This is a genomic window from Streptomyces griseus (assembly GCF_001715295.1).
GTDB lineage: Bacteria > Actinomycetota > Actinomycetes > Streptomycetales > Streptomycetaceae > Streptomyces > Streptomyces griseus_G.
Map to the genome: position 1 here is coordinate 5,345 of NZ_MDKB01000001.1, position 200,821 is coordinate 206,165.

The window sequence follows — 200,821 nt, forward strand, 5'->3', positions numbered from 1 at the left end:
TTTTCCGGGAAAGCCCCGTGCCGTTGGCACGGGGCTTTTCTGCGTTCACGGCCCGATCGGTACCCGAAAGCCCCTGACAGCCGGCCCCCGCCCGCCCGGTGGGCCGGCGGAGGACCGGAGCGGTACCTGGAGGGCGGCCAGGACTCGAAAAGTCCGTGAGAGGGGTCAGGCCGCATGGTTCTGACCACCCCTTCATCCGGGGTATGCTTTACCTCGTTGCCGCAGGGTGACAGGCCCCAATAGCTCAGTCGGTAGAGCGTCTCCATGGTAAGGAGAAGGTCTGCGGTTCGATTCCGCATTGGGGCTCGGCAAGAAAGGCCCCCGCCTCAGGCGGGGGCCTTTCTCATGTTCGGCATCGCCGCGACGAACATGGCTGGGGAGCACGTCGGCGAAGGCGTTGCAGGCGGGCGCGTCACGGGACGGCAGGCGTGGCGTTCCACCGCCCGGCCCGGGACAGCCCTTCGTGGGAACTCGATGGCCCCGGCGGCCGGGAGCCGCTCAGACGGAGGCACGGAGCGACGCGTCCAACGCACTCATGAGCTGAGACACACGGTTCCTGCCGGTAGGAGCGAGCGGATACCGGGACAGCACATCGATCAGCACCGGCGAGGCACGTCGCCGAGCCTGCTCGATCGCCATGTCTCCGACTGCGGGGTCGCCGCCCGCTTCCAGCTCCGCGATGCATGCGGCGCTCGCGGCGGCGCGCAGGATGTGTCCCACCTGGGTGGCCCGCGGTATCGGGTGCACGTAGGCGGCGGACGCGGCGTCACCTGCGGACCGGGCGGCAAGACGTGCCGTTTCCGACCCTGTTTCCTTCGCGGCCCGGTGCGCATCCACGGAAGTGACGCGCTGCAGCTTCGTCCTCTTAGCGCCGTTGACGAACTCCCATGCCGCATCAAGGGCCGCACGCGGACGAGGATCACCGGGAACGGCCCCCTCGAACACCGGGAGGACCTCCTGCGCGCTCTGCGCCGCGTAGCGCGCCACGACGCGCAACTCGTCCATGGTCAACTCGAACGCACCGGACACCGTCGTCATGGAAGCGATCCTCCCACCCTCGGGAGTGATGCCCCGGTGGCGTCCCTGGCCAGCGCCTGCACGCCGGAGCTCCGCCCAGTCCCAGCCCCGCTCCTCGGCGGCCTGCCCACGCTGAGGTGGCGGGGCGCACATCCGCAGCGCTCCCACCCCGCCGCGGCATCGCGGAGGAGCTGCCGGTGCTGTCCTACCCGAGCCGTGGAGTGGCGACGCTGTGGTGGACCCCGGCGCCCGCTCCCGGCGCGAGCACTCCGGTGGCACTGCTCGGCGCCCCCGGGGCGAGGCTGCTCGTGCTCCTCGGCGAGCCGTTGCCCACGGTGGAGATCGCCCGTCACTTCCCGGCCACCCCGATTGCGGTGTCGCAGTACCTGCGGGTCCTGCACGCCGCGGGCCTCCTGACCCTCACCTGCGACGGACGGCGGGTCCTGTACCACCGCCCTCTGGGCGACCAGGTGGCCGGCCGGCACCACCGCTCCCCGCCGGCGTCCCCCTGACAGGCGCGAGGTTCCCGTCAGCCACCTGCCCCGGGGTCGGCCCTCATCCCCACAGGAGCGCCCCCGGCGGGCCCTACACCGTGTGCGGCTCCGGGACGCGCATGGCCAGAATGGCCATGTCGTCCGAGGCGGGCTCCGCGGCGAAGCGCTCGACCGCGCGCAGGATCCGTCCGGCCACCGCGCCGGCCGTCAGCCCCGTGCACATCGTGAGGACGTCCGCCAGGCCGTCGTCGCCGAGCATGCGGGACCCCTCGCGGCGCTCGGTGACCCCGTCCGTCACGCAGAGGAGCACGTCCCCCGGTTCCAGGACGACCTCCTCCTCGTACAGCTCCAGGTCCTCGATGACACCCAGCAGCGGCTGCGGCTCGGCCGCCGCCTCCACATGGCCGTCCTGGCGCAGGCGCAGCGGCAGCGGGTGGCCGGCGCACACCACCTTCAGGAGGGCGCTGCCGTCCTCCTGCGGCCACAGCTCGCCGTAGAGCAGGGTCAGGAAGCGGCTGCGGGCACCTTCGTCCAGGATGGCGGCGTTGAGCCGCTCCAGCACCGCCGGGCCGCCGAAGCCCTCGCGTGCGAGCAGCCGCAGGGCGTGACGGGCCAGGCCCGTCACGGCCGCCGCCTCCGGTCCCGTACCGCAGACGTCGCCGATGGCGAAGCCGTACGCCCCGTCGCGGATGGGGAACACGTCGTAGAAGTCGCCGCCGACCTCGTTTCCCTCGCCCGCCGCGCGGTAGATGACCTCGATCTCGACGTTGGGAACATCGGGCAGGCCGGGCGGCAGGAGGCTGCGCTGGAGGGACTGGCTGATGGCCATGCGCTCCGAGTACAGGCGGGCGTTGTCCAGGGCGAGAGCGGCCCGGCGGGACAGGTCCTCGGCCAGTTCCAGGATCTCCTGGCGGAAGTGGTCGTCGGACGGCTTGCCGAGCGTCAGCATGCCGATCACGCGGTTCCTCGCCACCAGCGGCAGGACGACCGTCTCGCCGCCCACGGCAGCCGCGGTGGCCAGGGTGTTACGGGTGTTGGTGCTCATGCTGAGGGGCGCGTCCCTGCCCAGACTGCGGGTGGACATGTGCAGGGCGGCCCGGTGACCGGCGGCCGCGGGAGCGGGCCAGCTGCGGGCGCCCGGGGTCGGGACGGGCTCCGGCGGCGCGATGGAGGACAGCAGTGCTTTGAGGCCGTCGATCCGCTCCTCGTCCTCGTGCAGGACGTAGGAGAGCGCCGGCTCCGCGGACTGGTCGGCGATGGTGTAGACGGCACACCAGGTCGCCAGGGTGGGAACCGTCATCTGGGCCATCAGCGCCAGGGTCTGGTCCCTGTCGAGCGTGCCGGCGAGCAGGTCGGAGGCCTCGACCAGGAAGGACAGCGAGCCGCGGCGCAGCCGCTCCAGTTCCCCGAGCCGCGCCGACTCGACGGCCAGCGCGATGCGGTCCGCGGCGAACTGGAGTCGCAGCGCCTCCTCGTTGGAGTACCGCCCCGCTGCTTCGGCCGCGACACCCAGCGAACCCGTGAGCCTGCCCTCGACCTTCAGCGGCACCGTGACGACGGACCGCATACCGGTGTCCGCGAGCAGCGGGACGGCTGCCGGAACGGCCGTGAGGTCCTCGTGGACCGCCGGCATGCGGGCGGAGCCGTAGCGACCCGTCCCGGCCTCCACGGGGACCCGGGCGAAACGCTGGCGGGCCGAGGGGAGGCCGGTCGTCGCCCGTACCTCCAGTTCCGTCTCGTCGTCGGTGGCGAGCAGCAGGAAGGCGGCGTCGGCGTCGAGCATGTCGCGTGCCCGTTCGACGGTGCGCTGCAGCAGCCCGTCGAGGTCGTCGGGGGCGGGGGAGCCGATGAAGACCTCGAACGGGTCCGTGGTGCGGTTCTCGGCCGAACCGTCGGAGACGGGGGCGCGTGTCGGCGTCTGGAGCACCGCGCGTTCGTAGTCGCGCACGAGGAGGCAGACCGTGGACGGTTCGCCCTGGGTGTCACGGACCCTGAGGTGCGAGGAGTAGACGGGGATGACGCGCCCGTCGGCGCCGCGGATGCCGTAGCTGCCCTCCCAGCGGGAGAGCTGGAGGGCGTCGGCGATACCGGTGCTGGTGCCCGGGGTGTGCGGCCAGGCCACGAAGTCGGTGAACTGCTTGCCGGTGACCTGGTCCGCGGCGTATCCGAAGAGGAAGGCGGCGTCGTCGTTCCAGGCGGCGACGGATCCGGAACGGTCGATCTGGACGACGGCCACCCGTACGCGCTCGTCCGTGACGGGGAGCAGGGCCGTGGGGAGGACGGGGCCCGCGGAGCGGATGCCGACGGGGCGTTCGGGGAGGTCGAGCTGGAACCAGACGTGCTTGTGGGCGGGGGAGTACTCGACGCCCCAGCGCGAGGCGAGGGCCGCGCAGAGCAGCAGGCCGCGGCCGCCCTCCCGGTCGGGGCTGCCGAAGTCCAGGCCGGAGTTCTGGAGCGGGATCTCCCGCTCCGGATAGTGGTCGGAGACCTCGACGCGTACGCCGTCCTCTGTGCGCAGGCACAGGACATCGGCGGCCGTGCCCGCGTGGACGACCGCGTTGGTGACGAGTTCGCTGGTCAGGACGACGGCGTCGTCGACGACGTCGGTGTACCCCCACCCCTGGAGGGTGTCGCGTACGAAGGCGCGGGCAGTCGCCACCGAGCGTCCGACCGGATCGAAGGTGGCAGCCGCACGCGCGGTGATCACAGCACTCCCCATATGGTGTCTCGTCGCTTCCCCGAGTCCTGTGCCCGTTTCTCGCCGCTTCGATTCGCCTGCCAGGCTAGACGCTCGGTCGGCGCCGCGGGTACCCGAGGGCTGACTTGAGCGCTCGGGTCCGGCTGTGGTCGTGCGCGGGGCGTGCGGACCCGGGGTGCGGGACGAGGCGAATGCGGCGACCATGGAACGTTTGACTCCGTCCGCTGCAGGGCTGGTACGTTTCAACGATTTGACGTCCGCATAGTCACCCGTCGACGGTGTGCTGTGGCGGTGAGCCAAAGTGGAAGTGGGCAAGCTTCCGGTGACGGCCCGAGCGATACGGTCAACCCCTGCGGGAGGGACACGGTGGAGTCTGGCGTGGCGGCGCGGGGTTCGGAAACGCGCACAAAAGGCGGACAGCCCGTGAAAAAGCAGCGCAATGGGACCATCGACGTGGACGCGGCAGCTCTGCACAGACTGCTGGCGGCTCTCGTGGCGATGCGCGACGGAAACTTCCGCAGGCGGCTGACCGTCTCGGGCGACGGTGTGCTCACGGAGATCGCCGCGGTCTTCAACGAGGTGGCCGACCGCAATCTGCACCTGACGGGCGAGCTCGCTCGGGTGCGGCGCATGGTCGGGCGGGAGGGAAAACTCACCGAGCGGCTGGAGACCGGGGCCTGCGAAGGCTCCTGGGCCGCCGCGATCGACGCCTCGAACGAGCTCGTCGACGACTTGGCGCGGCCGGTGTCCGAGGTCGGACGGGTGCTCTCCGCCGTCGCGGACGGAGATCTCGAGCAGCGTATGGAGCTCCGGTCGCACACGTCCGACGAGACGGTGAGGCCGCTGCGCGGCGAGTTCCTGAAGGTCGCCCGTACGGTCAACAACCTCGTGGACCAGCTGGCCGCGTTCACCGAGCAGGTGACCCGGGTGGCGGTCGAGGTCGGCACCGAGGGCAAGCTGGGCGGCCAGGCCCAGGTGCGCGGCATGTCCGGGTCGTGGAAGGACCTCACGGACTCCGTCAACACCATGGCGTACCGGCTCACCGCCCAGGTGCGTGACATCGCCCTCGTGACGACGGCGGTCGCCAAGGGTGACCTGTCGCGGAAGGTCACCGTCCATGTGGCCGGTGAGATGCTGCAGCTGAAGAACACCGTCAACACGATGGTCGACCAGCTGTCGTCGTTCTCCTCGGAGGTGACCCGCGTCGCCCGGGAGGTGGGCACGGAGGGCGAGCTGGGCGGCCAGGCGGTGGTGCCCGGGGTGGCCGGCGTCTGGAAGGACCTCACCGACTCCGTCAACACGATGGCGGGGAACCTGACCTCCCAGGTGCGGGGCATCGCCGAGGTCACGACGGCGGTGGCCAACGGAGACCTGACGCAGAAGGTCACGGTGAGCGCGCGGGGCGAGGTCGCGCAGCTCGCCGAGACGATCAACCAGATGACGGAGACGCTGCGCACCTTCGCCGACGAAGTGACCCGGGTGGCGAGCGAGGTCGGTGGCGAGGGCCTGCTCGGCGGGCAGGCGCAGGTGCCGGGTGCGGCGGGGACGTGGAAGGACCTCACCGACTCGGTGAACACGGTCTTCCGCAACCTCACGACGCAGGTGCGTGACATCGCCCAGGTGACCACGGCAGTGGCCAGTGGTGACATGACGCAGAAGGTCACCGTGGACGTGGCCGGCGAGATGCTGGAGCTGAAGAACACCGTCAACACGATGGTGGACCAGCTCCAGTCGTTCGGGTCGGAGGTCACCCGGGTCGCCCGGGAGGTCGGTGTGGAGGGCCGCCTCGGTGGCCAGGCCGAGGTGCCGGGTGCGGCGGGGACGTGGAAGGACCTCACCGACTCGGTGAACACCGCCTTCCGCAACCTGACGGGGCAGGTGCGCGACATCGCGCAGGTGACCACGGCGGTCGCCAACGGTGACCTGTCGCAGAAGGTCACCGTGGACGTGGCCGGCGAGATGCTGGAGCTGAAGAACACCGTCAACACGATGGTGGCGCAGCTGTCCAACTTCGCCGACCAGGTGACCCGCATGGCCCGCGACGTCGGCACGGAGGGACGCCTCGGCGGCCAGGCCCGGGTCGACGGGGTCTCCGGTACGTGGAAGGAGCTCACCGACTCCGTCAACTTCATGGCGGGGAACCTGACCTCCCAGGTGCGGCAGATCGCCCAGGTGACCACGGCCGTGGCGCGGGGTGACCTGTCGCAGAAGATCGACGTGGACGCCCGGGGCGAGATCCTGGAGCTGAAGAACACCATCAACACGATGGTCGACCAGCTGTCCGCCTTCGCCGACCAGGTGACCCGGGTGGCCCGCGAGGTGGGTACCGACGGGCGGCTCGGCGGCCAGGCGCAGGTGCCGGGCGTCGCCGGCGTCTGGCGTGACCTGACCGACTCGGTGAACGGCATGGCCGGGAACCTCACCGCCCAGGTCCGCAACATCGCCCAGGTCGCGACGGCGGTCGCGCGGGGTGACCTGTCGCAGAAGATCGACGTGGACGCCCGGGGCGAGATCCTGGAGCTGAAGAACACCCTCAACACCATGGTCGACCAGCTCTCGAACTTCGCCGAGCAGGTCACCCGGGTGGCCCGTGAGGTGGGCACGGAAGGCATGCTGGGCGGCCAGGCGGAGGTGCAGGGCGTCTCCGGTACGTGGAAGGACCTCACCCAGTCCGTCAACGGCATGGCGAACAACCTGACCCTCCAGGTGCGCAACATCGCCGAGGTGACCACCGCGGTCGCCAACGGTGATCTGTCCAAGAAGATCACCGTCGACGCCAAGGGCGAGATCCTCGAACTGGTCACGACCGTCAACACGATGGTCGACCAGCTGCTGAACTTCGCCGACGAGGTGACGCGCGTCGCCCGTGAGGTCGGTACCGAGGGGATCCTCGGCGGCCAGGCGCGGGTGCGCGGTGCGACGGGCATCTGGAAGGACCTCAGCGACAACGTCAACCTGATGGCCAACAACCTGACCAGCCAGGTGCGCAACATCTCCCGGGTCTCGTCCGCGGTCGCCAACGGCGACCTGACGAAGAAGGTCACCGTCGAGGCGCGGGGCGAGGTCGCCGAACTCGCCGACACCGTCAACACGATGGTGACGACGCTGTCCTCGTTCGCCGACGAGGTCACCCGGGTGGCGCGTGAGGTGGGGACCGAGGGCGAACTGGGCGGCCAGGCACGCGTGCCCGGCGTCTCGGGCACCTGGAAGGACCTCACCGAGTCGGTGAACTCGATGGCGTCCAACCTGACCGGCCAGGTGCGCCAGATCGCCACGGTCACGACGGCGATCGCCAAGGGCGATCTGACGAAGAAGATCGACATCGACGCCCGGGGCGAGATCCAGGAGCTGAAGAACACCATCAACACGATGGTCGACCAGCTCTCCTCCTTCGCCGAGCAGGTGACCCGGGTGGCCCGTGAGGTGGGTACGGAGGGCCAGCTGGGCGGGCAGGCCCGGGTGCGGGACGTCGACGGGACGTGGCGCGACCTCACCGAATCGGTGAACGAGATGGCGGGGAACCTGACCCGTCAGGTGCGTGCCATCGCCGCGGTCGCCACCGCCGTGACCCGGGGCGATCTGAACCTCAAGATCGACGTCGACGCGGCCGGCGAGATCCAGGTGCTGCAGGACAACATCAACACGATGATCGCCAACCTGCGCGACACCACCCTCGCCAACAAGGAGCAGGACTGGCTCAAGGGGAACCTCGCACGGATCTCCGGCCTGATGCAGGGCCGGCGCGATCTGGACGACGTCGCCTCGCTGATCATGAGCGAGCTGACCCCGGTCGTCTCCGCCCAGCACGGCGCCTTCTTCCTGGCCATGCCCACGGGTGACGCCGGCGAAGTAGGGGTCGACGGCGGTGACGACGGCGCGTACGAGCTGCGGATGCGGGGCAGTTACGGCTACTCGGCGGGTTCGATGCCGACGTCCTTCCGGCCCGGCGAGACGCTCATCGGGACGGCTGCCGAGGAGAAGCGGACGATCCAGGTGGACAACGTCCCGCCGGGGTACCTGAAGATCTCCTCGGGGTTGGGCGAGGCGCCGCCCGCGCACGTGATCGTGCTGCCGGTGCTCTTCGAGGGCAAGGTGCTCGGTGTGATCGAGCTGGCCTCCTTCCAGCCGTTCACGCACATCCAGCGTGACTTCCTCAACCAGCTCGCCGAGATGATCGCGACGAGCGTCAACACCATCAGCGTCAACACGAAGACCGAGAAGCTCCTCGAGCAGTCCCAGCAACTCACGGAGCAGCTGCGCGACCGTTCCCAGGAACTGGAGAACCGGCAGAAGGCGCTCCAGGCCTCCAACGCCGAACTGGAGGAGAAGGCCGAACTGCTGGCGCAGCAGAACCGCGACATCGAGGTGAAGAACACCGAGATCGAGGAGGCGCGGCAGGTCCTTGAGGAGCGGGCCGAGCAGCTGGCCGTCTCGATGCGCTACAAGTCCGAGTTCCTGGCCAACATGTCGCACGAGCTGCGGACCCCGCTGAACTCGTTGCTCATCCTGGCCAAGCTGCTCGCCGACAACGCCGAGGGCAACCTCTCGCCGAAGCAGGTGGAGTTCGCCGAGACGATCCACGGGGCCGGGTCCGACCTGCTCCAGCTGATCAACGACATCCTCGACCTGTCCAAGGTCGAGGCGGGCAAGATGGACGTCAGCCCCACCCGGATCGCCCTCGTCCAGCTGGTCGACTACGTGGAGGCGACGTTCCGGCCGCTCACCGCGGAGAAGGGGCTCGACTTCTCCGTACGGGTGTCTCCGGAACTGCCCGCCACGCTGCACACGGACGAGCAGCGGCTGCTCCAGGTGCTGCGCAACCTGCTGTCCAACGCGGTGAAGTTCACCGACAGCGGCGCGGTGGAGCTGGTGATCCGGCCGGCCGGTGCGGACGTGCCCGACTCCATCAGGGAGCACCTGCTGGAAGCCGGTTCGCTCCGTGAGGCCGACGGCGACCTGATCGCCTTCTCGGTAACCGACACGGGGATCGGCATCGCGTCCAGCAAGATGCTGGTGATCTTCGAGGCCTTCAAGCAGGCCGACGGCACGACCAGCCGCAAGTACGGCGGTACGGGCCTCGGCCTCTCCATCAGCCGGGAGATCGCCCGGCTGCTGGGCGGCGAGATCCACGCGGCGAGCGAACCGGGCCGCGGCTCGACGTTCACGCTGTACCTGCCGCTGCACCCCAGCGAACTGCCGCCGCAGGGCTACCCGCAGTCGGGTCCCGCCCGGTCGGACGTCCGCGGGGGCGGCGGCGAGGGGCCGCTGCGCATGGAGGCCTCCCCGCGCAGCGGTACGGAGCTGCCGCTGGGCGACCCGGGCAACTCCGCCGGGGTCTTCAGGCGCAGGCGCAAGGCGCTGGGCGGGGCGGCGCAGCGGCCGGCCCTGCCGAACGGCGGGACGGGCGAGGAGAGCGCCGCCCCCGACGAGTGGGTGCAGGGCGCCGAGGAGGCGCAGGAGCCGCGCCGGACCTTCCGCTTCCGTGGCGAGAAGGTGCTGATCGTCGACGACGACATCCGTAACGTCTTCGCCCTGACCAGTGTCCTGGAGCAGCACGGGCTCTCGGTGCTGTACGCGGAGAACGGCCGCGAGGGCATCGAAGTCCTGGAGCAGCACGACGATGTGACGATCGTACTGATGGACATCATGATGCCCGAGATGGACGGCTACGCGACGACCACGGCGATCCGCAGGATGCCGCAGTTCGCCGGACTGCCGATCGTGGCGCTGACCGCGAAGGCGATGAAGGGCGACCGTGAGAAGGCGATCGACTGCGGGGCCTCGGACTACGTGACCAAGCCCGTCGACTCCGATCACCTGCTGTCGGTGATGGAGCGCTGGATGCGCGGGGAGTGACGGGCGGGGTGGCCGCTCCGTGGCGGCGCGACCGCTCCCGCGCCCATGGGTGTGAGAGCGCGGATCCGGGGAACCTTCTGGTCGTCCCCCGCGTTTCCGCTATGTGCACAGTGACATCACGGTGACAGGGTGTGGCGACGGGCGGGGTGCGGCTACCATGACCGGCACAAGGACGGACGGCGTAAGGGAGTCGTCCCCCGGGGCGGCCCCCGGTGCGATCCCGGGGCGAGGAGGGCGGGCCATGGTGCAGAAGGCCAAAATCCTTCTGGTCGATGACCGGCCGGAGAATCTGCTGGCGTTGGAGGCCATCCTCTCCGCGCTGGACCAGACACTGGTACGGGCGTCGTCAGGTGAGGAAGCGCTCAAAGCGCTGCTCACGGACGATTTCGCAGTCATCCTGCTGGACGTCCAGATGCCGGGCATGGACGGATTCGAGACTGCCGCGCACATCAAGCGGCGCGAGCGGACCCGGGACATCCCGATCATCTTCCTCACCGCGATCAACCACGGTCCGCACCACACCTTCCGGGGGTACGCGGCGGGCGCGGTGGACTACATCTCGAAGCCGTTCGACCCCTGGGTGCTGCGCGCGAAGGTCTCCGTCTTCGTCGACCTGTACATGAAGAACTGCCAACTCCGGGAGCAGGCCGCGCTGCTGCGGCTGCAGTTGGAGGGTGGCACGCACCCGGGCGCCGAGGAACAGGAGCCCGCCGGACTGCTCGCCGAGCTCTCCGCGCGCCTCGCGGCGGTCGAGGAGCAGGCGGAGGCTCTCTCCAAACAGCTGGACGACGAATCGGCGGATGCCGCGGCCGTCGCGACCGCCGCTCACCTCGAGCGCAAGCTGACCGGGTTGCGACGTGCGCTCGACGCCCTGGAGCCCGGCTCGGGCGGGTCGGCGTCCGCTCTGCCCTCCCAGCACTGACGTTCTTCGGCCATGTCCTCGCGGAGCCGTCCGCACGCCGATTGAGGGTGCGTCAGTTGGACGCCGGAGTAAGGCGACACGGTCGGGTGAAGCCGTAGGCATCGTGTCCCCGGTCGTCCACACCGGTAACCTCGGTCCCATGGCCTCACGTACGTCCGGCAAGGGTTCCCAGGGCGCGGCGGGCACCGCGAAGCGTGCCGGTCGTACCGCTGCCCCGGCGAAGAAGACCGCGCCCGCCAGGAAGACCGCCGCGAAGAAGACCGCGCCCGCGAAGAAGGCCCCCGCCAAGAAGGCGGCGGCCAGAAAGCCGGCGCCCCCGCCCGCGCCGTCCCCCACCGGCGGTGTCTACCGCCTCGTCCGTGCCGTGTGGCTCGGTACGGCCCACGGTGTCGGCGCGGTCCTCCGCTCGATAGGGCGCGGTGCGAAGGGCCTCGACCCCGCACACCGCAAGGACGGCCTCGCGCTTCTGCTCCTCGGGCTCGCGCTGATCGTGGCTGCGGGCACCTGGTCGCATCTGCGGGGGCCGGTGGGCGAACTCGTCGACATGCTCGTCACCGGGGCGTTCGGCCGGCTCGATCTGCTGGTGCCGATACTGCTCGGCGCCGTCGCGGTGCGGCTCATCCTCTATCCGGAGAGGCCCGAGGCCAACGGCCGTATCGTCATCGGGCTCTCGGCCCTCGTCCTCGGGGTGCTGGGCCAGGTCCACATCGCCTGCGGATCACCCGGCCGCGAGGACGGAACGGACGCGATGCAGGACGCGGGCGGCCTGATCGGCTGGGCCGCCTCCAAGCCGCTCATCTTCGCGATGGGCGAGGTCCTCGCGCTCCCGCTCCTCCTGCTCCTGACCGTTTTCGGGCTCCTGGTCGTCACCGCGACCCCGGTCAACGCCATCCCCCAGAGACTGCGGCAGTTGGCCGTCAGGCTCGGCGTCCTCGCTCCCGTGGCCGAGCCCGGAGCGTACGGGGAGAGCGACGACGAGCGGTACGACGAGCAGTGGCGCGAGGTGCTACCCGAGCGCACCCGGCGTGCGCCGGGACGTCGCCCGGCCGGCGCGGCGTACGACCCGGACGAGGCCGAGGGGGAGGCCCTGGCGAAGCGGCGCCGCCCGCGCAGGCCCTCCGCCCAGCCCGCGATGAACCGGGCCATGGACGCCGTGGACGTCGCGGCCGCCGCCGCGGCGGCCCTCGACGGCGCGGTGCTCAACGGCATGCCGCCCTCGCCCGTGGTCGCCGACCTGACGCAGGGCGTCTCCGGCGACCGGGCCGGCGAGCGCACCGCGACCCCGGTCCCCGGTGCCAGGTCGGCCGGGAGGAGGACGCCCCCCAGCAGCGGAACGGGGCAGGACGCGTCGCTCCCCGGCGGCGTACCCGACCTGACCAAGCCGGTACCCGAGCGTTCCGGGGCGCTGCCCGCACGCGCCGAGCAGCTTCAGCTCTCCGGCGACATCACCTACTCCCTGCCCTCGCTCGACCTGCTGGAGCGCGGGGGCCCGGGCAAGACGCGCAGCGCCGCCAACGACGCGGTCGTGGCCTCGCTGACCACGGTCTTCACCGAGTTCAAGGTCGACGCTGCCGTGACCGGGTTCACCCGGGGCCCGACGGTCACCCGGTACGAGGTGGAACTCGGACCGGCGGTCAAGGTCGAGCGCATCACCGCCCTGACGAAGAACATCGCGTACGCCGTCGCCAGTCCGGACGTCCGGATCATCTCCCCCATCCCGGGGAAGTCCGCCGTCGGCATCGAGATCCCCAACTCCGACCGGGAGATGGTCAACCTCGGTGACGTGCTGCGTCTCGCGGACGCGGCGGAGGACGACCACCCGATGCTGGTGGCGCTCGGCAAGAACGTCGAGGGCGGCTACGAGATGGCCAACCTCGCGAACATGCCGCACGTGCTGGTCGCCGGTGCGACGGGCTCCGGGAAGTCGTCCTGCATCAACTGCCTGATCACCTCGGTCATGGTCCGGGCGACCCCCGACGACGTCCGGATGGTGCTCGTCGACCCCAAGCGCGTCGAGCTCACGGCGTACGAAGGCATTCCGCACCTGATCACGCCGATCATCACCAATCCGAAGAAGGCGGCCGAGGCCCTGCAGTGGGTGGTGCGGGAGATGGACCTGCGCTACGACGACCTCGCGGCGTACGGGTACCGGCACATCGACGATTTCAACCATGCGGTGCGCAGCGGCAAGGCCAAGGCGCCCGAGGGCAGTGAGCGGGAGCTGTCCCCGTACCCCTACCTGCTGGTCATCGTCGACGAGCTGGCCGACCTGATGATGGTGGCCCCGCGTGACGTCGAGGACTCCATCGTCCGCATCACCCAGCTGGCGCGCGCGGCCGGGATCCATCTGGTCCTCGCCACGCAGCGTCCGTCGGTCGACGTGGTGACCGGTCTGATCAAGGCGAACGTGCCGTCCCGGCTGGCCTTCGCGACGTCGTCGCTGGCCGACAGCAGGGTCATCCTCGACCAGCCCGGCGCCGAGAAGCTCATCGGAAAGGGTGACGGGCTGTTCCTGCCGATGGGAGCGAACAAGCCGACCCGTATGCAGGGAGCCTTCGTCACCGAGGACGAGGTCGCGGCAGTCGTCCAGCACTGCAAGGATCAGATGGCGCCGGTCTTCCGTGACGACGTGGTCGCCGGCACGAAGCAGAAGAAGGAGATCGACGAGGACATCGGCGACGACCTCGATCTCCTGTGCCAGGCGGCCGAACTGGTCGTCTCCACGCAGTTCGGCTCCACCTCGATGCTCCAGCGCAAGCTCCGCGTGGGCTTCGCCAAGGCGGGCCGCCTCATGGACCTGATGGAGTCGCGCAACATCGTGGGCCCCAGCGAGGGTTCCAAGGCGCGCGACGTTCTGGTCAAGGCGGACGACCTCGACGGGGTGTTGGCCGTGATACGTGGGGAAACCGCTTCGTAAGGGTGGTGCGGGCAACCGTTTCGCCCGGTCGTACGTCAAGTTGAAGAAGGGGCGGCGGAGCGATCTGCCCGCTGCCCCGGCCCGTGCCCTGCCCGAGGGGCTGCCCGGCGAACCCGATGGCGTACAAAGTCGTCGCTCCCGGTTGCCCCACCCTTTCGTACCACCCCTAGACTGGACATCCAGCAGGTGGCTCACGCTCGAAAGGCGCCCCCGTGTCCATCGGCAACTCCCCCGAAGACGACCGGCCTTCGATCGGTCTCGCGCTTCAGCAGGCCCGCGTCGCAGCGGGTCTGACGGTCGAGGAAGTCAGCAGCTCCACCCGGGTGCGCATCCCCATCGTGCACGCGATCGAGACGGACGACTTCTCCCGCTGCGGCGGCGACGTGTACGCACGCGGGCACATCCGCATGCTCGCCCACGCCGTCCGGCTCGACCCCGATCCGCTGATCGCCCAGTACGACGCCGACCACGGGGGGCGCCCCGCGCCCACCCCCGCGGCGCCGCTGTTCGAGGCGGAACGTATCCGCTCCGACCCCCGCCGGCCCAACTGGACCGCCGCCATGGTGGCGGCGATCGTCGCCGTGGTCGGCTTCGTCGGCTTCACGCTCTTCAGCGGCGGCGATGACGACGGCTCCGGCACGGCACACGTCGCCGAGGGTTCGACACCCGACAGGTCCACTCCCGAGCCCACCACCACGTCCGCCGACCCCGAGCCGGCCCCCTCCGACAGTGCCATCGCCGCGGTCCCGCTGGACAAGGTGACGGTGAAGCTCAGCGCCACCGAGGGAAAGAGCTGGATCTCCGCCAAGGACCACAACGGGCGGCTGCTGTTCGACGGGCTGCTCCTCAAGGGCGACTCCAAGACCTTCCAGGACAAGGAACGCGTCGACCTCGTCCTCGGTGACGCCGGAGCGATCGAGCTCTTCGTGAACGGCAAGAAGGTCGACGACCAGTTCGAGTCCGGCCAGGTCGAACGGCTTTCGTACACCAAGGGTGACCCGGAGGCGGGCTGACCTCCTTCCCCCTCCCAGGCACCTCAGGACGGTGGCCGCCCCGGCAGCGACGCGGGGGCGGCCACCGTCCCGTTTCCGCCCGGCAGCCGTCGGCCGTTCGGTCACACGGGGTAGCGGGGAACCCTGCTCGGCAGGGCGGGTGCCGGGACGAAGTAGTCTTGAGCCCATGCCCGAACGCCGTACCGTCGCCCTTGTCACTCTTGGCTGCGCCCGTAACGAGGTGGACTCGGAGGAGCTCGCAGGCCGCTTGGCAGCGGACGGCTGGGAGCTCGTCGAGAACGCCACCGACGCGGATGTCGCCGTCGTCAACACCTGTGGATTCGTCGAGGCCGCCAAGAAGGACTCCGTCGACGCCCTGCTCGAAGCCAACGATCTCAAGGACCACGGCAGAACCCAGGCCGTCGTGGCCGTCGGCTGCATGGCCGAGCGCTACGGCAAGGACCTCGCCGAAGCCCTCCCCGAAGCGGACGGGGTGCTCGGGTTCGACGACTACGCCGACATCTCCGACCGTCTGCAGACCATCCTCAACGGAGGCATCCACGCCTCCCACACCCCCCGGGACCGGCGCAAGCTCCTCCCGATCAGCCCGGCCGAGCGGCAGGACGCCGCCGTCGCGCTGCCCGGCCACGCCCAGGAGTCCACGTCGGCCCCCGCGGACCTGCCCGAAGGCGTCGCGCCGGTCTCCGGCCCCCGGGCCCCGCTGCGCCGCAGGCTGGGCACCAGCCCGGTCGCCTCGGTGAAACTCGCCTCCGGCTGTGACCGCCGCTGCTCCTTCTGCGCCATCCCGTCCTTCCGCGGTTCGTTCATCTCCCGGCGCCCCTCCGACGTGCTGGCGGAGACCCGCTGGCTCGCCGAGCAGGGGGTCAAGGAAGTCATGCTGGTCTCCGAGAACAACACGTCCTACGGCAAGGACCTCGGTGACATCAGGCTTCTGGAGACCCTGCTGCCCGAGCTCGCCGACGTCGAAGGGATCGAGCGGATCCGCGTCAGCTACCTGCAGCCCGCGGAGATGCGACCCGGTCTGATCGACGTCCTCACCTCGACGCCGAAGGTCGCCCCTTACTTCGACCTGTCCTTCCAGCACTCCGCTCCCGGGGTGCTGCGCGCGATGCGCCGGTTCGGCGACACCGACCGTTTCCTGGAGCTCCTGGACACGATCCGGGGCAAGGCACCGCAGGCCGGCGCCCGGTCGAACTTCATCGTGGGCTTCCCGGGGGAGACCGAGGCCGACCTCGCCGAGCTGGAGCGGTTCCTCACGGGAGCCCGCCTGGACGCCATCGGGATCTTCGGGTACTCCGACGAGGAGGGCACCGAGGCCGTCGGTTACGAGAACAAGCTGGACGCCGACGTCATCGCCGAGCGTCTGGCCCACATCTCGCAGCTGGCCGAGGAACTCACCTCCCAGCGCGCCGAGGAGCGCGTCGGCGAGACCCTGCAGGTCCTCGTCGAGTCCGTGGAGTCCGAGGAGGACGGCCCGGTGGCGGTGGGCCGTGCGGCGCACCAGGCGCCGGAAACGGACGGCCAGGTCGTCTTCACCACACGCGAAGGGCTCGTGCCGGGCCTTATGGTCGAGGCTAAGGCAGTGGGCACCGAGGGAGTGGACCTCGTGGCCGAACACCACGAGCTTGCGGAGGCGGCCAGATGACGGGAGCCCCGGCATCCGCGGCAGGCGGTTCCGGCGCGACGCCGGCGCCCCGCGGCGGCAAGCTGGGTGCGGCGGCCGTCAACCAGGCCGGCCTGTGGAACATCGCCAACATCCTCACCATGGTGCGGCTGCTGCTCGTTCCCGGGTTCGTCATGCTGCTCCTGCACGACGGGGGCTACGACCCGGTCTGGCGCTCGTTCGCCTGGGCGGCCTTCGCCGTCGCGATGATCACCGATCTCTTCGACGGGCATCTGGCCCGCACCTACGACCTGGTCACGGACTTCGGGAAGATCGCCGACCCGATCGCCGACAAGGCGATCATGGGTGCCGCGCTCATCTCCCTGTCCTGCCTGGGCGACCTTCCCTGGTGGATCACCGGCGTGATCCTCTTCCGCGAGCTGGGCATCACGCTGATGCGGTTCTGGGTCATCCGGCACGCGGTGATCCCGGCCAGCCGGGGCGGGAAGCTGAAGACCCTGGCGCAGGGCACGGCGGTGGGGATGTACGTCCTGGCGCTGACGGGACCGCTGGCCACCTTGCGCTTCTGGGTGATGATGGCCGCCGTCGTGCTGACGGTGGTGACGGGGCTCGACTACGTGCGCCAGGCCGTGGTGCTGCGCCGTAAGGGTCTCGCCGCCGCCCGTGCCGCCGTTCTGGAAGCGGTCACGGCGGCGGCTGAGGTGGGCGGTCCCGGCACGGACGGCGGGCGGCGTGAGGCGGGCGACCGCCGGGCCGACGGCGTCGCGGGAGGCCGGGACGCCGCGGAGGCCGAGCGGTGACGTCCGCACCGCGGGTGCTGCGGCTGCTCCGGGAACGCGGTGAGACGCTCGCCGTGGCCGAGTCCCTGACCGGCGGCCTGGTGGCCGCGGAGCTGACCTCGGTGCCGGGTGCCTCGGAGTCCTTCCGCGGGTCCGTGACGGCGTACGCGACCGCCCTGAAGGAGCGGTTGCTGGGCGTCGACGGGACGCTGCTCGCCGAGCGCGGCGCGGTCGATCCCGATGTCGCCGGTGCGATGGCCGCGGGTGTGCGGCAGGCGCTGGGCGCGGACTGGGGGGTGTCGACCACGGGTGTAGCCGGTCCCGCACCCCAGGACGGCAAGCCCGTGGGAACGGTCTACGTGGCCGTGTCGGGACCCGGTGGCGTACAGAAAGTCGCCGAGCTGAGGTTGAACGGCGGGCGGGCGGACATCCGTAAAGAGAGTGTACGGAGCGTGCTCGACCTGCTCTCCGGCGAACTCGGCGAAAATGCGAGGGCACAGGATACGGAACAGAACGGGGGGACTTGATGTTTGCAGCCCTGAGTGAACACGACATCGCTCCCCGCACGGCCGCAGCGCGAGGCGGTACGGTGGGGCGTGAAGGATGCGGCTACGCGGTCCGAGGAGGGAGCCACCGATGATTCTGCTCCGTCGCCTGCTTGGTGACGTGCTGCGTCGGCAACGCCAGCGCCAAGGCCGTACTCTGCGCGAAGTCTCCTCGTCCGCCCGAGTCTCGCTCGGCTATCTCTCCGAGGTGGAGCGGGGGCAGAAGGAGGCATCCTCCGAACTGCTCTCCGCCATTTGCGACGCGCTTGACGTACGGATGTCCGAGCTCATGCGTGAAGTGAGCGATGAGCTGTCGCTGGCGGAGCTGGCCGAGTCGGCAGCAGCCAGTGACCCGGTACCTGTGCCGGTACGCCCCATGCTCAATTCCGTCTCCGTGTCGTCGGTCGCAGGTGTGCCGACGGGGCGGGTGACCATCAAGGCGCCCGCGGAAGCGGTGGACGTCGTCGCCGCCTGACCTGCGTGGTCCGTGGTGAACGGAGCCCCGGTCCTCCCTTTGTGGGAGGGCCGGGGCTTTCGGGTTTCCGGGTGTGGGACGCGGGTCGCCGGGCAGGCGAGCAGCGAGGCCGGGGGCCGTCCCGTACCGGGATGGCCGCCCGAATGACTCTTTTGTGTCATATATGCCATCGTGGACGAGTGGTATGCCGAACAGCTACCTGATCGGAGAAGTGCATGTCTGTCGTGAAGAGCCCGCTGACCGAGGACGATCGCAAGGTCGTCGGAGACGCGCTGCAGGGTGCCCTCGTCGACCTGATCGACCTCTCGCTGGTGGCGAAGCAGGTCCACTGGAACGTCGTGGGGCCGCGCTTCCGGTCCGTCCATCTCCAGCTCGACGAGGTCGTGGACACGGCGCGGCAGCATTCGGACACGGTCGCGGAGAGGGCCTCGGCGGTCGGTGTCAACCCGGACGGGCGGTCCAGGACACTTGCGCAGACCACGGCCATCGACATCGTGCCCGACGGCTGGATCAAGGACGTGGAAGCCGTAAAGGTCCTGGTGGACGCCCTGCGTGTGGTGATCGACCGGATGCGGGAGCGGATCGACGCGACCGCCGATCCCGATCCCGTCAGCCAGGACATCCTGATCACGCTGACGGCCGATCTCGAGAAGCACGCCTGGATGTTCCAGGCGGAGAGTGCCTGACAGGGGCTCGCCGCAGGAGCTGCGTGGTGCGTACAGGCCGCGCGGCACCCGCACCGAGTACCGACCATCGAGCCCGCCGACGACCGAGGAGTGCGACATGAGTGACGACAAGGCCATGGACAAGATGAAGGGCAAGGCCAAGGAGGCGACGGGCAAGCTCACGGGCGACCGCCGCAAGGAGGCCGAGGGCAAGACCGACCAGGCGAAAGCCAAGGCCGGCGGTGCCCTGGACGAGGCAGGCGAGCGCGCCAAGGGCATGAAGGACTCCCTGTCCGACGACGACCGCCGCTGAACCACCGGCCCTGCCCGGCCGTCGCGGCCCGGGGGGCTCCGCGTGTGCCCCCGCCGATCTGTCCGGCGGGGGCACACGTGTGTGCGAGCGGGATGCAGGGTGCCCGGTCCCGGGGGAAACTGCCGGAGAGGGCCGTGACGCACCTCTCCCGCTACACGGCCCGAGGAGAGCGCGCGCCGTCGTCTCTTGCGCGCCGCGCACGCCGGTCGTGCACCGGTGCGCCCTCCCCTCAGGCAATCGAGCCGTACTAGCGTCGGCCGGAGGAGGCAGCCATGGTGCGGCGATGGGTGCCGGCGGTTGTCCTCGGCGGCGTGTGGTGGTGGGCCGTGCTGCGCATAGTGCTGGAGCCGGAGCGGACGGGTCTGGTCGAGGGTGCGGTGGCAGCGGGCGGGTGGGGGCTGAGCCTGCTGCCTGTTCATGTGGCGGGGGCCGTCCGGCCCCCGCGTGCGTCGGGGGAGAGCGCCGGTGGGTCCCGGCGGGAGCCGGCGGCCGGTGACGGGGGGCCGGAGGACACGGACGGTGGAGCGGGGCGCGACAGGCCCGTTCCCTGAGGACTCGTCTCCGCGGAGATCTCCCCGGTGTACGGGCGGCCGGGCGGGGCCCGGTCTGCGGGCGGGCAGCCAGGCTCAGCCTGGAGGACCGGACTGGCAGCGTGGGCACCAGTAGGTGGGGCGGGAGTCCTGGTCCGCCTTGCGGACGGGGGTGCGGCAGCGCAGACAGGGACGGCCCGCCCTGCCGTAGACGAAGAGGGGCTCCCGGGCCCGCGGGTGGGGCTGTGCGGCGGTGGGACCACCGGTCGTGGTCCGCCTGGGGCGGTCGCGATTGGCCTCCAGCAGGTGCTTGGCCGTGGCCACGAGGTGCTCGGCGAGGGGCACGGGGAGGTCGCCCACCGGCAGCCAGGGTGTGACGCGGGCCAGGAAGCAGAGCTCGCACTTGTACACGTTGCCGATGCCGGCCAGGTTGCGCTGGTCCAGGAGCGCCTCCCCGAGGGGGCGCGCTGGCTGCGCGAGGAGGTTGCGCAGCGCGGCCTCCGGGTCCCAGTCCGGGCCGAGCAGATCGGGGCCCAGGTGCCCGACGACCTGCCCCTCGTCCCGGGTGCGCAGCAGTTCGAGTACGGGCAGCCGGTAGCCGACGGCCGTACGCTCGGCGGTGGCGAGGATCGCACGGATCTGGTGGCCCGGGCCGCCGCGCCAGCGCTCGCCCGGAGCAAAGACGCGCCAGGCACCGTCCATCCGCAGATGGCTGTGCAGGGTGAGTCCGTCCTCGACGCGCGTGAGCAGGTGTTTGCCGCGCGCGGTGACGTCCAGGACCGTGCGGCCGGACAGGTCGGCCGTGGCGAAGCGGGGGACGCGCAGATCCGACCGGGTCAGGACGTGGCCGGTGAGCGCGGCGTCGAGACGCTTGGCGGTCTGCAGGACGGTGTCACCTTCGGGCATGCCTCCATGATGCGCGGCCCGGGGCCGCGGCGGCGCCGGCGGCAGGGCGCCGGCCTCCTGCCGGCCTCACGCACCTGCTGTCTCACGCGCCCGCCCGCCTCACGCGCGCAGGCGCAGCCCTCGCGGGGTGGCGAGGAATCCGGCCTCCTCCAGCGTGCGCCCCAGGGGGGAGGTGAGGGAGGACGCCCCGTTGGTGCGCTCCACCGTGACGGTGCCGAGCGCCCCCGCACGGGCCGCCGACGCGAGTGCTTCGGCGGCTGCCCGAAGTGCGGGGTCTGCCGGGTCCGTGGGCCACGCGAGCAGGGTCTTGCCGCCGCGTTCCATGTACAGCGTCAGCTCGCCGTCGACGAGGACCACCAGGGCCCCCGCCTTGCGGCCCGGCTTGTGCCCGGCCCCGTCCGGTGACTCGGGCCAGGGAAGAGCCGCGCCGTAGGCGTTGGCCGGGTCGGCCGCGGCGAGGACCTGGGCGCGGGGAGCCGCACCGGGCTCCGCGCGGTCGCGGGCCGTGGACACGGCCCTGAGCCGGTCCACGGCGCCCTCCATCGCGAACTGGGCCGCTCCCAGGCCTTCGACGACGTATCCGCGGCGGGCCTGCCCGCTGTCCTCGAAGGCGGCGAGGACGCGGTAGATGGCGGAGAACCCGCCCTCCACGCCCTCGGCCTGCACCGCGCCGCGTGTCACCACACCGTGGCGGTCCAGGAGTGTCCGGGCCAGGGCGTGGGCGCGGTGGGTCGGCTCCGGCTCGGCCGGGGGCAGCAGCGACCAGCGCCCCGAGACCGTCGGAGGGCCGGTTCGGGACCCGGGGCGGGCGGCGGCGGTGAGCGAACCGTAGCGGCCGCGCGGGACGCTGCGCCGGGCGCGGTGGGCGGTGGAGCCGGCCGTGCGCCCCGAACCGAGCAGCGAGCGCAGGGGGGCCAGGGTGTCGTTGGTGAGACGGCCGGACCAGACCAGGTCCCAGAGGGCTTCGGCCAGGTGGGGGTCGGTGCAGTCGGGGTGGGTGGTGGCGCGGACCTGATCGGTGATCTGACGGAAGAAGAGGCCGTACCCGCCGGAAAGGGCTGTGAGGACCGACTCGTGCAGCGATGTCTGCTCCAGCGGGCGGGGCGGCGGCAGGAGGAGCGGGGCGCTGTCGGCGAGGTAGAGGGAGAGCCAGCCGTCCTTCCCCGGGAGGGCGCCCGATCCCGCCCAGACGACCTCTCCGGTGGTCGTCAGCTCGTCCAGCAGCGCGGGGGTGTACCCCGCGACACGGCTCGGCAGGATCAGCTTCTCCAGCGCCGACGCGGGAACCGGCGCTCCCTGCAACTGTTCGACAGCGCGGGCCAGTCCGTCGATCCCGCGCAGGCTGCTGTCACCGAGGTGCTGCCACTGGGGGAGGAAGCCGGCCAGGGCGGCGGGCGGAACCGGTTCCAGCTCCTGGCGTAGTGCGGCCAGCGAGCGGCGGCGCAGACGGCGCAGGACCGTGGCGTCGCACCACTCCTGGCCGATGCCCGCCGGGTGGAACTCCCCCTGGACCACGCGTCCCGAGGCCGCGAGGCGCTGCAGCGCGCCCTCGGTGACGGCGGCGCCCAGGCCGAAGCGGCCCGCCGCCTGCGTGGTGGTGAACGGGCCGTGCGTCCGGGCGTGGCGGGCGAGGAGGTCGCCGAGCGGATCCTTCACCGGTTCGGTGAACGCCTCGGGCACACCTACCGGCAGCGCCGTACCGAGCGCGTCCCGCAGGCGGCCCGCGTCCTCGATCGCCGCCCAGTGGGGGGACCCGCCGATGCGGACCTGTATGGCGCGCCGGGCGGTCGCCAGCTCAGGGGCCCAGTGCGGCTCGGCGCCGCGCTCGGCCAGTTCGGAGTCCGTGAGGGGGCCGAGGACCCGCAGCAGGTCGGCGACGCCTTCGACGTCCTTGATCTTCCTGTCGTCGGTCAGCCACTGCAGCTCGCGCTCGAGTTCGCCGAGGACGTCGGCGTCGAGCAGCTCGCGCAGCTCCGCCTGGCCGAGCAGTTCGGCCAGCAGGTGGGAGTCGAGCGAGAGCGCGGCGGCCCGGCGCTCGGCGAGCGGGGAGTCGCCCTCGTACAGGAACTGGGCGACGTAGCCGAAGAGGAGGGAGCGTGCGAAGGGGGAGGGTTCGGGAGTGGTCACCTCCACCAGGCGGACGCGGCGGGCCTCCAGATCGCCCATCAGTTCGGTGAGGCCGGGGACGTCGAAGACGTCCTGGAGGCACTCGCGTACCGCTTCCAGGACGATCGGGAACGAGCCGAACTCGGATGCCACCTGCAGCAGTTGGGACGCGCGCTGGCGCTGCTGCCACAGGGGGGTGCGCTTACCGGGGCTGCGTCGCGGCAACAGCAGGGCGCGAGCCGCGCATTCGCGGAACCGGGAGGCGAACAGGGCTGAGCCGCCCACCTGGTCGGTGACGACCTGGCTGATCTCCCCCTTGTCGAAGACCACGTCGGCGGCGGCGACGGGCGGCTGCTCGCTGTCGAACCCGGCTCCTGGAAGGCCCCGCTCCTGTCCGCCGCCGGGCGCCCGGCCCGCCCCGCTTTCGGGGTCCGTTCCGGCCGGGTCGAAGTCGAAGAGGTCCAGGCCCATCAGGTCGGCGTCGGGCAGCCGCAGCACGATGCCGTCGTCCGCGTGCATGACCTGGGCGTCCATGCCGTACCGCTCGGCCAGCCGCGCCGACAGCGCCAGTGCCCACGGCGCGTGCACCTGGGCACCGAACGGTGAGTGCACCACGACCCGCCAGTCGCCCAGTTCGTCCCGGAACCTCTCGACGAGAACGGTCCGGTCGTCCGGGACATGACCGCAGGCCCGGCGTTGCTCGTCCAGGTAGGAGAGGACGTTGCCGGCCGCCCAGTCGTCGAGTCCGGCCGCGAGCAGCCGGAGCCGGGCGTCCTCCGCGGACAGTCCGCCGATCTCCCGCAGGAACGCGCCCAGCGCCCGCCCCAGCTCCAGCGGACGGCCCAGCTGGTCACCCTTCCAGAACGGCAGCCGGCCCGGCACCCCGGGGGCGGGCGAGACCAGGACCCGGTCCCGGGTGATGTCCTCGATACGCCAGGACGTGGTGCCCAGGGTGAAGACATCGCCGACCCGGGACTCGTAGACCATCTCCTCGTCCAGCTCGCCGACGCGGCCGCCCCCCTTCTTCGGGTCGGCCCCGGCCAGGAAGACACCGAACAGCCCGCGGTCGGGAATGGTGCCGCCCGAGGTGACGGCGAGCCGCTGGGCGCCGGGACGGCCCGTGACCGTGCCCGCCACGCGGTCCCACACCACCCGCGGGCGCAGCTCCGCGAAGGCGTCCGACGGATAGCGTCCGGCGAGCATGTCGAGCACTGCGGTGAACGCCGACTCGGGCAGCGAGGCGAACGGGGCCCCCCGGCGGGCGAGTGCCAGCAGGTCGTCGGCCTGCCAGCTGTCGAGTGCGACCATGGCGACGATCTGCTGGGCGAGCACGTCCAGGGGGTTGGACGGGATCCGCAGCGCCTCGATGGCGCCCTCACGCATCCGTTCGGTGACGACGGCGGCCTGTACCAGGTCGCCTCGGTACTTCGGGAACACGACCCCGGTGGACACCGCACCGACCTGGTGCCCCGCGCGGCCCACCCGCTGGAGCCCCGAGGCGACGGAGGGCGGGGACTCTACCTGGATCACCAGGTCGACCGCGCCCATGTCGATGCCCAGCTCCAGACTGGACGTCGCGACCACGGCGGGCAGCCGGCCCGCCTTGAGATCCTCCTCGACCTGGGAGCGCTGCTCCTTGGACACCGAGCCGTGGTGGGCCCGGGCCAGCACGGCGGGCGCCCCCTTGGCCGCTCCGGACTGCGCCATGACCTCGGCGGGGGAGTGCGCCTCGGGCAGGGTCCCGGCGGGCGCCCCGTCGTCGGACGTCGTGCCGGTCGCCCGCTCGTAGGCGATCTCGTTGAGCCGGTTGCACAGGCGCTCCGCCAGGCGCCGGGAGTTGGCGAAGACGATCGTGGAGCGGTGCGCCTGGACGAGATCGGCGATCCGCTCCTCGACATGAGGCCAGATCGACGGCTTGTCCCCCTGGTCCGCCCCGCTGTCGGCGGCGGGGGAACCGCCGAGCTCCCCGAGGTCCTCCACCGGGACGACGACGGACAGGTCGAACTCCTTCGCGGAGGGGGGCTGGACGATCTCCACCTTCCGCTGCGGCGACAGGAAGCGTGCCACCTCGTCGACCGGCCGGACCGTCGCCGACAGGCCGATACGGCGGGCGGGCCGGGGAAGCAGCTCGTCCAGCCGCTCCAGCGACACGGCCAGGTGCGCGCCGCGCTTGGTGCCCGCCACGGCGTGCACCTCGTCGAGGATCACCGTCTCGACCCCCGCGAGGGCGTCCCGCGCCGAGGAGGTGAGCATCAGGAACAGCGACTCGGGAGTGGTGATCAGGATGTCCGGGGGCCTGGTCGCCATCGAACGGCGCTCGGCCGGAGGGGTGTCGCCCGAACGGATCCCCACCCGCACCTCCGGCTCGGGGAGACCGAGGCGCACCGACTCCTGCCGGATGCCGGTCAGAGGGGAGCGCAGGTTGCGCTCCACGTCGACCGCGAGCGCCTTCAGCGGAGACACGTACAGCACACGGCAGCGCTTCTTCGCCTCGGCCGGAGGCGGTACGGCTGCCAGCCGGTCCAGGGAGGCGAGGAACGCGGCGAGCGTCTTGCCCGATCCCGTGGGCGCGACGACCAGCACGTCCGAGCCCTCGCCGATGGCCCGCCAGGCGCCCTCCTGGGCCGCCGTGGGCGCGTCGAAGGCGCCCGTGAACCATCCACGGGTAGCGGGCGAGAACGAGTCGAGCGCGGAACCGGCCATGCCACCCATCGTGCACCCCGGCACCGACAAGGGCCGGTGAACGGACCTGCCACCTGCCCGCCCGGACGGCGCACCCCCACCCGGACCTGCGAGAATGCGCATATGGCGGCAGCGGGCACGGCACGGGAATGGGCGAGGCACTGGCAGCACGCCGAACTGCCCGAGCTGGATCTGCTCCGCGCCCGGTACGTACGCCACACCTTCCCCCGCCACAGCCACGAGGGCTACGTCCTGGCCGCGGTCACCCGCGGGATCGAGACGGTCGGCCTGCCCCACGCCACCGTGCACGCCGGCCCCGGCAGCGTCGTCATGATCAACCCCGAGGTGCCGCACACCGCCCGGGCGGGAGCGCCCGAGGGCTGGGTCTACGCCACGCTCTACCCCTCCGCGCAGGTGATCAACGACATCGCCGCCGAGCTCACCAGCCTGCGCGGCTCCGTCGCCTTCACCGAGACGAGCGTGGCCGACCCCCAGGCGGCCCGGCTGATCATCGAGGTCCACCGGGCCGCCGAGGAAGGCGACGCCCTGGCGGCCGGCACCCTGCTGCGCACCGCCGTCGCCCGGCTCCTCGACCGCCACGGCCGGGCGCTGCCCCCGCGTACGCCCCTTGCGGCGGGAGCCTCCGAGGCGGCCCTCGCGCGCGCCGTGCTCGAAGAACGGATGCAGCGGCCACCTACCCTGGAGAGCCTCGCGGCGGAACTGGGCACCAGCCCGTTCGCTCTGCTGCGGGCCTTCAGGAAGCGGTACGGCATGCCCCCGCACACCTGGCTCACGGACGCCCGGGTGCGCCGCGCGCGCCGCATGCTCGAGGCGGGGACCGCGCCCGCCGAGGCCGCCACGGCCGTCGGCTTCACCGACCAGCCGCACCTCAACCGTCACTTCACCCGCATCGTGGGGGTGCCCCCGGGCGCGTACCGGCGCGAGCGCGCAAGAACGTACAAGACCGGTCGGGATCTTTCCTCGTAACGTTCCGTATGTGGCAGAACGAACAACACCTCAGAGCGCCGGAGCCCCCGGCTCCGTGGCCGGCATCCCGTGTACGGCCGAGGCGAAACCGGACGCGGCCGTCGTCAGGGACGCACTCGGCGTGGGGGTGGCCGTGGGCCTGTCCGGATTCGCCTTCGGCGTCACCGCCGCGGGGGCCGGGCTCACCCTCCCGCAGACCTGTGCGCTGAGCCTGCTCGTCTTCACCGGCGCCTCGCAGTTCGCCCTGGTCGGCGCGCTCGCCGCCGGTGGCAACCCCTACACCGCGGCCGCCGGGGCCTTCTTCCTGGGCGTTCGCAACGCCTTCTACGGGCTGCGCCTGTCCCAGCTCCTCTCCCTGCCGCGCGCGCTACGGCCCCTCGCCGCCCAGTGGGTGATCGACGAGACGACCGCGGTGACGCTCGCCCAGCCCACCCGGCGCGCCGCACGCATCGGCTTCACGGTCACCGGGCTCACGCTCTACGTCCTGTGGAACCTCACCACCCTGGGAGGCGCGCTGGGCGCCGAGGCACTCGGCGACACCGATGCCTGGGGTCTCGACGCGGCGAGCCCGGCCGTCTTCCTCGCCCTTCTCGCACCGATGCTGAAGACCACCACGGAACGCGTCACGGCCGCACTGGCCGTCCTCCTCGCCCTCGGGCTGCTGCCCGTGCTGCCGGCGGGTGTGCCCGTCCTCCTGTCCGCCTCCGCCGCCCCCCTCGTCCTCTTCCTGGGGGGACGGCGCAGGCGCGGCCCCGACGCGACCGCCGGCGGCCCGGAGAACACCCGGGAGAGTCGGTGAACGTCTGGATCGCCATCGCCCTCACCGCGGCCGGCTGCTACCTCGCCAAACTCCTGGGCCTGCTGGTGCCCGCCGGTCTGCTGGAGCGGCCGCTCGTGCAGCGCCTGGCCGCGCTCCTGCCCGTCGCGCTGCTCGCGGCCCTCACCGCCCAGCAGACGTTCGGCGACGGACAGCAGGTCGGGCTGGACGCACGGGCGGCCGGGCTCGCGGCTGCGGCCCTCGCACTCGTCCTGCGGGCCCCCTTCCTCGTCGTGGTCGGTGCCGCCGTCGCGGTCACCGCGGCCGTACGCGCCCTGGCGTAGGGCACGCGGCCCGCGGACTCAGCCGATGCCGTGCCCGTACGCCCGCAGGGTCTGCAGCGCCTTGAGCGTCACAAGGGGGCGCCCTTCCAGGGCCGTCCCGGGAGCCCACTGCCGCCAGGTGACGGGCCAGCCCCCGTCCTCCTCCTGCCCGGCGGCCAGGTGCTCCAGGGCACTCTCCATCTCGCCGTCGCCGAACCACCGGCGCGCGAGCGACCCGGGCGTGCGGGCGTAGTCGTACGGGAAGTGGTGTTCCCCCGGTGCGTAGCCGGGCGCCACCGGGTACTCCGGGCGCCGCAGCGGATCCAGGACGGCCAGGCGCTGCTCACGCACCAGGTGGCCCAGCCGCTCGGCGGCGGCCTCGGCGCGCGCCCGGTCGGGGACGCCGTCCAGGAAGGCGACGGCCGCCTCGATCTCGTACGGGTGCGACTGCTCCAGCGCGTCCACGGCGGCCCAGCAGAAGTCGGTCGCCCGGAAGAGCCAGGCGTGCCACACCTCGTTGCGGTGCAGCAGGCCGACGACCGGGCCCGTGGCCAGCAGTTCGGCGGGCGGGTCGTCGACGACGGGGACGAACGGCGCGACGGGGTAGCCGCGCTGGGTGGGAAGAAGGGCGGGCAGCGCACCCTCCCTGGTCGACACGTCGGTCAGGTAGCGGCAGATCCGCTCGACCCGCAGACCGCGGCAGCGGCCGATCGAGTCGAGGACGCTCAGTGCGTGGGCGGTGTGCAGCGGCTGGCTCACAGGGCCGCGCAGATCGGGTTCGAGCGCGTGCCCGTAGCCGCCGTCCTCGTTGAGGTAGGCGGCGAGCGCGGTCTCGACGGCGTCCGCGCCTCCGCCCAGGAAGAGGTGGGCGAACCGCCGCTGCTCCAGGACGCGTGCGGTGAGCCAGACGAACTGTTCGGCGCGGGCGAGAGGGTCTTCTCCGGTTCCAGCCATGGACCGACCGTAGAGGCCACCCCACCGCCGGCACCCTTTTCCCGGTGCGGCTGCACTCTCAGGAGCGGGATACTCGGGTCATGCGGTTGACGATTTTCTGGGAGCGGATGGCCGACCACTTCGGCGAGGCGTACGCGGATTCCTTCGCGCGCGACCATGTGATGGCCGAGCTCGGCGGCCGTACGGTGCACGAGGCGCTGGCCGCGGGCTGGGAGGCCAAGGACGTCTGGCGCGCGGTCTGCTCGGCGGTCGGGATTCCCGCGGACAAGCGCTGAGCTCCGGTGAGCGAGACTTGACCCGTGGCACCGACAGACGAGACCGCCCAGATCCAGCCTCCCCTCCCTCCGCCCGTCCCACCGGCCGCGCCACCGAGTAGGCCGTCAGGCAGCGCTCCGGTCCGCATGCCCGGCTGGCTGCCCCGCGCGATGGTCCTGGCGCTGGCCCTCTACGGATGCTTCCGGCTCGGCAGCTGGGCGTTCGACCAGCTCATCGGGCTGCTGATCAACATCCTCATCGCCTTCTTCCTGGCCCTGGCGATCGAGCCGGCGGTCAGCCGCATGGCGGCCCGGGGCATGCGCCGGGGACTCGCGACCTTCCTGGTCTTCCTCGGTGTGCTGATCGTAGGAGTGGGGTTCGTCGTCCTGCTCGGCTCGATGCTCGCGGGACAGATCGTCAACATGGTCGACGACTTCCCCCAGTACCTCGACTCCGTGATCAAGTGGGTCAACCAGACCTTCCACACGGAACTCTCCCGGGTCCAGGTGCAGGACAGCGTGCTGCACTCCGACTGGCTCCAGAGGTATGTCCAGAACAGTGCGACCGGGGTCCTCGACGTCTCCACCACGGTGCTCGGTGGGCTGTTCCGGCTGCTTACGATCTTCCTGTTCTCGTTCTACTTCGCGGCGGACGGCCCCCGGCTGCGGCGCGCGCTGTGCTCGGTGCTGCCCCCCGCCCGCCAGGCCGAGGTCCTGCGCGCCTGGGAGCTCGCGGTCGACAAGACCGGCGGCTACATATACTCGCGCGGACTGATGGCGCTGTTCTCCGGGATGGCGCACTACATCCTGCTGGTGTTCCTCGGTGTGCCCTACGCGCCGGCACTCGCGGTCTGGGTCGGCCTGGTCTCGCAGTTCATCCCCACGATCGGCACGTATCTGGCCGGTGCGCTGCCGATGCTGATCGCCTTCACGGTCAACCCCTGGTACGCGGTGTGGGTCCTCGGCTTCGTCGTCGTCTACCAGCAGTTCGAGAACTACGTGCTGCAGCCGAAACTCACGTCGAAGACGGTCGACATCCACCCCGCGGTGGCCTTCGGCTCGGTGGTGGCGGGGACCGCGCTGCTGGGCGCCGTAGGCGCGCTGATCGCCATTCCGGCCGTCGCCACGCTGCAGGCGTTCCTCGGCGCGTACGTGAGGCGCTACGCCGTGACGGACGATCCGCGGATGCACGGCGGCCACCGCCCGCGTCGTGGTGAGCCGGTGCTGTCGCGGCTCCGCCGGGCGGCCGGGCGCGGGGACGACGGGCGAGGCGATCGCGCGGGCGGACCGGGATGAACGGTGAGTCCGCTGCCGCCCCGCGGCGCCGCTGGAATCAACGCCGTGACTGCTGCGACAGCCGTGGAGCGGGGGGAACGAGCGGGAAGTGAAGCGGCCCCGACGCAGCCAGGAGCTACCTCTTCGTCGCATTCCGGTCTTGATCGGCCATGATCTGCCGGTCCGTGGCGTAGGGGCATCCGGCGTCGGCGGGTCGGAGCGGTGCGCTTGACACTAAAATCGAACATCCATTCATATGGGTGTCCGGCCGGGGTTTCCCGGGCCCGGCCGTGGAGTTGTCCACAGGTCGGCAGGACGTCGAGGCCCGTTGTCAGTGGCAGGGGTTAGCGTCTGTGATGTGAAGCGATCGACTCAAGCAAATCGGGTGGAACCCATGGCAGGAAACGACCGCGAGAAGGCGCTGGACGCCGCGCTCGCACAGATTGAACGGCAGTTCGGCAAGGGTGCGGTGATGCGCCTCGGCGAGCGGCCGAACGAGCCGATCGAGGTGATCCCCACCGGATCGACCGCCCTCGACGTCGCGCTCGGCGTCGGCGGCCTGCCGCGCGGCCGCGTGGTGGAGGTGTACGGACCGGAGTCCTCCGGTAAGACGACGCTGACGCTGCACGCCGTGGCGAACGCGCAGCGGCTCGGCGGCTCGGTGGCGTTCATCGACGCGGAGCACGCCCTCGACCCGGAGTACGCGAAGAAGCTCGGCGTCGACATCGACAGCCTGATCCTCTCGCAGCCGGACAACGGCGAGCAGGCGCTGGAGATCGTGGACATGCTGGTCCGCTCCGGTGCGCTGGACCTCATCGTCATCGACTCCGTCGCGGCCCTGGTGCCCCGTGCGGAGATCGAGGGCGAGATGGGTGACTCGCACGTGGGTCTGCAGGCCCGTCTGATGAGCCAGGCGCTCCGCAAGATCACCAGTGCGCTCAACCAGTCCAAGACCACCGCGATCTTCATCAACCAGCTCCGCGAGAAGATCGGCGTGATGTTCGGCTCGCCGGAGACCACCACGGGTGGCCGGGCGCTGAAGTTCTACGCCTCGGTGCGGCTGGACATCCGGCGGATCGAGACGCTCAAGGACGGTACCGACGCCGTCGGCAACCGCACCCGCGTCAAGGTCGTCAAGAACAAGGTCGCGCCGCCGTTCAAGCAGGCCGAGTTCGACATCCTCTACGGCCAGGGCATCAGCCGCGAGGGCGGCCTGATCGACATGGGTGTGGAGCACGGCTTCGTCCGCAAGGCCGGCGCCTGGTACACGTACGAGGGCGATCAGCTCGGCCAGGGCAAGGAGAACGCCCGCAACTTCCTCAAGGACAATCCCGACCTCGCCAACGAGATCGAGAAGAAGATCCTGGAGAAGCTCGGGGTCGGTGTCCGTCCGGAGGACCCGGCTGCGGAGACCACCGCGGACGCGGCGGTCGCGTCCGGTGCGGCGGCGGCCGACGGGGCGGCGAAGCCGGTGCCCGCTTCGGCCACCAAGGCGAAGCCCACCAAGGCCGCGGCGGCCAAGAGCTAGGCCGTGACGCGTCGTACGGAGTGGCCGGGTGCCGAGACGGGTGGGGGCCCCGGTCCCGAGAGCGCCGCAGAGTCCGCCGAAGGTCTCCCGTGGCCCGTGCCGGGGACCGGGCCCGGCGAGGGGGCGGGCCGTGGTTCCCGCTCCCGTTCCAGAAGCAGCGGTTCCCCCTCCTCGTCGAGGGCCGGGGAGGGGGAACCGCGAGACCCGGTGGAGCAGGCGCGCGCCATCTGCCTGAGACTGCTGACCGGGACGCCTCGCACCCGGAAGCAGCTCGCCGATGCTCTGCGCAAGCGGGAGATCCCCGACGAGGCGGCGGACGAGGTGCTCTCGCGGTTCGAGGACGTCGGGCTCATCGACGACGCGGCGTTCGCGGACGCCTGGGTCGAGTCCCGGCATCACGGCAGGGGGCTGGCCCGCCGCGCTCTCGTCCGGGAGCTGCGCACCAAGGGCGTGGACTCCGCGGTGATCGACGAGGCGGTCGGACAGCTCGACCCGGAGCAGGAGGAGGTCACCGCGAGAGAGCTCGTCGCGCGCAAGCTCCGCTCCACGCGGGGCCTGGACCGCGACAAGCGCCTGCGCAGGCTCGCCGGCATGCTCGCACGCAAGGGCTACGGCGAGGGCATGGCCCTGCGCGTGGTGCGGCAGGCGCTCGAAGCGGAGGGGGAGGACACGGAGGGGCTGGACGAGCCGTTCTGAGCGGGGGACGAGCGCGTAGCAAGGCGGGGGCGGAGGGGGCCGTCGCCCTGAAACGCGGCTTGGCATCGGCTCAGTACCGGACAGGGCCCGGCTCCGGTGGCGCGGGGCCCGGCTGCGGGGGCGCCGGCACGGGGGGTAGTGGGGGCTGCCAGTTCCCGCTGGGATGGCACCGGGGGGCGTGCACGGGGGCCTGGCTGCGGGGGCGCCGGCACGGACGGGTAGCGAGGGATCCCCAGTTCCCGCTGGGATGGCACCCGGGGGGCGTGCACGGGGGCCTGGTTGCGGGGGCGCCGGCACGGGAGGGTAGCGGGGGCTGCCGAGTCCCGGCGGGGATGGCACCGGGGCCGCCGATTCCGGCGGAGATACACCGGGGCCGCCGCACCCAGCCGCCTGCAGGAGGGGCTGCGTCCGGGGACGTGGGCGCTTCGGCGCCCCACGGTTGCGTGGCGCTGGTTGCGCGGCCCCGGTTGGTGGTGCGGGGTCAATGCCCGGCCAGGGACGCCCGTCGGATCGTGGCGTCGATCAGGGACAGGGCGTCCGCCGCGGTGCGTCCGGGCTGCCTGTTCCAGGGGCCGATGAGATCCGTCCAGCCCTGCGCACGCAGTTCGGTGATCAGCCACGCGCCGGCCCGGTCCACGGTCTCGAGGGAGCCGTACCCCAGCCTGTGCGCGGTCAGCATCGCCCCGCAGAGACAGCGCGCACCACGGACGTTGCGCAGGCGGTAGGGAGTGTTCTGCCACCCCCACTCGGTCAGGATCTGCCGCGCGTAGCCGAGATGGGTGGAGGGAAGCACATCGGGCTGACCGATCCGCCGCCATGCGTGGAGGTGTTCGGGCAGCATGGCACCCAGGCGCCCGGGGAGCGGCCGTTCGCGGGGTGGCCGGGCGGGCAGTGCCCGTAGCGATTCGTCGATGAGCCGGTCGACGGGCACCGACAGCAGGCCCCGCCAGTCGCCCGGGTCCCGCGGATCCGACGCCGCCTCCTCGTCGGGAGCGGGTACGACGGGTGCGGGCGCCGTCGGCACCGGCGCCCGCACTGGAACGGGCACCGGTGCGGGTGCCGGGGGCGTGGCCTCGGGAGCGGTACGGTCCCAGCCCGTGACGATCTGCTGCCACACCTGCGAGTCGTGGAGCCGGGAGGCCTGGACGTCGACCTGGTCGGGGGTGGGGCGAACGGTTTCCATCGGCGCGACATCTCCGTACATTCCGGTCCTCAGTGATGAGGCGAATGTCCGTCGCGCGAGGCGATAGCTCCACCGGGGAGCGGCGTTCGGGTGTGTCAGGCCCTTATTCGGTGCTGCCGGTCACCCGCAGGTCGACCGGCAGGCCGGCCGCGCGCCAGGCCTGGAAACCGCCGATCAGGTCCGTGGCCCGGCGAAGGCCGAGCTGCCGCAGGGACGCGACGGCGAGAGACGAGGCGTACCCCTCGTTGCAGATCAGTACGACCGGCAGGTCGTGACTGACCGCCTCCGGGGCGCGGTGGCTGCCCAGTGGATCGAGGCGCCATTCCAGCTCGTTCCGTTCCACGACCAGGGCACCCGGGATCAGGCCGTCCCTCTCCCGCAGAGCGGCGTACCGGATGTCGACCAGCAGGGCGCCCTCGGCCGCCGCGGCGGCGGTCTCCCGGGGGCCGATCCGCTCGTATTCCGCCCGGACCTGTTCCAGTAGCTCGTCGATGCCCACTCGCTCCACGCTCGTCTGCTTGCTGTCCACCCGGTCCACGCCCTCGATGTCCTCCACGCCGGTCTCTGCCACCCCGGTGCGCACCGTGCCGGTGTCTGCCACGCCGGTGCGCACCGTGCCGATGCCGACGTCGTCCGTGGCCGTTCCGGCGGTGTGCACCGGCCGCACCGTACGGTTCCCGTCCGCACCGCTCACTGCCAGTCCTCCGGGCCCTCGGTCTGCTCCAGGCGGAGCACCTCGCCCGTGCGACTGTACCGACGGATCCGTGGCAGGGGCGGGTAGTAGGCGTGCACGGAAACGGCGTGTTGCCGACCCGACTCGTTCAGCACCTCGTGCACGTGGTGCCGGCCGAACGCCCTGCCCTGCCCGGTGGCGAGCAGCCGGGTCCGGTCGATGCCCTCGGTGAGTTCGAGCGTCCGCCAGCCCTCGGTGGGGATGCTGGCCGCCAGGGAATGCTCCCGCAGCGTGCCCGAGGCGACGGTGAAGGCGCCGACCGACTCGGCGTGGTCGTGCCAACCGGTGCCCGTACCGGGCGGCCAGCCGATCAGCCACGCCTCGCTGCCGCCGGGTCCTTCGAGCCGGAGCCAGGTGCGGCCGTCGGGGTCGAGGGGGAGCGAGGCGACGAGAGCGGTGTCGTCCGCGGTCCTGCGGACGAAGTCGAGCAGCTCCGCGGCGGTCGGGCCGGGGACAGCGGCGGCCGGACCGGGGGCGGCAGCCGTCGGACCGGGGGCAGCGGGAACACCGGCAGCAGCGGCGACGCCGGGGAAGCCGGCGGGAGCACCGTCACCGGGCAGGGGTGTGCGAAGGGAGGGAAGGGGCGCGGACACGGATACCGTCCTGGGAGTTCGCTGGAGGGCACGCCAGGACGCGGAGAACGGCACGGCGTGCGGGGGAGGCGAGTCAGCAGGACGGACGACACACGCAGCCCGCATAGCGGACGAGGTCCATATGGACCCTCCGCCACAGGCGCACATCGGTGCCGGTCATGGTCCGGAGTACACCATGCGCGCCTGCGGCGGTCAATTGACGTCCGCGGTCCGGTCGGAACTGCCCGCGCTGTGCGCCTCGTCGTCCTCCGTCGTTCCGGCGGCTCCTCCGCGCGCCGCGTCCGCCGCCGCCCGGAGCTCAGCCGGCCGGACGCCGCTGAAGGCCGCCACCAGGTGTCCGTCCGGCCGGACCAGCAGCACGGTGTGGGCCGTCGCTCCCGGGTAGCTTTCTGTCAGCAGCAGTTCGGCCTTCACCGGCAGCCCGTCCACCGCCTCGGCCAGCCTGGGCATGACGCCGGCGGTCAGCCAGTGCCGCCGGTCCCAGACCCCGGTGCCCGGAGCGACGAGGACCACGAGCATGTGTCCCCGGCCCAGCCGTTCGCGCAGCCGTGCCGTGTTCCCGTCGGGCGCCGTCACCCGGACATCGGTGACCGGCGCACCAGGGGGCGTACTCACGGGGGTGTGTGCACCGGCGCGCTGAGGTGAAAGGGGGGAGTACGTGTACGAAGGGGGCGCACCCAGCGGGCCGCACCCCAGGTGCCCGTCGGCCAGCAAGGTGTCGTGCCCGCGGGCGCTGCCGGGTACGAGCGTCCGCAGACCCGCGCCGCCGCGCAGTATCGGCAGCGACTGGTCGGCGGCCCGCAGCCGGGAGGCGACCGCCGCGCGGCGCTCCGCCTGGTAGCTGTCGAGCAGCAGCTCCGAGGCGCCTTGGTGCCAGGCCTGGGCCAGTTTCCAGGCCAGGTTCTCCGCGTCCCGCAGTCCTTCGTCCAGGCCCTGGGTGCCGAGCGCGCCCAGCAGGTGGGCCGCGTCCCCGGCGAGGAAGGCCCGCTTCACCCGCCACCGCCGGGCCAGCCGGTGGTGCAGGGTGTACACGCCGGTGTCCAGCAGTTCGTAGGGCGGGGTGTCACCGCACCAGCCCGCGAGCGTGTCGCGGACCCGGGTGATCAGGGCGTCGGGGGTGACGAGTTCGCCTCGGGGAGGAAGGAGCCAGTCCAGCCGCCAGACACCGTCGGGCAGCGGGCGTGCGGTGACCTCCGCGCCGCCCGTGCGCCAGGGCGGTGCCCGGTGCAGCAACGCCTCGCCGGGCCAGGGGAGTTCGACCCGCAGCGCGGCTACGGCGTGCCGCTCCACCGCCGTACGGCCGGGGAAGCGGATGTCGAGGAGCTTGCGCACGGTGGACCGGGCACCGTCGCAGCCCACCACGTAACTCCCGCGCCACCAGGTCGAGCCGGGCCCCCTGGTGTGCACCGTGACCCCGTCGGCGTCCTGCTCCAGGGTGTCGATCCGGCTGAACGGCACCATCCGTACGAGGGAGTGCCGGGCGACCGCCTGCCGCAGGCCCCCGGTGAGGGCGTGCTGGGCCAGGTGGACGGGGGCGGGCAGCGGAACGGCGCCCTCCTCCTCGCCCAGCGGAACGGCCCGCACCAGTTGCTTGCGCCGTACGGACCGCCAGCCGGTCCAGCGCAGTCCCGCCTCGTGGAGGTCGGCGCATCCCAGCCGTCCCACGAGGTCGGCGGTGTCCTCACGCAGGACCACGGTGCGGGCGGGGCGGGGCTCGTCCTTCCCCGGGCCTTCGTCGAGCACGACCGAGGGAACGCCCTGGGCGGCCAGCCCCAGCGCGAGCGCCAGACCGACCGGCCCGGCACCCACGACGATCACCGGGTCCACGGTGTGTTCCCTTCGGCGCTGACGGTCGACGGGGAAGGGTGGGAGGGGATTGCGGCGGTGGACGTTCGGGGCGCGATCACAGAACGTATGCAACCTATTGCCGGTGCTTGCGTCAAGTGACAGTCAACCGTGGCGGGGGGCGCGGCAGATGCGCCGGCGCCCCCCGTGAGTTCCGTGCCGTGGTCAGTCAGACCTTGTGCCCGTCCTCGGCGACGAGCTTCGGGGTGTCGATGGTCTCGACACCGCCGTCGGGTCCGCCGCCTACCACCGCGCCCGTGCTCTTCTTCCCGCGCCGCAGCCTGCCTTCGAGCCAGCCGGCGAACGTGGTGATGGTGAAGTTCACCGCGATGAAGATCACCGCGATGACGGTGAAGCACGCGATGGTGTTGGCGCCGTAGTTCGCGCTCATCGGGCGGACCGACGCGAGCAGCTCGGGGAAGGTGAGGACCGCGCCGCCGAGGGCGGTGTCCTTCACGATGACCACGATCTGGCTGACGATCGCCGGCAGCATGGCCGTCACCGACTGCGGCAGCAGCACGTACCGCATGGTCTGGCCCTTGCGCATACCGATCGCCTTGGCGGCGTCGGTCTGGCCCCGGGGGAGCGACAGGATCCCGGCGCGGACGATCTCGGCGAGGACCGAGGCGTTGTACAGCACCAGACCCGTGACGACGGCGTACATCGGACGCACGTCGCTGGCGATGTCGGTGAACTCCGAGTACGCGGCGTTCGCCGTGATCATGAGGATCAGGACCGGGATGGCGCGGAAGAACTCCACGACGACGCCGGACGGCATCCGGACCCACCGGTGGTCGGAGAGCCGGCCGATGCCGAACAGCGCGCCGAGCGGCAGGGCGATCAGGAGGGCGAAGAACGCGGCCTTGAGCGTGTTCTGCAGTCCGGGCCAGAGGTAGGTCTCCCACGGCTGGACGCTCGTGAAGAACGGCTCCCACTTCACCCAGTCGAGCTGGTGCTTCTCGTCGAGGCTGGTGTAGACCCACCATCCCAGGGCGGCGATAGCCGCCACGAAGACCACCGTGTACAGGATGTTGCGCTGCTTGGCGCGGGGTCCCTGCGCGTCGAAGAGGACGGACGTCGTCATCGCTTCACCGCCACCTTCTTGCTCACCCAGCCGAGGAGGAGCCCGGTCGGAAGGGTGAGGCAGATGAATCCGAACGCGAAGATGGCGGAGATGAGGATGAGTTGTGCCTCTGCTTCGATCATGTCCTTCATCAGGTAGGCCGCTTCGACCACGCCGATCGCCGCGGCGACGGTGGTGTTCTTGGTCAGCGCGATGAGCACGTTGGCCAGGGGGTTCACGACCGAGCGGAAGGCCTGGGGGAGGATGATCAGCCGGAGGACCTGGGTGAAGCTCAGTCCGAGTGCCCGTGCCGCCTCTGCCTGGCCCGTGGGCACCGTGTTGATGCCCGAGCGCAGGGCCTCGCAGACGAAGGCGGCGGTGTACAGCGACAGGGCGAGAACCGCGAGGCGGAAGTTGATGACCTCGAAGTCGTCCCCGCCTCCCAGGGTGACCTGCAAGGTCTGGAAGAGGCCCAGTGACGCGAAGACGATGATGACCGTCAGCGGGATATTTCTGACAATATTCACATAGGCGGTACCGAAACCGCGCATCAGGGGGACCGGGCCGACCCGCATACCGGCCAGCAGTGTTCCCCATATAAGGGATCCGAGGGCGGAGTAGACGGTGAGTTTCACCGTTACCCAGAAGGCCCCCAGTAGGTCGTAACCTTCAAGAAAGTCGAACACGATCTCCCGTGCTTCCACGTGTGGGGAGGGCTCGGTGCGCCGCCTCGGCGGCGGCGCACCTCATCAGCCCGGCTTCGGACCGCCCGGTGACAGGAGCCCTACTTGACGATGTTGCCGATCTTCGGCGCGGGCTCGTTCTTGTAGTTGGCGGGGCCGAAGTTGGCCTCGACCGCCTTGTCCCAGGAACCGTCCGAGACCATCTTGGTCAGCGCGGCGTCGATCTTCTTCTTGAGGTCGGCGTCGCCCTTCTTCAGGCCGATGCCGTAGTTCTCGTTGGTCATCTTGAAGCCGGCCAGCTTGAACTTGCCCTTGTGGGCGTCCTGCGCCGCGTACCCGGCGAGGATGGAGTCGTCGGTGGTCAGAGCGTCGACGGCCTCGTTCTCCAGACCGGTGAGGCACTCGGAGTAACCGCCGTAGTTCTGCAGCTGAGCCTTGGGGGCCAGCTTCTCCTTGACGTTCTTCGCCGAGGTCGAACCGGTGACCGAACACAGCTTCTTGTTGTTGAGGTCCTCGGGCGAGTTGATGCCCTTTTCGTCGGCCCGGACGAGGACGTCCTGGTGCGCGAGGAGGTACGGGCCCGCGAAGTCGACCTTCTGCAGACGCTCGTCGTTGATGGAATACGTCGCGGCGATGAACTTCACGTCGCCGCGCTCGATGGCGGTCTCGCGGTCGGCGCTCTTCGTCTCGACGAACTCGATGTTCTTGGCGTCGTAACCGAGTTCCTTGGCGACGTACGTGGCGACGTCGACGTCGAAGCCGGCGAACTTGCCGTCCGGCGTCTTCAGACCCAGACCGGGCTGGTCGATCTTGATGCCGATCGTGATCTTCTTGCCGCCGCCCGCCGAGTCGTCCTTGTCACCGGAGCCGCAGGCGGTGGCGGTGAGGGCGAGCGCGAGCACTGCGGCCGAGGCGGCGGTGACCTTACGAAGCTGCATGGTGGAATTCCCTGGGGTTGACGCGATGTGAGTGATCAGCTGGTCCGGAGAACAGTCGTCCGGAATCAGTGGTGCAGGATCTTCGACAGGAAGTCCTTGGCCCGGTCGCTGCGCGGGTTGCTGAAGAACTGGTCCGGCGTGGCCTCTTCGACGATCTTCCCGTCCGCCATGAAGACGACGCGGTTCGCCGCCGACCTGGCGAAGCCCATCTCGTGCGTGACGACGACCATGGTCATCCCGTCCCGGGCGAGCTGCTGCATGACCTCCAGCACCTCATTGATCATCTCCGGGTCGAGCGCGGACGTCGGCTCGTCGAACAGCATGACCTTGGGGTCCATCGCCAACGCGCGAGCGATGGCGACACGCTGCTGCTGACCGCCGGAGAGCTGGGAGGGGTACTTGTCGGCCTGCGTGGCCACCCCCACCCGGTCGAGCAGCGAACGCGCCTTCTCCTCCGCGGCCGCCTTGTCCGCCTTGCGGACCTTGAGCTGCCCCAGCATCACGTTCTCCAGCACCGTCTTGTGTGCGAAGAGATTGAACGACTGGAAGACCATGCCGACGTCGGCGCGCAGCCTCGCCAGCTCCTTGCCCTCCTGGGGCAGGGGCTTGCCGTCGATCGTGATCGCGCCCGAGTCGATCGTCTCCAAGCGGTTGATCGTGCGGCACAGCGTGGACTTCCCGGACCCGGAGGGCCCGATGACGACGACAACCTCGCCACGGGCGATGGTCAGGTCGATGTCCTGGAGCACATGCAGCGCGCCGAAGTGCTTGTTGACGTCGCTCAGTACGACAAGGTCGTCCCCCGTGGTCGCGGCGTCCTGGGCGGCCTTGGTCACTGAAACTCCGCTCATCGGCTTTTTGCTCCGTCCTCCTCGGTTAGGGGGAGACCATAGTGAGGCGGTGCGACCAGCGTCATCACATCTGAGCGGAACTTGAGCATCACGATCGGGCCGCAGCCGGACACGCCGCGTGTGCGGGGCGCCACGCCCCGCAGGGTGGCGTACCGGGTCCATAACGGAAACACGTAGGTAACGGGGAGGGGCTTGACTGACGTGCCGGTCATCGGAGTGGATGCCCTGTACAGGACCGCGCGGATCGCCGCCGGACGTGAAGATCCGCCGCGTGCGGCGCCCAGGTGGCGTCACGTACCGTGCCGGCGGACATGAGGCGGAGAGGGGGGCCATGAGGCTGCTGCTCGTCGAGGACGACGACCACGTCGCGGCGGCCCTGTCCGCCGTGCTCGCACGCCACGGCTTCCAGGTCGTGCACGCCCGCAACGGCGAAGAGGCCCTGCGGGCGCTGCTGCCCGCGGAGAAGGAGCCGTTCTCGGTCGTACTCCTGGACCTCGGCCTGCCCGACCAGGACGGCTACGAGGTGTGCGGGAAGATCCGCAAGCGCTCCGCGATCCCGGTGATCATGGTGACCGCGCGCGCCGACGTGCGCTCCCGCATCCACGGTCTCAACCTCGGCGCGGACGACTACGTCGTCAAGCCGTACGACACCGGCGAACTCCTGGCCCGCATCCACGCCGTGGCCCGGCGCAGACCCCCCGGCGAGGACACCGGACCCACCCCGCTCGCGGCCCTGCGGCTCGGCCCGGTCCGTATCGAGCTGCCCACCCGCAGGGTCAGCGTCGACGACCACGAGGTCCAGCTCACCCGCAAGGAGTTCGACCTGCTCGCCCTCCTCGCCCAGCGGCCCGGCGTGGTCTTCCGCCGGGAACAGATCATCAGCGAGGTGTGGCGGACCAGCTGGGAGGGCACGGGACGCACCCTCGAGGTGCACGTCGCGTCGCTGCGCTCCAAGCTGCGGCTGCCCGCCCTGATCGAGACCGTGCGAGGCGTCGGCTACCGGCTCGTCCCGCCGTCGGCCTGAGGGCGTACGTCGCCGTGCGCACCCGTCTGCTCCCCCTGCTCATCGTCCTGATGGCCGCCGTGCTGCTCGCCCTCGGCTTCCCTCTCGCCGTACGGGTCGCCGCCGCCGAACAGCAGCGGGTCGTCATCGACCGTATCGACGACACGGCGCGCTTCGCCGCGCTCGCGCAGTTCGCCGGTGAGCTCATCGAGGACTCCGGGGAACGGCAGCGCATCCTGCAGACCGAGCTCAGGGCCTACGACTCGGTGTACGGGATCCGGGCGGGCGTCTTCTACCGGGACGACCGCGCTCTCGCCAAGGCCCCCGCCTCCTGGACCCTGCCGGCGGAGGGAGAGGGGCGCGAGGCGTTCAGGGAGGCCCTGCTCGGCCGGCGCTCCCACGATCCGGCGCAGGTCTGGCCCTGGCAGCACGGCCGGCTGGTCGTCGCCTCCCCGGTCGTGCGGGACGGCGACGTCGTGGCGGTCGTGGTGACCGACTCCCCGACCCGTGACATGCGGTCCCGGACCCTGCGGGGCTGGCTGCTCATCGCCCTCGGCGAGAGCGCGGCCATGCTCGTCGCCCTCGGCGCCGCTTTCCGCCTCACCGGGTGGGTCCTGCTGCCCGTACGGACCCTGGACGCGGCCACCCACGACATCGCCAGCGGCCGGATGAGGTCACGGGTCGTCGCCTCCGGCGGTCCTCCCGAACTCAGGCGTCTGGCACGTTCGTTCAACGAGATGGCGGACAACGTCGAGGACGTGCTGGAGCAGCAGCGGGCCTTCGTTGCCGACGCCTCGCACCAGCTGCGCAACCCTCTGGCGGCGCTGCTGCTCCGGATCGAGCTCCTCGCACTCGAACTTCCCGAGGGCAACGAGGAGATCGCCTCGGTGCGCACCGAGGGCAAGCGCCTCGCACGGGTCCTGGACGACCTGCTGGACCTCGCGCTGGCCGAGCACGCCCCGGCGGACCTGCGGATCACGGACATCGGCGCGCTCACCGCCGAACGCGTCGCCTCATGGCGTCCGCTCGCCGAGGAGAAGGGCGTACGGCTGACACCGGACGGTGCCCCCGCGGTGACCGGCTGGGCGGATCCGATCGCCCTCTCCAGCGCCCTGGACGCCGTCATCGACAACGCCCTGAAGTTCACCCCGCAGGGCCAGGAGGTCACGGTCACGGCGGGAACCGACGGCTCCGGCGCCACGATCGTCGTCACCGACCGGGGGCCCGGTCTGACCGAGCAGGAGCTGGAGCGCATCGGCGACCGCTTCTGGCGCAGCAACCGGCACCAGAACATCAAGGGGTCCGGGCTCGGGCTCTCCATCTCCCGGGCGCTGCTGGCGGCCGGCGGCGGGTCGATCGGCTACGCCAGGCACGAACCGCACGGCCTGCGGGTGACGCTCACCGTGCCGCGGGACGCTCCGCACACCTGAGAGCCTGTCGGGCGCCTCTGACCGGGCGTCCACGCCCCGGCACGCACGCTTCCCGCGTTGCCGGAACGCCCACGTAGCTCCGCTACGAGGACCTTCCGGCGCCTTGGAACCGCACGCACCGGACCGCGTCCGCTTCACGGTCCCAGGTCACCCGACAGGCTCCGAGCCGCCGGCGCACCTGCTTCGCGGGGCGGCCGCTCAGGGCTTGGCCGAACGGTAGTAGCGCTTGGCCCCTTCGTGCAGCGGCAGCGGATCGGTGTAGATCGCCGTCCGGAGGTCCACCAGCTGCGCGGCGTGCACCTCGCGCCCGATCCGGTCCCTGCTGTCGATCACGGTGCGGGTGAAGGCCTCGGTCATCAGGGGGTCCGTACGGTCCGTCGTGATCAGCAGGTTGGCGACCGCGACCGTCCGTACCGCCTGTCCCTGCTGGGCGTCCAGGTAGGCGTCGGCCGGCATCACGGCCGAACGGTAGTGGCGGGTGGAGCCGCCGGCCTCCTGCAGCTTCGCGATCAGGGGTTCCTCGAGCGGCACCAGCCGGACGGCGAACTTCTCCGAGAGGTCCTGCACCGCGCCCGTCGGCAGGCCGCCGGACCAGAAGAAGGCGTCCAGCGTTCCGGACGCCAGCCGGGCCGGCATGGTGTCGATGCCTGCGTGGACCGGAGTGATGTCGCCGGCCGGGTCGACACCCGCCGCCTTCATCAGCCGGTCGGCGACCAGGAGCACCCCCGACCCCTTCTGCCCGACGCCGACGCGTCTGCCCCGCAGGTCGGCGACCGTCCGGATCTCGGAGTCCCTCGGGACGACCAGCTGGACGTAGTCGTCGTACAGCCGGACGCAGCCGCGCAGCCGGTCCCCGCCGGTCCTCCCGCTCTGCAGGTAGGTGGCCACGGCGTCGGCGGTGGCGATGGTGAAGTCCGCCTTTCCCGTAGCCACCCGTTCGATGTTCTGCTGGGAGCCCTCGCTGGTCCGCAGCCGTATCGACACCTTGGGCATGTCCTTGGCCAGCGCGCCCTCCAGGCGCTCCCCGTACCGCTGGTACACGCCGCTGCGCACGCCGGTGGAGAAGGTCAGCGAACCGCTCGGTTGCGGACTCCCCAGCGGGAGCACCCACCACAGCAGCAGCCCGAGGACGAGCGCGGCGGCGGCGCCCCCCTGGAGGGTGCGGCGCCGGCCGAATCGGGACAGTGCGTGCAGCATGGCGCGATCCTGCCAGTCCACGCCCCGTCCTGGCCAGGCCGGATCCTCCGAGGGGCTCCGGCGGCCGGAAGGAGCTCGGGCACCGCCTACCCTTGTCCCATGACCAGCGGCAACCGGAGCGAAGCAGTGGACGTCCAGAAGAGCTACGAGGTACGCACTTACGGGTGCCAGATGAACGTCCATGACTCCGAACGCCTGTCGGGGCTGCTGGAGGGCGCCGGCTACGTCCGCGCCCCCGAGGGCGCGGACGGTGACGCGGACGTCGTCGTCTTCAACACGTGCGCGGTGCGCGAGAACGCCGACAACAAGCTGTACGGCAACCTCGGCCGCCTCGCTCCCATGAAGACCAGGCGCCCCGGGATGCAGATCGCCGTCGGCGGCTGCCTGGCGCAGAAGGACCGCGACACCATCCTCAAGCGCGCCCCCTGGGTCGACGTCGTCTTCGGCACGCACAACATCGGCAAGCTGCCGGTGCTCCTGGAGCGCGCCCGGGTCCAGGAGGAGGCGCAGATCGAGATCGCCGAATCCCTGGAGGCCTTCCCGTCCACGCTGCCCACCCGCCGCGAGTCCGCGTACGCCGCTTGGGTCTCCATCTCCGTGGGCTGCAACAACACCTGCACCTTCTGTATCGTCCCGGCCCTGCGCGGCAAGGAGAAGGACCGCCGCACCGGCGACATCCTGGCGGAGATCGAGGCGCTCGTCGCCGAGGGGGTCAGCGAGATCACCCTGCTCGGCCAGAACGTGAACGCCTACGGTTCCGACATCGGTGACCGCGAGGCCTTCTCCAAGCTGCTGCGCGCCTGCGGCGCCGTCGAGGGCCTGGAGCGGGTCCGCTTCACCTCGCCGCACCCGCGCGACTTCACCGACGACGTGATCGCCGCGATGGCCGAGACGCCGAACGTGATGCCGCAGCTCCACATGCCGATGCAATCGGGCTCGGACGCGATCCTGAAGGCCATGCGCCGCTCGTACCGTCAGGAGCGCTTCCTCGGCATCATCGGCAAGGTGCGCGCCGCCATGCCGGACGCGGCCATCTCCACCGACATCATCGTGGGCTTCCCCGGCGAGACCGAGGAGGACTTCCAGCAGACGATGCACGCCGTCCGCGAGGCCCGTTTCGCCAACGCCTTCACCTTCCAGTACTCCAAGCGTCCCGGTACGCCCGCCGCGGACATGGAGGGGCAGATCCCCAAGGAGGTCGTCCAGGAGCGCTACATGCGCCTGTCCGCCCTTCAGGAGGAGATCTCCTGGGAGGAGAACAAGAAGCAGGTCGGCCGCACCCTGGACGTCATGGTCGCCGAGGGCGAGGGACGCAAGGACGGTGCGACGCACCGCCTCTCCGGACGTGCCCCGGACAACCGCCTCGTCCACTTCACCAAGCCGGCGCAGGAGGTGCGCCCCGGGGACGTCGTGACCGTCGAGGTCACGTACGCGGCCCCGCACCACCTGCTCGCCGAGGGCGTGCCGCTGGGCGTGCGGCACACCCGTTCGGGGGACGCCTGGGCGAAGCGCACGGAGGCCGCCGCCGCCAAGCCGGCGGGGGTCATGCTCGGCCTGCCGGGCATCGGCGCGCCGGCGCCTACGCCGGCCGCGGCGGCGCCGGGGTGCGGTTGCGACTGAGGAGGGCGCGCGGGGCGGGGCCCGGTGCTCGGGCAGCCGACTCCGGGGTGCCGGGGCGGAGCCCTGGGCGGGTCCGGTGGCGCGAAGGGTGGAGACGGGGAGGCGGCCAGCCCGGGGCGCGACCGCATGGCCGGTCCCCGCACCCGGCCCGGGACGGAACCGATGGGGCGTGCCTCGTGCACGGGCGCGACCGGGCCGGGCGTGCGGAACCCGGGGCCCGAGAGGCTCGCAGTACGCTGACCGGCATGCTTGTCGCCGCCGCCGTGTGTCCCTGCCCGCCCCTCCTGGTCCCCGAGGTCGCCGCGGGTGCCGCGCACGAGCTCGACCCGGCGCGGGCCGCATGTGCCGACGCCCTCGGGGTGCTCGCCGCCTCGCGGCCCGACCTGCTGATCGTGACCGGGCCCGCGGGCCCCGCCGAGCGCGGCCTCTACCCCGCGGGCTCGCCCGGTACGTTCGCCGCGTTCGGTGTCGACCTCGCCGTCCGCCTGGGCGACCCCGCCGCCGGGTCGTCGGCCCCGGACCGCCCGCTCCCGGCCTCCCTCGCCGTCGGCGCCTGGCTGCTGGCCCGTGCCCGGTGGTCCGGCGCCCCGGTCGAGGGGCTCGGGGTGGAGGAGCCCCTGTCCGCCGACCGCTGCGCGGAGGCGGGCCGGGAGCTGGCCCTCCGGGCGGACCGGGTGGCCCTGCTGGTCATGGGGGACGGCAGTGCCTGCCGTACGGTCAAGGCGCCCGGATATCTGGACGAGCGGGCGGTGGACTTCGACGCGGCGGCGTTCCGCGCCCTCGGTGCGGCCGATCCCGCCGCGCTGGGGGCCCTGGACGAGGAGCTCGCCAGGGAACTGCGGGTGGCCGGACGGGCGCCCTGGCAGGTGCTCGCGGGGGCGGCGCGGGGCACCGGGCTCGCCGGGCGGCTGCTGTACGAGGACGCCCCCTACGGCGTGGGCTACGCGGTCGCCGCCTGGTCGTGACGGGCGCCCGGCAGCCGTGAGGGCCGGGGAGCGGCGTACCTCCCCGGCCCTCACGGCCGTGCGTTCCGGTCCTGCCCCGGGTCAGGACGCGGGCGGCGCCGGCGGCGTACCGCCCTCGTTCTTCTGACCCAGGCGGTCGACCGCGTCCTTCGCCTTCTGCGTGCCGGACACGATCTTGTCGCTGTACTTGCCCTTGGTCTTCTGGTCGACCGTGCGGGCGGCCTTGTCGAGCCCTTGGTCGATCTTGCCCCCGTGCTGCTGCGCGAGGTCGCCGACCTTGTCCTTGGCCGGGGCCAGCTTGGCCTTCAGGTTGTCCAGGAAACCCATGGGTCACCTTCCGTGCTGGGGGACTGTTCGTCCGATTTTACCTGCCGGGCAGGGTTCACGCGTGCGGCCGCGCACGCGTCGGGGACCGTTACGGAGCTGAGGTGTCCCTGAGTTTGGGACACTGTTCCGGTGAGAAGACCAACTCCCACCCCCCGCGTCATCGCCGTCGTCGGTCCCACCGCCGCCGGGAAGTCCGATCTGGGAGTCTTTCTCGCCCAGCGGCTCGGCGGCGAAGTCGTCAACGCCGACTCGATGCAGCTCTACCGCGGCATGGACATCGGCACGGCGAAGCTGACCCCGGCCGAACGCGGCGGCGTTCCGCACCACCTGATGGACATCTGGGACGTCACCGAGGCCGCCAGTGTCGCCGAGTACCAGCGCCTGGCCCGCGCCGAGATCGACAGGCTGCTGGCCCAGGGCCGCATCCCCGTCCTGGTGGGCGGCTCCGGCCTCTACGTCAAGGGCGCCATCGACGCCCTTGAGTTCCCGGGCACCGACCCGGATGTGCGGGCCCGGCTCGAGGCTGAACTCGCGGAACACGGCTCCGGCGTTCTGCACGCCCGGCTCGCAGCGGCGGATCCGGAGGCGGCCGCGGCCATCCTGGCCAGCAACGGCCGCCGTATCGTCCGCGCCCTCGAGGTCATCGAGATCACGGGCAAGCCCTTCACCGCCAACCTGCCGGGTGACGAGGCGGTCTACGACGCGGTGCAGATCGGCGTGGACGTCGAGCGCCCGGAACTCGACGGGCGGATCAGCGCCCGGGTGGACCGGATGTGGGAGGCGGGGTTCGTGGAGGAGGTGCGCGGCCTGGAGGCCCTGGGGCTGCGCGAGGGGCGCACCGCCTCGCGCGCACTCGGCTACCAGCAGGTTCTGTCCGCGCTCGCGGGCGAGTGCACACAGCAGGAGGCGCGTGCCGAAACCGTACGCGCCACCAAACGCTTCGCGCGCCGTCAGGACTCGTGGTTCCGGCGCGACCCGCGCGTCCGGTGGCTCAGCGGTGCCGAGGAACACCGCGGGGAACTTCCGCACCGGGCGCTGGCGTTGGTCGAACGGGCGGTTACAGCCTGATCACGTGATGGCATCGGGACGCTCCGCCCGTCATTCCGGCGCCCGGCGCCGTGCCATCATCGAGCATCGATCGACCAGTGGAGTCCGAGTTGGGAGGGCGCGTGGCGATGGAGGCCGGCCCTCGCGACACAGACCGGGACGCACCGGACGCACGGCACGAGACGGGACGTCTGAGCCCTGACGGGCCGGACGAGCACGACGTCGCCCCCGAGGTCGAGGTCGAGCTCCGTCCGGTACGCCGCATGCGGATCTGGCAGCTCGCGCCCATCGTGGTGCTGGCGGCGCTCGGCTCCCTGATGTTCGCCTTTCCGCTCGCCTTCGAGTTCGGCGGCGGCGGTGCCGTCGTCGCGATGCTGGGACTGCTGATCAGCGGCTGCGCCGCGGGCTGGGGCATGATGGCGGCCCGCCGGGTGGGCCACACCTGGCCCGGCCTGCCGGCCGGAGGCTCCGGCGAGCGCCCCGACTGGCGCGTGATCGGGCTCTACGTCGTCGTGGGTGCGGGACTGGTCGCCCTGGCCGTCTGGCGCGTGGCACGGCTCCGCTGAGAGGACGCCGCGGGCGGGCGCCCGGCGGACGGCCGGCGCCGCCTCGTACAGTGGATCCGTGAGCACTTCGCAGATCACCTTCCTCAAGGGCCACGGCACCGAGAACGACTTCGTGATCGTTCCGGACCCGGACAACACCGTCGCCCTGCCGGATTCCGTCGTGGCGCGTCTGTGCGACCGGCGCGCGGGGATCGGCGGCGACGGTCTGCTGCACGTCGTGCGGTCCGCGGCGCACCCGGAGGCGCTCGCCATGGCCGATCAGGCCGAGTGGTTCATGGACTACCGCAACGCGGACGGCTCCGTCGCCGAGATGTGCGGCAACGGCGTACGCGTCTTCGCCCGTCACCTGCAACGCGCCGGTCTGGTCGGCGAGGGCGAGCTGGCCGTCGCGACCCGGGGTGGCGTGAAGCGGGTGCACATCGCCGGGGAAGGCGACATCACGGTCTCCATGGGACGTGCGGTGCTGCCGGACGAGGGCGTCACCGTCACGGTGGACGGCCGCAGCTGGGACGCGCGCAACGTGAACATGGGCAATCCGCACGCCGTCGCGTTCGTCGAGGATCTGGAACACGCCGGTGACCTGTTCTCCGTACCGCCGTTCGCCCCGGCGGCCGTCTACCCGGACGGGGTGAACATCGAGTTCGTCGTGGACCGCGGGCCGCGGCACGTCGCCATGCGTGTCCACGAGCGCGGTTCCGGTGAGACCCGGTCCTGCGGCACGGGTGCCTGCGCGGTGGCCGTCGCGGCCGCCCGCAGGGACGGGGCCGACCCCGCGAGGACCGGCGACCCGGCCACGTACAGGGTGGACCTGCCCGGCGGCACCCTGGTGATCACCGAATACCCGGACGGCGGGATCGACATGACGGGGCCCGCGGTCATCGTCGCCGAGGGCGTGATCGACCCCGCCTGGCTCGAAACGGTGACCGGTTAGAGCTTCGCTCGAATGGGTGATCCGTTTCACGCTGACCAAGAGCGGGACTGCGCCACGTGGTGGGGTCGATAGCATCAAGCACCGGCCCCGGAGGCGCACCCGCGCCTCCGCGCCGCCGGTCGACGTTGCCGGAGGTGCCCCATGAGCGCAGAGGCCACCGATCCAGGTGCTCCCAGTCGCAAGCGCAGTCGCCCGCGGATCGACCTGCGCCGGCTGGGGCGTGTGGCCCTGCTCGGCCCGGTCTCCCGCGACCGGTTGCCCGCCGCCATCGGGCATGTGGCGGAGGTTCACCGGGCGCACCATCCGGATGCCGACCTGTCCCTCCTGCACCGCGCCTACGTCCTCGCGGAGTCCTCCCACCGCGGGCAGACGCGCAAGAGCGGCGAGCCGTACATCACGCACCCGCTGGCCGTGACCCTGATCCTGGCCGAACTAGGCGCCGAGACGACGACGCTGACGGCCTCACTCCTCCACGACACGGTCGAGGACACCGAGGTGACGCTCGATCAGGTCAAGGCGGAGTTCGGCGCGGAGGTCTGTTACCTCGTCGACGGCGTCACCAAGCTGGAGAAGGTCGACTACGGTGCGGCGGCCGAACCCGAGACCTTCCGCAAGATGCTCGTCGCCACCGGCAACGACGTGCGGGTCATGTCGATCAAGCTGGCCGACCGGCTGCACAACATGCGCACCCTCGGTGTCATGCGCCCGGAGAAGCAGGCCAGGATCGCCAAGGTCACCCGCGACGTCCTCATCCCGCTCGCCGAACGCCTCGGTGTGCAGGCCCTCAAGACCGAGCTGGAGGACCTGGTCTTCGCGATCCTCCACCCCGGGGAGTACGAGCGGACCCGGGCCCTGATCGCCGAGGCGGCCCGCACCCACGACCCGCTCGCCGAGATCGCCGACAGCGTCAGGACGACACTGCGCGAGGCCGGGATCAGTGCCGAAGTGCTCATCAGGCCACGCCACTTCGTCTCCCTCCACCGGGTCAGGACGAAACGCGGCGAACTGCGCGGCACCGACTTCGGGCGGCTGCTCGTCCTGGTCTCCGAGGACGCCGACTGCTACGCGGTCCTCGGAGAGCTGCACACCTGTTTCACCCCGGTCATCTCCGAGTTCAAGGACTTCGTGGCAGCGCCGAAGTTCAACCTCTACCAGTCGCTGCACACCGCCGTCGTCGGCCCGCAGGGCGCGGTCGCCGAAGTGCTCATCCGCACGCACCGCATGCACAAGGTCGCGGAGGCGGGCGTCGTGGCCCTCGGTAATCCCTACGCACAGGACGGCGCCACCGCCGCGTACCGGACCGAGCCCGCCGACGGGGAGCGCGCCGACCCGACCAGGCCCGGCTGGCTCTCGCGTCTGCTCGACTGGCAGGAGTCCGCCACCGACCCCGACACCTTCTGGACCACGCTGCGCGCCGATCTCGCGCAGGACCGGGAGATCACCGTCTTCCGCACCGACGGCGGCACACTCGGTCTGCCGGCGGGCGCGAGCTGCGTCGACGCCGCGTACGCGCAGTACGGCGACGAGGCGCACGGCTGCATCGGAGCCCGCGTCAACGGCCGCCTGGCCACGCTCAGTACGGTCCTGAGGGACGGTGACACCGTGCAGCTCCTGCTCGCGCAGGACGCTTCCTCCGGGCCCTCCCCGGAGTGGCTGGACCACGCCCGTACGCCTGCCGCGCGCATCGCGATCACGGGCTGGCTGGAGACCCACCGGGACGACACCCCGGAACGCCGGAGGGGCCGGGCCACCGCCCCGGGGCCGCTGAGCGGGCCCGGGGACCACCGGCCGGACGACCTCGAGGCAGCCCGGGCGCAGCAGAGCGCGGACCGCGCGTCCGGTGCCGGGGACGGCGGCCAGAACGGCCGGGGCAAGCCGGGCGGCCGGGCCGTGACGGTGTCCGTCGACGCCCCTGGATCGCAGGTCCGGCTCGCCGGCTGCTGCACGCCCGTCCCGCCCGACGACATCATCGGATGCACGGTGCGCGGCGGGGCCGTGACCGTGCACCGCCGGGAGTGCCCGGCCGTCGCGCGCATGCGGGCGACCGGCCGGGCGGCCGTCGGGGCACGCTGGAACGACACCGGCGACCGCGGCGGGACGGCGGACTACCGCGTCACCCTCGTCGCCGAGTCGTTCGGACGCCCCCGGCTGCTGGCCGACCTCACCGAGGCCATCGCCGCGGCGGACGCGGCCATCGTCGCCGCGACGGTCGAGCCGCCCAGCGAACAGCGCGTCCGGCACACCTACACCCTGCAGCTCCCGGACGCCGCCGGGCTGCCGGGACTCATGCGGGCCATGCGCGACGTACCGGGGGTGTACGACGTGAGCCGCGCCCAGCAGCCCGCCGCCGCGGGCTGACCGCCGCTCCACGCGCCCCCGTTCGGGTGGTGCGGCGCGCGCCGCTCCCGCGCGGCCGGATTCCGCTGGTAGCCGTAGTCCATGCCGCTCACCTTCCGTCGCCTGCGCACCGTTCTGCTGGCCACCGCGTCGGCCACCCTCGTCGCCGCCACCGTGCCCGCACCCGGACCGCTGGGCATCGGCGACCGCCTCTTCCCCCAGCTCGGCAACCCCGGGTACGACGTCCTCTCGTACGACATCTCGCTCACGTACCACGGCCGCAACACCGAACCCCTGGACGCCGTGACCAGGATCGACGCGCGGACCACCGCACGGCTGGAGCACGTCAACCTGGACTTCGCCCGGGGCACCGTCCGCTCCGTGCAGGTCAACGGGCTCGGCTCCCGGTTCTCCACCGAGGACGAGGACCTGATCGTCCGGCTCCCCGCCCGGCTCCCCGCCGGGGTGCCCCTGCGGATCACCGTCCGGCACACCAGCGACCCCTCCGGGGACACCGGCACCGGCGGCTGGGTCCCGACCGCGGACGGCCTGGCCATGGCCAACCAGGCCGACGCCGCGCACCGGGTCTTCCCGGGTAACGACCACCCTTCCGACAAGGCCTACTTCACCTTCCACGTCACCGCGCCCGAGAAGTACACCGTCGTGGCGGGCGGCCTGCCCGCCGGGAAGCGCCGCCACGCGGCCACGACCACCTGGACGTACCGCACCGGGCACCCCATGGCCACCGAACTGGCCCAGGTGTCCATCGGCCGGTCCGCCGTCCTGCGGCGGACCGGGCCGCGCGGGCTGCCGGTACGGGACGTGGTGCCCGCGGCCGACCGGGAGAAGCTGGAGCCCTGGCTGCGCAGGACCCCGCGGCAGCTGGCCTGGATGGAGGAGCAGGTCGGCCCCTACCCGTTCGAGACGTACGGGCTGCTGGTCGCGGACACGGACACCGGCTTCGAGCTGGAGACCCAGACCCTGTCGCTCTTCGAACGCTCCCTCTTCACCGACGCGGGCTACCCCGCCTGGTACATCGAATCGATCATGGTGCACGAACTCGCTCACCAGTGGTTCGGCAACAGCGTCTCGCCGCGGACCTGGTCCGACCTCTGGCTCAACGAGGGGCACGCCACCTGGTACGAGGCCCGGTACGCGCAGGAGCACGCGCAGAAGCCGCTGGAGCGGCGGATGCGCGAGGCGTACAGCCGCTCCGACGCCTGGCGTGCGGCCGGCGGCCCGCCCGCGCACCCCGACGCACCGTCCCCCGACCACAAGATCAGCCTCTTCAGGCCGGTGGTGTACGACGGCAGCGCCCTCGTCCTGTACGCCCTGCGCCAGGAGATCGGGGAAGCGGCCTTCGACCGCCTGGAGCGCACCTGGGTGCGCAGGCACCGCGACGGGACGGCCGGCACCGCGCAGTTCACCGCGCTCGCCTCCCGCATCGCCGGGCGCGATCTGACGGCCTTCTTCGACGGCTGGCTGTACGCGGAGAGGACGCCGCCGATGCCGGGGCACCCGGACTGGCGCAGCGCGGCGCCGCGGAACGCCGCGCCCACCCCGCAGGGGCCCGGGCACGCACCGAAACCCGCGTGACGAGCCCGGCGGGCACGTGTCACTATCGACGCGTCGGCACGGCGGCCGCCCGGTGGACCCCGCCCAGGGGAATCTTCCGGTGGGGTGACGCGTTGTGACTGGCGTAACGGACTTCCACCGACGTAAGGATCCAATGACCTCCTCTTCTTCCCTTCCCCAGGACGCGCGCGACGCGCGGAGCGCCACGGAAAACGACTCCGAGAGCCTCACCGAGGGCCTGCGGGCCGACGCCCTGATGGAAGAGGACGTCGCCTGGAGCCACGCGATCGACGGGGAGCGCGACGGCGACCAGTTCGACCGTTCCGACCGTGCGGCACTGCGCCGCGTGGCGGGTCTCTCCACGGAGCTCGAGGACGTCACCGAGGTCGAGTACCGCCAGCTGCGCCTGGAGCGCGTGGTGCTGGTCGGTGTCTGGACCTCGGGGACGGTGCACGACGCGGAGATCTCCCTCGCGGAGCTGGCGGCGCTGGCCGAGACGGCGGGCGCCCTGGTGCTCGACGCCGTGTTCCAGCGGCGCGACAAGCCGGACCCCGCCACCTACATCGGTTCGGGCAAGGCGCTGGAGCTGCGGGACATCGTCCTGGAGACCGGCGCGGACACCGTCATCTGCGACGGTGAACTGAGCCCCGGCCAGCTGATCCACCTGGAGGACGTCGTCAAGGTCAAGGTGGTCGACAGGACCGCCCTGATCCTCGACATCTTCGCCCAGCACGCCAAGTCCCGCGAGGGCAAGGCCCAGGTGTCGCTGGCACAGATGCAGTACATGCTGCCGCGGCTGCGCGGCTGGGGTCAGTCGCTCTCCCGGCAGATGGGCGGCGGCGGATCCAGCGGCGGGGGCGGCATGGCCACGCGTGGACCCGGTGAGACCAAGATCGAGACGGACCGGCGCCGGATCCGCGAGAAGATGGCGAAGATGCGCCGGGAGATCGCGGAGATGAAGACGGGCCGCGAGATCAAGCGCCAGGAGCGCAAGCGCAACAAGGTGCCCTCGGTGGCGATCGCCGGATACACCAACGCGGGGAAGTCGTCGCTGCTCAACCGGCTCACCGGTGCGGGCGTGCTGGTGGAGAACGCGCTGTTCGCCACCCTCGACCCGACCGTGCGCCGGGCGGAGACGCCCAGCGGACGGCTCTACACCCTGGCCGACACCGTCGGGTTCGTGCGGCACCTGCCGCACCACCTGGTCGAGGCGTTCCGCTCCACCATGGAGGAGGTCGGGGAGTCCGACCTGATCCTGCACGTGGTCGACGGCTCGCACCCGGCCCCCGAGGAGCAGCTCGCCGCCGTGCGGGAGGTGATCCGGGAGGTCGGCGCGGTCGACGTGCCGGAGATCGTCGTGATCAACAAGGCGGACGCGGCGGACCCGCTGGTGCTCCAGCGCCTGATGCGCGCCGAGCGGTACGCGATCGCGGTATCGGCGCGGACCGGTGCCGGCATCGACGAGCTGCTCGCGCTCATCGACGCCGAGCTGCCGCGGCCGTCCGTCGAGATCGAGGCGCTCGTGCCCTACACGCAGGGCGGGCTCGTCTCCCGCGTGCACGCCGAGGGCGAGGTCATCTCCGAGGAGCACCTTCCGGAGGGCACCCTGCTCAAGGCGCGGGTGCACGAGGAGCTCGGCGCGGAACTGGCGGCGTTCGTCCCCGTGGCCCACTGACGCACGGCCGTCCGCTCCCCGGAACGGGCGGCGGCGCCACACCGCACGAAAACCGCCGGCCCGGCCCCCTCGGCGAGGGGACCGGGCCGGCGGTGCGTCGTCCTGCTGGGCCGTGTTCCGAACGTCCCGTCCGCCCGGCGACGCCTGGCACTCAGACTCGCCGCGTTGTCGGGGTCGTCCCGATATATCCACTGTCGGGACGACCCTCCGCAGTGCGATCGCACGCACCGGACCTGCCCTTCGGGCAGACGACGCTCCTTTCGCGACAGGGCCTGCGGGGCAGCCCTCAGCGGCCCGCGTACTTCTTGCTGACGGCCCGGTAGACGCCCTCGGCCTCCTTGCCGAGACGGGGCCCGGCCAGCCAGCCGGCGGTCACCGGCCCGATGGAGGTGTTCGAGACCAGGGCCGGCTTGCCGTCCTGGCCGTTCGCCACCCAGCCACCGCCCGAGGAGCCGCCGGTCATCGTGCACCCGATGCGGTACATCGTCGGCTGGTCCTGGAAGACGGAGAGCCGGCCCGGCTCGTCCGCGCACCGGAACGCCTTCTGCCCGTCGAACGGCGGCGCCGCCGGGTAGCCGGTGGCCGTCATGGTGTCGATCTCGGGGACCGCCGGGGCGTTGAAGTCGACGGGGAGCGCCGAACCGACCGTCTCCTCCAGGGACTTGCCCGTCGACCCCTTCTCCGGTGTCACCTGCAGGACCGCGAAGTCGTACGGCGCGCCCTGGCCGCCGGTCCTCGCGCCCTGGGCGATCCACTGCTCGGAGGTCTGCGCCCACTGGCCCCACCACACGCCGTAGGGAGCGATTTTCTCCTTGGGTGCGTTCTCCAGCTCGGCCACCGACAGGCCGCTGTCGTTGTACGAGGGGACGAAGGCGATGTTGCGGTACCAGCCGCCCTTCTTACCGGCGTGCACGCAGTGGCCCGCGGTCCACACCATGTTGGACCTGCCGGGGTGGGCCGGGTCCTTCACCACGGTCGCCGAGCAGACCATCGATCCCTCGGGTCCGTCGAAGAAGAGCTTGCCGGACTCCGCGGCGCCGGCGTGGTACGGCGTCGAGAGGGCGGCGGCCTCGACGGGGGCCGGGGTCGGGTCCGTCACGCCCTCGTCGCCGGATATGTCGTTGTCGACGGGGTTCTCCGGGGGCTTGTCCGCGTCCCGCATCCGTTCCGGGTCCCACAGGTCCTCGATGATCGGGTTGACGTAGTCCTTGGCCTCACGCAGCCACTTGTCCCTGTCCCAGTTCTTCCACTCGCCGTTCCGCCACGTGTCGAGGTCAATCCCGTGCTCCTTGAGCCGGTCCTTCAGATCGTCCGGGATGGTGACCTTGCCGTCGGAGGCCTGGCCGGGCGAGCCGGCCGGCTTGCCGCTCGCCGCGTCCTCCTCGGGACCGCAGGCGGTGACGGTGAGCGCGAGGACGGCGGTGAGGGCGGCTGCCGCGAACACGGGGGAGGTGCGGCGGGCGCTCCTCCCGCGGCGTGCGGTGTCGATCGGGCGCATGGGTCGCATCTGGTGATCCCCCTGGGACTTCGTCACTGACTTCTCTGCCGCACCGCGGACGGCCGCCGGGCGCGGCACCGGCTCGACGCCACGGCGTCCACGGACGGGCCACGGTGGCCCGTTCCGGGTGCGGCCCCCACTATGCCGGTGCCGATGGGGACGGCGTGCGGCAGGGCCATGGTTCCCGCCGCGCAAGGATCTTCCGCCGCACCCGTGATCCCCCGCGCCCGGCGTCGTTGGTACGTACGGGGAACACCCGGACAGCGTTCAGCCGCGCGGCCCGTCCCCGGGGCACCGTACGGACGTACGACGCCACTGTTACCGCAGGAGGACCGCAGCCGTGGCCGTGACCGAACCAGCTCCGGCGCCGCAGGCCGCGTACGAGGGGATCCTGCGGCGCCAGGCGCTGCGCGAGTCGGCGGCCCGCACCTATGCGCGGTCGCTGCCGATCGTGCCGGTGCGGGCCAGGGGGATGACCGTCGAGGGGGCGGACGGGCGCCGCTATCTCGACTGCCTGTCCGGAGCGGGAACCCTGGCACTCGGTCACAACCACCCCGTGGTGCTCGAGGCGATCAGGAAGGTCATCGACTCCGGAGCGCCGCTGCACGTGCTCGATCTCGCCACCCCCGTCAAGGACGCCTTCACCACCGAGCTGTTCGCCACTCTGCCCGGACGGCTCGCGGACGACGCCCGGATCCAGTTCTGCGGGCCGGCCGGGACCGACGCCGTCGAAGCCGCGCTCACGCTGGTCCGCGCGGCCACCGGGCGCAGCGGACTCCTCGCCTTCACCGGCGCGTACCACGGGATGACCGCAGGGGCGCTGGCCGCCTCGGGCGCCGCCCCGGACGTCCGGGTGACCAGACTGCCCTTCCCGCAGGACTACCGCTGCCCCTTCGGGACAGGCGGGGAGCGCGGAGCCGGCATCGCCGCGCGCTGGACCGAGCACCTGCTGGACGATCCCAAGGGCGGGGTGTCCGCTCCGGCCGGGATGATCGTGGAACCCGTCCAGGGGGAGGGCGGAGTGAACCCCGCCCCCGACGGGTGGCTGCGCCGGATGCGCGAGATCACCCGGGAGCGGTCCATCCCGCTGATCGCGGACGAGGTGCAGACCGGGGTCGGCAGGACCGGTGCCTTCTGGGCGGTCGAGCACAGCGGGGTCGAGCCCGACGTCATGGTCCTCTCCAAAGCCATCGGCGGCTCGCTCCCCCTCGCGGTGATCGTCTACCGCTCGGAGCTCGACGTCTGGCCGCCGGGAGCCCACGCGGGAACCTTCCGGGGCAACCAGCTCGCCATGGCCGCCGGACGCGCCACCCTCGCGTACGTACGCGAGAACCGGCTGGCCGAGCGTGCCGCGACGCTCGGCGCGCGCATGCTCGCCGGTCTCCGGGCGCTGCGGGCGGACCACCCGCGCATCGGTGACGTCCGGGGACGCGGCCTGATGCTGGGCATCGAGCTCGTCGACCCCGAGGCCGCGCCCCCCACCGCCGTCGCCGGGAACGGATCCGCCCCGCCGCCCGACCCGGCCCTGGCCGCCGCCGTGCAGCAGGAATGCCTCCACCGCGGCCTCATCGTCGAGATCGGCGGACGCGACAGCGCCGTCGTCCGGCTGCTCCCACCCCTCACCCTCACCGACGAACAGGCCACGGCGGTCGTCGACCGTCTCGCCGACGCGCTGAGCGCCGCGGAACGCTCCGCGCGCCGCCGGGCCCCTTCGGGGCCGACCGCCTGATCCCGGACCCCTCACAAGGAAGACCGCCGTGAACCCCACCCCTGCGCCCGAGGCCGACGGCCCTCCCCCCAGCGAACAGCGAGGACAGGACGTGCCGGACGGTGCCCTCGCCGTCGAGTCGACGACCGTGCCGCGTCAGAAGGCCGGCCACCGGGCTGCCCCCCACACCGGGGCGGGCGTCGCCACGCGCGGAGTCCCCGCGGACCGGCCCCGCCACACGCGCCCACCCGCCCGCACCGGCAGCCGCGGCCGGCCGGACCCGCTCGACCACCCGGATCCGCTCCGGGCCGCCGACTCCGCCGGCACCGAGAACCTCCTGCGCTGCTGGGTCAGGGAGAACGACCTGCCCCGCCCGCAGGGAGACACCCTGCGCATCCCGCTCCCCGCGAGCGGGACCGCCCTGCTCGTCCCGGTCGGCCACTGGTCCGCGACGGGCTGGCACCGCTTCGGTACGCCCACCCTGGAGAGCGCCCCCGAGGGTTCCCCCGGGGTCGACGCCGTCACCGTGGCCGCCCTTCTCGGGCGGGAGAGCGACCGGGACTCCGGCATGGACCTGGTGGCACGCGTGGCGGACTCGGTGCGGAACACCGCCGTCTTCCTCGCCGCCCGCCGCCGGGCCCCCGGCGCGTACCCGGAGACGGACCTCTTCCTCACCGCCGAGCAGTCCCTGGTCCTCGGCCACCCCCTGCACCCCACGCCCAAGAGCCGGGAGGGCCTCTCGGAGACCGAGACGCTCCTCTACTCACCCGAGTCGCGCGGCTCCTTCCCGCTGTACTGGATGGCCGTGGACCGCTCCGTACTGGCCACCGAGTCCTCCTGGGCCCGGGCGGGCCGGCCGGTCTCGGCCGAGGAACTCCTCGCGCCCCACGCGGACGGGCTGCGCCTGCCCGACGGCACCGCCGCTCTTCCGCTCCACCCCTGGCAGGCGGCGGAGCTCAAGCGCCGCCCCGAGGTCGCCACCCTGTTCGACAAGGGCCTGCTCCACGACCTCGGCCCGTACGGGGAGCACTGGCACCCCACCTCCTCCGTACGGACCGTGCACCGGCCCGGCGCCGGCATCATGCTGAAGCTCTCGCTGGGGGTGCGCATCACCAACTCCCGCCGGGAGAACCTCCGCAAGGAACTCCACCGCGGGACCGAGGTCCACCGGCTGCTGGGCACGGGGCTGGCCCGCGCGTGGCAGGCGGTCCACCCGGGCTTCGACATCGTCCGGGACCCCGCCTGGCTCGCCGTGGACGCCCCGGGCGGCGTGCCCGTCCCCGGCCTCGACGTCATGATCCGCCACAATCCGTTCGGTCCGGTCGACGACGCGGTGTGCATCGCCGGACTCACCGCCCCGCGTCCCTGGCCCGGCCGCCCCGGTACGCACTCCCGGCTCGCGGAGACCGTCTCCCGGCTGGCCGACCGCACGGGCCGGACGACGGGAGCGGTCTGCGCCGAGTGGTTCCTGCGCTACCTGGACCGCGTGGTGCTGCCCGTCCTGTGGCTCGACGCCCACGCGGGCGTGGCCCTGGAGGCCCATCAGCAGAACACCCTGGTCCTGCTCGACGCGGACGGCTGGCCGGCCGGCGGCCGGTACCGCGACAACCAGGGATACTACTTCCGCGAGTCGCACCGTCCCGCGCTCGAGGAGCGGCTCCCCGGGATCGGCAGCGTCAGCGACACCTTCGTCGCCGACGCGGTCACCGACGAAAGGCTCGCGTACTACCTCGGCATCAACAACGTCCTGGGGCTCATCGGCGCCTTCGGTTCCCAGCGGCTGGCCGACGAGCGACTGCTCCTCGCCGCCTTCCGCCGTTTCCTCGAGGACGCGCGCACGCTGGGCTCCCCCCTGCCCGCCTACCTCCTGGAGACGGCGCACCTGCGGTGCAAGGCCAACCTCCTGACCCGGCTGCACGGGCTGGACGAACTCGTCGGCCCGGTCGACACCCAGTCCGTCTACGTCACCATCGCCAACCCGCTGCGCAGCTGAGCGAACCGCCCGCCCGAACCGAGGAGAGGAGCGCCACGGTGCACCACACCGATGCGCACACCGAGGCCGGTGCGTCCCCGCCGCGTGTCACGGGCGCCGAGGACACGCTGGAGCTACGGCTCACCGAAGAGCTGCTCACCCTGCTCGGCGACGGCGGGCCGCCGGCCCCCGCCTCACCCGCCCACCACGGTTCGCCGGGGCCCCCTCCCGCGCCGGCCGAGGCCCCGCCGGGGGCCGGCCCCTCCGGCCCCGTCGGCGATCCGGCCGCGTGGGGCCCGGCCGCCACCTCCGCCGGAGAGTTCCGGCTGGTCCCCGTGGAACCCGCGCGCGACCTCGCCGTGATCAGCCGTTGGATGAACGACCCCGCGGTGGCCGCCTTCTGGGAGCTCGCCGGACCGGAGTCGGTCACCGCCGGCCACCTCCGCCCGCAGCTCGACGGCGACGGCCGCAGCGTCCCCTGCCTCGGCGTGCTCGACGGCAGGCCGATGAGCTACTGGGAGATCTACCGGGCCGACCTGGACCCCCTGGCCCGCCACTACCCCGCCCGGCCCCACGACACCGGGATCCACCTCCTGATCGGCGGGGTGGGCAACCGGGGCCGGGGCATCGGAACCGTGCTGCTCAGGGCCGTGTCCGACCTCGTACTCGACCACCGTCCGCGTTGCGCCCGCGTCGTCGCGGAGCCGGACCTGCGCAACACCCCGTCCGTCTCGGCCTTCCTGAGTGCCGGTTTCCGTTTCTCCGCGGAAGTCGAACTGCCCGGCAAACGAGCTGCTTTGATGGTCCGCGACCGGGCCCACCGTGCACAGCTGTGAACAACTCGCCGCCACATCCACACGCTCGAACCCCATCGGTTTCCACCCCGAGGAGTCCCCGTGCCGACACATCCCGCGAGCCACGACCCGGCCCCGTACCGCCCGCCGTTCGCCACCGAGGAATTGAACCGGGAGGGCTGGGACCGAGCGGCGGTGCGGCTGCTCGCGAAGATGCTCGGTGAGTTCGCCTACGAGGAGGTCGTCGAACCCGCACGGCAGGAGAAGGGGTCCGTGGGAAACACCCACGGTTACACCCTGCCGCTCGACGACGGCGGGCAGCTGAGCTTCCGCGCGCGCCGCGGGGTCTACGGAAGCTGGCGCGTCGACCCGGAGTCGATCCGCGAGGGCGGCGCGGACTCCGGCGGTATCCCCTTCCGCGACCCGCTGCACTTCCTCGTCCGCGCCCGCCGCCTCCTGGGCCTGGACGGGGCCACCCTGGGCCACCTTGTACGCGAACTCACCGCCACGCTCACCGCCGACACCCGCCTCGACCGCTCCGCGCTCCCGGTGGCGCGGCTCGCCGACCTCCCGTACGCCGAACTCGAAGGGCACCAGACGGGACATCCCTGGCTGGTCGCCAACAAGGGCCGCCTCGGCTTCTCCGCCGCGGATACCGCCCGCTTCACCCCGGAGGCGCGCTCCGCCACCACGCTGCCCTGGATCGCCGTCAGTACCCGGATAGCCGGCTATCGGGGAGTCGGCCGCCTCGCCACCCCCGGACAGCTGTACGACCAGGAACTGGACGCGCCGGTCCGCGCCTCGTTCGCCGCAGTGCTGCGCGGCCGTGGCCTCGATCCCGGCGACTACCTCTTCCTGCCGGTCCACCCCTGGCAGTGGGACGAGTGGATCGTCCCCCTCTTCGCCCCGGCGCTCGCGGACGGCCGGATCGTGCCCCTCCACGCGGACGGCGACCTCCGGCTGCCGCAGCAGTCGATCCGCACGTTCAGCAACGTCGGCCGTCCCGACCGGCACACCGTCAAGCTGCCCCTCTCGATCCTGAACACCCTGGTCTGGCGCGGTCTGCCGACCGAACGCACCCTCGCCGCCCCCGCGGTCACCGCCTGGGTCCAGGGGATCCGCGACTCGGATCCCTTCCTGCGCGACAGCGGGGTCATCCTTCTGGGAGAGGTCGCCTCGGTAGCCGTCGAGCATCCCCTCTACGATCACCTTCCCGAGGTGCCGTACCAGTTCAAGGAGATCCTCGGCGCCATCTGGCGTGAGCCGCTGCCGCCACGGCTGGGCCCCGGGGAACGCGCCCGCACGCTGGCCTCCCTGCTGCACACGGACCCCGCTGGACGGTCCTTCACGGCCGAGCTGGTCACCCGGTCGGGGCTCACGCCGGAGGCCTGGCTGACGCGGCTCTTCGCCGCGCTGCTGCCCCCGCTCCTGCACTTCCTGTACCGGTACGGCACCGTGTTCTCGCCCCACGGGGAGAACGCGATCGTCGTCTTCGACGATCGGGACGTGCCGCAGCGCCTCGCGATCAAGGACTTCGTCGACGACGTGAACGTGAGTGCCCGGCCGCTGCCCGAGCACGGGTCGATGCCGGACGACGTCCGCGCCGTCCTGCTGACCGAAGAACCCTCCTTCCTCACCCAGTTCATCCACGCGGGGCTCTTCGTCGGCGTCTTCCGTTTCCTCTCCCCGCTCTGCGAGGAGCAGCTGGGGGTGCCCGAGAGCGTGTTCTGGTCACTCGTCCGTGCGGAGATCCTGCGCCACCACGCCCGTTTCCCCGAGCTGAAGGAGCGGTTCGAGACGTTCGACATGCTGACGCCGACGATCGAGCGCCTCTGTCTCAACCGCAACCGGCTGCACCTGGACGGTTACCGTGACAGGCCGCGGCGCCCGCACGCCGCCGTCCACGGAACGGTCCCCAACCCCCTGCATCCCACCGCGTGAGACCGGGAGTGACCGTCGATGTCAGTCCCGCGCCGTAGGGTGGACGCGCTATGACGAAGCCATCTCTCCCCGAGCTCCTCCACGCCGCCGTCACCGCCGTCGGCGGTACGGAACGGCCCGGTCAGGTCACCATGGCCGAAGCCGTCGCCGAGGCCGTCGAGGACAACGCACACCTCCTCGTCCAGGCCGGTACCGGCACGGGCAAGTCCCTCGGCTATCTGGTGCCGGCCCTGGCCCACGGGGAGCGCGTCGTGGTGGCCACGGCGACCCTCGCCCTCCAGCGCCAGCTGGTCGAGCGGGACCTCCCGCGGACGGTCGACGCCCTGCAACCACTGCTGCGCCGCCGCCCCCAGTTCGCGATGCTCAAGGGCAGGTCGAACTACCTCTGCCTGCACCGCCTCCACGAGGGAGTCCCGCAGGACGAGGAGGAGGGCCTCTTCGACCAGTTCGAGGCGGCGGCCCCGTCGAGCAGGCTCGGCCAGGACCTGCTGCGCATGCGCGACTGGGCGGACGAGACGGAGAGCGGCGACCGCGACGACCTCACACCGGGGGTGTCCGACCGTGCCTGGGCGCAGATCTCGGTCTCCTCGCGCGAGTGCCTGGGCGCCTCCAAGTGCGCGTACGGCGCCGAGTGTTTCGCGGAGGCGGCCCGGGAGCGGGCCAAGCTCGCCGATGTCGTCGTGACCAACCACGCCCTCCTGGCCATCGACGCGATCGAGGGCGCCCCCGTGCTTCCCCAGCACGAGGTGCTGATCGTCGACGAGGCCCACGAGCTGGTCTCGCGGGTCACCGGGGTCGCGACCGGTGAGCTCACTCCCGGCCAGGTGAACCGGGCGGTGCGGCGGGCGGCCAAGCTGGTCGACGAGAAGGCGGCCGACGCGCTCCAGACTGCTTCGGAGGGGTTCGAACGGGTCATGGAGCTGGCGCTGCCCGGCCGGCTGGAGGAGGTACCGGAAGACCTCGGTTACGCCTTGGCCGCGTTGCGTGACGCGGCGCGCACGGTGATCTCGGCCCTGGGCTCCACCCGCGACAAGTCCGTCCAGGACGAGGACGCCGTCCGCAAGCAGGCCATCGCGTCCGTGGAGTCCGTCCACGGTGTCGCGGAGCGCATCACCCAGGGGTCCGAGTACGACGTCGTCTGGTACGAGCGCCATGACCGCTTCGGCGCCTCCGTGCGGGTCGCCCCGCTCTCGGTGTCGGGGCTCCTGCGCGAGAAGCTCTTCGCCGACCGGTCGGTGGTCCTCACCTCGGCCACCCTGAAGCTGGGCGGGGACTTCAACGGCGTGGGGGCGTCGCTCGGGCTCGCTCCCGAGGGGATGGCGGGGGACGACATCCCCCAGTGGAAGGGCCTGGACGTCGGCTCGCCGTTCGACTACCCGAAGCAGGGCATCCTGTACGTGGCCCGGCATCTGGCCACGCCGGGGCGGGAGGGTTCCCGCGCCGACATGCTGGACGAACTGGCCGAGCTGGTGGACGCGGCGGGAGGCAGGACCCTCGGCCTCTTCTCGTCCATGAGGGCGGCCCAGGCGGCTGCGGAGGAGCTGCGGGGCCGACAGGACAGGCCCGTGCTGCTGCAGGGGGAGGAGACGCTCGGGGAGCTGATCAAGAACTTCGCGGCGGATCCCGAGACCTGCCTCTTCGGCACGCTGTCCCTCTGGCAGGGAGTCGATGTGCCGGGGGCGAGCTGCCAGCTGGTCGTCATGGACAGGATTCCGTTCCCCCGGCCGGACGACCCGCTGATGAGCGCGCGCCAGAAGGCGGTGGAGGAGGCCGGCGGTAACGGCTTCATGGCGGTCGCGGCCACCCACGCCGCGCTGCTGATGGCACAGGGGGCCGGCCGGCTGGTCCGTGCCACGGGTGACAAGGGCGTGGTGGCGGTGCTCGATCCCCGGCTGGCCAACGCACGGTACGGAAGCTACCTCCGGGCGTCGCTGCCCGACTTCTGGTACACAACGGACCGCAACCAGGTGCGGCGTTCGCTCGCGGCCATCGACGCGGCGGCCAAAGCCGCATCCTGAGCCGGGCGGAGCCCCTCTACCGTAAGGTCGGCAGCCGTCCCCGCGCCCGGCGGAGGAGCCGGAAGGCCGGGCCTTAGGCGCCGTGAGGACCGTGGACCGTGCGGCGGGAGCAGCAGACGGTTCAGGCAAGGGCCGTCCCGCATCCCGCGAGTCTGCGATGACGACGGCCATCGCCCGCTGCTTCCGCAGCGCATCCCGGACGCGAACGACCCCCCTCGCACCCGAAGGCGCGGCCCTGGCCGAGGGACTCCGCGCGGTACGGCCCGCACGGGCCTGAGCCTGGCGCCCCTGGCCGGGCGCACGCCGTACAGCACGTCCTCCGGGAAGCGCCGGCGTGAGGCGCGGAGCTCCGGGCTGTCGCGCGAGCGGGCGCACAGGGACCGGGACCGCCGGCACGAGACCACGGCACTGGCCCCGGATACACAGCACAAGGCCCCGGGACCGGCGCGGGGTCCCGGGGCCCAGCCGAACGCTGCGGCGGGGTCACACCCGCCGCAGCACCGCTACGACCTTGCCGAGGATGGTCGCCTCGTCGCCGGGGATCGGCTGGTAGGCGGAGTTGTGCGGGAGGAGCCACACATGCCCGTCCTCGCGCTTGAACCGCTTGACCGTGGCTTCGCCGTCCAGCATGGCTGCCACGATGTCCCCGTTCTCCGCGACGGGCTGACGGCGGACCGTGACCCAGTCGCCGTCCATGATCGCGGCCTCGATCATCGAATCGCCGACGACCTTCAGCACGAAGAGCTCGCCGTCACCGACCAGCTGGCGCGGAAGGGGGAAGACGTCCTCGACGGACTCCTCCGCGAGGATCGGTCCGCCGGCCGCGATCCGGCCGACCAGGGGCACGTACGACGCGGCGGGCTTCCCCGTGGTGTCCGTCGGCTGCGTGCTGGGCTGGTCCGATCCGCGGACCTCGTACGCCCGGGGGCGGTGCGGGTCGCGGCGCAGGAACCCCTTGCGCTCCAGGGCCATGAGCTGATGGGCGACGGACGAGGTGCTGGACAGCCCCACCGCCTGACCGATCTCCCGCATCGACGGGGGGTACCCCCGCCGCTGCACGGAATCCCGGATGACCTCGATCACGCGCCGCTGCCGGTCCGTGAGACCCGAGCTGTCCGCCCGGATGCCTGGAGGCCGTCCTGGCAAGGAGCGGCCGGGGCGCACGGGCTCCGGCCCCTCCGTGTTCGTGACTGAGTCATTCATGGCATGCACCGGCTCAAGTCGGCTCTGGGAGCGGTGGTCCTGCGCAGTGATGGTGGCACTGTCTGCGGTGGCGGTCACGTCGGCCCCTCTCGAATGGTCTCCCTAGCTAGGCAACGGTAGTAGCTTTCGAAAGGTTGCGCCAAACACACGTTCGAGTGAAAAACAAATAAAGGGCTGTTCCGGTCCTGCTGTGAGGTGTATGAGCGGGATTCGGTGGTCCTCGGCCGGTCGGTGGGACCCGGTGCCGCCACGGGAGCGGCCGCACCCTCTCGGGCACGGTGCCACGCTAGCGCCCGCGCGCTCGCGTGCGACGTCCGGGGGGTGGAACCGTCGTCCGTGCGGAGGGTGGGCGAGGGCTCGTCCGGGGTCGGCCGGCGCGCGTGTCCGGTGGCCGGCCGGCGAGGGCCCGGAGTCGTCCTCCGGTCGTGTCCAGGGGTGCGTGGAGGGCTCCTGCCGCCTGAACCTGGGGACCGCGCGTTTCCCGTACCCTCGTGCCGGGCCGTACGCTGCCTCCTGGCCGTCGGCCGGGCGCGACACGCGCTGGGGCGCTAGCGGAGTAAAACCCTAGATCTAGTGGTTGGATTGCCGCTGCCGCCCAGAACTAGTGGTCCCCGGTCCTTCAGGGTCGAGTCCATCGCCTATGCTGGGGGCTGCCTCGCAGGTCCGTGACGGAGCTGGGGAGGCCATTCAGTCGTGCTTGTGAAGGAGGGTTGAGAGACATGCACTGCCCCTTCTGCAGGCATCCCGACAGCCGGGTGGTCGACAGTCGCACCACGGACGACGGGACGTCGATCCGGCGGCGGCGCCAGTGTCCCGACTGCTCCCGTCGCTTCACGACGGTGGAGACCTGCTCGCTGATGGTGGTCAAGCGGAGCGGCGTGACGGAACCCTTCAGCCGCACCAAGGTCATCTCCGGCGTCCGCAAGGCGTGCCAGGGGCGTCCCGTCACCGAGGACGCCCTGGCGAAGCTGGGGCAGCGGGTCGAGGAGGCGGTCCGGGCGACCGGTAGCGCGGAGCTGACCACCCACGACGTGGGTCTGGCCATACTGGGCCCCCTCCAGGAACTCGACCTCGTCGCGTACCTGCGCTTCGCCTCCGTGTACCGGGCGTTCGATTCGCTCGACGACTTCGAGGCCGCCATCGCGGAACTCCGCGACCGGCGGCCTCCCCCCGGGGGGACGGGCGGCGAGAGCCTCGCCGTCCCCGCCCCCGCCGCTGTCGCGGCCGATTGACCGCCGAAGCCGTGCGGCGGAGGCGGTAGAGCCGCCGGACTGGCGGCACAAGACCTGCTCCGGGGCGCTGTGCGAGGCGTCCCGAGCATCAGACACAGACTGTGCCCTGGGAAGAACTGGGCACTTCAGGGCGTTTTTGCCCACATATGGGAGGCGGCATGACAGAGACGGCGAGCGGCCCGGCACGAGGTTCCCGTACCAAGGGAGCCAAGTCGACTGCGACCAAGCAGGGCCTGCGCATCGAGCGCATCCACACCACTCCCGGCGTGCATCCGTACGACGAGGTGGCGTGGGAGCGCCGTGACGTCGTCATGACCAACTGGCGCGACGGCTCGATCAACTTCGAGCAGCGTGGCGTCGAGTTCCCCGACTTCTGGTCGGTGAACGCGGTCAACATCGTCACCAGCAAGTACTTCCGGGGGGCCGTCGGCACGCCGCAGCGCGAGACCGGCCTGCGGCAGCTGATCGACCGGATCGTGAAGACGTACCGGAAGGCCGGCGAGGACTACCACTACTTCGCCTCTCCCGCCGATGCGGAGATCTTCGAGCACGAGCTGGCGTACGCGCTCCTGCACCAGATCTTCAGCTTCAACTCGCCGGTCTGGTTCAACGTCGGCACGCCCCAGCCGCAGCAGGTCTCGGCCTGCTTCATCCTGGCTGTCGACGACTCCATGGAGTCGATCCTCGACTGGTACAAGGAAGAGGGAATGATCTTCAAGGGCGGCTCCGGTGCCGGCCTGAACCTCTCCCGCATCCGCTCCTCCAAGGAACTGCTCTCCTCCGGCGGCAACGCCTCCGGCCCGGTCTCCTTCATGCGGGGCGCCGACGCCTCCGCGGGGACCATCAAGTCCGGTGGCGCCACCCGCCGCGCGGCCAAGATGGTCATCCTCGACGTCGACCACCCCGACATCGAGAACTTCATCGAGACGAAGGTGAAGGAGGAGGAGAAGATCCGCGCCCTGCGCGACGCGGGCTTCGACATGGACCTGGGCGGCGACGACATCACGTCCGTCCAGTACCAGAACGCCAACAACTCGGTCCGTGTGAACGACGAGTTCATGAAGGCCGTCGAGTCGGGCGGGAAGTTCGGGCTCCGCGCCCGGATGACCGGTGACGTCATCGAGGAGGTCGAGGCCAAGTCCCTCTTCCGCAAGATGGCCGAGGCCGCGTGGGCCTGCGCCGACCCGGGTATCCAGTACGACGACACGATCAACCAGTGGCACACCTGCCCGGAGTCCGGCCGGATCAACGGCTCGAACCCCTGCAGCGAGTACATGCACCTGGACAACACGTCGTGCAACCTGGCCTCGCTGAACCTCATGAAGTTCCTCAAGGACGACGGCGAGGGCCACCAGTCCTTCGAGTCCGAGCGCTTCGCCAAGGTCGTCGAGCTGGTCATCACCGCGATGGACATCTCGATCTGCTTCGCCGACTTCCCGACGCAGAAGATCGGCGAGAACACCCGCGCCTACCGCCAGCTCGGCATCGGCTACGCCAACCTGGGCGCCCTCCTGATGGCGACCGGCCACGCGTACGACAGCGACGGGGGCCGCGCGCTCGCCGGCTCCATCACCTCGCTCATGACCGGTACCTCGTACCGGCGGTCCGCGGAACTCGCCGCGGTCGTCGGCGCGTACGACGGCTACGCCCGCAACGCCGAGCCGCACCAGCGCGTCATGAAGCAGCACGCCGACGCCAACGCCGTGGCCGTCCGCATGGACGACCTGGACGCGCCGATCTGGGCCGCCGCCACGGAGGCCTGGCAGGACGTGATCCGCCTCGGCGCGAAGAACGGCTTCCGCAACGCGCAGGCCTCGGTCATCGCCCCCACCGGCACCATCGGTCTCGCGATGTCCTGCGACACCACCGGTCTGGAGCCCGACCTCGCCCTGGTCAAGTTCAAGAAGCTGGTCGGCGGCGGCTCGATGCAGATCGTCAACGGCACGGTTCCGCAGGCCCTGCGCCGCCTCGGCTACCAGCCCGAGCAGATCGAGGCGATCGTCGCCCACATCGCCGACCACGGCAACGTGATCGACGCCCCCGGTCTCAAGACCGAGCACTACGAGGTCTTCGACTGCGCGATGGGCGAGCGTTCCATCTCGGCCATGGGTCACGTCCGGATGATGGCGGCGATCCAGCCGTGGATCTCCGGCGCGCTGTCCAAGACGGTGAACCTGCCGGAGACGGCGACCGTCGAGGACGTCGAGGAGGTCTACTTCGAGGCGTGGAAGATGGGCGTCAAGGCGCTCGCGATCTACCGCGACAACTGCAAGGTCGGCCAGCCCCTCTCCGCCAAGAAGAAGGAGAAGGAGAAGGCCGAGGTGACCGCCGAGGCCGAGGGCACCATCCGTGCCGCGGTCGAGAAGGTCGTCGAGTACCGCCCGGTCCGCAAGCGTCTGCCCAAGGGCCGCCCCGGCATCACCACCTCCTTCACGGTGGGAGGGGCCGAGGGCTACATGACCGCCAACTCCTACCCCGACGACGGGCTCGGCGAGGTCTTCCTGAAGATGTCCAAGCAGGGTTCGACCCTCGCCGGGATGATGGACGCCTTCTCGATCGCCGTCTCGGTCGGTCTGCAGTACGGCGTGCCCCTGGAGACGTACGTCTCGAAGTTCACCAACATGCGCTTCGAGCCGGCCGGCATGACGGACGACCCGGACGTGCGGATGGCGCAGTCGATCGTCGACTACATCTTCCGCCGCCTGGCGCTCGACTTCCTGCCGTTCGAGACGCGTTCGGCCCTGGGGATCCACTCGGCCGAGGAGCGTCAGCGCCACCTCGACACGGGTTCCTACGAGCCCTCCTTCGAGGACGGGGAGGTCGACGCCGAGAGCCTGGCGCAGTCCGCTCCCGTCCAGGCCCAGCCGCTGAAGGCGGTCGCCGCGCCCGAGGAGAGCGCAGCGGTGAAGTCGGCGCCGAAGACGGCGCACACCTCGGCGGAACTGGTCGAGATGCAGCTCGGCATCAGCGCGGACGCTCCGCTCTGCTTCTCCTGCGGTACGAAGATGCAGCGGGCGGGCTCCTGCTACATCTGTGAGGGCTGCGGTTCCACCAGCGGCTGCAGCTGACACCTGCCCGGACAGGTGAAGGGGGCACCGGCTCACGGCCGGTGCCCCCTCCCGCGTTCCACCGGCACCTCGCCCCCTCCGGGCGGCCGTGGAGCAGCAGGGCGGCGCCGTCGCGGAAGGCCCGTGTCGTCATCAGGAGGCACAGGGGCGCGGCAGGAAGCCCGGGGACAACCGCCTGGCCGCGGTAAGACCCGCGGTAGGAGAGGCCGTCCCTGCCGGACACGGCCGGATGCCCGTGGAGGCGGTACCCGCCCGGGACCGGGCGGGTACCGCCTCCGGCTGCCGGGGACGGCGGGAGCCCCGGAGAGCGGCCGGGGAGGTCAGCCGGCGCGGCTCCCCATGGCCGCCGCGAACGCGTCGGGGTCCCCGTCGAATCCCCGCACGGCCGGGTGGAAGCCCCAGGAACCCGAGTCGTCCCGGGTGAAGTCCGCCACGACCGCGGCCGTGGCGTCCGGAACTCCCGAGAAGTCGTCCTCCGCCAGAGTCGTGTAGCCCTCGCGGATCTGCACGGCCGTGTGCTCTATCCGGTCGAAGGTGTTGCGGCCGTCGCGCTGCTGGATCGCGACGCCGACGACGACCCTGGCGTAGGCGTCGGACAGCCGGTCCAGCTCGATCGTCATCACCTCGTCGAAGCCGAACCCCTGCCCGGTCCTGCTGTCCCGGTCCAGGGTGATGGTGCCGTCCGGTGACCTGCTGTCGAAGTGCACGAGGTACACGGGGCTGCCGTAGAGGTCCCCCGTCCCGTACACGGCCGCGATGATGTCGAGGTCGTTGGCCGGTTCACCGGCCGGACTGGGGTCCCACTTGACCCTCACCTCGACCTTGTCGATGTCCTTCTTGGGCGTACTCATCGGACGTCCCCTCCTCGCTCCTGGACCGATGGACCTGTGCCACCTCAGATCATGTCGGCAACCGTCCGCGGATCCAACCGGCTTGGGAGCGGACGGCGTCTTCGGGCCATCTGCGGGCGTGCGCGCCCGGCCCGGGGGTGCGTCCGCCCCCCGGGCCGGTGCTCGGCGTGAGCCCCGCCACGTCCGGAGCCGTACGATGGCGCGGTGCTGGTCAAGTGGACTCGCTGCACCGTGGTGGACCGTCATGGGTTCGAGCGGGGGCAGCGGAAGTGGGCGGGGCTGTCCGGGGAACCGGGCTTCATGGGGCAGAGCGGCGGCTGGAGCCGGCGGCGTCCCGATGTCGCCCATCTCTTCGCGTTCTGGGAGAACCGGGTCTTCTACGACTCGTTCATGGCGCGCGAGCACGACCGGCGGGCCGCCGCGCAGTCCGGTGGTCACAAGGACATGCAGGTCAAGCTCTTCGAGTACCGGTTCGACGTGAAGACCGGATTCGAGCCGGAGTTCACCGACGCCGATGTGATCAGGCTGGCGCACAGCCGCGTGTACGAGGACCGCGTCGAGCACTTCACGCTCATGCAGCAGAAGGTGTGGAACCCGGCGATGGCCGGCTCTCCCGGCATGCTGCGCGGCCTGTTCGGGGAAGCGCCGGGCCACGAGTTCCTCGTCCTGTCGATGTGGCAGTCGAGCGCCGAACGGGGCAAGTACCGCCCCGAGAGCATCGCCCGGCTCTCGTCGCGGGCGGAGACCGACCGCGACGTGGAGACACTGACGGGCGACGTGGTGCGGCTCGAGCCCTCCTGGACCGTCTGACCATCCGGCCCGGCCGCCCCCGGCGGCCCGGAGCGCGCCGTCGCCTTGGTCACATACGCGGGCCGGTGGCCCGTGCGACTGCTCGGTCGCGCCACGGGGCCCTTAGGGTCGGGGTATGGCACGACCGCAGCGCATCGTCCTCGTCCGGCATGGTGAGTCCGAGGGAAACGCCGACGACACGGTGTACGAGAGGGAGCCCGACCACGCCCTGGGGCTCACGACGACCGGGCTGCGCCAGGCCCGGGAGACGGGCCGCACGCTGCGCGAGCTGTTCGGCGGTGAGCGGGTCAGTGTCTACGTGTCGCCCTACCGGCGCACCCACGAGACCTTCGAGGCGTTCGGCCTCGACCCGGAGCACGTGCGGGTCAGGGAGGAGCCCAGGCTGCGCGAGCAGGACTGGGGGAACTGGCAGGACCGGGACGAGGTCCGGCTGCAGAAGGCGTACCGCGACGCGTACGGCCACTTCTTCTACCGCTTCGCACAGGGGGAGTCCGGGGCCGACGTGTACGACCGGGTCGGCGCCTTCCTGGAGAGCCTCCACCGCAGCTTCGAGGATCCCGACCATCCGCAGAACGTCCTGCTGGTGACCCACGGACTGACCATGAGGCTGTTCTGCATGCGCTGGTTCCACTGGTCCGTGGCGGAATTCGAATCCCTGTCCAATCCCGGTAACGGCGAGAAGAGAGTGCTGCTGCTCGGCGAGGACGGCCGCTACACCCTCGACCGGCCCTTCGAACGGTGGCGTACCCCCGAACCGTACGGACGTACCGGATAGAGTGGCGCAGCGATGACCGCTGACTCCGCTTCCGACCGGCGCTTCGAGCGCGCCCTCGCCAGCCTGCGTGGGCTCTCCGTGGGCGATGCCCTCGGCTCCCAGTTCTTCGTACCGGCCACGTATCCCCTCCTCAAGGACCGGGTCCTGCCGCCCGGCCCCTGGCAGTGGACCGACGACACCGAGATGGCCTGTTCCGTACTGGCCGTCCTCGCCGTGCACGGGCGCATCGACCAGGACGCCCTCGCCCATTCCTTCGCCCTGCACCACGACTTCGACCGGGGCTACGGCCCCGCGGTGAACCGGCTGCTCAGGCTGGTCAGGGAGGGCGGGGACTGGCGCGAGCTGGCGTCCGCGCTCTTCCAGGGCCAGGGCTCCTGGGGGAACGGCTCGGCGATGCGCATCGCCCCGCTGGGCGCCTGGTACGCCGACGACCCGGAGCAGGCCACCCACCAGGCCGAGATCTCGTCGTACACCACGCATCAGCACCGCGAGGCCGTCGTGGGCGCCATGGCGGTGGCGGCGGCCGCCGCCCTCGTCGCCGCGCCCGGAGGGCCGCCGTCCCCCGAGGCCCTGCTCGACGGAGTGGTCGCGCTCGTGCCGCGGAGCGCCGTCGGGGCCGGTCTGCGCAGGGCCCGCGACATGCTCGACTACCAGGACGCGGGAACGGTCGCGGCGGTGCTCGGCAACGGCCGCCGCACCAGCGCGCACGACACGGTGCCGTTCGCCCTCTGGTCCGCGGCGCGCGGCCTCGGAGACTTCGAGCAGGCGTTCTGGGTGACGGCGCAGGCCGGCGGAGACGTGGACACCACCTGCGCCATCGTCGGCGGCATCGTCGCGGCCGACGCGGCGGGGGCTCCGCCGGCCCACTGGCTCGCCCTGACCGAGGAGCCGCCGCACTGGCTGCCCCGGGCGGCGGGCTGATCGCCGGGCATCCGGCCGCGCAGCCGTCGCCGGGGCACGGCCGGCTCCTCTCCTCCGTGTCCTGTCACGGTCCTGCCACAGCCTGGCCCCGGCCGCCCCGCGAGCCGGGGGCGGCGTTACTCTTTCGGCCACTCCGCCCTCGTTGATCTTGCAGGGCGCGCCTATGAGTGCCGGGCCCTCGCGGCCGTGACGTGGCCGTCGCGAGAGGACCCGGTGGGGGAGGGGTCCCATGTCCGTGTCCGATCAATCGCCCGAGGAGTCCGGAGCGGCGGGATCGCCGGAGCCCGGCGTGGCCGGGACGTCGCCGGTGTCCCGGGCCGCCGAGGGCTCCCCGCCCGGACCCGGGTCCGCGGCTTCCCTCGGCGCCGGCCAGGAGGCGCCGCGCGCGTCCGCGCGGTCCTCGGCGGAGGTGCCGTCCCAGGGCTCCGGCCCGGAGGCACCGGCGGTACCCGAGAAGCCGGCCTACCTGCAGGGGCCCCGGCCGTCGCCGGATCCGTGGCAGCGCCGCGCGCAGCAGCGGCCGCCCGGGGTGCTGGACGGGCTGCGGCCCTCGCCCCCGCCCGCCGTCCGGGCCGCGACCCTGTGGTCGGTCCTCGCCACGGGACTGCTGAGCGCCCTGCTGCTCGGCGACGGGCTGGGGGCCAACCTGCTGCTGGTGGCGCTCCCCGCCGCCCTGGCGGCCTTCTTCGCGGCGGAGGCCGCAGGCCGCAGGCTCCGGCCCTGGACCGCGGTGTGGTCGGTCGGCGGCCTGGCGCTCCTGGCGGTTCCGGTGCTCCGGGACGCCGGCTGGCCGGTGTTCCTCGCCGTCGTGTCCGCTCTCGCGCTCGGTTCCCTCGCGCTGCACGGCAGTCGCAGCTGGCCGGGGGTGCTGCTCGGTTCGCTCGGGCTGTTCCCCTCCGCCGGAGCCGGACTGCGCTGGGGGTGGCGGGGCGTACGCGACCGGGTGGACGACTCCCGGGGCCGGGTGCGCACCGTCGTGCGCAGCGCTGCGGTGGCGGTCGTCCTGCTCGTGGTGTTCGGCGCGCTCTTCGCCAGTGCCGATGCCGCGTTCGCCGACCTGCTGGGCGGACTCGCCCCCGACGTCTCCGTCGGCGGCAGCCCGTGGCGGGTCCTCCTCTTCGCGCTCGGGCTCGTCGGCGCGCTCGCCGCCGCCCACTCCGCCGCGGCCCCGGTGCGCTGGGACGGCATCACCGTGCGCCCCGGGCGGGCCCGGGGGCGGATGGAGTGGGCGCTCCCGCTCGTCGTGCTCAACCTGCTCTTCGCCGCGTTCATCGCGCTGCAACTCGTCGTCCTGCTCGGCGGGTACGACAAGGTGCTGGAAGAGACCGGGCTGACCCCCGCCGCGTACGCGCGTCAGGGTTTCTGGCAGCTTCTCTGGGCCACCGTGCTGACCCTCCTGGTCATCGCCCTCGCCCTGCGGTGGGCCCCGCGCGACGGCGCGCGCGACCGCACCCTGGTCCGCGGCGTGCTCGGTGTCCTGTGCGTCCTCACTCTCGTCGTCGTGGCCTCCGCACTGCGCCGCATGGACCTGTACGTCGACGCCTTCGGCCTGACCCGGCTCCGGATCTCCGTGGCCGCGGTGGAACTCTGGCTCGGAGTCGTGCTCGTCCTGATCCTCCTGGCCGGGGTGTTCGGCGCCCGGATGCTGCCGCGGGCCGTCGCCGTGAGCGCCGCGGCGGGCGTGCTCGCCTTCGGGCTGATCTCACCCGACGGGCTGATCGCGGAGCAGAACGTGCAGCGTTACCGCAGTGACAAGAGGATCGACATCGGCTACCTCCAAGGGCTCTCGGCCGACGCCGTGCCGGCGCTCGACACGCTGCCGGAGCCGCTGCGCTCCTGTGCGCTGGAGGACATCCGGCGCACCCTCTTCACCTCCGACGCCCCGTGGTACGCCACGAGCCTCGGCGAGGCAAGGGCCCGGGACATCCTGGCGAAGCGCGCCAGGCAGGACCGGGGGAGCGAGTGCTACGCGCTCGACCGCCGGGAGGGAGAGCGGGACGTGGACGTGGAGACGGACACCTACGACCCGTACTGATCCGGAGTCACGGGGCGCGGGTTCCCCGGACCGCGCGGTGCGGGAAGCCTCCTGACGGAGACGGCCCGCACGTGGCCGCGGGGCGGTACTCGCCCCGGCTCCCGCGGCGGCCGACCTCCCGCTCGGCGCCTCCAGGTCCCTCCCGCACCCCGGATCACCGACACGGAGGCCGGGAGGGCGGGTGCCACCAGGGCGGCAGCCGCGGTGAAGGCGGTGGGCGATGCTGCGGATGAGCACCGCGTGCCCCCACGGGCCCGGCAGCTCCCGGGTCCTGGCGGACGAACAGGGCGGCTGCGGGCCTGAGCATGATCAGGGCGGTGCCCGAGAGGTCCGGCCGGTCGGGGTGGGGTCAACTCCCTGGCGTGCTGCTCGACGCGGACGGACGCGGTGGGCAGGAGCGGGACGGCGCCGAAGGGCGACAGCGTCGGGGTGCCCCGTCACCCCTCCTCCTCCGAGGCCCGGACGAACCCGTGGTCCGGCGACGCTCTGCCGAGCGCCGTGGACAGGGCGCCCGGGAGAGCGAAGCGGCCGGGGCGCTCAGGGCGCGTGACGCCATGTGGCGCCCCGGCCCCGTACTGCGCTCACTCCTTCACGAATGCGATGCCCGCACGGTCGAACGCTGCCACGAGGTGATCCTGGGCGGCATGCTGGAACCCTCGGCCGAGGTCGTCCGAAAGGTCTTCTTCCCTCGTGCAGAGGAGGGTTGCGGTCCGTCCGGACTCGCGAGCGGGATGACGACAAGACGTCATCCCGCTGGGCGCGGCGTGTCGCCCCGAGGTGTGCGGAAGCGAAGTGGGGACGCCGAGATCGCCCGGACGATCGGCGGGGCCGCGATACCGCCTCTCCGGACTCCGACCGCGCGGGAGGCTCCCGCCGGTCACCGCGCCGTCCCCTCGCGGGGGAGGCCGGGAGCGGACCGTGCCCCGGGGTGTTCTTGCCGGGACCATCGGCGTACCCTGGCAGGCGCCATGCCGTACGAACCACCCACGCACACCGTCGAGCGCTCACTGCGCGCTACCTCCGGTGCCAGGACCGTCGCAGGTGTCGACGAGGTCGGACGCGGAGCGTGGGCCGGCCCCGTCACCGTCTGCGCGGCCGTCACCGGTCTTCGCAGACCCCCGGAGGGCCTGACCGACTCCAAGCTGATCAGCCCCAAGCGCCGGACGGAACTCGCCCCCGTGCTCCAGAGCTGGGTGACGGCCTACGGTCTGGGGCACGCCTCGCCGACGGAGATAGACGACCTCGGCATGACCGCGGCACTCCGGCTCGCCGCGGTACGGGCCCTCGACGCCCTGCCCGTACGGCCGGACGCCGTGATCCTCGACGGCAAGCACGACTACCTCGGCGCGCCCTGGAACGTCCGTACGGTGATCAAGGGCGACCAGTCCTGCATCGCCGTCGCCGCCGCCTCGGTGATCGCCAAGGTGCACCGGGACACGATGATGGCCGCACTGGGCGCCGACTCGGAGCAGTACGCGCGGTTCGCCTTCGGCGCGAACGCGGGTTACCCCTCGCCGGTGCACCGGGCCGCGCTGGAGGAATGGGGTCCGACTCCCCACCACCGCCTCAGCTGGTCCTACCTCGACGCGCTGCCCCGGTGGCGGCATCTGAAGAAGGTCCGTTTCTCCGCCGAGGCGGCCGCTCTTGAAAGCGGGGGCCAGCTCGGCTTCGACTTCTGACCGCACAGGCGTGCCCACCAGCCGATGCCGCCGCGTCGGCGCCCGACAGGAAACCACTCATGACTTCCCTCCCCGAGGAGCCTCAGATTCCCGAGAGCGCCCAGGGTCCCCGCGTCACTCCGGCCACCGGCCGTACCGCGCCGACCCCTCGCCCCGTACCAGGCCCGCGTTCTGCGGCCACGCCGCGTCCCGGACACCCGGGCCCCGGCCCCGCCCGGCCCGCGCCCCCGGCGCTGCGTCCGCGCCCCGCGCCTCCCGTACCCGCCGCACCCCGGCCGGCCGGGCACGCGCTGCCGCAGGAGCCCGCCACCGCGCAGCTCCAGATCGTCCCCGCCCCCTCGGACGGCGCGCTCGACGCCGCCGACGAGGCCGTCGACCTGCTGCTCGACTCCGGCCGGGCGCCCGGGGAGATCCTCGTGCTCACCACCGGTGAGCAGCACCCCTGGGCCGCTCACGAACTCACCTTCGGGGACGCCGCGTACTGGGCCCAGCACGCGTCCGGCGAAGACGTCTTCTTCGCCCGCGCGGCCGACGCCGACCGGTGCGCGTCCCGTGCCGTGGTGGTTCTCGCGGTCAACGGAGGCACCGACGCAAGCACCCGGCGTGCGCTCACCGTCGCCCGGAAGCACGCCGGCGCGCTGCTGATCGTGTGCGGGGACCCGCAGAAGGTCGCCCCGATGCTCGGCGCGGGCGTCTGAGGCTCCCGGGTCCCGGCTGTCCGCGGAGGGCGCCCGGGACCCGTCGACGCCTCACCGGGCGGCCGTCCGCCGCAGTGCGTCCGCGGCGCCGCCGCCGGAGCGCAGGGGGCCGGGATCGTGCTCCGCGCAGACATCGGTGAGCTCCGTCGGCCGGGACAGCGAACTCGGCCGGCGGCCGCCCCGGCCCTCGCCGAGGACCTGCCAGCCCCCCCGCGTCAGCGTGATGTAGGCGCCGCAGCGCAGGCCGTGCAAGGTGCAGGCGTCGCGCAGTCCCCACATCCACGCTCCGTCCTCCTCCGTCCACCGCTCGTCACCCTCACGGCAGTAGAGCAGGATCGCGGTGCGCACGGGTGTACGGCGGCGCAGGTCGTGCGGGATCACCCGGCGCAGATGGGCCAGCAGCGCGTTGCGGAACTCCCAGCCGTCCGCGGCAGCGTTGGCCCGCCGGGGGAACGAGGCGCTGGCGGTGAGCCGTTCCTCGTGATCGAGGACGGCGACGACCGCGGTGGCCGGAGCCGGCCGGTGCCGGGCGTGCAGACCGCTGACCACCTCACGCGGACTGCGCAGCAGGGGTATGCCGGCCGCCGCCCACTCGGCCGGTTCGAGGGTGCGGGCGAGCTGGTTGACGGAGCCGGCGGATGCCGAGGACGCCGACAGTGAAGTGGCTGCGGACGGAGCGAGTTCGAAGGTCACGGTCCTCCCTTCGCTACGCGCCCACGGTGCGGGCAGGGTCGGGTGAGGGCGCGCCGCGGCACAGCCCTTCCGGGCCCGCGAAAAGACCGTGCGGGGAGCGTTTCCAATTCTTCCTGCCGTACCGGCAAGCGGCAACGAGCAATTGGCGCGGCTGACGGGTATAGGGCGGAATGGTACGTATATCCCTGCCCGCTGCACGGCGGTACGAAGCGTCCCCGGGGCCGCCGTGCGAAGCCGGGAACGAGGTGAGCCGCCCGTCACGCGGGGTGAAGTGGCCGACCGTCCTGGTCATCGGGTTGCATAGGGGCATGGACACCCTGCACCTGCGCGCCGAAGCCGATGCCATCCTCGCCGAGCTCGTCGGCGCTCCGGAGGGCTCCGCGCGTCTGCGCGAGGACCAGTGGCAGGCGGTCGAGGCCCTGGTGCGGGAGCGTCGGCGCGCTCTGGTCGTGCAACGCACCGGCTGGGGAAAGTCGGCCGTGTACTTCGTGGCCACCGCCCTGCTGCGCCGCCGCGGATCCGGCCCCACGGTGATCATCTCGCCGCTGCTGGCGCTGATGCGCAACCAGGTCGGTTCGGCGGCACGCGCGGGTATCCAGGCACGCACCATCAACTCCGCCAACCCGGAGGAGTGGGACACCATCTACCAGGAGGTCGAGCGGGGGGAGACCGACGTCCTCCTGGTCAGCCCGGAGCGCCTGAACTCCGTCGACTTCCGCGACCAGGTGCTGCCGAGGCTCGCTGCCACGACCGGCCTGCTGGTGGTCGACGAGGCGCACTGCATCTCCGACTGGGGACACGACTTCCGCCCGGACTACCGGCGGTTGCGGGCGATGCTGGCCGAGCTTCCCGCCGGTGTGCCGGTACTGGCCACGACCGCGACCGCGAACGCCCGGGTCACCGCGGACGTGGCCGAGCAGCTCGGTACCGGAGCCGGGCAGGCGCTGGTACTGCGCGGCCCGCTGGAGAGGGAGAGCCTGCGCCTGGGGGTGGTCCGGCTTCCGGACGCCGCGCACCGGCTGGGCTGGCTCGCCGAGCACCTGGGCGAGCTGCAGGGGTCGGGGATCATCTACACGCTCACGGTGGCCGCGGCCGAGGAGGCCACCGCCTTCCTCCGCGGGCGCGGCTTCGACGTGTCCTCCTACACCGGCAAGACGGAGAACGCGGACCGGCTGCAGGCCGAGACCGACCTCCAGGAGAACCGGGTCAAGGCCCTGGTCGCCACGTCGGCGCTGGGCATGGGTTTCGACAAGCCGGACCTGGGCTTCGTGGTCCACCTGGGCTCGCCGTCCTCGCCGATCGCCTACTACCAGCAGGTCGGCCGCGCCGGGCGCGGGGTCGAGCACGCCGACGTGCTGCTGCTTCCGGGCAAGGAGGACGAGGCCATCTGGCGCTACTTCGCCGATACGGCCTTCCCGCCCGAGGCCCAGGTCCGTCAGACCCTCGCGGCGCTCGCCGACGCGGGACGGCCCCTCTCGGTGCCGGCCCTGGAGGCCGCCGTGGATCTCCGGCGCAGCCGACTGGAGTCGATGCTGAAGGTGCTGGACGTCGACGGCGCGGTCAGGCGGGTCAAGGGCGGCTGGACGGCCACCGGGGCCGAGTGGGTCTACGACGCCGAGCGCTACGCCTGGGTGGCCGAGCAACGGGCGGCCGAGCAGCAGGCCATGCGCGACTACGCGAGCACGGCCGGGTGCCGGATGGAGTTCCTGCGCCGGCAGCTGGACGACGAGGACGCGGCTCCGTGCGGGCGTTGCGACAACTGCGCGGGCCCGTGGGCGGATGCCACGGTGTCGGCGGAGGTGGTGACGGGCGCGACGAAGGAACTGGACCGCCCCGGGGTCGAGGTCGAACCGCGCCGAATGTGGCCGACGGGTATGGCCGCCCTGGGCATCGACCTCAAGGGGCGCATCCCGGCGAAGGAACAGTGCTCGACAGGGCGCGCCCTGGGACGGCTCTCCGACATCGGCTGGGGCAACCGGCTGCGGCCGCTGCTGGCCGAGAACGCACCCGACGGGCCGGTCCCGGACGACGTCCTGAAAGCCGCGGTGTCCGTGCTCGCCGACTGGGCGCGGTCCCCGGGAGGCTGGGCAGTGGACGGCCCCGACGCCTCCGCCCGGCCGGTGGGAGTGGTCGCCGTACCGTCCCTGGCCCGCCCCCGGCTGGTCGGTTCGCTCGCCGAGGGGATCGCAGCCGTCGGCCGTCTCCCCTTTCTCGGCACTCTGACCCACACCGGGCCGGACGGTGTGCGCGCGGCACGCCGCAGCAACTCCGCCCAGCGCGTCAAGGCGCTCTCGGGCGCCTTCGCCGTACCGAAGGACCTGGCCGGCGCCCTGGCCGCATCTCCCGGCCCCGTCCTGCTCGTGGACGACTGCACCGAGTCAGGCTGGACCCTCGCGATCGCCGCCCGCCTGCTCCGCCGGGCGGGCAGCGGAGACGTCCTCCCGCTGGTCCTCGCGGCGGGAGGCTGAGCCGCGTTCCCCGGCCGGCCGGCCCGTCGGGGTGACGCACCGCGAGCAGTTGTCCGGCCGTGCACCGCCGTGCCTCCGGGGGGCGGCCGACGGGGCGCCGGGAGGCTCGCCGCGGTGGCCGTCCCGGACACCGGTCGCCGGTCGCTCAAGTCGATGTGAGAGATTGTCAGTCCTCTTGTGAAGAACTGTGGACGATCGACGGCCCGTCAGTGGGATACCGGGCGATCGGGCAACGAAGAGGCCGATGAACGGTTGTCAACAACTGCACGAACAGGGCGGGTTGCCCGCATAGGCGGTCATGGCGGGCGTCTTTCCGGGCCCAGGTCCGGTGATAGCATCCCGGCATCTGTGATCTTGATCCACTTGACTCAGATGCTGATTTGCGATCGGCGGCCTGCTCACCGCGTCACAGCGGCTGAGTAGTGCCGAGCGGCTGTTGCGCGGCTCCTCGCGAGATGTATCCGTCGCCGTCCGCATGCCATGCGCCGGGAAAGGTTTCCATGATTCGAGACGCACTTGTGTGGTGCCTGGTTGCGGTGGCGGCGATAGCCGTCGTCGCCGTCGTGGCACTCGCCGCCCGCAACAGAGCCCTGGGGGCGAAGAAGCAGCAGGCCGAAGCCGAGCTCAGGCGCCAACTGCACGCGGCCGACAGCCAACTCCACCTCACCCGCGCCGAGCTCCAGCAGTTCAAGGCGGAGCAGGAGGGCACCCTTCGGGCAGCCAAGGAGGCCGCCGAGGAGAACACCAAGGCGGTGCTCAAGGGCGCGGCCAGCTTCCTGCAGAGCCTCGCCGCGGAGCAGACCATGCTCCTGGACGGCGTGCAGCGGAAGTACGGCGGTCACGCGGTCCTCAGCGACCTGCTCGAAGTGAACCACGCCAACGCCCAGATGGCGCGCAAGGCGCAGGGCATCGCCGTCATGTGCGGCGCGCCGCTCGGCCGCCGCAACAGGCCGGCCAGCGTGTACGACGTGGTGCGCAGCGCCCAGGGGCAGATCCGTAACTTCCACCGGGTCGCCATCATGCAGCAGGCCGGTCTGGCGCTGAAGGCGTCCGCGGTCGCGCCCGTCGCCCTCGCCGTCGCGGAGTTGCTTGACAACGCTGCCAGCTTCTCGCAGCACGACGCACCGATCGAGGTGACGTTCCAGCGCATCCAGAACAACCTGTGCATCGTCATCGACGACGCCGGTGTCAGCATGAACGACGAGGACCGGCAGCGGGCGACCGCGCTGCTCTCCGGCGACGTCGTACCCCGCCTGTCGCAGCTCGGCAACCAGCCGAAGTTCGGATTCCCCGTCATCGGCCTGATCGCGCGTCAGTACGGCTTCAGGGTGGATGTCAGCGGAGTCTCCCGCTACGGCGGCGTCCGGGCCGTCGTCCTGCTGCCCGAGGAGCTGTGGACCATGGAGGAGACGCCGCCGGCCCAGGAGGCCCCGGTCAGTAACATCCTGCGCGCCGAGGGACGTCCGTCGAGCGGGACGACGCGGACGATGCACGGACTGCCCAAGCGCGGAGCACGCCAGGCGCCCATCGCGAGCGTGCCCGACCCCGACGACGTCCGGCCGGTGTCGCGCGCTCCCCAGGAGACCGGCCGTGCCTCCGGACGCAGCCTCGGGGCTTTCCAGCGCGGCACGCTGTCCGGCCGCAACCTTGATGCCACGTCGCTCGAAGGGTCCGAAGACGCATGACCGCAGACCTGTCGTGGATGCTCCAGGACATCGTGCACAATGTGCCCCGCGCACGGCACGCCGTCCTGCTGTCCGCGGACGGCCTTCCTCGCGGAGCCACGGAGGGCCTGGCCGAGAAGGATGTGCGTACCATCTCCGCCGCCATGGCCGGGATGCAGTCGCTCAGCCGGGCCACGGCCCACTTCGCGGGGCCGGAGGAGGACCGGCAGTGGAATCAGACGATCATCGAGTTCTCCCACGGGTGGAGCTTTCTGATCGGAGCGGGGCAGGGTGCCTACCTGGCCGCGGCCGCGGCGCCCGACGTGGACATGCAGCAGATCTCCTTCCGCATGCACCGTCTCGTCGCCCGGCTGGGCAACAACCTCACCTCGCCGCCGAGAGTGAACGCGGAGGACGCCGCCGGTACACGGAGTACCGCCCGGCCCCGGGGCGCGAGCGCGGGCGACTCGGGCTTCACGCTGGCCGAACTCGACCGGGTGATGGCCGAGGTGCGGGGCGCCCGCCACGCCATACTGCTGGGCGCCGACGGTCTGCCCCGCGGGGCGACCACCGGGATGAGCCGGGACCTCGCGGACACGATATCCGCGGCTATGACCGGCATACACGCCTACAGCCGGGTCACCTCGCAGTTCGCGGGGGTGATGGACGGCGCCGAGTGGCGGCAGACGGTCATCGAGTACCAGCACGGCTGGATCTTCCTGATGGCCGCCGGACCCGGGGCCTTCCTGGCCGCCGCAGCCGAGCACGACTGCGACATCGAGGAGTTCACCACACGCCTGCACGACGTGGTGCCGAGACTGACCGCGTCCAAACGGGGAGAGGGGGCCGGTCATGTCTGACGAGGCCGACCAGGCACTGGAGTTGACGACACCGTTAGTCCCCCTGTTCGTGATCACGAACGGACGTGCCCTGCCGCCGGACCACGAGTACGAGCACACCACCCTCGTGACGGCAGCGGAGGACGCGTCGACCGCGGCGCGGACGTTGACCCCGGAAGCGAGCCAGGTCATGGACCTGGTCACCGACGGGTTCCTGTCCGTGGCCGAGGTGGCCGGGCACACGCACCTTCCGCTGGGGATCGTGCGCATCCTGCTGGCGCAGCTGGAGGAGAGCGACCTCATCCTCGTGAGGAGGCCGATCCCGCGCGCCGAACGTGTCGACAGAGAACTGGTCAGCGCCGTGCTCGAGGGCCTGAAGAATCGATTCGGAGCGTAACGCGTGTACCTGGATCCAGATGTCTCCCACGCGGTGAAGATCCTCATAGTGGGGCACTTCGGGGTCGGGAAGACCACCTGCATCGGCAGTCTCTCCGAGATCGAGCCGCTGCGGACCGAGGAGGAGATCACCGAGGCCAGCGTGGGCTTCGACGACCTCTCGGGCACGCCCGACAAGAGGACCACCACGGTGGCCATGGACTTTGGCCGGCTCACGCTCAGTGACACGCTGGTCCTCTATCTCTTCGGAACGCCAGGCCAGGAGCGTTTCAAGGAGATGTGGGAGGAGTTGTCCCGGGGCGCACTGGGTGCGCTGGTGCTTGTCGACCCGGAGCGGCTGCACGAGTCCTTCCCCGTACTGGACCTCGTCGAGCGCTTCGGCCTGACGTACGCCATCGGGGTCAATCACTTCGAGGGAAACACGGACTACCCGCTCGACGAGGTGCGCGACGCGCTGAACCTCGCAGCGGACACCCCCGTCGTGAAGTGCGACGTGCGGGACGAACAGTCCGCGGCGCACGCACTCATCACCCTCGCGAAACACCTCATGTCCCTACTCGGCTAGGAGCGCCGTAATGCAACAGCCGCATGACCCCCAGGAGATACCGCCGCCCGGCTGCCCCGCGCACGGTAACGTCCAGCTCTACGGCCCCTCGTTCGGGGCCGACCCCGACGGCCACTACGCCCACCTGCGTTCGTTCGGCCTGAGTGCGCCCGTCGACATCGCTCCGGACGTCCAGGCGGAGCTGGTCACCAGTTACGACGCCGCCCTGTACGTCCTGCAGAACCCGGCGTCCTTCGTCCGCGACTCCCGCCGCTGGAACGCGCTGAACGAAGGCCGCGTCCCGGCGGACAGCCCGGCGCTGCCGATGCTGAGCTACCGTCCCAACGCGCTGTTCAGCGACGGCGCGGCGCATGCCCGGCTGCGCCAGGCGGTCACCGACAGTCTCGCCACGATCGACGAGCTCAAGCTCGTCCGGCAGACCCAGCAGTCGGCCGACTACCTGATCAGCCGCTTCGGGTCCGAGCCCCGCGGCCAGGCGGAACTCATGTCCGAGTACGCCCAGCCCCTGCCGCTGCTGGTGTTCAGCGACCTCTTCGGCTGCCCGCCCGAGATCGGCGACCGCGTGATCGCCGGGATCAGCGGCATCTTCGAAGGCACCCCCGGGGCCGACGAGGTGCTGGGCGGCGCGCTCACCGAGCTGATCGCACTCAAGAGGCGTCGGCCCGACAGCGACCTGACGACGCGTCTGATGCTGCACCCCGCCCGGCTGAGCGACGAGGAGGTGCTGCACCAACTCGTGACCCTCCTCTCCGGCGGGACCGCACCGCTGAGCGCCACCATCGGGACCAGCGGCGCCCTGTACCTGGGTGAGGAGTGGCAGAGCGGCCTCCCGGTCGAGGACGCGGTCGCCCAGACGCTCTGGAACTACGCGCCGATCGCCAACTACGCGGCCCACTACCCGACGCACGACGTCGAACTGGGTGGCAGGACGCTGCGGGCCAACGACCCGGTGCTGATTTCCTTCGCCGCCGCCAACACCGACCCGAAGCTGACCGCGCACCGTGAGCAGCTCAGCGCCAAGGCACACCTGGCGTTCGGCGCCGGACCGCACGCCTGCCCTGCCAAGGACCCGGCGTTCATGATCGCGGTGACCGCGGTGGAGACGCTTCTCAACCGGCTGCCCGACGTCGAACTGCGCGTCCCGTTCAAGACGCTCACCTGGGCGCCGAGCCCGTGGAGCCGGTCGCTGGTGACCCTGCCGATCCGCTTCACCCCGCAGAACGTTCCGGCCGCAGCCCCGCCCGCCCGTACGCAGACGGCGCAGTCGGCCCCGCAGGCGGCGTCCACCGGGCAGCACGCCGGCTCGCGGCCCGGGTCCGCCACCTCGTCGCAGCACAAGGGAGGCCTGTTCAGTCGCTTCCTGGCGTGGACGCGCGGGGAGTAGATGGGGCGGGAGTGATTTAAGTAACCTCCTGAACTCACACGGTTATTGGATGCTCGAACGATCATGCGGGTATGTATGGCGGCTCATGCTCAGAAAGGAGCCGCCATCATGGTGGTTGTCACGACGCCGTCCTCCGACCGCAGGGCGTCCGCCTCTCTCTTCTCGCGGCTGCGGACGGCCAAGGGGCAGGCAGACCCGTTCCCGATCTACGCGGAGCTGCTGTCGAGGGGTGAGGTCATTCCCGCACCCTGGGGCGGATCGGTCGTCACGAGCTTCGCCGTATGTGATCAGATACTGCGCAGCCGTGACTGGCTGGAGCCTGGCAAACGCTGGCGCGAGCGGCAGGGTTCGGGCACACGCTGGAACGCCGCCTCCTCGCGCGAGATGAGCAACACGCTGGCCGCGCTCAATCCCCCGGAGCACACGAGGGTCCGCCGGGCCGCCGGCACGTTCGACCGGGCCACCGTGGAACAGATCGGCCGGACGGTGACCCGGGCGACGGATCGGCTTCTCGACACCCTGTCGGAGCGGCTCCGGGAGGGCGAGGCGGACTTCTCGGAGCTGGTGGGCGAGGAACTGCCGGTCGCCACCATCGGTGACTGGCTCGGCCTGCCTTCCGCGGACTGGCCCAGGCTCCGCCGGCTGACTCACGATCAGGTGTTCACGCAGGAATTGCTGCCCTCCGCGAGCCAGCTGGCCGCCTCCGACGCAGCCACGGCCGAACTCCGCTCCTACTTCACCGAACTGGTGAGCCGGCGGCGCTCCCACCCCGGGGACGACCCGGTCTCCCGGTGGATAGAGACCTGGGACGCGATGGAGCCCGACCGGGACAAGGCCGATGAGCAGGTCTACTACCTCGTCCTGTTCGTTCTGCTGGCCGCCCTGGAAACCACCGCGACGCTCCTGACGACCATGACGCTCCTGCTGGTCGAGAGTCCCGAACGCTGGGACCAGGTAGCCGACAACCCCGACCTGGTGCCCGCGTTCGTGGAGGAGACACTTCGCTACGACCCGCCCACCCACGTGATCAGCAGGGTCGCCGCGGAGGACTGCGTCCTCGGCGGCATGCAGATCCGCCGGGACGAGATGGTCCATCTCATGGTGGGAGCGGCGCACCGGGATCCCGCGAAACACAGTGACCCGGACCATTTCGACCCCCTGCGCAAGCCGGCCCACCTCGCCTTCAGCGGAGGCATCCACTACTGCCTCGGTGCGCCTCTGGCCCGACTGGAAGCCCAGATCCTTCTCCGTCAACTCATTCGGCGCCTTCCCCGCCTCACCCTCGTGCGTCGTCCGTCGATGGCGCCCCGGGTGGCGTTCCGGCGCCCGCTGAACCTGGATGTCGCCCTCGCATGACCGATACGCCCCCCGCCCTCGTCCGACCCTCCCGCAAGGCGATACACGTCGAGCAGGACGGCCCCGTACTGCACGTCCGGCTCAATCCCCATGAGCAGGACGACACACTCAGCGTCGCGGTCCTCGACGACCTCGTCCTCCTCCTCGACGACCTCCACGACCGGCCGGACGTCCGGATACTGATCCTCTCCTCCATGGGCCCGGACTTCTGCCTGGGTGCCGACCGCGACGAGTACCAGGCCGCTCTCCTCGCCGACCCGACCGGAGCCGCCCTGCGGCGGATCGCGGACAAGGCCCACCGCTTGTGCCAGGCGCTGGAGAACACCCACGCCGTCACCATCGCCCGGGTCCACGGCCGGGTGATCGGTGCCGGGCTCGCGCTCGCGTCGTTCTGCGACCTCCGCGCCGGCGCGGACAGCAGTCGCTTCCGCATGCCGGAGGTCGGCCTCGGGCTCCCACCTGCCTGGGGAGGGGCGATGGGGCGTCTGGTCGCCGAGGCCGGCGCCGCCCGGATCCGTGAACTCATGCTGACGTGCGAGGTGTTCGACGCGGCCGCCGCCCACCGTCTGGGCATCCTTCACCGGACCGCCCCGATCGACGAGCTGGACAAGACGGTCGACGCCTGGACGAGGCCGCTCGTCCGGCGCTCACCCGAGGCGCTCGTCCTGACCAAGCGCATGCTGGCCGGATACGCACGCGCCGACCGCACCGCGGACGTCTCGCAGATCGATTCCCACCTTCTGACGGCCCAACTGCAGTGGCAGGCGGGCCAAGGCTAGGCCCCCCGGGTGAGACACACGCCTACGTGACGCACGGGACGCCTCCGCCGGTACGGCGCGAGGCCCGACGGGCGGAACGGCTCCCACGGAGCCGTTCCGCCCGTCGTTTTCTCTACCTCTGATCTTGGCCAGTGCTCTGTCCTTCAGGGCGGGGGTGAAGGCCGTCCTTGGTCCGGAGGCGCGGAGCGCCGGAGTGTTCTGCGTTTCCGGGGTGACGGTCAGAGGGGACGTTGCTGGTTTTCGATGTACTGCTTGACGACGGTCAGGGGTGCCCCGCCGCATGATCCTGCGAAGTAGGAGCCGGACCAGAAGTGTCCGCCCCACAGGTACTGGCGGACGTGGCTGTCGTACTCCTGGCGGAGTCTGCGGGAGCTGACGCCTTTGAGGGAGTTGACCAGCTTGGAGAGCTGGACCTTGGGCGGGTAGTGCACGAGCAGGTGGACGTGGTCCTGTTCGCCGTTGAACTGTTTCAGCTCGGCCTCGAAGTCGTCGCAGACGTCCCGCATGATCTCTTCGGTGCGGGTCAGCATGGCGTCGGTGAACGCCTTCCGCCGGTACTTCGTAACAAAAACCAAGTGAACGTGCAGGTTGTAGACCACATGGCGACCGGTTCTGACATCAGGATTCGGGTTCCGGCGCGGTGACATAAACCAATGCCAGCCTCCCGGTTGTGAGTCAAGACCACCTGGTGAGACGGCAGTTCGGGCACCGTGCCCGCCTTGCACTGTCGCCTGCCGAGGTGTCGAAGACCGATGCTCAGGCGCACGCGGCGCGCGCTCTGTGGAACCTGCTGCACGCGTGGTGGCAGATGATGCCGAAGGAGAAGCGGACACTCGCCGACGCGGACGCCGCGATCCGGCAGGCCCGTAGGGACATCGATTTCCTGGCCGTCCTTCCTGCGCAGGCTGCGCAGGCGGTACTCAAGACGTACTTCCAGGCGTGGAGGAACTGCTGGGAGGGCCGCGCGGATGCCCCGAACTTCAAGGGCCGGTTCCGCACGGTGATGTCCGTGGACATCCCGCAGGGCCGTGACCTGAACATCACCCGCGTGCACCGACGCTGGGGCATGGTCAACATTCCCAAGGTGGGCCGGGTCCGCTTCCGGTGGACCAAAGACCTGCCGGTCGGCAAGCGTGCCGATGCGGAGAACCGGATCACCGGGGCACGGCTGATCAAGGACGCGCTCGGCTGGCACATCGCCTTCCGTGTTCAGACCCTGGAAGTCAAGCCCGGTCCCCACCAGGGGCCGGACGTCGGCATCGACGTGGGCGTCACCGTGCCCATCGCCCTCTCGGACGGCGAAACCTACGAGCACGGCGCATGGCTGACCGGCAAGGAGAAGGCAAGGCTTCTGCACCTGGAGCAGCGGGCAGCGCGGCGCAAGCAGCACCGCAGGCCCGGCGAGCCGACCAGTCGCCGGCTGCACCGCACCTACGACCGGATCGCAGGACTACGCGCGAAAGCCAAGCGCCGGGCCCTGGACTGGCAGCACAAGACGACCACCGTCATCGCCCGCACCTACGGCACCGTCGTGGTCGAAGCACTCACCATCACGAACATGGTCAAGTCGGCCAGGGCAACGGTGGAGGAGTCGGGGAACAATGTCGCCCAGAAGTCCGGGCTGAACCGCTCCATCAGCGGAGAGGCATGGGGCCGCACCGTCACCATGCTGACGTACAAGACCACCCGGTTCGGCGGCACCCTGCACAAGGTCCCTGCCCCGAACACTTCCCGGCGCTGCTCGGCGTGCGGCTTCACCACGCCCGGCAGCCGGGAGTCCCAGGCCGTGTTCGTGTGCAAGAACACCGGCTGCGGCTGGTCGGGCAATGCCGACCACAACGCGGCCCGGAACGTCTTGCATCTGTACCGGGTGGGCCTCGCGCTCATCCCGGCTGCCGGGAGGGCAGTCGTCAGGCGCGCGGAGCGCGTCAAGCCCGCTGCCGCGAGGTAAGCAGGAATCTCCCGGCTTCAGCCGGGAGAACACTTCAACGTCTCTCCCTCGCGGGCTGCACGCACGGGCCGCGGAGGAGCAACGGGTGATGCGCCCCCGTCACCTCGCCGGTGGCATTCAGTGCCGGGTCGGCTTCCACCGGGTGAGGCCGTACGGGTCATCCGCGGGCGTGTAGAGGCCCGATTGCGCGCCTCAGCCGACGATTGCGGGTCGAATACACCTGGGATGTCCCTCATGGTGATACATGCCCGCTCACGGGTGGGCCCTGCCGAGCAGGTGGTGATCACCGCGCTCCGGGCAGTGTCCAAGATCGCGGTACGGCCAGGTGAGCGTCCGCCGGAACGCCTACGGGAGGGGCGTGGCGCTGACCTCCGCGCCGCCTCATGCTTCTGCTCCCCGTAGCCGTCACCCGAGTCGAAACGGATATACATGTCGCCACTCCTGCCGCGGATCTCCCCGTCACGCCGGTCTCCCGCCTCCGCGCACACCAGGCCACCGGCAGCGGCTCCCGGCCGGCGGTCACCGCGGGTCCGGCTCCACATCTTCCTGACGAAACGCGACGGGCCGGCCTCGCCTCCGGCCGCGATCGGTCCCCCTGCACCGGCGATGGAACTCCCACCGCCGGCCTGCGCCGGGGCCGTCGATCAGGCCGATCCGGACACAGCTCCGCACAGGAGCGCGCCGAGCCCGCACGTCACCTTTCCGGGCTTCGCCTCCCTGCTTGCGTTCCTCCCACTGGTTCTCCTGGGCGCAGCCTCGTGGTGTGCTCGCTGGGTACGCCCGAGTGGTGACGAATGGTGCTTCCTTCCCGTCGTGCGCGACGAAGGCTTCATGGCACTCGTCGACCGCTTCTACTTCATGGACAACGGCCGTATCGCCAACGGCGTGCTCGTCGCCTCCTACGCGTCGTTCGGTGTGGCGGGCCATCAGTGGTACGCCGGGCTCAGCGCCGCCGCGATGCTGGGCCTCCTGTGGATGTGGGTGGCGGCGTTGTCGCGGCGCACCGGATGGCGGCTGCCCCGGGGGGTCGCGCCCTTCTCCGCCGCGACCGTTCTGGCAGTCTTCTGCCTCGCGTCCACCAACACGTACAAGACCTTCTTCTGGCCCGCCTCGTCGGTCTCTCACACTCTCCCGCCGGTACTCGCACTCGCCGCCACGATTCCCGCCCTGCTGGCGACCTCGCGGCGTGGCAGGATCGGCGCCTGCGTGTCCGCGCTCGTCATCGGAGCGATCATCGGCACCCTGTCGGAAGAGACCTCCGTGGTCGCCCTCGCGCTTCTCGCACCGGCCCTGCTGCTGAGCCGTCGGATCTTCCCCACCGGACCGCTCACCTTCGTGCGCGCCTGGGGGGCCTCCGCAGGGGCGGGGATCCTGCTCGGTACCGCTGTGCTGCTCACCTCTCCCGGTTCGCGGAACCGGCGCGCCCGTCACCACGCGGACTCCATGTTCGCCCCCGAATCGCTCTCCGCCTCACTGCGGGGATATGGGCAGATCATCCACACCGTGGCGACGACCTGGCAGTACCTCGCGGTGATCGCCGTGGGCGTACTGATCGGCGTGGTCGTGCGACGGAGGGACGGCGGCGTCCCCCGGCCCGGCCGTACGGCACCCCTGCTGCTCGCTGTCGGTGCGGTGGCGCTGCTCCTCTCCGGATACGTCTGCACGGTGATCACCTATCCCGCGTTCGGCGCTTCGGTCGCCACCGCGAACAGGCTGTGGAACGACTACATCTTCCTGCTCCTCCTTCTGCTCGCCGGCGGGGGAGGCCTCCTGGGAAATCTGGCGGTGTGCAGGTATCACCGCTCCGCGAGGCGGGTCATGGTGGGTGCCGCACTCGTGTGCGTGTATGTCATGTCCGCACTGGCGGGGTCCCTCTGGGCCCTGGAGTCGGACATGCGCGTACGGGCCGGAGCCTGGGAGAGTCAGGACCATTTTCTGCGTGAACGGGTCGCCGAGGGTGCGACGGTGCTGCCCTACAAGCGCCTCGTCATCAGCCGGATGACGGAGCCCTTCGGTAAGCGGCCGTGGCCTGCCTCCTGCGTAGCCACCTACTACAAGGTGAAGAGGATCACGGATGCCACGGACCGGGGCAGGTGAGCCGCCGCATCCCGCGTAAGGTGCCCCGATCGTCCGCCGCATGCCGTAGGCCCGCGGCGACGGTCTCGCCCGCTGCAGCGGAAGCGGGGTGCGTGTCCGCGACGGACGGGGTGTGCGTGTCCGCCGCGGACACACCTTCCCGGTCCGGGTATCCGGCGAACGGCGTCCGCGAAGGGGCGCGAGGCCGAGTCGGAGGTCTGCGTCCGGAGCCCTTCGGTGAAGACGAAGCTCAGGCCGATGACACGTGTGCTCGTCAGGCTCCGAGATCGAGGAGCCGTCCCGCGGAAACGGGGTCACGGAGTGCCCGCCCACTGGTCTGCCGAGCACCGATCTGCGCGAGGCCGACCTCACGCGGTGGTGGGCCGGCGGCGGAGGCCGGACGCCGACGCCGTTACGGGCAACGGCCCGCGCACAGCGGTGAGCTGCTGGAAAGGGCCGGGAGGATTGCCGGACACCGGGCGGTCGGGGATCTTCGACCGAACATGACGGCCGTGGGGCTGCTGTGGTCATGGCTCCATGCAATCCGATACCCGCTGAAACGGCGAACGACCGGCGACCCCTGTGGATAAGGTTATCCACAGGGGTCGCGGAATGTGGCGGAGCGCGGGACGGTCGTGCCATGAACAAGCATCACGAACCCACCGGGCCCTCCGAGCAGCAGCAGATCACCCTGCGCAGTCCCGCCGAACTCGCGGACGCACTGCCTTACCTGATGGGCTTTCACCCCGACGACAGTGTCGTCATGGTGGCCCTCCACGGGGGTCGCGGCCGGTTCGGCGGCCGCCTCAGGCTGGGTATCCCGCCCTCCCCGCAGGAGTGGGCACCGGTCGCGGACCACCTCGCGCGCAGCCTGATCGAGGGGAGCGAGCGACGCGAGGCGCGTCCGGACGCGATCGTCGTCTTCCTCTGCCAGGACCCCACCGAGGGGGAGAGCGCCCGCGGTACGATGGAGCGTCTGAGGCCCCTGGCGCAGAGTCTGCGCACGGCCTGCGGAGCGCTCGATGTTCCCGTACTGGAAGCCCTCTGCATCTCCGACGGACGGTACTGGTCCTACTGCTGTCCCGACGAACGTTGCTGCCCGCCCGAGGGCAATCCGCTGGCCCTTCCCGGTACGACGGTCATGGCGGCGGCGGCCGCCTACGCGGGCGTGCAGGTGCGTGGGTCCCTGCGGGACATGGAGAAGCGGCTCATGCCCTCCGCGTCCGTGGTGGTGGCGGAACAGGAGCGCGCACTGGACTCGGCCGGCGCGGTTCTCGTCTCCGAGATCCTCGATGTCAGGGGGAGGGGCGTGGTCGCAGAGCGGACGCTGGCACTCGCGCGGGAGCTCCTGGAGCGACTCGGAGGTGCGCCGGTGGTGGCGCCGGCCGAGGCGGACGCGTGTGACGACCGCCTGATCGAGGCGGAGGAGGCCGCGGCGGTGATCCTCGGCCTTCAGGACCGTGAGACCAGGGACGTGGCGGCGGAGTGGATGGAAGGCCGCGAAGCGGGGGCGGCGCTGCGCCTGTGGCGGGCGCTGGCCCGCAGGTGTGTCGGCCCGTACGTGGAACATTCCGCCGCACCGCTCACGCTGGCGGGCTGGGTCTCCTGGTCCACCGGCGACGAGGCGGGCGCCCGGGTGGCTTTGGGACTCGCCCTCCGGGCCGACCCCGAATACACCTTCGCGCAACTGCTGCACCAGGCGTGCAACCAGGGCCTTGACCCGGAGACGCTGCGCCGCTGCCTCCGTGAGGAGAGCAGCCTTCGCACCTCGCGCGGCGGCCTCGCCGCGCAGGACGACCGGCAGGGCCGGCACGCGGCGGCACCGCCGGGTCCCGGGCTCGGTGGGACCCCGGTCCCGCCCGGCGGGCGCCCGGCGGGATCGTCACCCGGCTGCACCCGCCCGGACTCGACCGCCGCCCGTCGCCGGGCCCGCCCCTGCCGACGGCAGGGGCGGCGGGGGGCCAGGAGCAGGCGCTGAACGACTGTCAGCGGCCCGAACACGCCGGGGAGCGGGCGAGCGCGGTCGCGAGAGCGGAGGAGAGGGAAAGGAGGGGAAGCGAGCCGGAGGGGAGAGGCGGGCGACAGGCACGTGCATCTCGGTAGGCAAGGGCAGGGTGGCGCCCAACGGCACAGGGGTAACATCCCGAAGGGAGTGTTTATCGTCAGGCAGACGACTATGATCTCGGCATGCCGCCCTACGACCCGTCGACCTTCCCGCCCTTCGCCGTCACCGTCGACCTGGTTGTGCTCACGGTGCGCCGCCACGCACTCTGCGCCCTCGTGGTACGCCGGGGTGAGCCGCCGTTCCAGGGGAGGTGGGCCCTGCCGGGCGGATTCGTCAGGAAGGACGAGGATCTCGGCGCCGCGGCAGCGCGGGAACTCGTCGAGGAGACGGGCCTCTGCGCCCATGATCCGTCGACTCCCTCGGCCGGGAACGGTGCTCACCTCGAGCAGCTGGCCACCTACGGCGATCCGGGGCGCGACCCTCGGATGCGGGTCGTCAGCGTCGCCCACCTCGCGCTGGCCCCGGACCTCCCCGCGCCCCGAGCGGGCGGTGACGCGAACAGTGCGCGCTGGGCACCCGTGGACGACCTGCTCGCTTTCGAAGGGGGCTCCGCCCGTGACGGCGAGCAGCCCGCGCCGCTGGCCTTCGATCACGCGCGGATCCTCGGCGACGGGGTGGAACGGGCGCGCTCCAAGATCGAGTACTCCTCGCTGGCCACGGCGTTCTGTCCCCCCGAGTTCACGGTCGGGGAGCTGCGCAGGGTGTACGAAGCGGTGTGGGGAGTCGTCCTGGACCCGCGGAACTTCCACCGCAAGGTCACGGGCACGCCGGGCTTCCTGGTGCCGTCCGGGGGGACGACCACACGGCAGGGCGGGCGACCCGCGCAGCTCTTCCGGGCGGGGGCCGCCACCGTACTGAACCCACCGATGCTGAGACCCGAAGTCTGAAGCCGCCCGTTTGCGGAGCGTGTTCACTTTCCCAACCTGAGCGTGCCTGACGGCGTCAATGTCTGAGCATGACCCGCTGTCGGCTTCGAGGTGGGTCTGTCCGTCGGGTTACGGGTGGCCCCCGTCGGTTTCCGGGCGGGCCCATCCGTCGGCTTCCCGGTGGGCTTTGTGTGTGTGGGTGGGGGGCGGGTGGGCTCCCTGTCGGGGCTGGGTGGGCCTGTCCGTCGGATCCGGGCGGGTCTGCGCGGGAGTCCGGGAGTGGGATCCCCGTCGGGACCCGGGAGGTGCCTCGTCGGGGGCTGGACAGGCACCTCGTCGGGGACCGGGCAGGCACCTCGCCGGCGGCCGGGCGTAGCGCGCTGTAGCTGTCTCGGCGTGTGCTCCGCTCCGGCATGAGCGGTGTCCGCAGTCGGAGCCGGGAAGGCCGTTGCCGGCCCCCCGGAGTCCGCGCCGTTCGAGCGTGAACCCGAGGATGCTCGCTGTCGGTGGCCTCAGGGCCCGCGCAGTTCGCCCAAGGGCGGACACCCGCTGCCGGTACCCGGGCCGCCTGCCGTCGGTCGCCCGGCATCCGCGCTGTTCGAGTCCGAGCCGGGCCGTCGTCCGCCCGCCGAGTACACGCAACGGGGCAACGCTGCAACAAAAGTCCTAAATGTCGCGTTATCGTGCTGAGGAACCCACCCTGCCGCCGAGCGGTCACCCTCCGCGAGAGAAGCGATGCTCCAGGCCATCGGACTCACCAGCGCCCCCCGCCGCGACCTCCCCTCCGTCGTGGACGATCTGACCTTCGAAGCCCCTCCCGGCCGCGTCACCGCACTTCTCGGCGCCCCGGGCTCCGGCAAGACCACGGCCCTGCGCCTCATGCTCGAGCTCGAACCCGGGCGGGGCGTCACGTACTTCAGGGGCCGGCCCCTGCACCGTATCCGCCACCCCGCCCGCGAGGTGGGGGTACTGCTCGGCGATGTGCCGGGCCATCCCGCGCGCACTGCCCGCGGCCAGTTGCGCATGCTCTGTGCCGACGCGGGCGTCCCCGCGTCGCGGGCCGACGAACTGCTCGACGTCGTCGGCCTCGCCGGGCTCGGGGATCAGCGCATCGCCACACTCTCCGCGGGTATGGACCGTCGGCTCGGACTCGCCTCCGCGTTGCTCGGCGACCCGCACACGCTCGTCCTGGACGACCCCGCCCGTGGCCTGTCGCCGCGGGAGAGGAGCTGGCTGTACGGACTTCTGCGCGCCCATGCCGCCGAGGGTGGCACCGTCCTGTACGTCACCGGTGAGCCGAAGGAGGCGGCCCGCACGGCCGACCGTGTGGTCACCATCGACGAGGGCCGCATCGTCGCCGACCAGGACGTCGCCTCCTTCTCCCGCACGCGCCTGCGGCCCAGGGTCGCCGTACGGACTCCGCACGCCGCACGGCTGGCCGCAGTGGTGAGCCGTGAGGCGCGTGCCGCCCGGCGCTCCGTGGAGGTGGTGGCGGAGGACAGCAGCCGGCTCTCCGTGTACGGCAGCAGCTGCGCGGAGATCGGCGACACGGCGTACCGGCACGGCGTGCCCGTGCACCAACTCGCCGACGAGACCGGTGACGCCGGTCCGCTCGCCGCCACCACAGGCCCGGGCGGCCGCCCACCGGTGCCGAAACCGGATGCGGCCGTCGCCGTTTCCGAGCTGCCCCCACCCATCTTCGTGCGACCGGCCCGCGGTCCGATCCGCCCTCTGCGCTACGAACTCCGCCGTCTCTTCGGGGTCAGGACAACCACCCTGATCATGGCGGCCGTTCTGGTCCTCTCGGTGTGCCTCTCCGTCGCGCTGGCCCGCTCGGGCCGCACGCCCCTGCCCGGCCTCCTGGTGGCCTGGCCCGGGTTGCTGCCCCTACCTCCCGCCGCCTTCGGTGCCGGGCTGCTCGGCGCTCTCTCCTTCGGTGACGAGTTCCGCTACCCGGCGCTCGCCGCGGCCCGGGGTACGGTGCCCCGGCGCCTGGGTCTCCTGTTCGCCAAACTGGTCGTCTCCGCGGGCGTCGCGCTCCTGTTGGCCACCCTCTCGCTGCTGGCGGACGCTCAGGCACTACGCCTTTTCTACGGTGCCGACTTGGTGCAGGTTCCTGCCGACGCAGGTCGGCTGGCCGCCAGTTGGGCCGGGCTCTCGGTCGGCTGCGCCTGGGCGGGACTGCTGGCGGCCGGTGTCTTCCGGCTGACGGCCGCGGGGATCGCCGCGGTGCTTGCCGTACCCGTCCTCGTCGTTCCGGTGGTGCAGAAGCTTCTCGCGGAGCCGTCCGCCCGTTCGATCGCCGGACTTCCCGGCCGGCTCCGTGAGTTCTCCTGGCTGCAGTGGCCCTACCAGGCGGACCGATGGGCCATGGCCGCCGTGCGGGTCGTGACCCAACCCGTAGGCCTGGCACTCTCCTTGTCGCTGTCCGCCCTGATCTGCGCCTACGCCTTCACCAGCCTCCGGGGGAGGGCGCGTTGGTGAGTGCCACGCCGGCGGTGTGTGACGGCAGGGGGAGAACCGCATGAAACTGTGCGATTCCATCCCATACAGCGTCAATTGAGAGGCGGGTGCCGATCACCCTTTCGTGTGCTTTTCACCAAAGACCTCAAGGGCCGGCCGGGCGAGGCCGACAAAGGATGCGTGAGTACCCTTGCGCACACCATGATGACCGCCGCCCGCTCTGCCGACTCCGGCATTGCCGACTCGGGCGAAATCGACCGCTATCCCTACACGGAGACGCCGGCCGGCGAGCGTGCCGCCCCGCGCCCTTGGGGGGGTACCGAATCCGATCTCGGGCGGGCCGGCCGGCGCGGCACCGCCAGCCGAGGTCGTGGACTTCACGGCCAACTGGTCCAGCAGCTCGGTCAGATGATCGTTTCCGGTGATCTCGGCGCCGACCGCCCGCTCGTGCCGGAGGAGATCGGTCAGCGATTCGAGGTCTCCCGCACCGTCGTGAGGGAGTCCCTGCGCGTCCTCGAGGCGAAGGGTCTGGTCAGTGCCCGGCCCAACGTGGGTACCCGGGTGCGGCCGGTCAGTGACTGGAATCTTCTGGACCCCGACATCATCGAATGGAGGGCCTTCGGCCCCCAGCGCGACGACCAGCGCCGCGAGCTGGCCGAGCTCCGGTGGACGATCGAGCCGCTCGCCGCCCGGCTGGCCGCCGGCCATGGACGGGAGGACATCCAGCACCGCCTCGGCGAGATGATCGAGATCATGGGACACGCGATGGGGCAAGGCGATGCCATCACCTTCTCCCGCGCCGACGCGGAGTTCCACGCCCTGCTCATCCAGGCGGCGGGCAACCGCATGCTCGAACACCTGTCCGGAATCGTCTCGGCCGCGCTGCATGTGTCCGGCGCGCCCGTCACGGGGTGCGACCGTCCCGCAGAGGCGTCGCTCGGCCATCACGCGCGGATCGTGACGGCGCTGGCTTCGGGTGATTCGGCGGGGGCCGAGGCCGCGATGCGTCAGTTGCTCGTCGGCCACCTCGATGTGGAGCGCGTGGTTCCCGCGCCCCGCGAGCACTGAGCGCGGCGCGTGCGGCGTCCGCGGCGTGTGCCGCCGGGTCGCTCCGACCTGGCGGCATAATTGTACGTATATATGGTTTCTGGTGCGGTTGGTCGCACATGGGGTGTGACTGGGGCCACGCGAATTGGGCGTAACGCTCCTCGAAACAGTGCGATGACCTAAGAGGTGACCGCCGCGGAAGGAATACAGCAGCCACACAGTGCGCTGTCCAGTTCCGAGGCCCAGCCCGCGCCGTCGGCGACATCCCCAGCCGCCGGTCGTCGGTTCCGACCCCCTCGGGGGAGGAGCCGGAAGCCGTTTCCATCGTTCCGAGAGGTTGTTCGTGTCGGCCAGCACATCCCGTACGCTCCCGCCGGAGATCGCCGAGTCCGAATCTGTGATGGCGCTCATCGAGCGGGGAAAGGCTGATGGGCAGATCGCCGGCGATGACGTGCGTCGGGCCTTCGAGGCTGACCAGATTCCGCCAACCCAGTGGAAGAACGTTCTGCGCAGCCTCAACCAGATCCTCGAGGAAGAGGGTGTGACGCTGATGGTCAGTGCCGCGGAGTCGCCGAAGCGCGCCCGCAAGAGCGTCGCAGCGAAGAGCCCGGTCAAGCGCACCGCCGGCAAGACCGTCACGGCCAAGACGACCGTGACCCGGACCGTCGCGGCCACCGCCGCTCCCGTGGCCGCGAGTGCGGACCCGGCGGCCGACGACGCTGCCGTCGCCGCTCCCGCGAAGAAGGCCGCAGCCAAGAAGACGGTCGCCAAGAAGGCCACCGCGAAGAAGACCGCGGCGAAGAAGACCACGGCCAAGAAGGCCGGCAAGCAGGACGACGAGCTCCTCGACGGTGACGAGGCGCCCGAAGAGGTCAAGGCCGGCAAGGGCGAGGAGGAGGAGGGCGAGGGCGAGAACAAGGGCTTCGTCCTCTCCGACGACGACGAGGACGACGCGCCCGCGCAGCAGGTCGCCGTCGCCGGTGCCACGGCCGACCCGGTCAAGGACTACCTCAAGCAGATCGGCAAGGTCCCCCTCCTCAACGCCGAGCAGGAGGTCGAGCTCGCCAAGCGCATCGAGGCAGGCCTTTTCGCCGAGGACAAGCTCGCCAACGCGGACAAGCTCGCGCCGAAGCTCAAGCGCGAACTGGAGATCATCGCCGAGGACGGCCGCCGGGCCAAGAATCACCTGCTGGAGGCCAACCTCCGTCTCGTGGTCTCGCTGGCCAAGCGCTACACCGGCCGCGGCATGCTCTTCCTGGACCTGATCCAGGAGGGCAACCTCGGCCTGATCCGCGCGGTCGAGAAGTTCGACTACACCAAGGGTTACAAGTTCTCGACGTATGCCACCTGGTGGATCCGTCAGGCGATCACCCGCGCCATGGCCGACCAGGCCCGCACCATCCGTATCCCCGTGCACATGGTCGAGGTCATCAACAAGCTCGCTCGTGTGCAGCGTCAGATGCTCCAGGACCTGGGCCGTGAGCCCACCCCGGAGGAGCTGGCCAAGGAGCTCGACATGACCCCTGAGAAGGTCATCGAGGTCCAGAAGTACGGCCGCGAGCCGATCTCCCTCCACACCCCGCTGGGTGAGGACGGGGACAGTGAGTTCGGAGACCTGATCGAGGACTCCGAGGCGGTCGTCCCGGCCGACGCGGTCAGCTTCACCCTGCTCCAGGAACAGCTGCACTCCGTCCTGGACACGCTCTCCGAGCGGGAGGCGGGTGTGGTGTCGATGCGCTTCGGTCTCACCGACGGCCAGCCCAAGACGCTCGACGAGATCGGCAAGGTCTACGGCGTGACGCGCGAGCGCATCCGGCAGATCGAGTCCAAGACGATGTCGAAGCTGCGCCACCCGTCGCGTTCGCAGGTGCTGCGCGATTACCTCGACTAGGCGTCGCGGACACCCGGACATCGCGGACGGACCTCGACCGGGGCCCCGGACCTTTCACAGGTCCGGGGCCCCGGTCCGTGTGCGTGCGGGTGCGGCCCGTCCGGGCGCGGATGACGCTGAGTGTGCACCGTTCACCTCGGCGTCAGGAGACCCTATGCCCCGCGTTGCCGCCCGCGTGCTCACTGTGACCTCCGCGCTCGCGGCCCTCACGGCCGCGATACCGCTCGGACCCCCGGCCCGGGCCGCAGCGGACAGCATCATCGTCGGCGGTCGGCCCGTTCCGGTGGCGGACAGTCCCTGGACCGTCGCTCTGGCCAGCCGTGACCGGTTCGGGGGAACCCGCGCCGGTCAGTTCTGCGGTGCCGTGGCGGTCGCGCCGGACAAGGTGCTGACGGCCGCGCACTGCCTGAGGCAGGACGTCCTGGGCTCCGAGGTCTCGGAGGTGCCCGATCTGCGGGTCATCGCGGGCCGGGACGAGCTGAGCGGCCCGGGAGGTCAGGAGATCCCCGTGCGGTCCGCGTGGATCAACCCCGCCTACGAATCCGGTTCGAACGCCGGTGACCTGGCCGTCCTGACCCTGTCCAGCTCGCTGCCTGCGGGCAGCGTCATCCCGATGGCAGCGGACGGTGACCCGGCCTACGAACCGGGGACCCCCGCGACCGTGTACGGCTGGGGGGACACGACCGGCTTCGGCGCCTATGCGTCGGTACTGCACGCCGCGGATGTGGAGGTGCTGGCCGACGGCGACTGTGCCCGCGCCTACCCGGGCGGCGTGAAGGGCGCGTACGACGCCTCATCGATGCTCTGTGCCGGCAGGACGGCGGGAGGGCGGGACGCCTGCCAGGGGGACAGTGGCGGCCCGCTGGTGGCCCGTGGACGGCTAGTCGGGCTCGTCTCCTGGGGGAGCGGCTGCGGGAGCCCCACGGCGCCGGGCGTCTACACCCGCGTCTCGGCGGCGATCCGCTGGATGGCGGGCGAGGGCTGAGCCGGCACCCCGGGGACCGTCCCGGGGGCATGAGAACGGGCGGTCTCCCCATGGGGACACCGCCCGTCGGCCGGTCCTGGACCGAACCCTGGCTCGTCGTGGATGCGAGGTGTCAGTGTTCCTCGTCGGCTGCACCGGCCTGCACGGCAGTGAGCCGATCGGTCTCATCCTGTATTTCCGCGGCGATCTTCTTGAGTTCCGGCTCGAACTTGCGACCGTGGTGGGCGCAGAAGAGCAGTTCACCGCCGCTGATCAGGACGACGCGCAGATAGGCCTGGGCGCCGCAACGGTCACAGCGGTCTGCTGCGGTCAGCGGGCTCGCGGGGGTCAGAACAGTAGTCACGTCGCCTCTTCTCTAGCTCGACGAGCTGTCGTACCAGGGTCAACATCCAACCAGGCCGAAAACGTTCCCGCTCGTGGCTTTTATTCGAAACTTCTTCTCGGGATGGCTGTCAGTTGCCGGTTGGCGGCGAATGAGCCGTATTGCGTAGCGCTACGGTTTCGCGTTGCTTGTGTGGGGCTTACAGGGGGTGGGACCGTCCGCCGGCCGGCTTGCCGGTTGTTCATGAGGACGTGCCCGGAGCCTAAATGGTTCATGCCTCGAAGGGAACGTGATGTGCACGTCACTCCAACGAATGATCGAACGTCTATGCGAGGCTGGACTAGCATAATGATTCCCCCTGGGTGGCGTTACAACCGCTCTACCAGGGCTCTGTAGGCTCTCAGCGGCTACCGAGGCCGAGCCCGCCACCCACTGGGCCCCACTTGAAATTCAGCGAGGAGCGAACCGCGTGACCGCCGATTCCGTGCCGTCCACTGCGCTGCTGACCGGAGCAGGCGGCGCAGACAGGGACAGCTCCAACTACACCGCGCGGCACCTTCTCGTGCTGGAGGGGCTCGAAGCGGTCCGCAAGCGCCCCGGGATGTACATCGGGTCCACGGACAGCCGGGGCCTCATGCACTGCCTCTGGGAGATCATCGACAACTCCGTCGACGAAGCCCTCGGCGGCTACTGTGACACCATCGAGGTGATCCTCCACGACGACACCTCCGTGGAGGTCCGTGACAACGGCCGTGGCATCCCGGTCGACGTCGAGCCCAAGACCGGCCTCTCCGGCATCGAGGTCGTCATGACCAAGCTGCACGCCGGCGGCAAGTTCGGCGGCGGCTCGTACGCCGCCTCCGGCGGTCTGCACGGCGTCGGGGCCTCCGTCGTGAACGCCCTCTCCGCGCGGCTGGACGTCGAGGTCGACCGCAACGGCGCGACCCACGCGATCAGCTTCCGGCGTGGTGTCCCGGGCATGTTCACGGAGCAGGGCCCGGACAGCCCCTTCGACCCGGCCAACGGCCTCCGCAAGGGGAAGCGGGTCGCCAAGACGCGTACGGGCACCCGGGTGCGGTACTGGGCGGACCGCCAGATCTTCCTCAAGGACGCCAAGCTCAACCTCGAGACGCTCTACCAGCGCGCCCGCCAGACCGCCTTCCTGGTCCCCGGCCTCACCATCGTCGTGCGCGACGAGCGGGGCATCGACGGTGAGGGCAAGACCGAGGAGACCTTCCGCTTCGACGGAGGCATCAGCGAGTTCTGCGAGTACCTGGCGCAGGACAAGGCCGTCTGCGACGTGCAGCGCCTGACCGGGACGGGGACGTTCAAGGAGACCGTGCCGGTCCTGGACGACCGCGGCCACATGACGGCGACCGAGGTCACCCGGGAACTGGGCGTCGACATCGCGTTGCGCTGGGGCACCGGCTACGACACGACGGTCAGGTCCTTCGTCAACATCATCGCCACCCCCAAGGGCGGCACCCATGTGTCCGGTTTCGAGCGCTCCCTCACGAAGACCGTCAACGAGGCGCTGCGCTCCGCCAAGCTGCTCCGCGTCGCCGAGGACGACATCGTCAAGGACGACGCCCTCGAAGGCCTCACCGCGGTCGTGACCGTACGTCTGGCCGAGCCGCAGTTCGAAGGCCAGACCAAGGAGATCCTGGGCACGTCCGCGGCCAACCGGATCGTGGCCAATGTGGTGGCCAAGGAGCTGAAGGCCTTCCTGACCTCCACCAAGCGCGATGCCAAGGCGCAGGCCAGGGCGGTTCTGGACAAGGCGGTCGCCGCCGCCCGGACCCGGATCGCGGCACGCCAGCACAAGGACGCGCAGCGCCGCAAGACCGCGCTCGAGACCTCCTCGCTGCCCGCCAAGCTCGCGGACTGCCGCAGCGACGACGTGGAGCGCAGCGAGCTCTTCATCGTGGAGGGCGACTCGGCTCTCGGTACGGCCAAGCTGGCCCGCAACAGCGAGTTCCAGGCGCTGCTCCCGATCCGGGGGAAGATCCTCAACGTCCAGAAGGCCTCCGTCTCGGACATGCTGAAGAACGCCGAGTGCGGCGCGATCATCCAGGTCATAGGAGCAGGGTCCGGCCGGACGTTCGACATCGACGCGGCGCGGTACGGCAAGATCGTCCTGCTCGTCGACGCCGATGTGGACGGGGCGCACATCCGCATCCTGCTGCTGACGCTCTTCCAGCGGTACATGCGGCCGATGGTCGAGGCGGGGCGGGTCTTCGCGGCCGTACCGCCGCTGCACCGGATCGAGCTCGTCCAGCCCAAGAAGGGCCAGGACAAGTACATCTACACGTACTCGGACAACGAGCTGCGCCAGACCCTGCTGGAGTTCCAGCGGAAGAACATCCGGTTCAAGGACTCGATCCAGCGGTACAAGGGCCTGGGCGAGATGGACGCGGACCAGCTGGCGGAGACGACGATGGACCCGCGCCACCGCACCCTGCGGCGGATCAACATCGGCGACCTCGAATCCGCCGAGCAGGTCTTCGACCTCCTGATGGGCAACGAGGTCGCGCCCCGCAAGGAGTTCATCACCAGCTCCGCGGCCACGCTGGACCGCTCGCGCATCGACGTCTGACGGCGCCCTCCGTGGGTGGGGGCGCCTCCCCCGCCCACGGGCCGGCCCGTGAGCCGATCTTCCGTACGACTCTCGTCGACATGTCGACGCGGGAGCGCCCCCGGCGCCCGGACGTCACCTTCTCCGGCCTTCCGGACCTCCCGGTGACCACCGCGGCGGTGCCTCCCGTCCCCGTGCGCCGGTTCTCCACCGGTTCGGCCCCGCCGTCACGCCTATCGCCGGGTCCGGCATCCGCGCCCCGGCGATCCTTCACACGAAGAGGTGAACCCTCCGAAGGAAGCGCCCCGGATCGGCCAACCGGCCGCAGACCGCGGAGGCACGCAGGGGGACGGGTCTCAGGAGCCCGTGGACCAGGTGTAGCGGTGCTCCGGGCGGCCGGTCTCGCCGTACCGCAGGGTCAGACGCACGCGGCCGGTGCGTTCGAGCAGTTTCAGATAGCGCTGGGCCGTCTGCCGGCTCATCCCGGCGCTCTCCGCGATCTCCTGCGCCGAGAGCGGTCCGCCGGCGGCGCGCAGGGCCTGACGCACGAGCTCGGCGGTCGTCGCCGAATGCCCCTTGGGCAGGCCGGAGCCGGCCGTCGACCACAGGGCGCCGAACAGCCGGTCCACCTCCGGCTGCTCGGCCTCCCCGCCGGACTCGAAGGTGTGGCGCAGCGCCGCGTACGCCTCCAGCTTGGTGCGGAGCCCGGCGAAGGCGAAGGGCTTCACGAGGTACTGGAGTGCTCCGTGGCGCATCGCCGCCTGCACGGTCGCGACATCGCGTGCCGCCGTCACCATGATGACGTCGCCGGGATGCCCGGACCCCCGCAGCTCCCGCACCACGGCCAGGCCGTCGCGGTCCGGCAGGTAGTAGTCCAGCAGGATCAGGTGGACGGGCAGCTCGGCGGCCCTGGCGAGGGCGTCGGCGGCGGAGTGGGCCAGGGCGGCCACCCTGAAGCCGGGCACCTTGGACACGTAGGCCGCGTTGATCTGTGCGACCCGCACGTCGTCGTCCACGACCAGGACCTCGATCACGGGGTTTCTCCTGACGTCGTCGGGCCCATGGGTCCGGTCCGGCTGTCCCGTGCTCCCGCGGGCGAAGCGGTCGCGGGCCCGTCACCCCGTGGTCCCACCGGCCGGCCGGGCGAGGCGGGTTCGTCCAGCGCCTCCGGGAGGACGACGGTGAACACCGCACCTGTGCCGGGTGCGTCCGCCACGGACACACGGCCACCCTGCCGCTCCGCGAGCCGCCGCACCAGCGGCAGCCCCAGGCCGCGTTTTCCGTGGGCCGGCAGCTCCTTGGTCGACCAGCCCTCCAGGAAGATCGACTCCTGGCGGGCGGCCGGTACGCCCGGCCCGCTGTCCTGCACGCGCAGCACCACGGTACGGCCCTCGGCCCGCAGGCCCACCTCGATCCGGGCCTCCGTCGTCCCCGCGGCCGCGTCCAGTGCGTTGTCCACCAGGTTGCCGACCACCGTGACAAGGCCCCGCGGGTCCACCAGCCTGTCCGGCAGCAGCGTTCCAGGAGCCATACGCAGCGCCACACCGCGCTCGGCGGCCACCGTCGCCTTGCCGACGAGCAGCGCCGCCAGCAGCGGGTCGTGGACCTTCTCGGTGACCTGTTCGGCCGTGGCCCGGTGGACCCCCACCACCTCGGTGACGAACTCCCTTGCGTCCTCGTGCATCTCCAGCTCCAGCAGCCCGAGAAGGGTGTGCAACCGGTTGGCGTGTTCGTGGTCCTGCGCGCGGAGCGCGTCGATGAGGCCACGGGTCGAGTCGAGTTCGCGGCCGAGGTACTCGAGCTCCGTGCGGTCGCGCAGGGTCGCCACGGCCCCGCCGTCGTCGGTCGGCATCCGGTTGGCCAGCAGCACACGGCTGCCGCACACCGTGACGAGGTCCTCGCCGATGACCCGGCCGGCCAGCACGTCGGCGGTCCGGCCGGGTCCCAGAGCCTCCTCGAGCGGGGTGCCGGCCGCGTCGGGCCCCAGCCCGAGCAGGCGCTGCGCCTCGTCGTTCAGCAGCCGGATCCGGCCCTTCCGATCGAGGGCGACGACCCCCTCGCGAATGCTGTGGAGCATGGCTTCACGTTCCGTCAGCAGCGCCGAGATGTCGGAGAACGCCAGGTCGTGGGTCTGACGCTGGAGACGGCGGGAGATCAGGTAGGCGGCCAGCGCCCCCACGGCCAGTGCTCCGCCCGCATACGCGAGCAGTCCGGGGATCGCCGCGAGGAGCCGGGCGCGGACGCTGTCGTACGCGATCCCGACCGAGACGGCGCCGACGATGCGGCCCGTCTCGTCGCGCAGCGGTACCTTGCCGCGGGCCGAGCGTCCGAGCGTGCCGCTGTCGATCTCCATGACGGTCCGGCCGGCGAGCGCCGTACTGGGGTCGGTGGAGACCTTCCTGCCGATCCGGGCCGCGTCCGTGTGCGACCAGCGCACCCCGCGCTTGTCCATGATCACCACGTACTCGGCCCCGGTGGACCGCCTGATCCGCTCTGCCGCGTCCTGGACGACGCCGTCGGGGGAGGGGGCGGTGGTGAGCACCGCCCGGGCGAGCCGGGGCTGCGCCGCCGTGCTCTGCGCGATCGCCAGGGCGCGGCGCATGGCCTGGTCGTCGAGCTGGGCGCTGAGCGGTGCCAGGAAGAGGCCGGTGACCAGGACCGTGACGCCGGTGATGATGGCCAGTTGCATCAGCAGGACCTGGGAGAAGACCCGCTTCGGCCAGCCGATCCGGCGCGGTCCCCGCGGAGTGGTCGGTGGGGCGCTCATCGTACGAACGGTAAGCGGAAATCCACGCTTCCCGAAATTCCGGTCGGCCAGGCACGCTCGTGCGGGGCGCCGGGGCGAGCGTGGTGGGCCCGGACGCGACCAGGAGCCCCTGACCATGGTGCGCCGGCCCGTCGAGGCCATGGGCCCGGCCGGTCGAGCTGCGCGCGGTGCCGATCGGGGGCGTACGGTGCCGCCGGAGGAGCCGCCCGTCGGGGTGCGGATCCGCCGGCCGGCCGCCCGGCGGACACTCCCACGCCTGCCGCTAGCGGGTCACCCGGCCCGAGGGTGCGGAAACCGGCACCGAGGGGGCCCGGGGCGGTTCCCGTACGGGTTCGGGCAGGGGCCGCGGTGGCCGCGGTCCGGTGTACTGCCCGCGGGGCCGCATCCGCAGCGGCCGTTCCCCGTACTCCTCCAGCGCGTGGGCGATCCAGCCCGCCGTGCGGGACACCGCGAACACCGTCTCGCCCGCCTCCGAGGGCATGTCGTACGCCACCGAGAGGACGGCCAGTGCCAGGTCGACATTGGCGTGCAGCGGTGCGTGGCGGGCGGTCGTGGCCACCACGTCACGGGCCGCCGCCAGCGCCGGGGCCGCTCGCGGCACCTCCGCCAGCATGCTGAACAGCAGTCGCGCCCGCGGATCCTCGCCCGAGTAGAGCCGGTGCCCGAGCCCCGGTACCCGCCGGCCGGTACGCAGGTGATCGGCGACGACCGGGGCCGCGCTGCCCCGGTCCACGACCTCGGACAGCATGCGGTGCGCCAGCCCGCTCGCGGCCCCGTGCAGCGGTCCTTCGAGGACGCCGAGCCCCGCGGACACCACCGCGTACGGGTGCGCGTGCGCCGAAGCGGCGACGCGCGCCGCCAGGGTCGATGCCGCCAGATCGTGATCGGCCAGCAGGGCGAGCGCCGTGTCCAGCACCGCCAGAGACGCCGCGTCGGCCGGCGTGCCGGCGAGGCGCCGCCACAGCAGACCGGCCAGGGAACAGCCTTCCCCGGCCTCCGGGTCCGCCTGCGCTCCGGCCACCGGAAGCGCCCCGACCAGGGTGGGGATGAGGCTGCGCGCACTGTCGAGCACCCCTTGCGGGGAGAGGTCGAACCGCAGCGGGTCGACCGCTGCGGCGGCTGCGACGGCAGCCCGCAGCCGGTCCGTGGAGCTGCTGTGCGTGGGCAGCGCCGCGCCCACCCGCCGGGCCGCCGCGAGGGATTCCGGCGGGGCGGTGAAACGGGCCTCCGGGCGGAGCTCGCCGGTCCAGATCCACTCGGCGACGGCCTCGTAGCCGTACCGGCGGGCAAGAGCGGTCGCATCGACGCCGCGGAAGTAGTAACCGTCCGGCTCGATCAGCGTGATGGCGGTGCGGAAGGCCAGGTCGCCGGCAGTGGCAGAGGTCTCCCTGCGGCTCGTGCGCCCGGCCAGGCGCTCGACCTCGGCGGGATCGAAGGTGGACCCGCGCCCGCCGGGGGAGCGCCGGCTGCTGAGCTGCCCCCGGCTCACGTAGGCGTACACGGTCTCGGGCTTCACCCCGAGCAGTTCGGCCGCCTCCCGGGTGGTGAGCCTGCGGCCCTCCTCCGTTCCCTCCGGGCCGGCGCCGTGTGCTGCCTCGTACGTCATGGCCCACACCGTATCCCTCATCGTATGCATCGATGGTTCATATTGATTCAATCAATATTGACACTCGCCGAGTCAATCAAGGACAGTCGAATCAATGTGCAACTCATCGGTGAAGGAGAGACCGGACATGCCTGCCTCGAGCACGGAAGCCGCCCCGATCGACACGCCCCGGGGCCTCGCCGGTGTGATCGTCACGGACACCGCGATCGGTGACGTCCGCGGGCGCGAGGGCTTCTACCACTACCGGCAGTACTCGGCGATCGAGCTGGCAGAGAGCCGCAGCTTCGAGGACGTCTGGTACCTGATGTTCCACGGCGAACTGCCCGACCGGGCCGCGAGTGCCGGCTTCGCCGCCCGTACGGCGGCTCTGCGCCGGCTGCCCCCCGAGGTGCGCGAGGCGCTGCCGGACCTCGCACGTGCCGGAGCCGTATCCGGTCCGCTGGCCGGCCTGCGCACCGCGCTCTCGCTCCTCGGCGCCTCGGCCGGGTTCCGGCCGGTGTACGACATCGACGCCGACCGCCGCCGCGGTGACGCACTCGCCGTCTGCGCCGCGGTCCCCACCGTGCTGACCGCCCTGTACCGGCTCGGTCAGGGCCTCCGCCCGGTCGAGCCGCGCGACGACCTGCCGTTCGCCGCCAACTACCTCTACATGCTCACGGGGGAGGAACCGGACACCAGGCGCACCGCGGCCGTCGAGCGGTACCTCATCGCCACCGTCGACCACGGCTTCAACGCCTCCACGTTCACCGCCAGGGTGGTCGCCTCCACCGGCGCGGACACGGCGGCCTGCCTGGTCGCCGCAGTCGGCGCCCTCTCCGGCCCCCTGCACGGCGGTGCGCCCAGCCGGGCCCTGGACACGCTGGACGCCATCGGCACCCCCGACCGTATCGACGGCTGGATCCGCGAACAGGTCCTCGCCGGTGGCCGGATCATGGGTTTCGGGCACCCGGTCTACCGCACCGAGGACCCGCGCTCCCGCATGCTGCGTTCACTCGCCCAGGGCTTCGGCGGCCCGCTCGTCGACTTCGCCGTCGAGGTGGAGCGGCAGGTGGAGGCCATCCTCGCCGAGCTCAAGCCGGGACGTGAGCTCCACACCAACGTGGAGTTCTACGCCGGGGTCGTCATGGAGCTCTGCGGGCTGCCCCGCGAGATGTTCACCCCCACCTTCTGTGCGGCCCGTACGGTCGGCTGGAGCGCCAATATCCTGGAGCAGGCGGAGGACTCCAAGATCATCCGTCCGGCGGCCCGTTACGTCGGGCCCCCGCCCCCGCAGCCCGTACCCGCGCGCTGACCGAACCCGAGGAAGGCCCCCGTTGACCCCGCCCCGCGCCCCGCAGATCCCGGTCGTCGTCCTGGCGGGGTTCCTGGGATCCGGCAAGACGACCCTGCTCAACCATCTGCTCCGCAACAGGGCCGGCAACCGGATCGGCGTGATCGTCAACGACTTCGGCTCCATCGAGATCGACGCCATGACCGTCGCCGGCCAGGTCGGCTCCACGGTCTCGCTGGGCGACGGCTGCCTGTGCTGCGCCGTCGACGCGAGCGAACTCGACTCCTACCTGGAGACGCTCACCCGGCCCGCCGCCCGGCTCGACGTGATCGTCATCGAGGCCAGCGGCCTCGCCGAACCGCAGGAACTCGTACGCATGCTGCTGGCCAGCGCCAACCCGCACATCCGCTACGGAGGACTGGTCGAGGTTGTCGACGCCGCCGAGTTCGCGGCCACCCGGGAGCGCCACCCGGAGACCGACCGCCATCTCGCCGTCGCCGACCTCGTCGTGCTGAACAAGGCCGACCGGGTACCGGAAGCGGAACTCGAGGCCGTGCACGAGGTGATCACGACGACCGGCAGCAGGGCGGCGGTCGTCCGCACCGCGTACGGGAGGGTCGATCCCGGACTGCTCCTCGACCCCGTGAACCGGCCGGACGAGGACGGCGGCCCACGGCAGCTGACCTTCGAGGACCTCCTCGCGGACAGCGGCCACGACCACGACGACCACCCGCACGCGGCCTACGAGAGCGTCTCCTTCACGTCCAGGACGCCGGTGGACCCGCGCCGGCTCATGGCGTTCCTCGACTCCAGGCCCGCCGGCCTCTACCGGATCAAGGGGTTCGTCGACCTCGGCGCCGGCGACCCCGCCCACAGGTACACCGTCCACGCGGTCGGCAGGTTCCTGCGGTTCGTCCCGCGGCCCTGGGCCCGGGACGAACCGCGGTGCACACAACTCGTACTGATCGGCTCCGGCATCGACGCCGAGGCGCTGCGCAAGGAGCTCGCGGAGTGCTGCGAGAACCTGGCGGGGACCGCCGAGGAGCTGGAGCGCGCCATGTGGGGCGTGCTGCGGTACGTGCGGCAGCCGGAGGACGAGGCCGGCGAGGTCTGAGCAGAGACCGCCCCCCGGCCGCGTCGGAACGCACGCGGCCGGGGGGACGGTCTCGCCGCCCTCGGGGCCTACAGCGGTCCCGCGATCACCGCGACCGGGCTCTCCAGCGGCGTGCCCGAACCGTCCCGGCGCGGGTCGGGGGCCGGCAGCTCCGCCGGTGCGCCGTTGCGCTGCGCGGCCTTGGCCGGCACCCCGCCCGCCCAGCCGAAGACCAGGACGTCCTCCCCCTTGAGGAAGCGCTGACAGCGCACTCCGCCGGTGGCCCGGCCCTTGCGCGGGTACTGGTCGAACGGGGTGAGCTTCGCGGTCAGCTCCGAATCGTCCAGCGTGCCGTGCGATCCGGCCACCGTGAACACCACGGCGTCGGCCGCGGGATCCACCGCCGTGAAGGAGAGCACCGCGGCACCCGCCGCGAGCTTGACCCCCGCCATGCCCCCCGCCGCCCGGCCCTGCGGGCGCACCTGCGCGGCCGGATAGCGCAGCAGTTGCGCGTCGGACGTGATGAAGACCAGGTCCTCCTCGCCCGTGCGCAGTTCCGCCGCACCGACGATCCGGTCACCGTCCTTCAGCGTGATGACCTCCAACTCGTCCTTGTTCGCCGGATAGTCGGGCACCACGCGCTTGACCACCCCCTGCAGGGTCCCGATGGCCAGGCCGGGCGACGCCTCGTCCAGCGTGGTGAGGCAGATCAGCTCCTCGCCGGTCTCCAGCGTGAGGAACTCCGAGACCTGCGCCCCGCCCGACAGGTTCGGAGCCGCGTGGGTGTCCGGCAGCTGGGGCAGGTCGATCACGGACAGGCGCAGCAGCCGCCCGGTGGACGTCACCGCCCCCACGTCGCCGCGTGCCGTCGCGGGGACGGCCGAGACGATCACGTCGTGCTTCGTACGCTTGGCGTCCTCGGCCGCGACGACCTGGTCGGCGTTGGCCGTGCGGGCCAGCAGGCCGGTCGAGGAGAGCAGCACGCGGCACGGGTCGTCGGCGACCTCGAGGGGTACGGAGGCGACCTGCGAACCGGCCGACTCCAGCAGCACGGTGCGCCGGTCGGTGCCGAACTTCTTCGCCACCGCCGCGAGTTCCCCCGACACCAGCTTGCGCAGCTCCGCGTCCGACTCCAGGATCGCGGTCAGCTTCGCGATCTCGTCGTTCAGCCGGTCGCGCTCGCCCTCCAGCTCGATCCGGTCGAACCGGGTCAGCCTGCGCAGCGGCGTGTCCAGGATGTACTGGGTCTGGATGTCGCTCAGCGAGAAGCGCTCCATCAGGCGCTCCTTGGCCTGCGCGGAGTTGTCGCTGTCCCGGATGAGACGGATGACCTCGTCGATGTCGAGGAGCGCGACCAGGAGACCCTCGACCAGGTGCAGCCGGTCCCGCCGCTTGGTCCTGCGGAACTCGCTGCGCCGGCGCACGACGTCGAAGCGGTGGTCGAGGTAGACCTCCAGGAGCTCCTTGAGCCCCAGGGTGAGCGGCTGCCCGTCGACCAGCGCCACGTTGTTGATCCCGAAGGACTCCTCCATCGGCGTCAGCTTGTAGAGCTGCTCCAGCACGGCCTCCGGTACGAAACCGTTCTTGACCTCGATCACCAGGCGCAGGCCGTGAGCCCGGTCGGTGAGGTCCTTGACGTCCGCGATGCCCTGGAGCTTCTTCGCCCCGACGAGGTCCTTGATCTTGGAGATCACCTTCTCGGGACCGACGGTGAAGGGGAGTTCCGTGACGACGAGCCCCTTGCGGCGGGCCGTGACGTTCTCCACGGCCACGGTCGCGCGGATCTTGAACGAGCCGCGGCCCTTGGCGTACGCGTCCTTGATGCCGCCGAGCCCGACGATCCGGCCGCCGGTGGGCAGGTCGGGGCCCGGGACGAACCGCATCAACGTCTCGAGGTCGGCGGCCGGGTGCCTGATGAGGTGGCGGGCTGCGGCGATCACCTCGCCGAGATTGTGCGGGGGCATGTTGGTCGCCATGCCGACCGCGATCCCCGAGGCGCCGTTGACCAGGAGGTTCGGATAGGCGGCGGGGAGGACGACCGGCTCCTGCTCCTGGCCGTCGTAGTTCGACTGGAAGTCGACGGTGTCCTCGTCGATCGACTCCGTCATCAGCGAGGTGGCGTCGGCCATCCGGCACTCGGTGTACCGCATGGCCGCCGGCGGGTCGTCGTTGCCGAGCGAGCCGAAGTTGCCGTGTCCGTCGACCAGGGGCAGGCGCATCGAGAACGGCTGTGCCATGCGCACCAGTGCGTCGTAGATCGACGCGTCCCCGTGCGGGTGCAACTTGCCCATCACCTCGCCCACGACACGGGCGCACTTGACGTAGCCCCGGTCGGGGCGCAGCCCCATCTCGTTCATCTGGGACACGATGCGGCGGTGCACGGGCTTCATGCCGTCGCGGGCGTCGGGCAGAGCCCTGGAGTAGATCACCGAGTACGCGTACTCGAGGAAGGAGCCCTGCATTTCGTCGACGACGTCGATGTCGAGGATCTTCTCCTCGAAGTCGTCCGGCGGCGGGGTCTTCGTGCTGCGGCGGGCCATCGCGGCTGCGACTCCTTCACAGATTCTGGCGGGCAACCTCAGGGTTCTGACGCGGACCATTGTGGACCGCCGCACCGACAACGCCGACCTCGACCCGTCCGAAGCGGGCTGCGGAGCCTCCCGGGAGCCCGTGCGTACGGCACGATCTACGACAACATTCACCCGGCGGGAACTTCGCCAGGTGCCCGTGCGCTTGCTTACAGTGGCAGGTCCGGCAGGAAATCCTGTACCGATCGAAGGGACGTACATGCCCATGGGTCACACGGCCACAGCCCAGGCCGGTTCCGGCGGCTTGACGGCGACCGAACACCGCCTGGCCAACGGCCTGCGCGTGGTGCTGTCCGAGGACCATCTGACCCCGGTCGCCGCCGTCTGCCTCTGGTACGACGTCGGTTCCCGTCACGAGGTGAAGGGACGCACGGGACTCGCGCACCTCTTCGAGCACCTGATGTTCCAGGGATCCGGCCAGGTGAAGGGGAACGGCCACTTCGAACTGGTGCAGGGGGCGGGCGGTTCCCTCAACGGCACCACCAGTTTCGAGCGCACCAACTACTTCGAGACGATGCCCACGCACCAGCTGGAGCTGGCCCTGTGGCTCGAGGCGGACCGGATGGGCTCCCTGCTCGCCGCGCTCGACGAGGAGTCCATGGAGAACCAGCGGGACGTCGTGAAGAACGAGCGCCGCCAGCGGTACGACAACGTCCCGTACGGCACGGCGTTCGAGAGGCTCACGGCGCTCGCCTACCCGGAGGGCCACCCGTACCACCACACGCCGATCGGTTCGATGGCCGACCTGGACGCGGCGACCCTCGAGGACGCCCAGGCGTTCTTCCGCACGTACTACGCGCCCAACAACGCGGTGCTCTCGGTGGTCGGGGACATCGACCCGGAGCAGACCCTGGCCTGGGTCGAGAAGTACTTCGGATCCATCCCCTCCCACGACGGCAAGCAGCCGCCGCGCGACGGCACCCTCCCCGGCATCATCGGCGAGCAGCTGCGCGAAGTGGTCCACGAGGAGGTTCCCGCGCGTGCGCTGATGGCCGCCTACCGGCTGCCGCACGACGGGACCCGGGAGTGCGACGCCGCCGACCTGGCCCTCACCGTGCTCGGCGGCGGGGAGTCGTCCCGCCTGCACAACCGCCTGGTGCGCCGCGACCGTACGGCGGTCGCCGCCGGATTCGGGCTGCTCAGGCTCGCCGGAGCGCCTTCCCTGGGATGGCTGGACGTCAAGACGTCCGGTGGCGTCGAGGTGCCGCAGATCGAGGCGGCCGTCGACGAGGAGCTGGCCCGGTTCGCCGAGGAGGGCCCCACCCCGGAGGAAATGGAGCGGGCCCAGGCGCAGTTGGAGCGCGAGTGGCTCGACCGGCTCGGTACGGTCGCGGGCCGCGCCGACGAACTCTGCCGGTACGCCGTGCTCTTCGGCGACCCGCAGCTCGCCCTGACCGCGGTGCGGCGCGTCCTCGACGTGAGTGCCGAGGAGGTAAGGGACGCCGCCCGGGCCCACCTGCGGCCCGACAACCGCGCGGTCCTGGTCTACGAGCCGGTCGAACCGGCCGACGAGACCGGGGAATCGGCAGAGGAAGCCCCGGCGGACACCGCCGGCGCGCACGAGGGGGCCGACAAGTGAGCGACGCCGCCGTGACTGGAGTAGCGATGGAGTACCACCCCCGGCCGACCGCCGGCGAGGCCAGGCCGTGGGCCTTCCCCGCGCCCGAGCGCGGCGCCCTGCCCAACGGGCTGACCGTGCTGCGCTGCCACCGCCCCGGCCAGCAGGTCGTCGCCGTGGAGATCTTCCTGGACGCGCCGCTGGACGCCGAACCCGAGGGCCTGGACGGGGTGGCCACGATCATGGCGCGGGCCCTGTCCGAGGGCACGGACAAGCATTCCGCCGAGGAGTTCGCCGCCGAGCTGGAGCGCTGCGGTGCCACGCTCGACGCGCACGCCGACCACCCCGGCATCCGGGTCTCCCTGGAGGTCCCGGTCTCCCGGCTGGCCAAGGCGCTCGGCCTGGTCGCCGAGGCGCTGCGCGCCCCGGCCCTCGCCGGGAGCGAGGTCGAGCGCCTGGTGGGCAACCGGCTCGACGAGATCCCCCACGAGCAGGCCAACCCGGCCCGGCGTGCCGCCAAGCAGCTCTCCAAGGAGCTCTTCCCGGCCACGGTGCGCATGTCGCGCCCGCGCCAGGGCACCGAGGAGACGGTGCGCCGGATCGACGCCGAGGCCGTACGCGCCTTCTACGACGCCCACGTCCGCCCGTCCACGGCGACGGCGGTGGTCGTCGGTGACCTCACCGACGTGGACCTGGACTCGCTCCTGGCCGACACGCTCGGCGACTGGTCGGGCACCACCGCCCACGCCCGCCCCGTGCCGCCGATCACCGCGGACGACACCGGCCGCGTCGTCATCGTGGACCGGCCCGGCGCCGTGCAGACACAGCTGCTGATCGGCCGGATCGGTGCCGACCGGCACGACAGCGTGTGGCCGGCCCAGGTCCTCGGTACGTACTGCCTGGGCGGCACCCTCACCTCGCGGCTGGACCGCGTACTGCGTGAGGAGAAGGGCTACACGTACGGGGTCCGGGCCTTCGGCCAGGTCCTGCGCTCGGCGGCGCCCGGCTCCTCCACGGGGGCGACCGGCGCCGCGATGCTCGCCATCAGCGGTTCCGTGGACACGGAGTCCACCGGGCCCGCGCTGGCGGACCTGTGGACGGTCCTGCGGACGCTGGCGGCCGAAGGGCTCACCGACGCCGAACGGGAGACCGCGGTACAGAACCTCGTCGGGGTGGCCCCGCTGAAGTACGAGACGGCGGCCTCCGTCGCGGGCACCCTGGCCGACCAGGTGGAGCAGCATCTCCCGGACGACTACCAGGCCCGGCTGTACGCGCGCCTGGCCGAGACCGGCACCGTCGAGGCGACCGCCGCGGTGGTCAACGCCTTCCCGGTGGACCGGCTGGTCACCGTCCTCGTCGGGGACGCCGCGCAGATCGCGGAGCCTGTCAGGGCGCTGGGCATCGGCGAGGTGTCGGTCGTCAGCGGCTGAACCGGGCTCACCGCTGACGAGCGTTGCCGATACGAGGGGTCCTGATCACAGGCGAAGACCTCCGGGGCGGTGGAGGCGTCGCGTCCTCACCGCACCGGAGGTCTTCGTGTCCCCCCGTCATGCCCGCCTGACCCTTCGCGAGAGGGGGCAGGCGGGCGGCGGCCGGCGATCCCGGGTGTCCGTTCCGGCAGCCCGGTGACGCCGGGTACGCATCCGGGCCGCGCCGTCCGGAGCGGCCCGGTCCTCGCCTTGCGGGCGCGCGCACCGGACGCCGCCGGAGCTGCCCTCCGGGCGGACGATGCTCCGTTCGGGCCACGCCCCGGCGGCAGCGGACGGGCTCCCGGGGCATGGTGATGCCCCGCCAGGAGCCCGCCCCTTTGTCCTTCTTGGGCGTCGATCGTCCGGTATGCCCTGTGGGATGTGTGACAAAAGCCCGTCTTCATTTGGTGAACGCAAGGGGCCCGGCCTAGCGTCGGCTCGGCTGTCCGCCGGACATCAGCCGCGACCGCGGCGCCGGGCAGCCATCGCCGAGTCCCCGTCAGGCGCGAGCCTGGGGAGCCGGGGACCCACGCAGTCCCTGGGGTGAATCGGATGCCTGCGTCCCGTACGGGAGGCAGGGGTCCGTAGGAGACCTTCCTGCTCCGAACCCGTCAGCTAACCCGGTAGGCGAGAAGGAAGGAAAGGATCAGCTCCTCCATGGCGTTCACCCGTGCCACCGGGAAGCACCGTGCCCCGAGCCGTCTGTCGCGCCACGGCGCCCGGGCCGTCGGCGTCGCGGCCCTGGCCACCACCGGAGTCATCGGCGCCACCGCCTCACCGGCCCTCGCCGCCGACTCCGACGCCCCCGCCGTCAGCACCACCGGACTGACCCAGGCCGTCACCCTCGACACCACCCTCGCCGCTCAGATCGAGGCCCAGGCCGAGGCCCAGCAGCACCAGGCCGACATGGCGGCGAAGGCCGCGGCCCGGGCGAAGGCCGAGGCGGAGGCGAAGCGCAAGGCCGAGGCCCGCGCCGCCGAGGTCCGCGAGGAGAAGGCCCGCGCCGCCCGTGCGGCGGAGCGCGCCCGGCTCGACGCCTTCCACCTCCCGGTCGCCGGCTCGTACGTGACCACCGGCTACCGGTCCGGCGGCTCCCTCTGGTCCTCCGGCAGCCACTCCGGTGTGGACTTCCGCGCCGCCTCCGGCACCCCGGTGGTCGCGGTCGGCGCCGGTACGGTCGTCGAGGCGGGCTGGGGCGGTGCGTACGGCAACAACATCGTGCTCCGGATGGCGGACGGCACGTACACCCAGTACGGCCACCTCTCCTCGATCGGCGTCTCCGTCGGCCGGAGCGTCGCCTCGGGTGAGCAGATAGGCCTCTCGGGCTCGACGGGCAACTCCACCGGACCGCACCTGCACTTCGAGGCGCGGACGAGCCCGGAGTACGGCTCGGACATGGACCCCGTCGCCTACCTCCGCGCCCACGGCGTCCGGGTCTGACGGCTCCGGCGTCCGGGACGGCTCTCCCCGCCCTGCGCCGCACCACCGCTCCACCGAAAGGCCCCGGCACCCCGCCGGGGCTTTCGGCGCGCCCCCGGTGACGACACGGACGCCCACGGCGTCCGGGTCTGACGGCTCCGGCGGCCGGGACGGCTCTCCCCGCCCTGCGCCGCACCACCGCTCCACCGAAAGGCCCCGGCACCCCGCCGGGGCTTTCGGCGTGCCCCCGGTGACGACACGGGAACTCCTCGGATCCGCACCTCGCCGAAGCCGTCCGTGGCCAGAAGATATCCATGAATTGCACCCCGCCATCGGAAATCGCGGCGAATTGCAATAGAGTCACGGAACAGGCGTCGATTCGGCCGCGTTCCGCGGGGATCAAGACGGAGGTTCGGACATGCGCATTCCCGCACATTCGGTATGCACGGCTGTCCGTGACGACATCGTCTCCGGTGTCTTCGCACGCGGCAGCCGCCTGACCGAAGAGGTACTCGCGCGTCGTTACGGCGTCTCCCGCGTCCCGGTGCGCGAGGCGCTGCGCACCCTCGAGTCCGAGGGCTTCGTCGTCACTCGCCGGCACGCCGGCGCCTGCGTGGCCGAGCCCACGGAGCAGGAGGCCGCCGACCTGCTGGAGATCCGGATGCTCCTGGAGCCGCTGGGTGCCGCGCGAGCCGCGCAGCGCCGGACCGAGGCACACCTCAAGGTGCTCCGCGGGCTGGTCGGACTGGGGCAGGAACGGGTGCGGCGCGGGGAGGGGGAGGACCTGCGCTCGCTGAGCGGCTGGTTCCACGAGACGCTGGCCCAGGCGTCCGGCAGCCCCGCGCTGATCGCACTGCTCACCCAGCTCCGGCACAAGATCGCCTGGATGTACACCGTCGAGCAGCCGGTCCGCCCCGCCGAGGCGTGGGCCGGGCACGGGGCACTCGTGGACGCCGTGGCGCGTGGCGACGCGGAACGCGCCAGGGCCCTCGCCGCCCAGCATGCCGAGCGCGCCACCGCCGCGCACCGGCTGCGCCGCGTGGACCGGACGGGGCGCGCGACGGCGGGCGGAACGCGGGTGAGCGGTTCGCAACGTGCCGTAAACATCGTGGGCCTACGCCATTAACAAGGGTCCCGTATACAAAGAAGAACGGGGATCACGTATGCGCGGAAGTTAATTACCGGAGGCCTTTCCTTCTGCTGCGCCGTTTTTTGTATGCCGCCCGCTCCAGTACGTACTGCCGGCCCCGGGTAAATCGAAGGACAGTCTCCGGTGCATCCGGGAACGGGAAAGCCGCGGCTCCCCGGAAAAGGGGCGCCGCGGCTCGGGTGCCGAACAGGCTCCGGTGGAGACCGGCGGAATCAGACGGTTTCGGGAAGCTCGTCGAGGCCCTCGGCGACCAGCTTCGCCAGACGGTCCAGAGCGGCCTCGGCGTCGTCGGCCTCGGACGCGAGCACGATCTCCTCGCCGCCCTGGGCGCCCAGGCCGAGTACCGCGAGCATGGACGCGGCGTTGACCGGGTTGCCGTCGGACTTGGCGATCGTCACGGGGACGCCGGAGGCCGTGGCGGCACGGACGAAGATGGAAGCGGGGCGGGCGTGCAGGCCCTCGGTCCAACCGACGTTGACGCGGCGCTCAGCCATGGTTCTGCCCTTCACGAATCAATGGTTGTCTAGACCAGTCTCTCATGCGGTACATGCTGCCGTGCCCGGCCTCCGGTCCGGGTCACCCGCCGCCGTCGGCACCCCTCAGCGTGCCCCCGCCCCGAACCCTCCGCTACCGGTGTGCCTGGCCGTAGGCTTTGTCCATGGAGCCGACCCGGGAGCAGAGTCCGCCTCACGCGTACCCCGACCACTGGGAGGCGGACGTGGTGCTCCGCGACGGTGGTACGGCGCGCATCAGGCCCATCACCACGGACGACGCCGACCGGCTGGTCAGCTTCTACGAGCAGGTCTCCGCCGAGTCGAAGTACTACCGCTTCTTCGCCCCGTACCCGCGTCTGTCCGCCAAGGACGTGCACCGCTTCACCCATCACGACTACGTCGACCGGGTCGGTCTGGCCGTCACGATCGGCGGCGAGTTCATCGCCACCGTCCGCTACGACCGGATCGACGCCCAGGGCAGGCCCGCGTCGGCCCCGGCCGACGAGGCCGAGGTCGCCTTCCTCGTCCAGGACGCCCACCAGGGCCGCGGCGTGGCCTCGGCGCTCCTCGAACACATCGCGGCCGTCGCCCGGGAGCGGGGCATCCGCCGCTTCGCCGCCGAGGTCCTGCCCGCCAACAACAAGATGATCAAGGTCTTCCGCGACGCCGGGTACACGCAGCAGCGCAGTTTCGAGGACGGGTCCGTCCACCTCACCCTCGACCTGGAACCGACCGCCGAGTCCCTCGCCGTGCAGCGCGGCCGTGAGCAGCGGGCCGAGGCGCGCTCCGTGCAGCGCCTCCTGGCCCCCGGTTCGGTCGCCGTCATCGGTGCCGGCCGGGCGCCCGGCGGGGTCGGCCGCACGGTACTGCGCAACCTGCTGGGTTCGGGTTTCACCGGACGCGCGTACGCGGTGAACCGGTCCTTCGCCGCCGGCCAGGACACGATCGACGGCGTGCCCGCGCACCGTTCCGTGGGAGAGATCGGGGAGCGGGTCGACCTCGCGGTCGTCGCGGTCCCCGCCGACCGGGTCCCCGAGGCGGTCGCCGACTGCGGGGAACACGGCGTCCAGGGACTGGTCGTGCTCTCCGCCGGATACGCCGAGAGCGGCGCCGAAGGCCGGGAGCGGCAGCGCGAACTCGTCCGGCAGGCCCGCTCGTACGGCATGCGGATCATCGGCCCCAACGCCTTCGGCGTCATCAACACCGCCGAGACCGTCCGGCTGAACGCCTCCCTCGCCCCCGAGTCGCCCGCGGCCGGACGCATCGGGCTCTTCACCCAGTCCGGCGCCATCGGCATCGCGGTGCTCTCCGGCCTCCACCGGCGCGGCGCGGGCCTGTCGACGTTCATCTCCGCGGGCAACCGCGCCGACGTCTCCGGCAACGACTTCCTGCAGTACTGGTTCGAGGACCAGGACACCGACGTGGCCCTGCTCTACCTCGAATCGCTCGGCAACCCGCGTAAGTTCACCCGGCTCGCCCGCCGCACGGCGGCGGTGAAACCCGTGGTCGTGGTGAAGGGCGCCCGGCACAGCGGCTCGGCCCCTCCCGGCCACGCCGTCCCGGTCAGCCGGATCCCCGACGCGACGGTCTCCGCGCTGATGCGGCAGGCGGGCGTGATCCGCGTCGACACCGTGACCGAGATGGTCGACGCCGGCCTGCTCCTCGCCGGCCAGCCCCTGCCCGCCGGCCCCAGGGTGGCGATTCTCGGCAACTCCGAGTCGCTCGGCCTCCTGACCTACGACGCCTGCCTGGCCGAGGGGCTGCGCCCGCGTCCGCCGCGCGACCTCACCACGGCGGCGGGTCCGCAGGACTTCCGCGACGCGCTGGCGGAAGCGCTCGCCGACCGGACCTGCGACGCCGTCGTCGTCACCGCCATTCCGTGGGTGGGGGAGGACGGCGAGGCGGAGACCGGGGACGGGGAGGTGCTCGCCGCGGCTCTGCGCGAGGCGGCGGCCACGGGCCCGGCCAAGCCGGTGGCGGTGGTGCACGTGGAGATGGGCGGCCTGGCCCAGGCCCTGGCCGCCGCCACGAGCACGGCCACCCCGCCCACCCCGTCCCCGTCCGGACAGGAGCCCCGCGAAGAGCACCCCGCGGACGCCGCAGGAGCCGGCGTACGCGGGGACGCACCCACCCCCGACGGTCCTCCCGCGGCTCCACCGGCGGGGAGCGCGCTGCCCGTGCGCGAGACCCCGCCCCCGGCCCCACGAGCTCCCGGCACCCGCCTCCCGGGAGCCCGTACCGGGCGGATCCCCGCCTACCCCGCCGCCGAACGAGCGGTGCGCGCGCTCGCCGAGGCCGTGAAGTACGCGCAGTGGAGGCGTCAGGCGGCCGTGCCCGGCAAGGTGCCCGAGTTCCTCGACGAGACCATCGACGAGCAGGGAGCCGCAGCACTGATCGAGGGTCTCCTCGGCAAGGACCCCGACCCCCGCGGCCGCCCGCTCACCCCGGACGAGACCGGCGAACTGCTCGGGCTGTACGGCATCGGCGTGCGGCCGGCCCTCCCGGCTCCCGATCCGGAGACCGCCGTCGCCGCCGCCGCGCGCATCGGCTACCCGGTGGCGCTCAAGACCACGGCGCCGCACCTCCGCCACCGGGCGGACCTCGGTGGAGTCCGGCTCGACCTCGCGAGTGAGAGCGCCCTGCGCCGTGCCTACGACGAACTGACCGAACTCCTCGGCACACCCGCCGAGCTCCGGCCCGTCGTCCAGGCCATGGCGCCGCGCGGGGTCGACACCGTCGTACGGGCGTCGATCGACGCGGCAGCCGGGGCGGTCCTCTCCTTCGGACTGGCCGGCGCGCCCTCCGAACTTCTCGGCGACACCGCCCACCGCCTCGTCCCCGCCACCGACCGTGACGCCGCCGACCTGGTGCGTTCCATCCGGGCGGCGCCGGTGCTGTTCGGCTGGCGCGGGGCCGCACCGGCGGACACCGCGGCCCTCGAAGAGCTCCTGCTGCGGCTCTCCCGGCTGGTCGACGACCATCCGGAGGTCGTGTCGGTCGCCCTGGAGCCCGTCGTGGTCGCCACACAGGGCCTGACCGTCCTCGGCGCGAGCGTCCGGCTCGCCCCGCCCCCGGCCCGTACCGACCTCGGCCCCCGCCGGCTCCCGAGCTACTGACCGGCGCTCCGAGCTCCCGGCGACGGCTTCCCGAGCGCCCCGCGCACGACTCCGGGGCCGGTCCCGCGATCCCGCGCGGGCGCACGACGACAGCTCGGCCACCTCGCCGCCGTGCCGGCACGTCCGCATACGTCCGGTACGCGGACGCTCCTCCGCCTTGCCGTACACCGCCTCCGACGCCGTGCGCCGATCCACCGGGGCGTACGGGACAGCTCCGAGGGACCCGCGCACGCCCCGTGCCGACCCCTGCAGGGCGTCCCCGGCATTCACCCACCGCCCGTAGGATGGTCCTCATGGCAAAGACCGGTACGACGACCCAGGGGCTGCGCGCGGCGATCGAGCGCAGCGGCTACTACCCGGCCCTCGTGGCCGAGGCGGTGGAGGCCGCTGTCGGCGGGGAGCCGGTCGCTTCGTACCTGGTGCACCAGGAGACCACCTTCGACTCCAACGAGGTGCGCCGTCATGTCACCGTCCTCGTGCTGACGGAGACCCGTTTCATCGTCAGCCACACCGACGAGCAGGCCGCCGACACCAGTTCCCCGACGCCGTACGCCACGACGTCCACCGAGTCGGTCAAGCTCGACCGGATCTCGTCCGTCGTGGTCAGCCGCGTGGTCGCCAACCCGGAGAAGTACGTGGCCGGCACCCTGCCCCGCGAGGTCGTCCTGACCATCGGCTGGGGGGCCGTGTCCCGGATCGATCTGGAACCCGCCGCCTGCGGGGACCCCAACTGCGAGGCCGACCACGGCTACACCGGCAGTTCCACCGCCGACGACCTGAGCCTGCGCGTCAGCGAGGCCGGTGACGGCCCCGACGCGGTGCGCCAGACCCTCGTCTTCGCGCAGTCCCTCTCCGAGGCCACGGCCGCGACCGCGGCGACCGGCCGCTGATGGCCCAGCAGGCCTGGCAGGACCCCGTGCTGCTCGCTCCCGGGAGCGCCCCCGTGCCGGAGTACGGCAGCGGCTCCCTCGCGGACCTGCTGCCGACGCTCGCCGCCGGCCAGGGGGTACCCGGTCTCGAGGCGAGGATTGCGGAACTGACCCCCGCCGACCGCAACTGCGTCTTCCTGATCGACGGGCTCGGCTGGGAGCAGATCAAGGCACACCCCGACGAGGCGCCGTTCCTGCACTCCCTGCTCCCGACCTCGCGCGGCGGCACCGGCCGGCCGGTCACGGCGGGCTTCCCGTCCACGACGGCCACCTCGCTCGCCTCGGTCGGCACGGGTCTGCCCCCGGGTGAGCACGGTCTTCCCGGCTACACCGTCCGCAACCCGGAGACGGGCGAGCTGATGAACCAGCTCCGCTGGAAGCCGTGGACCGCGCCCAAGGTCTGGCAGCCGCACCCCACCGTCTTCCGGCTCGCCGACGCGGCGGGCGTGCGCACGGCTCAGGTCTCCGCCCCGTCCTTCGAGCAGACCCCGCTCACCAAGGTCGCGCTCAGCGGCGGCTCGTTCGTCGGCCGGCTCTCCGGCGAGGAGCGGATGGACGTCGCGGCCGAGCGGCTCGGCGCGGGCGACAGGTCCCTCGTCTACACGTACTACAGCGAGGTCGACGGCAAGGGCCACCGCTTCGGCATCGACTCCGACGCCTGGCGGGGCCAGTTGATGTACGTCGACGGGCTCGCCCAGCGCCTCGCCGAACAGCTCCCGCCCCGTTCGGCGCTCTACATCACCGCCGACCACGGCATGATCGACATCCCGTTCGACGAGCAGTCACGGATCGACTTCGACGAGGACTGGGAGCTGCGGGCCGGCGTCGCCCTGCTCGGCGGGGAAGGCCGCGCCCGGCACGTCTACGCGGTCCCCGGGGCCGAGGCCGATGTACTGACGGTCTGGCGAGAGGTGCTCGGCGAGCAGTTCTGGGTGGCGAGCCGGGACGAGGCCGTCGCGGCGGGCTGGTTCGGTCCGCGCGTGGACGAGCGGGTGTACGGCAGGATCGGCGACGTCGTCGCGGCCGCTCACGACGACGTGGTGATCACCGCCTCGGTGCACGAGCCCCACGAGTCGGCCATGGCAGGCATGCACGGCTCGCTGACAGCCGTGGAACAACTGGTTCCGCTCCTCGAAGTACGCTCGTAGCCCACCTTCCCGCAGGCGGCGGCCCGCTCGGACCCTCTCCTCGCAACGCCCCCGCATCCCACCGAAAGGCGCCCGACTTCTCATGCCCGAGCTTGTGTTCTTCTCCGGAACGATGGACTGCGGAAAGAGCACGCTGGCGCTCCAGATCGGGCACAACCGGTCGGCGCGAGGGCTCCAGGGAGTGATCTTCACGCGTGACGACCGGGCCGGTGAGGGCAAGTTGTCCTCGCGGCTGGGGCTGGTGACGGAGGCCGTCGAGGCGGACGAGGGCATGGACCTGTACGCCTACCTGGTCGCTCAGCTGACCAAGGGCGGCAGGGTCGACTACGTGATCGTCGACGAGGCGCAGTTCATGGCCCCGGCTCAGATCGATCAGCTGGCCCGTGTCGTGGACGACTTGGAGATGGACGTCTTCGCTTTCGGCATCACGACGGACTTCCGCACGCGGTTGTTCCCCGGTTCGCAGCGACTGATCGAGCTCGCCGACCGGATCGAGCAGCTCCAGGTCGAGGCGCTCTGCTGGTGCGGTTCCCGCGCCACGCACAACGCGCGAACCGTGGACGGCGAGATGGTCGTCGAGGGGGCACAGGTGGTGGTCGGTGACGTGAACCGGCCGATGGGTGAGGTCGGGTACGAGGTTCTCTGCCGCCGCCATCACAGGCGTCGTATGACCGCCGCCTCCGCTCGCGTGGGCGCTCTGTCCCCGGATGTCCTGCCCGTCTCCTCCGCCTGACGCCCGGGCCCACGCAAAGTCGCACCACGGGGTGGAGTTCCGCTTCGGTGCGTGAACCCCACCAGGGTGCGGTGGGGGAGCTGATCCCGGTGTGGGAACGGCGACGCCGAGGCCCTTCGGCCCACCGATCCGCTCAGGACCCACGACAGCGAGCCCGTCCCGCGTGACCGCAACGCGAAGGCCCCTCGAATCCCGTCAGGGTTCCCGCACCGGGCCGGGAGCCGGGGGAGGGGAGCAAGGAATCTGCGGCGGGCCTCAGTGCGCGGCCGACCGCTGGATCGTGAACACAGCGCCCTCCGGGTCCGCGACCGTGGCCAGCCTGCCGTTCGAGGTGTTCCGCGGCGGCTGCAGCACGCGCCCGCCCAGCTCGACCACGCGCGCCGCGGATTCGTCCGTGTCGGCCACCTCGAAGTAGGTCATCCAGTGCGGTCCCCGGTCGCGCGGCAGGGCGTGGCCCACCCCGTGCAGGGCCGCCACCGGCCGGCCCTCCAGGGACAGCGTCTGGTAGTCGAAGTCCGCCGAGACCACGGCCTCCGCCTCGAAACCGAACACCACCTGGTAGAACTTGGCGACCGACGAGGTCTCGCGGGTGATCAGTTCGTTCCAGACCGGGGTACCCGGGGCACCCGTCAGGGCCGTACCCAGGTGCTCGGCGGCCTGCCAGACACCGAAGACCGCCCCGCCCGGGTCCGAGACGATCGCGAGCCGGCCGGCGCGGCCGGCGTCCAGCGGCCCGACCGCCACCGTCCCGCCGCAGGAACGGACGGCCTCGGTGGTCGCGTCCGCGTCGTCCGTGGCGAGATAGGTCGTCCAGGCGATCGGGAGATGCCGGTCCGGAGGCAACTGGCCGATGCCCGCGACCTCCTTTCCGTGCAGCAGGGCCCGGACGTACGGCCCCAGCTCGTCCGGCCCCGGCCGGAACTCCCAGCCGAACAGCCGGGCGTAGAACTCCTGGGTCGCGGCCAGGCCGTGCACGATCAGACTCACCCAGCACGGTGCTCCTGGCACGCGCCGGGCGGCAGCCTCGGTCATCTTCGTCTCTCCCCTCGTACCCCCGCGATCGCCGTACGGAGGAACGCGCGCCGATGCGCGCTCCCACGGTACGGATCCGGGCGCGTACGCTCCGTGCAGATGCTCGCACCACCGAGCCTCCCAGACACCCCGGCCGCGCCGCGTTTCGGGGTACCGGTCGTCAGGAGGCCCGTTTTGACGCGGTACGTCCCTGGCGGATCCGTGTCCGGTACCGCACCGAGAGGTGGGAGTCCTGCGCGAAGATGGCATCCATGAAGCCCATCATCACCGCATCCGAATACGTGAGCGAATCGACAGGCCCGCGGCCGCCGGTGCTCCTCGACGTCCGCTGGCAACTCGGCGGCCCGCACGGCCGCGAGGACTACGAGGCCGGACACATCTCCGGAGCCGTCTTCGTCGATCTCGACGCGGAGCTAGCGGGCCCGGCGGGCAGCGGCGGCCGGCACCCCCTGCCGGACCCGGAGGACTTCGGGGCCGTGATGCGGCGGGCCGGGGTCTCCCAGGGCACGCCGGTGGTCGTCTACGACGGCGGACAGGGCTGGGCGGCGGCACGCGCGTGGTGGCTGCTGCGCTGGGCGGGGCACGCCGACGTCCGGTTGCTCGACGGCGGCCTCGCCGCCTGGACCGGTGAGCTCAGCAGCGAGACACCGGACCCCGCTCCCGGTGACTTCCGGCCCGAACCGGGCGCGCTTCCGCTGCTGGACGCGGACGGTGCCGCCGCACTCGCCCACTCCGGTCTGCTGCTCGACGCGCGGGCCCCCGAGCGCTACCGAGGAGACGTGGAGCCCATCGACCGCGTCGGCGGTCACATCCCCGGGGCGGTCTGCGCACCCACCGCCGGTAACGTCGCCGAGGACGGGCGCTTCCTCTCCGCCGCGGCCCTGGCCTCCCGTTTCGCGGCCCTGGGGGCCGACGGGAAGGCCGAGGTCGGCGTCTACTGCGGCTCGGGCGTCTCGGGCGCGCACGAGGTGCTGGCGCTGGAGATCGCCGGACAGCGGGCGGCCCTGTACGCAGGCTCCTGGTCCGAGTGGTCCGCGGACGAGTCCCGGCCCGTCGCCACGGGGCCGGACCCCCGCTGACCCCCCGCACCGCACGGCACGACGAGGGGCCCGCACGCAGAACGGCGTGCGGGCCCCTCGTCGTGCCGTGCGGGAGGGCGGGGAGCCGCTTCCGGGGCCTGCCGGTCCCGGTCCCGCAGGCCTCAGTCCTGCTTCTTCCTGCGGGTCCCGAAGACGATCTCGTCCCAGCTGGGCACTGCGGCGCGGCGGCCCGGACGGACCCCGTCCGCCTCGGCCTGCCGGTCGGTCGTCCCCGTCAGCCGGTCGCGGTGGCCGGCCACCGCACGCGGCATCAGCACGTCGGCGTAGGCCGAACCCGCGCCGGCGGAGGCCGCGGCCGCCGGGGGCTCGTCGGCCTCGGGCTCCTGGGACGCGGGCTCGATCGTCGGCGGCTCCGGCTGGGACGGCCGCTCCGGCACGACCATGTCCCCGCGGAAGCTCGGCACCGCCTCCAGCAGACTGGTCAGCGAGTCGCGCTCACCGGCCGACACGCCGCCGACCCGCTCCCCGGGCTCCTGCGGTGGCACCGGCCGCTCGATCTGGCGGTCGAGCGCGCGGTCCAGCGGCCGGTCGCGCGGCAGCCGGGCGATCCGGGGCACGAACGGGAAGCTCGGTTCCGGAGCGGCCACGTCGTCGCTCTCGCCGATCAGCGAGCGCGCCTCCTCGTCCACGGCCTGGACGAGCCGCCGCGGCGGGTCGTAGGTCCAGCTCGCCGAGTGGGGCTCGCCCGCGACGCGGTAGACCAGGAGGACCTCCCAGGTGCCGTCGTCGCGGCGCCAGGAGTCCCACTGGACGGTCTCCCGGTCGGCGCCGCGCAGCAGCAGCCGCTCCTGCACCGCCTCGCCGAGCTGCGGACCGGTGTTCTCGCCGGGCCGGCGCACCGGTGTCTTCCGGGCCCGTTCGGCCATGAACGCGCGCTCGGCGAGCACGGGTCCCTCGAAGCGGCGCACGCGGTCCACCGGGATCCCGGCGAACTGGGCGACCTCCTCGGCGGAGGCACCGGCTCGTATGCGGGCCTGGATGTCACGCGGCCGGAGGTGGCTCTCCACCTCGATCTCGATCTGGCCGAGCCTGGCGCGGTCATTGCGTACGGCGGCGCGGAGCCGCTCGTCGATCGGAAGCGTGTACTCCGTGCTGTCCGCAGCTTTGAGCACCAGTCGTGTGCCGTCGTTCGAGACGGCCACGACACGCAGTTCGGGCATGGGAACCTCCCGGGTGGTGCCTGCCGACGTCACGTGCGTCGCTGCTTCCGCTAGTCGAGTGTGACCTGCCCGGGTTCAGCCTGCCACAACCTTGCCAAGTTCCCCGGCGTGTCGGGCCTTGGCCCTGGATCGACGCGGTGGCACGGTTACCTGTTCGCCACCCACAGCGACCTGGTGGTCGCTCCGTGTGGCGGGCGCCCGTGCGATGCCGCGGCGCCGCCGGTTCGAGTGCCGTCTCAGGCCTCTCCCGTAAGTCCCGGATACCCATGCGGGAGTCCGGCCCCAGGGCTCGCCACAGTACTCCATTCGGGCCACGCGGGTGGACCGGCGCGCCGCCGGACTTCTCGGCGGGTGCGGGAGTCGTTCTGCCCCGTTGACCGCGATATGCGCTCCACGCGTGTGTTGTTTCACAGAACCTCCAGTACCGGAACTATTCGCTTCGCTCATATGTCCCTTCCTGGTGCAAGGTGGGGTGGTTGTCGAGCAAGGGCTGGTAATGGTTCAGAAGCCGCAAAGTGGCGCGGAACCCGAGGAGAGGCGCATCGATCTGAGTCTGCCGCAGGTCGCGGGCAGCGCCGTGGCGGCGGTCGCGGCAGCGGTGATGGCATCCCAGCTGGGTGTGTACGGGACGATCGCCGGCGCCGGTGTGATGAGTGTCGTGGCGACCTGCGGAGGCTCGGTCTTCCAGCACTTCTTCCGTCGCACGGGGGAGCAGATCCGCGAAGTCACCGTCCACGTCAAGCAGCCGGGGGGCCGTCAGGTGACGGTCCGCACGCGTGACACGACTCCCGCCGCCGCCAAGCCGCGGGACGACGCCACGACCGTACTGCGCAGGGCGCGGCCCGAGCCGGACCGTACGCCGCCGGTCACGAACGACCCGGAGCGTACCCAGCTGCTCGGGGCCTTCGCCCCGGACCTGCCCGGCGCCGACCCGGAGCGCACCCGGTGGCTCCGGCAGGCCGACGCGGACCGCACGCGGCTCCTCCGGCAGACGGCTCCGGTCCGTCCCGGGCCGTCCGGACCGGCGGGCCGGGACCGTGCGCAGGGGGTCACGAACGACCCTGAGGCGACCGCGCTGTTCGGGCAGGCGGCCGAACCGTCCGACCTCTACTCCGAGGCGCACACCCACGGCACCCGCGTCCGCGGCTGGAAGCGTCCGGTTCTCGCGGCCGTCGCCGTGTTCGTCGTGGCGATGGGCGGGATCACGGCCTACGAACTGGCCTCGGGCAACGACCTCAGCGGGGGCGGTGGCACGACCGTCGGTTCCGTGGTGCGTGGCGGCCACGGCTCCTCGGCGACCGACCCGGCCCCCACGGGGAGCACCGGCCCGGAGCGGAGCACCGGCCCGGACGACCGCCGGCCCGGCGACGGCACCTCGTCCGCTCCCGGGACCGTCCCCGGTGACGGCCGGAGCCCGGCACCCGGCGCCGGTGACGGCGGCACGCCGACGACGGAGCCGGACCCGGTGCCCTCCGCCACCGGCGGCAGTTCGGCGCCGGAGCCCACCGGCTCCGCGGCGCCCACGGCCCCGGCCTCCCCGGACCCCGCTCCGTCCGACGGCACCCCGGCCGGAGGGGCCGGGACCACGGACGGGCAGGGGAGCGGTCAGGTCACCGGCGGGTAGAGGCCGGCCGGACGGACGGGGAAGCCGTCCGGGCCGGTACGGCGCCCCGGGCGGGAGGGCGCCGACCGGATCGGGCGAGCGCCCCGGGCCACCGTCGGCATCACTCCCCGAGCACGCGCCGCAGGTAGTCGTTGGCGAACAGCCGCCCGGGGTCCAGGCGGTCCCGCAGGGCGGTGAACTCGCCGAACCGGGGATACGCCCCGGCCAGGTAGCCGGCGTCCCGGGTGTGGATCTTTCCCCAGTGCGGCCGGCCCGCGTAGCCGGTCATGATCCGCTCGACGGCCGTGAAGTACGCCCGGTACGGGGCTCCCCGGTACTGGTGCACCGCGATGTACACGCTCTCCCGGCCCTCGGCCGTGGAGAGCGTGATGTCGTCCGCCGGAGCCGTGCGGACCTCCACAGGGAAGCCGACGCGCAGGGGTGAGCGCTCGACCATCGCCTTGACCTCGCGCAGGGCCTCGACCGCTGCCTCGCGGGGCAGGGCGTACTCCATCTCGACGAAGCGCACCCGACGGGGGCTGGTGAAGACCTTGTACGGAATGTCCGTGTACGTGCGGGCCGACAGGGCGCGGCTGGAGAGCTTCGCGAGGGCCGGGACGGCTCCGGGGACCGCCCGGCCGACCGAACAGGCGATCTGGAAGATCCCGTTGGAGAGGAACTCGTCCTCGATCCAGCCGCTGATCCGGCCGGGCGGGGCGGCCGGGCCCGCGCTGCGGTTGTTGCGCTTGGTGTTGCAGTTGCCGGTGTGCGGGAACCAGTAGAACTCGAAGTGTTCGTTCTCGGCGACGAGCTGCTGGAAATCGGCGGTGACCCGGTCGAAGGTCATCGGCTCCTCGCGGGCCGTCAGCAGGAAGACCGGCTCCACCGCGAAGGTCACCGCGGTGATCACGCCGAGCGCTCCCAGACCTGTCCGGGCGGCCGCGAACACGTCCGGATGGTCCGTGCGCGAACAGTGCAGCACCGTGCCGTCGGCGGTGACCATCTCCAGGGCCCGGATCTGGGCCGCTACGGACGCCGAGTCGCGGCCGGTGCCGTGGGTGCCGGTGGAGACCGCCCCGGCCACCGTCTGCTCCATGATGTCGCCCATGTTGGTCAGTGACAGCCCCTGGCGGGCGAGCGCGGTGTTCAGCAGCTTCAGCGGGGTGCCGGCCCCGGCCGTCACCGTCATGGTGGTCCGGTCGATCTCCCGGATGCCGGCCAGCAGGTCCGGGCGTACGAGGACCCCGTCGGTGGCCGCCGCCGCCGTGAACGAATGCCCCGTCCCGACCGGCTTGACCCGCAGACCGTCCTCGGACGCCCTGCGCACCATCGCGGCCAGCTCGTCCACGGAGGCGGGCGTGACCGCCCGTACCGGCCTGGCGGTGACGTTGCCCGCCCAGTTACGCCACGTGCTCGCCGTCGTCCGTGCGTAGGTCTCGGTCATCTTCCCCGCGCCCTCCCGTAGGCACCGGCTCGGCGAGCCGGCGGTACCCCAGCAGTCCCACCGCGGCCGCGAGCGCTCCCGCCACGGCGGGCACCGCGTACCCCGCCCCGGTTCCGGCGGCGTCGACCACCCAGCCTGCGGCCGAGGAGCCGAGAGCCACTCCGACCGCGAGTCCGGTGCTGGTCCAGGTCATGCCCTCCGTCAGCCGGGTGCGCGGTACGTGCCGTTCGACGAGGGCCATGGTGGTCACCATCGTCGGTGCGACGGCGAGGCCCGCGACAAAGAGCGCCACGGCCAGGAACGGCAGACTCCCGGCCAGTTGGAGGGGGATCATACTCACGGCCATCGCGCACACGCCCACCAGCCACCGGGTCGACGGCCTCCCCTTCAGGTGCAGCAGACCGAAGACCGTTCCGGCGAGGCAGGACCCGAGGGCGTAGACCGCCAGGACGAGGCCGGCCGCCGCCTTGTGGCCGCGCTCCTCCGTGAACGCCACCGTCACCACGTCCACCGCTCCGAAGATCGCACCGGTCGCGACGAAGGTGATCACGAGCACCTGGAGGCCGGACGAGCGCAGCGCGGAACCGCCCGCGTGGTGGGCCTTCGGATGGGGCGCAGGCTCGGTGGCGCGCTGGGCCGTCAGCCAGAGGACGCCGGTCACCAGGAACACCGCGGCGAGCAGCGGACCGGCCTCCGGGAACCACGCGGTGGACAGGCCGATGGAGAGGATCGGCCCGAAGATGAAGCACACCTCGTCGACGATCGACTCCCAGGAGTACGCGGTGTGCAGCCGGCGCGGGGACCCCCGGTAGATCTCCGCCCAGCGGGCCCGCACCATCGAACCCATGCTCGGCACCGCACCCGCGCCCACGGCGAAGACGAAGAGGGTCCAGTCCGGCAGCCGCTGCTGGACACAGACCAGGAGCCCCGTGAGAGCCGCCGCCGAGACCAGGGTGACCGGGCGCAGCACACGACGCTGCCCGTACCGGTCGACCAGCCGGGAGACCTGCGGCCCGATGACCGCCGCCGCCATGGCGAGCGTCGCGGACAGCGCGCCGGCGAGCCCGTAGCGGCCGGTCGTCTGCGACACCATCGTCACCACGCCGATGCCCGTCATGGACAGCGGCATCCGGCCGAGGAAGCCCGCCACCGAGAATCCCAGGGCCCCGGGGGCGGCGAAGACGGCGCGGTAAGGGCTGGGCACGAGGAGCTCCGGGAAAGCCTGTCAGGGGTGTCGATGCTCGGCACAGCTTACGGGTGCGGGTGGCTCCAGGGGCCGGAAGGGCGTCGGCTGTCGCGCCGGCCGATGCGGGTGGCAGGATCGGGTCCATGTCCGATCTGCGCGATCCCGCTCCCTACGACGCCCTGCTCCTGCTCTCCTTCGGAGGCCCCGAAGGCCCGGACGACGTGGTCCCCTTCCTGGCGAACGTGACACGCGGCCGGGGCATCCCGGAGGAACGGCTGCGGGAAGTGGGCAAGCACTACTACCTCTTCGGCGGAGTCAGCCCGATCAACGCGCAGAACAGGGCCCTGCTCGACGCCCTGCGCGAGGACTTCGCGGCCCACGGCCTGGACCTCCCGGTCTACTGGGGCAACCGCAACTGGGCCCCGTACCTCACCGACACCCTCCGCGCGATGGCCGCCGACGGGCGCCGTCGGATCGCCGTGCTCGTCACCAGCGCCTACGCCTCGTACTCCGGCTGCCGGCAGTACCGCGAGAACCTCGCCGAGTCGCTGGCCGCCCTGGAGGCCGAGGGGCTGCCCGTGCCCCGGGTGGACAAGCTGCGGCACTACTTCAACCACCCCGGCTTCGTGCGGCCCATGGTGGACGGCGTGCTGGCCTCGCTGGCCGACCTCCCCGAGGAGGTCAGGGACGGCGCGCACCTCGCCTTCACCACGCACTCCATCCCCACCGCCGCGGCCGACACCTCGGGTCCGGTCCCGGCCCACGGCGACGGCGGCGCCTACGTCGCCGAGCACCTCGACGTCGCCCGGGTGATCGCCGAGGCGGTGCGTGAGGAGACCGGTGTGGACCACCCCTGGCAGCTCGTCTACCAGTCGCGCAGCGGCGCCCCGCACATCCCGTGGCTGGAGCCGGACATCTGTGACCACCTGGAGGCGCTCCACGGGAACGGCGTCCCCGCGGTCGTCATGGCCCCCATCGGCTTCGTCTCGGACCACATGGAGGTCCTGTACGACCTCGACACGGAGGCCACCGCGAAGGCCGCGGAGCTGGGGCTGCCCGTCCGCCGGTCCGCGACGGCCGGGGCGGACCCCCGGTTCGCCGCCGCCGTGCGCGATCTCCTCGTCGAACGCGCCGCCGCCGAGCGGGGCCACCCCGTGCAGCGGTGCGCCCTCGGCGCGCTCGGCCCCTCGCACGACCTCTGCCCGGCCGGCTGCTGCCCCGCCAGGGCGGCGAAGCCGGCGGCCGCGGGCGCCGACAGCCCGTTCTGAACCGGCCCGCGGCATCCCGCCCGTACCGCGACACCACCTCTGGAGCGCTGTGACCGACCCCCTCCTGACCGAACTGCTCGACCTCGCGCTGGAAGCGGCCCGCCGGGCCGGCGCCCTGCTGCGCGACGGGCGTCCCGCCGACCTGCAGGTGGCCGCGACGAAGTCGAGTCCCATCGACGTCGTCACGGAGATGGACATCCGGGCGGAGAAGCTGATCACCGGCTTCCTCGCCGAGAGCCGGCCCACCGACGGCTTCCTCGGGGAGGAGGGGGCGGGCTCCGAGGGCAGCAGCGGCGTCCGATGGGTGATCGATCCGCTCGACGGCACCGTGAACTACCTCTACGGGCTCCCCACCTGGGCCGTCTCCATCGCCGCGGAGCGCGACGGTGAGCGGGTCGTGGGCGTGGTCGAGGCCCCGATGCGGCGCGAGACGTTCCACGCGGTGCTCGGCCGCGGCGCGTACGGGAACGGCGAGACGCTGCGCTGCCGTCCCGCGCCCCCCCTCGACCAGGCCCTGGTGTCGACCGGCTTCAACTACGTCACCGACGTACGCGCCCACCAGGCGGCCGTGGCCCAGCGGCTGATCCCCCGGCTGCGCGACATCCGGCGCGGCGGATCGGCGGCCGTCGATCTCTGCGACGTCGCCGCGGGCAGGCTCGACGGCTACTACGAGCGGGGACTCCACCCCTGGGACCTGGCCGCCGGAGACCTCATCGCCCGGGAGGCCGGCGCCCTCACCGGGGGACGGCCCGGCCTGCCCGCGGACGGGGACCTCACGGTCGCCGCGACTCCGGGTGTCTTCGAGCCGCTCCAGGCGATCCTCGACGACCTCGGTGCCTGGCACGACTGACCCGTACGGCAGGCGGGCCCCTGCAGGGCCACCCGCTGGGGCGACGCAAGGAGAGGGCCCCGGGAGCCGACTACGGCTTCCGGGGCCCTCCGGTCGCGGCTCAGACGTGCGAGGCGCCGATCTCGACGCCGTGCTCGGCGGCGAGGCGGTGCAGGTCGTCCAGCTCTCCCTGCTCGACGTCCGCGAGGAAGTCGTCGCCCGTCTCGCGAGCCTTGGTGAGGTCGGATTCGGTCGTCCTGATGCGTTGCAGCAGACCTGCGGTGAAAGCGTCCATGAAGCGCCCCTCATCGTGGGTCGGTGGCACGGGGGTGTGCCCGTGGTTCCCCGGCCGGAGCCGGAGGGCGGGTGATCACGCAGTCCCTCTGGAAACCTGGAAACAGAGCGGGCTGTGGTACGCCACATGCATGGCGTGATCGCGGGTGTGCATGCGTCTTCCCCGGGCCGGCTCCGCGAGAAACCTCAACTGGCCCGGAAATCCGACGGATTCCCCGCGGCCGGGGACGCTGCCGCGCCGTCTTACCGCCGGTTTATGCGCGTAACAGGCAGGATGGACGCGCACAGTCGGTGCCGCTGACGTGCAGCGAGCAGCCGCGAAAGACGGCCGCTCCCCGTATTTTCCGCAGAACTAGGGAAGGACTGCGCCGTGCGCGTACTCGTCGTCGAGGACGAGCAACTGCTCGCCGATGCGGTGGCCACCGGACTGCGCCGGGAGGCCATGGCCGTCGACGTCGTCTACGACGGAGCCGCGGCTCTGGAGCGCGTCGGGGTCAACGACTACGACGTCGTCGTGCTGGACCGGGACCTGCCCGTGGTGCACGGCGACGACGTCTGCCGCCGGATCGTCGAGCTCGGCATGCCCACCCGGGTGCTCATGCTCACGGCTTCCGGGGACGTCAGCGACCGCGTGGAAGGCCTCGAGCTGGGTGCGGACGACTATCTGCCCAAGCCCTTCGCCTTCAGCGAGCTGACCGCGCGGGTGCGGGCCCTGGGCCGCCGCACGACGGTCGCACTGCCGCCCGTGCTGGAGCGCGCCGGCATCAAACTGGACCCCAACCGCCGCGAGGTCTTCAGGAACGAGCAGGAGATCCAGCTCGCCCCCAAGGAGTTCGCCGTCCTGGAGGTCCTGATGCGCAGCGAGGGCGCGGTCGTCTCCGCCGAGCAGCTGTTGGAGAAGGCCTGGGACGAGAACACCGACCCCTTCACCAACGTCGTGCGGGTGACGGTCATGACGCTGCGCCGCAAGCTCGGAGAGCCGCCCGTCATCGTCACCGTGCCCGGTTCCGGATACCGGATCTGAGGACGTGATGGCAGCTTCTCCCAGGCCCGTTCCTCCCAAACCCACGTGGGAGCCCAAGCAGCAGGAGGCCGCCTACCCGTGGCTGCGACCGACCATCCGGATACGGCTGACACTGCTGTACGGCGGCATGTTCCTGATCGCGGGCATCCTGCTGCTCTCGATCATCTACATGCTCGCCGCGCAGGCCCTGAACGTGGGCAGTGACCTGCCGTTCCAGATCGTGAACGGCCAGGTCACCAGTGAGGTGTGCGATCTGCCGAAGAACGCGACCCCCGAGGCGTTCAACGCGGCGATGAACCGCTGTGTCAACCACCAGCGCCAGCAGGCGCTCGACTCCCTGCTGAACCGGTCGCTGCTCGCCCTCGTGGGCCTCAGCATCATCGCCTTCGCCTTCGGTTACGCCATGGCGGGCCGTGTCCTGTCCCCGCTGGGACGGATCACCCGTACCGCCCGCCGGGTGGCCGGGACCGACCTCTCCCGCCGGATCGAGCTGGACGGTCCGGACGACGAGCTGAAGGAGCTCGCGGACACGTTCGACGAGATGCTGGACCGCCTGGAGCGGGCCTTCACGGCGCAGCAGCGGTTCGTGGGGAACGCCTCGCACGAACTGCGTACGCCGCTCGCCATCAACCGCACACTGCTCGAGGTGCACCTCTCCGACCCGCAGGCCCCCACGGAGTTGCAGCAGCTCGGGAAGACGCTCCTGGCCACCAACGAGCGCAGCGAGCAGCTCGTCGAGGGACTGCTCCTGCTGGCCCGGAGCGACAACCAGATCGTCGAACGAAAACCGGTCGACCTGGCCGAGGTGGCCGAGCGGGCCATCGACCAGGCGCGGGGGGAGGCGGCGGCGAACCACGTGGAGATCCGCGGCGAGCGCGCTCCCGCCGTGGTGCAGGGGAACGGCGTCCTCCTGGAGCGGATCGCGCTGAACCTCGTACAGAACGCGGTCCGCTACAACGTGGCGGAGGGGGGCTGGGTGGAGGTCACCACGGAGCTCCAGCCCGGACAGGCCCTCCTGATGGTCTCGAACACAGGTCCTGTGGTGCCGGCCTACGAGATCGACAACCTCTTCGAGCCCTTCAGACGGCTGCGTACGGAACGTACGGGCAGCGACAAGGGTGTGGGGCTCGGCCTGTCGATCGCGCGATCGGTCGCGCGGGCCCACGGTGGCCGTATCATCGCGGAGCCTCGTGAGGGCGGTGGCCTCGTGATGCGCGTCACCCTCCCGGTCTGAGAGGCTTCGCGTGTGAAGCCGCATTGGATCGCTCTGTTCGCTTTGGGCGGAATTCTTGGGGGGCACCTCAGGATCCGCCCTGTGTGATCGATCACAGGACCCGATGACGGTCCTTCTACTCTCCGTGATCGCAACTCTCCCTGAAAGCCTGGAAACGTCCGGGTTTTCAGGGGGCGGTATCACGGGAAGTACACGGGGTGGCGCCCGTGAACTGCAGCAATCGGACCGTGTACGGTCCCCTTCGCCACCCAAGCTGATCGCTACCGAGAGGTCGGGTTGGGTGTCGATTGAGTAACAGACCTTGATGTGAGGCAAAATCTCCGCCTCAGGTCGGGCACAAGTCCGGCCTCTCACGCGTTACGTGCGCTGAGACACCGCAGACACCCATGAGGGGGAGAGCGACATGGCAACGGATTACGACACCCCACGCAAGACCGACGACGACGTCGATCAGGACAGCCTCGAGGAGCTCAAGGCTCGTCGGAGCGACAAGACGGCATCCGCCGTCGACGTGGACGAGTTCGACGCGGCAGAAGGACTGGAGCTGCCCGGCGCGGACCTGTCCAACGAGGAGCTCGCGGTGCGGGTTCTGCCGAAGCAGGCCGATGAGTTCACCTGCATGAGCTGCTTCCTGGTGCACCACCGCAGCCAGCTGGCGCGCGAGAAGAACGGCCAGCCGATCTGCCGCGACTGCGACTGAGGCCGTCGGCCGTGGCAGGCGACACACCGTTCGGGAAGCGGCGCCTGCGGCGCACGAAGCCGTCGGAGGCGTATCAGGGCGGCACCGGCCCGGCAGGGGGAGAACCTCCCGCTGCCGAGCATCAGGCCGCCCTGCAGGCCTCTCCCGGCGCATCGGACGACGAGCGGGGCCTTCCGGCCTCGCTCGAAGCGGTCCGGACCGCGGACTCGCCTCGGGGACCCGAAAGGGACCACCCGGAGGATCCCACGGGAACCGGCCGTCTGCACGTACTGAAACGAGGTGTGCGCAGGAGCGGGGAGAGCGCCAGAGCGGTGGTCGCCCACCTGGCCGACCGGATCATCGACACGGCTCCGCGCGTCCCCGTGCGCGACCTTCCCACCCTGCGCAGGCACTTCCCGGGGCTCGGTCCCGAAGAGCTCGCCGACAAGCTCGTCGCGGGCGCCCGCAAGGCCACCGCGACCGTGGGGGCGGGCATCGGGGCGGCGGCCATGCTGCCCGTACCACCCGCCATGACGGCGGAGCTGGCGGCCGAGGTCACGGGCGTGGCCGTGATCGAGATGAAGCTGGTCGCCGAGCTCCACGAGGTCTACGGCCTGCGTCCGCCCGGCAACCTCGGGCAGCGCAGCACCGCCTACCTGACCTCCTGGACGGAGGAGCGCGGGATCGACGTCGCACGCCCCGCCACGCTCAACGCGGCGCTGGGCGGCCAGATGAAACGCGAACTGCGCCAGCAGATCATGAAGCGCATGGTACGCAACCTGCCCAACCTCATCCCGTTCATGGTCGGCGCCGCGGTCGGCGCGATGATGAACAGCCGGGACACCGGAAAGCTCGCCGAGCGGGTCAGGAACGACCTCCGCTGCCGGCAGGTCCCCTGGGACCGGCTCCCCGCCCTTCCGCCGCTGGAGCAGCCCCCGGACCCCGTCGAGGAGCTCCCCGACGGCCCCGGCCGCCCCGGGATCTGACCGCTCAGGCGGGAACGCCCGACAGGGCGGCCACCAGGGCCTCCGGCTCCCTCGTCGACAGGTAGACGTACGGCGTCGGGTCGGCCGGGTCCGTGATCCGCACCCGCACCGCCGTGGGCACGTAGCTGCGCAGCAGCATGAAGGCGCGCGGATCCGCCTTGTACGAGCGCCAGGCGCGCGCCTCCTCCGCGTCGAGCACCTCGGCGTCGCCGAGGGCCGCCAGCGGGATGCGCGCGTCCCCGGCGACGAGGGCGCCCGCGACGACCCGGATGCGGGCCGATCCGTACGAGCTCACGACCACGGACGCCACGGCCGTCCCGGCCACCAGTCCGCCGAGCATGGGCAGGGCGCCGAGGGGCAGGAGCATCAGGGCACAGGCGATACCGAGCCCGAAGGCGATGAACCACCACGACCGGGGGGCGGTGAGACGTTCGTCGAAGGGCGGTGCGGAAGGCTGCATGAAGCCAAGCTTGGCACGGCGCGACCCGGGCGCGGCGGCGCGGGTAAGGTCTGCGCCTGTGAGTGGAACATCTACACGCCTGACACCCCCGGCCGGCGCCGTGCGGCCGGTGCGGCATCCCGACGCCCCGGCGCCCGGAGAGCTCCTCGGCTCGCACTACGAACAGTGTTTCGGGTGTGGCAGTGAGCAGCCGCACGGACTGCACCTCCGGGCGCGGGCCGGCGAGGGCGTGAGCGTCACCGCCGAGTTCACCGTGAAGCCCGCCCACCAGGGCGCTCCCGGGCTCGCCCACGGTGGTGTCCTGGCCACGGCGATGGACGAGACGCTCGGCGCCCTCAGCTGGCTGCTGCGGCTCATCGCGGTGACCGGACGGCTGGAGACCGACTACGTCCTGCCGGTGCCGGTCGGCACGGTCCTCTTCCTGGACGCCGAGGTCACCGCCGTGCACGACCGGAAGATCTACTGCCGGGCGACGGGCCGGATCGGCGGCTCCGAGGGTCCCGTCGCGGTACGCGCCGAGGCTCTGTTCATCAAGGTCGAGGTGGACCACTTCATCGACAACGGCCGTCCCGAGGAGATCCGGGCGGCGATGTCCGACCCGGACCAGGTGCGGCGGGCCCGGGCCTTCGAGGTGAACCCGTGACGCGCCACCCCGTCGACGTGCTGATCCGCCGGATCGACCCGGACGTCCCGATTCCCGCGTACGGACACCCGGGGGACGCCGGTGCCGACCTGGTCACCACCGAGGGCGCCGAGCTGGCCCCGGGCGAACGCGCGGTGCTGCCCACCGGTGTCTCGATCGCGCTGCCCGACGGGTACGCGGCCTTCGTGCACCCCCGCTCCGGTCTCGCGGCCCGCTGCGGAGTCGCTCTCGTGAATGCCCCGGGGACGGTCGACGCCGGGTACCGTGGAGAGATCAAGGTGATCGTGGTCAATCTCGATCCGCGCGAGACCGTGCGGTTCGAGCGGTTCGATCGGATTGCCCAACTGGTCGTCCAGCAGGTCGAGAAGGTGCGCTTCCACGAGGTGGCGGAACTCCCCGGCTCGGCGCGGGCCGAAGGGGGCTTCGGGTCCACCGGCGGTCATGCCGCCGTGGACGGCGTCAGGGGCGGTAACACCCAGGGTGGGAACAGCTACGCTTCGGTCGTATCCGACCGGGAAGGACAGTGACGTGTTCGGACGTCGCAAGAACAGTGGTTCCGCCGAGGACGCGGCGGACGAGGCGCGCGAGACCGAGCAGGTCGCCGACGAGCTCGATGACGCGGGCGGTGCCTCGGGGAGCCCGCGCCGCACCAGCCTTCCGCCGGCCCCCCGGCCGGACGGGCCGTGGGACGTCTCAGAGGTGTCCCAGCCCGGCGAGGGCCGGGTGGACCTCGGCGGCATCTTCGTGCCCGGTGTCGAGGGCATGGAGCTGAGGGTCGAGGTCGCCGGTGACGCGATCGTCGCGGCCACGGTCGTGCTGCGCGACAGCGCGGTGCAGCTGCAGGCCTTCGCGGCGCCCAAGAAGGAGGGCATCTGGGGCGAGGTGCGCGAGGAGATCGCCTCGGGCATCACCCAGCAGGGCGGGATCATCGACGAGGTCGAGGGCCCGCTGGGCTGGGAGCTGCGTGCCCAGGTCCCCGTACAGCTCCCCGACGGCACGAACGGCGTGCAGCTCGTGCGCTTCATCGGTGTCGACGGGCCGCGCTGGTTCCTGCGCGGTGTGATCTCCGGTCAGGGCGCCGTGCAGCCGGAGGCCGCCGGTCTGCTGGAGACCATCTTCCGTGACACCGTGGTGGTCCGCGGTGACGGTCCGATGGCCCCGCGTGACCCGATCGTCCTCAAGCTCCCCAACGACGCGCAGATGGTGCCGGAGGGTGTGCAGCAGGAGGACCAGGAGAGCTCGAAGTTCTCCGGTGGCATGGGTCAGCTCCAGCGCGGACCCGAGATCACCGAGGTCCGCTGACCGTTCGCACCCACCGTCGGCCGGTGGGCCGCGCCCTTCCGGGGCGCGGCCCACCGGCCTTCGTGCTGAAGCGCACGGTGCGGGGCGCGCGTGCCCGTACAGGGCGCGTAAGGGGGGCGTACGGGCGGCGTCAAGAGTGGGACGGGTGCCGTAAGGAAGACATCAACGCAGGTCGCGGAGGCCGCGGACGGGCGTTTGCTACGGGGGTCCCGACCCCGACCTCATCCAGGAGCACACGATGGCCGACGTGGCCTTCGTCGTCACCACCGTCGCGGTATTCGCGCTGGTGGCTCTCGTCGCCCGAGGGGCGGCCCGGCTGTGACCGCAGAGAACATCACCGGCCTCGTCGTGGCCGTGGCCCTGCTGGGCTATCTCGTACTCGCCCTCCTTCACCCGGAGAGGTTCTGAGCGCGACATGAGCCCCGTCCTCGCCGGTTCGCTCCAGTGGCTCGCGCTCGTCGCGGCTCTGGCACTGGCCCACCGTCCGCTCGGCGACCACATGGCCCGGGTCTACTCCTCGGCGAAGCACCTGCGGGCCGAGAAGTGGCTCTACCGGGCCGTGGGCGTCGACCCCGGCACCGAGATGCGCTGGCCCGCCTATCTGCGCGGTGTCCTCGCGTTCTCGGCCGTCAGCGTCCTCTTCCTGTACCTGCTGCAGCGGCTCCAGGGCCTGCTGCCCGGGTCGCTCGGCTTCGCCTCGATCGGTCCCGACCAGGCGTTCAACACGGCGGCGTCCTTCGTCACCAACACCAACTGGCAGTCGTACTCCGGCGAACAGGCCATGGGCCACGTCGTCCAGACCGGCGGCCTGGCGGTGCAGAACTTCGTCTCCGCGGCGGTCGGCATGGCCGTGGCGGTGGCCCTGGTGCGGGGCTTCGCCGCCCGTACGGCGGCCCTCGGCAACTTCTGGGCCGACCTCGTGCGCGGCGTCGTGCGGATCCTCCTGCCCCTTTCCGTGGCGGGGGCGGTCGTCCTGGTCGCCACCGGAGTCATCCAGAACTTCTCCGGCATCCACGAGGTCGGACAGTTCACCGGCGGCACCCAGCAGTGGAACGGCGGCGCCGTCGCCTCGCAGGAGGTCATCAAGGAACTCGGGACGAACGGCGGCGGCTACTTCAACGCCAACTCCGCCCACCCGTACGAGAACCCCGGCGGACTGTCCAACCTGTTCCAGATCTTCCTCATCCTGGTCATCCCGACCGCGCTGACCAGGACCTTCGGCCGGATGATCGGCACACCGAAACAGGGGTACGCGATCCTGGCGGCCATGGCCGCCATCTGGCTGGGCTTCACGGCCCTGATGATGTGGACCGAATTCGCCCACCACGGGCCCGCGCCCGACATCGCGGGCGGGGCGATGGAGGGCAAGGAGACACGGTTCGGCATCGCCGGGTCGTCGCTCTTCGCCGTGGCCACCACCCTGACCTCCACCGGAGCGGTCAACTCCTTCCACTCCTCGTACACCGGCCTGGGCGGCGGGATCACCATGCTGGGCATGCAGCTCGGAGAGATCGCGCCCGGGGGCGTCGGTTCGGGGCTCTACGGAATGCTGGTCATGGCCGTGGTCACGGTGTTCCTCGCGGGGCTGATGGTGGGCCGGACGCCCGAGTACCTCGGCAAGAAGATCGGGATCCGCGAGATCAAGTTCGCGGCGTGCTACATCCTGATCACCCCCGCCCTGGTCCTCGGCTTCACCGCCGTCGCGATGGCCCTGCCGACACCGGCCACCTCCATGAAGAACCCGGGGGCGCACGGCTTCTCCGAGATCCTCTACGCCTATACCTCGGGCGCCAACAACAACGGCTCCGCGTTCGCGGGCCTCGACGCGGACACCCAGTGGTTCAACACCACCCTCGGCATCGTCATGCTGCTCGGCCGCTTCCTGCCGATGGTCTTCGTCCTGGCGCTGGCCGGCTCACTGGCCCGGCAGCGCCCCCTGCCCCCGACCGCCGGGACCCTCGGGACGCACCGGCCCCTCTTCAGCGTGCTGCTCGTCTGCACCCTCATGATCGTCACCGGTCTGACCTACTTCCCGGCCCTCGCGCTGGGACCGCTGGCCGAAGGGCTGGCGTCATGACCGACTTCTCCGAGCGGGAGGACCCGATGTCCCTCATCACCCCGGCCCGAAAGCCGCCGCAGGACGCGGCCACCGGAGGGGGCCCGGGCAGCGGGCGGGCCGCCGCCGGGCTCTTCGACGTCCGGCAACTGGTGCGGTCGCTCCCCGAAGCGGTGCGCAAACTCGATCCCCGGGTGATGGTCTCGTCCCCGGTGATGTTCGTGGTGCTGATCGGATCCGTGCTCACCACGGTCCTCGCGGCGCTCGACCCCACCGACTGGTTCGGCTGGGCCGTCACCGCCTGGCTGTGGCTGACCACGATCTTCGCGAACCTCGCCGAGGCGGTGGCGGAGGGCCGCGGCAAGGCGCAGGCGGACACCCTGCGCAGGGCGAGGACCGGAACCGTCGCACGCCGCGTCACCGGCGGGTGCGAGGAGCGCGTACCCGGCACCGACCTGCGCGTCGGCGACCTGGTGGTCTGCGAGGCCGGCGACCTGGTGCCCGGCGACGGTGACGTCGTCGAGGGCGTGGCGAGCGTCGACGAATCGGCGATCACGGGGGAATCCGCCCCCGTGATCCGGGAGTCGGGCGGTGACCGCAGCGCCGTCACCGGCGGGACGAAAGTCCTCTCGGACCGGATCGTCGTCAGGATCACCACCAAGCCGGGCGAGACCTTCATCGACCGGATGATCTCCTTGGTGGAGGGCGCCACCCGCCGGAAGACACCCAACGAGATCGCGCTCAACATCCTCCTGGCCTCGCTCACGGTCGTCTTCCTGCTCGCGGTCGTGACCCTGCAGCCGTTCGCCGTGTACGCGGGCCAGGAGCAGTCGGTCACCGTGCTGGCGGCCCTGCTGGTGTGCCTCATCCCGACGACCATCGGGGCGCTGCTCTCCGCGATCGGGATCGCCGGCATGGACCGCCTCGTCCAGCGCAACGTCCTCGCCATGTCCGGGCGTGCCGTCGAGGCCGCGGGAGACGTGTCCACCCTGCTGCTCGACAAGACGGGCACCATCACGCTGGGCAACAGGCAGGCCGCCGGGTTCCTGCCCCTCGCGGGGGTCACGGAGGCCGAACTCGCGGAGGCCGCCCGGCTGTCGTCGCTGGCGGACGGGACGCCCGAGGGTCGCTCGGTCGTGGCGCTCGCCGAGGAGGGCCGCGAACCCGGGGAGTCCCGCCGGGGGAAGCCTGAGGGTGCCGAGTGGGTGGCCTTCACCGCGCAGACCCGGATGTCCGGCGTGGACCTCGCGGACCGCCGGGTACGCAAGGGCGCCGCCGGCTCCGTGATCGCCTGGGTCACCGGGCGCGGCGGGAGCGTGCCGCCGGATGCCGGACCCCTCACCACGCGCATCGCGGAGGCCGGCGGCACCCCGCTGCTGGTGGCCGTGGACGACCACCGCGGCGCCCGGGTGCTGGGCGCGATCCACCTCAAGGACGTCGTCAAGCCCGGGATGCCGGAACGGTTCGCCGAACTGCGTCGCATGGGCATCCGCACCGTCATGATCACCGGCGACAACCCGCTGACCGCGAAGGCGATCGCCGAGGAGGCGGGGGTCGACGACTTCCTCGCCGAGGCCACGCCCGAGGACAAGATGGCCCTCATCGAACGGGAGCAGGCCGGCGGCAGACTCGTCGCGATGACCGGGGACGGAACCAACGACGCCCCCGCGCTGGCCCGGGCGGACGTCGGTGTCGCCATGAACACCGGTACGTCGGCCGCCAAGGAGGCCGGGAACATGGTGGACCTGGACTCCGATCCGACCAAACTGATCGAGATCGTCGCCATCGGCAAGCAACTGCTGATCACCAGGGGCGCCCTGACCACGTTCTCGATCGCCAACGACGTCGCGAAGTACTTCGCGATCATCCCGGCGATGTTCGCCGCCGTGTACCCGGGCCTGGAGCGGCTCGACATCATGGACCTGTCCTCGCCCCGGACCGCGATTCTCTCGGCCGTGATCTTCAACGCGCTGATCATCGTCGCGCTGGTGCCGCTCGCGTTGAAGGGCGTTCGCTACCGGCCGGCCGGAGCCGACCGGATGCTCCGCCGCAACCTCGGCGTCTACGGCCTCGGCGGGCTGATCGTCCCCTTCGCCGGCATCAAGATCATCGACCTTCTCCTCTCCCTCGTCCCCGGACTGCGCTGAAACCGGAGCCTGCCGACCGTCATGAACACTCCCGTGGGAACCACCGCCCGCCTCCTCGGAGCGGGGCTGCGCGCCCTGCTCGTCCTGACCGTCCTCTGCGGGGTCGTCTACCCGCTCGCCGTCACCGGCCTCGCCCAGGCCCTCTTCCCGGACAAGGCCAACGGCTCGGAACTCTCCGTGGACGGCAGGACCGTCGGTTCGAGCCTCATAGGCCAGCGTTACGACCTGCCGCCCGCGGACGGGCGGGAGACGGCGGAACCGGACCTCACCTGGTTCCAGCCCCGCCCGTCCGGGGGCCTCGGCACCAACAGCGTCAACACGCGCTACCGGCTGCTCCTCTCCGGTGCCACCAACCTCGCGGCCGACAACGAGGAGCTGATCGACCAGATCACCGCGGCCGAGGCCGCCGTCGTCGCGGACAACTCCCTCCCCGGCCACCCGGTCGATCCCGCCGACGTACCCGCCGACGCCGTCACCTCCTCCGGGTCGGGCCTCGACCCGCACATCTCCCCTGCCTACGCCGGGCTCCAGGCCCCCCGCGTCGCGGCCCGGAACCATCTGCCCGCCGACCGGGTCACCCGGCTGGTGAGGGAGCACACGGAGGGCCGGATCCTCGGATTCGTGGGTGAGCCGCGGGTCAACGTCCTCGAACTCAACATCGCCCTGAAGGAGCTGGTGCACCGGTCGCGTACCAGCTGAGAGCCCGCAGCCCCCGGAAGCATTGCCCGGTCGGCCGCCCGCTGGACATACTGGCGGCGGCCAAGGAGCGGTACGTACGGCGCGTACGCACGGGGGAGAGCGATGACACGGAGCACCGGCGGACAGAGCGGCACGGCACTGGCGGGGAGCCCGGCCGGCGGGCCCATGGTGCGGGTGGAGAACCTGCACCGCTCGTTCGGGACCGGCGCCACCGCCGTACACGCCCTGCGCGGGGTCTCCTTCGAGATCCCGCGCGGGGAGCTCGTCGCGCTCAAGGGCCGCTCCGGATCCGGCAAGACGACCCTGCTCAACCTGGTCGGCGGCCTCGACAGCCCGGACGAGGGCCGGATCACCGTCGACGACACCGTCCTGTCCGAGCTGGGTGAGGACGGACTGCTGGAGTTGCGCCGGGAGCGGATCGGGTTCATCTTCCAGTCGTTCGGCCTGATCCCGATCCTCAGCGCGGCGGAGAACGTCGGCGTTCCCCTGCGGCTGCGCAAGGCCGACCCGCGCGAGCGGGAGGAACGGGTGGCCCTGCTGCTCTCCCTGGTGGGCCTCGGCGACCACGCGCGGCAGCGCCCCGGCGAGCTCTCCGGCGGCCAGCAGCAGCGCGTCGCCATCGCCCGCGCGCTCGCCAACCGGCCCGCGCTGCTGATCGCCGACGAGCCGACCGGGCAGCTCGACGCGGAGACGGGCCTCGCCGTCATGGAACTGCTGCGGGCCGTCGTGCGGGGCGAGGGCGTCACCGTGCTCGTCGCCACCCACGACCCCCAGCTGCTCGGCTTCGCCGACCGGGTCCTGGAACTGGGCGACGGGCACATCGTCGAGCACGGGTAGCGGGGCGGCGGGGGAGCAGGACCGAGGCCGGAGCGGAGGGCCCGGGGGCCCGTGTGCCACGGCGCGAGCGGGCGCGGGGGCGGCCCCGGCCCGCGTCAGAATCCTGTCAATACGGACCCGGTCACCGCCCCCGGGAGCCGCATACCGGACATGCTCGGGGTAACTTCGGCAGTGGCTCCCGCGTCGGCGGCAGCTACTGCAGAGAAGACGATGGGGCCATGGCACGCGGCACGCTACGGATCTACCTGGGCTCGGCACCCGGGGTCGGCAAGACGTACGCGATGCTGTCCGAGGCCCATCGCCGGGTGGAGCGCGGCACGGACTGCGTCGTCGGTTTCGTGGAGCACCACGAGCGGCCCCGTACCGAGGTCCTGCTGCACGGCCTGGAGCAGGTACGCCGCCGCGACATCGAGTACCGCTCCGCCGTGTTCTCCGAGATGGACGTCGACGCCGTCCTGGAGCGCGCACCGGCCGTGGCGCTGGTGGACGAGCTCGCCCACACCAACGTGCCGGGATCCCGCAACGCCAAGCGCTGGCAGGACGTCGAGGAGCTCCTGCAGGCCGGCATCGACGTCATCTCCACCGTCAACATCCAGCACCTGGAGTCCCTCGGCGACGTCGTCGAGGCCATAACGGGCGTACGTCAGCAGGAGACCGTCCCGGACGAGGTGGCCCGCAGGGCCGACCAGGTCGAGCTCGTCGACATGTCGCCCCAGGCGCTGCGCCGGCGCATGGCCCACGGCAACATCTACCGGTCCGACAAGGTCGACGCCGCCCTCTCCAACTACTTCCGCCCCGGCAACCTCACCGCCCTGCGCGAGCTCGCGCTCCTCTGGGTCGCCGACCGGGTCGACGAGTACCTCCAGCAGTACCGGGGCGAGCACGACATCAGCACCCCCTGGCAGGCCCGCGAGCGCATCGTCGTCGGACTGACCGGCGGCCCCGAGGGCCGTACGCTCATCCGCCGCGCCTCCCGGATGGCGGCCAAGGGGTCCGGGAGCGAGATCCTCGCCGTCTACATCGCCCGCAGCGACGGACTGACCTCCGCCTCGCCCAAGGAACTCGCCGTCCAGCGCACGCTCGTCGAGGACCTCGGCGGCACCTTCCACCACGTCATCGGCGATGACATCCCCTCCGCCCTGCTGGCTTTCGCCCGGGGTGTCAACGCCACCCAGATCGTTCTCGGCTCCAGCCGCCGCAAGGCCTGGCAGTACGTCTACGGGCCGGGCGTCGGCGCCACCGTCGCCCGTGAGTCCGGCCCCGACCTGGACGTCCACATCGTCACGCACGAGGAAGTGGCCAAGGGGCGCGGTCTGCCCATCGCCCGCGGCGCCCGGCTCAGCCGCACCCGCATCCTGTGGGGCTGGGCGGTCGGCGTCGGCGGTCCGGCGGCCCTGACCCTGCTCCTGCGGGGACTGGAGAACGGGCCCGGGCTCGCCAACGACGTCCTGCTCTTCCTCTTCATGACCGTCGGCGCGGCCCTGCTCGGTGGGCTGGCCCCCGCGCTCGCCTCGGCCGCGGTCGGCTCGCTGCTCCTCAACTACTGGTTCACACCCCCCACCCACACCCTGACGGTGCAGGACCCGGAGAACTTCGTCGCCATCGTGATCTTCTTCGCGGTGGCCGTGGCGGTGGCCTCGGTCGTGGACCTGGCGGCCCGCCGTACCCACCAGGCCGCACGGCTGCGGGCCGAGTCGGAGATCCTGTCCGCCCTGGCCGGGAGCGTCCTGCGCGGCGAGACGGCCCTGGACGCCCTCCTGGACCGCGTCCGGGAGACCTTCGCCATGGAGTCCGTCGCGCTGCTGGAGCGGCAGAGCGACGTGGAGCCGTGGACGTGTGCCGGCTCCGTCGGGCCCGCCCCGGTGGCCCGGCCCGACGACGCGGACGTGGACATGCCCGTCGGCGACCACATGGCCCTCGCCCTCTCCGGCCGCGTACTGCCCGCCGAGGACCGCCGGGTGCTCGGGGCGTTCGCCGCGCAGGCCGCCGTCGTACTGGACCGCCAGCGGCTGGTGGACCAGGCGGAGGCCGCCCGTCGCCTCGCCGAGGGCAACCGGATCAGGACGGCCCTGCTCGCCGCCGTCAGCCACGACCTGCGCACCCCCCTGGCCGCCATCAAGGCCGCCGTCAGCTCCCTGCGCTCCGACGACGTGTCCTGGTCCGACGAGGACGAGGCCGAGCTCCTCGCGGGCATCGAGGACGGCGCCGACCGCCTCGACCACCTGGTCGGAAACCTGCTCGACATGTCACGCCTGCAGACCGGGACCGTCACCCCCCTGATCCGCGAGATCGATCTCGACGAGGTCGTCCCCATGGCCCTGGGCGGCGTGCCCGAGGGCAGCGTCGACCTCGACATCCCCGAGACGCTCCCGATGGTCGCCGTCGACCCGGGGCTCCTGGAGCGGGCCGTCGCCAACATCGTCGAGAACGCGGTCAAGTACAGCCCGGACCGGGAGCGCGTCACCGTCGCCGCCAGCGCCCTGGGCGAACGCGTCGAGCTGAGGGTGGCCGACCGGGGCCGGGGCGTCCCCGACGAGGGCAAGGAACGCATCTTCGAGGCCTTCCAGCGGTACGGCGACGCCCCGCGCGGCGCGGGGGTCGGCCTCGGCCTCGCCGTCGCCCGCGGCTTCGTGGAGTCCATGGGCGGCACGCTGGACGCCGAGGACACCCCCGGCGGCGGACTCACGATGGTCCTCACGCTCAGGGCGGCACGCGGGCAGGTGCGGGACGGCCCCGGGCATCCGGTGCACGCCGCCTCATGAGGCACCCGGGGCACACCGCCGCCCCCCGCATACATCCAGGAAAGGCAGGTCCCCGATGACCCGGGTGCTTGTGGTGGACGACGAGCCGCAGATCGTACGGGCGCTCGTGATCAATCTGAAGGCGCGCGGCTACGAGGTGGACGCGGCGCCCGACGGGGCGACGGCTCTGCAGCTCGCCGCCGCCCGCCATCCCGACGTCGTCGTCCTCGACCTCGGACTCCCGGACATGGACGGCGTCGAGGTGATCAGCGGCCTGCGCGGCTGGACCCGTGTGCCGATCCTCGTGCTCTCCGCCCGCCACACCTCCGACGAGAAGGTCGAGGCCCTGGACGCCGGCGCCGACGACTACGTCACCAAGCCCTTCGGCATGGACGAGCTGCTGGCCCGCCTGCGCGCGGCCGTACGCCGCGCCGAACCGGTCGGCCCCGACGGCGCGGGCGATCTCGGGATCGTGGAGACCGAGGCGTTCACCGTGGACCTGGCGGCGAAGAAGGTCAACCGGCAGGGCCGTGACGTGCGGCTCACCCCGACGGAGTGGCACCTGCTGGAGGTCCTCGTCCGCAATGCCGGCCGCCTCGTCGGCCAGAGACAACTGCTGCAGGAGGTCTGGGGTCCCTCGTACGGCACGGAGACCAACTACCTACGGGTCTACATGGCGCAGCTGCGCCGCAAGCTGGAGACCGATCCCGCGCACCCCCGGCACTTCGTGACCGAGCCGGGGATGGGGTACCGATTCGAGCGCGGCTGACCCCGCTTCCACCCCGCGCGTCACCCGTCCGGGTGACTCCCTGGCCGACCCGCCCGTACCACGGGAGACCGGTACCCTTCGGGTATGAGCGCTGTTCCCCGATTCGAGAAGTCAGGCAGGGCGGAGAAGCCGTCCGGCCGCTTCCGCCGTATGCTCGGCCGGCTGTCCAGCTCCCAGGAGGACCTGGAGTCCGAGGAGCTGCGGAACGACGCGCACGCCTCGGGCTGCACCCGTATCTCCGAGTGCACGGACCGGCAGATCGTCAAGGTGACTGGTACCTTGCGGACCGTCACCCTGCGCCCGCGGGCCGGAGTGCCCGCGCTGGAGGCGGAGCTCTTCGACGGCACGGCGCCGCTCGACGTGGTCTGGCTGGGCCGGCGCTCCATCGTCGGCATCGAGCCGGGCCGCAAGCTCATCGCCTCCGGACGTATCGCCATGAGCCACGGGCGCCGGGTGCTGTTCAATCCCAAATACGAACTCCGACCGCTCGGCAAGGAGTAGCCGGTGACGTCTCACGACAAGCCGACGTCCGACACGGACCAGCCCCACCGCACCGACCAGCAGGACGCCGCCGCCAAGGCGGTCACCGAGGCGGCGCTCTTCGAGGCCTTCGGCGGCGTGCGCGGCATGGTGGAGACAGTCCTGCCCGGGCTGCTCTTCGTCACGATCTTCACGATCGACAAGAACCTGCACGTCTCGGCCATCGCGGCCCTCGCCGTCTCGCTGGTCCTCGTCGTCGTACGGCTGGTCCGCAGGGACACGGTCAAGCACGCCTTCAGCGGCGTCTTCGGCGTGGCCTTCGGTGTGGTCTTCGCGATGATGACGGGCAACGCGAAGGACTTCTACCTGCCGGGCATGCTGTACACGCTCGGCCTGGCTCTCGCCTACCTCGTCACGAGCGCAGCCGGGGTGCCGCTCATCGGCCTGATCCTCGGCCCGGTCTTCAAGGAGAACCTCTCCTGGCGCACGAGGAACCCCGGCCGGAAGAAGGCCTACGCCAAGGCGAGCTACGCCTGGGGGCTGATCCTCCTCGCCAAGTGCGCGATCCTCTTCCCGCTGTACTGGTGGGCGGACACGGCGCAGCTGGGCTGGGTGCTGGTCGCGCTCAAGATCCCGCCGTTCCTGCTCGCGGTGTACCTGACCTGGGTCTTCCTTGCCAAGGCGCCGCCGCCCATCGACGTTTTCGCCGAGATGGAGGCGGAGGAGGAAGCCGAGAAGGCCCGCAAGGCGGCCCGCGACACGCAGGCGGCCCAGGCCGCCGAGGCCCGCGGCTACGAGGCCTGACCAGCCGGACGCGCAGTGCACAGGGGCCCGGGAACCGTTCGAACGGTTCCCGGGCCCCTGTGCTGTCCCGTGCGCGCCGCTCCGGTCGTCCTCCGGGCGACGGCGGTCGCGGTGGGCGGTTCTCCGCCCACCGCTCCGGGCGGTCTTCGGTGCGCGCCCCTCAGTCGCCGGTGGGATCCCGGCGGACCGACAGCAGGTCCTCCAATTGCTCCTCGCGCGCCTGGGCCGCCACGAACAGCAGCTCGTCACCCGCCTCCAGCGTCTCCTCGGCGTTCGGCGTCAGGACGCGCGTACCGCGGATGATGGTGACCAGCGACGTGTCCTCGGGCCACGCCACATCGCTGACCCGGGTGCCGGCCAGTGCCGACTCCGGCGGCAGCGTCAGCTCGACGAGATTGGCGTCGCCGTGGCTGAAGCGGAGCAGCCGGACCAGGTCGCCGACGCTCACCGCCTCCTCGACCAGGGCGGACATCAGGCGCGGTGTCGAGACCGCGACGTCCACACCCCAGGACTCGTTGAACAGCCACTCGTTCTTCGGGTTGTTCACCCGGGCGACCACCCGGGGGACGCCGTACTCGGTCTTGGCGAGCAGGGAGACGACCAGGTTCACCTTGTCGTCACCGGTCGCGGCGATCACCACGTTGCACCGCTGCAGCGCGGCCTCGTCGAGCGAGGTGATCTCGCAGGCGTCAGCGAGGAGCCACTCGGCCATCGGCACCCGCTCCACCGAGATGGCGGTCGGCGCCTTGTCGATCAGCAGCACCTCGTGCCCGTTCTCCAGGAGTTCGGCCGCGATGGAACGTCCCACCGCACCGGCTCCGGCAATCGAGACGCGCATCAGTGACCGCCCTCCTCGGGACCTTGGGCAAAGGCCTCCTCGACCTTCGCGATCTCGTCCGTGCGCATCATCACGTGGACCAGATCCCCCTCCTGCAGAACCGTCTGCGACGTCGGCAGTATGGCCTCACCCAACCGGGTGAGAAAGGCGACACGGACGCCCGTCTCCTCCTGCAGTGTGCTGATCTTGTGGCCGATCCAGGCCGGTGTGGTGTGCACCTCCGCGAGCTGCACACCGCCGCTCGGATCCCGCCACAGCGGCTCCGCGCCCGAGGGCAGGAGCCGCCGCAGCATCTGGTCCGCGGTCCAGCGGACCGTGGCCACCGTAGGGATACCGAGCCGCTGGTAGACCTCGGCACGACGGGGGTCGTAGATGCGGGCCGCGACGTTCTCGATGCCGAACATCTCGCGGGCCACGCGGGCGGCGATGATGTTGGAGTTGTCGCCGCTGCTGACCGCGGCGAAGGCCCCGGCCTCCTCGATCCCCGCCTCGCGCAGGGTGTCCTGGTCGAAACCGACCCCGCTGACCCGTCGGCCGCCGAACCCGGAACCGAGACGGCGGAACGCCGTGGGGTCCTGGTCGATCACGGCGACCGTGTGCCCCTGCCGCTCCAGGGTCTGTGCGAGAGCGGAGCCGACACGCCCGCAGCCCATGATGACGATGTGCACCTTGCGCCTACCTCGCCGTCCTGGTCGTCCGGATGACCTGCGAAAACACCCTGCTCACATCTCTCTCTCCGCTTGCGGGGCAAACAACGGGGCAACGACCTGTGGCGTTGCCCGGGGTCGAGCTTATGCGGCCGCGCTGCCACCGCCTCATCCGAGTGTGCGTATGCCCGGGGGTGACGGGCAAAGCGGACCCCCGCGGACGGACCGCCGCCGCTGCCGCGGGCGGGGCCGCGGGCCCCTTCCACCCGGGGCAGCGAACGGCACCCGCCGGATGCCGGGGCGGGTCCGACGGGATCCGGGGCGATGCCTGCCGGGCCCGGTGGGCCCTTCGCGTACGGCCGCCGTTGTGCGGTCTCCCGGGCCGGGTCGTTTCCGGCCGCCCGCAAGGATTGCGTTAAGGATTCCATGGACTTTTCCCGTGGGGGCGGGTAACTATGAAGGTTTTCCGTGGACCGAGGGGGTGGTGCCTCGGCGGCGTGTCTCGACAGCGTTTACGATCCTCACCGTGTCCAAACTGACCGACGTGCCCAAACGGATCCTGATCGGCAGGGCGCTGCGCAGCGACAAGCTGGGGGAAACACTTCTCCCGAAGCGCATCGCGCTCCCCGTCTTCGCATCCGACCCGCTGTCCTCCGTGGCGTACGCGCCCGGCGAGGTCCTCCTCGTGCTCTCCATCGCGGGCGTGTCGGCCTACCACTTCAGCCCGTGGATCGCTGTCGCCGTCGTGGTCCTCATGTTCACGGTCGTCGCCTCCTACCGGCAGAACGTGCGCGCCTACCCCAGCGGCGGCGGCGACTACGAGGTCGCCAACACCAATCTCGGCCCCAAGGCGGGACTCACCGTCGCGAGCGCCCTCCTCGTCGACTACGTCCTCACCGTCGCCGTGTCGATCGCCTCGGGTGTCGAGAACCTCGGCTCCGCGATCCCCTTCGTCGTCGAACACAAGACGCTCTGTGCCATCGGTGCCATCGTCCTGCTGACGCTGATGAACCTGCGCGGCGTGAAGGAGTCCGGAAAGCTCTTCGCCGTCCCGACCTATCTGTTCGTGGCCGGAGTCTTCGCGATGATCCTCTGGGGCGCGTTCCGCGGACTCGTCCTCGGGGAGACCATGCACGCGCCGACCTCGAACTACGAGATCCGCCCGGAGCAGCAGGGACTGGCGGGGTTCGCCCTCGTCTTCCTGCTCCTGCGCGCCTTCTCCTCCGGCTGCGCCGCCCTCACCGGGGTCGAGGCGATCAGTAACGGTGTGCCCGCCTTCCGCAAGCCGAAGAGCAAGAACGCGGCCACCACCCTCGCGGCGATGGGACTGCTCGCCGTCACCATGTTCTGCGGCATCATCGGCCTCGCCATGGCCACCGACGTGAAGATGGCCGAGAACCCCGCGCAGGACCTGATCCACAACGGGACCGCGGTCGGAGCCGGCTTCGTCCAGGACCCGGTGATCTCCCAGGTGGCCGCCGCCGTCTTCGGTGACGGCACGTTCTTCTTCGTCCTGCTGGCCGCGGCCACCGCCCTCGTGCTCTTCCTCGCCGCCAACACCGCGTACAACGGCTTCCCGCTGCTCGGCTCGATCCTCGCCCAGGACCGTTACCTGCCGCGCCAGCTGCACACGCGCGGTGACCGGCTGGCCTTCTCCAACGGCATCGTGCTGCTCGCCGGCGCGGCGATCCTGCTCGTCTGGATCTACGGCGCCGACTCGACCCGGCTCATCCAGCTCTACATCGTCGGCGTGTTCGTCTCCTTCACCCTGAGCCAGACCGGCATGGTGCGGCACTGGAACCGCCACCTGAGCACCGAGAAGGACCCGGCGCAGCGCCGGCACATGATCCGCTCCCGCGCGATCAACACGTTCGGCGCGTTCTTCACCGGCCTGGTCCTCGTCGTCGTCCTGGCCACCAAGTTCACCCACGGCGCCTGGGTCGCGCTCCTCGGCATGGTGATCTTCTTCGGCACGATGACCGCGATCCGCAAGCACTACGACCGGGTCGCCGAGGAGATCGCGGCGGCCGACATCCCCACCGACGACACCGTCAGGCCCTCGCGGGTCCACTCGATCGTCCTGGTGTCCAAGCTCCACCGGCCCACGCTGCGGGCGCTCGCGTACGCCAAACTGGTGCGCTCGGACCAGCTGGAGGCCCTGTCCATCAGTGTCGACCCGGACGAGACCAAGGCGCTCAGGGACGACTGGGAGCGGCGCGGCATCGACATCCCGCTCAAGATCCTCGACTCGCCCTACCGCGAGGTGACCCGGCCCGTCATCGAGTACGTGAAGAGCCTGCGCAAGGACCGGCCGCGCGATGTGATCAGTGTGTACATCCCCGAGTACGTGGTCGGCCACTGGTACGAGCACCTCCTGCACAACCAGAGCGCCCTGCGGCTGAAGGGCCGGCTGCTGTTCACCCCGGGGGTGATGGTGACCTCGGTGCCGTACCAGCTGGAGTCCTCGGAGGCGGCGAAGCAGCGGGCGAGGAGGCGGGCGGACTGGAACGCGCCCGGCTCCGTGCGCCGCGGGCCCGTCGAACGCAGGCAGCACAAGGAGTCCGGGACCAAGAGCTGAGCGGTCCCTCCGCTCGTGGTAAGCGGTCGGCCGGCACCCACGTAGACTCGTAGGTTGTTGTCCGGCCGCTTTGCCGTTCCCCGTTTCCCTTGATCTCTGGAGCCACCCCCTCATGCAGAACGAACCCACCTCGTCGCAGACCAGGGAGCAGCAGGCCGGGGAGCAGCAGAGCGGGGAGTCGCTCGTCGGACAGGAGTACGAGGTCGAGGTCGGTCCCGTGGCCCACGGCGGCCACTGCATCGCCCGCACGGACGAGGGCCGGGTCCTCTTCGTACGCCACACCCTGCCCGGCGAGAAGATCATCGCCCGGGTCACGGAGGGAGCGAGCGACTCCCGTTTCCTGCGCGCCGACGCGGTCACGGTCATCGAGGCGTCCAAGGACCGCGTGGAGGCTCCCTGCCCGTACGCGGGCCCGGGCAAGTGCGGTGGCTGCGACTGGCAGCACGCCAAGCCGGGCGCACAGCGCCGCCTCAAGGGTGAAGTGATCGCCGAGCAGCTGCAGCGGCTCGCGGGCCTCACCCCCGAGGAAGCCGGCTGGGACGGCACCGTCATGCCGGCCGAGGGCGACAAACTGCCGCCGGGCGAGGTGCCCGCGTGGCGCACCCGGGTCCAGTACGCCGTGGACGAGGACGGCAGGGCCGGACTGCGCAAGCACCGCTCGCACGAGGTCCAGCCGATCGACCATTGCCTCATCGCCGCCCCCGGGGTCTCCGAGCTCGGCGTCGAGAAGCGGGAGTGGCCGCAGATGGCCGCCGTGGAGGCCATCTCGGCCACCGGCTCCCACGACCGCCAGGTCATCCTGACCCCGCGCGAGGGCGGCCGGCTCCCGCTGGTCGAGCTGGACAAGCCGGTCTCCGTACTCCGCGTCGAGGAGAAGGACGGCGGGGTCCACCGGGTCCACGGCCGCGCCTTCGTCCGCGAGCGGGCCGACGACCGTACCTACCGCGTGGGCTCCGGTGGTTTCTGGCAGATCCACCCGCAGGCGGCCGACACCCTGGTCCGTGCGGTCATGCAGGGCCTGCTGCCCCGTAAGAACGACATGGCGCTCGACCTCTACTGCGGCGTCGGCCTGTTCGCGGGAGCGATCGGCCAGCGCATCGGCGAGAAGGGCGCGGTGCTGGGCATCGAGTCCGGCAAGCGCGCGGTCGAGGACGCCCGCCACAACCTGAAGGACCTGGACCGGGTCCGCATCGAGCACGGCAAGGTCGACCAGGTCCTGCCGCGCACGGGCATCACCGAGTGCGACCTGATCGTCCTGGACCCGCCCCGCGCGGGCGCGGGCAAGGCCACGGTCAAGCACCTGTCCTCCCTCGGCGCCCGCCGCATCGCCTACGTCGCCTGCGACCCGGCGGCCCTGGCGCGGGACCTGGCGTACTTCCGGGACGGGGGGTACAAGGTGCGGACGCTGCGGGCGTTCGACCTGTTTCCGATGACCCACCATGTCGAGTGCGTCGCGATCCTTGAGCCCGCCGCAAAGGGCGTCTGACCTGCGGTTTCGCCGAGTGTGCGTTATGTGCGCTGTGGGCGTTACGGGCGATATCTTGACGCATATTCGACGCACGTGACGCACGTCTGACGCACGTTTGACGCACGTTCTGATGAGGCGTCAGGTGGTCATTCCTGCAGGTGGCGGTGTGTCGAGTGCGGCTTGACGGGGCTCCCTCTTTACCGCCTCTTGGTGAACCCGTGCTCGATATCGCCTGATTAAGGCTCAGTAGGAACGGGGTCCGTAAGGGCTCCAGTGGCCAAGGAAAGGCTTGAGGTCGTCGCCGCTGGGCTTGGGTGGGGTGGGCAGCTTCGGCGCCGCGGCGGACTCGGTGAGGTGCTGGAGCCGGGCGTCCGTGAAGGCGAGCCACGCCTCGATCTCTGTTCTTTCCTGTCCGGGTGGCAGCGATGTGGCGTGGTCGCGTACTGCTGTGACGTATTCGGTCAGGCGCTTGGTCTGTTGCCAGGCGTCTGCTTGTTCTTGGAGGTGCTTGACGCGATAGGCGTAGGCGTATGCAGTGCGCGCTTCCTCCATGGCGGTTTCCCAGCGCCTCTGCTGGGCTTCCCTGGCCTGCTGGTCTGCAAGGCGTTTGTGTTCTGCGGCTGTGCCGCGGAGGTCGACTTCTTGTGCGATTTCGGCGAGTTGGTCTTCCAGTGGCCGGTCGGGGACATCGGCCCATTCGCTCGCACGGTGCGGGCTGCCGCCGCGGAGGATGAAGCGCAGGCGGTTTGAGGGGGTGTAGTCGAAGCGGGCGATGCGCATCCATGAGTGCTTCTTGGCGTCGGCGAGTTCCTTGTCGGTGGGGATGTGTTCGCTGCGGTCCTGTTCTTGAAGGACGAGGAATCCGACGCTTTCGCCTTGGGTGGTGATGGTGAAGTGCGGTGGTGCGCTGCGGCGACGGTGGGGTGGGGGAGCGCCTTGCGTGGTTCCGAGTGCTGCCTTATGGCCTTGTGATTCGGTGGCGATGATGAGGGCCTGGATGATGCGCAGGGCTCGGCCCTGGATGGATTTGGTGAGCCCCATGGGCTGTGGCTGTTGTTGGAGGGCGGCCACGAGGGAGTGGGGTTTGGTGAGTCTGGCCGGAACGGGGAGCGGGGTGAGTTCGGCGAGGCGCCAGGCGGGGATGTCGGCGAGTTTGATTTCGTAGCCGCGGTGGGTGCGGTATGCGTAGAGCTCTTGTGTGCGCGGGATCTTGCCGGACTTGCGGGCGGTGTTCACCCGTGATGCCCAATTCACTGCGTGCGGTCCGGTTTCGATGGGCTTGATGAGGCAGCCGTCGTTCGCGGCCAGTTCTTCGAGGAGTTGGTCTGTGTAGTTCGTACGGGCCCTGGGTGCGGTCTTGGGGCGTGGCGGTGCCGGTTTGCGGCTGGGCTGCGCGGGTGGTGCGGCGTTCTGCTCGACGGGGCAGATGCCGCGGTCGGTGAGATGCTGCCGCCCTCTGTCGGTGAGGTTGGCGCTCCAGTGCCCTCGGCGTTTGGTGATTCTGATGAGTCCGCGACTCTGCAGTGCCTGGGCGCTGACCTTGAAAGTGCTGTCCGGCCAGACTCCGTCGGGACATCCCTGGCCCACCCAATCGAGCACGGTCTGCTGCCGCTCGTTGAGGGTCTGGTGCATGTGGACCTCTCGCGGCTCCCGGGTGTGTTGCCCCGGAGATGATGCCCGTAACTTCCGCGGTAATTCCGAGCGTTATGAGAGGACGTTCGTTCGGATGAGACGTGTTGCGTGGCCCGCGCATCGGAGTGCAGCAGGCTGCGGAAGCGCGCTCGCCCTCGCTGACCCGCCCGTCCCGCAACAGGGCCCGGGGTGCTGCTGTATGACGGGCATCGCGTGTCGTCATGCGCCGCAGTGTTTCACCCACCACTGACAGACACGTTGTCTGGCATCAGAACGCAGAACACCCTGAAGGACAGAGATCGACCAGGAGCGCAGGTTCACCGGGCCAGAATGGGCCAGCCCTTACTCGTGATCTTCGAGGTACTTCTCGTACTCGTCCATGTATGGATAGCAGTCGTCGGCAGTGGCAAGGTCGCTGCCTTCACAGAGGCTGTACTTGTAGGAGCCATCGGGGTTGCGCTCTTGAGGATCAGGCAGGCCGGTGTCGCGAGCGAAGTCACTACCGTCGTCGGCCCCCTCCGACGCCGAGACACCATCCCGCGCGATGTCGCGGTACCGTCGCTCGGCGTCGGGCGTGAGCTTGCCGCTTTCGCAGTCAGCGGGGTCCTCGACCATGTAGAAGAGGACAGACCAAAAATCCCCGTCCGTCGTCTCATCGCCCTTGACCCGCTCCGTCTCATGCCAGCAGACGGTCCACTCGCCCCCAGGGTCGTCCAGGGAGCTGTAATCACGCCCTCCAGCCCCCGTGTCCAAGCGTGTCGCGTAACCCGCCGCCTTGGCGGTCAGCGCCGCATCATTGAACGACCTCCCCTCCTGACTTGCCAACGGAGGTGCCTTGTCGCTCTGCGGGCTTCCCGTGCCGCCTTGCCCGTCGCACGCCGTCAGGGCAACGACGCCAGCAAGCACCAGCATCGCGATGCGCTTCCTCATGGCTCCCCCTCCGGCGAGTCTGCCGATGATCGCTCTGGATGGTAGTGCAGGAGCCAGATACAGGAGACGGCACCCACGGACGCGCGTTAGCTCAATGAATGCCTGGCGGTACGCTGCCGGCGGCCGACCACCGCCCCGGTCCAGCAGCACCGCTGCCGATACCAGCCTCGAGAAGGAACTCACGGTGACCAAGCCCCTAACGCACAAGCAAGCCCTGGCAGCAGTCATACAAGCTCTCGGCGGAACGTGGGACCCACCGCGCGCCGCTCTGGCACTGCGTCTCGCCGGCTACGAGCCAGCTACCTCGCAGGCCGGCGAGAAGGAAGCGCGCCGGATCCTGCGCGAACTCACCGAAGAGGGAACGATCGTCCGGCCCGACCCCGAGCGTACGGAGTACCACCCTCTAGGAACCTGAGGTTGCGGACGGCTCCCTGCCCGGGCCCGGGTCGTCCGGCACTGACGAGGTTCGTGGTTGAGAGAACGCGTGATCAACCAGGGCCTTGACTACCTGTCGTGGCTCACCCGGTACCGGAGCGCCTTCGACAGCCTGGTCCGCGACAGGCTCGGAGTGCCGACCGCAGCGCAGGTCCTGTGGAGCGCCCCCCCGCCTGATCTGTGTTGCCGGCGACTTCACCCTGAGCCTGATCCGCTTTGACGGACATTCGAGATCAGGGGTTCATCCTCGGGAGGATGTCCATCATGGAGAGCATGGGGAAAGAGAAGCCTCGCCGCCCTCGCCGTTCGTTCACGCCGGAGTTCAAGGCCGAGATCGTCGGGCTGTGCCGACGCGGTGACCGCTCGGTCGGACAGGTCGCCAAGGACGTCGAGCTGACCGAGACCGCGGTGCGGGACTGGGTGAAGCGGGCCTCTGCTATCGCCGGGTCTGCCCGGCATCTGGCATTGTCCTCTTCGACCTGTCGTCGAATCGATACGCTTCTCTCCTCGCTCTGCTTCTGACGACGGTGGTCCCTACGGGTGAGTTCGTACTCCTCCAACGGAACCCCACTGCTCCGGTATTCGACGTCGCACATGACGGTCAGCGTAGAAGCAGCGCCTACGCGGCCGTGGGGAAGAACGGTCTTGGTCAACCAGCTTGCGGATTCTGCCCATGAGAGACCGACGGGGTGCGTGTCGCGTACGCTCCGAGGCCAGCCGCGTGGGCTCGCGTGGTGCGGCGCGATGGCCGCTCTGAGGCAAGCCATGGGATACCACCGACGAGCAACCGACGGTCCTGGTCAAGCCGCCGCCAGGCACACCCCCCAACACCGCCGCCCATCCACTTGAACGAAACAAGAGCAGACAGTTTCCCGCCAGTCAGCCGGTTTTGATCAATCGGTGGCTCGCTACCAACGCTGTTGGGCAGTATGCCGTCCTGGGGCATTGTCGGTTGAAGGACCGGAGGGGGAACATGGCGATCAGAGTGTTGCCGGTGTCTGCGGAGCAGTCGGAGCTGCTAGACGCGATCATCGCTTTGGGCGACCGGTACACGAAGTACCTGGGGCTGCTGACGCCGCCTGCCTACCGTAAGCACGCCGAGGACGACGGCCTGCTGGTGGCCCTGGATGGCGAGGAGGTGGTCGGTTACGCGCTCTTCGGGCTTCCCAAGCGGAGTCTGCATGTGAGGCTGGCTCACTTATGCGTTGCAGAGGAGCGCCGAGGCCAGGGTGTCGCTCGTGAGCTGATCGAGGCGATCCGTGCGCGGCACGCCCATAGGCTCGGTATCCGTGCGAAGTGCCGGCGCGACTACGGGCTCAGCAGCATGTGGACGGCGCTGGGCTTTGTCCCCAGGGGAGAGAGCCTGGGGCGGGGCAAAGACAAGGAAACGCTGGACACCTGGTGGCTCGATCTGGGGCACGAGGACCTGTTCACCGAGGCCCAGAGCGATGCGCTGCTGGTGGTGACCGTGGACCACGGTGTGTTCGCCGGGCTGCGCGGTACGGGGACGGAACGCGCTGTTGAGGAGTCGCGTGCTCTCGAAGCGGGATGGCTCGCCGACCTGATCGAGCTTGCCTTCACTCCGCAGCTTCTGCATGACGTGCGTGATGTCGAGGAACGTGAGGCGCGCACCCATCAGCGGGCGGGCCTTGCCGAGCTGCGGTCCCTGTCTCCCGACAGTGCTGCCGTTGCCGTCCGCTTGGAGGAGCTGGTCGCGACAACGGGGAAGGAGGTGCCTGGTGTTCCTCTCGATGGTCGGCAGCGTGCCCGCTTGCGCTACGTGGCCGAGACGTCGTGTGCCGGGCTCCAGGTACTGGTGACGCGCGATCCTGCACTGGCGGCTCTGGCAGATATCGCCTTGGACATCGCAGGGGTCAAGGTGGTCTCCCCGGCGGTGGTCACGCTGCATGTGGACGAACTGCGCCAGGCCCAGGTGTACCGTCCAGCCGATCTCATGGGCACTACCTTCTCCGCCGAGGAGATTGCGCCGGGCGGTGAAAGAGAGTTGGTCGGCTTCTTCGAGCAGGCCGAAGGCGACCGTGGAACGGCCTTCGCGGAACGGCTGAGGAGTCTCGCCAATGACAGGCTGGTGTGGCGCAGGGAGCTGCTCCGGGACGGTGAGGGACATCCGGTAGCCCTCTACGTCTGGGCCATGGACGGCCGCACGCTAAACGTCGCGTTCCTCCGCACGGCATCGCACCGGCTGGAGGAGACCCTTGCACGGCAACTGCTGTTCATGCTCAAGCGGCTCGGCCGAGAGCGAGGGGCGCAGGCAATCCGCATGACCGATCCGTTTCTGTCGCCGGCCGCGATGTCGGCGGCCGGTGCCGACGGCTTCACCGAGGACGAGAGCGGCTACACCGTCCTGCTGGTCGACGTCTGCGGACCTGCCGAGGCCGTGTCGCGGAAGGCGGCGGAGATCGCAGGACGCATGAGACGGTCGGCTCCTCGGCTGGATGAGCGCGTGTCGCCGGAGGTCGCGAGCATGGCCGAGCGGGTGTGGTGGCCGGCCAAACTGATCGACACAGCCCTGCCCTCCTTCATCGCGCCCATCAAGCCGCGATGGTCTACGGAGCTCTTCGACGTTCCGGCCATGCTCGTTCCCCGGGACGACGTCCTGGGCATCAGTCGCGAGCACGTCTACTACCGTTCGTCTGGTCGCCGGGGAGAGAGCGTTCCCGCCAGGATCCTGTGGTACGTCAGTGAGGGGGCTTCCGGGCAGCAGGGCAAGATGGTCATCGGTTGCTCGCGCCTCGACGAGGTGGTCCTCGACGACCCCGACACCCTCTTCTCGCGATTCGAACACCTGGGCGTATATGGTCATGTCGAAGTGCGTGATGCAGCCGACGGGTCGGGGAAGGCCATGGCGTTGAGGTTTTCGGACACGGAGATCTTTCCCGTCCAGGTGACGCATGCGCGAATGACCGCGTTGGCCAAGGGGCTGGGACTACGGTGGGTACCGCCGATGCAGCTGTCGAAGATCAGCAACACGCTGTTCCAGGCCATGTACGAAGAGGGGCACCGAAAGACGTGAGTGATCCGGAACGCGCGATGCTGCTGTCCGTCCACCCTCGGTTTGCCACAGCGATCCTGGCTGGGACCAAGACGGTCGAGGTTCGCCGGCAGCGCGTCGCCGCCTCACCGGGAACTCCTGTGCTCCTGTACGCGACCGCGCCCACGATGGCCATTGTGGGCATGGCGCGGATCTCTTCCGTACAGGTAGCCTCGCCGCGGGAAGTCTGGTCGGCCAACCGCACGAGCGCTGGGATCAGTCGGCGTGAGTACGACGAGTACATGAGTGGAGCGACCCAGGCCAGCGGTCTGTCACTCGAAGAACCGATCACCTTCGAGGCCCCGGTACCGCTGGCCGCTCTGCGTGCCTCGGGATCGTTCCATCCACCGCAGAGCTACCGGTACTTGACCGGTGAAGACCTCCGGAGGGTCGCTCAGGCGGCACCCGTGACCGGTGCGGCCCTTCAAGGTGCACTGAACGACCTGACACCGGCCTAGGTGAGAAACCAGGTGCTTTCAACAGGCTGACCCTGTACTTCCGCTCCCGGACACTGCCCGGCAAACTAGCTCTCCGTAACGGAGAACCTAGGGGGAATCATGGAGTTGGAGCCCACCGAACTGTCCGATGCGATCAAGGCGGTGCGTGGGGGCTTGGCCGCCGCGCAACAGGATGGGGACGGGTCACCGGTCCGGTTCACGGTCAAGGAGATCGTGCTGGACCTGGGAATCGAGCTGCGGCACACCGCGTCGGCCAGCGGCGGAGTAAAGGCGTTCGTGGTCTCCGCAGACGCCAAGGGAGAGCGGGCGAAGACAGCCACGCACCGCATGACGGTCACTTTGGCGGTGACTCCTGATGGCGATGGCAGCGATCTGCTGATCGGTGACCTGGGTGGAGGCCGCGGCGGACCGGTGGACGGTCTGCGGTAGGGGGCGGCGTGAGGGCGGGGGCAGCGGCTCGGCGGACCGTGGAAGTCACCAACTATGACAAGGACTCCTATGGGACCGGCTGCCTGATCGCGCCGGGCCTGGTGCTCACCGCCTACCACGTAGCCTGGCCCGGGGAGGGCGCTGTCGCCGTTCGGGACACCGCGAGTTCTGACTTCACCGAGGCGGTGGTGGTGTGGGAGGACACCGAGTTGGACGCGGTGCTGCTGAAGGCCGACAGTGCACTGGTCGGAGCGAACCTGGGTATCGTGCGCTGGGGCGAGCTGGTCTGTGACTACCCGGAGCGTCGCCCCGTGTGCTCGACGTCGGGGTTCCCCAAAGCGATGCGCCGTCGGGCCTCCTCTGGCTCCAAGCAGTACATCGACGACCTGAAGACGGTGGAGGGCATCATCGCTCCCCACACCGGATCCCGCTCAAGGCTGTACGGTCTCGAAGTCGACGGCACTCTGCCGACCGAGGTGAAAAACTGGCAGGGACTGTCCGGCGCCGGGGTCTTCTGTAACAGCGTGCTGATCGGCCTCGTCCGCCTCGTCGACCGCCAGTGGGACCGGACCCTCATGGTGGTGCCCCTCTCGCATCTGCTGGCCGCCGACGGCTTCATCCTGGCAGTCGCTGCCCACACCGGCATGACCCCGAGCCTCCAGCCCGCCGACCTCCGGCCCCTGATGGACAACGCCCCCGATCCTCAGCTGTCCTCCACCTACCTGCTCGATCCACGCTCCAAGGTCACCGAACTCACCGGCGTCAATGGACTTGTCCGGCAGATCGAGCAGTGGTGCAAAGGCCCGGACCGCCTTGACGTCGCCGCCGTGACCGGGTTGGGTGGCACGGGAAAATCCCGGCTTCTTATCGAGGTCCTGCACCGGCTCACCACAGGTACAGGCGATCAGCGGCCGTGGAGTGGAGGGTTCCTCGCCGATCACCCCAGCCACACCGACTACCAGGTTCTTGCCGCGGCCAACTACCCGCTGCTCCTGGCCGTCGACCTTGCAGAGGCCCGCCTGCCTCAGATCCGCGATCTCATGGCGGCCTTGGCTGCCTCCCACGACGGTGCCGCAGTCAGGGTTTTGCTCCTGGCCCGTGCACACGACACCTGGTGGCCGGCGCTGCGTCGGCACCTGCGCACCCGGAGCGTCGGCGCCATCGGACATGCCTTCACCCTTACACCCGACAATGCGCTGGACGGCCACACGGCGGAGGACATCTATGTAGAGGCGAAGGCGGCCTTCGCTCGCCGGATCCGTCTGCTCCGGAAGGCCGGACACGGCGACGGCACTTGGCCGGACCGTGTCGTCGCCGATGCACCGCGCTACTACGGAGCCGACGTCGAGCACAGCACCCGGCAACCGGTCATCTACCTCTACATCGCCGCACTCGCCGACGTGCTGGCCCACGCCAACCCCGAGTTCGCCCTTAACGATCACCCCATGGAGGTCCTGCTCGCCAACGAGGTGGAGTACGTTCGGCGCGTCGCCGAAGCCCGCCTCCCTGCAGGCACCGCTGACGACAAACTGCTTCGCTCCCTGATCACCGCCCAGTTCCTCGCCGGAGCACGAACCGCGCAAGAGGGCCGCGCCGCCATCCGGGCCGGCTTCGACACCCACCACCGCGGCTACGGGGCCACCGCCCCTCCCGATGCCCGCCAGCTGGCCGCACTCGACGACGTCCTGACCGCCGCCTACCCGGCCACCGACGGAGCCCACTGGGGATCCGTCGGTGAACCGCTCGCCGCCGCCTGGCTCGCCGAAGTCGAGGCCGACAGCGACGAGGAGTTCATCGAAGCCTTCCTCCAGCACGACGCCCTGGCGACCAGCCAACGTCACCAGACACTCAGCACCGTCGCCCGCACCGCCAAGGACCAGCCCGGACTCTCTGCCGGTGCCCACCGGGCCGTCGCCGCCGACCCCGAACGTCTCCTGCCGCTCGCTGTCCAGACCGCCACCACTGAACTCAGCACCGACCACGCCCGCCAGTGGCTCAGCGACCTCGAACACGCCGTCGCCGACCGGGCTGCCGATCCGGATTGCGACCCCGACATCAACCAGTGGGCCACCAGCCTTATTAGCGAGGCCCAAGCCTGTACCGCCGACGACAGGGACCTGCAGGAACTGATCGGCGCCCCTCTCCCCCCGGAGGACGACACTCCACAACAGCCGACCCCGGACGCGCCCGCCAGCGACGCCCACCCTGTCCTCGTCAAACCACAGGTCGGCCGGCTCACCCGGATCGTCATCACTTTCCTGGGCCTCTGCCACCTGGTACTTGTCGCGGCCGTCCCCTCCGCCGTCGCTCTCACCACCAGCACCGAAGACGACGGTTGGGTGATGTGGCTCCTGGTTCCCTTTAACGTGGGGATGCACCTGACCATCGCGAGCGTCTTCGGCGGCCGCCGACCTGGAACCTCTGCGATCTCCTGGACCGCACCGCTGTTCACGATCGCGTCGACGACCCTCTCCGGCCTCATGCTCAGCCAAAGCTGGCCCCCGGGCTGGTTCCTGTGGCCGGTCCTTTTCGCCCTCGGCCTGACATCCCTGACCTACGCCTGGCGCATCTCGTTCGGCCAGCTTCAGAACATCACACAGCCGCCCACACCACGTGCGGACAAGTTCACCACCTGGACCGGTGAGCCCTCGATGCCGTCGGCGCCGGAGGCGCTGGGCCGCATGAACATGCGCTGGGAGTTGCTGCGACGCCGGGTCTACGGAGACGGCCGCGGCCTCCCTGGCACGGTCCCAGCGCCGTGGCGGACCTATGCCGCGCTCACCGGCGGGCCGTTGGACGGGCTGCTTCTGGACATCACGGACTGGACGAAGGACGAGATCGACAATGGCGCGGCCCTGGTTGCCGAACGCGGGCGATTCCCCGGCGGCCGCACACTGTATGCCCCCCACCCCGAGGGACCACGAGCACCGGCCCCCGGCGTGACGTGCTGCTTCCACCACACCGGTGATACGCCCTGAACAGGGCCCGTGAGATCGCCCCCGACGGGATGAACCTCGAGCAGCTGCACCTCGCTGCCCGGGGCGGGGTCGGGCTCGAAGACTTCTACGGCCGTCTCGGCTGGAAGGAGATTGGACGATGGCCCGGCGCCCTTCGGCTCGCGCGACTGGCGGAGTCACGTGGTCAACAGTTGCCAGCAGATGGTTGGGCCGTTGCCGCCGTCGGGGCAAGTCCGTCCGTAGTACGGCACGGTCACGCACATCAAGGATGAGGCGGTGCTCGCTGTGGTCATCACCCTCGTTGGCAGCGGCCTTCATCGAAAGAGCTTGGCCGCCCTGGTTCGGGGCGTCTAGCTTGGCACCATGATCTCCCGCTATTACCTCAAGTGCCCAGGATGTGCAGAGGCGTTCGACGCCCGACTCGGTGTGGAGCCGACCCGCGGAACGCGCTTCTACCTGCCGTGCCCGCACTGCGGACTGCCGATCCGGGGCTCGATGTCGGGCACTGAGCTCGAAGACCACCGTATCGCCATCGAGTGCGAGGTGCTGAGCGACTCCGCGCCAGAGTCTCCTGACGGACGCGTCGTGACCATCAATCCGTTCGTGCCGTCGCGCTACGACGCCGACACGTACACGCCGATGGGGTCTTTCCCGACGATGACGCTCCTCCAGGCCCTCGGCGACCACGCCTTCGCGGAGTTCCAGTCCGAACGGCATGCGGCGCTCGAAGCAGGCCGCGATCAATGGCCCACGGTCCGCATGTTGTTCCAGTACTACCTCCAGGGCAACACTGCGATGTTCGTTCGCATCGCGAAGCAGCAGCTCGGTCTCGCATGGGAACCGAGCACGAGCCATGAGCGGACGACCGTCGCTTACCAGGCTATGGGCGCAGTGACGACCGTCATCACAGGGACCACGGGGACCACCAGCGCCAACGTGATCGGCCGTTTCTCGCGCAAGCACTTCGCAGCGATGAAACGACACAAGGATCACCTCGCGACCTTCCGGCGTCGAGGACAGTCCTCGGCGGCTCTGGAACGAGATGTCTTCACCGAGCTCAACCGTTTCGTAGAACATCACGAGTCCTGGGAGATGGGGCTCCTGGGGAGGTTCTTCGGCCCGGGCGGCAATAATGCCTTCGACGACCTTGTCCTCTACCGCGACGAGTTCTCGATGGTGAGGGACCTTTACCAGCACGGATTCGAGCTCGCCTGCAAGTGCCTGTGGCCGCTTGTTGCAGCACAGAACACGGTGAAGCGCGGAAGCCCGGACGACTTCGGAGCCGCCCACCCCGACCGCGTACCCGAGAACAAGCGCCCCAGGAACCTCGACAAGTTCGACAAGTTGCCGAATGCCTTCAAGATCGCATATGTGGCACAGGTGCCGGGTTGGGAGCCATTCGAGAGCTTGCTCAACAACCGTCGCCGGAACACGATCGGGCACGCGACAGCACATCACGACCTTCAGACAGGCCGCGTCGTCAGCGATGAGAGCCCCTCCGGGATGACGTATCTCGAGTTCCTCGGCGAGGTCCTTGGTGTCTTCGAAGCGCTCTCGACCCTTGCCCAGGTGCTCAGGGCCAGTCGTGTTGCCTCCTCGCCGGACTTCGGCCCTTTCGAATGACGACACCGAGATACACGGGCCCGTGCCACAGATGGCCGGGCACCGTCTCACCACCCTCCCTGGATGTGTACCGGGCAGGGGCGTTGCGGCGTGGGCATCCTGGTAGCGGCGTCAGGAGTGGCAACACGTCGGAACTGTCTGCAGAACCGCAGGATTCCGGGGTGACGAGCTGCGCGGGCACGCCGATGCCGGCAGGATCTCGGCCAGCCAGCGAGCCGGTTCCTCCCCTGGGCGCAACGGGCCGGCCCCGAGACGCTCGAGGCGGCGGACGACCCCGCTGCTGCCCGCCTCCCGGCCGTTGATCTTGGCCGTCGACCCACCGCGAAGACACCGACGCGCAGGCCCTGGTAGTCAGCGCGTCATTGCGCGCATATATCGCCGCATTACCGGCTCGCGGTCTATCTGCAGGCAGGTACTGGCCAGCGTCCAAGCGAGGCCCTCGCCTTCTCCACCGAGTGTCGACGGTCCGGATTCGTCAGGATCCGTTGGCAGGTCAGCGCCATGGCCCACCGTGCGGACTGCCGCACGGTCTTCGTGCCGCTTAAGAATCGGACGGAGGGTGAATATCGCGACGTCCCGACTGCCCTCTTTGTTGATCAGGAGATGGAGGCTCATCTGTCGACATGAAAGCCGGTGCCCGTGATCTTCATCGGGCAGAGGGGCAAGCAGCGCAGGCTTGAAGCCTTCTCCTCCCCGCGTTCCCACGGCAAGAGCACGACGCCCACCGCGTCCACCTACGGCTACCACTTCAAGAAAGCGTGCCAGTGCCCACGTTCACTCGTCGGGGGACTCCGTTGCCAGCGGGATGCCGCACCGCCAGCAGCCGTTCGCGTGGTCGTCCCCGCAGACGTAGCCGATGCCACCATCCACGCACCATTCGGCGGCCTCCTCGGACAGCAGGTCGGGCCCGGCATGGAGCAGCCGACGGAGTTCCGTGGTGTCCGCGATGTCGGCTGGGCGGTTGGTGAACCACTCGTCGAACCAAGGCTTGTCTCGGTGCACGTTCCAGCGCGCATTCTCCCGGTCGTCGACAGCCGTAGTGAACCGATCGACGACGCGCCCCCAACTCGGTGTTCCAAACCAGCCGTTGTCGGACGCGCAGAAGAATTCGATCAGGGTTCGCAGGCCGAACGTCTTCTCGCGAAGGCAGTACGCCCGCCCCCAAGCGATCGCGTCCTGTGCCATCTCCGCGAGTTCTTCGCGCGGATCAGCCTCGTGCGCCGGATCGTCAGGATTGTGGCAGGCCAGCCCGAGCTCGAGAACAGACTGCCCGGTCGGTAGAACCCGGGACGGGTTGATGATCGTGAGACCGAGACCGATCCAGTCGACATGGTCGAACGACAGCAGCGAGCGCACGAGTCGGGTGGTTGCCGTGTTGATCCGCATCATTGTGCCGTCGTGTAGCGGACTCTTCCCGGCATGCCAGTTCTCGATGGGTGTGTTGCGCCACACCGCGAGCGTGATGCGGGTGGCAGCGAGCCACAGCAGCGCGTCGTCGTCGAGATGCCCGAACCGCTTGGCGCACTCCTGGGCGCCGTAGGGAATCAACTCTTGCGGTTTCGGCCACCTGTGGCTGTCGGGCCCTTCAGGGGCGTGCTCGTAGTCGTCGGCGTACTCGTCGAGGATCGCGATCAACTCGGCAGCGCTGTAAGCCTCGCTGTACTCGGAGCTGTCCGGCTCCTCGACGGTGTACATGTCGTGGTCCCAGGAGACGTACACGTCGCGCCAGAGCACTACGGCATCGCACTCGCCGGCGTTGTCCGTCACAACCGGCCTGATGGTGATCGGGGCAGTACGCCCGTCGGTTCGCTCGCCGTCCTTCTCGGCGGCCCATGCGGTGATGACCCCGAGCGGCTTCGGAAGGAGAGGACCGACCTCGGTGATGCTGAACGGCTCGTCGTCGTCATCGGTGTCGAACCGGCTGTTGACGAACGCGACTGCCTCGGAGGGCGTGCTGACGAGGGACTGGCTACCACTCTCGTTGTCAACCACTCGCCACAACGGGCTGTTCTTCAAGATGCTCTCCGATCGCGGTGAGCGCACCCGGGGCGGGTGCGATGTGCCGGGTCGCTCGGCACTGACTCCGATTATGGGCTGATCAACCGATCCGTAGTCCCGGAGGCGCTTGTCAGCGACAACGTTCGGTACGTTCGCGCGTAACCTGCTTTTCGCGACCGCGGTGATAGAGCAGAGTCCCACAGCGGAGGAGGCGAAGATGGCGCTGAACAGGAAGGGTTCCCGGCGCGTAACCGTTGACGGGATCGAGTACCGCTGGCGGATCCGCAGGAAGCCCTCCTACATGCAGGGCCTCTGCTGGACACCGCTGACCTATGCGGTTGAAGCGGCCAGCGGCAACCAGCCGGGCACGACCTTGATCGTCAACAGCGGTCAGGCCCATCCCAGCAACTGGGTGGGCGTCGAGACGGAGCCCATTCGTCCGGCTCACGTTGCTGCCAGCATTCGAGAGGCACGGGATCAAGGCTGGGATCCAACCCGGGTCGGTTCTCCTTTCCAGCTCGACCGATCGGCAGGATTCATCGCCCAGTCATGAGACAGAGCGGAGTAGGGCGGCGCATCTGGCCCGGCACCATGGCCTGGTGACCAGATGGATGCGCTGCTACTGGGACGAGGAAGACATCTGGTCTCCTCCGACGAGGGAGCGTCCTGCATGAGCTGGCCGCGGAGGCTGCCTTCGCTGCCCATGGCAACAACACCGGCTGAAACCGACACCCAAGGGGAGGGCCCCATTGGCTGATCAACTGGAGGGGAGCCCGAGTTTGTCGAAAAACGCCCGGTTGCGTTCGGTAGCGGCGTTGACGAGGCGGTCGAAGCTCACCACTTCGATGTATGCCTTGAGCGGTTCGTTGAAGCCGAAGTAGCCCATGCCGTCGTGCGTGGGCCGCAGAGTCGCGTACTCGCATCTGTCCACCATCGTCTTCGTCAGATCGGCGAGGACGTAGCAGAAGGCAGGTGCTTCACGTGTAGGGGGAATCGGCCGCCCGAGCGCGGTCTTCACTCCGCCGGCGCGCACACGCTTGACGTAGTCCAGGCACTGCTGGATGGGGTCCTTGTCCTCCGAGGCGTCATTGCGCATCGGCCGCTTGACTTCGACCACGACGATGGACGGCAGCGGCAGCGATTGCCCCTCCGAGGCCAGGACCGGCGAGCCGACGAGCCGGGTCGCGAGCAGGTCGGGCTCCCTCGTCGAATCGGAACCGGTTATCGGCATGCTTTTGAGGGTTTTGTCCGAGGCGAGGTAGTCGTGGAACGCGAGCCGCTCGTCGATGATCCACAGGTTCGAGGCATCGGTGCCGACCTCATTAGAGTCGGTCCGCATCGGCATCAGCAGCGAGTGGATCGCATCCTCTCTGCTGTACCTGCCTTGGCCGTCCACCTCGACCAGCCGCTGGAGCACGTCGAGGATCGCCCGTCGACGTGAGACGTAGGCGGCCAGATCGGACTGGTTGATGTCGGTCACCGTATTCAGGTACCGGGCCAACCGGTCGTCGTACCCCTCTGGCGGGGCGGAATTTCCTTGGCTCAGGACCGCGTGGCCCTCGGCGAGCGCGGACGCTTCTAGCTTCTGGAGGTTGCTGTGGAGCAGCAGTTCCAGTTCCTGGTCCTTGATGGACGGGTCCACGGTCACGCCGAGCGGTTCCAGTCGCGAAAGTACGGGCCGGTACCGCGGGGCACGGTTGCTGACGAATTCGTGGACTCGGGCCTTGCCCTCCTCGCGCGCTGCGCTGAGTGGTCCGGCGAGGATTCGCTCGACTTCCTTGAGCGCGCTCTCCCTGATGTCGTCCATCGACACGTCCTCGATTAGAGGGGTGTCCGGTGCCTGTTCGCTGATGTCGAAGGCCGTACGGTCGGCGCGCACGTGGCTGTCCAGGAAGTCTGAGGACAAATAACAGACGTACGTGAACGGGGAGGACTCCGAGTCCTTGAGCCTCCCATAGAGTCCGGGCACCTTGCTGGTGAGGTTTTCCTCCAGCACCACACGGTTCGCAGCGCACCAGTACAGCCGTGGCGCGTGATTCCGCGGCGAGGACTTCAGTCGGAGGCTTACCATGTCGAACCTCTCGCCCTTGACGTCTATCGAAGTCCTTTGCAGGTCGGAATAGACGAAGTCGTTCATGAGGCTGTTGAGCGAGACCGCCCCGTCGTCGTCGGACACCATGATGTGGGGCGCGCCGCCGGGGCGTAGGAAGTACCAGATGCAGTGCTCGAATACCTCACGGGCGATGGCTTCTACAGACTTCAGCCCGCTCTGCTGGTAGGGCTTCTTGAACCCATCGAGGCTCACGGCCGCGCCGACCTCGGCGGGCAGTTCTGCCTCCGGGTCCAACTCGACCTCTCCGTGGACGGAGAAGCGGAATTGCCGCCCGTCGATGCGTCCGGCTTCGTCCTCGTAGGCGCTGCGAATCGTTACCCTGTCGAACGCCTTCAGCCAGAGCAGGCGCCCCACGCCGCGGCAGCCCATGTCGGCCTTGTGGTCGCTGTCCAAGGTCTCGAACGATGTCATGTTCTCCGGAGTGAAGCCCACCCCGTTGTCCTCGACGGTGAAGCCCACAATGGGTTTCAGGGCTGCACGCCCCGGGCCGACGTGGCTGAAGTCGAGTGCTTCCTGTGGGCTGCGGTGGATCCTGATCCTCAGACGACCGGACTCGGTATCGTCACCGAACCGCGCGTCGATTGCCTGGATCGCGTTGACGACGGCCTCCAGGAGCGGCAGCAGGGCATGACTTTTCGGCAGGCTCGTGTTCCGGACCCTGCCGGCCAGTGACGTGGTCAGCGCCATGGTCTTCCTCCTCGCTCCCGGGCCGCCCACCCTATCCGCGGGTATGGCCCAAAGCGTGCTGGACGACCAAGACTCCCAGGAATTGGCTTCCCGGCGATGCCCGCTTTCGGATCGGCAATCTGCAGGCTTGGTAGTCCGAGCGAGCCTGACTGACCCCAAGACAACTCTGGATCTGTCCGATTCGGTGACAGAGCGGGAGACAGGAACTCCCCGAAAGCTATTCCCGCGATGGAGCGCACCTTCGCCCGCGGCTCAGCGCTCGTCCTTGGCCCGAGGAGGCGGGTGAGGAAGACGCAGTTGGAAGCATGCGCCGGTGTCGGAGGGGACGAAGACAAGGGTGCCTTGGTGGTGGGCGAGTTCGCGTGCGATGGGCAGGCCCAGCCCGGTGCCCCCGCGGTCGCGGGAGCGGGCGTCGACGAGCCGGACGAAGCGTTCGAGGACGCGTTCGGCGTTCTCGGCGGGTACGCCCGGCCCGGCACCGTGGACGGACAGGATGACGTGCTGGTCCTGGGTCCGGACGGTGACCTGGATGCGGCTTGTGGCATGGCAGGTGGCCTTGTCGACGAGGTTGCGTCGTGCACGTAGGCGGGTCCGGTGGCGTCCGTGTTGAGCGGCGGCGGGCGGTCGGGCGGCTGTTCGTACCGTTCGGTCAGCTGGGAGACGACGCGGCGATCTGGTCGGTGACGGTGGCGACGACGGCGCTCGCGTGGATGGGGTGGGTATCGAGCAGGACCCGGGCGTCGGGTGCGGGGCCAGGGCCGCGGCCTAATCTGTGCAGTCGTGCCGCCCTGGGCAGCAGCTGCCGCCTAACGGCCGCTGGAGTGCGATGGGCGGACTGGTTTCGTGAGGGACTGCCTGGGGCCCAATGTTTGAATGGCACGCTGGGTGCCTCGTGCGTCAAGAAGCCGCACGCAACGCACACAGTGCACGTAACGCACGCAAGCGCTTTGACCAGAATGTCCTCCACGGAGTGCTGACCTGCGGCTACTTCCACGCGTTTGCGTTCCACATGTTTCGCGATGACGTCGCACGTGGAGTGCGTGGCTATTCTTGAGCCTGCGGACAAGGGCGCCTGACCTGCGTTTTTGCTGGTCTGGTGGGATTCGGCCTGTTTCTCTCCGTGTAGCGGTTCGAGCGGACGATCGATCTTTGAGGACTGTCTGACCTGCGCATTCGTAAACGAGGCGCTTGCAACGGCGACGCCCTCCAGTGGCTCCTACGGGATTCTTGACGCTCGGGGGAAGCCCTCGGGCCTCCGCGGTAGCGATGCGCATGGCCGCCTGGGTCCACTCTCCCGGAGCCGATCGTGGCCCGACCGCACCGCTTGATACCGACCTGGTTTCATGCCTGTGTGGCGATGACACTTCGACTCCCCGACGACCTTGACGCGAAGCTCACTGAGCGGGCTCGTCGGGAGGGTCGCAGCAAGCAGGAGCTTGCCATTGAGGCCATCCGTGACGCCCAGGACCGGGCCGAGCTGAGGGTCGACGACGTCCTGGCCGAGCTCATGGACAGCGATGCGGAGATCCTGGACTACCTGAAGTGACCGACGTGCGCTACATCCAGGTCGACGAAATCCTGGCCATCGCCCGTACGGTCAACGGTACGGAGCACAGTGTGCGTGACATGGGCCTTCTGGTGTCGGCGATCGAGCGACCCCGGACGAACGTGTTCGGAGCCGAGTTGTATCCCACGCTGCACGAGAAGGCTGCTGCGCTGCTGCACTCCGTCGCCCGCAACCACGCGCTGATCGACGGCAACAAGCCCACCGCCTGGCTCGCCATGCGTGTCTTCCTGCGGTTCAACGGCGTCAGCCCGAGTGCCGTCCCGCCGCCCGCTTCCGTGGCCGGCCCGTTCGTCGAGGCAGTCGCGCAGGACAGCGTCGATGTGCCGGTGATCGCCAAGCGCCTCGCGACCTGGTTCCCCGTTTCCTGACGTCCGAGGAGGCAAGGGTGCCTCAGGTGGAGTGCGTGGCGATTCTGGAGCTTACTGCAAAGGGGATCTGACCTGCGGTTTTCGTGGGTTGCGCGGGCGTGGCCGGGCGTGCTCGACACCGTGCTTCCAATCCGTTGCACGGATCACGGCAATGGGTGGCCGCATCAGAAAGGTGATCGGCGGTCCGGTACCAACGGGGTTGGCGGCAGCACGCGCCTCGGGTTCCTCGTCAAGGTCGGCACCGGCAGCTTCGCCAGGAAGCAACAGCTGACCTCACTTTCACCAGCGGCCTTGCTCCCACCTCAGCCGGAAGCGGAGATCACCTCGCGACCCGCCGCCGGAACATTCCTCGCCGTAGGAGTCGGCCGATACCTACGCGCCGAGTACCTGACGCCGCACCTCCGGCTTCCATTCGACGTACTCGGCCTCCACTCCGCCCGGATGACGGGCGTAGAGGAAGCGGCCGGTTGCGCTGGTCGCCTCCTCCGTTGTGATCTCGGCGCCCGCCTCGTCCAGTGCCGCGCGCGCCTGGTCCAGGTCGGAGACGATCACTGTGGCCGTGGCGTGGGCATAGCGAGCGCGTTCCTCGGCAGGTCCGGCGATGACCAGGAAGTCACCGATGGCGGCGAGCTCGATCTCATCGAAGGCGAAGTGCAGGTCCGGACGCGTTCCTGTCAGACGCTCCAGCAGGGGAAGGGTCGTGCTCAGGTCGTCGGCCCAGAGGCGGGCGTACGTCTTGAGGATCATCGTTGCTCCAGGGGTCCGTTCAGACTGCCTGAGTCTCCAGCAGATACGGACTAACCGTAGGAGAGTATGATCCGAACGGGAAGAACGTACCTTTCCGTAAGAGGGGCACCTCGTGGTAACCGAGCACCCCGGCCGTGAGTCGGCCGACACGGATCTCACCCGCGCGCTGGCCCGTGAGATCTACGCGAGCGTGGCCAACAAGTGGGCGTTGTTGCTCATCAATGTCCTGGCTGATCGCACCCTGCGGTTCACCGAGTTGCAGACGCAGGTCGGAGGCATCAGTCACAAGATGCTGTCCCAGACGCTGCGGCACCTCGAACGGGACGGGCTGGTCGACAGGACCGTTCATCCGGTGGTGCCACCACGTGTCGAATACCGCCTCACCGAAGCCGGCCAGGCGCTGCGCACCACGGTCAACGGTCTGTGCACCTGGACCCACACCTATCTGGACCATATCGAGGAGGCTCGGCGCCGATTCGACTCGGCCCGTGCGGTCTGAAGGTGGGAACAGCCGGACCGGTCCTGGCCGGGTCCGCGGCGAAGCAGGAGTTGCGGCCGCGATTTCGGCCGCACCCGTCATCGTGCCAAGAAGGACACGCACCCCGACATCGAAGGTATCCGCGCCACGCTGAAATGCCTGGCCGAGCTCGGCACCCTCACCGAGATCGAGACCGCCGACTTCACCAGGAAGCAGTAATGTCCGGCAGGCGGAATCCGGCGCCCTCTCGGGGCGACACTCGGCCTTGCGGCGTGGTAGGCGCATATCTTGCATGTTCGTTGTTCAACTCGGCCTGCAGGTCGCACGTGTTGTTTCCCATCTGGTCAAGCGGCAGCGTCGTCGGATGACGAGGACGGAAGCCCGGATCCTGGGAGACGGAAGGATCCGGGCAGCCGCCCAATTCGGCGAGACCGCGGTCCATAAAGGCGTGGACGGGTGAGAGAACGGCGCGGAACCGCCGCGCCGGGTCCGCTGCCGGGTGGCGTGCGGCCCAGGTGGATCCGAAACAGCGGCCCGCGCTCCTGGCGCTGGTCGAGCCCGACATGCGCGGGGATCTGATCTCGCCATCGCTGGACGACGAAGTCCACTTGCAGACTCACCGACGAACTCACCCTGCAGGGCCGTCGTGCCTCGGCGGATACCGCCGCCGACCACCTATCTCCCCCACCGCGCCTGGGGAGAGCGTACGGCTGAGTCGGGTCGGGGACGGGCGGGGTGGCTTGCGAAGGCTCCGATTCAGGTCCGCGGCCGCCGCCTACCGCAGCACGCGTCCGAGGAAGCCGCGGAGGTAGCCCGCGACGACGTCGAGGTGGCTCTCCAGCAGGAAGTGTCCGCCGTCGATCAGGTGTACTTCCGGGTCCTTGGCGTCGCGGGCGAAGGCGCGGGCGCCGGCCGGGCCGAAGATCTCGTCGTTGCGGCCCCAGACGGCGAGCACGGGGACTTCGCTGGTGCGTAGGTACTGGTGGAGCAGCGGGTAGAGCGGGCGGTTGTTCCGGTAGTCGCGGAAGAGCGCGAGCTGGATCTCGTTGTTGCCTTCGCGGGAGACGAGGGCGAAGTCGTGTTCCCAGGTGTCCGGGCTGACCAGGGTGGGGTCGGGGACGCCGTGGACGTACTGCCAGCGGATGGCGTCGATGCCGAGTGCGGCGCGGACGGCGGGTTCGGTGTCGGGGCCGGGGTTCGCTCCGTAGGTCCAGAGGGCGGCCCAGAAGGAGTCGACGAAACCCTCTTCGTAGCCGTTGCCGTTCTGGGTCACGAGGGCGGAGATCCGTTCGGGGTGCCTGAGTGCAAGGCGCCATCCGATGGGGGCGCCGTAGTCCTGGACGTAGAGGGCGTAGCGGTCCAGGCCCAGGTGGTCGAGGAGCCCTGAGGTGAGTTCGGCGAGGGCGTCGAAGGTGTAGTCGAACTCCGCCACGGAGGGTGCGTCGGAGTGGCCGAAGCCGAGGTGGTCGGGCGCGATGACGTGGTAGCGGTCGGCGAGCAGCGGGATGAGTTCGCGGAACATGAACGAGCTGGTCGGGTAGCCGTGGAGCAGGACGATCGCGGGGGCGTCGGTGGGGCCTGCTTCGCGGTAGAAGATCTCATGGCCGTCGACGGTGGCGGTCCGGTGGTGTACCGAGCTCATGTCTAACCCCTTCGCGTGTTTTGTCTGGTTAGTTGTTTGCTACGAGAGCACGGGGTGGACTAACCTGTCAAGCGATTCAGTCTGGTTAGTAGGGTGGTGGTACCCCATGGACGTGCTGCTGGACCTGCTCAACAGCAGGCCGCTGATCAACGGAGAAGAACAGGACGCGCTCGCCGACCCGGCCGAGGGCAGACGCTGGGCACGGGAGCACGGCGGCGACGGCAGCCTCGCGGAACTGACGCTGCTGCGCGAGGCGCGGGACGCCCTGCGGGACGTGGTGCACGGAAAGAGTTCGCCCGCCGCGTTGGGCCCGCTACTCGAAGGGGTCCATCGGACTCCTGAGATCACCGCGGACGGCCTTCGATGGACAGTCGTGACTCCCCCGCATGCCCGGCTGGCCGTGGAGACGGTCCTCGCCTGGGCCGCCACCGAGCACGACATGCCTGGCCGACTGCGCCCTTGCGCCAACGACGCCTGCCAGTTGTTCCTGCTCGACCGTAGCCGCGCCAACCGCGCCCGCTGGTGCTCGATGGCCGTCTGCGGTAACCGCGAGAAGGCACGTCGCCACTACGAACGCACCCGCTGACTCGACTCCAAGGGCCCGGCGGAAACCGACCGGGAAACCCTGCCGAGCAGCCGGGGAGGCGGCGAGGAGTGGTGTCTTTCCCGGCGGGCGGCCCGATAAAGGCCGGAGAGCCCGGGGCCGAAGGTGACCGGCCGGCCCGTGGGTCCGCGACGGCGGCCTGCCTGGAGTCGCGGTGGATCGGGAACACGTCGCGCAGGGTGACCGGGAGGCCGGCGATGTCGGCCTCGTCGCGGCGGTAGTAGGTCCACTTGCTCCGTCGGATGGCGATCACCAGCCCCGCCTGCCGCAGCATCGCGAGGTGCTGCGAGGTGGCGGACTGCCCAAGCCCTGCACGCCGCTGGATGCCGGTCACGCAGACGCCGATATCGATGTCCTCGGGCTCCTGGCCGGGGAAGCTCATCGGCTCCTGAGCCACACCAACACCTGACGGCGGGCAGGGTTGGACAGGGCCCGGAACACCGCCTCCGAAATGCGCACTGACGAGATTCCGGCTATCGCCCGCACCGTCAACGGTGCCGAGGACAGCGCGCGTGACATGGGACTTCCGGTGTCAGCCATCGAGCGACCCCCGGACGAACGTGTTCGGAGCCGAGTTGTATCCCACGCTGGACGAGCAGGCGGCGGCACGGCTGCACTCAGTTGCCCGCAATCACGCGCTGATCGATGGCAACAAGCGCACTGCCTGGCTCGCCATGCGTGTCTTCCAGCGGTTCGACGGAGTCGGTGCAGGCGCCGTTCCGTCGCCCGCCGCCATCGCCGGCCCCTTTGTCGAGGAAGTTGCGCAGAACGACGTCGATGTACCGGTCATCGCCAAGTGCCTGCCTCAGAGGTCGTTGCGTTTGGCGTCATGCGTGGTGGGCTGTTCGGCCACCAGTGGCGTGGGAGACCTGTACTTCAGCCCGGCAGGCAGGAGCGAAATCGGCGAAGCAGTTCACGGGCGGCAGGGCTCTCCGCGTCGAAGGTCTGGCCTTGTTGTTCGATGGGAAGGTCCGGCCCCCAGACGCGGGCACCGTGGCAGCGGAAGCAGAAGGCGATCTCGAAGAGCTGATCGGTGGAGTTGTGCGCCCGGATTCCCCAGCCGGGGAGGAAGCAGCGGTACAACTCACTGCCAGGTAGCTCGGCGATCAGGGACAGAGCCTGCTGTGCCTGGTCTCCCTCCCAGATCTCGGCGGTCTCGCCGTCCAGGTCCCCCGAGCTGATGTGCCTGGCGGGATCGGTGATGCGGACGACCTCGATGAGCTCGGTCTTCCCGTGGGTCAGCGGCAGCAGCATGCCCCCAGACTCTCCGATGGCGACGTCGCTGACCAGGGACGACCGGAGGGCAAGACTTTCGGAGCCTCAGGTGGGAAGCCGACGACAGCAGATGAGCGCTGAGGCGATACCGGCGAAGGCGAGGAAGCGCTCGGGATTTGCGTGTACAGCGCCGGTGCAGGCGGTGGAATCCGCCCAGCCAGCTCACGGTCCGCTCGACCGTCCACCGGTGCCGTCCCAGTCGGGCCGAGGACGCGACGCCCCTGCGGGCAATGCGCGGGATGATATGGCGAGCTCGGAGCCGTTGCCGCAGGTGGTCGTGGTCGTAGCCCTTGTCCGCATGGAGCTCGGCGGGCCTACGCCGTCGGGGACCGCAGCGGTATCGGACCGGCGAATCCCGCATACCAGGGCTTCAAGTCCCAGGCTGTCGTCGGTGTTGGCGGCGGAGATCCCGTTCGAGAGAGGCAGACCGGATCGTTCTGTGACCAAGTGGATCTCCGAGCCTTTCGTGCCTCGGTCCACAGGATTCGGGCCTGTCAGGTCCCGGTCCCTGCTTTCATCGCCTGCATGTTCACCGAGTCGATCGCGCACCGCGACCGGTCCAGCTCGCCGTTGGCGCCGAGCTCGTCCAGCACTAGGCGGTGGAGTTCGGCCCGTACGCGCGCCTGGATCCACTCGGTGAAGCGCCGGTATACCGTTGACCACAACGGCCCGAACGCTTCCGGGGTCCGCCGCCAGGTCCAGCCTGAGGAGACCACGAACAGAATGGCGGCCAGAGCCTCCCGGTCTCCGTAGCGTCCCCTTCCGCCGCCTTGTGGCCGCACCGGTGCCACGGGCACCACCCGCTCGAACGGTTGCCACAGTCCCTCGGGTACGAAGCGTTCCATGGTCGTCACGTCCGCACACCACCGATGACCCCAACTGCAACGACGTTTCAGAGGTCGTTGTGCTCTTGGTCAGTTGTCCTGCCGTCACCCGAGCAATCGGCCCTGCTGCTGCTTCAAGCTCGCGAACCCGTGCCGCGCGTATGCGGCTATCCCCTCACTGGGGAAGGGCACCACTGACAGGTGCTCGTCATAGTTTCCCTGCTCCCACCGGGCGGCTGTGATCTCGTATCCGGACACGTGTGCACACAGCTGAAGCAAGATCGGCGGCATCTCTGGTTCGCTCAGGAGGTCGGCGCGTTTGATGACGAGGTCGCGCATCGCCTGAATGTTCGGGAGGAAAACGGTCTTCACCCACAAGCGCCACTCGGCAAGTTCCTCCTCGGAAGGAGCTGTCTCGTGCACGAAGGGGGACCTGCCGTCAGGACGAGCGTTGCGCTCCATGAACGCGCTGAAGATGCGGCTGTTGGCTTCAGTGAGGGCGAACAGCGGTCCGTAGAAATCGCTGAGCTGCCGATTCAAGCGAGCGAGGCGTTCTTGACGCTGCGACAGGCGCAAGCCGTTCAGGTAGGTGGCTACATAGCCGGCGAACGCCAGCGCGATGGTTACGACGACGGTGATCACGGGAGACGATGCTAAGGGCTGTCCCGCAATTCCCGGCGGGTGCGCGACGACAGCTACGGCACCTCGCCGCGTCGTCGGGAGGTCCCCATACATCCGGTATGCGGACGTCCCTCCGCCTTGCGATGCACCGTATCTGACGCCGCACGCTGATCCACCGGGAATTGCGGGACAGCCCTTAGTGAGCATCACGCCCTTTGGTCAGCCTGCAACACAGCAGATCAGGGTCGCTGCGATCCCGGCTGAGGCGGGGGAGCGCCCGGCCTTGCGTTCGTATCGGCGGTGGAGTCGACGGCAGCCGGCGAGCCAGGAGACCGTCCGTTCAACCGAGTGGTATGCGTGCCCGTTCCGGCCCCGCCCACCCCGCCTCCGGGGTGGGCGGGGCCGGACCGTGGTCAGGCGGGCGACGCCGCGTTGTGGACCGTGAAGACGCTTCCGACGGTCGAAGTGACGACATCGCCCACGCCTCACAGGGGTGTGGAGCCGGCGTCGGTGGTCCCGAGGGGGAGCGGCGTGGCGGCGAAGACGGAGTCCGGGTCGACCGCGGACTTCACGGCGAGCAGGCGTGCGGTGTTCGGCCCGTAGGCGTGCGCGGCCTGGTCGGGAGTCTCCGGTCCCAGGAAGTTCACGTAGCCGCCCGGCAACGAGAACGGCTCGAGCGCCGTGTGAAGCTCTTCCAGCCATCGCAGATGGGGCGAGCCACCGTCGCCGCGTCGTACGGGGTCGTTGCTCCCGCGGCTCTCCCACAGGGATATCAGCTCGACCATCAGGTGCGGTTCGCGCCGGCCGAAAGCCGTCGAGTCGAGAGGTGGACGCGTGGCGGCGCCGTGGAACTGGTGCCACACGATGGCGGAGAACGGCGAGGTGAACTCCTGGGCCGCTCGGTCCAGGACGGTCGCGAGGGAGCCGGAGACGCTCCGGACGGTCCGCGTGCGGATCGCGCCCATCCGCCCGGGTGGGAACATGGCGTCCGTCGCGGCCAGCGTCGCCGATCGGGCGACAGGTCCCAGTTCGGCGAGCACGGGTGTACCGAGTCCGGCCAGGGCGCGCACCGGCCCGTTCTCGGCGTTCCCCACCTCGAGATCCCCCGACCAGGTCGGCGCGACGTAGACCGTCGGTTCGCCGTCCGGGCCGGGAAGGAACCCGACGTCCACCGTCAGCTCGTCCGGGCAGTCCTGGAGTATCTGCCCGAGGTCGGTGAGGACGTCGGCGCTCCGGGCGATCGGGTACAGGATGGTCCCCGACAGCACCATGGGCACGGGGTGCAGCCGGATCCGTGCCGAGGTCACGACACCGAAGTTGCCGCCGCCGCCGCGCAACGCCCAGAAGAGGTCGGGATGATGGTCGGCGTCGGTGGTCACCCGTGAGCCGTCGGCCAGGACGACTTCGGCGCCGAGCAGGTTGTCGGCCGCGAGCCCGAACTGCCCGAGCAGGGGGCCGTATCCGCCGCCGAGGGTGAGGCCGACCATTCCGACGGAGCCCGCTGTTCCGGTGACGGCCGTCAGGCCCACCCGCTCGGCGGCCGACACGACGTCGGACGAGAGGGCCCCGCCCCCCACGGTGGCGCACCGGTTGTCGCTGTCGATCCGGACGTCCCGCATGTCGGTCAGATCGACGACCAGCCCCCCGGGACGGAACGCCCGGCCCCAGAAGTCGTGACCCCCGCCGCGCACGGAGAGCGGTACCTCGTGGTTGCGGGACGCGCGTACTGCGGCCTGCACGTCGGCGGTGGTCGCGCACCGTACGACGACGGAGGGGCGGATATCCACCGCCGCGTTGAACAGCGTCGAGGCTTGTGCGTACTCCGGGCCGTCGGCGAGCACACGGCCCGCCGGGACATGGGACCGCAGCTCGTGCAGCAGGGCAGGGCTGACTGCGACGTGGGCATCCGTAGGGGACTGCATGGTCACTCCTGTATGTCGCTCATCGGCTGCGGCCGTCGAAGGCGCAGCGTGGATCGGAAGACCTGACGGTCAGTGAAGTTCGGTTGTGATCCGCCCCGGCCGGCGGATGCGTTCCCGAACGCCGGACGGTCGGGAACGCATCCGCCGGGGGAGTTCGGTGTCCTGAACCGATCAGGACACCGACGAGTCGGGATCGACGCACTGCTGGGCGAGCACGGTTGCCATGTCGGGCAGCAGAACGGCCAGGGGACCGTGGGTCAGTTCCGTCATCCGCAGGCGTCCGCCGAAGGTGGTGACACCGAGGACGTGTTCACCGCGCAGTTGAGTGGTCTGCGCCGGCCCCCACAGAGCGGTGAGACCGGTGCCGTCGTGCGCCGGCGCCTCCACCACCCCGAGATTGGTGATCTGGATGTCGGCGGCGGTGGCAACGGTCATCATCGCCTCGGCCTCTTCGGGGGTGCGCGGTGTCTGTTGGTCCAGCGCCTCCGAACCGGCCTTGAGTACCTGCGGTGCGCGCAGGCGTCCCAGAGCCTGGTGATGGTGCCGGGCCAGTTCCCAGAAATCGCCGGCCTGGGACATCTCGCTCGCGGTGCGCGCTCCCGCGAACCGGTTGGCGACAGCGTCGGGCAGGTCTACGGCACGGCGCAGGTCGATCGGGCTCAGCACCCTCACCCGGGTGCGGCCCGCGCGGTGGAAGACCGTGCAGGCGGCAGCGCACAGCGCGGCGTGCACGGACACGCCGTTCGAGCGGCAGCGGGTCACGAGCCGTGCGGTCGTCCCGCGTTGCAGGGCCAAGGAGGAAACGTGCGGTGCCCGTCCCGAGAACTGTGTCAGCTCGCCGGGTGCGTTCATCAGCTCGTCCTGAGGTGGCCCCACGGGAGGCGTCGCAGTATCGAGAGTGCGCAGAAGAGTCTCCTGGGAGGGCGGCACATCCCAATCCGAGGTGGGTTCGCCGCCGTCCTCGTCGGCGTCGAGGGCGGTGACAAGATCCGTCAGCACCTGCATGCCGCCGATCCCGTCGGTGATCTGGTGAGCGAAGGTCAGCACGATGACGCTGTCCGCCTCCGAGGGAATGAGTACGGACCGCATGAGCGGGCCGGGCTCCACCGGGAGGGGGCGCGTCTGCTCACCGGCGACGACCGCCTGCCAGGGAGTTCCCTCGGCGACGGTTTCGACCCTGACCGGCCCCTCCGCCCAGCGGTACCGGGCCAAGGGAGGCCGGCGGTCGACCGACACGCGAAGCAACGGGTGCCGTGCCTGCACACCCCGCAGTGCCCGCGCCAGAGTCTGCTCGGAGACCTTCCGGTCGATCTCGGCGACCAGGGAGAACTGGACGGGGTTGCGGTGCATGTAGAGGTCGATGGCTCGCTCGAAGGCTCCGAGTTCCCTCACCGTCTCCGCGTGCGCATGGCTGATCGACATCCAGGGGTCCTTCCTCTGTTGACGTGACGTGAGGTGACCGTGTCGCTACCTGGACGCGTCCTGGTGAGGCGAAAGTTCGGCTTCCTGCTGGGCGATCGCCCCGGCCGGCCCGCTGTCCACCAGGCGCTTCGACGTGGTGCGGAAGGCCCAGGCGACGACCAGCGCGGCCACCACGGTCAGGGGGGTGCCCATGGCGATCTTGGCGACGGCGAGCCAGCCGGTGGCGTCGTGGACGTACAGCCACTGTTTCACCGCGAACCGGGATCCGAGGACGAGCGCCGCGGCGAGGGTGGCGATGTCGTGGGCCCGCAGTACCCGACGGTCCTCGCGCCAGGCGTACGTGCCCCCGTGCAGGAGGTTCCAGGCGACGCCGGTCAGGGGGCGGCGGAAGAGGACGGAACCGAATGTGGCGACGAAACCGGCGAAGGCCACCCAGATGCCCAGCAGGAAGAAGTCCTTGGCGGAACCGGTGAGCGCGACGATGCCCGCCGCGACCAGAACGCCGGTCAGACTGCCGGAGGCCACCAGGAGACGTTCGCCCTTCACCATACGGGCCACGGTGAGCACCGCACCGGTGGCGATGGCCGCGATCACGGCCGCCTTCGTGGAGAGCAAGGCGAGAGCGATCACGAAGACCACGACCGGGACGGTCGAGTAGACGAACCCCGCCGTGCCGCCCATGGATTCGAGTATGGGCGGCTGCGGGGTGGGAGGCGGCGAACTCCTGTGGCTCCTGCCGTGGGCCGCGGAGGGGGTGTGCTCGCCTTCGGGATGGGACATCGATCTTCTCCTGGTCATGTGCTGCTGCTTCGGCGTTCCTGGGGCATTTCTCATCGCGGTGACACCGTGGTTCAGGCGCTCCAGCCGCCTCCGACGGCCCGGCTCGCGAGGTAGGAGTCGCGCAGCGCCTTACGCAGTCCGGGGACGAACGCGTCGAACCGGGCCGCATGCGCCTTGAGGCCGGACCTGTGGGTGCGGCGGTCCTCCTTGCTCCACACCGAGCTCAGCTCCAGCTCCACGGCCAGCACAGCCATGGCCAGTTCGTCCGTCAGGCCCTCGGCCGGAGGACCGGCGAGGACGGTCGCGCGCACCCGCTCCTGGAGGGCGTCCACCAGCTCCGGGTGGACCACGGTGACCCGGTCGACGGGGACGACCCCCAGCTTCTTCTCGCGCGTGAGGGCGATGTCCCCGGAGGCGAGCAACTGGTCGCGCACCGGGGTCTCGGCGGTGTGGGCCTTGTTGTGCAGGAACGCGAGCCACTTCTTGGGCTTGTCCTCAGGCAGGTCGTACCAGACCGCGGCGGTGAAAGGGTCCTCGGGCGGGTGACCGGGGAGTCGCCGAACCCTGCCCCCGGTGGCGTCCAGCAGGCCCTCGCGGGCCAGCTCGGTCATCGCCCCGGCCCGTAACAGCTGGCCGCGCCCCTGGATGTTGTCGAGCTGGAACTTCTCCTTCCTGGCGGTGTAACAGAGCAGATACAGCTTCTGGGCGAGAGTCGTGGGCACGATGGTTTTCCCATAGGTCGGTCGTGGCGGGACGGGGGTTGAAGGTTACGGAAGGAGGCGGTAAGCGCAGCAGGCCGATTTTCCTCACTTTTTGTCCCGCAGTTCCCCGAAACACCTTTACGTGAAGAGAAGACGCGAAAGTCCGGCGTCCACTCCCTGCCACGCGGTAGTGAGTGAGATATCTCCTGCTGCCGTGTCTTCCTGCGTGACTACTACCTCCGGTTCGAGCCCTGAAACTGGTGACGTTACGGCACACTTCTGTGCGTCCTGGGGGAGTGGGCATATGGTGACACGGGTGTGTTTTATGCCCTACTCGGCACACAGGGTCCCGGCCGAATGCGAGCACCTGACTTCTGTTGATCAGACGTGGTTCCGGTCGAAGGGCTGTTCCGCGATTCCCGGTGGATAAGAGTTGTCCCGCCAATTCCCGGCAAATCAATCGGAACGTCCATACGCATCCAGTATGCGGACGCCCCTCCGCCTTGCGACGCCCCGCATCCGACGCAGCGTGCTGAGCGCGGCGAGGTGTCGTAGCTGTCGTCGCGCGCCCGCCGGGAATTGCGGGACAGTTCTGAGGGGTGTAAGAGCAGATTCGACGTTCCGTTCCGCCTGATCGGTGAGAGGCGTGATGGCGTCGATGCCGGAATTTCCGGAGCAGCGGGGGGAGTCGCTGCTCGAGAGCGGGGCAGAGGTGCACGCGCGAGACGATCACACGATCGAGAATCCGAGCTGAACGATGCGGGCGCATGCGCCCGAAATCCGCACGTTCCGAGGTCGTGCGGAGTCGGTTCGTGCGGCAGCACGACCGGGCAGCACCGCCTTTCCTGGCGGCGCTGCTGCGTCATGCGCTCGAACACGGAGGTCGTGCCGCTGCCGTAACGGGTGGACGACCGTCGTGCTCGGCCGACCGGCCTTCGTGGCAGGCCGTGGTGTCGATCTCCACTGCATCGGCTCACGCGGAGTGCGATCGCCCACACCGGTCGTTCGGTCTGGGACTGGGTATGTTCGGGTCTCGTGGCGGGTCCGGCGTCATCGGCCGGGCCGCACCGCGAGCACCCGAAGCATGGACCTGAACGGGCCGTCCCGGCCGTGGCCTTGCACGTCACGAAACCCGGCAGCTGTCCTCAGGGTCGCTCAACGGTCAGGCCGTGCGTATGCGCGCGCGGGTGACGGCCGGCTGCGACTCAACGCTTCGCAGGGACGAAGGGGCGGGTGGTTGCGGGCGTATCCGTCTTGCAGACCGTGCCGTCGGCGGGGTGCGTGCCGTGGAGGAGTGCAGCGTCAACGGCTTTGTTCACGCATGAGTTGATGCCGTAGGAGCCGTGCCCGACTCCTTCACGTGTGAGCAGGACCGCGGAGTCCAGGGTCCGGGTCATGTTCTCGGCCCAGTGGTGGGGGGTGACGGGGTCCAGTCGGCCTGCGACCACCAGCGCCGGGGGCGCACCGGAGCCTGTGAGCGGCTTGGTGACGCGGTCCTTGTTCGGCGCGGGCCACCGGGCGCAGTTCAGGGCGGAGTAGGCGGCCCGGGTCCCGATCCGCTTCGCCTCAGCAGTGGCCTTGGTCGCTGCGGCCTTGTGCGCGGCGATGCCTGACGGGGTCTTCCAATCGGCGCAGCGTACCGCTGTGTGAGTTTCGAACATCGCGGTAGGGACGGGGAAGGGGGAGACCGTGATGCTGCTCCACAGGGTGGAGAGGAGTGCGCCGTCGCCCTTCTCTGCTGCCAGCAGTGCCGAGGTCAGCAAGGGCCAGACGTTCTGGTCGCCGGCCAGGGCCCGGGTGGTCTCCAGGGCCATGGCGCCGTCGAACTCGCCGCCCTGAGTGGCGCCCTCGGCGGGTGCGATCTTCAGTGGTTTCGCTTCCAGTGTGTCGATGAGTGTGTCGAAGGCCGCCTCCGGGTCGCCTGCCCCGAACGGGCACACTGCGGTCCCTTCGGAGCGGCAGGTCTTGAACCAGGCGTCCAGGGTTCGTTCGCTTGACACGGCGACGTCGTTCTGGAAGGGGAGGGAGTTGCCGAACCACTGGTTGGTGTCGACGGGCGCGTCGAGCACCATCTGGCGTACGCGGTCAGGGAACAGGGTGGCGTACATCGGCCCGACCACGGTGCCGTAGGACAGCCCGTAGTAGGTGATCTTGTCCTCGCCGAGCGCGGAGCGGACCTGGTCGATGTCGCGGGCCACGTTGTCGGTGGACAGGCTGGCGAGGAAACTCTTGCTCTGGTGCTTGGCGCAGCCGTCGGTGAACGTGGCGGCATCGGCCAGCAGTTGCGGCAGAGGCTTACCCCCGGGGATCGCAGGGTCGAAGTCGGTGCCGGCGGCCTCGGCTCGTTGCTCGTCGGTCAGACAGCGGACGGCCTGCGATTCGCCGACTCCGCGCGGGTCCATCGCGATGACGTCGAATCTGGCGAGCACCGCGGGCGAGAAGGCGCCCGGAGTGCCAGCCGTTTTGGGTAGATTGCGCAGTGTTTCGGTGGCCGAGACCCCGGGCCCGCCCGGGTTGAAGATCAGGCTGCCGATGCGGTGGCCGGGATCGGTGGCCCGGTGCCGCATGACCGCGAGCGGAATCTGAGCGCCCTCGGGGTCGGTGTATTCCTGCGGCACCTTGATCGTGGCGCATTCCAGGTTCTTCCCGCACGCGCTCCAAGCGAGCGGGGCCGGGGAGGGGGCCCGGGTCGACGTGCCCGCTGCGGACACGCTGCGCAGCCCCGAGGTACCGGACGAACACCCCGTCAGGACCATGAGGGCTGCGGCGAACGCCGTCCCGTACCGGGCGGCGGGCCGTGACCTCGACTGGATCATGATGATCTTCCTTTCGCCGTACTCATGTCATTCCGTGCAGCCGGGCCGTGCCGGTTGCGCAAGGGGCCTGCCGAAGAGGGCTGACGTATTCGTGCCTTCCTCGCTGCGAGAGGTCAGTGACCGGCCATGTCGAGCAGCGAGGAGTACCGCAGGCGGAGCGCGCGCTCCATGCTCGCCAGAACGGCCCCGCCCCCGAGTGCGAGGTTCAGCCAGATCGGCAGGTGTATCGGTGATTCGAACGTGCCGACCCGTTCCATGACGGGAGGGATGTGAGAGAGGGGGTCGGCGAGCTGCAACAGGTTCAGGCCCACACCGACGACAAGCAGCAACACCGATCCGACGCCGATAGCCCGGCTCAGTCCCGGATGGCGGGCACCGAAGCGCGCCCGCCGCCCCTCCGCCGAGGCGGGTTCGGGCGTGAGCTGACGGGGCCGGCCGTCCAGGGGGCGGTAGTGGCAGCGTTTGATGCCGAAGTTGCTCATCGCCACCTCGATCACACCCCCGTCGACGGGGAAGACCGCGGGCAGTCTCGACTCGGCCACGTGCCTGCCGTCCAGGAACAGATGTGCCCGGATCCTGCTGTTGTCCAGCCGCGCCCAGTGCCGTACGTCGACGGCGTGCAGGCGGGCCTGCTCGCCGTCACCCGGAAGACGTAGCCAGAACAAGGAGCGCAGGGGGAGCTGCCACCAGCGGAACGGCTGCATCTCCCTGCCGTCTCCCGGCTTGAGGCGCTTTGATGCCGCCCACTGCTTCCACGCCATGCCTCGCCGCCCTTTCGCGCATCGCCGCACCTCACTGGTACAGCGTGTCGGAAAACGTTAACACGCTGTACTAGTACGCCGTGCTAGTACGTTGTGATAGTACAGTGAGGGAGTTGGGAGAAACGAAGGAGACCGGAGCATGAGTACACGCGAGAGGATCCTCCAGGCCGCCGCGGAGATGATCGCCGAGGACGTGGCGGCGAATCTGAGCGTGCGAGCGGTTGCCGCGCGTGCGGGAGTGAGTACCGGCTCGCTGAGGTTCCACTTCCCCACCCAGCGCGCCCTGCAGGACAGCTTGCTCGCGCGGATCTACGAAGAGCTGCTGCCCGGCGACCCGATTCGGGACCGGACACTGCCGCCCCGCGAACGGCTGCTGAACTGCCTGCGGCAGGTTCTCGCACCACTCGGCACCGGCGAAGACGCGCGAACCGCGTGGGGTACGACATATCGGGCCTTCATCGAACCCGAGCCGACCGAACCGGTACGCGCCGCCTACCTCGGCCATCAGCGGGAGGCGGAGCGCCGGGTCGAACACTGGCTGACCGTGCTTGCCGAGGAAGGCGTACTGCCCCCGGGGGACCACACCCGCAACGTCAGATTCCTTCTCACCGTCCTCAACGGCCTCTCGGTCGAACGCGCCCTGCCCACCAGCGAATCCGTCCTCAGCCGCGAGACCGAGACCCTCGAGGCCGCCGTCGACCACGTCCTGTCTTCCGGCTCCGCACCACCCGCCGGGCCGACCCGGCCGTGAACCGGACCGACCACCCCTGCGCACCGGTTCCCCACCGGTCAGGGGCGTGAGAGCACAGGGAGACGGGCTCTCCCTCGTGCCGGCCGCGGTGGTCGGCGGAGCTCGGCCGGCACGCTGCCGGGCGTGGAGTCCACGACGGCGACCTCGGTGACGGGGGCATGTCGACGATGCCGCGCCGGCGGACCGTGCGCGGGGGAAGACCCCGCGGGCGTCGTATCCCCCCGGGTACCCGGTACGCGTCGTCCGGACCGCAGCCACCGGGCCGTGTGCACCTCGGTCATCTCCCCGCGTCTCCACGTATCTCCGCACCGTCTGCGAGAGGGTGCGGGCCGCATCCTCGTACGACCTCCCCGCACAGGCCTGCTGTTGCGTCATGGTTTTCAATGAGCCACGGCGCGAGCGCGCCGACAGCACCGGACGGTGAAGGAGACATCGCTCATGGCGTGGAGCACCCGGGAGATGGCGGAGCTGGCCGGCGTCAGCCTCAGGGCCGTACGGCATTACCACGACATCGGCCTGCTCGAGGAGCCGGAGCGCCGCTCCAACGGATACAAGCAGTACGGCGTCAGCCATCTCGTCCGGCTTCTCAGGATCAAGCGCCTCACCGCTCTGGGCTTCTCCCTCTCCCGGATCGCGGACATGCGTGACGGCCCGGACTCCGACCCGGACCCGCGTGATCTGCGGGCTCTCGACGCCGAACTGGCCGCCACGATCGAACGACTGCAACACGCCCGCGCAGAGGTCGGCGCCCTCATGCGCAGAACCGCCGCGAGCGATCTCCCCCTCTTCTTCGCCTCCGTGGACGAGACGGCGGAGCTCCCTGACCCGGACCGCTCTTTCGTCACCGTCCTCGGTACGGTCCTCGGCCCCAAGGGGATGGACGCCTACGCGGACTTGCTCCACGAGGAGCCGCAGCCGGTGGCACGCGAACTCGACGAGCTTCCCGCCGATGCGGACGAGCCGACGCGCCGGAACCTCGCCGAGCGTCTCGTGCCTCATGTCCGAGGTCTCCGGGCCAGGCACCCCGGGTTGAACGACCTCGCCTCGGACGCGCCCCGCGGTCGGCAGCACACCGCTCGCACCCTCGGCAGAGCCATCACCGATCTCTACAATCCGGCCCAGGTCGACGTGATGCGGCGTCTCCAGGAGCTCCTCTCCGATCCGGGCGACCCGCGATGACCGCCCTGCCGGCTCCACCGGCCACCGGATGCCATCCGTCGCGGATCAGCAGACCCGGCGTCGAGGTGGTCAGTCCGCGCGGCAGGACGTGTCCTTCGCGGGCATCACCCCCGACGAGGTAGCGCGTGGTGAGGTTCGACGCGCAGGAGTTCCTGCCCAGGACGCACACACCGTGCCCGCTGTCGTCGACGCTCACCAGCCGCGCCCTGTCGCCGAACTTCTCGCGCAGCATCTTCCCGCCCCGGTGCGGGGTCGACGCGTCCCTCCGGTTCTGCAGGAGCAGCACGTTGCGCGGGCCCTCGGCGTCGATCTGCACCGGCGGCTCGGCGGGGGCGTACGGCCGGAAGGCGCACGGTGTGATGTCGGCGGTGGCGGCGCCGACCAGCGCGGGGCGGTCTGGCCGGCGCCGAGGAGAAGCTCGCTCAGCTCGGTCGGTGCCGCGGGCAGCATGCGCCGTGCCCCGGCGACCCCACCGTGCAGGGTGCTCGACGGACCCGCGAAGGCCGGAGAAGCATGCCTCACACGCCGTTCAGGACGCGATCGAGTGCCGCCCGGCCCAGGGGTCCCCAGTGCGGTTTGCCGCCCGGAAGGCCCCGATCTCCGTTCTGCCCCATGGACATCAGGAAGAGACTCTTCATCGCGGCCAGCCCGCGGGCGCGGCGGATCGCCGCCTCGTCCGCACGCGCGTACAGGTCGAAGAAGCGTGACGCCGTGCCCGCGGGGAGCAGCACCCATGCGGCGGCGATGTCCCACGCGGGGTCGCCGGCGAACAGGGCACCGAAGTCGACGACGCCCGAGAGCGTTCCGTGCGAGACGACGACGTTCGCGGGATGGAGGTCGCCGTGCACCCATACCGGCGGGCCTTCCCACGCGTCTGCCGCGACGGCGTCGTCCCAGACGGCCCGGACGTCAGCAGCGATGTCGTCGGGGGCAACGGCCCGGAAGAAGTTCTCGAAGGCCTCCGTGCAGTTCCCGGGACGGGCACCGAAGTCCGTGGGGATCGGTGCCTCGGCGGGCGCCTCCCCGTGGAGCGCCCTGAGGAAGCGTGCCAGCGTATCGGCGGCGTGGGAGCCGCGGCTGATCGAGCCGTGGTCCAGCGGCTCGCCGGGAACCCACGTCATCACGGTCCAGTGCTTGGGGAAGCGCTCGGACGGTGTGCCGAGACGTACCGGGGTCGGCACCGGGAGCGGCAGACGCGGGGCCAGCACGGGCAGCCACCGTCGCTCCTTGAGCTGGAGCTCCGGGGTAGGGTCCATGCGCTGCATGCGCACGGCCAACTCGTCGCCGAGCCGCCACATCTGGTTGCCCCAGCCGCCCGGCACCTCGCGGACGGCCAGCCCGGCGAGGTCGGGGTGCTGCTCCCGCAGCAGGTCACGGACCAGGTCCGGGGTGATCTCGATCTCGGTCATGCGACGTCACAGTACCGAGGCGGCAGGCGGAACGGCTCTCGCTCCTGAACGCGCCGGGAGGCCGGTGTTCGGCCACCCGCCCGAGATGGCCGGAGTTCGTCTCTCCCGGCCTGAGTCTCACGCCGCGCGGATCGCCGTCTCCTCCGCGTTCCTGGAGACGGCTCTCGGGCCCGGCGCTGACGAACCGTCCGAAGGCTCGACCGCACGCGGCGAGGAATCGTGAGGGGACTCTGTTCAAGCGCCCCTGTCCTGGCTACGTTACCTCCAGTAACAGATGCGGGCCTGTCCGACGGCGCGCCGCCCACCCCTGCCTCTGGAGTCCACCATGACACGTTCCTCCACCTGTCGTCCTCGCCGCCGAAGCCCCCTCCGTGCGGCCTTCCTCGTCGCCGTGGGGTTGACCGCGGGCGTGCTGCCCACCCTCCCCGCCTCGGCCGGCGCCAGCGAGACGCCGCGGCAGTTACGGGAGACCGGCTCGGCCGCGCTCAAGGAGGTGTTCTTCGTCGGCAACAACTGGGAGGGCACCGCCGACGTCATCAACTCCCGTGGCGACTACGCCAAGGTAGGCCGGATCGACATGATCCCCGACAAGAAGGAGCGCTTGCGGGAGATCTACCTCAACCCCGTCAAGCTCGCCTTCTTCCTCGGCATCCGGCTCGGCCCCGGTGAGGGGCACGATCAGTACGTCGACGACATGTACACCACGACGGACGGCACATCCGTCGTCGCCTCCCGGCCGAGTTTCGCCGACGTGGTCTCCATCGACGTGCGGAGCGGCACCATCAACTGGCGCTTCCCGGTGTCCGGTTTCCGTTCCGACCACATGGCGGTCTCCCCCGACGGCACCCAGGTCGCCGTCTCCTCCTCCACCTCCAACACCGTGCACGTGCTCGACATGGTGACGGGCAAGGAGGCAGGCAACTTCAAGACGGGCGACAAACCGCACGAGAACGTGTACACCGACGGCGGCGCCCACCTCTGGAACATGGCCATCGGTGAGGTCAACACCGACATGGACGCGCCCTGGCAGGACTTCACCAAGGGCGACCGCCGCATCACCGTCGCCGACGCGAAGACCTTCCAGGTCAAGAAGATCATCGACATGCGCGAACGGCTCGACGCCTTCGGCCGCAAGGACCTGTCCGACGCGCTGCGCCCCGTCGCCTTCACGCCTGACGAGTCGAAGATGTACTTCCAGGTCTCCTTCTTCAACGGGTTCGTCGAGTACGACGTGCGCAACGACAAGATCACCCGAGTGAAGACGCTGCCGAAGAACCCGGGGACCAGCGACGATCGCACCACCTACGTCAACGACTCCCGGCATCACGGCATGTCCATGAGCCCTCGGGGTGACAAGCTCTGCATCGCGGGAACCATGGACGACTACGTCACCGTCGTCGACCGCGAGACGCTTCAGGAGGGCCCGCTCGTCACCGCCTCCAAGCCGTACTGGGCCACCGTCAGCGGAGACGGTAAGCACTGTGTGGTGTCCGAGAGCGGTACCGACCAGGTGACGGCGATCGACTTCGCGACCGGCGAGAAGGTCACCTCGATCCCCGTCGGCGACCACCCCCAGCGGGTCCGCCTCGGCCACATCCCCACGGACTGGACCGGCCCCGCCACCGGCTGAGACGCGCAGGAGCCCCCGTGCCGCCATGACCCGAACCCCTCGCGTCCGGTCGTGCCCCCGCCGCACCGGGTCCGACGGTGCTGACGCACGCCGTGCGGGCCCCTTCCTGAACAGCCAGCAGTGGAGCCGGTACGTTCTCCAACCGCCGTACGCCCCACCCTGTACGGCCACCGGGTAGGGGACCGGCCAGGGCGACGGCGGCTCCGGGTGCCGCGGCGCCGTCCTCTTCCGGGTTCGGGTGAGGCGCGGGAGTGTGCGGAAGCCGGAGGCGGAGGAGACGGGAGTGACGCAGCGCGGCCGTCGTGCGGCGATCGAGCCCCGAGCTGTCGAGGATGCCGGAGTGGTCTCCCAGCGGCAGCGAGCGGCGGAACGCGCCGGCACGACGGGTCCTGCGTCCCCCGCGCCGCCGCGTGGCCGAACTCGTCGAGGTGCGGGCCGGACGCGGCGCCGGGTCTCGGTGCGGGCTCCTGAGCGTCGAGCCCGCGACCGGACGCCGAGCGCGCTCGCGAGGGCCGCCGCCGTCACGGCGGCGGCCCAGGACCGTCGGCGAGGTCCTCAGGTGCGGGTCCAGCGCTGGTTGCTGCCGTTCGAGCAGGTGTAGAGCTGGATCAGGGTGCCGTTGGCGGTGCCGGCTGCGACGGCGTCGAGGCAGAGCCCGGACTGCACACCGACGATGGATCCGTCGGAGCCGAGGCGCCATTTCTGGTTGTCGCCGCCCCAGCAGCTGTAGATCTGGACCGCGGAGCCGTTGCCGGTGCCCCCGGCGTCCAGGCACTTGTTGCCGTACACCCTGAACTCGCCGGCGTCGGTGTACGTCCACTGCTGGTTGGTCCCGCTGTGGCAGTCCCACAGGTGGAGCTGGGTGCCGTCGGTGGTGCTGGTGCCGGGTACGTCCAGGCAGCGGCCCGAACCGACGCCCTTGATCTGTCCGGACCCCGTGGGGGGCGTCGTGGTGGAGCCGCCGTTGAGTGCGTTGAGGACGGCGGTGTAGGCGGCCTTCTTGCTGCCGTCACCGTTGAACAGCAGCGGCGTGTCCTGCGATCGCCAGGAGTCGGTGTCGCGCACACCCCAGACGGTGATGCCGAGGCAGCGCGGGACGGCCAGGCAGTCGTTGGTCACGGCGGCGTAGGTCGAGGCCGAGGCGCCCTGGATGTCGAGTTCGGTGACGGCCACGTCCACGCCGAGGGCGGCGAAGTTCTGCAGGGTGGTGCGGAAGTTGCTGTTGTAGGGACTGCCGCTGTTGAAGTGCGACTGGAAGCCGACGCAGTCGATCGGCACGCCGCGCTGCTTGAAGTCCCGGACCATGGCGTACATGGCCTGGGTCTTGGCCCAGGTCCAGTTCTCGACGTTGTAGTCGTTGTAGCAGAGCTTGGCCGCCGGGTCGGCGGTGCGCGCGGCGCGGAAGGCGGCCTCGATCCAGTCGTTGCCGGTGCGTTGCAGGTTGGAGTCCCGGCGGGCCCCCGAACTTCCGTCGGCGAAGGCCTCGTTCACCACGTCCCACTGGGCGATCTTGCCCTTGTAGTGGGACATCACGCCGTTGATGTGGTCGATCATCGCCTGACGCAGGGTGCTGCCGCTGAGGCTCTGCATCCAGCCGGGCTGCTGGGAGTGCCAGGCCAGGGTGTGGCCGCGCACCTGCTTGCCGTTCTGTACCGCCCAGTTGTAGACGCGATCAGCGGCGCTGAAGTTGAACTGTCCCCGCTGCGGTTCGGTGGCGTCGATCTTCATCTCGTTCTCGGCCGTCACCGAGTTGAACTCACGGCCCGCGATCGTCGTGTACGTCGAGTCGCCCAGCTTGCCCGAGGCGATCGCGGTGCCGAAGTAACGGCCGTTCTGCGCCGCCGCGGCGCCGAGCGTGCTCTCGGCCGCGTGCGCGGCCGGCGGCGCGACCAGTGCGGTGACCGTGCCGAGGACGCCGACGACCAGTGCCAGCAGCAGGCCGCGGAATTTCCGCCGGACGACGTGTGGGGGAAGGGCGTACGAGCCCATGAGTGTGCCTCCAAGGTGGAATTCACGGAAGGACCGGAGCGTAGGGATTGCGCCGTCCGCTCCCGTACGGGGGCGGACGGGCGGCCGGGGCGGGTCGGGACCCGGGCGATACGCGATCACCGGCCACCGCCGGCAGGGGACGGGGCGATCCTCGACACAGGCACGGGTACTCCCTCGCGGCTCAGCCGGGGGATCGCCACGCGGTGTCGCCTCCCTCTCCACCTGCGTGGAGAGCAAGGGCCCGCCGGTGCGAACCTCACCGGGACGAAACGGGGTGGCGCGGGTCTCTGTGGTGCGGGGATCTGTCGTCCGGGGGTGCGTGGATCTGACGTACGGCACGGAATACCTCAGGCCCGGAGCAGTTCGGGATGTCGAACTGTGGCCGGTTTCACAGACAGAGATGATTGAGGTATTGGCGGTGCACCGTCAACACTCCGTGCAGAAATTGTTTCTGGTTTTTCTCCGAAACTTTCGAACCCGGGAATCTTGAAAGATCGGTCTGCGCTGACCGGGCGGGGTTACGCGTCCGCGGCTGGGTCAGCCCATGGCGGAGTGGGGTGCATACGATCTGCGCGCCCATCCAGCCGCCTGGGAGCGGCTCCGCTCCGCCAGGGGAGGACGGTGCTGCCCGGCCGTCTTCGGGTGTGCCGCTCGACGTTGCATGCCCTGGATGGTCGCAGGTATTTCGGCTTCGTCAACGACACGTTCGAGAGGTCTCGAAGCCGTTCGCCGGGCCCCTGTCCTGAAAAGGACCGGCAGTTCGGCCTCTGCCCTGTACGTCGAACGCTGCGCGTGGTTCCGTCGCGTCCCAGGGTCGCGCCTGAGCCGGACCGGCCGTGAACACGACCGAACCGGGGCGCGGTGAGCGCCCCGGTTCGGGATGTGGCCCGGCTCCCGCGGTTGCCCGCGCGGTCGCCGGTGCCGGTCAGGGAAGGACGGGGAAGAGGACGAGTGTCAGGGGCGCGGTCGCGGAGGACGCGGCGTAGCAACTCGTCCCGGCGAAGGACGCGGTGTAGCTCGTCGCCGTGATCACCGTGCTCGAGACCGGCAGGGCCGGCGGGGCCAGTGTCGCCACCCCGCTGGCGTTGGTGAGTGCGGTCCCGAGGACGATGGGCCCGAGCGGCGTGTTCGCCCGGAAGGTGATCAGTTGCCCGGCGAGCGGAGCGGCGCTGGAGGTGACCTTGAGCGTGGCGCTCATCGACGGGATGACGAACGTGCCGTTGGCCCGCACGCGGATCTGCGCGGAGCCCGCAGTCAGCGTCGTGGGGGCCGGGTTCACGGTCAGGTTCGCCTTCGCCCCGGAGGGACTGTTGCAGTTGGACCCGTTGTAGACGGCGGTCACCGTCCCGCTGCCGCCCGCCGTGGTGGTGACGCAGGCACTGCCACCGGCGTTGAGCGGGACGGTCTGGATGAACCCGCCGGGGCTGGTGAAGGTCACCGTTCCGGTCGGGGTGCCGCTCCCCGGAGCGGCAGTGGTGACCGTGGCGCAGTACGTCACCGGCCGTCCACAGGTCACCGGGTTGGGAGTGACCGCGAGAACGGTGTTGGTCGGGGCGTTGTTCACCGTCGCGTTTGCGCTCCCCGTCGATGTGGTGAAACACGCGCTGCCGTTGTAGACGGCCGTGACGGAGCCACCGGTGAGGCTGCTGGTGGTCACGCAGGCCGTGCCTTCGGCGTTCAGCGGGACGGTGGTGCTGAGCCCGCCGGCGCCGGTGAAGGTCACGCTTCCGGCGGGGGTGCCGGTGCCGGGTGCGACGGCCTTGACGGTGGCGCACACGGTCACGGACTGGCCGCAGACCGAGGGGTTCGGGGTGATCGTGACGGTGGTGGTGCTGGCCGCCTGGTTGACGGTGACGGGGGCGGTGCCCGTCGAGGAGGAGAAGCAGCCGCTGCCGTTGTAGACGGCCGTGACGGTACCGGTTCCCAGGTTCGTCGTGGTGACGCAGGCGGTGCCGTCGGCGTTCAGCGGGACGGTGGTGTCGAGCCCGCCGGGGCCGGTGAAGGTGACGGTTCCGGTGGGGGTGCCGGTGCCGGGTGCGACGGCGGTGACGGTGGCGCACACGGTGACCGATTCGCCGCACACGGACGGGTTGGGGTCGATCGTGACGGTGGTGGTGCTGGCTGCCTGGTTGACGGTGACGGGTGTGGTGCCCGTGGAGGGGGCGAAGCAGCTGTCGCCGTTGTAGACGGCTGTGAGGGTGCCGGTCCGGAGGGTGGTGGTGGTGACGCAGGCAGTGCCGTCGACGGCCAGTGGGACCGTCTCGTTCACTCCGCCGGGGCCGGTGAAGGTGACCGAGCCGGTGGGAGTGCCGGTGCCGGGTGCGACGGCCTTGACGGTGGCACACACGGTGACCGTCTCGCCGCACACGGACGGGTTGGGGTCGATCGTGACGGTGGTGGTGCTGGCCGCCTGGTTGACGGTCACGAGCGCGGTGCCCGAGGACGGGGAGAAGCATCCGTCGCCGTTGTAGACGGCCTTGACCGTTCCACCCGCGAGGCTGGTGGTGGTCGTGCACACCTTCCCGTTCGTGTCCACCGGCAGCGTCAGGTTCAGCCCGCCGGGGCCGGTGAAGGTGACCGAGCCGGTGGGGGTGCCGGTGCCGGGTGCGACGGCGGTGACGGTGGCGCATACGGTGACCGACTGGCCGCAGACGGACGGGTTGGGGTCGACCGACACCGAGACGCTGCTGGCCGCCTGGTTGACGGTGACGGGGGTGGTGCCCGTGGAGGAGGTGAAGCATCCGTCGCCGTTGTAGACGGCTGTGAGGGTGCCGGTCTGGAGGACGCTGGTGGTGACGCAGGCGGTGCCGTCGATGCCGAGGGGTACGGTTTCGTCGAGTCCGCCGGGGGCGGTGAAGGTGACGGTTCCGGTGGGGGTGCCGGTGCCGGGTGCGACGGCGGTGACGG

At 70.8% G+C, this 200,821-nt stretch carries 160 protein-coding genes, 1 tRNA gene, 6 pseudogenes and 1 riboswitch; of the genes and pseudogenes, 111 read left to right on the forward strand and 56 right to left on the reverse strand.

All coding sequences use genetic code 11. The features are described 5' to 3' along the window. The first annotated feature begins 233 nt into the window (after positions 1 to 233). A tRNA-Thr gene (locus BA175_RS00020) sits at positions 234 to 306 on the forward strand. Between the two features lie 192 nt (positions 307 to 498). On the opposite strand, the gene BA175_RS00025 is transcribed toward BA175_RS00020, so the two are convergent. Then, positions 499 to 1,038: a putative immunity protein gene (locus BA175_RS00025; protein WP_069169088.1), complete on the reverse strand. Its 540-nt coding sequence runs from the start codon at positions 1,036 to 1,038 to the stop codon at positions 499 to 501. A gap of 176 nt (positions 1,039 to 1,214) precedes the next feature. On the opposite strand from BA175_RS00025, the gene BA175_RS00030 reads away from it, so the two are divergent. Beyond that, positions 1,215 to 1,529, forward strand: a complete 315-nt coding sequence (locus tag BA175_RS00030) for an ArsR/SmtB family transcription factor (RefSeq protein ID WP_139131360.1) — start codon at positions 1,215 to 1,217, stop codon at positions 1,527 to 1,529. Positions 1,530 to 1,602: 73 nt separating this feature from the next. On the opposite strand, the gene BA175_RS00035 is transcribed toward BA175_RS00030, so the two are convergent. Further along, positions 1,603 to 4,230: a SpoIIE family protein phosphatase gene (locus tag BA175_RS00035; protein WP_254667777.1), complete on the reverse strand. Its 2,628-nt coding sequence runs from the start codon at positions 4,228 to 4,230 to the stop codon at positions 1,603 to 1,605. A 402-nt stretch (positions 4,231 to 4,632) separates the two neighbouring features. Between BA175_RS00035 and BA175_RS00040 the strand changes: the two genes are divergently transcribed. From BA175_RS00040 to BA175_RS00090, 11 genes are all read left to right on the forward strand, one after another. Then, positions 4,633 to 10,065: a HAMP domain-containing protein gene (locus tag BA175_RS00040; protein WP_069169091.1), complete on the forward strand. Its 5,433-nt coding sequence runs from the start codon at positions 4,633 to 4,635 to the stop codon at positions 10,063 to 10,065. Positions 10,066 to 10,306: 241 nt separating this feature from the next. Beyond that, a complete protein-coding gene (locus tag BA175_RS00045; protein ID WP_069169092.1) occupies positions 10,307 to 10,987 on the forward strand; it encodes a response regulator in 681 nt (226 codons plus the stop codon). Between the two features lie 139 nt (positions 10,988 to 11,126). Next, positions 11,127 to 13,904: a DNA translocase FtsK gene (locus tag BA175_RS00050; RefSeq protein WP_069170250.1), complete on the forward strand. Its 2,778-nt coding sequence runs from the start codon at positions 11,127 to 11,129 to the stop codon at positions 13,902 to 13,904. A gap of 212 nt (positions 13,905 to 14,116) precedes the next feature. Beyond that, a complete protein-coding gene (locus BA175_RS00055) occupies positions 14,117 to 14,917 on the forward strand; it encodes a helix-turn-helix domain-containing protein (protein ID WP_069169093.1) in 801 nt (266 codons plus the stop codon). Between the two features lie 166 nt (positions 14,918 to 15,083). Next, positions 15,084 to 16,562, forward strand: coding sequence for a 30S ribosomal protein S12 methylthiotransferase RimO (rimO, locus tag BA175_RS00060; RefSeq protein ID WP_069169094.1), 1,479 nt, complete (start codon positions 15,084 to 15,086; stop codon positions 16,560 to 16,562). Next, positions 16,559 to 17,341, forward strand: coding sequence for a CDP-diacylglycerol--glycerol-3-phosphate 3-phosphatidyltransferase (gene pgsA, locus BA175_RS00065; protein ID WP_069169095.1), 783 nt, complete (start codon positions 16,559 to 16,561; stop codon positions 17,339 to 17,341). The genes rimO and pgsA overlap by 4 nt, the downstream gene beginning before the upstream one ends. Continuing rightward, a complete protein-coding gene (locus BA175_RS00070; RefSeq protein ID WP_069169096.1) occupies positions 17,338 to 17,847 on the forward strand; it encodes a CinA family protein in 510 nt (169 codons plus the stop codon). Before pgsA ends, BA175_RS00070 begins: the two co-directional genes overlap by 4 nt. A 109-nt stretch (positions 17,848 to 17,956) precedes the next feature. After that, a complete protein-coding gene (locus BA175_RS00075; protein WP_069169097.1) occupies positions 17,957 to 18,340 on the forward strand; it encodes a helix-turn-helix domain-containing protein in 384 nt (127 codons plus the stop codon). Positions 18,341 to 18,555: 215 nt separating this feature from the next. Further along, entirely contained in the window at positions 18,556 to 19,026 is a 471-nt protein-coding gene (locus BA175_RS00080) for a Dps family protein (protein WP_069169098.1), read from the forward strand. 97 nt (positions 19,027 to 19,123) lie between these two features. Next, complete coding sequence (locus BA175_RS00085; protein WP_069169099.1) at positions 19,124 to 19,318, forward strand: CsbD family protein; 195 nt, start codon at positions 19,124 to 19,126, stop codon at positions 19,316 to 19,318. A 272-nt stretch (positions 19,319 to 19,590) separates the two neighbouring features. Further along, positions 19,591 to 19,869, forward strand: a complete 279-nt coding sequence (locus BA175_RS00090) for a hypothetical protein (protein WP_069169100.1) — start codon at positions 19,591 to 19,593, stop codon at positions 19,867 to 19,869. A 75-nt stretch (positions 19,870 to 19,944) separates the two neighbouring features. Here BA175_RS00090 and BA175_RS00095 read toward each other — a convergent pair whose 3' ends face one another. After that, positions 19,945 to 20,754: an Fpg/Nei family DNA glycosylase gene (locus BA175_RS00095; protein ID WP_069169101.1), complete on the reverse strand. Its 810-nt coding sequence runs from the start codon at positions 20,752 to 20,754 to the stop codon at positions 19,945 to 19,947. A gap of 99 nt (positions 20,755 to 20,853) precedes the next feature. Then, the gene (locus BA175_RS00100; protein WP_069169102.1) at positions 20,854 to 25,563 is read right to left on the reverse strand and encodes an Lhr family helicase; all 4,710 of its coding nucleotides are present in this window, start codon (positions 25,561 to 25,563) and stop codon (positions 20,854 to 20,856) included. 102 nt (positions 25,564 to 25,665) lie between these two features. Here BA175_RS00100 and BA175_RS00105 point away from each other — a divergent pair, with 102 nt between their 5' ends. Genes BA175_RS00105 through BA175_RS00115 form a run of 3 tightly spaced genes read left to right on the forward strand, consistent with a single transcriptional unit; the run spans position 25,666 to position 27,630 of the window. Beyond that, positions 25,666 to 26,529, forward strand: coding sequence for a helix-turn-helix transcriptional regulator (locus tag BA175_RS00105; RefSeq protein ID WP_069169103.1), 864 nt, complete (start codon positions 25,666 to 25,668; stop codon positions 26,527 to 26,529). A gap of 10 nt (positions 26,530 to 26,539) precedes the next feature. Continuing rightward, positions 26,540 to 27,328: an AzlC family ABC transporter permease gene (locus tag BA175_RS00110; RefSeq protein WP_069169104.1), complete on the forward strand. Its 789-nt coding sequence runs from the start codon at positions 26,540 to 26,542 to the stop codon at positions 27,326 to 27,328. Then, entirely contained in the window at positions 27,325 to 27,630 is a 306-nt protein-coding gene (locus BA175_RS00115; protein WP_069169105.1) for an AzlD domain-containing protein, read from the forward strand. Before BA175_RS00110 ends, BA175_RS00115 begins: the two co-directional genes overlap by 4 nt. Before the next feature lie 18 nt (positions 27,631 to 27,648). Here BA175_RS00115 and BA175_RS00120 read toward each other — a convergent pair whose 3' ends face one another. Beyond that, positions 27,649 to 28,563: a hypothetical protein gene (locus BA175_RS00120; protein WP_069169106.1), complete on the reverse strand. Its 915-nt coding sequence runs from the start codon at positions 28,561 to 28,563 to the stop codon at positions 27,649 to 27,651. A gap of 80 nt (positions 28,564 to 28,643) precedes the next feature. Here BA175_RS00120 and BA175_RS00125 point away from each other — a divergent pair, with 80 nt between their 5' ends. From BA175_RS00125 to recX, 4 genes are all read left to right on the forward strand, one after another. Continuing rightward, positions 28,644 to 28,838: a DUF3046 domain-containing protein gene (locus BA175_RS00125; protein WP_069169107.1), complete on the forward strand. Its 195-nt coding sequence runs from the start codon at positions 28,644 to 28,646 to the stop codon at positions 28,836 to 28,838. A 126-nt stretch (positions 28,839 to 28,964) separates the two neighbouring features. Then, on the forward strand, positions 28,965 to 30,113 hold the full coding sequence (locus BA175_RS00130; protein WP_069169108.1) for an AI-2E family transporter: 1,149 nt from the start codon (positions 28,965 to 28,967) through the stop codon (positions 30,111 to 30,113). A gap of 373 nt (positions 30,114 to 30,486) precedes the next feature. Further along, on the forward strand, positions 30,487 to 31,620 hold the full coding sequence (gene recA / locus BA175_RS00135; RefSeq protein ID WP_069169109.1) for a recombinase RecA: 1,134 nt from the start codon (positions 30,487 to 30,489) through the stop codon (positions 31,618 to 31,620). Positions 31,621 to 31,623: 3 nt separating this feature from the next. Next, on the forward strand, positions 31,624 to 32,316 hold the full coding sequence (gene recX / locus BA175_RS00140; protein WP_069169110.1) for a recombination regulator RecX: 693 nt from the start codon (positions 31,624 to 31,626) through the stop codon (positions 32,314 to 32,316). A 481-nt stretch (positions 32,317 to 32,797) separates the two neighbouring features. Here the strand turns inward: recX and BA175_RS00145 are convergent, their stop codons facing one another. From BA175_RS00145 to BA175_RS00180, 9 genes are all read right to left on the reverse strand, one after another. Continuing rightward, positions 32,798 to 33,499, reverse strand: coding sequence for a DUF6197 family protein (locus BA175_RS00145; RefSeq protein ID WP_069169111.1), 702 nt, complete (start codon positions 33,497 to 33,499; stop codon positions 32,798 to 32,800). A gap of 103 nt (positions 33,500 to 33,602) precedes the next feature. Then, the gene (locus BA175_RS00150) at positions 33,603 to 34,028 is read right to left on the reverse strand and encodes a rhodanese-like domain-containing protein (protein ID WP_107407516.1); all 426 of its coding nucleotides are present in this window, start codon (positions 34,026 to 34,028) and stop codon (positions 33,603 to 33,605) included. Positions 34,029 to 34,189: 161 nt separating this feature from the next. Beyond that, a complete protein-coding gene (locus BA175_RS00155) occupies positions 34,190 to 34,792 on the reverse strand; it encodes a cysteine dioxygenase (protein ID WP_079159401.1) in 603 nt (200 codons plus the stop codon). A 106-nt stretch (positions 34,793 to 34,898) separates the two neighbouring features. After that, positions 34,899 to 34,985, reverse strand: coding sequence for a putative leader peptide (locus tag BA175_RS32165; protein ID WP_360027292.1), 87 nt, complete (start codon positions 34,983 to 34,985; stop codon positions 34,899 to 34,901). 32 nt (positions 34,986 to 35,017) lie between these two features. Then, positions 35,018 to 36,652 (reverse strand): FAD-dependent monooxygenase, encoded by a 1,635-nt coding sequence (locus BA175_RS00160; RefSeq protein ID WP_069169112.1) that lies wholly within the window; start codon positions 36,650 to 36,652, stop codon positions 35,018 to 35,020. Between the two features lie 187 nt (positions 36,653 to 36,839). Continuing rightward, positions 36,840 to 37,754, reverse strand: coding sequence for an amino acid ABC transporter permease (locus BA175_RS00165; protein WP_069169113.1), 915 nt, complete (start codon positions 37,752 to 37,754; stop codon positions 36,840 to 36,842). Next, the gene (locus BA175_RS00170; RefSeq protein ID WP_069170253.1) at positions 37,751 to 38,419 is read right to left on the reverse strand and encodes an amino acid ABC transporter permease; all 669 of its coding nucleotides are present in this window, start codon (positions 38,417 to 38,419) and stop codon (positions 37,751 to 37,753) included. Before BA175_RS00170 ends, BA175_RS00165 begins: the two co-directional genes overlap by 4 nt. Before the next feature lie 98 nt (positions 38,420 to 38,517). After that, positions 38,518 to 39,354 (reverse strand): glutamate ABC transporter substrate-binding protein, encoded by an 837-nt coding sequence (locus BA175_RS00175; protein WP_069169114.1) that lies wholly within the window; start codon positions 39,352 to 39,354, stop codon positions 38,518 to 38,520. 65 nt (positions 39,355 to 39,419) lie between these two features. Further along, positions 39,420 to 40,205: an amino acid ABC transporter ATP-binding protein gene (locus BA175_RS00180; RefSeq protein WP_069169115.1), complete on the reverse strand. Its 786-nt coding sequence runs from the start codon at positions 40,203 to 40,205 to the stop codon at positions 39,420 to 39,422. A gap of 331 nt (positions 40,206 to 40,536) precedes the next feature. On the opposite strand from BA175_RS00180, the gene BA175_RS00185 reads away from it, so the two are divergent. Both BA175_RS00185 and BA175_RS00190 read left to right on the forward strand, forming a co-directional pair. Continuing rightward, the gene (locus tag BA175_RS00185; RefSeq protein ID WP_069169116.1) at positions 40,537 to 41,229 is read left to right on the forward strand and encodes a response regulator transcription factor; all 693 of its coding nucleotides are present in this window, start codon (positions 40,537 to 40,539) and stop codon (positions 41,227 to 41,229) included. Between the two features lie 14 nt (positions 41,230 to 41,243). Continuing rightward, on the forward strand, positions 41,244 to 42,638 hold the full coding sequence (locus tag BA175_RS00190; protein ID WP_069169117.1) for a sensor histidine kinase: 1,395 nt from the start codon (positions 41,244 to 41,246) through the stop codon (positions 42,636 to 42,638). Positions 42,639 to 42,836: 198 nt separating this feature from the next. Here the strand turns inward: BA175_RS00190 and BA175_RS00195 are convergent, their stop codons facing one another. Next, positions 42,837 to 43,835 carry a TAXI family TRAP transporter solute-binding subunit gene (locus tag BA175_RS00195; RefSeq protein WP_069169118.1) on the reverse strand — a complete coding sequence of 333 codons (999 nt, stop codon included), beginning with the start codon at positions 43,833 to 43,835 and terminating at the stop codon, positions 42,837 to 42,839. 99 nt (positions 43,836 to 43,934) lie between these two features. On the opposite strand from BA175_RS00195, the gene miaB reads away from it, so the two are divergent. After that, positions 43,935 to 45,455 carry a tRNA (N6-isopentenyl adenosine(37)-C2)-methylthiotransferase MiaB gene (gene miaB, locus BA175_RS00200; protein ID WP_069169119.1) on the forward strand — a complete coding sequence of 507 codons (1,521 nt, stop codon included), beginning with the start codon at positions 43,935 to 43,937 and terminating at the stop codon, positions 45,453 to 45,455. Positions 45,456 to 45,700: 245 nt separating this feature from the next. Beyond that, the gene (locus tag BA175_RS00205) at positions 45,701 to 46,420 is read left to right on the forward strand and encodes a class III extradiol dioxygenase subunit B-like domain-containing protein (protein WP_069170254.1); all 720 of its coding nucleotides are present in this window, start codon (positions 45,701 to 45,703) and stop codon (positions 46,418 to 46,420) included. 81 nt (positions 46,421 to 46,501) lie between these two features. On the opposite strand, the gene BA175_RS00210 is transcribed toward BA175_RS00205, so the two are convergent. Further along, positions 46,502 to 46,747: an antitoxin gene (locus BA175_RS00210; RefSeq protein ID WP_069169120.1), complete on the reverse strand. Its 246-nt coding sequence runs from the start codon at positions 46,745 to 46,747 to the stop codon at positions 46,502 to 46,504. Between the two features lie 129 nt (positions 46,748 to 46,876). On the opposite strand from BA175_RS00210, the gene miaA reads away from it, so the two are divergent. From miaA to hflX, 6 genes are all read left to right on the forward strand, one after another. Then, positions 46,877 to 47,815 (forward strand): tRNA (adenosine(37)-N6)-dimethylallyltransferase MiaA, encoded by a 939-nt coding sequence (miaA, locus tag BA175_RS00215; RefSeq protein ID WP_069169121.1) that lies wholly within the window; start codon positions 46,877 to 46,879, stop codon positions 47,813 to 47,815. 107 nt (positions 47,816 to 47,922) lie between these two features. Beyond that, entirely contained in the window at positions 47,923 to 48,360 is a 438-nt protein-coding gene (locus tag BA175_RS00220; protein WP_069169122.1) for a hypothetical protein, read from the forward strand. 58 nt (positions 48,361 to 48,418) lie between these two features. After that, positions 48,419 to 49,291 (forward strand): diaminopimelate epimerase, encoded by an 873-nt coding sequence (dapF, locus tag BA175_RS00225; protein WP_069169123.1) that lies wholly within the window; start codon positions 48,419 to 48,421, stop codon positions 49,289 to 49,291. 141 nt (positions 49,292 to 49,432) lie between these two features. Continuing rightward, positions 49,433 to 51,649: a RelA/SpoT family protein gene (locus BA175_RS00230; RefSeq protein ID WP_069169124.1), complete on the forward strand. Its 2,217-nt coding sequence runs from the start codon at positions 49,433 to 49,435 to the stop codon at positions 51,647 to 51,649. 81 nt (positions 51,650 to 51,730) lie between these two features. After that, positions 51,731 to 53,224 carry a M1 family metallopeptidase gene (locus BA175_RS00235; protein ID WP_069169125.1) on the forward strand — a complete coding sequence of 498 codons (1,494 nt, stop codon included), beginning with the start codon at positions 51,731 to 51,733 and terminating at the stop codon, positions 53,222 to 53,224. A gap of 133 nt (positions 53,225 to 53,357) precedes the next feature. After that, the gene (gene hflX, locus BA175_RS00240) at positions 53,358 to 54,878 is read left to right on the forward strand and encodes a GTPase HflX (RefSeq protein WP_069169126.1); all 1,521 of its coding nucleotides are present in this window, start codon (positions 53,358 to 53,360) and stop codon (positions 54,876 to 54,878) included. Positions 54,879 to 55,164: 286 nt separating this feature from the next. Here hflX and BA175_RS00245 read toward each other — a convergent pair whose 3' ends face one another. Further along, a complete protein-coding gene (locus BA175_RS00245; RefSeq protein WP_438947299.1) occupies positions 55,165 to 56,385 on the reverse strand; it encodes a trypsin-like serine peptidase in 1,221 nt (406 codons plus the stop codon). Between the two features lie 331 nt (positions 56,386 to 56,716). Here BA175_RS00245 and BA175_RS00250 point away from each other — a divergent pair, with 331 nt between their 5' ends. Genes BA175_RS00250 through BA175_RS00270 form a run of 5 tightly spaced genes read left to right on the forward strand, consistent with a single transcriptional unit; the run spans position 56,717 to position 64,809 of the window. Continuing rightward, the gene (locus tag BA175_RS00250; RefSeq protein WP_069169128.1) at positions 56,717 to 58,105 is read left to right on the forward strand and encodes a diaminobutyrate--2-oxoglutarate transaminase family protein; all 1,389 of its coding nucleotides are present in this window, start codon (positions 56,717 to 56,719) and stop codon (positions 58,103 to 58,105) included. Positions 58,106 to 58,133: 28 nt separating this feature from the next. Next, positions 58,134 to 60,077: an IucA/IucC family protein gene (locus BA175_RS00255; RefSeq protein ID WP_069169129.1), complete on the forward strand. Its 1,944-nt coding sequence runs from the start codon at positions 58,134 to 58,136 to the stop codon at positions 60,075 to 60,077. A 38-nt stretch (positions 60,078 to 60,115) separates the two neighbouring features. Continuing rightward, positions 60,116 to 60,892, forward strand: coding sequence for a GNAT family N-acetyltransferase (locus BA175_RS00260; RefSeq protein WP_069169130.1), 777 nt, complete (start codon positions 60,116 to 60,118; stop codon positions 60,890 to 60,892). Positions 60,893 to 60,952: 60 nt separating this feature from the next. After that, positions 60,953 to 62,791 carry an IucA/IucC family protein gene (locus tag BA175_RS00265; RefSeq protein WP_069169131.1) on the forward strand — a complete coding sequence of 613 codons (1,839 nt, stop codon included), beginning with the start codon at positions 60,953 to 60,955 and terminating at the stop codon, positions 62,789 to 62,791. Positions 62,792 to 62,841: 50 nt separating this feature from the next. Then, positions 62,842 to 64,809: an ATP-dependent DNA helicase gene (locus BA175_RS00270; protein WP_069169132.1), complete on the forward strand. Its 1,968-nt coding sequence runs from the start codon at positions 62,842 to 62,844 to the stop codon at positions 64,807 to 64,809. A 483-nt stretch (positions 64,810 to 65,292) separates the two neighbouring features. Here BA175_RS00270 and lexA read toward each other — a convergent pair whose 3' ends face one another. Further along, on the reverse strand, positions 65,293 to 66,090 hold the full coding sequence (gene lexA, locus BA175_RS00275) for a transcriptional repressor LexA (RefSeq protein ID WP_069169133.1): 798 nt from the start codon (positions 66,088 to 66,090) through the stop codon (positions 65,293 to 65,295). Between the two features lie 641 nt (positions 66,091 to 66,731). On the opposite strand from lexA, the gene nrdR reads away from it, so the two are divergent. Further along, complete coding sequence (gene nrdR, locus BA175_RS00280) at positions 66,732 to 67,244, forward strand: transcriptional regulator NrdR (protein WP_069169134.1); 513 nt, start codon at positions 66,732 to 66,734, stop codon at positions 67,242 to 67,244. Between the two features lie 158 nt (positions 67,245 to 67,402). Next, positions 67,403 to 70,312 (forward strand): vitamin B12-dependent ribonucleotide reductase, encoded by a 2,910-nt coding sequence (locus BA175_RS00285; RefSeq protein ID WP_069170255.1) that lies wholly within the window; start codon positions 67,403 to 67,405, stop codon positions 70,310 to 70,312. 320 nt (positions 70,313 to 70,632) lie between these two features. Here BA175_RS00285 and BA175_RS00290 read toward each other — a convergent pair whose 3' ends face one another. Beyond that, a complete protein-coding gene (locus BA175_RS00290; protein ID WP_069169135.1) occupies positions 70,633 to 71,163 on the reverse strand; it encodes a TerD family protein in 531 nt (176 codons plus the stop codon). 204 nt (positions 71,164 to 71,367) lie between these two features. On the opposite strand from BA175_RS00290, the gene BA175_RS00295 reads away from it, so the two are divergent. The 6 genes from BA175_RS00295 (at position 71,368) to BA175_RS00320 (ending at position 78,081) form a co-directional block, all read left to right on the forward strand. Next, a complete protein-coding gene (locus tag BA175_RS00295) occupies positions 71,368 to 71,973 on the forward strand; it encodes a YdbC family protein (RefSeq protein ID WP_069169136.1) in 606 nt (201 codons plus the stop codon). A gap of 115 nt (positions 71,974 to 72,088) precedes the next feature. Then, entirely contained in the window at positions 72,089 to 72,748 is a 660-nt protein-coding gene (locus BA175_RS00300; protein WP_069169137.1) for a histidine phosphatase family protein, read from the forward strand. A 12-nt stretch (positions 72,749 to 72,760) separates the two neighbouring features. Then, positions 72,761 to 73,669, forward strand: coding sequence for an ADP-ribosylglycohydrolase family protein (locus BA175_RS00305; protein ID WP_069169138.1), 909 nt, complete (start codon positions 72,761 to 72,763; stop codon positions 73,667 to 73,669). Between the two features lie 229 nt (positions 73,670 to 73,898). Then, positions 73,899 to 75,704 carry a DUF4153 domain-containing protein gene (locus tag BA175_RS00310; protein WP_069169139.1) on the forward strand — a complete coding sequence of 602 codons (1,806 nt, stop codon included), beginning with the start codon at positions 73,899 to 73,901 and terminating at the stop codon, positions 75,702 to 75,704. Between the two features lie 968 nt (positions 75,705 to 76,672). Continuing rightward, positions 76,673 to 77,383, forward strand: a complete 711-nt coding sequence (locus BA175_RS00315; RefSeq protein ID WP_069169140.1) for a ribonuclease HII — start codon at positions 76,673 to 76,675, stop codon at positions 77,381 to 77,383. A 59-nt stretch (positions 77,384 to 77,442) separates the two neighbouring features. After that, a complete protein-coding gene (locus BA175_RS00320) occupies positions 77,443 to 78,081 on the forward strand; it encodes a hypothetical protein (protein WP_069169141.1) in 639 nt (212 codons plus the stop codon). A gap of 51 nt (positions 78,082 to 78,132) precedes the next feature. Here the strand turns inward: BA175_RS00320 and BA175_RS00325 are convergent, their stop codons facing one another. Beyond that, a complete protein-coding gene (locus BA175_RS00325; RefSeq protein WP_069169142.1) occupies positions 78,133 to 78,774 on the reverse strand; it encodes a hypothetical protein in 642 nt (213 codons plus the stop codon). Positions 78,775 to 79,082: 308 nt separating this feature from the next. On the opposite strand from BA175_RS00325, the gene BA175_RS00330 reads away from it, so the two are divergent. The 8 genes from BA175_RS00330 to BA175_RS00365 all read left to right on the forward strand — a co-directional run bounded on the left by BA175_RS00330 (position 79,083) and on the right by BA175_RS00365 (position 88,225). Further along, positions 79,083 to 81,242 (forward strand): RecQ family ATP-dependent DNA helicase, encoded by a 2,160-nt coding sequence (locus tag BA175_RS00330; RefSeq protein ID WP_069169143.1) that lies wholly within the window; start codon positions 79,083 to 79,085, stop codon positions 81,240 to 81,242. Positions 81,243 to 81,742: 500 nt separating this feature from the next. Continuing rightward, entirely contained in the window at positions 81,743 to 82,927 is a 1,185-nt protein-coding gene (locus BA175_RS00335; protein WP_069169144.1) for an ATP-binding protein, read from the forward strand. Next, positions 82,924 to 83,766, forward strand: a complete 843-nt coding sequence (locus BA175_RS00340) for a roadblock/LC7 domain-containing protein (protein ID WP_254667778.1) — start codon at positions 82,924 to 82,926, stop codon at positions 83,764 to 83,766. The genes BA175_RS00335 and BA175_RS00340 overlap by 4 nt, the downstream gene beginning before the upstream one ends. Further along, positions 83,759 to 84,142 (forward strand): DUF742 domain-containing protein, encoded by a 384-nt coding sequence (locus tag BA175_RS00345; RefSeq protein WP_069169145.1) that lies wholly within the window; start codon positions 83,759 to 83,761, stop codon positions 84,140 to 84,142. Before BA175_RS00340 ends, BA175_RS00345 begins: the two co-directional genes overlap by 8 nt. Positions 84,143 to 84,145: 3 nt before the next feature. Continuing rightward, positions 84,146 to 84,706 (forward strand): GTP-binding protein, encoded by a 561-nt coding sequence (locus BA175_RS00350; RefSeq protein WP_069169146.1) that lies wholly within the window; start codon positions 84,146 to 84,148, stop codon positions 84,704 to 84,706. Positions 84,707 to 84,716: 10 nt separating this feature from the next. Continuing rightward, positions 84,717 to 86,090, forward strand: a complete 1,374-nt coding sequence (locus BA175_RS00355) for a cytochrome P450 (protein ID WP_069169147.1) — start codon at positions 84,717 to 84,719, stop codon at positions 86,088 to 86,090. Positions 86,091 to 86,198: 108 nt separating this feature from the next. Beyond that, positions 86,199 to 87,446 (forward strand): cytochrome P450, encoded by a 1,248-nt coding sequence (locus BA175_RS00360; protein WP_069169148.1) that lies wholly within the window; start codon positions 86,199 to 86,201, stop codon positions 87,444 to 87,446. Then, positions 87,443 to 88,225 carry an enoyl-CoA hydratase/isomerase family protein gene (locus tag BA175_RS00365; RefSeq protein ID WP_069169149.1) on the forward strand — a complete coding sequence of 261 codons (783 nt, stop codon included), beginning with the start codon at positions 87,443 to 87,445 and terminating at the stop codon, positions 88,223 to 88,225. The genes BA175_RS00360 and BA175_RS00365 overlap by 4 nt, the downstream gene beginning before the upstream one ends. 218 nt (positions 88,226 to 88,443) lie before the next feature. Here the strand turns inward: BA175_RS00365 and tnpA are convergent, their stop codons facing one another. Then, positions 88,444 to 88,872, reverse strand: coding sequence for an IS200/IS605 family transposase (gene tnpA / locus BA175_RS00370; RefSeq protein ID WP_079159317.1), 429 nt, complete (start codon positions 88,870 to 88,872; stop codon positions 88,444 to 88,446). Between the two features lie 92 nt (positions 88,873 to 88,964). Here tnpA and BA175_RS00375 point away from each other — a divergent pair, with 92 nt between their 5' ends. From BA175_RS00375 to BA175_RS00410, 8 genes are all read left to right on the forward strand, one after another. Continuing rightward, entirely contained in the window at positions 88,965 to 90,176 is a 1,212-nt protein-coding gene (locus tag BA175_RS00375) for an RNA-guided endonuclease InsQ/TnpB family protein (protein ID WP_438947300.1), read from the forward strand. Positions 90,177 to 90,989: 813 nt separating this feature from the next. Next, on the forward strand, positions 90,990 to 92,273 hold the full coding sequence (locus BA175_RS00380) for a DUF6056 family protein (protein ID WP_254667779.1): 1,284 nt from the start codon (positions 90,990 to 90,992) through the stop codon (positions 92,271 to 92,273). A gap of 619 nt (positions 92,274 to 92,892) precedes the next feature. Beyond that, positions 92,893 to 94,230: a DUF4192 domain-containing protein gene (locus BA175_RS00385; RefSeq protein WP_069169151.1), complete on the forward strand. Its 1,338-nt coding sequence runs from the start codon at positions 92,893 to 92,895 to the stop codon at positions 94,228 to 94,230. Positions 94,231 to 94,439: 209 nt separating this feature from the next. Beyond that, positions 94,440 to 95,204, forward strand: a complete 765-nt coding sequence (locus BA175_RS00390; RefSeq protein ID WP_069169152.1) for an NUDIX hydrolase — start codon at positions 94,440 to 94,442, stop codon at positions 95,202 to 95,204. A 714-nt stretch (positions 95,205 to 95,918) separates the two neighbouring features. Next, entirely contained in the window at positions 95,919 to 97,667 is a 1,749-nt protein-coding gene (locus BA175_RS00395) for an ABC transporter ATP-binding protein (protein ID WP_069169153.1), read from the forward strand. Positions 97,668 to 97,847: 180 nt separating this feature from the next. Then, positions 97,848 to 98,714 (forward strand): FadR/GntR family transcriptional regulator, encoded by an 867-nt coding sequence (locus tag BA175_RS00400; protein ID WP_302622480.1) that lies wholly within the window; start codon positions 97,848 to 97,850, stop codon positions 98,712 to 98,714. Positions 98,715 to 99,036: 322 nt separating this feature from the next. Continuing rightward, positions 99,037 to 100,584: an RNA polymerase sigma factor gene (locus BA175_RS00405; protein ID WP_069170259.1), complete on the forward strand. Its 1,548-nt coding sequence runs from the start codon at positions 99,037 to 99,039 to the stop codon at positions 100,582 to 100,584. Positions 100,585 to 100,738: 154 nt separating this feature from the next. Then, positions 100,739 to 101,569 carry a S1 family peptidase gene (locus tag BA175_RS00410; RefSeq protein ID WP_069169155.1) on the forward strand — a complete coding sequence of 277 codons (831 nt, stop codon included), beginning with the start codon at positions 100,739 to 100,741 and terminating at the stop codon, positions 101,567 to 101,569. A 112-nt stretch (positions 101,570 to 101,681) separates the two neighbouring features. Here the strand turns inward: BA175_RS00410 and BA175_RS00415 are convergent, their stop codons facing one another. Beyond that, positions 101,682 to 101,912 (reverse strand): DUF7455 domain-containing protein, encoded by a 231-nt coding sequence (locus BA175_RS00415; RefSeq protein WP_069169156.1) that lies wholly within the window; start codon positions 101,910 to 101,912, stop codon positions 101,682 to 101,684. 448 nt (positions 101,913 to 102,360) lie between these two features. Here BA175_RS00415 and BA175_RS00420 point away from each other — a divergent pair, with 448 nt between their 5' ends. Then, positions 102,361 to 104,487 carry a DNA gyrase/topoisomerase IV subunit B gene (locus BA175_RS00420; protein WP_069169157.1) on the forward strand — a complete coding sequence of 709 codons (2,127 nt, stop codon included), beginning with the start codon at positions 102,361 to 102,363 and terminating at the stop codon, positions 104,485 to 104,487. Positions 104,488 to 104,822: 335 nt separating this feature from the next. Here BA175_RS00420 and BA175_RS00425 read toward each other — a convergent pair whose 3' ends face one another. The 3 genes from BA175_RS00425 to BA175_RS00435 all read right to left on the reverse strand — a co-directional run bounded on the left by BA175_RS00425 (position 104,823) and on the right by BA175_RS00435 (position 108,839). Further along, positions 104,823 to 105,500, reverse strand: a complete 678-nt coding sequence (locus tag BA175_RS00425) for a DUF7342 family protein (protein ID WP_069169158.1) — start codon at positions 105,498 to 105,500, stop codon at positions 104,823 to 104,825. Then, positions 105,497 to 107,233 carry an ATP-binding protein gene (locus BA175_RS00430; RefSeq protein ID WP_069169159.1) on the reverse strand — a complete coding sequence of 579 codons (1,737 nt, stop codon included), beginning with the start codon at positions 107,231 to 107,233 and terminating at the stop codon, positions 105,497 to 105,499. The genes BA175_RS00425 and BA175_RS00430 overlap by 4 nt, the downstream gene beginning before the upstream one ends. Positions 107,234 to 107,495: 262 nt before the next feature. Beyond that, positions 107,496 to 108,839, reverse strand: a complete 1,344-nt coding sequence (locus BA175_RS00435) for a citrate/2-methylcitrate synthase (RefSeq protein WP_069170260.1) — start codon at positions 108,837 to 108,839, stop codon at positions 107,496 to 107,498. A 127-nt stretch (positions 108,840 to 108,966) separates the two neighbouring features. Between BA175_RS00435 and BA175_RS00440 the strand changes: the two genes are divergently transcribed. Both BA175_RS00440 and BA175_RS00445 read left to right on the forward strand, forming a co-directional pair. Beyond that, positions 108,967 to 110,130 carry a citrate synthase/methylcitrate synthase gene (locus tag BA175_RS00440; protein ID WP_069169160.1) on the forward strand — a complete coding sequence of 388 codons (1,164 nt, stop codon included), beginning with the start codon at positions 108,967 to 108,969 and terminating at the stop codon, positions 110,128 to 110,130. Positions 110,131 to 110,152: 22 nt separating this feature from the next. Further along, positions 110,153 to 111,223: a CobW family GTP-binding protein gene (locus tag BA175_RS00445; protein WP_069169161.1), complete on the forward strand. Its 1,071-nt coding sequence runs from the start codon at positions 110,153 to 110,155 to the stop codon at positions 111,221 to 111,223. Between the two features lie 68 nt (positions 111,224 to 111,291). Here the strand turns inward: BA175_RS00445 and BA175_RS00450 are convergent, their stop codons facing one another. After that, positions 111,292 to 113,742, reverse strand: a complete 2,451-nt coding sequence (locus BA175_RS00450) for a DNA gyrase/topoisomerase IV subunit A (RefSeq protein WP_069169162.1) — start codon at positions 113,740 to 113,742, stop codon at positions 111,292 to 111,294. A gap of 247 nt (positions 113,743 to 113,989) precedes the next feature. On the opposite strand from BA175_RS00450, the gene BA175_RS00455 reads away from it, so the two are divergent. The 4 genes from BA175_RS00455 (at position 113,990) to BA175_RS00470 (ending at position 119,362) form a co-directional block, all read left to right on the forward strand. Next, entirely contained in the window at positions 113,990 to 115,369 is a 1,380-nt protein-coding gene (locus BA175_RS00455) for a M16 family metallopeptidase (protein ID WP_175420724.1), read from the forward strand. A gap of 26 nt (positions 115,370 to 115,395) precedes the next feature. After that, a complete protein-coding gene (locus BA175_RS00460) occupies positions 115,396 to 116,778 on the forward strand; it encodes a M16 family metallopeptidase (protein WP_069169164.1) in 1,383 nt (460 codons plus the stop codon). Between the two features lie 515 nt (positions 116,779 to 117,293). Beyond that, a riboswitch (cyclic di-AMP (ydaO/yuaA leader) is annotated at positions 117,294 to 117,461 on the forward strand. 13 nt (positions 117,462 to 117,474) lie between these two features. Then, entirely contained in the window at positions 117,475 to 118,257 is a 783-nt protein-coding gene (locus tag BA175_RS00465; protein ID WP_069169165.1) for a M23 family metallopeptidase, read from the forward strand. A 397-nt stretch (positions 118,258 to 118,654) separates the two neighbouring features. After that, positions 118,655 to 119,362: a GntR family transcriptional regulator gene (locus BA175_RS00470; protein WP_069169166.1), complete on the forward strand. Its 708-nt coding sequence runs from the start codon at positions 118,655 to 118,657 to the stop codon at positions 119,360 to 119,362. Positions 119,363 to 119,598: 236 nt separating this feature from the next. Here the strand turns inward: BA175_RS00470 and BA175_RS00475 are convergent, their stop codons facing one another. After that, the gene (locus BA175_RS00475; protein ID WP_069169167.1) at positions 119,599 to 119,880 is read right to left on the reverse strand and encodes an HPr family phosphocarrier protein; all 282 of its coding nucleotides are present in this window, start codon (positions 119,878 to 119,880) and stop codon (positions 119,599 to 119,601) included. Positions 119,881 to 120,044: 164 nt separating this feature from the next. Between BA175_RS00475 and BA175_RS00480 the strand changes: the two genes are divergently transcribed. The 4 genes from BA175_RS00480 to BA175_RS00495 all read left to right on the forward strand — a co-directional run bounded on the left by BA175_RS00480 (position 120,045) and on the right by BA175_RS00495 (position 125,806). Further along, positions 120,045 to 122,996, forward strand: coding sequence for a bifunctional acetate--CoA ligase family protein/GNAT family N-acetyltransferase (locus BA175_RS00480; protein ID WP_069169168.1), 2,952 nt, complete (start codon positions 120,045 to 120,047; stop codon positions 122,994 to 122,996). 293 nt (positions 122,997 to 123,289) lie between these two features. Continuing rightward, on the forward strand, positions 123,290 to 123,886 hold the full coding sequence (locus BA175_RS00485; RefSeq protein ID WP_069169169.1) for a DUF5998 family protein: 597 nt from the start codon (positions 123,290 to 123,292) through the stop codon (positions 123,884 to 123,886). After that, positions 123,886 to 125,073, forward strand: a complete 1,188-nt coding sequence (locus tag BA175_RS00490; RefSeq protein WP_069169170.1) for an alkaline phosphatase family protein — start codon at positions 123,886 to 123,888, stop codon at positions 125,071 to 125,073. Before BA175_RS00485 ends, BA175_RS00490 begins: the two co-directional genes overlap by 1 nt. A gap of 82 nt (positions 125,074 to 125,155) precedes the next feature. Further along, positions 125,156 to 125,806, forward strand: coding sequence for a thymidine kinase (locus BA175_RS00495; RefSeq protein ID WP_069169171.1), 651 nt, complete (start codon positions 125,156 to 125,158; stop codon positions 125,804 to 125,806). Between the two features lie 255 nt (positions 125,807 to 126,061). Here BA175_RS00495 and BA175_RS00500 read toward each other — a convergent pair whose 3' ends face one another. Further along, positions 126,062 to 126,838, reverse strand: a complete 777-nt coding sequence (locus tag BA175_RS00500; RefSeq protein WP_069169172.1) for a VOC family protein — start codon at positions 126,836 to 126,838, stop codon at positions 126,062 to 126,064. A 251-nt stretch (positions 126,839 to 127,089) separates the two neighbouring features. On the opposite strand from BA175_RS00500, the gene BA175_RS00505 reads away from it, so the two are divergent. Beyond that, on the forward strand, positions 127,090 to 127,917 hold the full coding sequence (locus BA175_RS00505) for a sulfurtransferase (protein ID WP_069169173.1): 828 nt from the start codon (positions 127,090 to 127,092) through the stop codon (positions 127,915 to 127,917). 122 nt (positions 127,918 to 128,039) lie between these two features. Here the strand turns inward: BA175_RS00505 and sepH are convergent, their stop codons facing one another. Beyond that, positions 128,040 to 129,098, reverse strand: coding sequence for a septation protein SepH (gene sepH / locus BA175_RS00510; protein WP_069169174.1), 1,059 nt, complete (start codon positions 129,096 to 129,098; stop codon positions 128,040 to 128,042). 496 nt (positions 129,099 to 129,594) lie between these two features. Here sepH and BA175_RS00515 point away from each other — a divergent pair, with 496 nt between their 5' ends. After that, positions 129,595 to 130,722, forward strand: coding sequence for a hypothetical protein (locus tag BA175_RS00515; RefSeq protein ID WP_069169175.1), 1,128 nt, complete (start codon positions 129,595 to 129,597; stop codon positions 130,720 to 130,722). Between the two features lie 100 nt (positions 130,723 to 130,822). On the opposite strand, the gene BA175_RS00520 is transcribed toward BA175_RS00515, so the two are convergent. Together BA175_RS00520 and BA175_RS00525 are read right to left on the reverse strand one after the other, a co-directional pair. Further along, positions 130,823 to 132,145: a D-arabinono-1,4-lactone oxidase gene (locus BA175_RS00520; RefSeq protein WP_069169176.1), complete on the reverse strand. Its 1,323-nt coding sequence runs from the start codon at positions 132,143 to 132,145 to the stop codon at positions 130,823 to 130,825. Beyond that, on the reverse strand, positions 132,102 to 133,349 hold the full coding sequence (locus BA175_RS00525) for an MFS transporter (protein WP_069169177.1): 1,248 nt from the start codon (positions 133,347 to 133,349) through the stop codon (positions 132,102 to 132,104). Before BA175_RS00525 ends, BA175_RS00520 begins: the two co-directional genes overlap by 44 nt. A 125-nt stretch (positions 133,350 to 133,474) precedes the next feature. Between BA175_RS00525 and BA175_RS00530 the strand changes: the two genes are divergently transcribed. After that, positions 133,475 to 134,599, forward strand: coding sequence for a ferrochelatase (locus BA175_RS00530; protein ID WP_069169178.1), 1,125 nt, complete (start codon positions 133,475 to 133,477; stop codon positions 134,597 to 134,599). Between the two features lie 49 nt (positions 134,600 to 134,648). Beyond that, positions 134,649 to 135,449: an inositol monophosphatase family protein gene (locus BA175_RS00535; RefSeq protein ID WP_069169179.1), complete on the forward strand. Its 801-nt coding sequence runs from the start codon at positions 134,649 to 134,651 to the stop codon at positions 135,447 to 135,449. Positions 135,450 to 135,549: 100 nt separating this feature from the next. Here BA175_RS00535 and BA175_RS30965 read toward each other — a convergent pair whose 3' ends face one another. Then, entirely contained in the window at positions 135,550 to 135,723 is a 174-nt protein-coding gene (locus BA175_RS30965) for a hypothetical protein (protein WP_175420725.1), read from the reverse strand. A 369-nt stretch (positions 135,724 to 136,092) separates the two neighbouring features. Here BA175_RS30965 and BA175_RS00540 point away from each other — a divergent pair, with 369 nt between their 5' ends. The 4 genes from BA175_RS00540 to BA175_RS00555 all read left to right on the forward strand — a co-directional run bounded on the left by BA175_RS00540 (position 136,093) and on the right by BA175_RS00555 (position 139,645). Further along, positions 136,093 to 136,746, forward strand: coding sequence for a response regulator transcription factor (locus BA175_RS00540; RefSeq protein WP_069169180.1), 654 nt, complete (start codon positions 136,093 to 136,095; stop codon positions 136,744 to 136,746). A 7-nt stretch (positions 136,747 to 136,753) separates the two neighbouring features. After that, a complete protein-coding gene (locus tag BA175_RS00545; protein WP_069169181.1) occupies positions 136,754 to 137,980 on the forward strand; it encodes a sensor histidine kinase in 1,227 nt (408 codons plus the stop codon). Between the two features lie 403 nt (positions 137,981 to 138,383). Then, positions 138,384 to 138,680 carry a DUF4193 domain-containing protein gene (locus tag BA175_RS00550; RefSeq protein WP_003965732.1) on the forward strand — a complete coding sequence of 99 codons (297 nt, stop codon included), beginning with the start codon at positions 138,384 to 138,386 and terminating at the stop codon, positions 138,678 to 138,680. Positions 138,681 to 138,691: 11 nt separating this feature from the next. After that, positions 138,692 to 139,645: a hypothetical protein gene (locus BA175_RS00555; protein ID WP_069169182.1), complete on the forward strand. Its 954-nt coding sequence runs from the start codon at positions 138,692 to 138,694 to the stop codon at positions 139,643 to 139,645. A gap of 4 nt (positions 139,646 to 139,649) precedes the next feature. Here BA175_RS00555 and BA175_RS00560 read toward each other — a convergent pair whose 3' ends face one another. Further along, the gene (locus BA175_RS00560) at positions 139,650 to 140,105 is read right to left on the reverse strand and encodes a DUF3093 domain-containing protein (RefSeq protein ID WP_069169183.1); all 456 of its coding nucleotides are present in this window, start codon (positions 140,103 to 140,105) and stop codon (positions 139,650 to 139,652) included. 58 nt (positions 140,106 to 140,163) lie between these two features. Here BA175_RS00560 and BA175_RS00565 point away from each other — a divergent pair, with 58 nt between their 5' ends. The 12 genes from BA175_RS00565 to BA175_RS00620 all read left to right on the forward strand — a co-directional run bounded on the left by BA175_RS00565 (position 140,164) and on the right by BA175_RS00620 (position 152,583). Beyond that, positions 140,164 to 140,748, forward strand: a complete 585-nt coding sequence (locus tag BA175_RS00565; RefSeq protein WP_069169184.1) for a PaaI family thioesterase — start codon at positions 140,164 to 140,166, stop codon at positions 140,746 to 140,748. Next, positions 140,745 to 141,275: a dUTP diphosphatase gene (gene dut, locus BA175_RS00570; RefSeq protein ID WP_069169185.1), complete on the forward strand. Its 531-nt coding sequence runs from the start codon at positions 140,745 to 140,747 to the stop codon at positions 141,273 to 141,275. The genes BA175_RS00565 and dut overlap by 4 nt, the downstream gene beginning before the upstream one ends. 1 nt (position 141,276) lies before the next feature. Next, the gene (locus BA175_RS00575; protein WP_069169186.1) at positions 141,277 to 142,050 is read left to right on the forward strand and encodes a DUF3710 domain-containing protein; all 774 of its coding nucleotides are present in this window, start codon (positions 141,277 to 141,279) and stop codon (positions 142,048 to 142,050) included. 318 nt (positions 142,051 to 142,368) lie between these two features. After that, the gene (gene kdpF, locus BA175_RS00580; RefSeq protein ID WP_037631509.1) at positions 142,369 to 142,458 is read left to right on the forward strand and encodes a K(+)-transporting ATPase subunit F; all 90 of its coding nucleotides are present in this window, start codon (positions 142,369 to 142,371) and stop codon (positions 142,456 to 142,458) included. Positions 142,459 to 142,465: 7 nt separating this feature from the next. After that, complete coding sequence (kdpA, locus tag BA175_RS00585; RefSeq protein ID WP_069169187.1) at positions 142,466 to 144,127, forward strand: potassium-transporting ATPase subunit KdpA; 1,662 nt, start codon at positions 142,466 to 142,468, stop codon at positions 144,125 to 144,127. Next, positions 144,124 to 146,253, forward strand: coding sequence for a potassium-transporting ATPase subunit KdpB (kdpB, locus tag BA175_RS00590; RefSeq protein ID WP_069169188.1), 2,130 nt, complete (start codon positions 144,124 to 144,126; stop codon positions 146,251 to 146,253). Before kdpA ends, kdpB begins: the two co-directional genes overlap by 4 nt. A gap of 21 nt (positions 146,254 to 146,274) precedes the next feature. After that, positions 146,275 to 146,952, forward strand: a complete 678-nt coding sequence (locus BA175_RS00595) for a potassium-transporting ATPase subunit C (protein ID WP_069169189.1) — start codon at positions 146,275 to 146,277, stop codon at positions 146,950 to 146,952. Positions 146,953 to 147,054: 102 nt separating this feature from the next. Then, positions 147,055 to 147,789 carry an ABC transporter ATP-binding protein gene (locus BA175_RS00600; RefSeq protein WP_069169190.1) on the forward strand — a complete coding sequence of 245 codons (735 nt, stop codon included), beginning with the start codon at positions 147,055 to 147,057 and terminating at the stop codon, positions 147,787 to 147,789. 218 nt (positions 147,790 to 148,007) lie between these two features. Next, a complete protein-coding gene (locus tag BA175_RS00605; RefSeq protein WP_069169191.1) occupies positions 148,008 to 150,551 on the forward strand; it encodes a sensor histidine kinase in 2,544 nt (847 codons plus the stop codon). A 55-nt stretch (positions 150,552 to 150,606) separates the two neighbouring features. Beyond that, on the forward strand, positions 150,607 to 151,299 hold the full coding sequence (locus BA175_RS00610; protein ID WP_069169192.1) for a response regulator: 693 nt from the start codon (positions 150,607 to 150,609) through the stop codon (positions 151,297 to 151,299). An 84-nt stretch (positions 151,300 to 151,383) separates the two neighbouring features. Further along, entirely contained in the window at positions 151,384 to 151,800 is a 417-nt protein-coding gene (locus tag BA175_RS00615; RefSeq protein WP_079159318.1) for an OB-fold nucleic acid binding domain-containing protein, read from the forward strand. A 3-nt stretch (positions 151,801 to 151,803) separates the two neighbouring features. Next, positions 151,804 to 152,583, forward strand: coding sequence for a DUF3159 domain-containing protein (locus tag BA175_RS00620; protein WP_069169194.1), 780 nt, complete (start codon positions 151,804 to 151,806; stop codon positions 152,581 to 152,583). Positions 152,584 to 152,743: 160 nt separating this feature from the next. Here BA175_RS00620 and BA175_RS00625 read toward each other — a convergent pair whose 3' ends face one another. Together BA175_RS00625 and BA175_RS00630 are read right to left on the reverse strand one after the other, a co-directional pair. Further along, complete coding sequence (locus BA175_RS00625) at positions 152,744 to 153,421, reverse strand: potassium channel family protein (RefSeq protein WP_069169195.1); 678 nt, start codon at positions 153,419 to 153,421, stop codon at positions 152,744 to 152,746. Beyond that, positions 153,421 to 154,089 (reverse strand): potassium channel family protein, encoded by a 669-nt coding sequence (locus BA175_RS00630; protein ID WP_069169196.1) that lies wholly within the window; start codon positions 154,087 to 154,089, stop codon positions 153,421 to 153,423. Before BA175_RS00630 ends, BA175_RS00625 begins: the two co-directional genes overlap by 1 nt. A 505-nt stretch (positions 154,090 to 154,594) precedes the next feature. Between BA175_RS00630 and BA175_RS00635 the strand changes: the two genes are divergently transcribed. Then, positions 154,595 to 156,646, forward strand: a complete 2,052-nt coding sequence (locus tag BA175_RS00635) for an APC family permease (RefSeq protein ID WP_069169197.1) — start codon at positions 154,595 to 154,597, stop codon at positions 156,644 to 156,646. A 112-nt stretch (positions 156,647 to 156,758) separates the two neighbouring features. Further along, entirely contained in the window at positions 156,759 to 158,132 is a 1,374-nt protein-coding gene (locus BA175_RS00640) for a class I SAM-dependent RNA methyltransferase (protein WP_069169198.1), read from the forward strand. A 225-nt stretch (positions 158,133 to 158,357) separates the two neighbouring features. Here BA175_RS00640 and BA175_RS31495 read toward each other — a convergent pair whose 3' ends face one another. Beyond that, the gene (locus BA175_RS31495) at positions 158,358 to 159,746 is read right to left on the reverse strand and encodes a hypothetical protein (protein WP_254667780.1); all 1,389 of its coding nucleotides are present in this window, start codon (positions 159,744 to 159,746) and stop codon (positions 158,358 to 158,360) included. A gap of 342 nt (positions 159,747 to 160,088) precedes the next feature. After that, positions 160,089 to 160,676 carry a hypothetical protein gene (locus tag BA175_RS00650; protein ID WP_069169199.1) on the reverse strand — a complete coding sequence of 196 codons (588 nt, stop codon included), beginning with the start codon at positions 160,674 to 160,676 and terminating at the stop codon, positions 160,089 to 160,091. 184 nt (positions 160,677 to 160,860) lie between these two features. Here BA175_RS00650 and BA175_RS29105 point away from each other — a divergent pair, with 184 nt between their 5' ends. The 9 genes and pseudogenes from BA175_RS29105 to BA175_RS00685 all read left to right on the forward strand — a co-directional run bounded on the left by BA175_RS29105 (position 160,861) and on the right by BA175_RS00685 (position 169,630). Continuing rightward, the gene (locus tag BA175_RS29105; RefSeq protein WP_076968386.1) at positions 160,861 to 161,091 is read left to right on the forward strand and encodes a hypothetical protein; all 231 of its coding nucleotides are present in this window, start codon (positions 160,861 to 160,863) and stop codon (positions 161,089 to 161,091) included. A 69-nt stretch (positions 161,092 to 161,160) separates the two neighbouring features. Further along, positions 161,161 to 161,341, forward strand: a pseudogene (locus BA175_RS31500) (transporter); the annotation flags it as partial. A 25-nt stretch (positions 161,342 to 161,366) separates the two neighbouring features. Further along, positions 161,367 to 161,633: a helix-turn-helix domain-containing protein gene (locus BA175_RS00660; protein WP_069170262.1), complete on the forward strand. Its 267-nt coding sequence runs from the start codon at positions 161,367 to 161,369 to the stop codon at positions 161,631 to 161,633. Between the two features lie 451 nt (positions 161,634 to 162,084). Next, positions 162,085 to 164,145 (forward strand): GNAT family N-acetyltransferase, encoded by a 2,061-nt coding sequence (locus tag BA175_RS00665; RefSeq protein WP_079159319.1) that lies wholly within the window; start codon positions 162,085 to 162,087, stop codon positions 164,143 to 164,145. After that, positions 164,142 to 164,621, forward strand: coding sequence for an ASCH domain-containing protein (locus BA175_RS00670; RefSeq protein WP_254667781.1), 480 nt, complete (start codon positions 164,142 to 164,144; stop codon positions 164,619 to 164,621). The genes BA175_RS00665 and BA175_RS00670 overlap by 4 nt, the downstream gene beginning before the upstream one ends. 99 nt (positions 164,622 to 164,720) lie before the next feature. Continuing rightward, positions 164,721 to 165,050: a trypco2 family protein gene (locus BA175_RS00675; protein WP_069169202.1), complete on the forward strand. Its 330-nt coding sequence runs from the start codon at positions 164,721 to 164,723 to the stop codon at positions 165,048 to 165,050. Between the two features lie 38 nt (positions 165,051 to 165,088). After that, on the forward strand, positions 165,089 to 168,028 hold the full coding sequence (locus tag BA175_RS32170) for a hypothetical protein (RefSeq protein ID WP_368073308.1): 2,940 nt from the start codon (positions 165,089 to 165,091) through the stop codon (positions 168,026 to 168,028). 17 nt (positions 168,029 to 168,045) lie between these two features. Continuing rightward, positions 168,046 to 168,171 (forward strand): annotated as a pseudogene (locus tag BA175_RS31505) (GNAT family N-acetyltransferase); the annotation flags it as partial. A 199-nt stretch (positions 168,172 to 168,370) separates the two neighbouring features. Then, positions 168,371 to 169,630, forward strand: a complete 1,260-nt coding sequence (locus BA175_RS00685; RefSeq protein ID WP_139131361.1) for a hypothetical protein — start codon at positions 168,371 to 168,373, stop codon at positions 169,628 to 169,630. 774 nt (positions 169,631 to 170,404) lie between these two features. Here BA175_RS00685 and BA175_RS00690 read toward each other — a convergent pair. After that, complete coding sequence (locus BA175_RS00690; RefSeq protein ID WP_254667782.1) at positions 170,405 to 171,646, reverse strand: hypothetical protein; 1,242 nt, start codon at positions 171,644 to 171,646, stop codon at positions 170,405 to 170,407. A gap of 199 nt (positions 171,647 to 171,845) precedes the next feature. Between BA175_RS00690 and BA175_RS29125 the strand changes: the two genes are divergently transcribed. Next, entirely contained in the window at positions 171,846 to 172,181 is a 336-nt protein-coding gene (locus BA175_RS29125; RefSeq protein WP_079159404.1) for a hypothetical protein, read from the forward strand. A gap of 204 nt (positions 172,182 to 172,385) precedes the next feature. Here the strand turns inward: BA175_RS29125 and BA175_RS00695 are convergent, their stop codons facing one another. Both BA175_RS00695 and BA175_RS32270 read right to left on the reverse strand, forming a co-directional pair. Continuing rightward, a complete protein-coding gene (locus BA175_RS00695; RefSeq protein WP_069169205.1) occupies positions 172,386 to 174,428 on the reverse strand; it encodes an ATP-binding protein in 2,043 nt (680 codons plus the stop codon). 252 nt (positions 174,429 to 174,680) lie between these two features. Then, positions 174,681 to 175,184, reverse strand: a complete 504-nt coding sequence (locus BA175_RS32270) for an ATP-binding protein (RefSeq protein ID WP_079159405.1) — start codon at positions 175,182 to 175,184, stop codon at positions 174,681 to 174,683. 595 nt (positions 175,185 to 175,779) lie between these two features. Here BA175_RS32270 and BA175_RS00705 point away from each other — a divergent pair. Next, positions 175,780 to 175,974: a ribbon-helix-helix protein, CopG family gene (locus BA175_RS00705; RefSeq protein WP_069170265.1), complete on the forward strand. Its 195-nt coding sequence runs from the start codon at positions 175,780 to 175,782 to the stop codon at positions 175,972 to 175,974. Continuing rightward, positions 175,971 to 176,363 carry a type II toxin-antitoxin system death-on-curing family toxin gene (locus BA175_RS00710; protein WP_069169206.1) on the forward strand — a complete coding sequence of 131 codons (393 nt, stop codon included), beginning with the start codon at positions 175,971 to 175,973 and terminating at the stop codon, positions 176,361 to 176,363. The genes BA175_RS00705 and BA175_RS00710 overlap by 4 nt, the downstream gene beginning before the upstream one ends. 372 nt (positions 176,364 to 176,735) lie before the next feature. Here the strand turns inward: BA175_RS00710 and BA175_RS00715 are convergent, their stop codons facing one another. Continuing rightward, complete coding sequence (locus BA175_RS00715; RefSeq protein ID WP_069169207.1) at positions 176,736 to 177,110, reverse strand: VOC family protein; 375 nt, start codon at positions 177,108 to 177,110, stop codon at positions 176,736 to 176,738. A 112-nt stretch (positions 177,111 to 177,222) separates the two neighbouring features. On the opposite strand from BA175_RS00715, the gene BA175_RS00720 reads away from it, so the two are divergent. After that, complete coding sequence (locus BA175_RS00720) at positions 177,223 to 177,609, forward strand: winged helix-turn-helix transcriptional regulator (protein WP_069169208.1); 387 nt, start codon at positions 177,223 to 177,225, stop codon at positions 177,607 to 177,609. A 271-nt stretch (positions 177,610 to 177,880) separates the two neighbouring features. Next, a pseudogene (locus tag BA175_RS31515) lies at positions 177,881 to 178,266 on the forward strand (ISAzo13-like element transposase-related protein); the annotation flags it as partial. 97 nt (positions 178,267 to 178,363) lie between these two features. Here the strand turns inward: BA175_RS31515 and BA175_RS00725 are convergent. After that, positions 178,364 to 179,230, reverse strand: a complete 867-nt coding sequence (locus BA175_RS00725; RefSeq protein ID WP_069169209.1) for an alpha/beta fold hydrolase — start codon at positions 179,228 to 179,230, stop codon at positions 178,364 to 178,366. 106 nt (positions 179,231 to 179,336) lie between these two features. Between BA175_RS00725 and BA175_RS00730 the strand changes: the two genes are divergently transcribed. Beyond that, positions 179,337 to 179,816 carry a CGNR zinc finger domain-containing protein gene (locus BA175_RS00730; protein WP_069169210.1) on the forward strand — a complete coding sequence of 160 codons (480 nt, stop codon included), beginning with the start codon at positions 179,337 to 179,339 and terminating at the stop codon, positions 179,814 to 179,816. A 307-nt stretch (positions 179,817 to 180,123) separates the two neighbouring features. Here BA175_RS00730 and BA175_RS32275 read toward each other — a convergent pair. Next, positions 180,124 to 180,216: pseudogene (locus tag BA175_RS32275) on the reverse strand (transcriptional regulator); the annotation flags it as partial. A 69-nt stretch (positions 180,217 to 180,285) separates the two neighbouring features. Here BA175_RS32275 and BA175_RS29140 point away from each other — a divergent pair. Beyond that, positions 180,286 to 180,637 (forward strand): annotated as a pseudogene (locus BA175_RS29140) (type II toxin-antitoxin system death-on-curing family toxin); the annotation flags it as partial. A gap of 73 nt (positions 180,638 to 180,710) precedes the next feature. Here BA175_RS29140 and BA175_RS00735 read toward each other — a convergent pair. From BA175_RS00735 to BA175_RS00775, 9 genes and pseudogenes are all read right to left on the reverse strand, one after another. Beyond that, the gene (locus BA175_RS00735) at positions 180,711 to 181,088 is read right to left on the reverse strand and encodes a hypothetical protein (RefSeq protein ID WP_069169211.1); all 378 of its coding nucleotides are present in this window, start codon (positions 181,086 to 181,088) and stop codon (positions 180,711 to 180,713) included. 66 nt (positions 181,089 to 181,154) lie between these two features. Then, a pseudogene (locus BA175_RS30320) lies at positions 181,155 to 181,954 on the reverse strand (IS5 family transposase). Between the two features lie 84 nt (positions 181,955 to 182,038). Further along, a complete protein-coding gene (locus tag BA175_RS00745) occupies positions 182,039 to 182,575 on the reverse strand; it encodes a hypothetical protein (RefSeq protein WP_069169213.1) in 537 nt (178 codons plus the stop codon). A gap of 464 nt (positions 182,576 to 183,039) precedes the next feature. Then, on the reverse strand, positions 183,040 to 184,476 hold the full coding sequence (locus BA175_RS00750; RefSeq protein ID WP_069169214.1) for an FAD-binding oxidoreductase: 1,437 nt from the start codon (positions 184,474 to 184,476) through the stop codon (positions 183,040 to 183,042). Between the two features lie 171 nt (positions 184,477 to 184,647). Then, positions 184,648 to 185,898: a phthiocerol/phthiodiolone dimycocerosyl transferase family protein gene (locus BA175_RS00755; protein ID WP_069169215.1), complete on the reverse strand. Its 1,251-nt coding sequence runs from the start codon at positions 185,896 to 185,898 to the stop codon at positions 184,648 to 184,650. Between the two features lie 45 nt (positions 185,899 to 185,943). Beyond that, positions 185,944 to 186,678 carry a DUF3159 domain-containing protein gene (locus BA175_RS00760; RefSeq protein ID WP_079159321.1) on the reverse strand — a complete coding sequence of 245 codons (735 nt, stop codon included), beginning with the start codon at positions 186,676 to 186,678 and terminating at the stop codon, positions 185,944 to 185,946. Between the two features lie 71 nt (positions 186,679 to 186,749). Continuing rightward, complete coding sequence (locus BA175_RS00765; RefSeq protein WP_069169216.1) at positions 186,750 to 187,400, reverse strand: GOLPH3/VPS74 family protein; 651 nt, start codon at positions 187,398 to 187,400, stop codon at positions 186,750 to 186,752. A gap of 1,184 nt (positions 187,401 to 188,584) precedes the next feature. Then, a complete protein-coding gene (locus tag BA175_RS00770; RefSeq protein ID WP_069169217.1) occupies positions 188,585 to 190,195 on the reverse strand; it encodes an alpha/beta hydrolase in 1,611 nt (536 codons plus the stop codon). Between the two features lie 113 nt (positions 190,196 to 190,308). Then, positions 190,309 to 190,956, reverse strand: coding sequence for a hypothetical protein (locus BA175_RS00775; protein WP_069169218.1), 648 nt, complete (start codon positions 190,954 to 190,956; stop codon positions 190,309 to 190,311). 139 nt (positions 190,957 to 191,095) lie between these two features. Between BA175_RS00775 and BA175_RS00780 the strand changes: the two genes are divergently transcribed. Both BA175_RS00780 and BA175_RS00785 read left to right on the forward strand, forming a co-directional pair. Next, the gene (locus BA175_RS00780) at positions 191,096 to 191,707 is read left to right on the forward strand and encodes a TetR/AcrR family transcriptional regulator (RefSeq protein ID WP_069169219.1); all 612 of its coding nucleotides are present in this window, start codon (positions 191,096 to 191,098) and stop codon (positions 191,705 to 191,707) included. A 438-nt stretch (positions 191,708 to 192,145) separates the two neighbouring features. Next, positions 192,146 to 192,886 (forward strand): MerR family transcriptional regulator, encoded by a 741-nt coding sequence (locus BA175_RS00785; protein ID WP_069169220.1) that lies wholly within the window; start codon positions 192,146 to 192,148, stop codon positions 192,884 to 192,886. Here BA175_RS00785 and BA175_RS29150 read toward each other — a convergent pair. Both BA175_RS29150 and BA175_RS00790 read right to left on the reverse strand, forming a co-directional pair. Further along, positions 192,804 to 193,202 (reverse strand): alpha/beta hydrolase, encoded by a 399-nt coding sequence (locus BA175_RS29150; protein WP_254667784.1) that lies wholly within the window; start codon positions 193,200 to 193,202, stop codon positions 192,804 to 192,806. The two genes, BA175_RS00785 and BA175_RS29150, sit on opposite strands and share 83 nt — an antisense overlap. A 202-nt stretch (positions 193,203 to 193,404) precedes the next feature. Beyond that, positions 193,405 to 194,295 (reverse strand): aminoglycoside phosphotransferase family protein, encoded by an 891-nt coding sequence (locus BA175_RS00790; RefSeq protein WP_069169221.1) that lies wholly within the window; start codon positions 194,293 to 194,295, stop codon positions 193,405 to 193,407. A gap of 325 nt (positions 194,296 to 194,620) precedes the next feature. Between BA175_RS00790 and BA175_RS00795 the strand changes: the two genes are divergently transcribed. Beyond that, positions 194,621 to 195,925 carry a YncE family protein gene (locus tag BA175_RS00795; protein WP_107407494.1) on the forward strand — a complete coding sequence of 435 codons (1,305 nt, stop codon included), beginning with the start codon at positions 194,621 to 194,623 and terminating at the stop codon, positions 195,923 to 195,925. Between the two features lie 555 nt (positions 195,926 to 196,480). On the opposite strand, the gene BA175_RS00800 is transcribed toward BA175_RS00795, so the two are convergent. Together BA175_RS00800 and BA175_RS30970 are read right to left on the reverse strand one after the other, a co-directional pair. After that, positions 196,481 to 197,914 carry an endo-1,4-beta-xylanase gene (locus tag BA175_RS00800; RefSeq protein WP_069169223.1) on the reverse strand — a complete coding sequence of 478 codons (1,434 nt, stop codon included), beginning with the start codon at positions 197,912 to 197,914 and terminating at the stop codon, positions 196,481 to 196,483. A 925-nt stretch (positions 197,915 to 198,839) separates the two neighbouring features. After that, positions 198,840 to 200,821 (reverse strand): Ig-like domain repeat protein (locus BA175_RS30970; RefSeq protein WP_069169224.1); only part of this gene is annotated, 1,982 nt, incomplete at its 5' end.

Bases quoted from the DNA above. Each gene is read 5' to 3' on its own strand.
- BA175_RS00025 (WP_069169088.1), bottom strand. From the start codon at position 1,038: ATGACGACGGTGTCCGGTGCGTTCGAGTTGACCATGGACGAGTTGCGC.
- BA175_RS00035 (WP_254667777.1), bottom strand. From the start codon at position 4,230: ATGGGGAGTGCTGTGATCACCGCGCGTGCGGCTGCCACCTTCGATCCG.
- BA175_RS00045 (WP_069169092.1), top strand. From the start codon at position 10,307: ATGGTGCAGAAGGCCAAAATCCTTCTGGTCGATGACCGGCCGGAGAAT.
- BA175_RS00050 (WP_069170250.1), top strand. From the start codon at position 11,127: ATGGCCTCACGTACGTCCGGCAAGGGTTCCCAGGGCGCGGCGGGCACC.
- rimO (WP_069169094.1), top strand. From the start codon at position 15,084: ATGCCCGAACGCCGTACCGTCGCCCTTGTCACTCTTGGCTGCGCCCGT.
- pgsA (WP_069169095.1), top strand. From the start codon at position 16,559: ATGACGGGAGCCCCGGCATCCGCGGCAGGCGGTTCCGGCGCGACGCCG.
- BA175_RS00075 (WP_069169097.1), top strand. From the start codon at position 17,957: ATGATTCTGCTCCGTCGCCTGCTTGGTGACGTGCTGCGTCGGCAACGC.
- BA175_RS00080 (WP_069169098.1), top strand. From the start codon at position 18,556: ATGTCTGTCGTGAAGAGCCCGCTGACCGAGGACGATCGCAAGGTCGTC.
- BA175_RS00085 (WP_069169099.1), top strand. From the start codon at position 19,124: ATGAGTGACGACAAGGCCATGGACAAGATGAAGGGCAAGGCCAAGGAG.
- BA175_RS00090 (WP_069169100.1), top strand. From the start codon at position 19,591: ATGGTGCGGCGATGGGTGCCGGCGGTTGTCCTCGGCGGCGTGTGGTGG.
- BA175_RS00095 (WP_069169101.1), bottom strand. From the start codon at position 20,754: ATGCCCGAAGGTGACACCGTCCTGCAGACCGCCAAGCGTCTCGACGCC.
- BA175_RS00100 (WP_069169102.1), bottom strand. From the start codon at position 25,563: ATGGCCGGTTCCGCGCTCGACTCGTTCTCGCCCGCTACCCGTGGATGG.
- BA175_RS00105 (WP_069169103.1), top strand. From the start codon at position 25,666: ATGGCGGCAGCGGGCACGGCACGGGAATGGGCGAGGCACTGGCAGCAC.
- BA175_RS00120 (WP_069169106.1), bottom strand. From the start codon at position 28,563: ATGGCTGGAACCGGAGAAGACCCTCTCGCCCGCGCCGAACAGTTCGTC.
- BA175_RS00125 (WP_069169107.1), top strand. From the start codon at position 28,644: ATGCGGTTGACGATTTTCTGGGAGCGGATGGCCGACCACTTCGGCGAG.
- BA175_RS00130 (WP_069169108.1), top strand. From the start codon at position 28,965: ATGCCCGGCTGGCTGCCCCGCGCGATGGTCCTGGCGCTGGCCCTCTAC.
- recA (WP_069169109.1), top strand. From the start codon at position 30,487: ATGGCAGGAAACGACCGCGAGAAGGCGCTGGACGCCGCGCTCGCACAG.
- BA175_RS00145 (WP_069169111.1), bottom strand. From the start codon at position 33,499: ATGGAAACCGTTCGCCCCACCCCCGACCAGGTCGACGTCCAGGCCTCC.
- BA175_RS32165 (WP_360027292.1), bottom strand. From the start codon at position 34,985: ATGACCGGCACCGATGTGCGCCTGTGGCGGAGGGTCCATATGGACCTC.
- BA175_RS00165 (WP_069169113.1), bottom strand. From the start codon at position 37,754: ATGACGACGTCCGTCCTCTTCGACGCGCAGGGACCCCGCGCCAAGCAG.
- BA175_RS00175 (WP_069169114.1), bottom strand. From the start codon at position 39,354: ATGCAGCTTCGTAAGGTCACCGCCGCCTCGGCCGCAGTGCTCGCGCTC.
- BA175_RS00180 (WP_069169115.1), bottom strand. From the start codon at position 40,205: ATGAGCGGAGTTTCAGTGACCAAGGCCGCCCAGGACGCCGCGACCACG.
- BA175_RS00185 (WP_069169116.1), top strand. From the start codon at position 40,537: ATGAGGCTGCTGCTCGTCGAGGACGACGACCACGTCGCGGCGGCCCTG.
- BA175_RS00195 (WP_069169118.1), bottom strand. From the start codon at position 43,835: ATGCTGCACGCACTGTCCCGATTCGGCCGGCGCCGCACCCTCCAGGGG.
- miaB (WP_069169119.1), top strand. From the start codon at position 43,935: ATGACCAGCGGCAACCGGAGCGAAGCAGTGGACGTCCAGAAGAGCTAC.
- BA175_RS00205 (WP_069170254.1), top strand. From the start codon at position 45,701: ATGCTTGTCGCCGCCGCCGTGTGTCCCTGCCCGCCCCTCCTGGTCCCC.
- BA175_RS00210 (WP_069169120.1), bottom strand. From the start codon at position 46,747: ATGGGTTTCCTGGACAACCTGAAGGCCAAGCTGGCCCCGGCCAAGGAC.
- BA175_RS00220 (WP_069169122.1), top strand. From the start codon at position 47,923: ATGGAGGCCGGCCCTCGCGACACAGACCGGGACGCACCGGACGCACGG.
- BA175_RS00230 (WP_069169124.1), top strand. From the start codon at position 49,433: ATGAGCGCAGAGGCCACCGATCCAGGTGCTCCCAGTCGCAAGCGCAGT.
- BA175_RS00235 (WP_069169125.1), top strand. From the start codon at position 51,731: ATGCCGCTCACCTTCCGTCGCCTGCGCACCGTTCTGCTGGCCACCGCG.
- hflX (WP_069169126.1), top strand. From the start codon at position 53,358: ATGACCTCCTCTTCTTCCCTTCCCCAGGACGCGCGCGACGCGCGGAGC.
- BA175_RS00245 (WP_438947299.1), bottom strand. From the start codon at position 56,385: ATGCGACCCATGCGCCCGATCGACACCGCACGCCGCGGGAGGAGCGCC.
- BA175_RS00270 (WP_069169132.1), top strand. From the start codon at position 62,842: ATGACGAAGCCATCTCTCCCCGAGCTCCTCCACGCCGCCGTCACCGCC.
- nrdR (WP_069169134.1), top strand. From the start codon at position 66,732: ATGCACTGCCCCTTCTGCAGGCATCCCGACAGCCGGGTGGTCGACAGT.
- BA175_RS00285 (WP_069170255.1), top strand. From the start codon at position 67,403: ATGACAGAGACGGCGAGCGGCCCGGCACGAGGTTCCCGTACCAAGGGA.
- BA175_RS00290 (WP_069169135.1), bottom strand. From the start codon at position 71,163: ATGAGTACGCCCAAGAAGGACATCGACAAGGTCGAGGTGAGGGTCAAG.
- BA175_RS00300 (WP_069169137.1), top strand. From the start codon at position 72,089: ATGGCACGACCGCAGCGCATCGTCCTCGTCCGGCATGGTGAGTCCGAG.
- BA175_RS00305 (WP_069169138.1), top strand. From the start codon at position 72,761: ATGACCGCTGACTCCGCTTCCGACCGGCGCTTCGAGCGCGCCCTCGCC.
- BA175_RS00310 (WP_069169139.1), top strand. From the start codon at position 73,899: ATGTCCGTGTCCGATCAATCGCCCGAGGAGTCCGGAGCGGCGGGATCG.
- BA175_RS00315 (WP_069169140.1), top strand. From the start codon at position 76,673: ATGCCGTACGAACCACCCACGCACACCGTCGAGCGCTCACTGCGCGCT.
- BA175_RS00320 (WP_069169141.1), top strand. From the start codon at position 77,443: ATGACTTCCCTCCCCGAGGAGCCTCAGATTCCCGAGAGCGCCCAGGGT.
- BA175_RS00330 (WP_069169143.1), top strand. From the start codon at position 79,083: ATGGACACCCTGCACCTGCGCGCCGAAGCCGATGCCATCCTCGCCGAG.
- BA175_RS00335 (WP_069169144.1), top strand. From the start codon at position 81,743: ATGATTCGAGACGCACTTGTGTGGTGCCTGGTTGCGGTGGCGGCGATA.
- BA175_RS00340 (WP_254667778.1), top strand. From the start codon at position 82,924: ATGACCGCAGACCTGTCGTGGATGCTCCAGGACATCGTGCACAATGTG.
- BA175_RS00345 (WP_069169145.1), top strand. From the start codon at position 83,759: ATGTCTGACGAGGCCGACCAGGCACTGGAGTTGACGACACCGTTAGTC.
- BA175_RS00355 (WP_069169147.1), top strand. From the start codon at position 84,717: ATGCAACAGCCGCATGACCCCCAGGAGATACCGCCGCCCGGCTGCCCC.
- BA175_RS00360 (WP_069169148.1), top strand. From the start codon at position 86,199: ATGGTGGTTGTCACGACGCCGTCCTCCGACCGCAGGGCGTCCGCCTCT.
- BA175_RS00365 (WP_069169149.1), top strand. From the start codon at position 87,443: ATGACCGATACGCCCCCCGCCCTCGTCCGACCCTCCCGCAAGGCGATA.
- tnpA (WP_079159317.1), bottom strand. From the start codon at position 88,872: ATGTCACCGCGCCGGAACCCGAATCCTGATGTCAGAACCGGTCGCCAT.
- BA175_RS00385 (WP_069169151.1), top strand. From the start codon at position 92,893: ATGAACAAGCATCACGAACCCACCGGGCCCTCCGAGCAGCAGCAGATC.
- BA175_RS00390 (WP_069169152.1), top strand. From the start codon at position 94,440: ATGCCGCCCTACGACCCGTCGACCTTCCCGCCCTTCGCCGTCACCGTC.
- BA175_RS00395 (WP_069169153.1), top strand. From the start codon at position 95,919: ATGCTCCAGGCCATCGGACTCACCAGCGCCCCCCGCCGCGACCTCCCC.
- BA175_RS00400 (WP_302622480.1), top strand. From the start codon at position 97,848: ATGATGACCGCCGCCCGCTCTGCCGACTCCGGCATTGCCGACTCGGGC.
- BA175_RS00410 (WP_069169155.1), top strand. From the start codon at position 100,739: ATGCCCCGCGTTGCCGCCCGCGTGCTCACTGTGACCTCCGCGCTCGCG.
- BA175_RS00430 (WP_069169159.1), bottom strand. From the start codon at position 107,233: ATGAGCGCCCCACCGACCACTCCGCGGGGACCGCGCCGGATCGGCTGG.
- BA175_RS00435 (WP_069170260.1), bottom strand. From the start codon at position 108,839: ATGACGTACGAGGCAGCACACGGCGCCGGCCCGGAGGGAACGGAGGAG.
- BA175_RS00440 (WP_069169160.1), top strand. From the start codon at position 108,967: ATGCCTGCCTCGAGCACGGAAGCCGCCCCGATCGACACGCCCCGGGGC.
- BA175_RS00450 (WP_069169162.1), bottom strand. From the start codon at position 113,742: ATGGCCCGCCGCAGCACGAAGACCCCGCCGCCGGACGACTTCGAGGAG.
- BA175_RS00455 (WP_175420724.1), top strand. From the start codon at position 113,990: ATGCCCATGGGTCACACGGCCACAGCCCAGGCCGGTTCCGGCGGCTTG.
- BA175_RS00460 (WP_069169164.1), top strand. From the start codon at position 115,396: ATGGAGTACCACCCCCGGCCGACCGCCGGCGAGGCCAGGCCGTGGGCC.
- BA175_RS00465 (WP_069169165.1), top strand. From the start codon at position 117,475: ATGGCGTTCACCCGTGCCACCGGGAAGCACCGTGCCCCGAGCCGTCTG.
- BA175_RS00470 (WP_069169166.1), top strand. From the start codon at position 118,655: ATGCGCATTCCCGCACATTCGGTATGCACGGCTGTCCGTGACGACATC.
- BA175_RS00475 (WP_069169167.1), bottom strand. From the start codon at position 119,880: ATGGCTGAGCGCCGCGTCAACGTCGGTTGGACCGAGGGCCTGCACGCC.
- BA175_RS00480 (WP_069169168.1), top strand. From the start codon at position 120,045: ATGGAGCCGACCCGGGAGCAGAGTCCGCCTCACGCGTACCCCGACCAC.
- BA175_RS00485 (WP_069169169.1), top strand. From the start codon at position 123,290: ATGGCAAAGACCGGTACGACGACCCAGGGGCTGCGCGCGGCGATCGAG.
- BA175_RS00490 (WP_069169170.1), top strand. From the start codon at position 123,886: ATGGCCCAGCAGGCCTGGCAGGACCCCGTGCTGCTCGCTCCCGGGAGC.
- BA175_RS00495 (WP_069169171.1), top strand. From the start codon at position 125,156: ATGCCCGAGCTTGTGTTCTTCTCCGGAACGATGGACTGCGGAAAGAGC.
- BA175_RS00500 (WP_069169172.1), bottom strand. From the start codon at position 126,838: ATGACCGAGGCTGCCGCCCGGCGCGTGCCAGGAGCACCGTGCTGGGTG.
- BA175_RS00505 (WP_069169173.1), top strand. From the start codon at position 127,090: ATGAAGCCCATCATCACCGCATCCGAATACGTGAGCGAATCGACAGGC.
- sepH (WP_069169174.1), bottom strand. From the start codon at position 129,098: ATGCCCGAACTGCGTGTCGTGGCCGTCTCGAACGACGGCACACGACTG.
- BA175_RS00515 (WP_069169175.1), top strand. From the start codon at position 129,595: ATGGTTCAGAAGCCGCAAAGTGGCGCGGAACCCGAGGAGAGGCGCATC.
- BA175_RS00520 (WP_069169176.1), bottom strand. From the start codon at position 132,145: ATGACCGAGACCTACGCACGGACGACGGCGAGCACGTGGCGTAACTGG.
- BA175_RS00530 (WP_069169178.1), top strand. From the start codon at position 133,475: ATGTCCGATCTGCGCGATCCCGCTCCCTACGACGCCCTGCTCCTGCTC.
- BA175_RS30965 (WP_175420725.1), bottom strand. From the start codon at position 135,723: ATGGACGCTTTCACCGCAGGTCTGCTGCAACGCATCAGGACGACCGAA.
- BA175_RS00545 (WP_069169181.1), top strand. From the start codon at position 136,754: ATGGCAGCTTCTCCCAGGCCCGTTCCTCCCAAACCCACGTGGGAGCCC.
- BA175_RS00550 (WP_003965732.1), top strand. From the start codon at position 138,384: ATGGCAACGGATTACGACACCCCACGCAAGACCGACGACGACGTCGAT.
- BA175_RS00560 (WP_069169183.1), bottom strand. From the start codon at position 140,105: ATGCAGCCTTCCGCACCGCCCTTCGACGAACGTCTCACCGCCCCCCGG.
- kdpA (WP_069169187.1), top strand. From the start codon at position 142,466: ATGAGCCCCGTCCTCGCCGGTTCGCTCCAGTGGCTCGCGCTCGTCGCG.
- kdpB (WP_069169188.1), top strand. From the start codon at position 144,124: ATGACCGACTTCTCCGAGCGGGAGGACCCGATGTCCCTCATCACCCCG.
- BA175_RS00595 (WP_069169189.1), top strand. From the start codon at position 146,275: ATGAACACTCCCGTGGGAACCACCGCCCGCCTCCTCGGAGCGGGGCTG.
- BA175_RS00600 (WP_069169190.1), top strand. From the start codon at position 147,055: ATGACACGGAGCACCGGCGGACAGAGCGGCACGGCACTGGCGGGGAGC.
- BA175_RS00605 (WP_069169191.1), top strand. From the start codon at position 148,008: ATGGCACGCGGCACGCTACGGATCTACCTGGGCTCGGCACCCGGGGTC.
- BA175_RS00610 (WP_069169192.1), top strand. From the start codon at position 150,607: ATGACCCGGGTGCTTGTGGTGGACGACGAGCCGCAGATCGTACGGGCG.
- BA175_RS00615 (WP_079159318.1), top strand. From the start codon at position 151,384: ATGAGCGCTGTTCCCCGATTCGAGAAGTCAGGCAGGGCGGAGAAGCCG.
- BA175_RS00625 (WP_069169195.1), bottom strand. From the start codon at position 153,421: ATGCGCGTCTCGATTGCCGGAGCCGGTGCGGTGGGACGTTCCATCGCG.
- BA175_RS00640 (WP_069169198.1), top strand. From the start codon at position 156,759: ATGCAGAACGAACCCACCTCGTCGCAGACCAGGGAGCAGCAGGCCGGG.
- BA175_RS31495 (WP_254667780.1), bottom strand. From the start codon at position 159,746: ATGCACCAGACCCTCAACGAGCGGCAGCAGACCGTGCTCGATTGGGTG.
- BA175_RS00650 (WP_069169199.1), bottom strand. From the start codon at position 160,676: ATGAGGAAGCGCATCGCGATGCTGGTGCTTGCTGGCGTCGTTGCCCTG.
- BA175_RS00660 (WP_069170262.1), top strand. From the start codon at position 161,367: ATGTCCATCATGGAGAGCATGGGGAAAGAGAAGCCTCGCCGCCCTCGC.
- BA175_RS00665 (WP_079159319.1), top strand. From the start codon at position 162,085: ATGGCGATCAGAGTGTTGCCGGTGTCTGCGGAGCAGTCGGAGCTGCTA.
- BA175_RS00675 (WP_069169202.1), top strand. From the start codon at position 164,721: ATGGAGTTGGAGCCCACCGAACTGTCCGATGCGATCAAGGCGGTGCGT.
- BA175_RS00685 (WP_139131361.1), top strand. From the start codon at position 168,371: ATGATCTCCCGCTATTACCTCAAGTGCCCAGGATGTGCAGAGGCGTTC.
- BA175_RS29125 (WP_079159404.1), top strand. From the start codon at position 171,846: ATGGCGCTGAACAGGAAGGGTTCCCGGCGCGTAACCGTTGACGGGATC.
- BA175_RS00695 (WP_069169205.1), bottom strand. From the start codon at position 174,428: ATGGCGCTGACCACGTCACTGGCCGGCAGGGTCCGGAACACGAGCCTG.
- BA175_RS00715 (WP_069169207.1), bottom strand. From the start codon at position 177,110: ATGATCCTCAAGACGTACGCCCGCCTCTGGGCCGACGACCTGAGCACG.
- BA175_RS00725 (WP_069169209.1), bottom strand. From the start codon at position 179,230: ATGAGCTCGGTACACCACCGGACCGCCACCGTCGACGGCCATGAGATC.
- BA175_RS00730 (WP_069169210.1), top strand. From the start codon at position 179,337: ATGGACGTGCTGCTGGACCTGCTCAACAGCAGGCCGCTGATCAACGGA.
- BA175_RS00735 (WP_069169211.1), bottom strand. From the start codon at position 181,088: ATGCTGCTGCCGCTGACCCACGGGAAGACCGAGCTCATCGAGGTCGTC.
- BA175_RS00750 (WP_069169214.1), bottom strand. From the start codon at position 184,476: ATGCAGTCCCCTACGGATGCCCACGTCGCAGTCAGCCCTGCCCTGCTG.
- BA175_RS00755 (WP_069169215.1), bottom strand. From the start codon at position 185,898: ATGTCGATCAGCCATGCGCACGCGGAGACGGTGAGGGAACTCGGAGCC.
- BA175_RS00760 (WP_079159321.1), bottom strand. From the start codon at position 186,678: ATGTCCCATCCCGAAGGCGAGCACACCCCCTCCGCGGCCCACGGCAGG.
- BA175_RS00770 (WP_069169217.1), bottom strand. From the start codon at position 190,195: ATGATCCAGTCGAGGTCACGGCCCGCCGCCCGGTACGGGACGGCGTTC.
- BA175_RS00775 (WP_069169218.1), bottom strand. From the start codon at position 190,956: ATGGCGTGGAAGCAGTGGGCGGCATCAAAGCGCCTCAAGCCGGGAGAC.
- BA175_RS00780 (WP_069169219.1), top strand. From the start codon at position 191,096: ATGAGTACACGCGAGAGGATCCTCCAGGCCGCCGCGGAGATGATCGCC.
- BA175_RS00785 (WP_069169220.1), top strand. From the start codon at position 192,146: ATGGCGTGGAGCACCCGGGAGATGGCGGAGCTGGCCGGCGTCAGCCTC.
- BA175_RS00790 (WP_069169221.1), bottom strand. From the start codon at position 194,295: ATGACCGAGATCGAGATCACCCCGGACCTGGTCCGTGACCTGCTGCGG.
- BA175_RS00795 (WP_107407494.1), top strand. From the start codon at position 194,621: ATGACACGTTCCTCCACCTGTCGTCCTCGCCGCCGAAGCCCCCTCCGT.
- BA175_RS00800 (WP_069169223.1), bottom strand. From the start codon at position 197,914: ATGGGCTCGTACGCCCTTCCCCCACACGTCGTCCGGCGGAAATTCCGC.